Here is a 230,686-nt window from a genome sequence, read left to right as displayed (position 1 = left end):
AATTGAAGAGAAGCGAGCTGCATGCAAGGCAGCTTGCCTTGCATGACGTGCTGACCGACCTTCCAAACCGCGCTTTGTTCGCTATGCGGTTCGAGGAATGTCTGACCGACACGCGGCATTCGACCGAGCGCTCAGCCGTAGCACTTCTCGACCTCGACCGCTTCAAAGCCGTGAACGACACGTTCGGCCATGCCGCCGGTGATGAACTCATCAGGATGGCCGCGGAGCGGATCCGGTCCGTCCTTCGCCCTGATGACACGCTCGCCCGGCTCGGGGGCGACGAATTTGCCCTGCTTCTGCGGGACATCAAAAATGACGATCAAATCCTGCTGTCCATATGCGACGCGATCGTCGCCGAACTTGGCAGGCCCTTCCCGCTTCTGAGGGGCGAAGCGGTCGCCCGGGTTGGCGGCTCGATCGGCATCACCATCGTGCCGGACGCCGGACGAAATGCCGATGACCTCATGCGTTATGCCGACGTCGCGCTTTACGAGGCAAAGATGGGCGGGAGAGGCCAGTGGCGCGTCTATTCCCCGTCCATGGACGGCGGCAGAAACGCGCGCGACATTCTCAAGAACGAATTGCGCGAAGTCCTGGCCCAAGGCACGGCCGCTGACGGTTCGAAACCCGGCCTCGGTAGCGGCAAGCCTGACTTCGGATCGCTTGAGGTCTATTACCAGACGGTGCATCGCGCCGAGGGCGGATATACAGCCTCGGGCGCTGAGGCTCTCGTGCGCTGGCGCCACAGTCAGCGCGGACTGCTGACGCCTGCGAGCTTCATCCCAGTGGCCGAAGAGGGCGGCCTCATCGACGCTCTCGGTTTCTGGGTCTTGCGGGAAGCCTGCAAAGCCGCCTGCAAATGGCCGGAAGACACCTTCGTGGCGGTCAACGTGTCGCCGGCTCAGCTGAGAAGACCAAACTTCGCCGAGGAAGTCTTTGCCGTGCTTGAAGAGACCGGCCTACCGCCATCCCGCCTCGAGCTCGAGCTCACCGAGTCCTCGCTGATCGAGGATAATTCGGATGTCTATACGGTCCTGAAATCGCTGCGCAGCCGGGGCATTCAAATTTCTCTCGATGATTTCGGCACCGGCTTTTCGTGCCTCAGCCACCTGGTGCGTTTCGACATCGACCGCATCAAGATCGATCGTTCCTTCGTCTCGCAGCTCGGCGCAAAAGCCAACGGTGCGGCGATCATCGGCGCGATCGTCACCCTCAGCCGCAACCTCGGCATCTCGACGACGGCGGAAGGGGTCGAAACCGAATATCAGCGCGACTTCCTCACGGCCCTCGGCTGCACCGATCTCCAAGGCTATTTCTTCTCCAAACCGGTTCCTCTTCGCGAACTCGACTGCTTCGCCAAGTTGGAAAACAGCGCCGGGTCACGGACGATCGCCTCAGGAGCCATCGCCTAGAGAGCCGCTGATCTTCATCTGTCGGGAACTTTCGTTCCGGGCAGCGGTTGACGCCCGAAACGAACGGAGAATGTGATGGGCGGGATCGGCGAGTGGCGGCATCTTTGCGTCGACATGCAGCGCATGTTTGCCGAAGAGACCCCGTGGCACGTGCCCTGGATGGTTCGGATCTCTCCACAGATCGAGGAACTTGCCGGCCGGCATCCTTCCCGGACGATATTTACCCGCTTCGTGCCGCCGCAGCATCCGGACGCGATGCCGGGAAAATGGCGCGACTATTACCAGAAATGGTGGATGATGACGGGCGAGCATCTCCCGCGCGAGTTCGTCGAACTGGCCTCCTCGCTAGCCTCGCTTGTTCCGCCGGCGCGAACCTTCGACAAATGCACCTATTCGCCCTGGATCGACGGCCGCTTTCATACACTCCTTCAGTCGGAGCGGGTCGACACCCTTGTGATCACCGGCGGGGAGACGGATGTCTGCGTGCTTGCGACGACGCTCGGTGCCATCGATCTCGCCTATCGTGTCATCGTGCTGAAGGACGCCGTCTGCAGCAGCGCCGACGACACTTATGACGCGTCGCTGGAACTGCTACACGATCGGTTTTCCGTCCAGCTGGAACTCATGGAGACCGAGGAATTTCTGAGTGGCATCGGCTGAGGAGCGTGTATTTCGATCTCCTTGCTCTTGGAACCCGCTCACGGCCCATCCGAGCATTGACCGATCAAACTCAGCCGAACCTCTCGAAGGCTCACTGCGGATCTTGGCTAGCGGCTCGCTTCTCGTCTTCAGCTTCTTCCAGCGCTGCGCTCAAGAGTTGAAGCGCGAACTCCTTTGCGGCCTTTTCGTCCTCCGTACATAGCTTCAACGGGGCGCACCTTTCCTTCAGATTGCGAATGAGCTTTCGGCGAAGCCTGGAAACCAGATGCGAATCTGTTTTTGCAATAAGCTCCTGCAGGCAGGTGACGGCAACCACTTCGAACATCAAAAGCCTGCCCTCGACTTCGCCTTGCGAAGGAATGGGGAACCGCTCACCGCCCCGCTTTAGATCTCGCTCCGTCGAAAGCATCTACAGCCTCCAAACCGATGATAAGCCTGATCGATGAAATCACATATCGAAAGTTCTCGGCCGCTCCTCCCGCCGTCGCTTGAGGAACTGTAGGCGATGTTCAAGGACGGCTTAGGAGCAATGTGCTCTCGGATCATTGCCGACGCCGCGCAGCCCGCGCGCTTATCGGGCGACCTGACGTCGACAAGAAGCGGCTGCTCAATCTCGCCGCAGCGTCTTGCCGGACTCCGCGTCAAACAGATGAAGCTTACCCGGCCGAGCGGCTATCGTCACGACCTGACCCGGCTGGAAATCGTGCCGTTCGGACAGCACGGCGACAAGCTCCCCGGAGCCGTAGCGCAGAAACACCATCGTCTCGTGGCCGGTGGGTTCGGTGACGGTGACGGTCGCGCTCAAGCCGCTTGGGCCGAGCGACAGATGTTCCGGGCGCACGCCGAGCAGCACAGTCTGCCCGTCGGTCGCTTCCGGCGTGAAACCAAGCGCAATTTCGTCTCCCGTCTCGGTGACGAAGGACGCACCATCGGCCTTGTAGCGGCCTTTCAGCAGATTCATCGACGGCGAGCCGATGAAGGTCGCCACGAATGTATTGCGGGGTCGATCGTAGAGCTGCAGGGGCGTTCCGGTCTGTTCGACCTTGCCGCCCTGCATGACAACGATCTTGTCGGCCATGGTCATCGCTTCGACCTGGTCATGAGTGACATAGATCGTCGTGGTTCTCAGCCGTTGGTGGAGCTCCTTGATCTCCTTGCGCATCTGCACGCGCAGCTTGGCGTCGAGGTTCGACAGCGGCTCGTCGAACAGGAAGACTTGCGGCGACCTGACGATGGCGCGCCCCATCGCGACGCGCTGCCGCTGGCCGCCGGAAAGCTGGCGCGGATAGCGGTCGAGATAGGGCACGAGGTCGAGCGTTTCGGCCGCCGCCTGCAGGCGCTGTTTAATAACGTCGGCCGGCTGCTTCTGCAGGCGCAGTGCAAAGACCATGTTTTCGGCAACGGTCTTGTGCGGATAGAGCGCGTAGCTCTGGAAGACCATCGCAATGTCACGGTCCTTAGGCGGCAGATTGTTGACGATCTTTCCGCCGATCGAAATGGTGCCGCCGGTGATGCTTTCGAGACCGGCGACCATGCGCAGCAACGTCGACTTGCCGCAACCGGACGGACCGACCAGCACCACAAACTCGCCGTCGCGAATTTCGATATCGACGCCGTGCAGGATATTTAGGGCGCCGTACGCCTTGCGCGCCTCCGAAATATTGACCTCAGCCATATGCCTCCCAATCGCTTTCCGGCCACCCACGGGCCGATCCCGAGGGATAAAAATCTCTCGACAATATCCGCGGCATCAAGCTTGAGAAACCCGCCTCCTGCCGCTGCTCGAGATACCGCCGAACCTCCTCCATGAAACGTTTCATTTTATGTTGACTTTTCCCGCTTGCCGTCTAATGCTCGATGACGAGACCGAGAGGAGCGGTTTCAAACAGGAATATGAAACGTTTCATTTTCCTGTTTACCAGATAGTTCTGCACGAGACCAGTCCCAAAATCGGACCGGGTCCAGTTCGGCAAGACCGACTGGCGGCAGCGCACAACGTGGAGGAGGAAGACATGAAAGTCGAAATTTACGATGCATTGATGCGCCGTCAGGCAAGCCGCCGTGACGTCCTGCGCGGAACGGCAAGTGCAGCGGCTCTGCTCGGCCTATCAGGCGCAATGGGCGGAATTGCCGGCACCGCCTTCGCCGCCGATGATCTGCGCGCCCAGATCCTGCAGATCCCCGGCGTCGGCAAGGGCTCGCCGACGGATGCAGACTGGCAGAAGGTCGGCGAGCTCTGCCTCGGTCCGACCAAGGCCAACGTCAAGCAGGGCGAATTCGCCGGTGTCGAGCTGACCTTCATGGGGCTCAACAACCAGAACCTTCACAACTTCCTGTTCCGCGGTTTCCTGAAGCCGTGGGAAGCCTATACCGGCGCCAAGATCAACTGGATCGACCTTGCGCAAGCGGACTACAATGCCCGCCTTCAACAGTCGATCGCCACCGGCACAGTTGATTACGATATTCTGGAAATGGGCGCGCCCTTCGAAGGCGACACCGCCGGGCGAGGGCTTTTGGACGAGATGCCGGACTGGGCTGCAAAGCAGATCGAAGCCGACGACCTGGTGAACTACCTAAAGCCCCCGGTCGGCACCTGGGACGGCAAGACCTACCGCGTCACAATAGACGGCGATTGCCACACCTTCGCCTATCGTAAGGATTACTTCGGCGAAGGCTCGATCAGCGGCATGACCGAGCCGCCGAAGACCTGGCAGGACGTCAACGCGGCGTCCAAGGCGCTGATCGGCAAAACCGATCCGCTGACCGGCCAGCCGGCCTACGGTTATCTCGACCCGCTCAAGGGCTGGGGCGGTTTCGGCTTTTATTTCATCGAGAACCGCGCGACCGCCTATGCCAAATATCCGGGCGACCCGGCGTGGTTGTTCGACCCCGAAAACATGAAGCCGCTGGTCAACAACCCCGCCTGGGTCCAGGCGATCCAGGATGTGCTGGATCTGATCGCCGCCAAGGCCTATCCGGCCGATCAGATCAATGCGGATCCTAACACAACGGCCTTCTCGCAGTTCCTGGCCGGCACCGGCGCAATGCTGATGTGGTGGGGCGACGTCGGCTCCAGCGCGCGCACTTCGGACTCCTCAGTTGTCGGCGATGTGGTCGGCTTCGGCATCAACCGCGGCTCCAACCGGGTCTACAACCGCAAGACCGGACAATGGGAAGAAAAGTATAACGAAGCGCCTAATATGGCCTATCTCGGCTGGGGCATCTACGTCACCAAGCGGGTCTCCAGTGACGAGAAGAAGCGCAAGGCGGCCTGGTCTGCGGCAGCCCATCTCGGCGGCAAGGATCTGTCGCTTTGGACCTCGGCCTATCCCTCGGGATTCCAGCCCTATCGTCAGTCCAACTTCAACTACGACGAATGGGAAAAGGCTGGTTACGACCGCGCCTTTGTCGAGGACTATCTAGGTTCGAACGCCGACAGCTATAACCACCCAAATGCTGCGATCGAACCGCGCATCCCCGGCATCTTCCAGTATTACTCCGTTGCCGAGGACGAATTGGCAAAGGGTTTTGCCGGACAGTACAAGTCGGCACAGGAGACCGCGGATGCGATTGCGGCCGCCTGGGAAAAGATCACCGACCAGATCGGCCGTGACAGCCAGCTGAAACTCTATCGGGCGAGCCTCGGGCTCTGACCCTCTGACCAAACGCGCCGGCGGACCGAAAGCGATCCGCCGGCGCCTTTTCTATCCGGGCGAGGAATATCATGTCGACAGTCGAAGGCGACCTGCTGCACACGGTCGAAGCCGGCTCCATTTCCGCGAGCCGCCGTTTCTGGGGTCGCGCGGCTCTGTGGCTCAGCGCCGCATGGTTCATAACATCCTTTGTCTTGCAGGGTGCCCATGAGCTGGGCTGGACCGAATGGGGTTTTGCGAACTGGCGACCCGTCCTCTATGCGTACTTCCTCTGGGCCGCGGTTCTTTGCGTCACGCGCGTGGTCATTTACGGCGAGGCCGGCAAGAAGGCGCTTTTTGTGCTGCCGGCCGCGCTTTTCGTCGTGTCGATGGTGGTGTTTCCACTGCTCTTTGCGCTCTGGATCGGCTTTTCCGATTGGAACCTCGCATCTTCTGCCGGGCGGCGTTTTAACGGGCTCGACAATGTGCGACGGATGATCGCCGATCCGTTCTATGCCAACGCCTTGCTCAACATGATCCTTTATTCCCTGGCGATTGCAGTCGAATACGCGATCGCCTTCGGCCTGGCGCTGCTCCTCAATCAGGAAATTCTTGCCCGGAAGTTCTGGCGGGTCACCTTCCTCGTACCTTTGATGCTGTCGCCGGTCGCGGTGAGCTGGATGGTCGGCAAATCGATGCTGGAGACCCGTTTCGGCCCGATCGCGCGCCTGGCCCGCTGGCTCGGCTGGGAAAACCCTTCCTTTTTCGGCGATCCGCTGACGGCGCGGCTTTCGGTCATGATCATGGATGCCTGGACCTTCATTCCGTTCATGATGATCATGCTGCTTGCCGGACTGCAGGCTCTGTCACGCGAGGTGCTGGAAGCGGCCGAAGTCGACGGCGCCACCAAGTGGCAGCGCTTCTGGCAAGTCATTTTCCCGCTCATGCTGCCGGTGTCGGTCACGGCGGTGATGATCCGCATTATCTTCAAGCTCAAGCTCGCCGACATCATCATCACGGTGACATCGGGAGGCCCGGGCGGGGCGACCGATTCCGTTACCAGTTTCATCTATCGCGAATACCGCGACCGTTCGAATGTCGGCTACGGGACGCTGCTCGCGCTCGTCTATCTGGTGATCATCGTCGTCGGGATGACGGGGCTGATGAAGATTTCCGACCGTATCGTCAAGCGGATGACAGGAAGGCTCTGATGGTTCGCATCGATCTCGAAAAATACGGGCGGGGCCAGCGCATTCGCTGGTGGGCCATGCGTTTTGCCGTCTACGGCCTGCTCATCATCTGGGCATGTGTCTGCATCTTCCCGCTGTTCTGGACGGTTTCGACCTCGTTCAAGACGGCGGCGGATGTCATGCGCGGCAATCTGATCCCCTGGTTCAATTTTACGCCCAGCTGGCTCGGCTGGCGTTCGCTCGGGCTCTCTCCCGATACCATCTCGCAGATATCGACGGTGCGCGACGAATTCATGCGCCGGCTCTGGAATAGCGTCATCATCTCGGTCACGGCATCGGCCCTTGCGGTCGTGCTCGGATCGCTGGCCGCCTATGGGCTCAGCCGCTTTTCCTACAAGTTCGGCCATATGCGCAATTCCGACATCTCCTTTTTCTTCCTGTCGCAGCTCATCATGCCGCCGGTCGTCCTCGCCCTGCCATTCCTGGTTCTCTACAAGGAACTGGCGCTGCTCGACACTTATGCCGGCATGATCGCCGTCTATACGCTGATGGTTCTGCCGATCGTCGTCTGGATCATGCGCGACCAGTTCGCCACGATACCGGTAGAGCTCGAAGAGGCAGCTCTGGTCGATGGCCTGTCGGTCTGGGGCGCGTTTGCCCGCATCATCGTGCCGCTGGTTCTGCCGGGCATGGTCGCCGCCTTCCTGCTGGCGCTGATCCTGTGCTGGAACGAATATTTCTTCGCCGCGCTGCTGACCTCCACCAACACCAACACGCTGCCGGTGATGATCGCCAGCCAGACAGGCAGCCAGGGCATCAACTGGTGGTCGATGGCTGCCCTTTCCACCGCCGGGATCCTGCCGCTGGTCGTCGTCGGCGTTGTGCTGGAAAAGCATATCATCGCTGGGATGACCGCAGGCGCCGTAAAATAGCTGCGGGATGTTGGAAATGGCGAAGATGCCGACAGTCAAGGACGTTGCCGAACATGCGGGCGTATCCGTGGGCACCGTTTCGCGCGTGTTGTCGGGCGAAGCCGCGGTCAAACCGATGCTGCGCGAAAAGGTCAACGACGCCATTTCGGCGCTTGGTTACCGGCCGAACGTCACCGCAAGAGCGCTGCGCACCAGCAGAACCGACGTCATCGGCCTCGTCGTTCCCGACATCACCAATCCCTTCTTTGCGCAGCTTGCGGCAAGCGTCGAGCGTGCGGCGCTCGAATGCGGTCACAGCCTGATGCTGGCAAGCTCGCATGACGACAGCGAGGCGGAGCAGAGCCACGTTTCGGCCTTTCTCGACCGGTCGGTGCGCGGCATCATCGTCGTGGCTTCGAGCGACGGTTCGGGTCTTGATCTGCCGGCTTCGGTCCCGGTCATATCGCTCGACCGGCGCTTCGGCACCTTTCCCCTGGTGTCGACCAACCATGCGCAAGCGGCCACCCTGATTGCCGATCATCTTTATGGGCTGGGGCACCGGCGCATTGCCTATATTGCCGGGCCGACCGACACCGAAGCCGGGCGCATGCGCAAGGAGGCCTTCGTCAGCCGCATGGACGGGTTCGCCAAGACCGGCGAGGCCGTTGACCTGGAAATCGTCTACGGCAGATTCGACTACGAGTCCGGCGAAAGAATTGCCCGTAACCTGCTTTCGCGCCGGGCGCAGGACCGGCCGACGGCGATCGCGGCCGCCAGCGACCAGCAGGCTATCGGCGCACTACGCGCGGCGCGCGACCTCAAGATCGACGTGCCGCGAAAACTGTCGGTCACAGGTTTCGATGACATTTCGCTCGCCAATCTCGTGGTGCCGCGACTGACCACCATACGCCAGCCGGCCGACATGCTGGCACGGCGCGCGGTCAGCCTTCTGCTGGAGGAGCCGCCGGGCACGGCAGACGAAATGGTCGACGGATCGCTGATCGTGCGCGGTTCCAGCGGCCCATGCCCGCAACCGAAGCCAGATATCACAGGGCATACCAATTGAAGCACGGCCGGTGCTCCGGCCACGAGAAAAGGATGGAAGATCAATGCTCAAGGGAATCAGGGCCGAACTCAACGGCGACATTCTTCAAGCACTTTGCAATATGGGGCACGGCGACTATCTCGTCATCTCCGACATGAATTTTCCATCGGATTCGATCGCCCGCCAGACGCGTCTCGGTAAATTGCTGACCATGGAGAACATTCCTGCGCCGCAGGCAATTGAGGCGATCTTGTCGGTCTTGCCCCTGGACACACCGATCCAGCCGTCGGTGGGCCGTATGGAAGTGATCGGCAAGCCGGATGAAATTCCGCCGATTCAGCAGGAAGTTCAGGCGATTGTCGACCGCGCCGAAGGCAAGCCCTCGCCGATGTATCCCGTCGAACGCATGGCCTTCTACGACATCGCCAAGAAGGCCTATTGCGTGATCGCAACGGGGGAATTGCGGTTTTACGGCTGCTTCCTTCTGACCAAGGGCGTCATTCCAGCGGAGGAAGCTCGGAGATGAGCGAGAAAAGCGGGATCGTCATTCTCGGCATTTTTGCCGCCGACACCGCCTATAAGGCGAAGCGTCTGCCCCATATCGGTGAGACGCTGATGGGTTCCGGTTTCACGCTCGGGCCGGGAGGCAAAGGGTCCAATCAGGCAATTGCGGCGGCAAAGGCCGGCGGCAAGGTGACCTTCATTTCAAGGGTCGGCAACGACCCGTTCGGCGAGATGGCGCTTTCAGCCTATGCGGAGGCGGGCGTCAAAGCCAATGTCATGAAGATGGACGGCGTTTCGTCAGGCGCCGCCTTCATCTTCGTCGACGAGGTGAGCGGCGACAATGCCATCATCGTCGCGCCGGGTGCGGCGGGCCTCATCGGCATCGAGGATGTCGATGCGAACCGGGCCGAGATCAAAAGCGCCGCCATCTTCATGACTCAGCTCGAACAGCCGCTCGAGGCGGCCATCCATGGACTGTCGATCGCCAAAAGGGCAGGGGCCACGACGATCTTCAACCCTGCGCCCGCACGCACGATCCCAGACAGCATCTACGCTCTGTGTGATTTCATCGTCCCCAATGAAGTCGAAGCAGCGGAATTGGTGGGCCATGCTATCGAAACCGATGAGCAGGCAGGTGCAGCGGCTCGCACACTGGTCGATCGGGGGGCGCGAGCAGTGATCATCACTCTCGGCGCGCGCGGGGCCTACTATCACGCCGCCGGGCAGAGCGAATTCGTCCCTGCATTTCGGGCGGGAAATGTCGTCGACACGACGGGAGCCGGGGACGCTTTCCTCGGCGGCTTCGCAACGGCGATTTCCGAAGGATACGCACCGATCGAGGCCATCCGCTTCGGCTGTGCGACCGCAGCGATCGCCGTGACACGGCCGGGCACTGCGCCCGCCATGCCTTCAAGGTCCGAGATCGACGCCTTGCTGCGTTCCTCCTAATTCAGGACCGCGCGCTGGAACCGGCGAGGGTGACTTCGCCGTTGTCTTCACCGTCCCAGTATTGGATAGAGGACGCCGACACCTTGATCAGCACGATGCCAGGCGTGTCGATCCCTTCCGGGAACCAGCGCTTGAGATCGGCAACCCAGTGTTCTTCGAAGGCGGCCCTTTCTCGCACCAGCGATGCAACGCCTTCAATCGCAATGAAGATTCCAGGCTTGCCAAGCAGGCTTGGGGGAGCCGTGAACGTCAGCGACACGTCCTTGTTGCTTTCGATCTCTGCAATCTTCCGGGTTTCCTCGTAGGAGAAGAACCAGGAGTCGCCATCATACTCGACGTCGCCGTTATTGCTCATCGGCCGGCTTGAGATACGGCCGGATCCGGCATTCGTCGAGAACATGCAGAAGTCGATCTTCTTCAGGTGCGAAGAGAGGTCTTCGAGTGTCATGGACGCCATTGTCATCTCCCATGTTTGAATGTGGGGAAGTAGCGTGCAAGCTCACTGATTGTTCCGGCAAGGCGTGATCGGCGGGGCATCTGACGTCCAGTTCTACGTCGAATGCGAAAGCTCGCTGCCGTCTTCGCCGATCTGATGCGCCATGTTACGACAGAACGGAGCACACAAGCTCACGGCATCTGAGCGCCTCTCGTAGCCAGGTATATCGAATAAACCGAGCAGGTGGCCGCGATGAACAGACGGTTACGCCTGGGCCCCCCGAAGGTGAGGTTCGCGACAGCCTGAGGCACGCGTATTTTGCCGATCAGATTTCCCGTCGTGTCGAAGCAATGCACGCCATCGGCCGCACTCGACCAGAGGTTACCCTCCACGTCAGTGCGGATTCCGTCCGGAATGCCATTGTCGATCTGACAAAAAACGCGGCCGTTGGCCAGCCTGCTGCCGCCGACGACGTCGAAGGCGCGAATGTGACGCGGCAGGTGTTCATCGTGGCTTGCTGCCGAATCCGCGACATAGAGAACCGTCTCATCCGGCGAAAAGGCGAGGCCATTCGGCTGAGTGAAATCCTTAGCGACGGCAGCAAGCTCGCCGGTCGCCGAATCGAGCCGGTAAACGTTGCGGGTCGCCTGCTCCGGCTCGGCCTGAAACCCCTCATAGTCGGACATGATACCGTAGGTCGGATCGGTAAACCAGATCGTGCCGTCTGACTTCACCACCACATCATTCGGCGAATTGAGCGGCGCGCCTTCAAAACGGTCGGCAAGCACGGTGATCGAGCCGTCGATCTCGGTGCGCGTTACCCGGCGCGCGCCATGTTCGCAGGAGATCAGCCGCCCCTGCCGGTCGCGCGTATGGCCATTGGCGAAGTTGGACGGCTGACGATAGACAGAGACGCCGCCCTCGGGCGTCCACCGCAGCATGCGCTGGTTGGGAATATCGCTCCACAGAAGCTGATTCGCATCGTTGAACCAGACGGGACCCTCCGCCCAGCGGCAGCCGGAATAGAGTTCGTCGAGGCCGGCGCTCGTCACAATCATCTGCCGGAAGCGCGGGTCGTGAATTTCGTAGATGCTGGCCTCTGCCATGATGGTCTTTCCGTTTATCGCATGCCGACCCGCCGGCCGCCGGCGAGCATGATGACGCTGATGATGATGAGGCCGGTCATGATGAGGCGGATGCCGGCGCCCAGCCCGTAAGTGTTGAGCATGGAAACAACCAGGAACATGAAGAGCGATGCGCCCCAGATGCCCGGCACGTTGGAATCGCCGCCGGCAACCGCCGTGCCGCCGATCACCACGACGGCGATAGAGGTCAGGAGATATTCGGAGCCCATGTTGAGGGCCGCGCCGCCGGAGAAGCAGGCAAGCAGGTAGCCCGCAATGGAAGCGAGCACGGCACAGAAGAGGTATGTGACGAAGCGCGTGCCGTCGACTGGTATTCCGGCCATGCGCGCGGCCGGCATGCTCTGGCCGATCGCTGAGATCCAGCGACCGTAGACCGTCTTCTCGAGCAGGAACCAGGCAATCAGCGAGATGAAGAGTGCGACGATCGCCACGTTCGGCACGCCGAGCGTGGTCGAAGTGGTAAATTCCGCGAGCATGCTCGGGGGCTTGATCCGCAATCCGCGGTTCGTCCAGATCGCTGCGGATTGCACGATGAAGCTCACGGATAGCGTAGCGATGATCGGTGGAATCCGGAGCGCCTTGATGAGCACATAGTTGCCGAGGCCGATGACAAGGCCGATGACGATGGCGACGAGGAGTCCCGACAGGATCATTCCGTTTTCGACATTCATCAGTTTCAGCGCCACCGTACCGGCAAGCGTCATGGTGGCGGGAACCGAGAGATCGATGTTGCCGGGACCAAGAGTGATGACGAACATCTGGCCGATGCCGACGATGACCGAGAAGGCCGCGAAGGTGAATGCTGCCTGCGACAGGCCGAGCGTGCTGGCGCCGAACGTCACCATGATGGTCAGGAACCAGACGACGAAGGCGGCAAGCCACGACCAGATCCAGGGCTTACCGAAGAGGCTGAAGAGCGAGGTCATCGGCGTTTCTCCCGCTTCTCCAAGCGGTTCAGCATCAAGCGCAACGCGAGCACGATGATCAGGATCGCGCCCTGCGCTCCGATCTGCCAGTCGGGCGAGATGCGCAGGAAGGATAGGAAAGAGCCGGCGAGCGTCAGTGTCAGCGCGCCGATGACGGCGCCGATCGGAGAAACGCGGCCGCCGATGAACTCGCCGCCGCCGAGGATGACGCCGGCAATCGACAGCAGCGTGTAGCGCAGCGCAATGTTGGCGTCGGCCGAGGTCGTGAGACCAACAAGGGCGATACCGGCAAGCACGGCGAAGAGACCCGCAAGCCCATAGGCTGCGGCGCGCGCTGCGACGATCGACCAGCCGGCGCGCTCCACCGAACGCTGATTGCCGCCGATGCCGCGGATCAGCACGCCGAGCGAGGAGCGCATGACGAGAAGATGGGCGACGGCGGCGATGACGATGCTGGCGACGATCGCCATGGGCGCCAGCGGCGGCTTGACGGTCATCAGCCAGCGCACCCAGTCCGGCGCCTGCCCGCCCGGAGCCGGCAGCAGCAGTACGGCAAGGCCGCCCCAGACGAAGCTCATGCCGAGGGTCACCACGATCGATGGCAGGTTGCGCAAATGGATTACCACGCCGAGCGCAGCATAGGCTGCGACCGCGCCGGAAAGGATCAGGATGCCGATAACGGGCGCATCACGCAGAAAAGTGGCACTGACGCAGGCGACGAAGCTGACAAAGGTGCCCATGGAAAGATCGAGATCATTGACCGCCATGACAAGCATCTGGGCGATCGTCGCAAGCGCGATCGGCACAGCCAGGTTGAACAGCAGGTTGAGCCCGACATAGCTCATGGCGCGCGGCTGCAGCCAGAATACGGAGGCGAGCAGCAGGGTCAGCGACAGGGCGGGGATGGCAAGACGCATCGCGTCCGCGGAGAACCGGAATGTCATGCGGCGACCCCCTCGAAGGAGGCGGCGATGATGTTCGCCTCGCTGACGGCGTCGCCAGCGAGTTCGGCGGTGATGCGGCCCTCGCGGAAGACATAGACGCGGTCGCAGAGGCGGACTTCGTCCATCTCGGTCGAATACCAGATGAAGGTGCGCCCGCGCGATGCTTCCTCGCGGATGATAGCATAGACCTCCTGCTTGGTCCCGACGTCGACGCCGCGCATAGGATCGTCCATCAGAACGACGGGCGCGTGTGTCGCAAGCGCGCGCGCAAACAGCACCTTCTGCTGGTTGCCGCCCGAAAGCGACAGGATAGGATTCGCCATATCGGGTGTGCGGATTTCGATCCGCCGCTTCCAGTCGTTGCCCTTCGTCTGTTCTTCGTCCGGGACGATGACACCCCGTCGCGACAAATCGCCGAGCGAGGCAATCGAGAAATTGCGCAGGATGCTCCACAGTTCGAAGACGCCATTGAGGCGGCGGTCGCCGGCAACGAAGGTGACGAGCGGATCGCGTTCGGGCAGCCAGTTGCCGGACTGAGCGGCATGCAGCGCGAGCAGCAGTTCGGTCTGCCCGTGGCCGGCAAGGCCTGCCAGTCCGATGATTTCACCTTTGCGGGCCGTGAAAGGCCGGCCAGCCGTCTGATGCGACAGAACGAGGGCAGCCTCGGACTGCGCGCGCGGGGGGCGGTCGCCGGTTTCTTCCTTTGCAACCGTGCCCATGGCCTTCACAAGCCCATGATGGTCAAACTCCCGCGCCGGACGTTCGGCAACAACGCGGCCATCCTTCATGACGATGATGCGGTCGGCGGTTTCGAGGATCTCGTGCAGGATATGCGAAATCAAGATGACCGAGCCGCCGGCCGCGACGAAGCGGCGGACATGGTCGAGCATCTGGCGGGCGAGGCTTGCGTCGAGCGACGAGGTCGGTTCGTCGAGGATCACCAGCCGCGGCGCTATGCCGGCATCGGAAAAAGCCATTGATATCTCGACCATCTGCCGTTCGGCGATCGAAAGATCCCCGACGACACGGCCGCTATCGATGCCATGGCCGGGAAAGACGGCATCGAGACTTCTCTCGATGATTTTTGCGGCACGCCTGCGCCAGCCGAAGCCACCGAGATGGCGATGCATGATGCGCGTGTTTTCGACGATGGAGAGGTTGGGGCAGAGGGACAGTTCCTGAAAGACGCAGCGCACGCCGCGCCCTCGCGCGGCATTGATGCCATAGCGCTCCAGCCGCTCGCCATCACTCGCCACGCTTCCCTCATGCGGCGTCAGGCCGCCATTGATAACGCTGACGATCGTCGATTTTCCTGCGCCGTTGTGACCGACCAGGCCGACGCATTCGCCAGGCATGACGCGGAGCGTGACGCCGTCGAGCGCCCTGACGGCGCCGAAGCTCACCTTGGCGTCTTCGACGGCGATCATCGCCTTCAAAACGTCATCCATGCTAGCCCGCCACACCTGATCGCAAGGAATGCCGCGCAGCCATTTGCGGCCGAGCGGCATTCGCCGGGAGATTACTTTGCCGACTCGATGACTTTGATCGCGTCTGCCTGCGTGTACTCGACGTTGGCGACACCGCCGGCCTGGGTATTGGCGAGGTTGGTTTCGAGGTTGTCCTGGTCAATCCGCAGGAAGGGTACCACGAGATCTTTCTTGACCTCTTTGCCGTCGAGGATCTGCTGGGCCACCCAGAAAGCAAGCGTGGAGACGCCGGGTGCGATGGATACGGACATGGTCTCGTAGCCTTTGGCGTCCTTCTGCTCCTTCCACCACTTCAATTCATCTTCGCGGTTGCCCATGATGATGATCGGCATCTTCCGGTCGGTCGCGGCAATCGCCTGCGCGGCGCCATAACCGTCACCACCCTGCGTCACCACGCCGACGATTTCGGGCAGGCTCGGCAGGATGCCCGCAACAGCTTTCTGCGCCACATCCTGCGCCCAATCGCCATGAACGGAGCCGACAATCTTGAACTGCGGGAACTGCTTGACGCCCTCGTGGATGCCGGCCGAGATCTCATCATCGACGAAGACGCCCGCAAGGCCACGGATCTCGAGAAGATTGCCGCCCTCCGGGAGTTTCTTCGACAGATACTCCACCTCGCTACGGCCCATTTCCTTGAAATTGACCGCGATGCGCCAGGCGCAGGGTTCGGTGACGATGCCATCGAAGGAAACGACGGTGATGCCGGCGTCGCAGGCTTCCTTGACCGCACCGTTCAGTGCCGTCGGCGAGGCGGCGTTCAGCACGATCGCGTCATAGCCCTGCAGGATCATGTTCTGGATCTGCGCCGCCTGTTCCGTCGCCTGGTTTTCGGCGGTGGTGAAGGGATCGGCCGCGGCAACGACGCCTGATTTCACGGCTTCGCCCGTCACCTTGCTCCAGCTCGTCAGCATCGCCTGACGCCACGAGTTGCCGGCATAGTTGTTGGAAAGGGCGATCTTCTTGCCCGAGGTATCGGCAAAGGCAGAAACGGGCATCGCGGCGCAAGCAATAGCGGCCGATGCCAGAAGCATCTTACGAATTGTCATGTCTTCCTCCCTCATGATCGCGCCGGTCGGCCGATCGCTTCACTCCCGTGGACCCAGGGCCCGAGTGAAAATTGTTCTTGCACTGAGCTTCCTCCTCTCAGTAAGGGCAGGATGGGGGAGATCGGCAGACCTGTACAGGGGCAAGGCGGCAAGTTGTTTGCGGGTTTTGCGCAACAAGCTGCGGGTTTACGCAAGACGGCGGCGTTTCCGCGGCGCTTACTGGGAGAGGATCATGGCAGGTTGAGGAGCCTGTCGTGACGGGGAGGAACTAACAATGCTGCAACCAGCACCCGCAGCCCTGTTCGACCATTATCTCGGAATTTCCCGGCTGCTCGCCGGCCAACTCGATTTTCGCTCAGCCATCCGCTCCGTGGCGGCCGAGGTCGCGCATATCATCCCGCACGACCATCTTGACGTCTGCGTGCTGCTAGAAGGCGGCAACTATCACACAGCCTATGAGACCGGGATCGAGACCGCCTGGGGCGAGATTGCCGGTGCGCCGGTGGTCAACAGTCCCATCCGTTCGCTGCTGCGCGGCGAGGTCGACTTTCTGCTCTCCGACGATGCCATGACGGATTCGCGCTTTCATTTCGAGGGCGCCTTCAAGCGGCCGATCGTCGAACAGTCTCTAAGAAGCCGCCTGCATGTCCCGATGAAGGTGCAGGGCACGATTATCGCAGCGCTTTCCTGTTCGTCTCACAACGCCGGCGTCTATACGATGGAGGATATCGAACGCGCCCGCATTATCGCCGATCTGCTGACGCCCTATTTCTTCGCGCTGCAGGCGGCCGAGCAGGCGCAACGCTCTGCGATCGTGGAGGCGGAGGCGCGCGCTCGCGAGGAGGGGCTGCGGCAGGGCGCCCTGAAACTGACGGAAGCGCTGGAGCAGGAGCGTCAGCGGATCGGCATGGACCTGCACGACCAGACGCTGGCCGACCTGACGCGGCTGGCGCGCCGGATCGACCGACTGTCGCGCAACGGCGAGGTGACGGCCGAGGCGCTGGAACCCGTTTCGCGATCCCTGCAGCATTGCATGCAGGATCTGCGGCAAATCATCGAGCAGGCAAAACCCTCCGTGCTGCAGCTCTTCGGCCTTGCCCAGGCAATCGAGCATCATCTCGACCGATCGACGCGCGATACCGGATCGGCGATCGAATGGGGCTTGGTTGATGAGACGAATGGCGCGCTGGAGCAACTGGAACCGACCGTCAGCGTCGCCTTGTTCCGGATCGCCCAGGAGGCGATCAACAATGCCGTGCGCCACGCCGCGCCCCTGGCAATCATGGTGAGGCTTGAGGCCGACAAGGAACAGTTGTCGATCGAAATTTCCGACGACGGGACCGGGCTCTCCAAAGTCCGGGGGCGGATCGGTGGCGGCATCGACAACATGAAGACCCGCGCGCGGCTGATCTCGGCGCGTTTCACGACGGGGCCCGGCCATAACAACCGCGGAACCGCGGTCCGCGTCGTGCTGCCGCTAGAACAGGATGATTTTAGGCCCGGTCGGCCTAAAATCTGAATCCTGTTCTAAATTAAAGAGTTAGAGCATGATGTCGTCCAAAAACCGCTCACACTTTTCGGCATCATGCTCTAGCGCCGAAAGGGCCGGCGGACGAACCAAACTGAGGAGCGAGGCGAAATGAAGGTTCTGATCGTCGAGGACGACCCGTTGCACCGGTCCTACCTGCACGAGGCGGTTAATGCCGCCCTGCCGGAATGCGATACGATCATCGAGGCGGAGAATGGGACCGCCGGCGAGAAGCTTGCCCGCGACCATAAGTCGGCGCATATCGTCATGGATCTGCAGATGGCCAATAGGAACGGCATAGAGGCGGCGCGCACAATCTGGAAGGAGCGGCCGGAGACACGCATCCTCTTCTGGTCGAACTATTCGGACGAGGCCTATGTGCGCGGCGTCTCGCGCATCGTGCCGGATGGCGCGGCCTATGGCTATGTGCTGAAATCAGCTTCCGACGAGCGGCTGAAGCTTGCCCTGCGATCGATCTTCATCGAGAGCCAATGCGTCATCGACCGCGAAGTGCGGGGCCTGCAGCAGAAGAGCCTCGGCCAGACAAACGGCTTCACCGATTCCGAATACGAGATCCTCGTCGATATCGCGCTCGGCCTGACGGACCGTGCTATCGCCAAACGCCGTGGCCTGTCGCTGCGCAGCGTGCAGAACCGGCTGCAGCAGCTCTATGACAAGCTCGACGTGTATCAGGCGGCCGGCGACGATCACGAAGACGGCCGCTTCAACCTGCGCGCCCGCGCCGTGACCGTTGCGTTGTTACGCAAGCTGCTGAATTACAGCGCATTGGAACGGGCCGAGGCGGAACTGCAAGAGTGGCTTGACGGAAAATAACCGGGGGCGGGGCCTCGGTTCGAAACACGGGCTCCCTTCGGGCAAACTCAGCGGCCGTTTTCTTTTTGCCAGGCCTGATATTTCTGCCGATGTTCCTCCTTGGTGCAGGGGTAGAGGCCGATGATAGTCTCGCCCGCCTTGACCTGCTCGAGGACGAAGTCCTCGTAGCTTTCCATATTCGCGCATTCATCCGCGAGTTCTTCAGCCAGATGGGCCGGGATGACCATGACGCCGTCGCGGTCGCCGACCAGGACGTCGCCCGGAAACACGGCGACATCACCGCAGGAAATCGGCACATTGATATCGAGCGCCTCGTGCAAAGTCAGATTGGTCGGCGCCGACGGCTTGGCGTAATAGGCCGGCATATCAAGCGCCCCGATCCCTTCGGCATCGCGAAAGCCGCCGTCGGAGACGACGCCCGCCGCGCCGCGGAGCGCCAGCCGGGTGATCAGGATGGAACCGGCCGTCGCAGCCCTTGCGTCCTTGCGCGCATCCATCACCAGCACCTGCCCTGGTGGGCAGGTCTCCATCGCGACTCTCTGCGGGTGATTTGGGTTCTGAAAGACCGTGATCGGATTGCGGTCCTCGCGAGCGGGAATATAGCGCAGCGTGAATGCCTGTCCCACCATCACCTCCGCCTTGGGAGCCACGGGCACGACACCCTGGATGAACTGGTTTCGAAGGCCGCGCTTGAAGAGGGCAGTGGCGATCGATGCCGTCGAGATCTTCTTGAACTTCGCCCGGGTCGCCTCGCTCAGCACATAATCGGTCATTCCCATTCCTCCCTCAATAAATATCCGGTTCGCCGGCGCTTTTGCCGAAACCCGTTTCAAGAAAATCGAAGTCACAGCCCTGGTCGGCCTGCGTCACATGGCGTGAGAACATCCAGCCGTAACCACGCTGGAAATGCGGCTCCGGCGCCTTCCACGCATCTCGGCGTCGAACGAGTTCGGCCTCGTCCACCAGCATGTCGAGCCGGCGGCTGGGCAGATCGAGGCGCACGATGTCACCGGTCTGCAGCAGCGCCAGCGGGCCGCCGATATAGCTCTCCGGCGACACATGCAGAATGCAGGCGCCGTAGGACGTGCCCGACATGCGGGCATCGGAAATGCGCAGCATGTCGCGATGACCTTGCTTGATCAACGCCTTCGGAATCGGCAGCATGCCCCATTCCGGAAAACCCGGACCGCCGAGCGGCCCGGCATTGCGCAGCACAAGGACGTGGTCGGGCGTGACGTCGAGATACTCGTCATCGATCGCCTTCTTCATCTCAGGATAGCTGTCGAAGACCAGCGCCGGCCCCTGATGCACATGAAATCTCGGATCGCAGGCCGCCGGCTTCATCACGGCGCCGTTCGGGCAGAGATTGCCGCGCAGGACGGCGAGCGATCCCTGGTGATAGACCGGGTTCGAAAGCGGCCGGATGACATCGTCGTTATAGACCTCCGCGCCCATCAGGTTTTCGCCCATGGTCTTTCCGGTGACGGTCAGGGCTGTCAGGTCGAGCCGGTCCTCGAGCTGTTTCATCAGCGCCCGCAGGCCGCCCGCATAAAAGAAATCCTCCATCAGATAGTCTTTCCCCGATGGGCGGACATTGGCGATCAACGGCGTCACCCGCCCAAGCAGGTCGAGATCATCGAGCGTCAGGTTGATGCCGGCGCGCCTGGCCATCGCGATTAGGTGGACGACGGCGTTGGTGGAACAGCCGGTGGCCATGGCGACTATCGCGGCATTGCGGCATGCCGCTTCCGTGACGATCCGGTCGGGCGTCAGATCCTCCCAGACCATCTCGACGGCGCGGCGCCCGCAAACTGCCGACATCCGCTGGTGATTGGCGTCGACGGCAGGAATGGACGATGCGCCCGGCAGCGTCAGGCCCATCGCATCGGCAATCGCCGTCATCGTGCTGGCAGTGCCCATCGTCATGCATGTGCCGGCCGATCGGGCGATGCCGCCTTGAACGCCGAGCCACTCGGCATCGGTGATGTTGCCGGCGCGGCGCTCGTCCCAATATTTCCAGGCGTCCGAGCCGGAGCCGAGGATTTTGCCCGCATAGTTGCCACGCAGCATCGGCCCGGCGGGCAGGTAGATCATCGGCACGCCGGCCGACAGCGCCCCCATGACGAGACCCGGCGTGGTCTTGTCGCAGCCGCCCATCAGCACGACGCCGTCGAGCGGATGCGAGCGGATCGTCTCCTCCGTCTCCATCGCCAGCATGTTGCGATAGAGCATGGAGGTGGGCTTCGTGAAGCTTTCGTCGACCGACAGCGACGGCATTTCGACGGGGAAGCCGCCGGCCTGCGAGACGCCGCGCTTCACGTCCTGCACACGCTCCTTAAAGTGGGAGTGGCATGTATTGAGCTCGGACCAGGTGTTGAGGATGCCGATGATCGGCCTGTCGCGAAAATCCTCTTCGGCATAGCCGAGCTGCATCATGCGCGAGCGGTGGCCGAAGCTGCGCAGATCATCAGGCGCGAACCACCGCGCGCTTCGCAGCATGTCCGGCGTTTTTCTGTGTGTCATGAGGATACCTTCTCGGGATGGGAAAACCGTATTCGCGGCTATTCCTTCATTCCCCATTTCTGGATGGTGTGGCGCTCGATCGTCTGGAAGACCAGGTTTTCGACGATCAGGCCGATGATGATCACGGTCAAGAGCCCGGCGAAGACTGCCGGAATATCGAGAAGGTTACGGTTCTCGAAGATGAACCAGCCAAGGCCTCCCTGGCCCGAGGACACGCCGAAGACGAGCTCGGCGGCAATCAGCGTGCGCCAGGCGAAGGCCCAGCCGATCTTCAGGCCGGTGAGGATGGAGGGGAAGGCGGCCGGCACAAGGATCCGCAGCACATAGGAAATGCCCGTCAGCCCATAGTTTGCACCGACCATGCGCAAGGTGCGCGAGACCCCGAGGAAGCCGGAGTGCGTATTCAGCGCCACTGCCCAGAGAACCGAATGCACCAGCACGAAGACGAGGCTGGAGGCGCCGAGGCCGAACCAGATCAGCGCCAGCGGCAGCAGCGATATGGCCGGCAGCGGGTTGAACATCGCCGTCATCGTCTCGAGAAAATCCGTACCGATGCGTGTGTTGATGGCAAGCACGGTCAGAAGTGCGGCGAGCACCGTGCCGAGCGCATATCCGGTGAATAGGATCTGCAGCGTCGTCCAGATGCGGGCCGGCAGCGTGCCGTCGGCGAAGCGGTCGATCAGCGTGATGATCGTGTCGCTGAGCGTTGGGAATAGAAGGGGATTGTCAAGATAGGAGGCGTAGAGCTGCCAGACGATCGCCAGCGTGACGATCAGCAATGTCTTGCGCAGTGCGCCGATGCCCCAGAGCGTTTCGAATGCACTGAGCCTCTGTTCGACCGGTTTGACGTTGTCGTAGGGCTTCGCGGCCTCGACATCGGGCGCAAGAATGATGTTTGCGGACAACATGGCTTTATTCCTTGTGGCCGGGTTCCGAGGAGAACAGCAGGTTATGGATGTCACGCTCGAGCGCTGCGGCGCTGCCGTCCTGGTGGCTGACCTTGTCGACATCCACCACTTCCGCCTTGACCCTGCCCGGATGCGGCGACAGGAGCAGGATCCGGTTCGAGATCTTGATTGCTTCGGCAATCGAATGGGTGACGAAGATGACGGTGAACTTGGTGTCCTCCCAAAGCTGGAGCAGCTCGTCCTGCATCTGCCGGCGGGTGAGCGCGTCGAGCGCTGCGAAAGGCTCGTCCATAAGGAGGATATCCGGCTGCATCGCCATGCCGCGGGCGATGGCGACGCGCTGCTTCATGCCGCCGGACAGGGTGTGGGGATAGCTGTCGACGGCGCGGGTCAGCTTTACCTTGTCGATATATTCGCGCGCCAATGCCTCGGCTTCGCCCTTCGGCAGCTTGCGGGCGACCAGCAGCGGAAACATGACGTTCTCCAGCACTGTCTTCCAGGGCATTAGCTGGTCGAACTCCTGGAAGACCATCATGCGGTCGGGCCCCGGACACTTCACCTGGCGCCCGTTGATATGGATGGAACCTGCCGATGGAGTCATGTAGCCGCCGACCGCTTTCAGAAGCGTTGACTTGCCGCAGCCGGACGGACCGAGCAGCACGAACCTGTCGGATTGGCTGACGGAGAAACTGACGCCCTCGGTGGCCGTGACCAGCAGGTTCGGGGTCTTGTAGCGCAGCGTGACGTTATCGACCTTGAGGAGGGGCTCTCTCTCGGCCGCCGGTGCGGTCTCGTTGCCCGTGCGGGCAATGGCCTGAAGCATTGGAATTACTCCTTGAAGAGGGGGGCGGCGGCTCTGAAGCGCCGCCGCCCTGGTGCCGTCAATTGCCGTTGAGGTAGGCGGAGTCGGGCAGGTAATAGTCGGTCCAGGCCTTCGGCATGGTCTTGAGCGTACCGATCTTGTGCAGGTGCTCGGCAAATTTCATCGTGCCCTGCGGGTCGGTGCGCCATTCATCCATGCCCGGCTCTTTCAGCATGGCGAGCAGATCATCGAGGCTGGTTTTGTCGCCCGACACTGTCTTGTAGGCTTCGAGGGCGGCCTTGGGATCCTTCTTGATGAAGGCGACCGCTTCTTCCGTCGCCTCGCGCAGCGCCTTGACGATCTTCGGGTTGGCGTCGGCGAATGTCGTGGTGGTGAAGAAGGTCGCCTGGGTCAGCGCACCGCCCAGGATCTCCTTGGAATCGGTGACCCTGTGCACACCCTGCTGCTTCAGCTCGATATATTGGAAAGGCGGCGCTGCGAAATGGTTCTTCACCTCGTGGTTCGGATTGGCAATTGCCGCAACCGCGTCCGGATGTCCGAGCTGAACGGTGTTCGGATCGAATGTCTTGACCTTGTCCTCACCTAACATCTTCGCCGCCGCCATCTGCAGCAGGATCGCCTGCGTGGACACGCCGACCGTCGGCACGGCGATCTTGTCGGACGGCGTAATGTCCTTCAGCGACTTGATGCGCGGATCATTGCTGACCATGATCACCGGCTGCGCGGAGCTGGTGATGATCCCCTTCACCTTTCCCCTGGTGCGATCCCAAAGCAGAAGCAGGTTGCCGGTGCCGGTATTGACGATGTCGACATTGCCGGCAAGCAAGGCATCGGTCTGAGCCCCGCCGCCGCTGAAGGTCCGCCATTCGACAGTCACATCGGCCACGCCATCGGCCGCCGCATGCTTTTCGATCAGCTTCTGGGTCTCCATGACATGGCTGGCGAGATAGAGAATGCCCGGCTGGCGGGTAATCGAAATAGCGGTCTTCTCCTGCGCCTGGCCGGCCGAGCAAAGGCCGAGTGTCAGCGCCGCGGCCACAAGACAATGTTTTAGAATTTGCATCTGGTCCTCCCAAAGGATGCGGGCCTCAGCCCTCTGCCGCCTTTCCCGAGGCGGATTTGGTCATTGAAGCACTAATGCATCAGTGCATCAAGCCAAAAAATGTGGTTTAGTCGATTTGACGACGCGGAAACAGGGCAGAGACATGAGCGGAATGGTTCGGGAAAGCCAGTTGGATCGGTCACGACAGGTGGCGCTGCAGATCCACGAGATATTGCGGGCAAGGATATTGACGGTGGAGCTTGCGCCGGGGACAGTCTTGTCGCGCGCCTCGCTGCAACTGGAATTCGGCGTGAGCCAGACGCCTGTGCGCGATGCCCTGATGCGGCTTCAGGAAGAAGGACTTGTCGAAGTCTATCCGCAATATGCGACTGTTGTCGCCAAGATCGACACCGACCATGCGCGGCAGGCGCAGTTTCTGCGACTATCGATCGAACTTGAGGCGGTGCGGCGGCTGACCGAGGAGTCGCCGGCCGAGACGGCGGCGGACCTGCGCGAGATTTTGACGCGGCAGAAGGCAGTTGGGTCCCCGGAGACCTATGACATCTTCGACGAAATCGACCGCGATTTTCACCGGAAGATCTACGAGAAAGCAGGCATATTGCAGCTTTGGTCCAATGTCAGGCGCCAGAGCGTGCATCTCGACCGGTTGCGGCGCCTCAACCTCCCGATGCCGGGCAAGATGCAGACGGTCCTCGCCGACCACGAAGCAATCGTCGACGCCATCGCGTCGGGTAAGCCCGAAGCAGCGACGGCGGCGCTCCGAAAACATCTGTCCGGCACGCTGTCGATCATCGATGTGATCCGGGCCCAATACCCGAATTATATTCGCGGCTGACGTTCGAACGATCAGCCTCGCTATCGCAAGCTTTCAAGAGGAAATGCTCCCGCATCTGCCGAAGACGGACCTGGCGGCATGAGGAACGAAGCCCGTCCTCCGGCTTTCGCTGACGTGGAAAGCATATCGATCATTGCTTCGCCACAGCAAAGAATCATTCCGAATGCCTTTCAAATACCTGCGCTAATGCAGAGGATGAGATTTCCAGTCGATCGGGTTCTATATTTACGTAGCCGCGGCGGGTTCCACAAACCGCTCCGCCATCGGCGAATATCTCGACGATTCCGCGGTCATGAAACAGACGAAGATCCCTCCCGCTGCCAAGCTCCGCCACGTATTGAATCGCGCCATCATCCTGGGCGAGCCGGATCGAAAGGATGCCGTCGGCGACGCCCACCTCGAAAGCAAGTTCGCCGCCCGCCGTCGCGACAAGTTTGCTGCCCTGCAGCGATCCGGAAAGCCGGATCTCGATCGGACCGCCGGGCAGTGCGTAACCGCCGCTCTGGTTCGGGGCGAGAGGGATGGCGACATAGCGCTCGTCGACCTCGTGCGCCGGCAGCATGCATATCTTCTTCTTGTCTTCACTGAGAGTTAGAACACGGGGCAAGGACATTTCGCCGGAATAGGCTGAACCCTCTGGCTTGCGGTATTCCCAGTTGAAAAGCCATGCAAAGGCAATTTGCCGCCCTTCGGCTTCAAAACTCTGCATCGCGTAATAGTCAGTGCCGAAATCCAGCAGTTGCAGCTCGGGCGTATCAGGCACGAAGCGATCGTCGATAAACTCGCCGATCAGGGCGTAGAGGAGATTGTGGCGCCGTGTCGTTGGTTCGATATGGCCCACAAAGCCCATCACAAAAACCCACTTGTCCTCCAGCCGAAAGAAGTCGGGACATTCCACGGCGCGGGCGCCTTCTTCGCGGAAATTGACGGGCGCGCGGTAAAGTGGCCCCAGATACTGCCATTCCAGTCCATCCTCGGAGCCATAAAGCAGCACCGCCGGATCGCCATATATCGATGCACCCAGGATCATCCGATAGGCATTGGCTGCGTCGTCCCACCAGACTTTAGGATCTCGGAAATCATGCTTCACGCCTTCCGGACGGATCTCCAGCACGGTCGCGATCCGCTCGGCGTTGATGAGGTTGCGGCCTGGTTCGGCGATCTTCTGGACTTCGCGGTAATCTGCGAAGAGATCGTAGGCGGGCAGGCGCTCCGTATAATAGAACTTTATCTTTCCGTCCCGATCCTTAAACGCGCTCCCCGAGAACGCACCACCGGTCGCACCGAGGCGGGCGAGATTCTGTTCCGGTCGCAAGAAGACCGGCATGTGAAGCCACGCACATAGGTCGTGGCTGGTCGCATGCCCCCAATGCATCGGGCCCCAATCCGTGCCGCCCGGATGGAACTGGTAAAACAGATGCCAGACATCGCCAACCTTGCACAACCCGTTGGGATCATTCATCCAGTTTTTGACTGGCGAGAAGTGCAGGCGTGGCCGTTGCGGGTCGGCTGTACACCAGCCGTCGATTTCGGGTCCGGTGCGCTCCACCAAGTGTTCACCGAATTCCAAAACAGTGATTCCGGTCTTTGAGACTGTCCGTGGATTGTAAGCATAGGCCCAGGTGAAGTCTGTTCTGCCTTCATCCCATTCGAACTCCACCTCACCCGCTTCACGATGATGGTAGCTGTAAAATTCCGAAAACTCCGAGAAGCGTTTCACCCCCCACAAGAGCTGGTCCCCCTGCAGAATGCGAAATTGGAATTCGTCTGAGCTCGGTTCCTTCGATGTCGCCCAGAATTCAACGCGCGTCCCAAGCGCCAATCGCATTTTCTGCCTTCGCATGCTGTTCCTCCACAAAGTGAATGGTCACCGCCCCGGCGCACGGTCGCTATCTGGCCGCGACCGCGGCCAGTGACTGAGGTGGCATTTCAGTTTTCTCTTTTCGCTTGGTGTCCGATCAAGGATGAGGAACGGTCGCGCTCAAGGTCCGAGGCCGACGATCTGAGCACGGGAGCCGCTATGGCTATCCTATGGCTGGAGTGGCCCGAAACGCGTTCATTGTCCTATCCAACTGAACCTGTTCGTCACTGCCTGAATCGAGCACTGTGTTCCGTACGGAGCCCTCTTGGACCTTCACCGCCGTGACTTCGAGCGTCTCTAAATTGCTCGTTGAAAGCAAGGCGCCCACTTGTGTTGAAAAGCAGGCACTTTCGGGTGCATCGCTGCTTTGCGACTTTTCGGTCGTGGCCACGATGTGATTATTGGCGATGTAATTTCCGCTCCCGGAAACCAGGTTGATAATCACAGGCTTTGCGGCGATCGGCTTGATATACTGAGTATCAATCGTTTCCGAGATGTGGTTTGCGATGACCGAGTTGTTGCTCCCGTCGATTCGTAGAAGTCCGAACAGATCATCCAGCCCGTTGTCGTACTTCTGCATGGGCGCCCATGGTTCGCGATCTCGCAAAAGGTGATTGGAGGAGACCAAATTCTCGCAGCAGTTATCGGCAAGAACCAACATTCCGGGATAAAAGGAGTGGAATCTATTTGCGGTAACCGAGGAACGGACGACGCCGGAAAAATAGATGCTGCTGGCTCCCCTGGGGAATACATTGTTTGAGGATATCAGAATACCCCCATAGTTTTCGGCGAAGATGGAATGGCCCCTGTAGCCGGCTCCAACGAAATTATTCGCTATTCTTGACGCCTGCCCCATACCTTTCAATTCGATACAGTTGCCGCACTCGGCAATGAAATTGTTATCTATCGCGAGCGCATCTGCATCATGAACAGTAACTCCATGCTCCAGATAGATAAGACCCATCCCGGTTATTCGGAATGAGTCGTTGGCGCTGCCGACATAGATTCCGGTTTTGCCGTTCTTGTATGTATTTTCTGCGTCATCTCGCCCCGAACCATCGTCAATGAAGTGCAAGCCGTCGATGCAGAAGTCAGCAAACTCCACCGAACTTATGCGAGGATTTCCGGTGCGCTTAACATAAAACGCGGCTCCTGCGGCCTCACCGTCGGCGGCCACTGGAGATGTGTCGACGAGGACCCGACTTCCGCCCGGCCACACTTCATGCCAGAGTCTCAGCTCGTTTGCGGGTACGTTGAAACGAATGCTCGAAGACGTAAAACCATGGCCGGAGCCCACGATCTTCAGATAGCTCACGTCGATAACGACTTGAGTGACAAGCCGGTAATCGCCTGGCGGTATATAGATAACCGCTCCGGGTTTTCCGCCGTCATTCAGATCGGATACCGGTTGCCGTCTTTTGATATCGGCAATGATGCTGTTGATGACCGCTCCAATATCCTCATAGGGGTTCCCTGCGGGATATTTCGTGACATCGAAGCAGTTTTCGCTAGCCATTGTTAATGTCTCCTCGGACATTTCTTACTCCACAGCGAGAGTAGACTGATGGTTGCTCGCAAGACGCCTGGGAAAATGCGTTCAAGCAGCTCTCTGTTTTTGATCACCAGATGCTGGTGCGGGTGTCAGGCCTAAAGAAGTGAAGTTCTTCCGCATCGATAGCGATGCGCGCAACGTCACCGGCGCGGACTGTGCTCTTCGGAGAAAAACGGGCGACAGCAGTTTTATCGTTGCCGATGTCGGCAATGGCGTCCGGGTCGCCGGCATCCACCCAAGGCGCGTCGATATTCAGGTGCACCATGGATTCAGAACCCAGCGCCTCGACTAGAGTGACCGGGGCCGCGATCTCGGCCGAAGAAGGCCGGATTGCAGCGTCGTTCATGTGCTCGGGCCGGATACCGACAATGACCCGACGGTTGGATGCAGCGTTGAGCGAGGGGCGATATTCGAAAACCCGGTCAGGGATTTCGAAACTGTTGTTGCCCAGGGTCAGCGTCCTGCCATTCAAAACGGCCTCGTACAAGTTCATCGAGGGTGATCCGATGAAGGCGGCGACAAAGACGTTGTCAGGGCGATTGTAGAGGTTTTGCGGTGTGTCGACTTGCTGCAGCACGCCGCCTTTCATGACGGCGACGCGGTCACCCATCGTCATCGCCTCGACCTGGTCGTGGGTCACATAAATGGTGGTGACATTCAGTTTTCTTTGCAGGCTGGCGATCTCGGCCCGCATCTGCACGCGCAGCTTGGCATCGAGGTTCGACAATGGTTCATCCATCAGGAAGGCTGCCGGCTTGCGGACGATCGCCCGCCCCATCGCGACGCGCTGGCGCTGCCCACCAGAGAGAAGCGCCGGTTTCCGGTCGAGCAATGCCGTCAGCTCGAGAACGCGCGCGGCCTCGTTCACCCGGCTGTCGATCTCGGCCTTGGGCAGTCTGGCCATCAGCAAGGGAAAGGCGACGTTTTCGCGCACCGTCTTATGCGGATAGAGCGCGTAGGATTGGAAGACCATGGCAATGTCACGGTCCTTGGGATCGACATTGTTTACGACCCGGTCACCGATCTTAAGTTCACCGCTGGAAATGTTCTCCAGGCCTGCAATCATTCTGAGCGCTGTCGACTTCCCACAACCCGACGGACCGACAAACACCATGAACTCGCCGTCCCTGATGTCGAAGCTGAGATCATGCAGAGCGTGAAAGCTGTTTCCGTAGATCTTGTTGATATTGCGCAGTTTTATACCGGCCATGCTGGTCTCCTCATCCCTTCACAGCGCCGAACGTCAGCCCGCCGACGATCTGCTTTTGAAGTGCGAGCGTTACGATGATGACGGGCAGTGAATAGAGCACCGCGGCGGCCGTCATCGCGCCCCAGGCAAGTCCATAGACGGAATTGTATTCGGCAATGACAATCGGGGCCGTCTTGGTCGATTCAGACGTCAGCAGCAGTGCGTAGAGGAACTCGTTCCAGCTGGTGATGAACGTAAAGAGCGCGGTCACCGCGATCCCGCCGGTCATGATCGGAAGGATGATCTTGCGAAAGGCCTGGAACCTTGTGCAGCCATCCATGCGCGCGGCTTCTTCTAGTTCCCTGGGCACGCCTTCGAAAAATGCGGACATCAGCAACAGCGCCAGTGGCACAGCGGCCGAAGTATGCGCGAGAACCAGCCCTGGAATGGTGTCGAGCAGACCCATGGACTTCAAAAGCTGAAATAGCGGCACGCCCAGCGAGACCGACGGCACCATGCGCGTGACCAGGGCAAAGAGCAGGAAAAGTGTCGTGATCCGGCGACGATACTGGGTGGCAACGTAGGCGGCCGGCACCGCCACCAGCAGCGAAAGCGCGGTCGTTAGTACCGCCACCGTGAGGGAGTTGGCGAACGCCCTCGGAAGTGTCGACGATTGCAAGACTTCCCGAAAATTCTCGAACGATATGGCGGCGGGAAAGAAGCTCGGCGGGATCTGCTGGACATCGGCCGCCGGCTTGATCGAGGTCATCAGCAAATAGATGTAAGGCAGCGCGTAGGACAGCACGAGCACCAAGGCTGCGGCGTTGATCAGGACTCCGCTGACATTGGGGCGAGACGCTCTATGCATGGGCCGGCCTCCAGATCTTCCAATAGGCAATGCCGGCCAGAACCATCATGACGAGGAGGAACAGCGTACCGGATGCGGAGGCCTCGCCGAGATCACCAAACCGAACCATGCGCTGATAGATGTTCATCGAAAACACTTCCGAGGCATGGCGGGGACCGCCCTGCGTCTGGATCCAGATCAGATCGAACGTCTTGGCGGCATCCACGCCCCGCACGATGACCACGACGGCAATGACCGGCCGCATCAGCGGCAGGGTGACATGCCAGAACCGCTTGAGCGCGTTCGCTCCGTCGATCCGCGCCGCCTCGAGCAGATCCTTGGGGATGTTCGTCAACCCTGCATAGGACACGAGTGCGACAAAGGAGGTCGTCAGCCATATGTCGGCGAAGGATACGGAATAGATGACGATATCCTCGCTGGAGAGCCAAGCAATCTCGTTGGGGTCGCTGATCAACCCCAGGCGAACCAGCCCGTAGTTCAGGATGCCGATATTGCCGACCAGCAGGAACCGCCACAGTAGGCCGGCGACGATCGGCGGCACCATCAGCGGCAGAGCAAAGATCGTGCGGTGCCAACGCGACTGGCCCACCATGGCCGAGAACAACAATGCGGCGCAGAAGCCGAAGGTGAACTCGAAGAAGAGTGCGAAGACCGAATACCGAAGCGTCCGCAGAGCGCTTTCGGCGACGCGCTTCGAGGTCAAGGCATCGACATAGTTCTGCAGCCCAACCCATTCGCGGATGTGAGGCGTGATCGTTTCGACCTTGAAGAAGGAATCGAAGATCAGCAGCCCCACGGGGTAGGCGACCAACAAGCCGAGGATCGCAACCGCGGGCGCGAGCATGCAGAGCACAAATCGGTTTTCATCCGACATGTTCGTCTCCGAAAGCTGATGGCGCGGGACGTGAAATGAACCTCCCGCGATGTTGAGGAAAAGTCGGACTAGTTGAGGATATCCTCGATCGTTTCCTTGGCTTCCGTCAGCACGTCTCCGACGTCCGCCTTGCATGTCAGCGCCTGCTGCACGGCCGGCAAGACAGCCTCGTCGACGATTTCCTGATATTTTTCGTTCATCGGCCGGCCTTGTGTTGCCGGCGCGCCCAACGTTTCAAGCAGCGGCTTGAAATGCTCATAGCCGGGCTTGCCGGCGTAGCTGTTATAGGCCGAGTTTGTCGCGGCAAGGCCGAGCTTGGCTTCGATGCCCAATCCGTTGTTGGCGATTGCGAAAGCGATGAACTTTTTCGCCGCATCCTTATGCTGGGATGCCGAAGGAATGACATTGTACCACGGACCCGGAATAGCGGCGATGCCTGCATCACCGGCCAACATCGGAGCGACGCCGACTTTGCCGCTGACCTTGGAATCCTCAGGCGTCATCTTGTAGGCGTGCGCCCAGAATTTCATCATCGCTGTCTTGCCCTGATAGAACAGATTTTGGGCCTCGCCCCAGCCGATTTCGTTGACGTTATCAGGAACCGAATGATCGGTGCAGTGCGGCGCTATATAGAACTCGAGGGCCTTCTTGTGCGCCTCGTTGTCGATGATGACATTGCCAGCCTTGTCAAGGATCACACCGGGCGAGCCCGCCTGCAGCACATGCGCCATCCATTCTTCCGAGAAGGTGCCGATGGTGTCGGTGCCCCAGAAGTCGACCTTGCCGTCGCCGTCAGTGTCGCGCGTGAAATATTTCGCCATGTCACGCCATTGCTGCCAGGTCTTGGGCGGCGCAAGGGGATACCCAAACTTTGCCTGGAACGCTTCCTTTTCCTCAGGCTTATCGAAGAGGTCCTTGCGATAGAAGACGATCTCGGCATTCGCCCACGCGGGCATTCCGATCATTTTGTCGCCAACCTTTGCGTTGGCAAGCAAAGCCGGCGGCAAATCCTTGCGCACTGCGTCGGTGAAGAGGGGAGAAAGATCCTCGACGTGGCTCGCGAACTTTGCGTTCCAGACGACGTCGATGGCCACGATATCGAATGCCGACGAGCCGGAGGCGATCTCGGCAGAGAACTTGTCGAACACGCCCTGATAGGGAACGATGGTGAATTTGACCTCAATGCCGGTTTCTTTGGTGAATTTCTCGGCCGCGGCCTTCTGCAGCATCTCGCCGCCGCCTTCGACAAGGATGTTGATGGTTTCGGCCTTCGCTGCGGCCGCCATGAAGATGAGCGCAAGCGCGCTGGCACCAAGCAATTTCTTCATTGATTCCTCCCTTGCTCGCCCGGGCGCTGACGTCAGCACCCTTGCATTCCTGGAACATAGTCTCGGTATGACGACGTTGTCAACACGCGATGTCGACGTTGTCATAAAAATATGTCGACGTTGTCAGCCATCTGGTTTAGAACGGTTGCCTACAAGGAGATGGCGGGACATGGTCAGCATTATCAGTGTCGCGAAGGCGGCCGGGGTTTCGAATAAGACAGTCTCCCGAGTCATTAACGGCGAGCCTTACGTGACGGAGGAAACACGGGAGCGTGTGGAAAAGGCTATTCGGGATCTCGGCTACATCCCGAACATGGCCGCGCGCCTCATAAGGTCGAGCCGCTCCAACGCTTTCGGCATCATCACAGATTATGTGTCTACCACGCCCTATTCGGTCGACATTGTGCGGGGAATACAGGATTGGGCAAATGCGAATGGTAAGACCATTCTCATGGCCAATACAGGTGCCTCGTCTAAGAGAGAGGCTGAAATCTGGAAAATGTTCCAGTCCCACCGGATTGACGGGGTTCTTTATGTGACAATGTATCGTCGCACCGTGGATCCTGAGGCAGGCGACGTGCGAATTCCGACGGTCATGATCAACTGCAGGCCTCAAACGCAGGAACTGTTGCCGTCGATCGAGCCGGATGACTACCAAGGCGCGCAAGATCTTACCCGCTATCTGCTTGACCGGGGTCATCGAAAGATCGGCTACATCCGGCTCAATCCCATCTTGCTGGGTGCGCAGCTGCGCCTCGATGCCTTCCGGAAAACCGCTGCAGACTTTGGCCTTGCTGAGACCGACCTGAGTGTCCGTCTGGGCATGGAAGGACCGGTTGGAGCGGAGAAGAATTACGTTTTTGCCGTCGCCACAGAAATGCTGCAACAAAAGGATCGGCCGACCGCAATCATGAGCGGCAACGACGAAATGACGATCCAGATCTACATAGCAGCAATGGCATTGGGTCTGCGCATCCCCGAGGACGTCAGTATTGTCGGCTTTGACGATTTCCGGACTGTTTCCCTGGCGCTGAAGCCGGAACTGACCACTGCGGCCTTGCCATATTACGATTTAGGTCTGGAAGGGGCGGAATTGTTGAATAGCGTGGTCGCGGGAAACAAGGCTCGTCCGAGCAGTCGCGTTGTGCCTTGCAAGCTCGTAGAGCGAACGTCGGTACAATCCGTTAGTTTGATCCCAAGCGGCAGGAACGCTTAGATCAGCGATCAATTCGGGCGTTTTTCCAGCGCGTAAGTGGCAAGGCAAAGCGATGAGAATTCGGCAGCATATGGCACGTCTTCAGGCAGATAGAAACTGAACCACCAGGCTGCTTGGCGAGAATGTTCCAAAACGTGCATTACGCAGATTCGCTTGGGGTTAGATTCTCCACGAATAAGTTGGAAGGTCCGGATCTCTGCAAAGGAAATGTCACGTAGCCTCCATCCCGGCAGGCCGTCCAGGCGGAATCTGAGTGGCTGGTCCGGATTGCAAGATCAGATCAGGGCACGCTTGGGATTTAGCTTTGAGACGATGATTAACGCCTCACTCGGTAGCGTTAAGCTTTGCCAGCCCAGCCTTATGGCATTCGATCACCGCTGGATCGTTCATAAAATCCTTCCGTGAGCCAGTCGCACGTAGCCGTCTTCTCGCTATTGGTCTTCACACCAGGCTTCGGCAGCTGGTCCTGGCATATCCTAGATATCGTCGAGCATCGCCGAGCCGCTTGTTCTCGACGATGGTCGCATGCGCCACCCGCTGGTCTTTGTCGAACACTTTGTAGGGCAGGGAGCGTCCCTTCCATCGCGCATCGAGCCGGCTGCTTGCGTTACAGCCACAGGCCGGCCTCCGAAATCTAGCGACGCAGCCTCTCGCGCGACACCCGCAATCCGCCGCGCTCGGCAAGCTTCTGGGCCGCGAGCGTCGGACCGAAATCCGTATAACGTTCACGAACCAGCGTCACCGCAAAATCCCGACACCGTCCCTGATCCGGTTGTTCGACGCCGACCAATCGCCTTATGTCGGATCGACACGGCGCCGTCGGTGCTCATGCGATCCAACAGCCGCTGCACCTGGCGCCAGCTCAGATCAAGCACATGCGCCCCTGCGACCATCGCTATCCGGCCGGCGATCACTTCGACAAAATCTCGACCCGCTGCAGATCGCGCTCGCTCATCGCAATCAATCCCATCCGCAATCTCCCATGTCAGCAAAACGGGGAGTATGACATTCCAACTTTGCAAAAACAGGACAACATTCTAACTTTGCGGCTACAACGCTTGTAGCCGTCGACCATAAGCTTGCGGGCAAAGACCAATCATCCTGTCTTGTTTCTCATCGGCAAACTGGTGCGGGCAAGGGCCATCAACATCGGGCCAATGGCAAACTCTCCTCTTTCGGCACGACGCGTCAAGTCGCGCAGGTAGCCGCCGGCTGAGTTGATGTGTCCTGCCCTTTCGAGGACGCAAGCCATGACGGTGGCCGCATTTTCAGGCCCCATGACCTCACAGGCCTCTTCGTAGGCCGACGGGCTGACACCGAGCATCGAACGAACGACCACAGCCGCTGCCATCAGATCGCGCCAGGAGCCAATCGAGCCCTCCGGTCCGTAGGCCGCGATCTCGGGGCAGGCCTGCAGCACCAGGCCCAGCGGAAAGGATTTGAGCGCGCCGCTGCCAGCGGAGGCATATGTGGCGGCCTGGACATGGCTGTTCGTGTCTTCCCTTTTCTGCACTGGGGCGGCCGGTTCGGCCTGACCTACCGGTCGATCGTCCGCCATTGCGCCCTGCTTCGTTTCGAAGCTTGGTTCAAATTCAGTAATGGATTGTGGGTTTGAATTCTGTATGTGCCGCTCATAATGTGGGGCATTGCCGCTACGATTGTGTGTTTCTTCCTGCATTTCCAACTGATTGGTTATTTCGTTGCGCAGCAGTTCCAATTCGTCGAGCGCATCTGCGATCTGGGCAGCGGATGGCGAGCGTGGCAGTCGCTCGACGATATTGCGGAAATGCAGATGGATTCCCCCCCAATCGCCGGCGACCCCCTCTTCCAGCGCCATTTCGATGAGCTTGGCAACGTCGCGCCTACATAGCGTCAAGCGCTCTTTGAGCCGCTGCAGATGCAATCGTTCGGCCGCCACCTCCGCCGCCAGCCGCTCGATCTCGTCCGCGCGCGCGAGCAGCGGCGCCAATGAGAAACCAAATGCCTCGCGGATGTCCCCGCCCTGTTCCTTGCGGGCATAACGCTTGCCGTTCGGGCTGTCCTTGCGGATCAGCAGCCCAGCCTCGACAAGGCTTGCCAGGTGGCGGCGGATCGTCTGCTCCGCCATGCCGTGCGCGCGCAGGGAGAGCTGGGCATTGGACGGGAACACGACCAGCCCATTTTCCTCGGAGAGCTCTCCCTTGGGATAAAAGCTCAGCAGGGCGTTGAGGATGGCGAGTGCCCGGTCGGTGATGCCGAGCATCGGCTTGGCCTCACACAGGGCGCGGTAGATTTTCCACTTGTCGATCGATCGACCGGGCTCGATTTTTCCGGCCGCAGTCTGGCTTGCCAACATGCCAAACGTCATCGGCCGCCGCCCGAAGGGCGTCGTCACATTTCCGCTTTCCATTTTCTTCGCCTTCCTCAAGGCAAAAGATCGCAGCTCACCAAATTCGGTGCCAAAGACTCTTGACTATGATTCGCGGAAATGTGATTCTCTGGGTGTCTAGATCAGAGAGGGCTTCCGCGACGGCAACGTTCGGGGGCCTTTTCTTTTGCTTATTGATCTCCGTTCTTCGTCGAATCCAATGTCTTCTCGAACGCCTCGTAGAGGCGATCCAGATTGCTGGCGATGTAGGCTCCAAAGGCAGATGCCTTTTCCGCCTTCAGCGCTATGGTGAACTGCCTTCCATCATCCTTGATCTTCGCCTTGACGGCTCCGTCCTGGCGCTGCCAGGCGCGGGCCACGGGTTCAAGCGCGGCGGTGGGCAAGGCTCGATGCTTCCTGCTGATGAATGCAACGAGCATGTCGAAGCGGGTGTCCGGCTCGGCGGTCTCGAACGCCGCCGACCTGGTAAACTCGATTGCCCTGGCGGCGATGTTTTCAGTCTCGAATTTCACCGAAAGATCATGCCAGCGGTCGCGGCCAGTGGTCTTGGCCGCGCCGATCGCAGCCAGGACTTCGGCTGGAATCCGTTTGCTGACGGACAGCATCTTGGAAACCGTGGTCTTGTCGGCGCTGAGGGCGGACATGATCGTCTGCCGGTCGAAGCCCAGCGCATCGAGCCTGTCGGCAAACATCGTCCTCTCGATGAAGGACAAATCGGCGCGCGCCGAATTCTCCTGTCCCTGAGCAATGACGTGGTCGCGATCGTCGAGCTTCTTGACCACCGCGCGGACGGGCCGGCCGAGCTCTTTAGCAGCGCGGGCGCGGCGATGCCCGAAGGCGATCTGATATCGGCCGTCGTTCTGGGGATGCGGGCGCACGAGGATCGGCGAATCCTGCCCGCGCAGGCGGATCGCTTCGACCAACTCGCGGAACTGCTCGTCGGTATGGACCAACCGATCCGTCACGAAGGAATCTTCGATCAGCGCGGGATCGAGATCGACTACCGTCTCGCCGCTCGCCAATTGCTCTTCGATCGCCCTGGCTGCATCAGCCTTCGCAGCCAGCGCGTCAATGCTGCGCGTGACGGCCCCGAGAGCGCCGATCCCTTTATAGGTGATGTGCTGTTTCTCATCGCCATGGGTCGGCTCATCCTCATTGTTTACCGCAGTAAACTTCTTGGCGTCGTCCATCAGGCTGGAGAGCAGATTTTTACGCGCCATCAGCCGTCTCCCCGCCACGGTTTACTGCAGTAAACTTCCTGGTCATTACCGCCCCCACGCCTTGTGGATCACATTGACAATTTCGGTGTTGACCGCATCCATTGCCTCCATGGCGCGGTCGTAGGTCGCCCGGGTAAACTGACTTCGCTCGACCTCATAAAGCGTCTGGTTGGTCATCGCCGCATCTGAAATCGCCACGCTGCGCAGCATCGGATTGGTGAGCACGTGGTTTTTGAACATCGACCGCATGAAGGCGACCATCTGTGTCTGCGGCCCGTCCTGCGGATCGTAGCGGGTCACGAGATAACGCAGCCAGTCGAGGTTCATGTTGCCGCCGGCGCCCTTCAGCGTGTTCAGCACTTCACCGAGCATCTGCAAGAACTGGCACATCGACATGACATCGAGCATCTGCGGATGAACGGTGATCAGGACCGCCGTCGCGCCGCAAATGGCGCTCATGGTCAAAAAGCCGAGCTGGGGAGGGCAGTCGATGATGACGACGTCGTAATCGTCGGCGACCGAAGAAAGCGCCTCGTCCAGCCGGGCGAAGAAGACGCGTCCATAGTCGCCTGACTTGCCCTGGGCGAGGACCCGCGGCGTGTCATGCTCGAATTCCATTAGTTCCAGGTTGCCCGGCACCAGATCAAGGTTCGGGAAATTGGTCGGCCGGATCACCTCCCGCAGCGGCCTACGCCGGTCGTCGTAGCGAATGGCGGCGTAGAGCGTCTCGTTTTCGTTGACGTCGAACTCGGGCTGAAAACCGTGGATGGCCGAGAGAGACGCCTGCGGGTCGAGATCGACGGCAAGCACGCGGTGACCAGTCAGGGAAAGGTGCTGGGCAAGATGGGCCGCACTTGTCGTCTTGCCGCTGCCGCCCTTGAAGTTGACCACGGCGACGACCTGCAGATGTTCGTGGCCGCGGCGATGGCGGACATAATGTGTACCGGCGCGTGCATTGTGCTCGAGGAAGGCGCGCATCTCTTCCATCTGTTCCGCCGTGTAGGACCGACGGCCCGACGGGGTCACCTGGGGGAGGACACCCTTGCCCTCCAGCGACAGATTGCGAAGATAGCCGCTGGTTACGCCGAGAAACCGCGCCACTTCGGCAAGCTGAAATTCCCTGAGCCCCTTCAGCGCGCGCGGTGGAAACATTTCGAGCCGATGCTGCTTCAGCTTGTCGGATAGTTCCTGCGCCTGACCGATGATCAGCTGATCGACATCGGAAATTGCTTTCTCTATCTGCGGTGCCATATTCATAGAAATCTCGAAAATGCGATTTAAAAGCTCTGCGCGCTTTGAAACCGCATTTATCGCCGATTCTGGAAGAGTGGCAAGGCAAATAGGGTTAACAAGACCCAATCAAGAAGTTGTCCAATCTTTTTCGAGCACTTGCCCAAGCGAGCGTGCCCTGGACCCGTGCGGCAATCGCGCATTCAGGCCGAATCGGACGAGACCAAGCAGAAACAACGGCATTGTACTGAAATCGCAATGTCGAGCATGCAAACCCTTTGACACTGGCCGGTCCGCCGCAGCTTGGCAAATGACTTGGATCTGAACACGCGAATTGCCATTCCGTCCGGTTACTCTCCGGGCGGGCGGGTGATATCCCCGATGGAGGCCGCCAGTGTCGGACCGCGGCTTTCCGCCTGCCCCATCGCCGTTACCAGTGCAATGATCGTCGCACGGATCTGGGGATCGGCGATCTTCAGAAAGGCACGATTGAGCACCAGCCCCTCTTTGGTTCGCAGGAATTCTGCAACCGGATCGGCGTGGTCCGGTGCATCCAGCTCTCGCACCGCCAACCGCTCGGAGTCGCCCTGCTCGAAAAAGAAGCTCGGTGAGGTGTGAAGCACTTCGGCGATCCGCTGCAAACGACTCGCGCCGATGCGGTTGATGCCCTTTTCGTATTTCTGAACCTGCTGAAAGGTCACGCCGATCTGATCGGCAAGCCGTTCCTGGCTCATTCCGAGCAGTTGCCGGCGCGTTCTGATGCGCGCTCCGACATAGCTGTCTATGGCATTCGGTGTCTTGACATTCATCGCGTATTGTCAGCCTCGATCGCATTTCAATCGCCGCAGCTGTAGTGCCCCCCTGAGCGGTTTTCCATGGTTGTTTTCATATAGCATACCACATATGCGACGATCCCGGCTGACTGTGGTATGAAAACCCCCATCGGAAAGAGGGGATGACTGCGCAAGAACCCGCTCCACTGAAGGAAAATCGAACAAAAGCCGTACCGATCCTGGAGAAACCGGGCTGGCGATTGCTGCCAGGCGTGGGTTAAATGCTTCTCAGCGACCGTCGCGCGACAGTCTTGCCAGCCCCGATCGCCGAAAATCCATCGAAAAAGACGCAGCACGGCACCGACCGTACCTGTTCAGGAGAGATATTGATGGCAACCGTTGCTGAAGGCGCGCCCCGTTTCGAAAAAACGACGATGTCTATTCTGATGGCGGTCAGCTTCTGCCATATGCTGAACGACATCATGCAGTCGCTGCTCGCCTCACTCTATCCGCTGTTCAAGGCGAATTACGACCTGGACTTCGTGCAGATCGGCCTTCTTACCATGACATTTCAGGTCACCGCGTCTCTGCTGCAGCCGGCGGTCGGCATCGTCACCGATCGCTGGCCGATGCCCTATTCCCTGCCGGTCGGCATGGCGAGCACCTTTTGTGGCCTTATTCTGCTCGGCAACGCCGGCAGTTTCACACTGCTGCTGGTGGCAGCAAGCCTGATCGGCTTCGGTTCGGCGGTCTTCCATCCGGAATCCTCGCGTGTCGCCCGTCTTGCCTCCGGCGGTCGCCACGGTTTTGCGCAGTCCTTTTTCCAGGTCGGTGGCAATGCCGGCCAGGCCATCGGTCCGCTGCTCGCCGCCTTCATCGTGCTGCCCCTCGGCCAGCACAGTGTCTCCTGGTTTGCCGTCATCGCCATGGTCGGCATGATCGTGCTGAGCTGGGTGGGCAACTGGTACATGAGCCATCGGCGCCAGAACGCCAGCAGACCTGCCGTCAGTCGAACCCTGCCGCTGCCGCAGAACAGGGTCGTCTGGGCGCTGCTGATCCTCGTGCTGCTGACGGCAACGAAGAATGTCTATATGGCAAGCGTCTCCAGCTACTTCACCTTCTATGTCATCGACAAGTTCGAACTCAGCGTGCAGCAGGCGCAGCTGATGCTCTTCCTGTTCCTCGGCTCGGTTGCCGTCGGCACTTTCCTCGGTGGACCGATCGGCGATCGCTTCGGTGCCCGTTTCGTCATCTGGTTTTCGATCCTCGGCGTCATTCCCTTCGCATTGCTGCTGCCCTATGCGAACCTTCTCTGGACGGGGGTGCTCAGTGTCGTCATCGGCCTGATCTTCGCTTCGGCGTTTTCGGCAATCGTCGTCTTTGCTCAGGAGCTCGTGCCCGGCCGCGTCGGCCTGATCGCCGGCGTCTTCTTCGGCTTCGCGTTCGGGGCAGGGGGGCTAGGTGCGGCGCTGCTCGGTGATTTTGCCGATACGCACGGCATCGACTTCGTCTACCGCGTCTGCTCCTACCTGCCGTTGCTCGGCCTGCTGACGATTCTCCTGCCGCGCATCCCAAAGCAGAAGCCGGCCTGAGGCCATATGGTCCGCAACCAAAGATTTCCTCCGCATCTGGATGGGGAGGATTGGCATGGCTTTACCCTGATGTCGCCCACACTTGGACAGGCGCTACGCCATCACGATCTCGGCGAGCGCGCCTCTCAAGCGCCACCTTCATTCTTCAGGACATGCTTAAGGGCCGCAATTAATCCATAAATTTGATAGAAATTTATCCTGCCGATATCGAAGGCGGGGCAAGAGTTTTTCAGGCTCTTCCTTCACATCAGACGTTCGTGCTTCGCCCCCGATCCGCGCATTTGCCATGCTCAGCCTAATCGGGGCGTTCGGCCTCATTCATTCAGACGGGATATACTATGACCAAGAACAAAAACCTTCACGGCTTACAGTTTTCGCGCCGGGCGGCTCTTGCTGCCGTCGCCGTCTCTGCTGCCGCACTTTTTGCCTTTGCAGTTCCCACTCCCTCCTTTGCCGAGGACAAGTTGATCAAAGTCGGCATCATGGCCGGCGAAGAGGAGGACATCTGGCGTGTCGTCACGAGTGAGGCGGCCAAGAAAGGCCTGAAGATCGAGACCGTCGTCTTCAACGACTACACGCAGCCGAACGAAGCTCTGGAGCAGGGCGAGATCGACGCCAACGCCTTCCAGCATCAGCCCTATCTCGATAACCAGATCCAGCAGCACGGATATCATATCGTCCGCACCGGCTATACCGGGGTCTGGCCGATCGCCCTCTACAGCAAGAAATACAAGTCCGTCGCCGACATCCCGGAAGGGGCCGTCATCGGCGTCCCGAACGATCCCTCGAATGAAGGCCGGGCGTTGCGCGTTCTTCAGAGCGAAGGCCTGATCAAGCTGAAGGACGGCACGGGCATTCTTGCAACGGTCGCCGACGTCAGCGACAATCCGAAGAAGATCGAGATCAAAGAACTCGATGCCGGCATCGTCGGCCGTTCGATCGATGATCTCGATGCCGGTGTGGTCAACACCGATTGGGCTTTGAAGAGCGGCCTTTCTCCGGCCGAACGCATCGCGCAGGAGCCGGTCGCCGATAATCCGTACCGCAATTTCATCGCCGTCAAGGCCGAGAACAAGGATGCGGACTGGGTCAAGACGCTTGTGTCGTCTTATCAGAACGACACCGTCAAGGCCGAATTCGACAAGGTCTATAAGGGGACGGGTCTCAGCGCCTATTGATCCGAAACTCGGCCGGGGTTAAGGCCTGCCGAAAGGCGGTCCGGGCGTTTCATGCCAGGACCGCCTTTGGTGTTTCTAAGGAAAAGCAGATGAATTCCTTTGTTTCCGCCACGACAATCGAGCCGCAGCCGCAAGCAGCAACGGCCGAAGAAGTGGTGAGACTTGTCGACGTGAAGCGTCGGTTCGGAGCCACGGCCGCGCTCGACGGCATTTCGCTGCAGGTGAAGAAGGGCGAAGTCCTCGGCATCATCGGCCGCAGCGGCGCTGGCAAATCGACCTTGATCCGCTGCCTGAACGGCCTGGAGCGCGTCGACAGCGGCGAGATCCGTATCGAAGGCCGCGATATCACCGGACTTCAAGAACGGGAACTGCAGCCGCTGCGCCGCCGCATCGGCATGATCTTCCAGCACTTCAACCTGCTTTCGGCCAAGACGGTCGAAGACAATGTCGCGCTGCCGCTGAAGATCGAGGGCGTTGCCAGGGCCGAGCGCCTGAATCGGGCGCGTGAGCTGCTTGAGCTCGTCGGGCTTGCCGACAAAGCGAAGGCCTATCCCGCCTCGCTCTCCGGCGGCCAGAAACAACGCGTCGGCATCGCCCGCGCGCTCGCGGCGCGTCCGGCGCTGCTGTTGTCCGACGAGGCAACGTCGGCGCTTGATCCCGAGACGACCCGGTCGATCCTGTCCTTACTCAAAGATATCAACCGCAAACTCGGCCTGACCATTCTGCTGATCACGCATGAGATGGAAGTGGTGCGCGGCATTGCCGATCGGGTCGCGGTCATCGATGCCGGGCGGATCGTCGAGGAGGGCCAGGTCTGGTCGGTCTTCGCCAATCCGCAAGAAAGGATCACAAGGAGCCTGCTCGGCGGCATCCGCCCGCAGCTTCCCGATCATATAGCCGGCCGGCTGTCGGCGACATCCGGCAGTGAGGCGATCCTCAGTGTCGATCTGGCCGGGCCTGAAGCGCAAGGCGCGCTGTTTGCCGAGCTTTCGGCGGCGCTGCCGCATTCCTTCCGTCTGGTCCATGGCGGCATCGACCATATCCAGAACCAGCCGGTTGCGCGGTTCTTCATCGCCGTTCCCATGCGCGACCCCGCGCTTGCCGGGAAGGTCGAACAATTTCTGACGGCCCGGTCCGCCCGGGTGGAGGTGCTTGGTTATGACGCCGATCATGTTTGAACTGCTGATCCGCTCGCTTTGGGAGACCGTCCTGATGACCGTCGCCTCCGGCGTGATCTCCCTCGTCGCCGGTCTGCCGCTCGGCCTTGCCCTTGTCGTCACCGCACGCGGCGGCATCGCTGAAAATCTCTGGATCAATCGCGTGCTCGGCGCTGTTATCAACGGTTTCCGCTCGGTGCCCTTCATCATTCTGCTGGTGGCCCTGATTCCGCTGACGCGGCTGATCGTCGGCACCGCGCTTGGCACATGGGCGGCCATCGTGCCGCTCGCCATCGCCGCGACGCCCTATTACGCCCGTATCGCCGAAGTGTCGCTGCGCGAGGTCGACCGCGGGCTGATCGATGCCGTGCGCGCCATGGGCGGCAATCGCTGGACCATCGTGCGCGAAGTGCTGGTGCCCGAAGCGCTGCCCGGCATCGTCGCCGGCTTCACCGTGACGCTGGTGACGCTGATCGGCGCCTCGGCCATGGCAGGCGCAATCGGCGCCGGCGGACTCGGCGATCTCGCCATTCGCTACGGCTACCAGCGCTTCGAAACCAATGTGATGATCGCGGTGGTGGCCGTCCTTGTCATCCTCGTCTGCGGCATTCAGTGGCTCGGTGACCGGCTGGTCGCCAGGCTGGACCACAAATAGGTCGGCCCCGCAAACTCGTGGCGGATGAGGCAGGCGATCGATGCTTTGCTGCGTTCAACGTCCTAAGGCTTTATCGCATTGTGCGCCTATGAAATGATAAGGTGCGATGAAAGAGCCGGAGGAAGGCATGACGAAGAAGACGCTGTCGGATTGGGCGGAGCTTGCGCAGAAGGAACTGCGTGCCTCGCCCGAAACGCTGATTTGGCAGACGCCGGAAGGCATTGCCGTCAAGCCGCTCTATACGGCCGAGGATCTCGAAGGCGCCGCGCATCTCGGCTCGCTTCCCGGCTTTGCGCCGTTTACCCGCGGCCCGCGCGCCACCATGTATGCCGGCCGGCCGTGGACAATCCGTCAATATGCCGGCTTCTCGACGGCAGAGGAATCGAACGCCTTCTACCGCCGCAATCTGGCCGCCGGCCAGAAGGGCCTGTCGGTCGCCTTCGATCTCGCCACCCATCGCGGTTATGACAGCGATCATCCGCGCGTCGAAGGTGATGTCGGCAAGGCGGGTGTCGCGATCGACAGCGTCGAGGATATGAAGATCCTGTTCGACGGCATTCCGCTCGGGGAAATGTCTGTGTCGATGACGATGAACGGCGCCGTCATCCCGATCCTCGCCTCCTTTATCGTCGCAGGCGAGGAGCAGGGGGTGCCGAGGGCCGACCTTTCAGGCACCATCCAGAATGATATCCTCAAGGAGTTCATGGTCCGCAACACCTATATCTATCCGCCGGAACCCTCGATGCGGATCGTTGCCGACATCATCGAATATACGGCAAGGGAGATGCCGAAATTCAACTCGATCTCGATCTCCGGCTATCACATGCAGGAGGCCGGTGCGACGCTGGTGCAGGAGCTGGCTTTCACGCTGGCCGACGGTCGCGAATATGTCAGGGCGGCGATTGCCAAGGGCCTCAACGTCGATGATTTCGCCGGAAGGCTCTCCTTCTTCTTTGCGATCGGCATGAACTTCTTCATGGAGGCGGCGAAACTGCGCGCCGCCCGGCTGCTCTGGAGCCGGATCATGGAGGAGTTCCAGCCGAACAAGGCGGCCTCGCTGATGCTGCGCACCCATTGCCAGACCTCCGGCGTGTCGCTGCAGGAGCAGGATCCCTATAACAACATTATCCGCACCGCCTTCGAGGCGATGTCGGCCGTGCTCGGCGGCACGCAATCGCTGCACACCAATTCTTTCGACGAGGCGATCGCGCTGCCGACGGAATTTTCCGCCCGCATCGCTCGCAACACCCAGCTCATCCTGAGCCACGAAACCGGCGTCACCAAGGTGGTCGACCCGCTGGCCGGCTCCTATTACGTCGAGAGCCTGACGCAGGAGCTTGCCGATAAGGCCTGGGCGCTGATCGAGGAGGTCGAAGCGCTCGGCGGCATGACGAAAGCCGTCAATGACGGCCTGCCGAAGCGGATGATCGAGGAGGCGGCCGCGCGCCGCCAGGCTGCCGTCGACAAGGGCGAAGAGGTCATCGTCGGCGTCAATCGTTACAGGCTCGACAACGAACAGCCGATCGACATTCTGGAGATCGACAACAGCGCAGTGCGCAGCGCCCAGATCAAACGGATCGAGGAAACCAGGCGGCGGCGCGACGGCAATGCCGTGCGCGAGACATTGGCCGCCCTTGCAGAGGTGGCGCGCACCGGGAGCGGCAACCTGTTGGAAGCAGCGATCGAGGCGGCACGGGCGCGCGCCACCGTCGGCGAGATCTCCGATGCCATGCGCGGAGCCTTCGGCGATCATGCCGCAACGCCTGCCGTCATTAAGGGCGTCTATGGGGAGGCCTATGACAACGAGCCGGAACTCGCGGTGCTGAAGACCCGCATGGCGGAGGTCACGGAAACGATGGGGCAGCGGCCGAAGATCATGGTTGCCAAGCTCGGCCAGGACGGGCATGACCGCGGCGCCAAGGTGATCGCCTCCGCCTTCGGCGATATCGGTTTCGACGTGCTTGCCGGTCCGCTCTTCCAGACGCCTGAGGAGGCGGCCGGCGTGGCGCTCGGTGAGAAGGTCAATGTCGTCGGCGTCTCGTCGCTGGCGGCCGGTCACCGAACCCTGCTGCCGCAGCTGATCGACAGGCTGAGGGAAAAGGGCGGTGGCGATATCATCGTCGTCTGCGGCGGCGTCATTCCGAGACAGGACTATGAATTCCTGCACGAACACGGTGTTGCCGCGGTGTTCGGCCCAGGGACGAACGTCCTCGAGGCAGCCAACTCCGTCCTTGACCTGCTGCAGGGCAGGCGGCGGAACCAGTAGTTACAGCAATCCGCGCTTCGCCAGATTGCGCATCAGCGCCGAAATGCCGAAGGTCCAGGGCGGGCATTCGGTGGAGAGGCGAACAGTGTTGACGAGGGCGCCGAGGCCGGCCGAGGAAATCTCGACGACATCGCCGATCTTATGGGTGAAACCCTGTTTCGGTGCGTCGCGATCCTGCGTCGGAGCAAACAGCGTGCCGAGAAAGAGCATGAAACCGTCGGGATACTGATGATGAGGCCCGAGCGTCTGTTTGACGAGATCGCTCGGATCGCGGCTGATCTGCGACATCGAACTTTTGCCGTTGAGCACGAAGCCATCGCCGCCCGTCACCTTGAGGTCGAGTTCCGCCCTGCGCACGTCATCCAGCCCGTAACCGGCATCGAACAGGCGGATGAAGGGACCGATCGCGCAGGAAGCGTTATTGTCCTTGGCCTTGCCGAGCAAGAGCGCCGAACGGCCTTCGACGTCACGCAGATTGACGTCATTGCCGAGTGTGGCCCCCTTGATCTCGCCGCGGCTATTAATCGCCAGCACGATTTCCGGCTCGGGATTGTTCCAGGTCGAGATCGGATGCAGGCCGACATCCGCACCCCAGCCGACCGAGGACAGCACCGGCGCCTTGGTGAAGACCTCGGCGTCGGGACCGATGCCGACCTCGAGATATTGCGACCACATGCCCTCGTCGATCAGGGCCTGCTTGACCTTGGCGGCCTCCGGCGAACCGGCCTTGAGATTGGTCAGACTGCCGCCGATCAGCGTGCTGACGCGCTCGCGGATCGAGGCGGCACGATCCGGATTGCCGGCCGCCTTCTCCTCGATGACGCGCTCGATCATCGACTGGGCGAAGGTGACGCCGCAGGCCTTGACCGCCTGCAGGTCGGCGGGCGCCAGCAGATGGGGACGCGCCGTATCCGGCGTTCCCGTACTGTTGCCGGCGATCTCCTCCAAGGAGCCGAGCGCCTTGCCCTTTGCGGCGCGGACGAAGCCGGCGGCATCCTGTTTTTCGAGCAGGGCGCTCAGCGTCGGCGCGTCGCGCGAGGTAATGTCGACCAGCATCCCCTCGCGCAGCGTTACGATGCTCGGGCCGGCAGCCTCGGGGCTCCAGACGCGGCCGACAAAAAGACCAGCCGAAGCAGCGGCATTGAGAAGGGGATGAGACATGGTGATCCTCCGTCACAGGCAAGCGGGGAGCGCTCTTTGAATATCTTCGAGGTCGTTGCCGCCCTCCAACTCGGCGGCGGCGGAAATCGATCACATTCACGCAGACGGGGCAAGAGATGCTGGAGAAAAAGACTTTCGTCCAATCGGATCGAATGAACGGCTTGTCGGTAAAACGGCGCCGGAAGTCAGTAAATAACTATTTAGATACAAAATATCTGTTTGATTTCAATTATTTACATATGTCGATACGCACTATCAGCCTCGATCTCGCCTTGACAGGAGGCAAGTTTCGTTATCTGTTTTGCCCGACATGGAGGATGCCGGCGCCAGCCGGTGCTCAGAAAATCCCGGGAGGATATTGCAGCGATGTTGAGATTTGCCGTCGTCGGAATCGACCATGGGCATACGTTCGATCACGTGAAAGGATTGCTGGCGGCAGGCGGCGAGTTCGTCGGCTATTGCCCGCAAACCTCGGTGCCGGCACTGCGCGAGACGTTCGAAAAGACATATCCCGATGCGCCGCAGATCGATCGCGAAAAGCTGTTCGACGATCCGTCGATCGATGTCATCTGCATTGCCGCGATCCCGCGCGACCGCGCCGGCCTTGCCATCCGCGCGATGAAGGCAGGCAAGGACGTGATGACCGACAAGCCCGGCGTCACGACCTTCGCCCAACTCGAAGAGGTCAAGCGCACAGTGGCAGAGACCGGCAAGATCTTCTCGATCTGCTTTTCCGAGCGCCATTGCGTGCGCTCCGCCGTCAAGGCCGGCAAGCTCGTCGCCGAAGGCGCAATCGGCAAGGTGATCCAGACGCTCGGCGTCGGCCCGCACCGCCTGCAGCTGCCGACCAGACCCGACTGGTTCTTCGATCCGGAAGCCTTCGGCGGCATCATCGTCGACATCGCCTCGCATCAGGTCGACCAGTTCCTGTTCTATACCGGCTCGACGTCGGGGGAGGTCATCGCCAGCTCGATCGGCAATTTCGGCATGCCCGACAAGCCGGCCTTCCAGGATTTCGGCGAAGTGCTGCTGCGCTCCGACAGAGCGGCAGGTTATGTCCGCGTCGACTGGTTCACGCCGGAGGCACTGCCGACCTGGGGCGACGGACGCCTGACCATCCTCGGCACCGAGGGTTATATCGAGCTGCGCAAATATATCGACATTGCCGGCCGGCCGGGCAAGGATCACCTCTTCCTCGTCAACGGCAAGGAAATGACCCATATCGATTGCAGTGGCGAAAAGCTCGATTATTTCGACGCCTTCACCGCCGATGTCGGCAACCGCACGCAGACGGCGATGACGCAGGATCACGTATTCGAGGTCTGCCGCCTTTCGCTCGAAGCCCAGACGAAAGCCGCGCGCATCGGCGCTCGCTGAGGAGGATGACATGACCAGGAAATTGCGCGTCGGCGTCATCGGCGCAGGGATTGCCGCGCGGCATCTGACAGGCTTCGGCTGGAACAAGGATCTCTTTGAGGTTCCCGTACTCTGCTCGCTCGATGAGGATCGCGGCAAAGCGCTGTGTGAAGAGTTCGGCATCGGCGAATATACGCAGGACGCAGACTCGCTGTTTGCCCGCGACGATCTCGATATCATCGATATTTCGACGCCGCCGAGCTCGCATTTCGAGCTTTGCCGCAAGGGCATCGAATCCGGCAAGCACGTGATCTGCGAGAAGCCGCTCTTCGGCTCGATCGCCGAGGTCGACGAAATGGGCCGCATCCTCGCCCGCTTCCCCGGCCAAAAGCTGATGCCGATCTTCCAATATCGCTACGGCTCCGGCCTGCAGAAGTTGAAGCTGCTGATCAAAAGCGGCCTGGCCGGCAAGCCATTCCTGACGACGATCGAAACCCATTGGTGGCGCGGCCCGGATTATTACGCCGTGCCGTGGCGCGGCAAATGGGCGACCGAGCTCGGCGGCGGCCTTCTCGGCCACGCGATCCACGCGCATGACATGCTGAATTATGTGCATGGACCCTGCGCCGAGGTGTTTTCCTATGGTGCGACGCTGGTCAATCCGATCGAAGTGGAAGATACGGCCGCCCTTTCGGTCAAGATGCAGAACGGCTCGCTGGCGACGCTGTCGATGACGCTCGGCTCGCGCAAGGAGATCTCGCGACTGCGCTTCTGCTTCAGCGATCTCGTCGCCGACAGCATACTCGAACCCTACACGATGGGTCGCGATCCCTGGATCTTCACGGCTGGAACGGAGGAACACCAGGCGCGGATCGACGAGGCGCTGGCCGCCTATGTGCCGGGCGAGGACGGCTATACCCGCCAGTTCGAGCTCCTCCATAAGGCGATCGTCGAGGGCAAGGACCCGCCGGTGACGCTGCAGGATGCCCGTAACTCACTGGAGCTGGTGACGGCCGCCTATTACTCGCAGCGCACCGGCAAGCCGACGCCGATGCCGATTGCCGCCGATCACCCTCTCTACCGCTCCTGGCTTCCGGAGGAACAGCGCGCGGCTGCCGGCCTGTGAACAAAGCAGGGGAGGGGCGTTAAAAGGGCACGGACGGGGGCCTTCCGACGGGGTCTGCGAACGGTCAAACGGTGGGTGCCGGACGGGGCTTGGCATCCACCTTGAACCTTTTCTTGACCCGATTGACGGGCCTTCCGTCCAACAGCGGAACTTGGATAAGCCTGTCATAGGGCTCGAAGCCCATCTTTGCGTAATAGGCAAGACCGCCAACATTGTCGGCACGAATGGTCGCATTGATGAATTCGAGCCCGAGCTCTTCGGCTGGTGCCCGCGTCGCCGGAAAAAGGGCGCTGCCGGCGCCTGAGATCTTCGGGCTCATGCGGGCAAATGTTGCGATATCGACATAACCCTTCGGCGGATCGCCGTATGAGCTCAGCGACTGAAAGCCGACAAGCGACCGGTCATGCTCGGCCACATGGCAGACAAGGGGAAACTCGCCGTTGATGAACCAATCTGTGAATTCCGCGGCGGTAAGCGGCGTCTCGAGCGCGGTTGTGCCGCCGGCCAGGATAATTTCGTTCAGGAGACTGCACAGCTCCTCCGCATCGGCGGATACCGCTCTTCGAATATGCATGACTTTGATAGCCTCGTGTTTCGACGACAAACTGGTGGCGAGAATGAGAGAGCGCAAGCGCCCACCCGTCTGCGGCCTCCAGCAATCCCGCTCATCCAAAATTCAAGCCGCCGAAATCCAAAACGAAAGAAGCACCCATGCTGAAATCCTTCGAACATGTCGGCATGACGGTCAGTGACATGGACCGTGCCTTCGATTTTTACTGCGGCCTGCTCGGCTTGCGCCTGCATCTGCGCAAGACGATGGCCGACGGCTCTGAGATCGCCTTTCTCGATGCCGGCGGCGGCATGCTCGAGATCGTCGCGCCGGCCGGTGGTGCGGCACGGGCGGTTGACGTTCCCGAGGGCACGGCCGGACTACGGCATCTGACCTTCCTGTTCGAAAGTGTCGATGAGACATTCGCCCGGCTAAAACAGGCCGGTGTCGAGGTCAAGGAGCAGCCGCGCCTGGCCGTCAATGGCGAAGTTCTGCACAAGGTCGCCTTTCTGCGCGATCCTGATGGCATTCAGATCGAACTTGCCGAGAAACGATCGTCTGTCGCCGCCGTATTGTGAGCTAGTTCTGGAAGGAACCGGCGGGCACCGTCGTCACCAGCCGGATATCCCGGCGGAAGTCGGATGGCGACATGCCGGCGATATGGCGGAAGGATTTGTTGAAGGCGCTGATCGAGCCGAAGCCGCTGTCCATCGCCACCTGCAACACATTGGCGCCCTCGCTCATCAGCATCGCCTGGGCGCGCGACAGCCTGAGCAGCGTCACATATTTGCTGATCGTCATGCCGGTCGACCGCTTGAACAGGTTCATCGCATATTTCGGGTGCAGATCGGCGGCGCGGGCGATGTCGACCGAATCGATGTCCTGCAGGAAATTGGCGGCGATGAAATCGCACATGCGCGCGACGCTGCGCGAGGAATTCGGATGCGGCTGATCGCCTTCCAGGCTGACGGTCGTCTTCGATGTGGTCATCGAATAGGGTTCGAGCGCAATGCGCTCGATGCGCAGCAGCAATTCATCGACGGCGTGCTGGGCCTTGGCGGAATCGCCGGACTTGGAATAGTGGAACCAGCGAGCGAAATTTTCATTGTCGGCGGCATCGGTTGCCGAGGTCAGCAGCGTCTCGCCCTTCATCAGCCGGCTGGAAATGCTGATCGGCAAACGCAGCCGAAAGAAATAGATGAGCGGAAGGTGGGCGCCGGCGTAGAGCGAATCATCCGATGATTCGTCCATCTGATGTGGCTGGCCGCCCCAGAAGAGGCACATTTCGCCGGCGTTCAGCCGGAATTCGTGGTCGCTCATCCGATAATGAACAGTTCCGCGCATGACATAGTTGACCTCGACCTGCGCATGCCAGTGCGGCATGGCCATGACGAGCGGATGGGCATGAAACATCTGCAGCGCCGTCGGCGAACCCTCGATGCTGCCGGCGCCGGGCCGGTAGATTGCACTCGTGCCGATCTTACTTTCCGCCAAATCCATATTCCCTTTTTAGGAGACAGCCGCTCCCTTGCGGATAGTCTAACCGCGTTCGTGAAAGATCGGCAATTGAAAAGGGAGGATTTTCAATGCGCTTCAAACTTCTCGCCGCGACCACAGCTGTCGCACTGCTCGCTTCCGGCTCCGCCTTCGCGCAGTCGGCCAACCTGACCATCTGGAGCTGGAATGTCGCCGCGTCGGCATTGAAATCCACGCTGCCCGGCTTCAACAAGCAGTTTCCCGATATCAAGATCACCGTCGAAGACCTCGGAAACAGCCAGGTCTTCGACAAGACGCTCGCAGCCTGCGCTGCCGGCGGCGAAGGCTTGCCCGACATCGTCAGCATCGAGAATTTCGAAGCTGAAATCTTCTGGAGCCGCTTCCCGGATTGCTTCGCTAATCTGAAAGAGCTCGGTTACACAGCCGATATTCAGGCGAAGTTCCCCGACTTCAAGCGCACAGAGCTCGAGGTCGGCGATGTCGCCTATGCTATGCCCTGGGATTCCGGTCCCGTCGCCGTCTTCTACCGCCGCGATCTCTATGAAAAGGCCGGCGTCGATCCGAGCACCATCAGCACCTGGGACGATTTCATCGCCGCCGGCAAGAAGATCTCGGCCGCCAATCCCGGTGTCGTCATGGCGCAGGCCGATTTCAACGGCGACAGCGAATGGTTCCGCATGATCGCCAACGAGCAGGGCTGCGGCTATTTCTCGACCGACGGCCAGAACATCACCATCAACCAGCCGGCCTGCGTCGCTTCGCTGCAGAAGGTAAAGGAGATGAAGGATGCCGGCACGCTGACGGCCGCCAACTGGGACGAAAAGATCCAGGCCAATACCGCCGGCAAGGCGGCAAGCCAGCTCTATGGCGGCTGGTATGAAGGCACCGTGCGCTCGACCTCTCCCGATCTCAAGGGCAAATGGGGCGTCTACAGAATGCCGAGCCTGACGGCCGACGGCCCGCACGCGGCCAATCTCGGCGGTTCGTCGCTTGCAATTTCGGCAGCGTCCGCAAACAAGGAAGCGGCCTGGAAGTTCGTCAACTATGCCCTCGGCACCAACGAGGGGCAGGTGACCATGCTGAAGGAATTCGGCCTGGTGCCGTCGCTGCTTTCGGCCGAGAAGGATCCCTTCGTCAACGAGCCGCAGCCCTATTGGGGCGGGCAGAAGGTTTGGGCTGATATCCTGGCGACGCTGCCGAAGATCGTTCCGAGCCGCGGCACCGCCTTCCAGAGCGATGCCGAAGGCATCTTCAGGGCGACGCAGGCGAAGTTCTTCGCCGGCGGCTACCCCGATGCGAAAGCGGCTCTCGACGACGCCGCCAACCAGATCGCTTCGGCGACCGGTCTTCCCATCGCGCAATGAATGACGATGCCGGGCGCTCCAAGCTCCCGGCATTCCCCCGGCCTGCAACGCAGCCGGTCATTCATTTAGTTCGTGTGGAGGAAACTGGATGCCGTTCAGAACCCGGAGCGCCTATGCGTTCCTCGCTCCCTATCTGCTGATCTTTGCCACCTTCTGGGTCTGGCCGATCATCAATTCGTTCCTGATTTCCTTTCAGAACACCCGCATCAACCCGTGGAAATACAGTTTCCAGTCCAATTGGGGCCGGCTCTTCTACGACCCTGCCTTCTATAACGCTCTTTACAACACGCTGATCATTCTGGTGATCCAAGTGCCGGTCATGATCGCGCTTGCGACCGTCATGGCCGTCATGCTCAATTCGCCGCTCCTGAAAGCGCGCCCGCTTTTCCGTTTCGCCTTCTTTGCGCCGGTTGTCGTCGGTGAGGTCGCTTACGCAGCCGTATTCCGGCTGATGTTCAGCCTCGATTTCGGCGTCATCAACAAGATGATTTCGGCCATCGGTTTCAGCCCGATATCCTGGTTCGACAATGCCAATGCGGCGATGGCCGTGATCATCCTTGCCGTCACATGGCGCTGGGCCGGCTATAACGCCATCATCATCCTCGCCGGCCTGCAGGCCATTCCCGACGATGTCTACGAGGCAGCAACGCTCGACCGGGTGAGCAAGGTACAGCAGTTCTTTCATATCACCCTGCCGCTGTTGAAACCGATCATCCTCTTCTGTGTGGTGCTTTCGGTGATCGGCACCATGCAGCTCTTCACCGAGCCCTTCCTCATCACCAATCGCGGCGGCCCCGGCGGCGGCACGGAAACTCTCGGCCTCTTCCTTTATCGCCAGGGTTTCACCGCGCTGAACTTTGGCTATGCCTCGGCGATCGCCTATACGATGGCTGCCCTTGCCGTGGCGATCTCGCTTCTCAATCTCTGGGTCGGGAGGGATCCGAAATGAAATCCAAATCGCAATCTCTTCTGCTGCGCCAGATCGCGTTGCATGCCGCACTGGCGCCGCTTGCGATAATCTGGCTGTTTCCGCTCTGGATGATGTTCGTCTTCTCCACGATGCCCGACAACGGCATCTTCAGCCCTGATATCGTGCTGTGGCCATCGACCAACTTCGTCGAGAATTTCAAGAACCTGCAGGCCGATACCGATTTCATCGGGGCCATGGTGATCTCCATCGGCGTGGCGCTGATCTATACAGTGCTCTCGGTGCTGCTGACTTCGATGGCCGGCTGGGCACTGGCACGTTACCGTTTCGTCGGCCGCACCGTCGTCATCGCCATCATCCTCGGCACGATCACGCTGCCCTTCTCCGTGGTCGTCATCCCGCAATTCATCATGGTGGCGCGCGAGTTCAAGCTGGCAAACACCTGGGTGGCGCTGATCGTGCCGCCGCTGTTCAATTCGCTGGGCGTGCTGTTCATGCGGCAATCCTTCTCGATGATGCCGGGCGAGCTTTTCGATGCGGCCCGGGTCGAGGGCGTCAAGGAATGGCAGATCTTCCTGCGCATCGCCTTGCCGCTGGCGCGCCCGACGATGGCGGCATTGGCGATCATTCTCTTCCTGCACTCGTGGAACAATTATCTCTGGCCGCTGCTGATCAATTCCAGACCGGGGATGATGACGGCGCCAGTGGCATTGGGAACGCTGATCGGCCTCACCAAAGTCTCCTGGGGCGGCATCATGGCCGGCGCGGTGCTGCTGACGGCGCCGATCCTCGTCGTCTTCGTGGCTCTGCAGCGCCATTTCATCGCCGGCATCGCGGCCGGCGCAATTAAATAATCGGGAGGCCGCATGGCAGAGCTTTCACTCAGCAATATCGTCAAGCGCTTCGGCGGCTTTGAGATTATCCACGGCGCCGATCTGGAGGTGAAGGATGGCGAATTCGTCGTCTTCGTCGGCCCGTCCGGCTGCGGCAAGTCCACGCTGCTCAGGATGATCGCCGGCCTCGAGGACATTACTTCAGGCGAGCTTCGCATTGGCGGCAGGGTCGTCAACGACGTCGAGCCGGCCGATCGCGGCATCGCCATGGTGTTTCAATCCTATGCGCTTTATCCGCACCTCACCGTCGAGGAAAACCTGAGCTTCGGCCTGCGCATGAACGGCAACCCGAAGGCCGATACCGAGCGGCGCGTGCGCCATGTCGCCGAGATCCTGCAGATCACCGAGTTGATGAAGCGGCGGCCGAAGCAGCTTTCCGGCGGTCAGCGCCAGCGCGTCGCGATCGGCCGCGCCATCGTCCGTGAACCGGAGGTTTTCCTGTTCGACGAACCTTTGTCGAACCTCGACGCCGAGTTGCGCGTGCAGATGCGCGTCGAAATCTCCCGGCTGCACAAGCAGCTCGGCACGACGATGATCTACGTCACCCACGATCAGACGGAGGCGATGACGCTCGCCGACCGGATCGTCGTGCTGCGCGCCGGCAATATCGAGCAGATCGGCGCGCCGCTCGATCTCTATGACGATCCCGCCAACCAGTTCGTCGCCGGCTTCGTTGGCTCGCCGAAGATGAATTTCCTTAAGGCCGTTGTGGTCGAGACGCAGCCGGGCAGGGCGGTGATTGCACTCGAAAGCAACACCAATACGCGCCTGCCGCTGCCCGTCGCCGATCCCATCGAAGCCGGCGCGAAAGTGACGCTCGGCATCCGTCCCGAACATTTCGTCGATGCCGGCATGGGCGATGCCGATCTCACCGTCGCCATCGACGTCGCCGAACATCTCGGCAACACCAGCTATATCTACGCCGCCATCGGCAGCGAGCAGTTGATCATCGAGCGGCCGGAATCGCGTGTCGCCGGCAATCGCGAGACGCTGACCGTCGGCCTTCCCGCACGCCACACATTCCTTTTCGACGGCGCCGGCAAACGGCTTCGCTAAACCCCTCCCAAGGCAGAAAGACGAAAGAGGTTTCCATGACGTCCGATCAACCGATCCGCTGGGGCATCATCGGCCCCGGCACCATCGCCCGCACCTTTGCCGATGGCGTCGCCCATTCGCGTACCGGCAAATTGGTGGCGATCGCCACCCGCAATCCTGCAAAGCCAGGCCTTGCCGAAGCTTTCCCCGGCGCCCGCATCGTCAACGGCTATGAGGCGCTGCTTTCCGACCCCGAGATTGATGCGGTTTATATTTCCGTGCCCCATACCGGCCATGCCGAATGGGCGATCAAGGCTGCCCGCGCCGGAAAACATATCCTGGTGGAAAAGCCGATCGCACTGTCGGCCTATGATGCCGAGGCCGTTTACTACGAAGCCAAGAAGGCTGGCGTCTTTGCCGGCGAGGCCTTCATGTACCGCGTGCATCCGCAGACGGAGAAGCTGGTCGAACTCGTCAAGAGCGGCGTCATCGGCACGCTGCGCATCATCCGCTCGAGCTTCGGCTTCAATATGGGCGGCTACAAGCCGGAGCACCGGCTGTTCGCCAACGATACAGCTGGCGGCGGCATTCTCGATGTCGGCGGCTATCCCGTCTCGATGGCGAGGCTGATCGCCGGCGCTGCGGAAGGCAAAGCCTTCCTCGAACCGGAAAAAGTTTCGGGCGTTGCCCATCTCGGAGAGAGCGGCGTCGATGAGTGGGCGTCGGCCGTGCTGAAGTTCCCGAACGAGATCATTGCCGAAGTCTCCTGCTCGATCATGGCGCAGCAGGACAACGTCCTGCGTATCATCGGCTCCGAGGGCAGGATCGAGGTCGCCGACTTCTGGTTCGCCTCCGGCCACAAGGGCGGCGTCGGCAAAATCGAGATCTTCAAGGGCGGCAAGCAGGAAACGATCGAGGTCAGGGAAGACCGCTGGCTCTATTCCTTCGAGGCCGATGCGGTGGGCGACGCCATCCGCGCCGGCAAAACCGAGTTCAGCACTCCCGGTATGAGCTGGGCGGATTCGATCGGAAACCTGCGCGTGCTTGACCAATGGCGTGCCTCGGTCGGTCTCGAATACGGTGTCGAGAAGGCGGTCAAGCGCACGAACAATATTGCCGGCGGCGCGGTCACGCGCGGCAATAGCATTCCGCAGCGCCAGATTCCCGGCATTTCCAAGCCCGCTTCGGTCGTGACACTCGGCTTTGAGTTCTTCCCGAATTTCGCTGCCGCCTCGCTGACGCTTGACGCCTTTTACGAGGCAGGGGGCAATGCCTTTGATACTGCCTTTGTCTATGGCGCAGGCAAGACGGAGGCGATCTTCGGTGACTGGCACACCAGCCGCAAAGTGCCGCGCGAGGAGATCGTGCTGATCGGCAAGGGCGCCCATTCGCCGCTCTGCTACCCCGATATGATCGCAAAACAGCTCGATCAATCGCTCGCCCGGCTGAAGACCGACTATGTCGACGTCTATTTCATGCATCGCGACAACACCGACGTGCCGGTCGGCGAGTTCGTCGACGCCATGGATGCCGAGGTCAAACGCGGCCGCATCCGCGGCATCTTCGGCGGCTCGAACTGGACGCGAGCGCGTTTCGACGAAGCGATCGCCTATGCCGAAAGGACCGGCAAGGCGGAACCCGCGGCGCTCTCCAACAACTTCTCGCTTGCCGAAATGCTCGATCCGATCTGGGCCGGCTGTGTTGCCGCCTCCGATGACGATTGGAAGAAATGGCTGAACGAGAAGCAGATCCCGAACTTTGCCTGGTCGAGCCAGGGTCGCGGTTTCTTTACCGACCGCGCCGGCCGCGACAAGCGAGACGATGAGGAGATCGTGCGCGTCTGGTATTCCGAGCGCAACTTCGGACGCCGCGACCGCGCCATCGAACTTGCCAACAAGCTCGGCCGCAACCCGATCCACATCGCGCTCGCCTATGTGATCGCCCAGCCCTTCCCGGTCATCCCGCTGATCGGGCCGCGCACCGTCGCCGAACTGGAAGACAGTCTCTCCGCACTCGATATCCGGCTGACGCCCGAACAGGTAAAGTGGCTGGAAGGCTGACCCAATGGAAAGGGCGCGGCTTGAAGCCGCGCCCTTTCCATCACTACTTCAACGTCTCGGACGCCTTCTTCTTGGCGGCGTCGTCCATCAGCTCATACCACATGGCGTTGAGGACAGCGAAGGCGGCGGCCAGCGGCAAGCCGAGGATCCATGCGAAATACCACATCGTTTCGTCTCCCTCAGTAGGCGTGACTGTTCTTGTCGGTGACCGACTTCTCGTCGACCTTGCCCCACAAAACCTTGTAGACCCAGGCGGTGTAGGCAACGATGATCGGCAGGAAGATCACCGTCACGACCAGCATGATGAACAGCGTCATATGGCTGGAGGATGCATCCCACACCGTCAGGCTCGATCGCGGATCGAGCGAGGAGGGCAGGATGAACGGGAACATCGCCAGACCGACCGTGGAGATGATGCCCAGTATCGCCACCTTGCTGAAGATGAGCGTCGTCACCTCGCGTCCTGCCCGCATTGCGAGGAAGGCCAGTGCCGCACCTGCAAAGCCGAGGACAGGCGCCAGGATCATCCAAGGATGGGCGTTGTAATTGGCAAGCCATGCGCCATTCTCGATCACCACGCTCTTCAGCAGCGGGTTTGACGGTCCGATCGGGCTGATATCGCCGGCGATGCGATAGCCGCCAACGCCGATCCACAGGAAGAGGCCGCCGAGGGCAAAGAGCACGATGGCGGCAAGGGCGGCGATACTGCCATAGCTTCTGGCCCGCTCCGCCACCGGACCGTTCGCCTTCAAGGCCAGCCAGGCGGCGCCGTGCATCGTCAACATGGCGACGGACAACAGCCCGCAGAGCAGCGCATAGGGGTTGAGCAAAGCGAAGAACGAGCCTTCGTAGAAGATCCGCATGTCGTCGGCAAAGCGGAACGGCACGCCCTGCAGCACGTTGCCGACGGCAACGCCGAAGATCAGCGCCGGCACGAACCCGCCGATGAAAAGCGCCCAGTCCCAGGCGTTTCGCCAGCGGACGCTTTCCCGTTTCGACCGGTATTTGAAGCCGACCGGGCGCAGGATGAGCGCGAAAAGGATCGCGAACATGGCGAGATAGAAGCCCGAGAAGGAGACCGCATAAAGCGGCGGCCAGGCGGCGAAGATGGCGCCGCCGCCGAGGATCAGCCAGACCTGGTTGCCTTCCCAGGTGGCGCCGATCGTGTTGATCGCCACGCGCCGCTCCGCATCGGTCCTGGCAACAAAGGGCAGAAGCGTGCCGACGCCGAGATCGAAGCCGCCTGTCGTTGCAAAAGCGATCAATATCACGCCGAGCAGCAGCCACCAGATGAGGCGCAGGGTTTCGTAGTCGATGAGTTCGTGAAGGATCATGGCAGGTCACTCCGCGGCCGGGACGAGGGTTTCGGAAATCAGGACAGCTTCCGGGTCGTCATCCGGCTCCGGCCCCTGTCTAATCGCCTTGATCATCAGGCTCATTTCGATGACGATTAGCACCGTGTAGAGCGCGGCAAAACCGATGATCGTCAGCAGCACGGTGCCGGCACCGAGGCTGGAGACGGCGGCCGCCGTCGGCAGCACGCCTTCGATCACCCAGGGCTGGCGGCCGAATTCGGCGACGACCCAGCCGAGCTCGATGGCGACCCAGGGCAGGGGGATTGCCAGCACGGCAATCTTCAGCAGCAGCGGATATTTTTCGAGATGGCGCCGGGCCGACAGCCAGAAGAAAGTGGCGGTCAAGAGGATGAAGAACATGCCGAGGCCGACCATGATGCGGAAGGACCAGAAGAGCGTTGGCACATGCGGGATCGTGTCACGCGCAGCCTGCACGATCTGCGCGTCGGTCGCTTGCCGCGGATCGTCGACGTAGCGCTTCAGAAGAAGCGCGTAGCCGAGATCATGGCCGAGATCCTCGAAGGAGCTGCGCACTTCCTGCGCGACCTGGTCCTGCGCCGGCGCCGCACGGATCTGCATCAGCGCGTCGTAAGCCTTGATGCCGTCGCGGATTCGCACCTCGGCCTGCTGTTCGAGCTTGTCGATGCCGGGGATTTCGGTCGTTAGCGACCGTGTGCCGATCAGTCCCATGACCCAGGGGATATGCACGGCGAAATGCGTCTCGCGCGCTTCCTGATCGGGGAAACCGAAGGCGGTGAAGGCAGCCGGCGCCGGCTCCGTCTTCCACATGCCTTCGATAGCGGCGAGCTTCATCTTCTGGTTTTCGGTCGCGAGATAACCGCTCTCGTCACCGAGCACGACGACCGAAAGAGCCGAGGCGAGGCCGAAGGAGGCGGCGACCGTCATCGAGCGCTTGGCAAGCTCGATATTCCGGCCCTTCAGCACATACCAGGCCGAGACGCCGAGCACGAAGATCGAGGCGCAGACATAACCCGCCGACACCGTATGAACGAATTTCGCCTGGGCGACCGGATTGAAGACCACATCGAAGAAGCTGGTGATCTCCATGCGCATCGTCTGCGGATTGAGCGCCGATCCCACCGGATTCTGCATCCAGCCGTTGGCAATGAGGATCCAGAGCGCCGAGAAATTCGAACCGAGCGCCACTGCCCAGGTGGCGACGAGATGGCCGACCTTCGACAGCTTGTCCCAGCCGAAGAAGAACAGGCCGACGAAGGTCGCCTCGAGGAAGAAGGCCATCAGGCCTTCGATCGCCAGCGGCGCGCCGAAGATATCGCCGACATAATAGCTGTAATAGCTCCAGTTCATGCCGAACTGGAATTCCATGACGATGCCGGTGGCGACGCCGAGCACGAAATTAATGCCGAACAGCGTGCCCCAGAATTTCGTCATCTGCCGCCAGATCTGGCGGCCGGTCATGACATAGACGGTTTCCATGATCGCCAGGAGCACGGACAGGCCGAGCGTCAGCGGCACGAACAGGAAGTGGTAAAGCGCCGTCAGCGCAAATTGGAAGCGCGATAGCGCGACGATATCTAGTTCCATTGTCTTTCTCCCACGGTCCCACGGGGTACGGAGCGTTCCTCAGCGCCGGCTGGCGCTGCGGGCATGCGGTCGTGCTCAGTCCGGCCGAAGCCGATCGAGCGCCTTTTCGAACGCCGCCTCCCCACGGCGTGAAACTTCTGAAATGCGGCCACCTTCGATGACGGCGATACGGTCTGCGATCGCAGCCTCGCGGCGGATATGGGTGGCGATCACCAGCGAGCGGCCCGCCGCCATTGCCGATAGGCGACAGAGCACGTCGCGGGCGGTGGCGCCGTCGAGACCCTCTGTGGGTTCGTCGAGCAGCCATAGCGGCGTGTCGCGCAGGAAGAGCCGGGCAAGCGCCAGCCGGCGCGACTGGCCGCCCGAAAGGCCGAGGCCGCCTTCGCCGAGCCGCGTATCGATCCCCCGCGGCATGGCCTCGATATCGGCAAGCAGCCCGGCGGCAGCAAGCACCTCCCGAAGACGGGCCTCGCTGGCATCCGGGTCGGCAAGGGTGAGATTGCCCCGCAAACTGTCCTCGAAGAGTTCTGTCCGCTGCGTCAACAGGGTCGCCGTTGCTGCCGCAACGCTTCCCGTTCTTGTCGGCAGTTCACCGGAAAGCAGAGCAAGGAGGCTCGACTTGCCGGCGCCGCTGCTGCCGATCATCGCGAGGCGTTCGCCCTGCTGAAGTGTGAGTTCGCTGACCTGGAGTGCCGGCACGGCGGAATTTTCATGGAATGCGGACACAGCGGCCAGCGAAAAAGCAAATCCCGGCAGCGGCAGCCCCATAGGTTCTGGCGTTGCGGCGGCGGCAAGCCGCGGCGCGACGCGCTTTGCCGCAAGCAGGGTTCGGCCAAGTTCCAGAGCACCACGGCGCAGAGCTGTAAAGGGTTCGGCGGCCGCAAAGGCGACGAGCAAGCCGAGGGCTGCAACCGGCGTGGTAATCGCGTTGGTTTCCGCGAGGGCGGCGACGGCAAGCAGCGATGCCGTCAATAGCAGGGTGGAGACGAGGCCGAAGCCGAATGTCAGGCCGGTTTCGACCCGGTTCAGCCAGTCGTCGGCGAGGCCGGCATAGTGGTCGGCGGCAGCGATCGCGCTCCTCTGCGCGGCAAGTCGGCCGGCCATCAACAGGTCGGTCTGACCGGCGACGAGATCGATCGTCCGCGACCGCAGTGCCTCGATGCCATGGGCGCGCCTGCGGGCATGTTTGCGCGCCGCCCGAGCAGCGATCAAGGGCAGGCCAAGACCGGTGCCGGCGAGAAAGACGCCGAATAACAGGCCGAACAGCGGATGCATGAGCGCCAGCACGAGGCTCGCCGCAAGGCCAGCGCCGATCGCCACCGCGGCCGGCACAAGGATCCTCAGATACAGAGAGTCGAGCGCATCGATATCGGCTGTCAGCCGGAAGAGCAGCCTTGCCGGACGATGCAGGAGCGTGCGTGCGACACCCGGTTCGGCGAAGCCGCGAAACAGTCTTTCGCGAAGAGCGGCCAGCACGCCGAGCGTCGCGTCATGGGTCGCCAGCCTTTCACCATACCGTGCCGCCGTCCTGATGATGGCGAGCAGGCGGATGCCGGCTGACGGTGCGAAGACGTCGAAGGTGACGGCGGCAGCGGCCGAAAGGCCGGCAAGCGACGTGGCGGTGATGAACCAGCCGGACAGGCCGAGCAGGGCGATGCCCGCCGTGACCGTCGCGGCCGCAAGTGCAGCGCCGAGCAGCAGCGCACGCCGGCGCTCGGCAAAGAACAGACGCAGGATCGGCTTGATATCTGCAGTGAATGTGCTCACTCCGCGGCCTCCCTCACAATAAACTCGGCGTCCATGCGCACGGTGCGATGCAGGCGCGCGGCCAGCAGCGGATCGTGGGTGGCAACAATCAAGGTGCGCCCCTTGGAAAGCGAAAGCAGGCTTTCGGTCACTTGGGCGGCGGTGGCGGCATCGAGATGCGCGGTCGGCTCGTCGGCCAGGATGATCCTCAGATGCGGATTGCAAGCGGCGCGGGCGATCGCCAGCCGCAGCGCCTCGCCGCCGGAAAGCCCGGTGCCGCCTTCGCCGAGCCGTCGGCCGCCATAGGCGGCGGCTACTTTTTCCAGTCTCGCCGCATCAAGCGCACCCGTCACATCGCCGCGTGGGATGCCGGGCCTGCCGAGCGTGATGTTGCCTGTAATGGTGCCCGCAAAAATATGCGGCTTCTGGCCGATCCACGCCATGCCGCCGCGCAAGAGCGTGGCGGTGTCGTCCGCAAGCTCGACGCCGCCGATGACGATGCGACCACCGGTGCAGGGCGCCAGCCCCGCCATCAGTGAAAGAAGCGTCGATTTACCGGAACCGCTGGCGCCGAGAAGCGCCAGATGTTCACCGGCGGCAATATCGAGGTCGAAGCCGCAGAGGACCAGCGGCTCATCGGCGGCGTAGCGGAAATCGACATTCTCAAGGCGGATGTCCGGCGCTTCGGGAGAAGGCGCTGCCGCGGCTCCGACCGGTCCTCGAATGGACATACCACCGGCAGCCAGGGCGTCCAGCGCTTTCAGCGCCGCTTCGCCGGCGGCCCGGTCGTGCCAGACGGCCGAAAGCTCGCGCAGCGGCTCGAAGAAGGCCGGCGCCAGCAGTAGGATGAACAATCCCTCGATCAGGTCGAGCCGGCCTGCCCAGGTGCCGAAGCGGATCTCGCCGAGCAGGCTGAAACCGACATAGACGGCAATCATCGCCACGCCGAGTGCTGCGAAAAGTTCGAGTACGGCCGAGGAGAGGAATGCGATCTTCAGCACCGCCATGGTGCGCGCACGCAGCGACTCCGCCTCGCGGCGCAGCCTGAGCGCGGTGGCATCCACCGCCTCGAGCGCACGGATCGTCGCCAGTCCGCGCAGCCGATCGAGCAGGAAGCTGTTGAGGCCGCCGGTGGCAACAAGCTGTTTTCCGCTGGCCGCCTGGGCACGCCAGCCGATCAGCGCCATGAAGATTGGGATCAGCGGCGCGGCAAACAGCAGCACCAGCGCGGCAATCCAGGAGACCGGAAGGATGACGGCAAGGATGACGAGCGGCACAAGGCTCGCCTTCACTCGCGCCGGCTGGAAACGGGCGAGATAGGGCACGATGAGTTCAGCCTGCTCGCCCAGCACACTTGCGGCTTTGCCGGAGCCCGGTCGGCCTCGATCGATCGGCGACGACGTGGAGAGCGCCGCAACGGCGGTCCGCCGCCTGCGGCTGAGCTCGGCGCGCGCGATATGAAAGGCCAGGCGGCCGCCGGCCGTGTCGAGACAGCCTCTTGCCAGTCCGAGAAGAAGAATGCCGAGGGCCGGCCAGACAACGGCCTGCAATCCGCCGCCATCGGCGATGCGGCCGACCGAGACGGCCAGTAACCCGGCCTGCGGAATCCAGATCGCGGCGGCGAGTGCCTGCAGCATCGCCGCTCGGCGCAGGCCGCTTTTCGCATTATTCGGACCGGTGAGGGGCGAGACGGTATCGCCGTCCAGTGCCGGCTCAGTCTCCCTCCTGTCCTTCGCGTCGAAAAAAGCAGTGCCCATGGCGCTAACTCTTGTTCGCAGGATTCGGCCGGCGGCTGCGGCCGAGCGAAACCACCCGGTCCTTGGCCTCCAGAAGCTTCGTCACTTTCGCGCCCAGCGAGAGGAGCGTCGCGAGCCTTTCGGTTTCAAGCTGTTTAACGTCCTCGTACCAATGGGTCAGCTGCTCGATCAGCGTGTGCATTTCGCTCATGCGCTGCTGCGCGTGCCGTTCGGCCTCGCTGGCAGGGCGCTGCATCAGGATCTCGCGCAGAACCGACAGCGTCGGATCGACTTCCCGCTTCTTTCGTTCCTCGGCAAGCGTCCGCAAAATCAGCCAGACATCATCGGGCGTCGTGAAGAAATCGCGGCGGTCGTCCGGCTTGTGTTTGAGCAGGACGAGGTTCCATGCCTGAAGTTCGCGCAGGCTCATCGAAACATTGGAGCGCGAGATGCCGAGCGAGTCGGCAATCTCCTCGGCGCAGAGCGGCGCCGGCGAGACGAAAAGCAGCGCATAGATCTGGCCGACCGTGCGGTTGATTCCCCAGCGAGATCCCATTTCGCCGAAGTGGAGAACGAAGGACTGGACGAGAGGCGGAAGGTTCATAGCGGTTTCCGTTCCAACTGTGATTTCAGAAATTTCTGAAATCACTATACTGACTCTCGCACCCCACCGACAACCGGCAAGGCGGCCCTGCGTCAATTTGGATGTCCGTTCGTTGATCGTGCGTCAGCTATAGCCCGACGCGACAGGAGGGGATTTGATTTAGGTCAAGTCCGCCGCACTTTGCCGCGATGACGCAGAAACGCCCGGTTATGCCACGCAAACCGGGCGTTCTCGTTGCACCGTGATGTTTTGGACGCGTTTGCCGCCGGGGCGGCTGCAATGCCTTCAGGTTCAGATCAAGCCGGCCAGGATGCCGACGCCCGCGATGGTAGCAATACCGCCGGCCGCGCGAGTTACGAAGACGCCCTGCCGTTCGCCGGCCCGGCTGATGACGTAACCAAGGGAGAGGCCGGCGACGTGAAGCAGTGCAGTGGCAATCATGAACCCAGCGGCATAGGCAGCGCCGGCCGCATCTTCCGGCATTTCGGCGCCATGCGCATGGCCATGAAAGATGGCGAAGAATCCGACCACGCCGAGCGCTGCGGCAAGCGGCGCCCTGACATTGAGGGCAACGACGGTGCCGAGAACGATGACGGAAAACGCGATGCCGATTTCAACAAAGGGAACATTGACGCCGGCAACACCGAGAGCCCCGCCAATCGCCATCACCATGATGAAGGTTGCCGGCAGCAGCCAGAGAGCACGGCCGCCGAGCTGGAAAGCCAAAACGCCGACCATCACCATGGCGAGGACATGATCGAGTCCGGACAGCGGATGAGCAAAGCCATGGCTGAACCCGGCGGCTTCGCCAACGGCAGGATGGGCGGAAGCGACTGCCGGAAGCGCTACAGCAGCCAAGGCAAGCAGGCCGCTCTTCAGTGCTGATTTCATTGTCGATTCCCTCGCGTTTTCGAAAATCCTGCGGCTGCCGAAGACCAGGGCTGGCTCGCGCCCCTGAAGCTAATTCAAGGGATTCGCAGCGTCAATGGAAAAGTCATTAAATAACAAGTCAATTCAACTGCTTATCTGATAGGCAATTGCCGCTTTCCATTGCTTCTCGCCGCGCCCGTCGCTCAGGAGCGACGCCGATTTTACGGATCGCGCTCTGCATTCCTCTTTGGCGAACTGGAAACAGCTGCAGGCAGGGGCTATGAACCCTTCAGAGGCGAGGCGATGCAAGCCGCCCGCGATGGAGGACACACCCATGACGAATGCCGAACGGCCGCTGGCGATCAGTGCGCCCGAACCGCGCACGCTCGATCTGATCTTCAGCGATCGGGCGCGCGCCGAATTGCATGCGAAATACGAGGTGGTCGAAGCCGATCCGGAGAATATCGCCGGGCTTGGCGACGAGATCCTCGGCAGAGCGCGCTACATCATCGGCCAGCCGCCGCTTTCGGCGGAAACGTTGGCCAGAATGCCGGTCCTGCGCGCGATCCTCAACGTCGAAAGCAATCTCCTGAACAACATGCCCTATGACGTGCTCTTCCAGCGCGGCATCCATGTCGTGACGACGGGCCAGGTCTTCGCCGAACCGGTCGCCGAAATCGGTCTCGGCTTCGCGCTGGCCTTGGCGCGCGGCATCGTCGATGCCGATGTCGACTTTCGCCACGGCAGCGAACTCTGGGGAGGGGAGGGCAATGCGAGCGCGCGACTGATCGCAGGCTCCGAGATCGGCATTGTTGGCTTCGGCGATCTCGGCAAGGCGCTGCGTCGCGTGCTGTCCGGCTTCAGGGCGCGCATCAGGGTCTTCGATCCCTGGCAGCCCCGCTCGATCCTCGAGGAAAACGGCGTCGAACCGGCAAGCCTGGAGGATGTGCTGACCAAGAGCGATTTCGTCTTCGTCGTCGCAGCCGTCACCAGCGAGAACAGGGGATACCTTGGCGCCGAGGGCTTCGCCAGCATGCGCAAGGGCGCGGCCTTCATCCTGCTCAGCCGCGCCGATGTCGTCGATTTCGATGCGCTGATGGCGGCCGTCTCGTCAGGCCATATCGTCGCGGCGAGCGATGTCTATCCTGAGGAGCCGCTGCCGCCCGATCATCCGGTGCGCGGCCTGAAAGGCTTCATCCGCTCGGCGCACCGGGCCGGCGCCCTCGACAGCGCCTTCAAGAAGATGGGCGACATGGTGCTGGAAGATATGGACCTGATGGATCGTGGCTTGCCGCCGATGCGCTGCAAACGGGCGGAACGCGAGACGGTCTCCCGCATGCGCTCCAAACCGGTCGCGGTCAACTAAAATGCCACCCAAGCTGACCGGCAGCTTGGGTGGCACAAACAGAGGCGCTGTTTTAAGCGGCGCGCTGGCCGGTGCCCTGGATAGCAGCGAGCTTCCAGTCCGCTCCGGGCCTGCGCACGAAGGTCCAAATCTCGGTGCTTTCGCTCGGTCGGCCGTCATCCCCGGAAACGACACGACCGCTGTCACGTTCGACCATGGCATCGATCGAGGAGTAACGCATGGCGAGAGTCGCATATTCCTGGCCGTCTTCGCGCCAGGCCTCGGCGATATCACCCTGCAGCAGCTTGACGTCGGAGACGCGGTTGCGCACGCCGTTGGTGGCGTTTTCGCCGAGTTCCTCGGCGAGATAGGACATCGCTTCCGGTGTCGTCAGCCGGCGCAACGTGCCATAGTCTTCGGCGCCATAGGCGGTCTGCACGCTCGTCAGCAATTCTTCGAACTGATCGAGGTCGGCCTGTGCCAGCCCGATCTCATCCTTCGGCCGATTGCCGCGCGCCTGTCCACCGTAACCAGCGCCCGAGCCGATCGCCGGGATCTGGAAGGATGAATTGTTCGACGGCGACATATTGAAAGACTGGCCGTAGGACTGGCTCTGGCCGCCAACCCCATAGGAAGGCTGCCGGCGGTTGGCGAAATAACGCATGGCGAGCATGATGGCGCCGCCAATCAGGGCGATCTGCAGCAGCATGCCGAGGAAGCCGAAGCCGCCGCCGAAACCGTGGCCGAGCAGCATGCCGAGCAGGCCGCCGGCAATCAGGCCGCCGATCATCGAACGCCCGAAGCCGTTGAAGAAGCCGGGCCGCTGGGCGCCGAGCGGCTGCTGGGCCGTAGCCGGCGCAGTAGTGCGCGGCGTCATCGACCGTTCGATCGGCGCAGCAGTGTTCGGCGCGGTTTGGGTGACGGGCGGAGCCTGGAATGTACGCGTGCCGCGGCTGCCGAAACCGGAACCGCCGGCGCGGCGCGCCTCGGCATCACCAAGCGAAGCAAAAACGGTAGCGCTCGTCAGTACGGCAATCGCCGCAAACTTGGCAAAACGCGAAACGGTACCCGGCATTCCTGATCTCCTGTCCATGCTCCACGGCATATCGAGAGCTAATATAGGGACTCTTTCCCCGGTTTGAAGTTCTTTTGCCGCTTTACTGGCAGACATCGACCCAGCTCGCGCCGGTAAGCTCCGCCAGCCGTCCGGTGCCGATGCGCACGGCCGAATTGGTCGAGCCGGCCGCAGGCACCACTTCATCGAAGCGCTTCAGCGAAACGTCGCAGTAAATGGGCAGCGGCGAAGGCAGGCCGAACGGGCAAACACCGCCGACCGGATGGCTGGTGAGCGCCACGACCTCTTCGGCGTCGAGCATGCGCCCCTTGGCTCCGAACGTATCCTTGAACTTGCGATTGTCGAGCCGCGCCGTGCCACCGGCGACGACCAGCATCATCTGCTCGCCGACACGCAGGCAGATCGTCTTGGCAATCTGCGCGGGCTCGACGCCATGGGCTTCGGCGGCAAGGGCCACCGTAGAGGAGCTCTCGGCGGTTTCGATGATGTCGATATCGGGTGCATGCGCACGGAGGAAGGCGCGGACGGATTCAAGGCTCATGATGCAATGCTAGATCAGCATAAGCGCAATTTGAAGCCTAAAAGATGCCTGCCGGAAACCCGCGCTTGCAAGTCTTTCGGACATTGTCATAATAATTTTGCACACGTGCTCAATTTTGTCATTCGGCCGTTACTTTGAGCCCATAGAGCGGGACATGTCACGTTTTCGTGGGGTTTCGGAACGGCCGTCAAGCGACAGTGCTGGCCCGTCAAGAGGCTTCACACTGCTCTTCCAGGGAGATGAAGAAAATGACCATTTTGCCGACGTTGAAATCCTTTACGATCGCGGCCGCCATCCTGGCCTCGACCTCCGCCTTTGCGCTTGCCAAGGACGTTACCATCAGCGTCTGGGCCGGCGGCACCGGTCCGAACGACACCTATCGCCTCGACGCCATCGAGATCGCAGCCCAGCAGCTGCAGCGCGAAGCCGCGCTCAAGGGTGAAGAGCTGAAGATCACGATCGAGAAGAAGGCCTATTCCGGCTGGGACGATTTCAAGCAAGCGCTGACGCTTGCCGCGGAAGCCAAGACCGCCCCGAACATCGTCGCCAGCGGTCATGAAGACATCGCCCCCTGGTCGCAGGCCGGCCTTATCGTTCCGATCGAGGATCACGTTGATCTCGACGCCTGGCCGCTCAACGGCATCTACGAAAACCTGATGCAGATCGCCTCGTACAACGGCACCGTATACGGCATTCCGCAGGATGCCGAATCCCGCCCGATGTTCTTCTGGAAGCCTTACATGAAGGCGATCGGCTATAGCGACGCCGATCTCGATGCACTGCCGCAGAACGTTCAGGACGGCAAGTACACCATGAAGAACCTGCTCGAAGACGCCAAGAAGATGCAGGACAAGGGTCTCGTCCAGCCCGGCTACGGCTTCTATCCGCGCCCCAGCAACGGCCCTGACTACTGGCAGTTCTACACGAGCTTCGGCGGCACGATGGAAGAAAACGGCAAGCTCGTTTTCGACAAGGCGGCCATGACCCGCACCTATCAGTTCATCTCCGATGCCGTGAAAACGGGCGTCACCAAGAAGAACCATATCGGCATGCCGGGCGATCAGTGGTGGAAGGAAGTCGCCACCGGCAAGGCCGGCATCTGGGACGCCGGCACCTGGCATTATGCCCGCCTCGTCAACCAGGAAGGCCTGAAGGATTTCTTCGACAACATCGTCTTCACGCTGATCCCGGCCGGCGAGGGCGGCAAGGCCAACACGCTGACGCATCCGCTCGTCTATATGCTGACCGCAGGACACAGCGATGAAGATACGCAGATCGCCGCTCAGCTGATCACGATCGCCTCCGAACCGCGCATCAACGCGCTGCATGCGATCAAATCGGCCCATCTCGGCATCTCCAAAGCCGAAGCCGAAGTGGACTTCTATGCGGACGACCGCTGGGCTCGCGAAGCCACCGAGCGCCTGCTGCCGCATGCCAATGCGATGCCGAACAATTCCGATTTCGGCAAATATTGGAACATCATGTGGAAGAACCTCGAGGCATCCTGGACCGGCGCCAAGACCGTCGACGCCGCCATCGGCGATGCCGAGAGCGAGCTGAAGAGCACGCTCGGCGACAAGATCGTCATCCGCTAAAGTCGAAGCACTCTTCCGGGCAGCGGCGACCCCGCTGCCCGGTCCGTCCCGCGAGGAGGCTTCCATGAAATCGTCCAGAAGGCTCGGACTGGTGATGATCGCGCCTGCGGCGATCATGATCGTCCTGTTCTTCCTGATGCCGGTGGTTCTGACGGCGGTCTTCTCGATGACCAATATGACGACCGCAACCGGCATTTCCGGCGGCGTCTATCAGATCGCACCCAATTCCCTGATCGCACTGAAGTCGGCCATGCCCGACATTGCCGCCGAGATGGCCGAACCGCGCTACGCGATCGACGAGGCGGGCCTCAAGGCCGTCGAGGGTCTCGGCCTTGCGCCTGGTATCGCCGCGGAGCTGCGCGCCAAACATGCCGGCGAGGTCTTCCCGACGCGCCGCGAAGCCGAGCGTATGATCAAGGATCTCGCGGACCGGCCTTCGACGCGCGCGGTCAAACAGATCTCCGAACAGTTCAACCGCTCCGTCGTCAACACCCGCTTCGACAGCAAGGAACAGCTGTTTTCGGCGCTGGACACCCTCGGTCTCAAGCTGACGCAGGAACAGAAGGAAACGGTGGCCGAGGCCACCTATACCGGCTGGACCTGGACATCAGACAATTTCTCCCGCATCGCCAACTCGCCTGATATGGCGCGTGTGCTCTTCAACACCGCGCTCTACGTCGCGCTGGTGCTGACGCTCTTCAATGTCGGCTATGCGCTGCTGCTCGCCATCTGGACGCATTATATGCCGCCGACGCCGGCCTCGATCTTTCGCGGCATCTGGCTCCTGCCGCGCATCACCCCCGTCGTCATCTATGTCATGCTGTGGAAATGGCTCGCCTGGGATACCGGTTTCATTTCGATCCTGATGGGCAAGTTCGGCTATCCGCCTAAGAACTACCTGCTCGACAACGCTTATAATGCCTGGTTCTTCGTCGTGCTGATCAACGGCTTCATCGGCGCCTCGATGGGCATGCTGGTGTTCTCCTCGGCAATGAGGGCCATTCCGAAGAGCCAGTTTTATGCCAGCGAGGTCGACGGCGCCTCGCGCTGGCAGCAGATCCGCTACATCATCCTGCCGCAGATGCGCTGGCCGATCCTCTTCGTTACCTGCTACCAGACGCTGTCGCTGCTCGCCTCCTTCAATGAAATCCTCCTCGCCACAAATGGCGGACCGGGCAATACGACCGAGGTCTGGGCGCTCTCCGCCTATCACACCGCGCTCAGGAATTATGCGGGCAATCTCGAATACGGGCTGGGCGCGGCCATGGCGCTGGTGCTCGTGGTCATCGGCGTGATGCTGTCGCTCCTTTATCTGCGCGTCTTCAACTACGGCACGCTTGTCGCCAAGCCCCTGATCGAGGACTGACCATGGCCGAACAATCGCAGCCCTCGGCAAATTATCGCAGCTGGCCCGTTTTAACGGCGCTCACCGTCGTCAGCCTGCCGCTGCTGCTGATGTATGTCTATCTCTTCCTCGACACCGTGACGGTGAAGCAGCCGGATGCGCTGCTGCCCTCCGGCCTGACGCTTAATCACTGGCGTTTCCTGTGGCAGACGACGCCGGGCAAGGCGAATATCTGGCAGGTGACGGTGAATACGCTGCTGTTTTCGGCCTGCACCACCAGCCTCGTGCTGATCGTCTCGTCGATGGCCGGCTATGTGCTGTCGCGGCTCAACGTGCCGGCACGCGGCTTCTTCCTCGCCGGCGTCATGGTGCTGCATGCTTTTCCGTCGGTCACGCTGATCATCGCTATCTTCATCGTGCTGCAGATGATCGGTCTCTACAATTCGCTGATCGGCGTCATTCTGGTGAAGGCGGCGATCGACCTGCCGCTCGGCATCTGGCTGATGAAAGGCTTCTACGACACCGTGCCCTGGGAAATCGAAATGGCCGGCGTCGTCGACGGCGCCTCGCGCTTCCGGGTCTGGCGCAGCCTCGTGCTGCCGCAGGTCAAGCCCGGCATCATGGCGCTTGGCCTGTTCTCCTTCCTCGCCGGCTGGGGCGAATTCATCCTGCCGCAGGTGCTGGCGCCGGGCAATGATGTGCAGGTGTTGTCGGTCTATCTTGCGGGCTTCCTCGCCGACGACAACAATTACGATTTCAATATGTTCAAGGCGGTCGGGCTCTTCTACCTTATTCCGGTGCTGATCGCTTACGCGCTCTTCAACAAATATCTCATGAACATCTACGGCGGCGGGAGCAAAGGCTGATGCGCATCCTCCTCGACAATTTCTCAAAGAGCTTCGGCTCCACCAAGGTCATCGAGAACATGCAGCTCGAAGTCCGCGACGGCGAGATGCTGGCGCTGCTCGGGCCTTCCGGCTGCGGCAAATCGACAACGCTTTTTGCGGTCTGCGGCATTCACCGGCCGACCAGCGGGCGCATCCTCTTCGGCGACCGCGACGTCACCGACCTGCCGAGCCAGGCCCGCAATGTCGGCGTCGTCTTCCAGTCCTATGCGCTCTATCCGCACATGACGGTTGCCGAAAATATCAGTTTTCCCCTCAAGGTGAAGGGCGTCGACGCTGCCGACATCCGCAAGGAGGTCAATCGTATTTCCGGGCTTGTCCATATCGATAATCTCATGGAACGCCGACCGGCGCAGCTTTCCGGCGGCCAGCAGCAGCGCGTGGCGCTGGCCCGCGCGTTGATCCGCAAGCCGGATGTGCTGCTGCTCGACGAACCGCTCGCCAATCTCGACGCCAAACTGCGTCTGGAAATGCGCTCGGAAATTCGTCGCCTGCAGCGCGAGACCGGCATCACCGCCATTCTCGTCACCCATGACCAGGTAGAGGCGATGAGCATGTGCGACCGCATCGCCATCATGAAGGAAGGCGAGATCGTCCAGATCGCCACGCCGGCCGAAATGTACAATGATCCGAAGACCGCCTTCGTCGCCGGCTTCCTCGGCAATCCGCCGATCACTTTCCTGCGCGGGGTCGTCGACAAGGGCGCCTTTAGGATCCCGGAAAGCGAGATCCGCGTGCCGCTGCCCGATAGCGTCGGCGCCGCCGAGGGCACCAAGCTGATGCTCGGAGTCCGGCCGGAGCACTTCACCCCGGCAGGCGACACGCCCGTTTCCGGCAAGGTCACCTTCGCCGAAACGCAGGGCCGCGAGAACCTCTATGACGTTCATCTTGCCGGCGGGCCGCTGCTGCGTTCGATCCAGCCGGTGCGCAACGATATCCATGTCGGCGACGATGTCCGGTGGGCGATCGACAGCCGCGGTGTGTTCGTCTTCGACGAAAACGGCAGGAGGCTCTGATGACCCGCGATTTCCAGGCATTTTTCGAGCGATACGGCTGGCCGGCGGCCAAGGGCCGGCTTCCCTTCTGCATCGGCCATCGCGGCGCCAGCGGCCATGAACGCGAGAACACGCTCGCCGCCTTCCGCCGCGCTGCCGAACTCGGCGCCGAGATGTGGGAGCTCGATACGCAGTTGACCCGCGACGGCGTGGTTGTCGTCTCGCATGACGACCATCTCGAGCGCGTCTTCGGCGTCGACCGCCGTATTTCCGAAATGACGGCCTCCGAGCTCGCCGCTCTTGACGGCGTCGACGTGCCGAGTTTTGCGGAGGTCGCCGCACTCGGCCGCGAGACCGGCGCGGGTCTCTACGTCGAGCTCAAGGCGCCCGGGACGGGCCTGCGCTGCTGGCGCCATCTTGCCGAGATGAACCAGCGTTTTGCCTGCCTCGGCTCCTTCGATACGGCACAGGTGCGTGAACTCAGGGACGCGGGCTGCGATTTCCCGCTTTCGGTGCTGATCCGTGTCGGCCATGATCCGCATGCCCTGGGGGATGAGGCCGGCGCCGATATCCTGCATCTCTGCTGGGAGAGGGCAGGCGAGCGGCCGCAGGAGCTGGTGAGCGACGCGCTGACGCGCCGCGCCTTCGAGGCGGGCCGCGAGATCGTGCTCTGGCACGAGGAGCGGCCGGCCGTTCTCGAGGATATCATGAAGCTTCCGGTTCTCGGCATCTGCACGGATCTGCCCGATCTGATGCGGCCGTCGGCAGAGAGGGAAAAAGCAGTTGCCAGACAGGGATAAGGGACCGCGCAAGGTAACCTCCTTCGATGTGGCGCGGGTGGCCGGCGTCTCACGCGCGGCCGTCTCACGTGCCTTCACGCCGGATGCCAGCGTCTCGCCGAAGACCCGCGAAAAGGTCTATCAGGCCGCCAAGGAGCTCGGCTATCGGGTGAATTATCTTGCGCGAAGCCTCACCAACAAACGGTCCGATCTCGTCGGCGTCGTCGCCGCCGGCCTCGACAATCCGTTCCGCACAATGCAGATCGAGCATCTGGCGAGGGTGCTGCTTGCCCGCAATTTCCGCCCGATCCTGCTGCCGACCTCGCAGGAGGCGGATACATCGACTGTTATCGGCCAGCTGCTGCATTACGCTGTGTCCGGCGTCATCGTCACCTCGGACGCACCGCCGACAGCGATCTGCGAGCAATGTGCGGCCGAGGGGGTCCCGATCGTGCTGATCAACAAGGGCAACGACATTCCCTTCGTCGATCGCATCATCTCGGACGACCGCATGGCTGGCCATCTCGCCGCCACCTACTTGATCGAAAGCGGCGTGCGAAAGCCCGCCGTGATGGCCGCTCCCGCCATATCCTACACGGCGCGGCGGCGCAGCGAGGCCTTCATTGACCGCTGCAGGCAACTCGGCGCCGAGCCGCAGTTTCTACAGATCAGGATCAACGATTACCGGAGCGGATATGATGCGGCCGGCGAACTTGCCGCATCCGGCATTGACGGCTTGTTCTGCGCCAACGACCACATGGCCTGCGGTGTCCTCGACCGCATCATGCAGGGCCGCGGTCGAGACGACGCGCCGCCGCTCTCCATCATCGGCCACGACGATATTCCACAGGCGAGCTGGACCGCCTATGAGCTAACGACCATCCGCCAGCCTTGCGATGTCCAGGCTGAACAGACCGTCGACCTGCTGATGAGCCGGATAGCCGAGCCGGACCTGACGGCGCGCGTCGAGTTTACGCCGGTGACACTGATAAGAAGAAGGACCGCCTGATGAGTTCCGCATTCGATAGCGCCGCCATTCGGGCACGGGCGGAGGTCGCGATCGCCGTCGCCCTCGAGACCGGACGGGAAGCGGCCCGGTTTCGGCGCGACGTCAATCCCGGCACGCTCGCCGTCGAAAACAAGGGATTGCAGGATTTCGTCACTGTCGCCGATAGGAAGGCAGAACAGGCGATCCGCGACGGGCTCATCTCGCGCTTTCCCGATGATACGTTCATGGGGGAGGAGAGCGGCGGCCGATCGGGCGCGGCCGGCACCTGGGTCGTCGATCCGATCGACGGCACGACCAACTACATCAGGGGCTTCCGGCATTGGGGCGTCTCGATCGCTTTCGTCGCCGGCGGCATGATCGAGATCGGCGTGGTTTACGACGGCGCCGAGGACAAGGTCTTCCATGCCGTGCGCGGCGATGGCGCCTTCAAGGACGGGCTTGCCATTCATGCCGCCGCGACCGTCGAACCAGCCAATGCGCTGGTCATCCTCGGCCATTCCCGCAAAACGAATTTCGACGACTATCTCGCAGTCTCCAGACGGCTGCACGAGCGCGGCATGGACTATCGCCGCACGGGCGCGGCCGCCATCGACCTGGTTCGTGTAGCGGAGGGTGCCGTCGATCTCTATTACGAACGCCATCTCAATGCCTGGGATATGCTTGCCGGCGCCTTGATTGCCAAAGAGGCTGGCGCGACCGTGGTGATGCCGCCGATCGACAAGCTGCTTGCGGATGGCGGGCCGGTTATCGCCCATGCGCCGGGGCTTGCCGGCGAATTCGCCTTCATCCTTGAGAACGAGGGGCTGTCAGTCGCCGGCTAAAAGCTCGTTGCTTAAGGCATGCCATCGTCCGGAACGGCTGCACATTTCCGGACCGGTTAGCCGGCCACGCGTCGGCGCCAGGCGCGTTCCGTCGCCGGAGCCTCGTCGGTGGTTATCTGGTCCGGCTTCAGCGCCATCAGCGCCGAAAAGCTCGGCCATTCCTTTTCGCTGAACCCGGCCTCCGCGTCCTTGAGCGTAAATGTCCAGGCATCGACGCGTTTGCCTTCGTCCTGGCAGAGCGCGATCATATCCAATCCATCCTTCGCGGCGTCAAGGATCAGCGGCCAGTGGAGATAGACCGTGTCCGGTTCGGTCGGGCCGCGGAGGTCGGCGCGCAATTCGATCTCGACCGCCTTCCAGCCGCCGGCTTTCCTGATCCCGTAAAGCTTGTCCGTGGGATCGATGCCGCGCAGGAGATGCGGAAGCTTCTCCTTGACCGCGACGATGAGATCGAGACTGCCGGCGCTGACGATCACCGATGCGGAAATCTTCTGGAAATGCGCGGCAAGATGCGCGATGCCCTGCGCGCCGACCGCCTCGTAATCGTCCTTCATGTCGAATTGCAGCAGTGCGGCCGGGTGGGCCGCTTGCAGCATGGCGGCAAGATCCTCGCTGAGGATCAGCGGCCGGTCGCCCCCCTGCATCCTGACATTACTGAGGTCGCTGAGGCGCTTTTCGGCGATCGGTCCATGACCGGTCGTTTCCCCTTCGAGGTTCTCATCGTGCAGCACCACGAAACCGCCGTCGGCGCGCACGCGCAGATCGAGTTCCATCGATGCGCCTGCGGCAAATCCCTCAGCCATCACTTCAGCTGAGAACAGCGGATCGGCAAACCGTTTGCGCAGCCGATGCCATTTCAGGCGGGTGCGATGCCCCTCGTGCAAAATCTCCAGGCCCTGCCCATCCAGCAATCTCGTCATCTGCACCAATCTCCGCGACGCCACTCTCCTGCCTTGGCCAGCCGTGATTATCAAGGTCAGATGCGCCCTCAGCGGCTGTAGGCCGCAGATATCGCCTCCGCAGCCGCCGATATATCCGCCGGATGGCCGGTCTGCCTGAGGGCCGCGCCGTAGCCCACGACATTCGAGAGCACTGTCTGGAATGCGGCGCGCGGGCCTGTGTGGTTCAGCCGCACGAGTCGAGCGGGCGCCGTTCCCACGGCTTCCGTCAGCTCGACCCCCAGCCGCCCCGCGGCCGCGATCAGCGAAGCCGGTTCCAGTGCCTCCGGCAAAGGCACCGCCGTCACCAGGTTCGACGCCTTTGCCGCCGGCACCCAGGCCGGGGCGCCGAGTGCGGCAAGCCCGGCCCGCGTCGCCGATGCCGCCAGCGCATGGCGGGCGACGACATTTTCAAGGCCCTCGGCCTCGATGCGGTCGAGTGCGGCCTCCAGCCCAAAGAATTCCAGCGGCGCCGGCGTTCCTGGCAAGACGCGCCGGCCGTCGTCGATCCAGCCCTTCAGATCGGCCAGCGACAGGATCGAGTCGCGTGCCGCGCCGCCCTTGAGAACGAGATCCCAGGCACGCTGACTGACGCAGAGCGCAGAGACACCCGCCGGACCGCCGAGCGCCTTCTGCGGGCCGATCACCGCAATGTCGATGCCGAGATCGTCGACCTCGAGCCGATGCCCGCCAACCGAGGCGACCGCATCGACGACGCTGACGATGCCGCGGGCGTGCGCCAGCGCGAGTATCTCCGGCAGCGGGTTGAGGATGCCGCTCGCAGATTCTGCGTGAACCACGGCGAGCACATCGATATGGGGGCCGGCATCGAGCGCTTTGGCGACAGCGTCGATCTCGATCGGCAAGCCCGGATCGGCGACGACATTCCGAACGGTTGCGCCGCCTCGCCGCAGCCACTGCCCGAACCAGCCGCCATAGGGACTGGTGACGAGGTTGAGGGCTGAAAGACCGGGACGCGCGAGACTGACCGCCACCGCTTCCAGCGCCACCACCGCCTCTGCCTGCACCAGCACGACGTCACCCCGGCAGCGCAGAATGCGGCCGATCCTGTCGGCGAGCATGGCGTAGCGCTCCGCGGGGTACGAAGGCGCGCCGAGCAGGGGATTCCAACCGAGATCGAACATGGACGCCTCCTTCACAACGGTTCGGTCACAAGACGAGGAACGGCTGCCACGAGCGCGCGGCCGGCAGCCGATTGCGGTGCGGCGACAACCGCCGCGGCCGGACCGGTCTCGACGATCCGGCCGCCGTCCATGACGGCGATGCGGTGGGAAACGGCGCGCACTACGGCAAGATCGTGCGAAATGAACAGACAGGCAATGCCGTGCTCCTTCTGCAGCTCGACTAAAAGTTCGAGGATCCTGCCGCGCACGGTGACGTCAAGCGCCGAGACCGCCTCGTCGAGCACCAGCAGCGACGGCCGTGTGGCGATCGCCCGGGCAATCGCCACACGCTGGCGCTGGCCGCCGGAGAGCGCGCGGACCGGCCGGCGGGCATAGTCGACAGGCAGGCCGACACGTTCGAGGAGCATGGCGATCTCGCCGGCACGCCGGTTTTTCGACACGACGCCGTGGATGCGCAAGGGGTCGTCAAGCACCGAACCGACCGTCGCCAGCGGGTTGAAGGCCGCCAACGGATCCTGGAACACCATCTGCATGCGCGCCCGCCTGCGGCGCAAGGCAGCACCTCTCAGCCTCAGCCAATCCTCTCCCTCAAAACGGATCGCACCGGCATCACAGGAGAGAAGCCGCAGCAGGATGCGCGACAGCGTCGATTTTCCGCTGCCGGAGGCGCCGACCAGACCGAGCGTTTCCCCGGCTGCGATCGTCAGCGAAACATTGTCGAGCGCGGCAACCCGGCGGCCCGCGGAAGAAAAGTCCTTCGAGATGTTTTCTATGGACAGCAGAGGATTCATGGCGCCAGCTCTTCGACCAGGGGTGGCGTCGCCAGGTCGCGATGGCTGGCAATGAGAGCGGCGGTATAGTTGCTCACGGGCGCCGAAAGCACCGAACGCACGGGGCCTGCCTCGACGAGGCGCGCATCGCGGAAGACGGCGATCCGGTCGACGAATCCGGAGGCGAGCGCGATGTCGTGGGTGATGAAGAGCAGCGTCATGCCGTCCTCGCGCACCAGCCCGTCGAGCAGGCGGACGATCTCGGCCTGGACGACGACGTCGAGAGCGCTCGTCGCCTCGTCGGCGATCAGCAGCGCGGGCTTGGCAGCGATCGCTGCCGCGATCGCCACGCGCTGGCGCTGGCCGCCGGAAAGCTGATGCGGAAAGGCCCGCAGCGCCTTGTCTGGCTGCGGTATTCGCACTCGTCCAAGGAGTTCCTCGGCTCGGATAGAGGCCTGTTTCCAGCTGAGCCCGAGATGGCGCTTGGCGCCCTCGGCAATCTGCTCGCCGATCGTCAGGACGGGATTGAGGCTGGTGCCGGGATCCTGGAAGACGAAGCCGAAATCGCGGCCCGGGCGGGGCGGATGGCCGAGCGCAGGCCAGAGCATTTCGCCGGTGACCTTCGCTCCGCCAGGCAGCAGACCGGCGAGCGCCCGGGCAAGCGTGCTCTTGCCGGAGCCGCTTTCGCCGATGATCGCCAGCCTCTCGCCGGCGGCGATATCGAGATCGATACGGTCGAGCGCGGCAGCTGCATTGTTTTTGCCGCGCCGATAGGTGACCGAAAGCTGCCGGAGGCTGCAGAAGATGTCGCTCATGCCGCCCTCCCGCCGTCATCGCCAAGCGCCTTGCCGAGACCCTCGCTGAAGAGATGAACACCGAGCACGGTCACGCCTAGTGCGGCGCCCGGCAGGACGGAGAGATAGGCGGCCGAGCGCAGCACGCTGCGGCCTTCGGCGATCATCGAGCCCCAGGTGGCGATATTCGGATTGCCGAGGCCGAGAAATGAAAGCGCCGCCTCGGTGAGAATCGCGCCGGCGACGATGGTCGCGGAAAGCGCCAGCACCGGCGGCAGCGCGTTCGGCAGGATCTCGCGAAAGGCGATTTCCGCGGGATGCATGCCGATCACCCTTGCCGAGGCGACGTAATCCTGCTCGCGAATGGCCAGCACCTGGGCTCGCGTCAGCCGCGCCGGATCGGCCCAGGCGCCAAGCGCGATGGCAAGCACGACGATCGGGGTCGACACCCCGATGGTGCTGACGAAGGCAAGGGCAAGCAGGAAGCTCGGCACGATCTGGAAGGCGTCGACCACGCGCATCAACGCCTCGTCGACGAACCCACCGGAAAATCCGGCCGCCATGCCGACGCAGACGCCGAAGACCATGGCCGAAAAGGCTGCCGCGAGGCCGACGGCAAGCGAGGTTCGCGCGCCATAGAGCAGGCCGGCGAGCACATCACGTCCAAGGCGATCCGTGCCAAATGGAAAGGCGGGGTCTGTGAAGGGCGCAAGCAGCGCCCGCCCGGCGATCCTCAGCGGATCGCCGGGCGAAATGACGGGGGCAAGCAGCCCGAACAGAAGCAAGATGACCAGGATCGCAAATCCGGCCATGCCTTCCCACGTGCCGAGCAGACGCTGAAGACGGCTCATGCGTCACCCTCCGAAGCGCCGATGCGCGGGTCGAGCGCGGCATAGATAAGATCGACGAGGAAATTGACCGATATGACGAGAACGGCACTGATGACGACGATGCCCATCAACAGCGGCGCGTCGCGGCCGTTGACCGCCTCCTGTGCTAGGCGCCCAAAACCGGGGATCGCAAAGACGCTCTCGATGACCACGCTGCCGCCGAGCATGGCCGCCGATTGCAGCCCAAGCATGGTGACGAGCGGCAGCAGCGCATTGCGCGCCACATGGCGCAGCACGATGCGGCTGCGCGACAGGCCCTTGGCGCGGGCGAAAAGGACGAAATCCAATTTCCAGGCCTCAGCCATGCCGGCCCGCATCACCCGCAGGAACAAGGCGAGATAGATCAGGGCCAGTGCGCCGACCGGCAGGACCAGATGCTCTGATATGTCGAGAGCACGGGAAAACCCGGTCTTGCCCGAAGCGATCGTCTCGATACCGGCGATCGGAAACCAGCGCAGCTTCACCGAAAAGGCAATGCTGAGGACCAGGCCGAGCCAGAAGCTCGGAATGGCATAGACGATCAGCGAGCCGATCGACAGCAGCCGGTCGCGCAAGCTTCCCGGCCGCGCCCCGGCGAGAATGCCGAGCGCGGAACCAAGGCCGAAAGAAAGCGCCGTCGCGCTGCCCATCAACAGCAGCGTATTGGGCAGGCGTTCGGCGATGAGCGCGCCGACCGGCCGGTCGAAGGCGACCGACCAGCCGAGATCGAGCCGCGCCAGCGAGGAAAGATAGAGCCAGAGCCGTGCCAGCACGGACCGGTCGAGGCCGTAGCTCTCGCGCAGCGCCTGCCTGAGTGCCGCATCGCCGCCGCCAATCGCGCCCAGATAGGCGTCGACGGCGTCGCCCGAGGCGGATTCGAGCAGGAAAAAGGTGAAGATCACCACGATCAGCAGCACTGGAAGGCTGCTGATCGCCCTACGCCGCAGGAGGAGGATTGCGCGTTTCACGCCGGCTAAGGCCTCCGGAAGAGAATTACCGCCGATCTATCTTTGTTTTTACGCAATTCCGAACGCAAAACCGCGGCACACTTTTGCTGGAATTGCTCTATCACGATTGCAGCGCGGTATCGCCCCAGTTCGAGACGGCCCAGCGGGGATTGTCCGCGACGTTGAGGATGGTGTCGCGGGCGACGGTGATGAAGCCCCATTCCGCAACGTTGATCAGCGGCAGGTCGGCGACGACGAGCTGCTGGAACTTGCGGTAGAGATCGGTGCGCGCCGCTGTGTCGACGGTTTCGGAGGCCTGCTTGATGATCTTGTCGAGCTCGGGATTGGCATAGCCGCCCTGGTTGGAGAAGGGAACGCCGTCAGGCGTGCCGGACTGAACGAGAATGGTGGTGGAGATCGCCGGATCGCCGCGGAAGACCGGCGGGGCGACGGCGAGGTCGAAATCATGGTCGGTGTAAACCGCCTTCTGGTGCGCGGCCGCATCGGCATTGACGATCTCGGCATCGATGCCGATCGCGGCAAGCGCCTGGCGAAGGTAATCGCCGAACTGGCGGGTCTCGTTGAAATAGGGCGCGGGACGGAGCTTCAGCTTAAAGCGGTTGCCGTCCGCTCCCTTGGCATACCCCGCCTTGTCGAGAATATCGTTGGCGGCCGCCGGATTGAAATCATAGGTCGCGACATCGGATGTATAGAATTCCGGCGCATTCTTCGGCACCGGACCGGTGGAGTCGGCGGCATAACCGAGGAAGATCGTGTCGACCACGAATTTCTTGTCGATCGCGTGCGCGATCGCCTGGCGGACCCTGAGGTCGGCGAGCTCCTTGCGGCGGTGATTGATCTCGACGACGAGCTGATAGGTCAAGGCCTCGTAACCTTTCGAGATCACCTTGATGCCATCGACCTTGGAGATGCGGTCGAGATCGGCCAGCGGCACGGCCGAGAAGGCGGCGAGCTGGATTTCCTCGGCCTCGAGCGCCGCACCCGCCGAGGCGCGGTCGGGCAGCACGCGGAAGACGATCTCGTCCAGTTTCGGCTGATCCTTGTCCCAATAATCCTCATTACGCGTCAGCCGGTAGTATTCGCCGGGCTTGTGTTCGGCAAACTTGAACGGGCCGGTGCCGATGAGCTTGTTGTTGGCCGGATTGGCGGCGATATCGCTGCCTTCGAAGATATGTTTGGCGACGACGCTGGTGACGACGGGCAGGGCATTGCGAATGAGCTGGAACGGCGTCGGCTTGGAGAAGCGGAAGATGGCGGTGTAGTCGTCGGGCGTATCGACGGCTTCGAGATTGGCGAAGACCAGGCGCCCGAGATTCTGCAGCGGCTTCCAGATGTTGAGGGCGGAGAAGGCAACATCGACCGAAGTGAACGGCTTGCCGTCATGCCAGGTGACGCCGTCGCGCAGCTTGAAGGTGACGGAAAGGCCGTCGGCCGAGCCTTCCCAGGAGGTGGCAAGCCGCGGCGCAAGCCCGTCCTTGCCGTCGAACGAGGCTTCGGCCAGCGGTTCGATCACCTTGCTGGCGATGAAAAAGACACCGTTCGAAGCCACGATGGCGGGGTTGAGGTTCTTGGGCTCGGAATCGGCCGCAACGACCAGTCTCCCGCCGCTCGGCGCGGTCTGCGCCAGCGTCTGGCGGGCGAGCGCCGTCGAGGCAAGCAGCAGAGCAGCGCCCTTCATCAGCGTGCGCCGCGAGATGGATGATACCGTCATGACCCCTCCTAATCGATCGAAACCGGCAACCATATTCGGCCCGAAATACCGGTTGGCATAGAGATTAAATTCGAATGATCGGGCTTCGCGAGACATTTTTTGTCACCCAGCCATAATATCCTCTGCCGTGCCCGCAGGGGAGGCCGAAGCCGGCAACCTTCAGGCCTCCGTCAGCTGGAACGCGTCGCTTTCTCCTGCCACCAGTTCGAGTGGCCAGATCATGTTGCCACCGGCATCGGAATAGAATTCTCGATAGGCCGGCATGCGGGCGAGCAGCATTTGGCCGAGCGCAACGCCGAGATCGTAGAGCGACATGCGGAAGCAACTGAGCGAGGGCTGCAGAAATCGGGCGCGCGGGGCATCGCGGAAGCCGATCACCGCAAGGTCGCGGCCGGGCAGGACGCCCGATTCCATCAGGCGGCGGTAGAGGCCGATCGCCATCAGCTCGTAGATCAGGATCACCGCCGTCGGCCGGTCCTCAAGCAGCAGCAGTTCATGGGCCGCCTGATAACCGCCCTGTTCGCTCGATTTGACGCGGATGACGAGCGACGGATCAAAGGCGATGCCGTGTCGCTCGAGCGCACGGCGATAGCTCTCGACAAAGACATAACCAAGATTGACCTCGCTCGACGGCGCGGTAATTGCGATCCGGCGGTGGCCCTGCGCGGCCAACCGCTCGACCGCGCGGTCGGCTACGCCTTCGAAATCGAGATCGATCCAGGGGAAGGTGTTCGCCGAAAGGCTGCGACCGACCGTAACGAACGGAATCTTTGCCCGCGAAAGAAGATCGATGCGACGGTCGATGCGCTGCGTGTTCGAGATGATCATCGCATCGACGATGCGCCGCGCCACCATGCGCTTCAAGTATTCGTGCGGGTCCTCGTCGCTCGGGCAGGGCAGCATGACGAGGTCGAGCTTGTGGCGGGCGAAGACGCTCTGCAAGCCGCTGGTGACGCCGAGGAAGAAGTTGTCGGCATTTTCCACCGCCTCCGCACTGGATTCGATCATCAGGCCGATAACCTTCGTCTCTCCCTGCCTCAGGCTGCGCCCCGACTGATTGGCGACATAGCCGAGCGCCTCGGCCGCCGCCAGCACTCGGCGGCGGGTTTCCTCGTTGACATCCGGCCTGCCGTTCAGGGCCCGAGAGACCGTGCCGATCGAAATAGCAAGGTGTTCGGCAAGTTGGCGAATTCCCTTCATCGGCTGCGATTCCCTCCAAGCCTAAATTTCGCAATTGGCCGCTATTGACACCGCAAAACGTTTTCGCCTACAGTCGTAAACGTTTACGGAATGCGTGTCACGAGGAGAGTTGGCAGCATTCCCCCGGAGGAAATCGTGAAATTCAGTGCCATTTTGTGCGGGTGCGGAGCTATGTCCAAAGGTTGGTTGCGCGCCATCGCTTCCAACCCAGATCTCGCCGACTCCATCACCATCGTCGGCCTTGTCGACCTCAACCGCGAGACGGCGGAACAGCTCGCCGCCGAGTTCGGCCTCGACAGCGCCGTCATCGGTTCGGATCTCTCCGACGTCATCGCGGCGACGAAGGCAGACCTGGTCTTCGACATCGTCATCCCGTCCGCCCGTTACGAGGTCGTGTCGACGGCACTCAAGGCCGGCTGCCATGTGCTGAGCGAAAAGCCGATGGCCGCCTCGCTTGCCGAGGGAGCCGCGCTGATCGATCTCGCCGCAGAGACCGGCCGCATCCACGCCGTCATCCAGAACCGCCGCTTCATCTCCGGCATCAGGCGCCTGCGCCGTTTCGTCGACAGCGGCGCGATCGGCGATCTCACCGGCATTCATTGCGACTTCTTCCTCGCGCCGCATTTCGGCGGTTTCCGTGAAGAAATGGACAATGTGCTGCTTCTCGACATGGCGATCCACACTTTCGATGCCGCGCGTTACGTGGCCGACAGGAAGCCGCTCGCCGTCTATTGCGTCGAACGCAATCCGAAGGGCTCGTGGTACCGGCAAGGCGCTTCGGCGAACGCCATCTTCGAATTTTCCGACGACATCGTCTTCACCTATCGCGGCTCCTGGTGCGCCGAGGGCGAGCGCACCAGCTGGGAAAGCCAGTGGCGCCTCGTCGGCTCGAAGGGCATGCTGACCTGGGATGGCGAGGAGAGTTTCAAGGCGACTGTTGCCGGCGAGGAGCCCGGCCTTTTGCGCGGCTCTGCTGCCGTAAACGTTCCCGGTCCGGGACACGATGCCGAAACGCACGGCCATGCCAGCGTCATCGCCGATTTCATTGCAGCGATCCGTACCGGCAAACAGCCCGAAACGGTCAATTCCGACAATATCAGAAGCCTCGCCATGGTCTTCGGCGCGATCGAAAGCGCCAAGACCGGCCGGCGCATCGAAATTTCAGCATAGGAAGACGTGACGTGAGCAACCCTGCAAAATCCATTCGCATCGGCACCATGGTCAGCGGCAACAAGGGCGATGCCGCCTCTCGCATCGGCCAGATTGCCGATCTGGGCTTCGAGAGCTTCGAGCCCTTCTTCTGGCAGACGACCAAGGGCCAGGATCTCGCGGAACTCGGCAAACGCTGCCTCGACGCGATCGGCGATCGCGACATCACCATCTCGACGCTCGGCATGTTCGGCAATCCGCTGGAAGAGAGCGCAATCGACCTCGAGACCCTGCAGGGCTGGAAGGATTGCATCGACAATGCCCATCATTTCGGTGCGACCTGCGTTGCCGGCTTCACCGGCCGCATCCGCGGCAAGCCGCTGACCGACAGCTTGCCGCGCTATAAGCAGATCTGGAGCGAGCTTGCCAAGCGTGCCGCCGACAAAGGCATCAAGATCGCCTTCGAAAACTGCGCGATGGACGGCAACTGGGAAAGCGGCGACTGGAATATCGCCCATAATCCGGATGCCTGGGAGCTGATCTTCAACGAGACGCCGGATGATCATATCGGGCTGGAATGGGAACCATGCCATCAGATGGTCTATCTGATCGACCCCATGCCGCAGATCCGCAAGTGGGCGCATAAAATCTTCCACGTCCACGGCAAGGACGCGACCATTCGTTGGGAAGTCATCAAGGAACACGGCATTTTCGGCAAGGAAAAATTCGTCTTCATGCGCACGCCGGGCTTCGGCGACAGCAACTGGACCGACATCATTTCCGAGCTGCGGCTTGCCGGCTGGTCAGGCTCGATCGACATCGAAGGCTGGCACGACCCGGTCTACCGCGACGAACTGGAAATGACAGGTCAGGTCTATGCGCTCAACCACCTCAAGCATGCCCGGGGCGGCGAATTCGTCGTCGATCCGGTCTGATGATATCGTGGCCGGCAAGGAGGAATTGCCGGAAACGGGGATAACCACAAAGGAGGAGAACCATGGCTATCCGCAAATATGCAATTCTCGGCGCTCTGGCGCTGGCAGGCGTTTCACTGTTCGGCCTCTCGGCCAAGGCCGAGGACGTCACGCTGACACTCTGGTCGCTCGATAAAGACACCCAGCCGGCGCCGAACCTCGTCAAAGAGTTCAACGCCCAGAACAACGGCATTAAGATCGAATACCGGCTGATCCAGTTCGACGACGTCGTCACCGAGGCGATGCGCGCCTATGCCACCGGCCAGGCGCCGGACATCATCGCCGTCGACAATCCGGAACATGCGATGTTCTCGTCGCGCGGCGCCTTCCTCGATCTCACCGACATGATCGCCAAGTCGACCGTCATCAAGCCGGATAATTATTTCCCCGGCCCGCTGAAATCGGTCGAATGGGACGGCAAATATTACGGTGTGCCGAAGGCGACGAACACGATCGCGCTCTACTACAACAAGGATATGTTCAAGGCGAAGGGCCTCGATCCGGCGAAGCCGCCGCAGACCTGGGACGAGCTGGTCGAAGATGCGCGCAAGCTGACCGACCCCGCCAAGAACATCTACGGTCTCGCTTTCTCGGCCAAGGCTAATGAGGAGGGCACCTTCCAATTCCTCCCCTGGGCTCAGATGGGCGGCGGCAGCTATGAGCATATCAATGCCGACGGCGCAGTGAAGGCGCTCGGGATCTGGAAGACGATCATGGACGAGAAGCTCGCTTCTCCCGACACGCTGACGCGCGGCCAGTGGGATTCGACCGGCACGTTCAACTCCGGCAACGCGGCCATGGCGATCTCCGGTCCGTGGGAACTCGACCGCATGACGCAGGAAGCGAAATTCGACTGGGGCGTCACCCTGCTTCCAGTTCCCAAGGAAGGGGCTGAACGGTCCTCGGCCATGGGCGATTTCAACTGGGCGATCTTCGCCAGCAGCAAACATCCGGCCGAAGCCTTCAAGGCGCTCGAATTTTTCGCCTCGCAGGACGACAAGATGTTCAAGAATTTCGGCCAGCTTCCGGCCCGTTCCGACATCTCCATCCCCGAAAGCGGCCAGCCGCTGAAGGACGCCGCCCTCAAGGTCTTCCTCGAACAACTGAAATACGCCAAGCCGCGCGGCCCGCACCCGCAATGGCCGAAGATCTCCAAGGCGATCCAGGACGCCATCCAGGCGGCGCTGACCGGCCAGATGAGCCCGAAGGACGCGCTCGACCAGGCCGCGGATAAGATCAAGGCTGTTCTAGGCTAATTATAGGCGGCGAACGAGCCTCTCGGCTTTCCCTTCTCCCCAGCGGGGAGAAGATGCCCGAAGGGCAGATGAGGGGGGTGAGAAGCGCAAGCGACGAGCATTCTGAACGCAAGTGAAGAATAGCAAACGCCAAACTCGGCGCCCCCTCATCCGGCTGCCGCCACCTTCTCCCTGCTGGGGAGAAGGGGACTACCCACCGATGGCGCAATGACCATCAAACCATTTCCTCCCGGCAGGGGCCGTCTTCCGCATGATGCGCCAGGCGGCCCCGATCGGAGCATCGGAGGACGCATGAAAAGGATCCTGATGAGCGTCAGGGACGGCCGCGGTTTCGATATCGTGCTCGTCGCTTTCCCGCTCGGCTTTCTGTTCCTGATGGCGGGGCTGCCGCTCATCTACAATGTGGTGATGAGTTTCCAGGAGGTCGACATGTTCAGCCTCGGGACCTTCTCGCGTCCTTTCGTCGGTTTCAAGAATTATACCGACCTCTTCGCACAGCCGGAAACGCTGCCGATCCTCGCGAACACTGTCCTCTTCGTCACCGGCTCGATCGCCGGCCAGTTCCTGATCGGTTTCGGCCTGGCGCTGTTCTTCTGGGTTAATTTTCCCGGAGCCTCATGGATGCGCGGCCTGTTTCTCGTCTCCTGGGTGATGCCCGGCCTCGTCGTCGGCGCCATCTGGAACTGGATTCTGTCAGGCGATTTCGGCGTGCTGAACTTCATCCTCAAGGAAAGCGGCATCATCTCCGGCAATATCTTCTGGCGCTCGGACCCGCATTATTCGCTTTATGCCGTGATCATCGCCAATATCTGGCTCGGCACCTCGTTCAACATGATCCTGCTTTCCGTCGGCCTTGCCGGCATTCCCGCCGATCTCTACGAAGCGGCCGAACTCGACGGCGCCAATGTCTGGCAGCGCTTCTGGACGATCACGCTGCCGATGATGCGCTCGACGATCGGCGCGATCATCGCGCTCGGGCTGATCTTCACCCTGCAGCAGTTCGATCTTTTCGCCGCGATCACCTCGGGCGGACCGAACAATTCGTCGAACGTCACGCAATATTGGGCCTGGGACCTTTCCTTCCGCCAATATGATTTCGCCAAGGGGGCGACGATCTCCGTCATCATGATCGTCTTCGTCATGTTCGCCTCCGTCGTCTATGTCCGCTCCACACGTCATGAGGTACGCGGATGAGCACGACCACGAACCGCGACCGGCTGATGCTGGCAATATCGATCGTCATGGCGGCGATCTATCTCTTCCCGCTCTATTGGATGTACATCACTGCGTTGAAAAGCGGCTCGGAGATGTTCGCCACGCCGCCGAGTTTCTGGCCGGCAGCACCCCAATGGGGCACCTACACCTATGTGTGGGAAAGCCGCGGCATGGGCCGCTATCTCTGGAATTCGCTGGTCATCGCGCTGGGCTCGGTGGCGCTGATCACGCTGCTCGGCGTCGGCTGCGCCTATGTGCTCGCCAGATACCGTAACGTCTGGGTGGATATCGGCCTGTTCCTGATCCTGATGCTGCAGGTCTTGCCAGCCTCGCTGATGATCACGCCGATCTTCGTCGGATTCTCGCAGATCGGCATGCTCTCTTATCCCAGGCTTGCCGTCATCATCGCGGTCGCGGCCAAGAGCATGCCCTTCTTCGTCATCCTGGTGCGCGCCACCTTCATGAGCGTTCCCCAGGAGCTGGAAGAGGCGGCCCTCGTCGACGGCAATTCGCGCGTCGGCGCCTTCTTCAACATCGTGCTGCCGCTCGCCCGCAACGGCATTCTCGTCAGCGCCATCCTGATCTTCATGCAGGCCTTCGGCGAATTCGTCTATTCGAAGTCGATGATCCAGGCGGTCGATCTTCAGCCGGCAAGCGTCGGTCTCAACTCCTTCATGGGGCCGAACACCAACGAGTGGAACAACATCATGGCCTACGCGACGATGTATGTGACGCCGATCCTCGCCATCTTCGTTCTCTTGCAGCGCCGCATCGTATCCGGCCTCACCTCTGGAGCCCTCAAATGACCACACAGATCGAGCTCAGAGGCGTCAACAAATATTACGGCGCCTTCCACGCCCTGAAGAACATCGACCTGTCGATCGCCAAGGGTACTTTCGTCGCGCTCGTCGGCCCTTCGGGCTGCGGCAAGTCCACATTGCTGCGCTCGCTTGCCGGTCTTGAAAGCATTTCGACCGGCGACCTCCGGATCGCCGGCGAGTTGATGAACGGCGTGCCGCCGCGCAAGCGCGACGTCGCCATGGTGTTCCAGTCTTATGCGCTCTATCCGCACATGACGGTCGAGGAAAACCTGACCTACAGCCTGCGCATCCGCGGCATCGCCAAGGCGGAAGCCAAAAAAGCGGCCGAGGAGGTGGCGGCGACAACCGGTCTTTCGCATCTGCTCAAGCGTTATCCGCGCGAACTGTCCGGCGGCCAGCGCCAGCGCGTCGCCATGAGCCGCGCCATCATCCGCCATCCCAAAGCCTTCCTGTTCGACGAGCCGCTCTCCAACCTCGATGCGGCGCTGCGTGTCCATATGCGCAAGGAAATCCGGTCGCTGCACGACCGGCTGAACGCAACCTTCGTTTACGTCACCCACGACCAGGTCGAAGCGATGACGATGGCCGACCATGTGGTGGTGATGCGCGACGGCATCATCGAACAGCAGGGCGCACCGCTCGATCTCTACGACCGGCCGGCAAACCGGTTCGTTGCCGGTTTCATCGGTTCGCCGGCGATGAATTTCATTCCGGCGATCGTCGCTGAAGACGGCAAGGGCCTGATCCTGGACTTCGGCACGGCGAAGCAGAGACTTGCCATCCACCGCGCCATCGAGCCCGGACGCAAGCTCATCGCAGGTGTCCGGCCTGAACATATCGAGGTGGTCGCTCCCGGGCAGGGCAGTTTCGACGTGCCGATTGCCTTCGTCGAATCGACCGGCTCCTCGACCTTCATTGTCGCGGCGACCGAGCCGGAGCTGACGATCGTCGAGACGCGCCGCGACAGGGTCAAAACAGGAGACATGATCGGCCTTTCGGTCGACCCGGCTCAGATCCATCTCTTCGATGCATCGACGGAGCGCGTGATATGATATCATCGCGAGGGCCTCGGCGGGTTCATAAAACCATCATCGGCCTCTGCCAAGGGAGTGGCTCCGCACGAGGCACACCGTCACATCTGCAGCATCCGGATTTTTCATGGCATCTTCTCCCATATCAGCGCGTCTTTCGCCGACCGCGTCATCCCGCCTTGTCGTGCTTGCCGAAGCAGTGGTGAAGGCGGGCGAAACCGCCCGCGTCTCGCTGCGGCGGCGAACCTCTCGGGAAATGCTCGCCAAGGCGCCGCGCGACTATCAGACCGAGATCGATGTCGCCGTCGAGCAGATCATCGTCGACAAAATGACCAAGGCCTTTCCGGATTATGCCATCCAGGGCGAGGAAGCCGTCGGCAACCGCACGGCCGGGCCGGACACGCCGATCATCTACATCGACCCGATCGACGGCACCACCAATTACGCCTGGGGTGTTCCGCATTTCGGCATGACGATCGCCATCGCCGAAGGCGGCAGGCTGGTCGCCGGCGTCGTCTATGACGCCATGCAGGACGAATTGTTCAGCGCCGAGACCGGCGGCGGCGCCTATCTCAACGGCGAGCGTATCCGCTGCGCCGATGTCGCCGACATCGAGAACGTGCTTATCGGCGCCGGCCTGCCGATCCCCGGCCAGGTCAAGGCGGTCGCCGAAGAAACCTATTTTGACGCCATCAAGCGTCTGATGGCCAATACGGCCGGTGTGCGCCGCCTCGGCTCGGCGGCGCTGTCGATCGTCTATGTCGCCTGCGGCAGGCTTGATGGTTTTTTTGAGGATGGGCTTTCGATCCATGACTTCGGCGCCTCGGCGCTGATGGTCGAGGAGGCTGGCGGCATCGTCACCCGGTTTTCCGGTGCTGAGGTCGACGGGTGGGGCGATATTCTTGCGGCCAGCCGGGCGCTGCATCCCTGGCTCAAGGAAGGCTTCCATATCAAGGCCTGATTTTCTTGAGCCGTCAGCGACTATAGAGCTCATCATCTTCCCTTGGCGGCGATAGCGAGGCTGCGCTCGTTACGCCTTATGGAAATCGGCGGCGCAGAACACTATCTCTGGGAAAACAAGGAGACACCCCAATGACCGAAGAACGTGCAGTGCTCGCCGGTGGCTGCTTCTGGGGCATGCAGGACCTCATCCGCCGCTACAAGGGCGTGATTTCGACCCGCGTCGGCTATACCGGCGGCGACGTGCCGAATGCTACCTACCGCAACCACGGAACCCACGCCGAGGCGATCGAAATCATCTTCGATCCCGCCAAGATCAGCTATCGCGAAATCCTCGAATTCTTTTTCCAGATCCACGACCCGAGCACGCGCAACCGCCAGGGCAACGACGTCGGCATGAGCTATCGCTCGGCGATCTTCTATACCAGCCCCGAGCAGGAGCGCGTTGCCAGGGATACGATCGCCGATGTCGACGCATCCGGCCTGTGGCCCGGCAAGGTCGTCACCGAAGTCGTGCCGGCCGGCGATTTCTGGGAGGCCGAGCCCGAGCACCAGGACTATCTGGAGCGCATCCCGAATGGCTATACTTGCCACTTCGTCCGACCCGGCTGGAAGCTGCCGGTCCGTCAGAAGATCGCCTGATGCATCATGCATGCTGGAAGCGACAGCGGCATGCATGGCGCGTCCAGCCACTCAGCCGCTGGGTGAGAGCCTGGTACGATCGGCAATGGCGCGCACCATCTCGTCAATGTCGCGATCGTGGATTTCGTGTCCTCCGCCGGCAATCCGGTGCAGTTGCGCATTCGGCGCGACTTGGGTGAAGGCCTCTCCGTGCTCGATCGGAAACAGCGGATCTGATGTGCCGTGGATCGCGAGCAGCGGCGCCACGATTTTGGACGCATTCAGGGTGGCGGCCTTGTCCCCGCTCAACAGCATGAAATGATTGGTCGCGCTGACAAAGGACGTGGCGCGGTCCATGTCGCGTGCGATCAGGTTGCTCACCGCCTCGGCATCGTGCGGATGCCTGGTGCCGGCCAGCATGGCTGAATCGCGACGCATGAAATCGGCAATGGCTTCAAGGTTCGACCAGTCGATGTGCTCGGCAGCGGCAGAATGTTCTTTGTAAGCCTTGGTCGAGGAAGGCAGGCCAACGATCCCGATCGGGGACGTGCTGATCAGAGTGAGGGTCAGTACCCGCCGGGGGTGGCGCAATGCGGCCTCTTGTGCGACGAAACCGCCCATTGACATCCCCACCAGATGCGCGGCTTCAATCCGATAGCCATCGAGAACGGCGATGGCGTCTTCGGAGAGATCGCCAAACGAATAGCCCGGCTCACCCGGCGCATAATGCGTGGAAAGGCCGGTGTCGCGCTGGTCGTAGCGGATGACGTAGCGTCCCTGGGCGGCGAGCTCCTCGCAGAACCTTTCCGGCCACCATAGCATCGACGACATCACTCCCATAATCAGCAGGACCGGTGCGCCGGCAGGGTCGCCGAAGGCCTGGCTCTGCAGTTTCGCACCATTGAGTTCGACGATCTTTTCGTTGACGAGCGTTGATCCGGTCGTTTCCACGGCCTCATCCGCCTGGTTGCAGCCAGCAATTACTCTCCACCTTGCATAACTGATCCTAATATGCAATCTGTTTTCGCGTCACATGACACGCGTGACGGCCGCTTGGACTGCCCCATCCAACACAGCAGAGGGAAGCGTTATGACGTTGGATCGTGCCGACTTTTACGATGCGGAACTGGCGAGACACAATCAGCACCTCAGGATTGCCGCCGGCGTCGGCGCGGGTGATCGAGTGCTCGATATCGGCTGCGGTGCAGGGCAAACGACTCGGGAGGCCGCCCGCGCCGCAACGCAGGGAGAGGCGGTCGGTGTGGACGTTTCGGCTGAGATGCTCGAGGTCGCAAGGCGGCGGAGTGCCGCGGAGGGTTTGCGAAATGTGGTGTTCGAGCAGGCAGACGCGCAGTCCCATGCCTTCCCGAGGGCCGGTTTCGACCTCTGCATCAGCCGGTTCGGCGTGATGTTTTTTGCCGATCCGGCGGCGGCATTTGCCAATATCGGCCGGGCGATGCGGCCGGGCGGGCGCATCGTGTGGATGGTATGGCAGAGCCAGGAGCGCAACGCGTGGTCCGGCGCCATCCGGCAGGCTCTGGCGCCTGAAACTGCCACTTCCCCCGGTGCTCCCAATCCGTTTTCGCTGGGCGATCCAACCGTCGCCACCGAGCTTCTCAACGCAGCAGGCTTCGCCTCGATCGACATTGCCAAGGTACGGGAGCCGGTCTTTTACGGATCGGACGTCAACGCGGCGTTTGAGGCGCTCATCAACCTCTATCTGGTGAAGGACGCGCTCGCACACACCGATGAACCGCCAGACAAACCGCTGGAGCGGCTGCGCGATCTACTTGCGGCGCATATGACGCCGGAGGGCGTTTTGTTCGACTCGCAGGCGTGGATCATCACCGCTCGCCGAGCGGCGGGATAGCGGAGAGACGGAGAGGGTCTCGCACTTCAGCGATGGTCAGCGCCGTCACTTCTCAATAGCGAGGTATGTAGTCCAGGCCGGGGTCGATCCGGGCCGGACGCCCGTTCAGAGAAAGCTCTCCTATGCGCGGCTCCGTGCGGGCGATGACCTTGCCGCGGCGGATCACCGCCAGCCGGTTGGGCTTCAGCCGCAATGCTTCCAGCGTGTCGCTCGCCTGGAGGATGACGAGATCGGCATTGCATCCTTTCTCCAGTCCGTAGCCTGCGAGCCCCATCGTCTTCGCCGAATTGACGGTCAGCGCGTCGAAAATCTTCCTCTTGTCGTCGATGCCCGCCATCTGCGCGACATGGATCGCCATGTGGCCGACCTCCAGCATGTCGCCGGACCCCATTGAATACCAGGGATCCATGACGCAATCGTGCCCGAAGGAGACGTTCAGCCCGGCATCCATCAACTCGCGGACCCGGGTCATGCCGCGGCGTTTCGGATAGGTATCGTGCCGGCCCTGCAGCATGATGTTGATCAGCGGGTTGGGGATCACATTGATCTCCGCCTCGGCCATCAGCGGGATGAGCTTGGAAACATAATAATTATCCATCGAGTGCATCGAGGTCAGATGCGAGCCGGCGACACGTCCCTGCAGGCCGAAGCGGATGGTTTGCGCAGCCAGCGTCTCGACATGGCGCGAGAGCGGATCGTCGGTTTCATCGCAATGCATATCGACCGGCAGGCCGCGGTCGGCGGCAATGCGGCAGAGCGCCTCGACCGATGCCGTGCCGTCGCCTATTGTCCGTTCGAAGTGAGGAATGCCGCCGACGATATCGACGCCCATGTCGAGCGCGCGGTTGAGCGCGTCGATCGCCCCCGGCGAGCGGTAATAGCCGTCCTGGGGAAAGGCGACCAATTGCAGATCGATATAGGGCGCGACCCTTTCGCGGACCTCTATCATCGCCTCGACGGTCACCAGTCTGGGGTCACTGGTATCGACATGGCTGCGGATGAAAAGCAGGCCTTGCGTCACCGCGAGATCGCAATAGCGCAGCGCGCGGTCGACCAATTCCTCCTTCGTCACGATCGGGCGCAGTTCTCCCCAGAGCGCGATGCCCTCCAGCAGCGTACCTGACACGTTCATCCGCGGCAGCCCGAGCGATAGCGTGGCGTCCATGTGAAAGTGCGGATCGACGAAAGGCGGGCTGACCAGCCTGCCGGTTGCGTCGATTTCCTCCGGCGCCTGCGCCTGCAGATTGCGCTCGACGGCAATGATCCTGTCGCCCTCAATGCCGATGTCGATGCCGGTTCGGCCATCGGGCAAATTTGCGTTTCTGACGATTAGATCAAACATCGGAACCTCGCTGGAAAAGGCGGCTTCAGCGCTCGCCGCGACGATAGGGCTGCATCAGCGCCTGCGGCACGCGCGCGCGGCGGGCCATGACGGCAAGAGCGGCGATGGAAAGGATATAGGGCGTCATCAGGAAGAGCTGATAGGGTACAAGCCCGCTTAGCGCCGTTTGCAGCCGAAGCTGAAAGGCATCGAAGAAGGCGAAGAGCAGAGCCCCGAACAGCGCGCGGCCCGGCCGCCAGGAGGCGAACACGACAAGCGCGATGCAGATCCAGCCGCGGCCCTGCACCATGGTCGGAAAGAAGCTGTTGAACGCCGACAAGGTCAGGAAGGCGCCGCCCATTCCCATCAGCGCGCTGCCGATGATGACTGCACCGTATCGCACCTTCATCGGATTGACGCCCTGGGCTTCCGCTGCATGCGGATTTTCACCGGTCATGCGGATCGCGAGCCCTACAGGAGTTCGGAAGATGATGTAGGCCATCAGCAGAGCAATCACGATCGCAAGATAGGTCGGCGTCGTCTGCGTAAAGAAGGCCGGACCGATGAATGGCAGCGTGGAGAGACCGGGGATGGCGATCGGCTGGAACGGCACAATGGTGGGCGGCGTATTGGCAAGCGGCACGATCAGCCGGAAGACATAATAGCTGAAGCTGGAGGCAAAGAGCGTGACGCCGAGACCGGAGACATGCTGGGAGAGCCCGAGCGTCACCGTCAGCGACGCATGCAGCAGGCCGAAGAAGCCGCCGGCGACCGCCGCGATCAACAGGCCGGTCCAGAGATCGGCACCATGATAGACGGAAAGCCAGCCGATCATCGCGCCGAATGTCATGATGCCTTCGATGCCGAGGTTGAGCACGCCGGCCCGTTCGCACAGCAAAGCGCCGAGCGTGCCGAAAATCAGCGGCGTGGCGATCCGCAGGATTGCCGCCCAAAGGCCGGCGGAGGCGATGATATCGAACAATTGCGTCATCGCCTTATCCTGTATTGGGTGAAGAACAATGCAATCAGCATCGTCAGGAGCGACAGCGCCACCGTGACGTCGGCAATATAGGTCGGGATGCCGAGACCTCGGCTCATGCCGTCGGCGCCAACGAACATCGTGGCCGTGAAAATGGCGGCGAAGACAACACCAAGTGGATTGAGGTTGGCGAGCATCGCGACGACGATACCGGCATAGCCGAAACCGGGCGACAGGTCGGTCGTCACGTAACCCTTGACGCCCATCACTTCAATTGCTCCCGCAAGCCCTGCAAGCCCACCGGAGAGACAGGCAACCTTCACCAGTGTTCTTCCGAGCGGCACACCAGCAAAAACCGCACCGGCAGGGTTAAGGCCGGCGGCGCGCGACTTCATGCCAAATACGGTGCGGGACTGGACGAAGTGAACGATGATCGCCAGCACGATCGCGATCGCAAATCCGATATGCAGGCGCGAACGGGCGATCAGCTTCGGCAGCATGGCATGATCGCTGACGGATTGCGACTGCGGCCAGCCGAAGGCGAGCGGATCCTTGAGGACGCCATCGATCAGCATCGAGACGAAAAGCACGGCGATGAAATTCATCAGCAGGCTGGTGACCACCTCATCGACGGAAAACCGCAGTCTCAGCCACAGCGGGAGCAAAATCAGCACCATGCCGGCGACCGCACCAATCAGCAGCAGCAGTGGAATGAGAATGGGTGCGGGAAGATTGCCCAGCAGTTTCGAGCTTGCCGCCGCAACGGCGATGGCGCCGAGATAGAACTGGCCCTCGGCACCGATATTCCAGAGCCGCGCCCGGAAGGCAACGGCGGCGGCAAGTCCGGTCAGCATCAGCGGCGTTGCCCGCGTCAGGGTTTCGGTCGCCGAAAGCCGCGAGCCGAAGGCGCCGGTCAGGATGCGCCAATAGGCATCGAGAACAGGCGCGCCGGCGATCGAGATCAGGACGCCCGCCAGCGCCAGCGCCGCGATGACGGCGATAACGGGCGTGACGATCAGCAGGTAAAGCGGGCGGTGCTCACGGCGCTCAAATCGCATGGCCGGCCTCGCGGGTCTCTTGCCATTCCCCGGCCATCATCAGCCCCAGCCTGCGGGCGTCGGCGCCATCGGCGTCGACGGGCGGCGACAGCTGGCCGCCGACGATCGCCTGTATGCGGTCTGCGAGCGCGATTACCTCGTCAAGATCCTCCGAGATAAGCAGTACCGCAGTCCCCTGCCGGCGGGCGTCGAGCAGGCGCGCATGCACGGCGGCCACGGCGCCTTCGTCGAGGCCGCGGGCAGGCTGGGCGGCAATCAGAATGCGCGGCCGCCGATAGAGGCTGCGCCCGAGGATGAGCTTTTGCATATTGCCGCCGGAGAGCAGCCGCGTGCGGACCGCCGGGCCGCCGCCGCGAACGTCGAAGCCGTCGATGATCTCGCGCGCGAAGGCCATGCCGGCCTTGCGGTTGACAAGGCCGTGGCGCGAAAAGGCCGGCGAGGCGATCCGCTCCAGCACGGCGTTTTCCCAGATCGCCATTTCCCCGATCACGCCCTCATGGTTGCGGTCCTCGGGAATGCGGCCGATGCCGGCTTCGACGACATCGGCGACGCCAAGATCGCCGACCAGCTCCCCGAACAGCCTGAGGTCGCCGCCGCTGCGCGCCAGCGTGCCGGACAGAAGATGCGCCAATGCCGCCTGGCCGTTGCCAGAAACGCCGATAATGCCGAGGATCTCGCCCTGATGCAGCCGGAAGCTGATCGATTTGAGGCGGTCGATGCCGCCGGTTCGCACGGTCACTCCTGAAGCCTCGAGGGCAACGGCGCCGGGTGTCGACGGTTCCCGTACGGGCCGCGTCACGCGGTGCCCGACCATCAGCTCGGCGAGTTCCGCCTTGCTGGTTTCCAACGCCCGGCGCTCGGCGACCATCTTGCCTGCGCGCAGTACGACGATGCGGTCGGCCGCCGCCATCACCTCGTCGAGCTTATGCGAGATGAAGATCAGCGACAGGCCCTGGCGGGCCATTTCCTTCAGGGTCGCAAACAGCCGCTCGGCTTCGATATTGGTCAGCACCGCCGTCGGCTCGTCGAGGATCAGGATGCGGGCGTCGTTATAGAGCGCCTTGAGGATTTCCACCCGCTGCTGCTCGCCGACCGAAAGGTCGCCAAGACGGGCATCCGGATCGACCTGCAGGCCGAAGCGCTCTGAAATCGCCAGGAGTTTCTTGCGCGCCGCCGATGTCGCCGATCGCCAGGACCACAGCCCCTCCGTGCCGGTCATGACGTTTTCGAGAACGGTCAGATTGGGCGCCAGCGAAAAATGCTGGTGCACCATGCCGACCCCGGCGCGGATCGCCGCGCGCGGCTTGCCCTGCGGCACCTCGGCGCCGTCGATCAGAATTCGGCCGGTATCCGGCACATAGTGGCCGAAAAGGATGCTCATCAGCGTGGTCTTGCCCGCGCCGTTCTCGCCGAGCAGGGCGACGACCTCGCCCCTGGCAAGCGTCATGGAAATATCGTCATTGGCAAGATTGGCGCCGAAACGTTTGCTGACGCCGACAATTTCCAGAACGGGCCCGGTCATGACGGTAACCCCGCCACCGGGAAACGGTGCTGCCATCGCCCCTCTGTCTCCAGGCGTGCCGCAAGCGACAGAAGCCGCGGCTCGTGCCTCATCGGCATCATCAGCTGCACCGGCAGCGGCATGGCATGCTCATCCTGTCCGAAAGGCAGCGTCAAAGCAGGAAAACCTGATACATTGGCAAGGCAGGCAAGCGGTGCAAACGCGGTCATTCGCTCCAGATGCAGATCGGTGTCGGCATGATCGGACGGAAACGAGCCGATCGCAAGAGGCGCGCAGGCGAGCATCGGCATCAGGATGCAGTCGACTTTGTCGAACAGCGCCCAGAGAGCGTGGCTCACCAGGACAGCATCGTTCAGCGTTTTCCAGAGTCCGGTTGCCGAGAGCGCTCGTCCGCGTATGGCGAAAGCCTGCGTGAGGGGCTCGGCCCTGCTTTCCTCAAGGGCTGCCGCCTTGATCAGCGCGGCGAGGTTGACGGAAACGATATCGGCGAAGGCACGGCTGCTGGCGGCAACACTCCATTCGAAGTCGGCCCAGGCCAAGGGAACGATGACGTGTCCGTCCGTTTCGAGCACACGCGCAGCATCCAAGACGGCTGCAAGGCGATGACCCTCGGTCGGATAGGCCGATCCGGTGTCGGTCAGCAGGCCGATCCGCAGACGGCCGGTGTCGACATCGGCGGGAGAGGGATCCGGAACGGGTCCGCGTGCATTGCCGCTCAGCCGGTCGAAAATCAGCGCCGTATCCCGCACCGAGCGGCAGACTGCCAGTTCACTCGCGATGCCGGCAAGCTGGTTGCCGAAAGAGGGTCCGCCGGGGATAGCGCCGCGGGTCGGCTTCATTCCGACAAGGCCGCAACAGGCGGCGGGCACGCGGATCGAGCCGCCAGCATCGGTGGCATGGGCAATCGCGACGATCCCGGCGGCAACCGCTGCCGCCGCACCGCCGGACGAGCCGCCGGCGGTGCGCGTGGGATCGAGCGGGTTGCGACAGACAGGTCCGATCGCCGGTTCACTGGCGAGCGAAAGACCGAATTCCGGGCTCGTCGTCAGGCCGAACAGACAGAAGCCGGCCTCGCGGAACCGCGCAGCAAGATCGGAGTCGGCTCCGCCGCCCTTTCTCTCGAAGAGGCGGGAACCGGCCGTTACCGGCAGTCCGCGGAAGGGACCGCCAAGATCCTTCGCCAAGGTGGGCACGCCGGCAAAGGGTCGCGCCGAGAAATGCTCGGGCGCGCTCTGCCGCTCCCGGTCGCAGGCCTGCGCCGCGGCGAGACCCATGGCGCCGTCGAGATAGGCGATCGCGCCGAGCGGCTCATGCCGCGCGGCAGCCTCGAGGGAGATCTGCATCGCTTCTGCAGCGCTCAGGCTGCCATGCCTGATCGCTGCCGCCAGTTCCGTCGCATCGCCCTGCATCAGCCGAACTACTTCGGCTCTTCCATCATCTTCGGAACTTCGAAGGTGCCAGCCTTGATCTCCGCCCGCTTGGCTTCCATCGCGGCCTCCGCCTCGGTAGGCGCAACACCCTTGACGAAGACGATATCGCTGCCGCCTTCCTTCATCAGGCCGTAGGACGTGTAGTTCCTGCCGACCGGTTTGCCGGCAGCGACATCGGCGATCGCGGCATCGAGGATCGGGCGGAAATACCACATGGCGTTGGCAAACACCGTATCCGGATAACGCGGCGTGTAATCGACAAGCGAACCGACCGACTTGATACCTCGTTCCTTTGCGGCATCGGCCGTGCCGATGCGCTCGCCGAACAGGATGTCGGCGCCGGCGTCGATCTGGGCGAGGCCGGCTTCGCGGGCCTTCGGCGGATCGAAGAAGGTGCCGATGAACGAGACCAGGTGCTTCGCGTCCGGATTGACGGCCTTGACGCCCGCGGCAAAGGCGTTGATCAGCATGTTGACCTCGGGGATCGGAATGGCGCCGACCGAACCGACGACGTTCGACTTGGTCATCTTGCCCGCAAGCATGCCGGCCAGATAGGCGCCGTCATGATTCCACGTGCCGAAGACGCCGAAATTGTCGCCGGCCTGCTCGCCGCTCGAACCCAGCACGAAGGCGGTCTCCGGATAGTCGGCCGCGACCTGCCGTGCCTCCTTCTCCACCGCATAGGCCTCGCCGATGATCAACTTGTTGCCCTGTTCGGCATATTCGCGCATGGCGCGCGGATAATCAGTGCCTGAGACACCTTCGGAAAAGACATATTCGATGACCCCTTCCTTGGCAGCGTCCTGAAGGGCCTTGTGAAGACAGGAATTCCAGGCGTTTTCAACCGGCGATGCATGAATGCCGGCAACTTTCAGCGGGGCGGCAGCCCTTGCGAGCGGGGCCAGGCTGCTCACTCCGAGCGCAATGCCCGATGCGATCACTGCCCGGCGCGAAATCAGCATGTCTTTGGTCATCAATTGCTCCCCTTTTTTACCATCTGGTTCAAAAATCATAGTAGCGCCTAAAAAGGTGTCAAGGAGAGAACAGGCTTAAAAATCAGGCTGATCGACTGCTTGGGCTCTTTCGTCGGCCGCCGATTTTTTTGGATGCCTGCATGGCGCCGCGACTTGGCGGAAAGAACGCGGCGCGGCAGGCTGCACCCCGATGCGGTCGCGCTTCCCGGTTGAGAATTTCCCTTCCAACGAGCGCCTCCGTCGTTTGACAAGATGATAGCTCGGACCGGATCTGCAGGGCTTGGCGCGACGATATTTGCAGGATATGCAGGAGAACTGTTGGGTTGGGGAACAAGGGAATGGGTGAAGAACAGGACGCCTCGCGGCGACCGATCGCGAGCCGGTCATCGTCCGCCCTGAGCGTGTGGCTGACGCGCATCGGCGTCACGCCGACCAGCTTAGCCAGTCATTGCTCCCTGATCCTGACCTCGGCCATGATCGCGGCCGGAAGCCTCGTCACCTGCATCACCCGCACGACAACGCTTGCCCGTTCGCTGGAGAGATCATGACCGCGTTCGTCCGTCGCCTCCTTGTGCTGTTCGTCCGTATCATGGTCGGCGCCCGCAGCGAGTGGCGGGGCTGCACGCCCGACACGCGCCGCCGCATCTATTTCGCCAACCACAACAGCCATGTCGATACGGTCGCCGTCATGGCCGCCCTGCCGTATCAGGTGCGGCGGCTGACCCATCCGGTTGCGGCGCGCGACTATTGGGGAACCAGCGCCTTTCGCCGTTTCATTGCGGAGAAGGGCCTGCGCGCCGTTCTGATAGACCGCAAGCCTCTGCCTGATAGCAACCCGCTGGAGCCGCTCGAGCGGCTGCTCGAAGAGGGGCGTTCGATCCTGATTTTTCCGGAAGGCACGAGAAGCGCCACCGAAGAGATTGCCCCGTTCCGCAGCGGCATCTATCGCCTTGCCTGCCGTTTCCCCGATGTCGATCTCGTGCCGATCCATCTCGACAATCTGCAGCGCATCCTGCCGAAGGGAAGCATACTGATCGTGCCGATCACCTGCACGGCGCGTTTCGGCAAGCCGCTGCGCGTCGAACCGGGCGAAGGCAAGGATGCATTCCTCGCCCGCGCCCGCGCCGCGATCATTGAGTTGGCAGACGGGGGGCGCGTCGCATGACTAGCTTTTTCTCCATCGTCCTTGCCGCGATCCTCGGCCTGCTCGCCGTCGCCTCCGCCATCGGTTTCATCCTGCAGCGGCGCGCGACCGAACCCGGCTCCGTCGCCACTGTCCAGAACCTCAATGCCCGCATCCGCTCCTGGTGGATCATGGTCGCGGTCTTCGGCGGCGCGATTCTGCTCGGCGACACGGCGGTGGTCATCCTCTTCGCATTCCTGTCCTTCATGGCGCTTCGCGAATTCTGGACGCTGACGCCGTCACGGCGCGGCGACCACCAGGCGCTGTTCCTATCCTTCTTCGTCGTCCTACCGCTGCAATATGTGCTGCTCGGAACATTGTGGTACGGCCTCTTTGCGATCTTCATTCCGGTCTATGCCTTCCTGATCCTGCCGGCGGTGGCGACGCTGACCGGTGACGTCAACGAGTTCCTGGCGCGGACTGCCAGGGTGCAATGGGGATTGATGCTGACGGTCTATTCGATCAGCCACGCGCCCGCACTGCTGATGCTTGAGACCGGCACGCCGTCGGCACTTCTTCTCGTCTATCTCGTGATCGTCGTGCAGCTCACCGACGTCTTCCAGTATGTGTGGGGCAAGCTTCTGGGAAAACATCGTTTCTCGCCGAACATCAGTCCATCGAAGACCCTCGAAGGCCTGATCGGCGGCGGCGCCTCGGCGATCCTGGTGGGAACGCTGCTCTATCGTCTGACGCCGTTCTCACCCCTGCAGGCGGCCGCCATCAGCACCGTCATCGTGGTAGCCGGCTTCTTCGGCGGCTTCGTGCTCTCAGCCATCAAGCGCGATCTCAACGCCAAGGACTGGGGCTATGTGATCGAGGGCCATGGCGGCGTGCTGGATCGTCTCGACTCCATCACCTTCGCGGCGCCGCTGTTCTTCCATATCGTCCGCTACTGGTTCACGACATAGGCACGAGCCGCGGCCTCGTCAAAACCGTTCCAAATCCTCGAGACTTTCGACCAGCCGCTGCTGGACATCGCGCTCCTGCCTGGAAATGGCCGTCATCAGCCTGCCCATCGTTCCCCTGATACCATGAAGCTGATCGACCAGATCCATGACGACATCGACGCCGGCCTCGTTGACACCCATATCGTCCATGAGATCCAGGATCAGCCGCGCGCGGGCGATATCGGCATCGCGAAACTGTCGCTTTTCGCCTGAGATCTCCGGGATAAGCCAGCCCTGTTCGATCCAGAAATCGAGCTGGACCACATCGATTTGCAAGTAAAGACGGAACTCATGATCATCCATGATCAGGCCTCCATGTTCTTCCTCGGATCGTGTGGATGTGCCGCCGCCCATTCCTTCACCAGGGACGTCAGCCGTTCATCAGGCTGATCGGGCAAGACGATCTTCAGGGAGACATAGACGTCGCCGTGCCCGCCGCCGCGCTTCGGAACGCCCTTGCCCTTGAGGCGCAGGACTTTTCCGGTGTTGGAATGAGGCGGCAGCGTCAGATTGACAGGGCCTGAAGGCGTGGGGACGCGAACCTTGCCCCCTAGCACCGCTTCGCCGAGCGAAATCGGCAGCTCCAGGCGGATGTCGTCGCCGTCGCGCGTGAAGAAGCGGTGTGGACGCACACGGATTTCGATGAGCGCATCGCCTGCCGGCCCGCCGCCAGCACCCGGCACCCCCTTGCCGCGCAACCGCAAGGTTTGGCCGTCGCGCGTTCCCGGCGGGATCCCCACCTCTAGCGCGGGGCCATCCGGAAGCTTGACCTCGGTCCTGGTGCCGTTGATGGCCTCGAGAAAATCGACCTCCATCGAAAAGCGCCGGTCCTGGCCTTGGCTGCGCGCCCGGCCGCCGCCGGTGCGGCGTGAAAAGAAGCTCGCAAAGATGTCGTCGGCATCGCCGAAGTCTGCGAAGCCGGCGTTGCTGCGATAGGGATTATCGGTGCCGCCGGCCGAGGCATAGTCGCGATAATAGCTGCGCTGCGCCCGCTCAGCGCCCGTCATATCGATCTCGCCGCGGTCGAAGCGTCCGCGCTTCTCTTCGTCGCTCAAAATCTCGTAGGCGGTCGAAATTTCCTTGAAACGCTCCTCGGCCTTCCGGTCGCCGGGGTTCAGGTCGGGGTGCAGTTTCTTGGCAAGCTTACGGAACGCGCTTTGAATATCCTTTTGCGACGCATCCCGCTTCACGCCCAGAAGCTCATAGGGATCCTGGCTCATGCATGTCTCCGCTCAGGCAGCCAATTCTGCCGTTGATTTGCCTGAAATATAGGTGGTCAGGGCGCCGGAGGGGAGGGGAGGCTGTGGAGAGCTACAACAGCGCCCCGTCTTCCTGCAACTGATCGGGACCGCGATCGATGAGCACCGAGCAGCCCGCGTGGCGCAAGACCTTCTCGACGATCGAGGAAAAGACGTAGTCGGTGATATCGGGGACATGCGATGACAGCAGGATGAGATCGGCCGATCTCTCCTTGGCGGCCGACACGAGCATGGAGGCCGCAACGCCGATGCGAACCTCGACCGTTGCCGGAACACCCAATTCCCGACAGAGCGATACGAGCTTCCTTTCGGCGTCGGCCATCGCCGTCGTCTCGAATTCCTCCGGAAGATCCATGAGGTGGCGGTGCGGAATATTCTCGACGACGTGCAGGACGACGATGCTGCCGCCGTGGTCCAACAGCGCCGCCGCCCGGCGCAGGAGGCGGATTGCCGTTTCCCGGGAACCCATGCCGATGCCGCAGATGATCGTCCGATACATTGAGTTCAATCTTCCCGAATACGAGTAGGCGCACTGATCATACCGGCGCCGGCCACCTCTGCTTTGACCGATATCAAGCAGAAATGCCGCAACATCGCAACGCAGGAAGCGGCCATCTGGAGGGGCTCGGGGCGGATCGTCGCAGTTGACGGCACGGCCGTCGGCAATAGCTTTACCGCGATATCGTCAATCATCGAGGTTCACATGGGCAATATCGCAATCATCGGATCGGGCGCGATGGGAAGCGCCGTCGCCAAACGTCTGATCGACCATGGCGCCACGGTGCTGACCTATCTCGACGGCCGGAGCGAGCCGACGATCGCACGAGCGCAAGCAGCCGGGATGATTCCGGTCGCGCTCGAGGAGTTGACGAAGACAGAGCTGGTCCTATCGATCGTTCCGCCGGCGGAGGCAATGAGCGTCGCCGGCCTCATCGCCGAAATATCACTGGAGAATCCCGCGCCGCCGCCCTTCATCGACCTCAATGCGATTGCGCCGAAAACGATGCAGGCACTGGCGGCGCGGTTTGAAGGCAGCTGGGTAGAAGTCCTGGATGGCGCCATCATCGGAGGTCCGCCGGTTGCCGGCAAATCAGGTCCGACACTCTATATCAGCGGCGATAGCGCGGAGCGGAGCCGGCTGCTTGAAAAACATGGCCTGAAGGTCCGCAGGCTCGATGGACCGCTCGGCGCGGCATCTGCGCTGAAGATGTGTTATGCCGGCATTAACAAGGGATTTGCCGGGCTTGGTGCCGCAATGCTGCTTGCCGCATCGCGTTCGGGTGCTGCCGAAAGCCTGACGGCCGAACTCGCGGAAAGCCTTCCCGATATCGAGCGCAAGCTGTCGAAATCCATTCCCGATATGTATCCGAAGGCCTATCGTTGGGTTGCCGAAATGCAGGAGATCGCCGATTTCCTCGGAGAGGACGATCCGGCGGCAACGATTTTTCGGGGTATGGCCGATCTTTTCTCCCGGCTGGCGGCGGATGTGGACGGCGACCGCGCCCTCGTCAGGCAGCTGGACGAAGTCCTCGGCCCGTCGGAAACCGGCGCGATGGTCATGCCCTAGCTCTTCCGCTGCCGGCGCCCCGCGAGGGAGGCGCCGGCAGCTGGCACTCGGCCGGTCCAAGCCACGCCTATATCTTGGTGAAGTCCTCGACCTGCGCGCGGATCGCGATCTCGGTCGGCAGCCGCTCCATCGAACTTGCGCCGTAGAAGCCGTTGCAGCCCTTGCAGCGGGCGAGCACATAGGCGGCATCCGCCGGCATGGAGATCGGGCCGCCATGGCAGAGCACGATGACGTCGTCGCGCACCGACCGCGCGGCATCGGCCCATGCATTGATCTTCTCCACGCATCCGTCGAGCGTCAGCGCCGTTTCGGCGCCGATCGCGCCGCCCGTGGTCAGGCCGAGGTGGCAGACCACGATATCGGCGCCGGCTTTGGTCATGGCGACGGCGTCCTCGCGGCTGAAGACATAAGGGGTCGTCAGCATGTCCTTGGCGTGGGCGCGGGCGATGATGTCGATCTCGAGATCGAAGCCCATGCCGGTTTCTTCGAGATTGGCGCGGAAGGTGCCGTCGATCAGTCCGACTGTGGGGAAATTCTGGATGCCGGCAAAACCCATCGCCTTCAACTCGTCGAGGAAGTGATGGGGCAGCATGAAGGGATCGGTGCCGTTGACGCCGGCCAGCACCGGCGTATGACGCACGACCGGCAGAACCTCGCGGCCCATCTCCTTGACGATCTCATTGGCATTGCCATAGGCGAGCAGGCCCGCCAGCGAGCCGCGCCCGGCCATGCGGTAGCGCCCGGAATTGTAGATCACGATCAGGTCGATGCCGCCGGCTTCCTCGCTCTTGGCCGAAAGGCCGGTGCCGGCTCCACCGCCGATGATCGGCCGGCCCTCGGCGATCTTGCGGCGAAGCGTGTTCAGAATGCCTTTTCTGTCGATGCGGGTCAAAACTGTCTCCTCAGTCATGGATGTCATGGAAGTTGGCGACGAGTGCCGCGGCGAATTCCGGGCTGTTGATATGGGCGTCGACCTCGACGAGACGCCTGTTTTCCGCATCGCGCCAGCCATCGCGGATGGCCGTAAACAGCGCCGCATCGGCGTCCGGATCGTGGAAGGGCTGGCCGGCGGCGTCGATCGCCGACACGCCTTGCAGTGGCAGCAGGAAACGGACCGGCCCCTGCATGCGGTTCAGCCGTTCGACGATGAAAGCGCCGATCCGGCGATTTTCTTCCGGCGTGGTGCGCATCAGCGTCACCTGCGCATTGTGGACGTGCAACCTCCGATCTTGGAAAGGCACAGGCACGGTTTCCCGCGCGCCGAAATTCACCATATCGACGGCGCCGACCGAGCCGATATAGGGCAGGCCGGTGCGGATGATGGCGCCGAAGCGATCCATGGTCGCCGGAAAGACGCCGCCGACAAGGAGATCCGGAACCTCCGTCGTCGTCACATCAATTACGCCCTGCAGCAGGCCGGAATCGGCAAGCTTCTCCATTGACTGGCCGCCGACGCCGGTGGCGTGGAAGACGTAGATTTCGTGCGTCTTGCCGAGTGTCTCGCGCACCTGCGTGACACAGGCCGTGGTGACGCCGAACATGGTCATGCCGATACCCGGCCGATCATTGCTCGAGGCGGGGATAGGATTGCGGGCCATGCCGGCCGCCGCGTTCGCCGCATTGCCGATCACCTTGCGCGAAATGGCATTCAGGCCGGCGACATCGACGACCGAATACATCATGGTGATATCGTTCGGCCCGACATAGGGCGCGACATTGCCGGAGGCGACCGTTGAGACCATCAGTTTCGGCAGACCGATCGGAAGTGCGCGCATTGCTTCCGTGACGAGCGCGGTATTGCCGGTTCCGCCGAGGCCGAGGACGGCGCCGATATCGCCGCGTGATGTCAGGAAGGTCGTCAGCGCCTTGGCCATGGCCGAAACCGCCGTCCCTCGATCGGTCTGCCCGAGCACAGCCGCCGCACCCTCGGGATGAAATTGGGCGACCTCGCGCGCCCGGATATCGGCGCCGGCATCCTCCCCAAGCGTGCCGACATCGACCAGCACGGCATCGGCGCCGGCCGCATTAATCACCTCCTGGGCGTAGCGCAGTTCCGCTCGCTTGGTGTCGCAAGTGCCGATGACATAGACCTTTCCCATTGCTTTCCTCCCCTTTTTTGAACTTTGCCTGTGTGTTTTCGATAAAATTCCCGATTTTGTATTTTCCATATTGTATATTCTTTCGTATATTGCATACTTAATCCTCGAATGCCAGACGGAAATGGAGACCATGAACGCACCGCGCCACCTCACCCTTCGAGAGCGGATCTACGAGGAAATCGTTCGCCTGATCGTCTCCGGCGAATTGCCGAGCGGCGTGTCGATCGATGAAAAGGAACTGACGGAACGGCTGCAGGTCAGCCGCACGCCGTTCCGCGAGGCGATCGGCACGCTGGCTAAGGAGGGGCTGATCGAGATCAAGCCCTATCGCGGCTTCTTCGTGCGCAGCTTCACGCCGAAGGAGATCGACGACCTCTACAATCTGCGCAAGACGCTCGAATGTTTTGCCGTCGAGCTCGCCGTTCCGCAGATGAGCGACCGGCATATTGCCGACTTCGAACGCATCCTGGATGAGGCAGTGGCCGCGCTGCGCCGCGGCGACATGGAGACTTACGGCACGCGCGACAAGGAATTTCACGAGACGATTGCCGAGCTTTCCGGGAGCCTGCCGCTGATCGAGACGCTGGCGCGGCTCGCGCTGCAGATACAGATCTGCCGCTCGATAGCCAATGAAAGCCGCGATCTAGCCGAAAGAGCCGCCGAGGAGCGCGATCAGATCCTGCAGGCTTTCAAGGCCCGCGACATTGCCCGCGCCAAGGCGCTGATGCACGCGCATATCAGCGATGTCCAGCAGGCCGTCATGGCGCGGTTTCAGAAGGGTTAGCCGGGGAAAACGAAGGAGAGGGAGGTCTCCTTCGACAATCTAAAAACTTGGGCCGGGGAGCGGTCCGGAGGAGGGAACAATGCTGAAATTTCTTACCCGCGGCTCGGCACTGGCGGCGATGATCGCCGTAAGCTCGCCGGCGCACGCCGAAACCCTGAAAATGTGGGGTCCCGAACAGATCACCGAACCGTTGGTCGCGCAGCTCTGGAACGGCATCAAGGCCGATTTCGAAAAGGCCAATCCCGGTGTGACCGTCGAATTCATGCCGCCGACCGGCACGATCAGCAACGGCGCGGTGCAGGCCGCCATCCAGTCGGACGCCGGTCCCGACGTGATCCTTACCAATTCAGGTATCGGCCGTATCAGCGTCGTCAAAAACGCCAAGCAGGTGATCCCGCTCACTGAGCAATACGAAAAGCGCGGCTGGAAGGACAAGATCTATCCCTGGCTGTACACCGAGCTGAAGGGCCAGTTCGGCGGCGAGATCTATGAGGTTCCCGATGGGCTCGATGCGCTGGGCATCTGGTATCACAAGGACATTTTCGAGCAGGCCGGCTGGAAGATCCCGTCGACCTGGAGCGAATTCGAAACGCTGATGAAATCGATCGAGGAGGCCGGCCTGCAGCCGATCGCCATCGGCCCGCGTACAACAGGCAGCGCCGGTCATCTCTTCGGCAACCTGCTGCAGTCGGCGAGCGGCAAGGAGGTGATCGGCAAGGCCTTGCGCCGCGAGATCGCCTGGGACGACCCGTCCGTCGCCGCCGGCGCCATCCGGCTGCAGAAGCTGGTCGAGGCGGGCGACATCAAGAAGGAGATGGCCGGGCTCGATCTCGATGGTGCCTCGCGGCTCTGGTTCAACAAGCGCGCCGCCATGTTCGTTGCCGGCCCCTGGTTCACCGCCAATGCCCGCAAGGCCGGTTATGACCTGTCGAATGCCGGTTATGCGCCGATGCCCTCCGACATCAAGGGCGCGGCGATGCCGACCGGCGGCGTCGGCTGGAGCTGGCTGGTGCCCGTGAATTCGAGGCAGCCGGAACTGGCGATGAAATGGATCGACTTCATGCTGTCGGATGCGGTGATGAAGAAACGCGCGCAGGATCCGGCAAGCACGATGATCTATCCGCGGGAAATCCCCGGCGTCGAGCCGCCGACCCCGGTACTCAAGGATATCTTCGCCGCAGCCGCAGGCGGCGTCGGCTACAATCCGAGCGTCTATCTGCCCGGCACCGTGCTCGACACCTATTTCCAAGTCATCCAGGGCTTGATCTCCGGCCAGATCGGCGGCGAGGAAGGCATGAAGCAGATCCAGGCGAAGATGGCAGAGGCGAAATAGTGGCCATCCCCGAAACATCAGGCAGCAAGGTCGTGGCTCCTCTCAGCACCGGACCTGCCGCGGCGGGACATACGGGCGGCACATTCGTCCGTATGTCCAAACGCCGGGCGGCCGGGTCCGGCTCAGCCGATGGCGATGCCGGCACCGCATTCTGGCTGATGGCACCGGCGCTCGGCCTTTACGCCGTCTTCACCCTGCTGCCGATCGCCGCTACCTTCTGGCTGAGTTTCAACAGTTCGGCCGGCTTCAACACGTCCGCGAGCTTCGTCGGCTTCGGCAATTACGCGAAGGCGGCGCATGATCCGATCGTCTGGAAGAGCCTCGTCCATACGTTCGTTTGGCTCGCATACCATGTGGTGATGGCAGGCGGGCTCGGCCTGCTGCTGGCGCTCGCCGTCAGCCGGCTCAGGATCACCCAGGTCTTCTTCCGCACCGCCTTTTTCCTGCCGCATCTGGTGTCGCTGGCGGTGGTCGGCGTCATCTGGGCCAATATCTACGATCCCTTCTTCGGCCTCCTGAACACGACGCTGACGCGGATCGGGCTTGGTTCCTTCACGCAAGGCTGGCTTTCCGATCCCGCCCTGGTGCTCTTTTCCGTCAATGTCGCAAGCTCGTGGCAGGGCTTCGGCCTCTACATGCTGCTCTTTATCGCCGGCCTGCAGAATATCGACCGCTCGCTCTACGACGCGGCTGAGGTGGACGGCGCCAACGCCTTCCAGCAGCTGATCCATGTGACGCTGCCGGGGCTTCGCGAGGTGATGACCTTCGTTGTCTCGCTGGCGATGATCAACGGCCTGAAGGGCTTCGCCACGGTCTTCGTCATGACCAATGGCGGCCCCTTCTACCAAAGCGAACTGATCACCACCTATATTTACCGGCTCGCCTTCCAATCCCAGGATCACGGACTGGCAGCGGTGCTCTGCATCCTGCTCAGCCTGCTGGCCATTGTCATCACCATCGTCTTCAACCGCTGGCGCGCGAGGCTGTCCCAATGAGTGCCCGCAATCGCGAATGGCCGGTGGCGCTGGCGCTGACCCCAGCGCTGATCCTGATCCTTGCCCCCTTCATCTGGCTGGTGATCTCGAGTTTCAAGACCGAGGCCGAAATCGGCCAGGCCGATCCCTTCACCTGGCCCGCCGATCTGATGTGGCGGAACTATCTGGATGCCTGGCAGATCGGCGGATTCGGCGACCTCGTCGGCAACAGCCTCATCAATCTCATCGGCGTCGTCATCCTGTCGCTGCTGACATGCGCACCTGCCGGCTACGCACTGGCCAAGATCCGCTTTCCCGGCCGGGAATGGCTGTTCTACGCCTTCATCCTCGGCCTCACCGTACCGGTCCAGGCCATCGTTATTCCGCTCTACCAGGTGCTCTTCGGGCTCGACCTCGTCAACACGCTTGCTGGAATCGTGCTGGTGCAGGTGAGCAACGGCATTCCCTTCGGCATCTTCCTGATGCGGAGCTTCTTCATCGGCATGCCGGATGACCTGATCGAGGCCGCCAAGATCGACGGCGCCTCGCATGTCCAGATCCTCACCAAGGTTTTCCTGCCGATCTCGACGCCGGCGGTGCAGGCGCTCGTCATCATTAGCGCGCTCTCCACCTGGAACGACTTCTTCCTGCCGCTGATCGTGCTGATAAGTCCGGAGGTGCAGACGCTGCCGCTCGGGCTAGTCCGTTTCGCCAGCACCTATGCGTCCGATTACCGCCTGGTCTTCTCCGGGACGGTCATTTCATTCCTGCCGATCATTCTTCTCTACATCCTGATGCAGCGCCGCTTCACCGAGGGGCTGACGCAGGGAGCAATCAAGGGCTGACCATGTCGCATCACGTCCAGCGGGAAATCCGTTACAATTTCGAATTCGACCACCGCATCAAAGCCTGCTTTATCGGCGCCGGCGGCCATGCCTACCGCAATATCTACCCGGCGCTGCGTTATACGCCGGTCGAGCTCGCCGGCGTCTGCGATCTCGATCTTTCCCGCGCCGAAAAATTCGCCAAGCTTTTCGGTGCCGGCAAAGCCTATACCGATCACCGCCATATGCTCGAGCAGGAAAGGCCGGAGCTGGTCTTTCTCGTTACCGCCTATCATCCCGACGGCCGGGTGCAGGCAACGGATCTGGCGCTCGACGCGCTCGCCGCGGGTGCGCATGTCTGGATGGAAAAACCGACCGCCGCGACTTTGGAAGACATCGAAAGGCTGCAGGCGGCCAGTGCTGCGGCCGGCCGCATGGTGATGACCGGTCTCAAGAAGACCTTCTTCCCGACGATCGAGAAGCTCAGGGACCTGATCGGCTCGCCCGGTTTCGGCAGGCTGACCTCGATCAATGTCCGTTATCCCCAGAGCCTGCCGAAGCCGGAAGAGCGCGCCGATCTCGTCAGGATGCAGAGCTTCCTCGATCACATCTATCATCCCGGCGCGATCCTCAACTTCCTCGGCGGCGAGGTTGAACGCGCCAGCTATGAATGGGAAGCACTGACGGGGGCCACCGTCACCAGTCTGCGTTTCCGCTCCGGCGCGATCGGCATGCTGCATCTGGCCGCCGGCCAATCGGGCGGCAGTATATTCGAGCGGGTCGAGGTCATCGGCGAAGGCGCCAACGCCATTGTCGAAAACGGCAGCCGGCTGACTTACTTCCGCAAGGCGGACCTGCCGTCCTATGGCCGCGCCGCAAGCTTCATCCAGCCGGACGAGAATGCCGCCCTGTTCTACGAGCCGGAGCATTCGCTCGGCCAGCTCTACAACAACAACCTCTTCTATCTGGGCTACGTGCCGGAGATCCTGCATCTGACGGATGCGATCCTTTCCGGCACATCGATCACCCGCGGCACACTCGAAATTGCCCGCGAGATCATGAAGCTCTTCGAATTCTATCGACGCGCGGATGCCGGCGTCACCACAAATTTCTGAACAGGGGAAAGACGGCCTTGACCGAGACAGATGTCATTTTCAGGAAAGCCGGCGGCGAATTCATGCCGACGACATGGGGCGAACTCAACTGGAAGATCACCGGCGACGGCACGCCCGGCGCCGAGATGACCTTCGGTACCTGCCGCATCAATCCCGGTGAGCGCAACCAGCTGCACTCGCATCCCGACTGCGAGGAAATCCTGTATGTCGTTTCCGGCCTTTGCGAGCACAAGCTCGGCGACGCCCTTTACCAGCTCGAAGCAGGCGATGCGATCCGCATTCCCCGCAATGTCCGCCATTGGGCGCGCGCCCTCGGCACCGAACCACTCTTCGCCCTGATCATGTTCTCCTCCGGCACGAGGACGGCGGTCAATCACGAAGGCGACGGGGCGGCCTGAGCGGAACGCTGCGTCCCGGCACGGCCGATCCCGGCGAGCGGGTCAGCTACGGCCAGGCCGGATCAGTTTGTCATCGCCGACCAGGGGACACCTTGTGGGCGGCCAGCGAACGTCTGTTTTCGGCCTTAACGGGCAGGCGTCTTGCCGAAGCGGACGCCTGAACCGCCGTTTTCTTGAACTTTGCCAAGACTCTGACGATTGCGTGAAACAGGTCCGAGACCTGTGACAAACCCTCATCGCCTCTGCTATGTCAAGGAAAATGCGGGCCGTCCAACCGGGCGCCGCGCTCTATCCGACCAATGCCAGGAGTTTGAAAAGATGAGCGGTTCTTCCGATTACGTACCCCCGAAGGTGTGGACCTGGAACAAGGCGAATGGCGGCCAGTTCGCCAACATCAATCGCCCGATCGCAGGGCCGACGCATGAGAAGGAGCTCCCGATCGGCCGTCATCCACTGCAGCTTTATTCGCTCGGCACGCCGAACGGCCAGAAGGTCACGATCATGCTCGAGGAACTGCTGGCGCTTGGCCATAGCGGCGCGGAATATGACGCCTGGTTGATCCGCATCGGCGATGGCGACCAGTTCGGCAGCGGTTTCGTCAAGGTCAATCCCAACTCCAAGATCCCGGCGCTGATGGACCGCAGCGGCGAAAAGCCCATCCGCGTCTTCGAATCCGGCGCCATCCTCACTTATCTCGCCGAGAAATTCGGCGCTTTCCTGCCGACTGAGCCAAGCGAGCGCGCAGAATGCCTGTCGTGGCTGTTCTGGCAGATGGGAAGCGCGCCCTATCTCGGCGGCGGCTTCGGCCACTTCTACGCCTATGCGCCGACGAAGATCGAATATGCGATCGACCGCTTCGCCATGGAGGTGAAGCGTCAGCTCGACGTGCTCGATCGCCGCCTTGCGGAAAGCGGATATCTGGCCGGCAGCCAATATACGATCGCCGATATTGCCATCTGGCCGTGGTATGGCGGGCTGGTGAAGGGCTGGACCTACGGCGCGGCCGAATTCCTGCAGGTCGAGGACTATAAGAACGTCCAGCGCTGGGCCGATGCGATCTTCAGCCGCCCGGCCGTGCAGCGCGGACGCATGGTCAACCGGACTTCCGGCGAACCGTCGGGCCAGTTGCATGAACGCCACGACGCCAGCGACTTCGACACCAGGACGCAGGACAAGCTCGCGGCGGCCGCCGAGTAAGCACGCCCCAGCCAGGTGTCGCAGCAAAAATGAAGCTCCGCCGCCTTTACGGCGACGGAGCATTTGCATGCTGCCCGAACTCAGTTCTTGACCGTATCCTCCAGGAAGAAGCGGCCGAGCGGGTTCTGGTAGAAGTTCTCGATATTCTTGCGCGTGACGTTGATATAGGGGCTGTAATAAAGGTCGATCCAGTTGACGTCGTCCTTGGACATCTTCTGCAGATCGACATACATCGCTTCACGCTTCTTCGGGTCGAGCTCGAGACGCGCCTTGGCGACCAGTTCCTTCACCGCCCCGTTCTTATAGTTGGTCAAATAGTTGTTGTTGGAATCGTGGCCGAGGACGAAGGTGGTCTTCTGGTCCGGATCGAGAATGTCATTGGTCCAGTAGTTGACCGAAATGTCGTAATCGCCGGCAACGAGCATGTCCCATTCCTGGCTCGGATCGACCTTCTGCAGGTTGGCGGTGATGCCGGCCTTCTGCAGCTGCTGCTGAACCAGGACGGCCGTCTGCTCGTCGACTTCGTCGCCGGCGCGAACCACGTAATTCAGCGTCAGGTCGGAGGCGCCGGCGGCCGCCAGCATCTCCTTGGCCTTGGCGGGATCATAAGGCCGCTGCAGATTGTCGGCATAATAATAGAGCGCACCCTTCGGAATGTAGGAATTGGCGACGGTGCCCTGGCCGAAGGTGACGGTATCGACGATCGCGTTCTTGTCGATCGCAAGATCCAGCGCCTGGCGGATTTCCTTCTTGCCGAGCGCGCCATGCGCATGGTTGATCAGCAAATGATCCTCACGCGTCGAGGAATCGATAGCGACATTGAGGTTCGGATCCTTCTTCAGTTCCTCGACGCGGGAGAAGGGCACGAAGATAGCCGCATCCAGCTCGCCGGCCTGGACGTTCAGCATGCGGGTATTGTCGTCGGGCACCGAGATCCATTCGACGCCGTCCAGCTTGACGCGGTCGGCCTGCCAGAAGTTCGGGTTCTTCTTCAGGATGACCCGGTCGCCGCGCCGCCATTCCTCGATCACGAAGGCGCCGGATGCGATCGGCTTTTCACCGTAGGCGTCGGCCCCCAGCGATTCCATGCCCTTCTTGGAGATGACGGAGGCGTTCGGCAGCGCCAGCGTCGACAGGAACGGCGCTGACGGGTTCTTGAGCTTGATCGTCAGCGTATGCGCGTCGGTCGCCACCGCCGTATCGATCACCTTGTAGGAATCGCTCCAGAGCGAAGCGGGGTCGTCGCGAATGCGCAGCAGGCTGTAGGCTGCGTCTTCCGCCGTCAGCGGCGAACCGTCCGAGAATTTCGTGTCGCGAATCTTGAACGTGTAGGTCAGGCCATCATCCGAGGCCGTCCAGCTTTCGGCAAGACCGGGCTCCAGCTTCGTGCCTGTCTTGTCGACGCGGATCAGCACGTCGTAGACGTTTGAGAATACCCAGTTGTCGATGTTCTGGGCTGTTTTGATCGGATCGAACGTCGTCGAATCCTCGCGGCGGCCGATGGTGAGCACACCGGCGGCTTCGGCATAGCTTGTGCTGAGCGTCAGGCCGGCGAGCAAGGCTGCGAGCCCGATTGATTTCCACCTGTTTGTCATGAGTTCGTTCCCTTCGTTGTTATGGCATGCGTTTGACGGGTTGGATCGGCATCGATTGTAGATCCTCCTTGCCGCCGGCGCCCTGCAGCAGCGGCTTGTCGGGATCGATGTCGGGAATGGCGGCTATCAGCGCCGCCGTATAGGCATGATTCGGCCGCGCGAACACCTCTTCGCAGCGGCCTTCCTCGACGATCTCGCCGCGATACATGACGACCACGCGTTCGCAGAGATTGCGGACGATCGCGAGATCATGGGCAATGAAGATCAGCGTCAGGTTCATCTTCGCCGTGAGCTCGCGGAAGAGTTCGATGATCTGCGCCTGAATGGTGACGTCGAGGGCGGCGACGCATTCATCGGCGATGATCATCTTCGGGTCGACGGCGAGGGCCCGGGCGATGCCGGCGCGCTGACACTGGCCGCCGCTCATGCTGCGCGGTTTGCGGCCGGCGAATTCGCGTTCGAGGCCGACGAGATCGAGCAGCGCGTCGATCCGCGCCGTGATATCCGCCTTGGCCACTTTGCCTTGCACCTTCAGCACCTCGGCAAGCATCTGGCCAATCGTCAATCGCGGATTGAGCGCGTTATAGGGGTCCTGGAAGACCATCGCCGTCTCGCGCCTGAGTTTTGCCAGGCCCGCACCCTTCTGCAGCGCCAGATCGACGCCGTCGAAGGTGACATGGCCGGAGGAAAGCGGCGTAAGGCCAAGCACGGCGCGAGCAAGTGTGCTCTTGCCGCTGCCGGACTCACCGACGATGCCGACCGTCTCCCCGGCCATGATCCGCAGGCTGACGCCGGAAACTGCGCTGATCGACTTGGCGCCGCCCTTCAGCAGGCCGCCGCCGGCTCTGAACCGCACATGGAGATCGTCGATTTCAAGCAATGGTCCTGGCGGCCGGCCGGCGTCCGCCACCGCGGGCGACGACGCGGGAGTCTCGCCCGATATCGAAGGGTGGCTGTCGATCAGGCTAATCGTATAGGGATGCTGCGGCCGCGCCAGGATCGCCCGCTTCGGCCCCGCTTCAAGAAGCTTGCCGCCGCGCATCACGGCAATGCGGTCGCAGGTCTGGGCGACGATGCCGAGGTCATGGGTGATGAGAATGATCGACAGGCCGCGCCGGTCGCGAATGTCGATCAACAGCCGCAGGATCTGCGCCTGGATGGTCACATCGAGCGCCGTCGTCGGCTCGTCGGCGATCAGGATCTTCGGATTGCAGGAGAGAGCCACGCCGATCATCGCCCGCTGCCGCATGCCGCCGGAAAATTGGTGCGGATAGCTGTCGTACTGACGCTTCGGATCGGGGAAACCGACCTGCGCCAGGATATCAGTCGCAGCAGCGCGGGCCCCGCGGGCGCCGAGGCCCTCGTGATAGCGTATGCCCTCGGCGATCTGCTCGCCGACCCGCATCACTGGGTCGAGATGGCTGGTCGGGTTCTGGAAGATCATGCCGATCTCACCGCCGCGCACCTTCAGCATCTCGCCGTCGTCGACCCGCATGAGGTCGCGCCCTTCGAGCAGCACCGAGCCACTGTCGATCTTCAAGAGCGAAGAGGGCAGCAGCCGCACCAGCGAACGGCAGAACAGGCTCTTGCCCGAGCCGCTCTCGCCGACGAGACCGAGGACCTCGCCCTTGCCGAGGTCGAGCGAGACGGCGTCGAGCAGGGTGCGCGGGCCGGAATCGAGATGGGCGCTGACTGTGAGATCGCGCACGGAGAGCAGGGAGCCGCTCATTCGTGCACCCCCAGCAACTCGCCGAGCGCATCGCCCAGCATGCTGAAACCGAAGGCGAGGCAGACGATGGAGAGGCCGGGGAATAGGGTGATCCACCAGGCGGTGGTGATGAAACTCTGTCCTTCCGCGACCATCACCCCCCATTCGGCGATCGGCGGCTGGACGCCGAGACCGAGATAGCTGACGGCGGCGCCGCTCAGCAGCACCAGCGTCGCATCCGACATCGAAAAAACGATCGATCCGGCGATTGCGTTCGGCAGCAGGTGACGGAACATGATGCGCGGGCGGCTGAAGCCGAGGCTGACGGCGGCAACGGCATAGTCGCTGCTCTTCAGCACCAGCATCTGCGCCCGGATCAGCCGCGCATAGGAAACCCAGCCGACCAGCGCCATCGATATGTAGAAACTGCCGAGGCCGGGGCCGAGGATCGCTATGATCGACAGCATCAGCACGAGAAAGGGGAAGGCGAGGATGATATCGACGAGGCGCATGAACAGCGCATCGACGATGCCGCCGAAGAAGCCGGCGACCGTGCCGACGGTCGTGCCGATCAGAAAGGGGAAGATGACGCCGATCAGGGCCATCTGCAGGTCGATGCGCGCGCCCCAGATGACGCGGGAAAGGATATCGCGGCCGAAATTGTCGGTGCCGAACGGATGTAACAAGGAAGGCGCCTGCAGCCGCACCTCGGCATTCTGCATGATCGGATCGTAGGGCGCGATGACGGGCGCGCCGACTGCCAGCAGGACGAAAAACAGCAACAGGCCGGCACCGACGGCAAGCATCGGCCGCCTGCGGAAAAACCGGCGCCAGCCGGGCGATGCAGGGACGATCGCCTCGACGCTCATAACTTCACCCTCGGATCGACGGCGACAGTGACGATGTCGGCGATGAAATTGATGAGCACGGTGGCGCAGGCAAAGACCATGGCGACGCCCTGAACCACCATGTAGTCGCGCGAAAAGATCGCCCTGACAAGCAGTTGCCCCATGCCGGGCAGCGCAAAGACGCTCTCGACCACCACCGTGCCGCCGATCAGCCAGCCGATATTGACGGCAAGCAGGTTGATCGTCGGCACCAGCGAATTCGGCAGCACATGCCGCCAGAAGACGATGCCTTCCGGCATGCCGCGGGCACGTGCCGCCGTCGCGACATCCGACTTCAGCGCTTCGATCATCGCCGCCCGCAGGCTTCGCGTCAAAACGGTCGAGAGCGACAGCGCCACCGTCAGGCTCGGCAGCACAAGATGGGAAAACTTGTCGCCGATGGTCGCGCCGTAGCCGGAAACCGGCAGCACGCCGAGTTCGACGCTGAAGAGGATGATCAGCATCAGCCCCAGCCAGAAGGGCGGAAAACCGATGCCGAAGGTCGAGACGATGCGCACCGCATGATCCGGCGCACGGCCGGCATTGCGCGCAGCGATCGCCGCCATCGGCACGGCAATTAGCACCGACAATATGACGCTGGAGGCGACCAGCGCCAGCGTCGGCTCGATGCGGGTGACGATCAGCTTCAGCACGTCGATCTTGTAGAGGATCGACTTGCCCATCTCGCCATTGGCGAGATTCTTGAGGAAATAGAGATATTGCAGCCACATCGGCTGATCGAGGCCGTACTGGGCGCGGATGCTGGCAAGGGCTGCCGGCGTCGCGCGCGTGCCGAGGATATTGCGGGCGGGATCACCGGGGATCAGGCGGACCAGAATGAAAGTGATGACGCTGATGCCGAAAATGACGGGCAGGAACTGCAACGGTCGCGTCAGAACGAATTTATAGCGATGCATGACGGCGATCGCCCCTTTGACTTCGTCGGCTCCGGTCCGCTCCCTCTTGCATCAGCCTGCCTCGTGCCGGGCCAGAAAATCGAGAAGCGCCGGATAATATTCCTGCGGGTTCTCATAGAATGGCATATGGCTGGCATTGGCAAACACCTTGAGCTCGGCATTCTGCAGCGCCAGCTTCATCCTCAGCGCGCAGGCCGGTGTCAGCTCGTCATGTTCTCCCGCAGTGATCAGCACAGGCAGCGTCAGCCGCGGCAGATCGGCAATGCGGTTCCAGTCCTTGAGGTTGCCGATATAGAGAAACTCGTTCGGCCCCTGCATCGTCTCATAGGGCGCCATGTTCCAGTCGTCGAGCGAGCGGCGGACCGGCGCCGGCCATTCCGGCAGACGGCAGACATGGCGGTAGTTGAGGATGGTGACGGCGGCGAGATATTCGGGATGATTGTAGGTGCCCTGCGCCTCGTGCTTCTGCATCATCGAGACGGTTTCGGGACCGAGTGCGGCGCGCAGCCGTTCCAGTTCCGAAATTAGATGCGGGATGTCGGCGACGGTATCCTCGAGAATCAGGGTCTTGAGGTTCTGAGCGTAAGTCAGCGCATATTCGATCGCCAGCCACCCGCCCCAGGAATGGCCGAGCATGTGGACCTTGCCGAGCCCCAGCGCCTTGCGCACCGTCTCCGTCTCTTCGACATACCGGCCGATCGTCCAGAGCGAGGGTTCGTCCGGCCGATCGGAAGCGCCGGTGCCGAGCTGGTCGAAAGCGATGACACGATAACCATTGTCGACGAGACAAGAATGCGCCTCGCGCAGATAATCGCAGGGCAGACCCGGCCCGCCGTTCAGGCAGAAAATCGTCTCGCTGCCAGTCCCGAAACTGTAGGCAACGACGCGATAGCCATCGACATCGATCTCGAATCGCTCGTCCGGCTGTATTTCACGCCACATTGACCGCTCCGGCAGAAGGTTTTCACTTGCTCAATATTTGGGCGTGGTTAATTTTTTACCGGAAATCGCGTTCCGTGCCAGCTATAAGAAGTGATAGGGTAGGGCGCCACGTCGAAACCGGAGCAGCCCATGCTTGACGACATTGGAACGATCAGACGGCAGTTTACAGCGCATGAAACGCTGGACGGCCGGATCGACCAGGCCTTCGAGGCGATGAAGCAGATCGGCTTCGAGGCGCTGATCTACGACTATACGCCGGTGCCCTACGATCTCGACGGCGCGATCATGATACCGTCGCTACTGAAGCTCAGGAACATTTCGGACGACATGCACGATTACTGGTTCGATCGCGGGTATTTCCGCATCGATCCGGTGCAGCAGGTGGCGCTGCGCACCTCCGCACCCTTCTTCTGGAATTACGATCCCGATGCCGACACGCTGATCAAGGGCTTCATGAGCGAGGACACCGCGCCGGTGACGCGCTATCTGAGCGAACGCGACATGTCGACCGGCGTCACCGTCCCGGTTCACATGCCACGCGGCGACTATGCCACCGTCACCGGCATCCGGTTCGGCCGCAACAACGATTTCGAACGGCATGCGCTCCGCTATATTGCCGACTTCAACCTGCTGGCCCATGTCTTCCACGAGACCGCCTATTCGCTTTTCGACCGGAAGGCGAGGAGCGTCGGCACGGTTCGGCTGACAGAGCGGGAACGCGAATGCCTGCGCCATTCGGCAGAAGGTTATTCGGCCAAGGAAATCTCCCGCATCATCGACCGTTCGGTGCCGACCGTGGTCATGCATCTCAACGCCGCGGCAAAGAAACTCGGCGCCCGCAACCGCACGCAGGCCGTCGTACGCGCCACCCATTACCGCCTGCTCGAAGAACGGCCGACGCAGACCTGGCCACCCTATAACTTGTGATAGCTGCCGTCGCCGCTACCGTCGCGTTATGGTCTTCAACAGACCAGAGATGGAGACGCCGGTGACCGAAATCGCGACGAATGAAGCTTATCTGCCCTTTCGCGACTATCGCACCTGGTATCGCATCACCGGCTCGCTGGAGAGCGGCAAGCTGCCCCTCGTCGTCGCTCATGGCGGACCCGGCTGCACACATGATTATGTCGATTCCTTCAAGGATATCGCCGCCCTCGACGGCCGCCCGGTCATCCACTACGACCAGCTCGGCAACGGCAATTCCACCCGGCTTCCTGATAAGGGACCGGATTTCTGGACGGTCGGTCTGTTTCTTGAAGAGCTGGACGCGCTGCTTACCCATATAGGCATCCAGCATCGTTATGCCTTCCTCGGCCAGTCCTGGGGCGGCATGCTCGGCGCCGAGCATGCGGTACGCCGGCCGCCAGGCCTGCAGGCGCTTGTCATCGCCAACTCGCCGGCCAACATGCACACCTGGGTTTCGGAAGCGAACCGGCTGAGGAAGGAGCTGCCGAAAGAGGTGCAGGACACATTGCTCAAACACGAACTGGCGGGAAGCCTCACCGATCCTGACTACATCGCCGCCTCACGGGTCTTCTATGACCGCCATGTCTGCCGTGTGGTTCCGTGGCCGCCGGAAGTGGCGCGGACCTTTGCGATCATGGACGAGGACAATACCGTCTACCGCAACATGAACGGCCCGACCGAGTTTCACGTCATCGGCACGATGAAGGACTGGACGATCGAAGACCGGCTCGACCGCATCGAGGCGCCGACGCTGCTGATTTCGGGGAAATATGACGAGGCGACGCCCCTGGTGGTAAAGCCCTACCTTGGACGCGTTCCCGGCTGCGAATGGGTGCTCTTCGAAAATTCCAGCCACATGCCTCATGTCGAGGAAAAACAGCTTTGCCTGGCGACCGTTTCCGGCTTTCTGTCGCGCTACGACTGAAGCAGATGCCGGCTTGTCACGATCGGCGGACCAGCCATTTCTTCGCGACACGGCAGGCCATCGTATAGGCCGGATCGAAGACGTTGCCGACGTCGTAACGCACCACCTGTCCCAAGAGATGGCTTGCCGCCGTTCTATCGAGGCCGTAATCCGAGGCGAGCCAATTCAGCATTTCGCTTGTGGCATGCTGAAGCGCCTGATCGAGGGGCCGGGCATTGCCGATGGCGAAGATGTCTTCGGCGGTTTCTCCGCGCGGCCAGACCAGTCCGGCCTTCTTTTCCACCGTCAGCCGAACCGTGACTTCGAAAGTGGTCTCGACGCCGGTGCCGACGATCTCACCATCGCCCTGCACGGCATGGCAATCGCCGAGAAAGAACAGCGCGCCTGGAGCCGATACCGGAAAACGAACGCTCGTGCCGGGGCCGAACAGGCGATAATCCATGTTGCCGCCATATTCGCCGCTGGTCGCCGTCGAGATCGCCTGACCGAGGCTGGGCGCCACGCCGAAACAGCCGATCATCGGGGCAAGCGGCAGAACGAAGTTTTCGAGGCCGGCGACCGGCTCGGATAGCCGGACGGTCAGCGCTTCGCGGTCGATGGCCCAGATCGCCATATCCCGCGACGGCAGGTCGCGAACCGTTTCGGGATCGATGACATTGGCCGCGACGATGCTCCGGGTAAAGCCGGTGCCCCTGGTCGGAACCATGCTGATGATCTCGACCTTCAGCGCATCTCCGGGCTCGGCGCCATCCACGAAGATCGGGCCGTTCATCGGGTTCGGACCGGATGTCCGCCGGATGCCGTCCTTATCATAGCCGACGGCGTCGAGCGTCTCGGTGACGACCGTATCGCCGTCGGCGATATGCAGCGCCGGCGCAAGTGAGCCGAGAACATTGTGAAAACGCGTCGGAATGAAGCGGTGAGTGGTCATGAGAATACAGCTCTCGCTCGTTTCGAATGCCAGGGGGCCGCGGCTGGTCTGCGCGGCGGAGAGTCCAGACTAGATCAGAGATTACCTGGGAAGCCAACACGCCCGAGGCATGCGATCTGACTTGCCTTGCATCCTTCAAATACTATATGTAGGTATGTACCTACATGGAGATGCGTGATGAACGTGACAAGTCTTTCCAGCCGCGAACTCAATCACGACGTGAGCAGGGCAAAGAAGGCGGCGCAAAATGGTCCTGTCATCATTACGGATCGTGGCAAGCCATCCCACGTGTTGATGACCTATGACGAATTCGAGCGCCTCACCGGCAAGCGCCGCAGCCTGGTCGATGCTCTCTTCATGCCGGGTTTGTCAGATATCGACTTCGACCCGCCTCGTGTTGAGATCGCCCCGCGCGGGGTCGATCTCTCTTGAAATATTTGCTGGATACCAATGTTGTTTCCGAATTGCGTAAGGTCGGAGACGGCAAGGCAGATGCCAATGTGATCGCATGGGCCGGGGCGCAAGACACCGCGAGCTTATGCATCTCCGCCATCACGATCCTGGAGCTGGAACGGGGGATACTCGGCGTGCAGCGCCGCGATGCGGCGCAGGGGGCTCGCCTGCGTGCATGGCTGGAAAATCAGGTACGACCGGCGTTCGCCGGCCGTATCCTGCCGGTCGATGACGCGATCGCCACACGCTGCGCGCATCTGCATATTCCGGATCGGCGCAATGAAGTGGATGCTCTGATTGCCGCAACCGCCCTGGTTCTCGGCCTGACCGTGGTTACGCGTAATATCAGGGATTTCGAAGGCGCGGGCGTTGTCGTGCTGGATCCGTGGCAGGGCTGATGTCTTTGCGTCCGGTCATGGCAGCTGGTGTATGGTGACGTCAGGAACGACGTGCCGCGCGATCTCGCAGAGATGCCAGTGATGGGTGAGGTAGATGACCTGCCCGACCTTTGCCATTGCGCCGAGCAGGCGGAAAACCTCTTCGGAGCGGAGATTGTCGAAGCTCTCCATAATGTCGTCGGCGATGAAGGGCACGGGCGGGCGAAGCGCGGCGAATTCCTCGTAACCCGCCAGCCGAAGCGCGAGATAGAGCTGGAACTGCGTGCCGGTCGACATCGCGTCCGCTAGCTTCGAGCCACCGTCGCGTGACACGCCGATCAGTACTTCCTTGTCCCGGTCGGGCTGGGTCGTCAGGCCGGAATAGTTGCCGCCGGTGATCAGGTGAAAGGCTTCCGATGCGCGGTTCATCATCGAGCTGCGGTGTTTTTCGCGATAGATGCGTAGCGCCTGTTCGGCCGCCAGCGTGCCGGCGCGCAGCGTCAGATGCCGCACGGCCAGTTCCTCGATCTCGAGGAAGATGGTTCGGCGCTTGGCTTCGATCCGCGCCACCGCATCATCTCCGCCCACGGCCTCGAGCTTCTGCCGCGCCAGCGACACGTCGGAATAGAGAAGCTTCGCCCGCTCGGTGAGATCCTCGATCCGGGCGCCAAGCTCGATCGCATCGCGTTCGACGGCATGGGCGTCGATATCGGCAAGGCGGCGCTCGGCTTCGGAAAGACTTGCCGCCCGCAATGCCTCGGTGATCTGGCCGCGCAAGGTGGCGGCGCGTGCCTCCAGCCGGTCCCGCTCCCGCGCCTGGTTCAGGAATGCTTCGACTGAGGCAAGCGAGTCCGTGCCGAAATAACCCGTCAGTTCATTCTTGCGGGCATTGTGAACGGCCAGTTCCTCCTCCAGCGCCCGTCGTTTCTCCAAATGTTTGTCGAGATCGGTCTGCCGGTCTGCCCGAAGCTGCGCCGCATGCCGGGCTGCCTCGTGGCGTTCCACCAGCGCATTGACGGCGGCGAGTGTATCGGATGCCAACCGGCTGAGGCCGCACTCTGCGAGAAGAGCGGCAATATCCCCGCGGAATTGCTCCTGGTCGCGCTCCATCGCCGCAACGCGGCTTGCGAGGTCATCCCGTTCCTTCAGGATGGCGGGCAGTGTGGCGAGCGCATCCAGCACGGCGCGAACGGCAGCCAACGAACCGGCCTTGTCGGCAAACCAGGTTCGCGACAGCGCCTCCGCCCACTCCCGGTCCCAGGCCGCGACCGCGGCTTCCGCCTCCTGCCGGTCGCGGTCACGTTCCCTGACATCGCGGTCGAGATCGCCGATCGCCTTCTCGTGCGCCTGTCGCGCCGCCTGTTCGGCTTTGCCGGCGGCTAGCATATCGCTCGCCGCCTGCATCAGCGCGGCGACCGGCAGATCCTCGGCGTCACCATGGCCTGCATCTGCAAGGCTCGCCGCAAGCGTTGCGGCATGGCTGTCCAGTTCGCAGCGAAGCACGTCTACCGCCTCTTCGGCCCGCTGCAGATCGTCCCAGGCGGCCAGCGCCGCGGCTCGCTTGGTGCTCCATGCCTCGAGTGCTGCAATGCGCGCCGCAGCTTCGGCGTCATATTCGATTGCCTCGGGCAGGAGGCCACGGATGCGCTCGGCAAGCGCATCATGTTCGGCCCGCGCCTCTCTAAGCAATTCCCTTTGGCGTTCGATCGCTGCCGCCGTTGCCGCTTCGGTCAGGCGGAGCTGACGCAGCTCGGCAAGTTCCTGCGCGCGTGACAGCCGGCCGGCGGACACGACATCGTCCTGGCGCATCCGCTCCTCGAATGTCCGGGCGGTGGCGGCATTCAAGCTGGCAAGATGCGCCTGCCAGGCGGCATCGCGTTCGTCGCGCAGCCTCGCGGCCTCGGCATCGTCGATCGAACCGCCGGCGACGAAAGCCGCGATCCGGGCTTCGGTCAGCGCCTGTTCGGTGCCGAGATCGCGCAGCCGTGCCTCGTGATCGGCAATCCGCTTGTCGAGGGAGATCGCCTGGCCACGCCAGGCCTCGGCCTGCCGAGGCTCCGCCGCGCTCGTCCGCTGCAGAGCGACGGCATCACCTGTCCAGGGCGCAAGCTGTGCGAACTGCTTCTCCTGTATTCGCTTCACCTGGGCGAGTGCGCGTTCTTCCATGGTGAGCCGCACCGCAAGGTCAGATCCCGTCAGCCGGCCAAGGGCGGCCTCGACGCGGCCGAGACGCGCGGGATCGACGACCGCGGCTCCGTTTTGCGAGCCGCCTTCCTTGTTCAGCCTTTCGAAATTCTCGCGCGCTCGCACCAGTTCGCGGCCTGCGGCAGCCAGGTTGGCCTCGACGCCGGAACGTCGCTCGATGAGATCGCGGATGATGCCGATCAGCGAGGCGGGCAGCAGCAGCGCCTCGGGCGTCGTATGGCCAGGCTGTTCGAGATCGGCCAGCAGCCGCACCAGCTCGCCTTCCTGTTCGGCCAGCGCCAGCCGGCGCTTCGGCAGGTCGCTCTCAGCCGCGAGATAGCGCGCCCGACCCTGATCCAGCATGTCCATATGCGCAGCGATCGCCAGCGCCTTGTCGTCGATCGTGATCGCCTCGATCTCGTCGGCAAGCTGGCGCAGCATGCGGTCGGCGGTTTCGACAAGCGCCTGCAGCCGCGTCTCGTCGCGGAAAAGCTGCGGCAGCAGTGTGAACCATTCGGCCGGCGGCCGCGGCAGGTCGCCCATGCCGGCTGCATCGGCGTCCAGCCGCCGGAGTTCCAGCGCCGCCGGCAGGGCGCTGAGAAGACGCGTCAGCTCCTGGTGCCGGGCCTTGGCCTCGGCCAGTTCCCGCGTCGTCGCGGCATAGGCGGCGTCGGCCTGCTCGTGGGTCGACTTCAGGCCCGAATAGGTGGAGGCAAGCGTGTCGATGGCATTGCGCTCGGCCTTCAGCGCTTCGAGCGAGCGTTTGAGTTCCGCCAGTTTCGTGCTCGACGACCGCTTCCTGTAGATTCCATTGGCTTCGTCGACGGCCGTCACCAGCGAACGGCTGAGGCCCGCGAGGCCCGAGCTTGCCGAGAACAGCAACTCGCCGAGCTCGCCCTTGCTTTGGATGATGGCGTTGCCGCCTTCCTTGAGCGACTGGTCGTCGAGCGAGAACATGGTGCGATAGGCCTCGCGGCCGACGCCGCCGAGCGCGCCGGCGAGCAGCGCCTCGTTCACAGCCTGTCCCCGATCATCGACGAGGCTGCCGGTCCGCAATTTGAGCCGCGCCAGCTCGTGCTCCGCGCCACCGAATTCCAGCCGCGCACCGACCTTCATCGTATTGTAGGGATGCAGGAAATTGTAGGTACTGCGCTCGCCTATGCCGTAGAGCAGATCGAGGTAGGCGGCGAAGGTGGTCGACTTCCCCGCTTCGTTGAGGCCATAGACGATGTGCAGATCGGGCGAATCCGGTCGGACCGGGCCGAAGTCGATCGAGTGGTCGGTGAACTTGCCATAACGGATGAGGTCGAGACGGCGCAGGCGCATCAGCTGTCTCCCCGCTCCGCGGCCTTCATCCGGGCGGTGATGTCCTCGGCGCCGTCGGCGAGAAGGCTGTCGATGAAGCATTCGAAACCCGCCTCGTCATGGCCGGCAAAGGCCCGGCTCTCGGGCGGCAGGTCGGCGAGCAGGTCCCTGACCATCTCCCTTACATCGTCGCGAAAGCCGCTGCGGGCGATGACCTCGTCCCGCATCAGCGCGCCGAGTTCAATGACGGGATCGGCGGCGGACTCGGCTGCGAGGATCGAGGGCGCTTCGAAGGCGAGTTCGAGCTTCTCGATCCAGGTCCGGCCGATCCGGTCACTGCGCTGCTCGGCTTCCGCCTGCATGAGGTCGACATCGCGGCGAAGCTGCCAGGAGAGCGGCGTGCGGCCGGAAAGCCTGAGGCGCGTGACGAGATGTGGCGAGGCCGTATGGTCGCGCTGCCCCGCAAGTGCCGCTTCGATCGCCATGGCCGCATCACGCCAATCATCGACACCCGTGAGGTCGACATCGACGCGCTCGAACTGCGCGATGCTGGTGCGCCGCTCCTCGACCGTCACCGTCCGGTCATCCGCCACGGTCACCAGCGACACGGTCTTGACGCCCGACTCGTTGATGTCGCGGCCCTGCGGCATGCCCGGCATGATGATCGTCGCCGTGCCGGGATACTGGCTCCGCTGATGAAGATGCCCGAGCGCCCAGTAGTCGAATCCCGAGGCGTGAAGGTCGAGCACGTTGCAGGGCGCATAGACGTCATGGCCGGCAGATCCGGCAAGGCTCGTATGCATGATGCCGATATTGACCGCTCCCGCCACCGGCGGCTTGTACTTCGGCAGAAGCGGGTCCGGCGCTTGCGGCTTGGCAAAGCTCAGACCGTGGATCGCGATCGACAGGCTGCCTTTCGTCGCCTCCACGGTCTCGGCGTGCCCGCCGAAGATCTTCACCGTATCGGGCACCACCAGTTCCCTGGCGATCCTCGACATCGCATCGTGATTGCCGCGAATCTTGAAGACACCAATCCCCGCCCGGTGCAGCCGCTCCAGCTGGCTAGCCAGGAAGCGCGCCGTCTTCATCGACGTCTGCTCCCCGTCATAGAGATCGCCGGCGATAACGAGTGCATCGACCTGCTCCTCGATGCAAAGGTCGACGATCACGATCAACGCCTGCCGGCTGGCGTCACTCACGAGATCGGCCAGCTCGGCGTTGCGAAGCGCCAGCGACCGAAGCGGAGAGTCGAGATGGAGATCGGCAGTGTGGACGAAACGATAAGCCATGAATGCAGAAATCGCGTTGCGACAGGATGATGAGCCGGTGCCGTCGGACCGATGAACGCGCGGTCGCTGTCACCTGGCCGTGAGCGAGAGAATATGGAGCACGCGTCCAAGGGGCGCGAGCGAAATGGGCCGGTAAAGCCGGCCCATCCACAATCAATGTTGGGCGACCGGCGCCGCTACGGCCGCCGGTGCACTCTCCTACGCAGCACGGGTTCGCCCACCCGATGGCCCGCATGGTTGGCATTGGTTGATATGACCGGAGATTGCGCGCCTATTCGTGCGGCGCGCGAAGGGCGCATCGACTACCTGGCGCCGGGACTTCCCTTGGCTGCAGATTCCTGGCCTTCCGGTTTCCTTCTCGCAGCCACAAAGTCTAGTCATCCCTCGCAACGCTCGCGGATTTTGGTCCCTGCTTGCCGAGAAGCCAAACTGCGCTATCGGCGTCGGTGATAATGGCCGTGGCGAGGCCGGCCGTAAGACAGGCCGACAAAATTTTCCGCTTGTGATCGCCTCCGGAGGCGAGCAGGCGGTTCGGAACCCGGCGGTAGTCGATAAGCTCGGGGGAGATGACCTGCCGGTTTAGCCGATGATCTATCTCGCGGCCTTCAGCATCCAGATATCGCCCAAGCAGATCGCCGACTGCGCCTGCCTCGGTCAGTTCACCAATATCGGTTCCCGTCGGCAGCCCATATCGAACCTGCAACGATTCCGACGATACATCGCCGACGCTCAGGATTGATATGTCCACTGCCGTGGCCTCGCGGAGCAAGCTCTGGAAAACCGTCTGCGCAACGATCGTATCTCTGGAGCCCGGATCATCAGCATAAATCGGCGCCGCAAGATAATGGCACTGAGCGTTCAACACCTTGGCAAAGCGCCGAACGATCTCGAATGTGTTGATCTCCGATCCACGGGTCAGCCCTCCCATCATCGAGCGAACCTTGATGCCAGGCGCATTGGCGGGCGCCATGTGCTGTACCGTCTCCCGCAGGGTCGCGCCCCAGCCGACGCCGAGCGAGGAGGGCTCGCTCGCCTGGATCAGCCGCTCGAGAAACATCGCGGCGGCGCGGCCGATCACGACCGGCATCTGGGTCTTGTCGACGGGAGTAGGGACGATCACCACGTCCCGAAGACCAAATCGGTTGCGCAACTCGGCTTCCAGTTCGACATTCTCTGCCAGCGGCGAGTTGAAACTGATCCGGACGATGCCTTGGTCCAGCGCCGCGGCAAGCAGTTCGTTCACGCGGCGCCGGGTCAGAAGCATCCGCTCGGCAATCTGCGCCTGGGTCAGGCCTTCGACGTGATAGAGCCACGAAGCCCTCACCATGAGCTGTTGATTGGACAAATTACGATCCTCTCAAATGTCACATGAGCGTAACATTTGTAACCTAGAGCTACGCGAAGTCGGCGGCGCGGTAAAGGGGCATCAATACGCTAGCCGCCCGGCGAAAAAATTCGTCTGTCGATTTCACGCCACGCCCAAGCGGCGGCCTTCCGCCCGGCGAAGGCGCGGCTTGCCGGTTTTGACCATTGTTTCAACAGGAGAGACCCATGCTTTCTATCAACCGCCGCCATGCGTTGGGATTGCTATCGGCAGCAGCCGGCAGCATCGTCCTGCCCCGTATGTCGTTCAGCCAGGCCGTTCGTCCGTCGGTAACGATCGCCGTTCAGAAGATCACCAATAACAATACTCTGGATGTCTGGAACGAGCAGTCGAATGTCGGCGAGCGGGTGTTCTTCCCGAATTTCTGGGAGGGTCTGATCCTGCGCGACTGGATGGGCAACCAGGGCCCGGTACCGGGCTTGGCCACGGAATGGAAGCGCATCGACGACAAGACGCTGGAGTTGAAGCTGCGCCAAGGCGTTAAGTTCCACAATGGCGACGAAATGACCGCCGAGGATGTGGCTTTCTCCTTCTCCAGGGAACGTATTTTCGGCAATACCGAGCCGAAGGGCGGCAAGACGATTTTCGAGGCCGACAACAAGCCGACCACCGTCAAAGAACTCCCGGCCACCGTCCCGGGTGTGGCCCGCCGTCTTTGGCCCGCACTCGCCGGTGTCGAAGTCGTCGACAAGTACACGGTCCGCTTTCACAATGCGACGCCGGACGTGACGCTCGAAGGCCGGCTCTACTCCATGGGCAGCCAGATCACCAACCGCCGCGCCTGGGATGAAGCCAAGAGCTACGCCGAATGGGCCCGCAAGCCAGTAACGACCGGCCCCTACATGGTGGGCGAATACAAGCCGGACGTGTCGTTGACGCTCGTTGCTTTCGACGAATATTGGGGCGGTCGCCCGCCGCTCCAGCAGATCCGCTTCGTCGAGGTTCCGGAAGTGGCCTCGCGCGTCAACGGCCTGCTTTCCGGTGAATACGACTTCGCCTGCGATCTGCCGCCGGATCAGATCTCTGCAATCCAGTCGGTTTCGGGCCTTGAAGTCCAGAGCTCGACCATTTGGAATCACCGCGTCTCGGTGTTCAACACTGAGAACCCGATCCTGGCCAATCCCCTCGTGCGTCGTGCCATGACCCACGCGATCGACCGCCAGGCGATCGTCGAAGCGCTCTGGGCCGGAAAGACCGTCGTTCCCGCCGGTCTGCAGTTCGACTCCTTCAAGACCTCCGGCATGTTCGTTGATGGATGGGCAGCCCCGCAATTCGATCCGGAATTGGCCAAGACGCTGTTGAAGGACGCCGGCTATAAGGGCGACGCGATCCCCTACCGCCTGCTGAACAACTACTATACGAACCAGACCGCCAATGCGCAGATCATGATCGAGATGTGGAAGCAGGTCGGCCTCAACGTCGAAATCCAGATGAAGGAAAACTGGGCGCAGATCCACGATCCGCAGGGCGTCAAGGGTGTGCGCGACTGGTCGGCTTCCAACACGATCAACGACCCGATCACCCCGTTGGTCGTCCAGTTCGGCCCGAACGGCGAAGTCCAGCAGAAGAAGGATTGGACGAACGATGAGGTCAACAAGCTCTCCGTCGTGCTCGAGACTTCGACTGACAGGGCCCAGCGCCAGAAGGCGATCGCCCGCATGCTTGAAATCTGCGAGCGCGAAGATCCCGTCTACCAGGTCCTGCACCAGAACGCCGTCTTTACCGGCATGAAGTCCTCACTCAAGTGGAAGGCTGCGCCTGCCTACGCCATGGACTTCCGCGCATCGAACTGGAACGCCTGATCAAATGCTTCCCCGCGCCGGCCGCCTATTCGCGGCCGGCGTCGTCTATTTGAAATGGAGGTGAGCTCCGATGGTTTCCAATCTTGTGGAACTGCGTGATCTGAAGGTCGCATTCGACGGCGTCCAGGTCCTGCACGGCATCGACCTTGATGTCCGCCGCGGCGAGGCGATCGGTCTCGTCGGCGAATCCGGTTGCGGCAAGTCGGTCACCTGGCTGGCGGCGCTCGGGCTCCTGCCGGGCAAGGCGACGGTCACAGGCTCCGTTCGCGTTGACGGACAGGAAATCCTCGGCAGCGCGCGCCCCGTGCTGGAGGGTGTGCGCGGCAAGCGCATCGCCATGATCTTTCAGGATCCGTCGAGTTCGCTCAATCCTGTTCTCCGCATCGGCCGGCAGATTACCGAGGCGCTGGCCATCCATCGCGGTCTGTTCGGCGCGGCGGCCGGGAGCGAGGCCTTGCGCCTGATGGACATGGTCGGCATTCCCGATGCGCGCCGCCGTTTCGATCTCTTCCCGCATGAGTTTTCCGGTGGCCAGTGTCAGCGCCTGATGATCGCCATGGCGCTCGCCGGTGAGCCGGATCTCCTCGTCGCCGATGAACCGACCACCGCCCTCGACGCCACCATTCAGGCGCAGATCCTCGATCTTTTGATCGAGCTTCGCGCCGAAACCGGCATGGCGACGATCTTCATCAGCCACGATCTCGGCGCCGTCAGCCAGGTCTGCGAACGCGCCTGCGTCATGTATGCCGGCCGCATCGTGGAGCAGGGTGCGATCGAAGCCCTCTTCGAGAGCCCGCAGCACCCCTATACGCGCGGCCTGTTCGACGCCATTCCGCGGCTCGACGGCCCGCGCGATCGGCTTATTCCGATTCCCGGGATCGTTCCGCATCCGCAAGACATGCCGGACGGATGCGCCTTTTCTCCCCGGTGTTTCAATGTCGCCATGGACTGCCGGATCCGCATGCCGGACCTGCGTTCGACCGCCGATGGTCGCGTTCTTGCCTGCCATCACCCGGTCGGAACGACACGCCGGCTTGCAATGCACGCTCTGGAGACCGCATCGTGAGCGAACCTCTGATCGAAGCCAAAGATCTGGTCAGAACCTACGCGGTGCGCCAGGGCACGTTCGGCAAGATGACGCCGGTTCGGGCCGTCGACGGAATTGCACTCAAGGTCATGGCCGGCGAAACGCTCGGTGTGGTGGGAGAGTCAGGCTCCGGCAAATCGACGCTCGGCCGCCTGCTGCTCGGGATCGATCCGCCGCAGGGAGGCGGGACTTTCTTCGAGGGCAGGCCGATGCCCAGGCTCGGCACACCGGAATGGCGGGCGCTACGCGCCAAGATGCAGCTCGTCTACCAGGATCCGCTGGCAGCCCTCGACCGGCGGTTGACGATCGCCGATCAGATCGGCGAACCGGTTGCGATTCACAGGCTGGTACCGAAGGAGCATCGGCCAACGCGTGTCGCCGAGCTGATGGCTGCCGTCGGGCTGCGGCCGGATCAGGCGGGGCGCTATCCCCACGAACTCTCCGGCGGTCAGCGGCAGCGCGCCGTCATTGCCCGCGCGCTCGCCTCGCGCCCCAAACTTCTGATCTGCGACGAGCCGGTCTCGGCCCTCGACGTGTCAATTCAGGCGCAGATCGTCAACATGCTCCGGGACCTCCAGGAGCAGCATCGTATCGCCATGATCTTCATCAGCCATGACCTCAAGGTGGTGCGCAACGTCGCCGACCGGGTTGCGGTCATGTATCTCGGGCGGATCGTCGAAGAGGCGTCGTCCGATGTCATCTTTCAGACGCCGATGCATCCCTACACCAATGCGCTGGTCTCCAGTGTGCCGGTACCGGGCAAGCCGCTCATCGGCCGGGTCATCCTGCAGGGCGAACCACCGAACCCGGCCAACCGCCCATCCGGTTGCGCCTTCCACCCGCGTTGCCCCCTGGCGGCTGATATCTGCCGCACAAGCGCGCCGCTGCTTCGAGAGGTTGCGCAAGGCCGGAGCGCGGCCTGCCACATGGTCGCCGGCGCAGGCCAGCCGGTCGCCGCGTAAGGGGAAAGCCATGCTGCGTTTCGCTCTCATCCGTCTTTTTCGTGCCCTTGTGACAATTCTCGCGGTGCTGACCTTTGCTTTCGTCGTGTTGCGCATGTCCGGCGATCCAGCCCAGGTCATGCTCGGCCCGGATGTTCCGCAGGAATCGGTCGATGCCTTCCGCAAAGCCTGGGGTCTCGATCAGCCGCTGTGGATCCAGTACATTGCCTATATAAAATCGATTTTCACCGGCAATTTCGGCGTCTCCATGCGCGACAAGGCCTCCGCCATCCAGCTGGTGATCGAACGCATTCCGGCGACATTGCAGCTCACCGTGCCGGCGCTTCTGCTCAAGCTGGTGATCGGGATTCCGGCCGGCGTCTACGCCGCCCTTCACCGCCAGAGCACGGTCGACCGGGGCGTCATCCTGGCGGCAATTTTCGGTTTCACTATCCCTTCCTTCGTCATGGGGCTGCTGTTGGTGCTGATCTTCTCCATCACCCTCGGCGTTTTGCCCTCCGGTGGGCAGGACACCTGGCAGCACGGCATCCTGCCGACACTGACGCTGAGCATCGGCGGAATCGGCATTCTCGCGCGCTTCTCGCGCAGCGCGATGATCGAAGTGATGAGCCAGCCCTATATCCGCACGGCATCCGCCAAAGGCATGAAGTGGCCGGACGTCGTCTGGCGCCACGCTTTGCCGAACGCGGCAGTGCCGATCGTCACGATCGTCGGATTCATGGTCGGTTCGTTGATCGCCGGTGCAGTCGTAGTGGAATCGATCTTCTCATGGCCTGGCATCGGCCGCCTGCTGGTCGTCTCCGTGTCCAATCGCGATCTCGCTGTCGTCCAATGCATCCTGCTGATGGTCGCCGCCGCCATGGTCGCGTCAAACCTCATCGTCGATCTGCTCTATGGCTGGCTCGATCCGCGGCTTCGCAGCCAAAGCGCCCATTGACAGGAGGCCCGGCATGAGCGTCACCGACACCGCCCGCCCGCGATCGTCCGAAGTATCCATCCTCATCCGCTTCATCAGACAGTTGCGGCGCGTGCCTTTCTCCGTCGCATTCGCCATCGGCTGGCTTGCGGCCATGGTGTTCGTAGCATTCTGCGCCGATATGATCCGCCCTTACGGCATCACCGCCATGGATTTGCGCAGCCGCCTGTCGCAGCCGGGCAATCCCGCCCATCTGCTCGGAACCGACGAGCTTGGCCGCGACGTCCTCTCCCGGCTCCTTCAGTCGATCCGGGTCTCGCTTGCCATCGCCTTCGGCGCCACGATCATCTCGGCCGTCTTCGGCACGGCGCTTGGCTTTGCTGCTGCGAAGTTCCGCGGCGCGGTCGAGCATCTTGTGCTTGTGCTCGCTGATTTCCAGGCGGCATTGCCCTTCCTCATCATGTCGCTCGCGGTTCTTGCGTTCTTCGGTTCTTCGATGCCGCTGCTGATCGGCCTGATGGGCTTTTACGGCTGGGAACGTTATGCCCGCATCGCCCGCGGGCTCGCGATCTCGGCAAGCGCGCAGGGCTATGCTGCCGCCGTCGTCCAGCTCGGAGCGAGGCCGGCGCGCGTCTACATCAACCATATCCTGCCGAACGTCGCCTCGACGCTGATCGTCTCGATGACGCTCACCTTCCCGGAGATCATTCTGATGGAAAGCGGGCTTTCCTTCCTCGGTCTCGGCGTGCAGCCGCCGGAGACCAGCCTGGGCAACATGGTTGGCTTTGGCCGCGAGTACCTGACGCGCGCACCCTGGATCATGCTGGCGCCGGCCTTCGTGATCATGATGACCACGCTTGCGATCTCGCTGGTCGGCGACTGGCTGCGCGACAAGCTTGATCCCACTCTTCGCTGATCCGTCTCATTTTTGAGGAGAACTCCATGAACAAGATCACCGGCCATCGCGGCGCCCGCAACCTATGGCCGGAAAACTCATTGACGGGCTTCCGAAACGTTCTTGCGCTCGAGATCGATGCAGTGGAATTCGACGTACACCTCACCAATTCTGGCGAGCTGGTCGTCATCCACGATGCGACGCTGGATCGCACGACGGACAAAACCGGGCCGGTTCGTGCGCTGACGCCGGAGTTGCGTGGCGAGACCCATCTTGAAGGCTCCGATGACACTGTGCCAACGCTTGCGGACGTGCTCTCGGTGCTCGTCACCGGTGGCGACAAGCAGCTCCATGTGGAGATCAAATCAGATGAAAAGGGGCGGCCTTATCCCGGCATCGTCGAAAAAGTCGCCGCCGAAATTGAAGGCTTCGGTCTTGCCGCACGCTGCCATTTAACCTCGTTCGACGTTCCTCTTCTTGAGGAGGGCCGCCGTGCGGCGCCAAATATCGCCCGCCTCGTCTCTGTGAATGCTGAATGGGCTGCGAAGCAGGGCGGATTGCGGGCCTTTCTCGAAAGGGTCGATGGTCTCGTCGATATCGTCGCCATTCATCACGAGCTGATGGCGGCGGAATGGCCGCTCATCAGGCAGAAGCTTCCATTGGAACGGCTCTGCGCCTGGACGCTGAACGATGAAACGCTGATCCGCGCCTGGCTGAAGCGTGGAATCGGCCACCTGACCTCCGACAGCCCCGACCTGGCGCTCCGCCTTCGCTCTGAAATTCGATCGCAATTCGAACCGGCCTAGCCGCGGATTGTAAGCGATCTTGTGCCGGCTTCAAAAGCGGCGAGTCGCCAGCCAAGATGAAACGGTTCCTCCCTGCGACTCATCGCTTCGCGGGGTTGCCCCGAATTCAAGGGCTGGACGAGAACACATCAACCGTGGCTTGACACAAGCGCCGCTGCGGTCTTTGATGGCGAACATTCACCAGGGGTGTCCCGGCAAGGGGCTGAGATTCTGCTAGACGATTCGGCTTTGCCGATTGTGGCGCAGTGACCCGTTGAACCTGATCCAGTTCATACTGGCGTAGGGACGGTGCGGACGCTGCGGCTGTTGGGCGGATTTTCGCTTTGTCGCGCAAGGCGTCCTTCCATCATTCCAACACTGGAACTGGGTCTCCAAACGTCAAACCTTGGAGCCTCATCCATGAATATTGTTGCACCCCAGCTTACCCCCGTCGTCACCACCGGCTCGCTTCCGGCCTCGACCAAGATCGTCAAACCCGGAACCCTCTATCCGGATCTGCGCGTGCCGATGCGCGAAATCAGCCTTCACCCGACCTCCGGCGAGCCGCCGGTTACGGTCTATGATTCCTCCGGCCCCTATACCGATCCGGCCCATGTGGTCTCCATCGACGCCGGGCTGCCGCGTTTGCGCGAGGCCTGGGTTAGGGCGCGCGGCGACGTCGAAGCCTATGAAGGCCGTGTGGTGAAGCCTGAAGACAATGGTTTTGCCACGGGCGAGCGGCTGACGCCGGAATTTCCCATTCGCAACACGCCGCTTAAGGCAAAGGCCGGCCGCGCCGTCACCCAGCTCGCCTATGCGCGTGCCGGCATTATCACCCCGGAAATGGAGTTCATCGCGATCCGCGAAAACCTCGGCCGGCAGGCCGCGAAGGAGGCGCTCGCGCGCGACGGCGAGAGCTTCGGCGCGCATGTTCCGGATTTCGTGACGCCCGAATTCGTGCGCCGGGAAGTCGCCGAGGGCAGGGCGATCATCCCCGCCAATATCAACCACCCCGAGACCGAACCGATGATCATCGGCCGGAACTTCCTCGTGAAGATCAACGCCAATATCGGCAATTCGGCGGTCACCTCGTCAATGGCGGAAGAGGTGGAGAAGATGGTCTGGGCGATCCGCTGGGGCGCCGACACGGTCATGGACCTTTCCACCGGCCGCAACATTCACAACATCCGGGAGTGGATCATTCGCAATTCGCCGGTTCCGATCGGCACTGTTCCGCTTTACCAGGCGCTCGAAAAGGTCAACGGCATTGCCGAAGATCTGACCTGGGAAGTCTATCGGGATACGCTGATCGAACAGGCCGAGCAGGGCGTCGATTATTTCACCATCCATGCCGGCGTGCGGCTGGCCTATATCCCGCTCACCGTCAATCGCGTCACCGGCATCGTCTCACGCGGCGGCTCGATCATGGCCAAGTGGTGTCTGCATCACCACAAGGAGAGTTTCCTCTACGAGCATTTTGAGGAAATCTGCGACATCTGCCGTGCCTATGACGTCTCCTTCTCGCTCGGCGACGGTTTGCGTCCGGGGTCGATCGCGGATGCCAATGACCCAGCACAATTTGCCGAGCTGGAAACGCTTGGCGAGCTGACAAGGATTGCCTGGGCGAAGGACTGCCAGGTGATGATCGAAGGCCCCGGCCATGTGCCGATGCACAAGATCAAAGAGAATATGGACAAGCAGCTCAAGGTCTGCGGCGAAGCGCCCTTCTATACGCTCGGACCGCTGACGACCGACATCGCGCCGGGCTATGATCACATCACCTCCGGCATCGGCGCAGCCATGATCGGCTGGTTCGGCACAGCCATGCTCTGCTACGTCACGCCGAAGGAGCATCTGGGGCTGCCCGACCGCAGCGACGTCAAGACCGGCGTCATCACCTACAAGATCGCAGCGCATGCTGCCGATCTTGCCAAGGGGCATCCGGCCGCCCGCATCCGCGACGATGCGCTGTCGCGGGCGCGCTTCGAATTCCGCTGGGAGGACCAGTTCAACCTCTCCCTCGACCCGGATACGGCGCGTTCCTTCCACGACGAGACCCTGCCGAAGGAGGCGCACAAGGTGGCGCATTTCTGCTCGATGTGCGGCCCGAAATTCTGCTCCATGCGAATTTCCCACGACATTCGCGCCGAAGCTCAGAAAGAGGGATTGGAAGCGATGGCGGCCAAGTACCGCGATGGCGGCGATCTCTACGTGCCGGTCGCAGAGGCGACGAAAACGCCCGCCGGAGAATGACAATGCGCGTTCTCGTCAAGGGGGCCGGCGTTGCCGGCCTCACCGTTGCGTGGCAGCTCTATCGGCACGGTTTCAGGGTCAGCGTCGCTGATCAGGCGGGCGAGGTCGGCGCCGGCGCTTCCGGCTTTGCCGGCGGCATGCTGGCCCCGTGGTGCGAACGGGAGAGCGCGGAGGAGCCGGTGCTGACGCTCGGCCGGCTGGCCGCCGATTGGTGGGAGGCGGCATTGCCGGGTCATGTCAAACGCCGGGGAACGCTTGTCGTGGCGGGCGGGCGCGATGCCAGCGAGCTCGACCGCTTTTCCCGCCGGACAAGTGGATGGGAATGGCTGGACGAGGCGGCGATCGTAGCACTGGAGCCTGATCTCGCCGGCCGCTTCCGCAGGGCGCTGTTCTTCCGGCAGGAAGCGCATCTCGATCCGCGACAGGCGCTCTCGGCCTTGGCAGCAGGACTTGAGGATGCCCGTATGCGCCTGACGTTCGGCGAGCCCGGCGAAGCGGATGTCGATTATAACTGGGTGATCGACTGCACCGGTGCCGCCCAGATCGGCCGGCTGCCCGGATTGCGCGGTGTTCGAGGTGAGATGCTCTGCCTCGAAACAAGCGAGCTCAGTCTCTCCCGCCCCGTCCGCCTGCTGCATCCCCGCCACCCGATCTACATCGTGCCGCGCGAGAAAAACCGCTTCATGGTCGGCGCGACGATGATCGAAAGCGACGATGCCGGCCCGGTTACCGCGCGTTCGCTGATGGAGTTGCTGAACGCCGCCTATGCGATGCATCCCGCCTTTGGCGAGGCACGGGTCACGGAAACCGGCGCAGGCGTGCGCCCCGCTTATCCCGACAATCTGCCGCGTGTGACACAGGAGGGATCCACCCTCCATGTCAACGGCCTCTATCGCCACGGCTTTCTGCTGGCGCCGGCGATGGCCGGCGAGGTGGCGCGGCGTCTTCTCACAGAACAAGGACAACCGGAAAGGAGGGCGTCATGACCTTCATCATCAATGGCGAGGAACAGCAGGTCGCGGCCGCGACGCTCGCAGACCTGCTTCTCGCTCTGGACTACGAAGGCGGCTGGCTGGCAACTGCCGTCAATGGCGAGCTGGTGCACCGCGAGGACCGCGCCGATTTCAGGCTCGGCGAAGGCGACCGCATCGAAATTCTCTCACCGATGCAAGGAGGCTGAGATGCTGAAACTTTATGATGTTGAAGTCCACTCGCGCCTGCTGCTCGGCACCGCCCGCTACCCGTCACCCGCCGTCCTTGCAGAAGCCGTGAGACGCTCGAAGGCCGAAATTGTCACCGTCTCGCTTCGGCGCGAGGCCGCCGGCGGCAAGGCGGGTGGCGCCTTCTTCGAGCTGATCCGCGAGCTCGGCGTACGCGTGCTGCCGAATACCGCCGGGTGCCACAGCGTGCAGGAGGCCGTGCTGACGGCGAAGATGGCGCGCGAAGTCTTCGGCACCGACTGGATCAAGCTTGAAGTGATCGGTCATCACGACACGCTGCAGCCTGACGTCTTCGGCCTCGTCGAGGCGGCGGGCATCCTCACCGGCGAGGGCTTTCAGGTCTTCCCTTATACGACCGACGATCTTGTCGTCGCCGAAAGGCTGCTGGACGCCGGCTGCCGCGTTCTTATGCCCTGGTGCGCGCCGATCGGCTCCGCCATGGGACCGGTAAACCCAATGGCGCTGCGGGCATTCCGGGCGCATTTCCCGGATGTGCCGCTGGTCGTCGATGCCGGCATCGGCCGCCCGTCGCATGCCGCCGCCGTCATGGAGTACGGTTACGACGCCGTTCTTCTCAATACCGCCGTTGCCGGCGCGGGCGATCCCGCCGCCATGGCTGAGGCCTTCGCGCTTGCCATCGATGCCGGCCGTCTCGCGTATGGCGCCGTGCCGCTGGAGCCGCGCGACATGGCCGTTCCTTCTACTCCCGTCATCGGAAAGGCCGTCTTCTCATGAAGCTCGACCCCTTCTATCTTATCGTCGACAGCGCCGAATGGATCGAGCGTCTGGTGCCGCTCGGCGTCAAACTCGTCCAGCTGCGCATCAAGGACCGGCCGGAGCCGGTGCTTCGCGAGGAGATCCGGCGTTCGAAAGCGGCCTGCACGGCAGCGGCCTGCCAATTGATCATCAACGATTACTGGAGGCTGGCGATCGATGAGGGGTGCGATTTCATTCATCTCGGGCAGGAAGACCTGATGACGGCCGATCTGGCTGCCATTCGCCGCGCCGGCCTGAAGCTCGGCCTTTCCACGCACGATCCATCAGAACTAGAAACCGCGCTGGCCGCTGGGCCGGACTATGTTGCCCTTGGGCCGGTCTGGCCCACAATCCTCAAAGAAATGAGATGGGCGCCGCAAGGCGTCGAACGCCTTGCGGACTGGCGGCGGCGTGTCGGGCCGATGCCGCTCGTTGCCATTGGCGGGATCACCGCCGAACGCGCGGCGCTGGTATTGGAAAACGGCGCCGATAGCGCTGCCGTAGTCACCGATATCACTCGCAACCCGGATCCCGAGGCCCGCACACGACAGTGGCTGGCCGCGACCGCGCCTTGGCGATCTGCCGGTTGAGACGCCGCACCTGATCCTCATGAAATATATTTCATATCGTGAATTATATTGACAACCCTCGAGCTTTACGTTTAGCTGCCCATACCGGACGTCGAGGAGGAAGTCCGGACTTCAACACGATCAGCGGCGCTTTTCGGCGCTCTCGGGCTTTTGGGAGAGGCTTCGGCCTCAAGGAGGACTCTTGCGCACTTTACTCACCACGACCGCAATGGCGGTTTTTGCTGCAACGTTTATCGCCGGCTCCGCCGCCGCTGCGACGGAGAACCCGTTCCGCTGCAAGCCAGGCGAAAAATACGTCATGAATGTTATGGTTTCGGGTGTCGAATATTGGTTCCCCGTCTACGAGATGTTCAAGCAGGCGGGGCAACAACTCGGCTGCGAAACGGAATATACCGGCACACCGGAATATGACGTCAACAAGCAGATCGCCACCTTCGATCAGGCGCTGGCGCAAAATCCGGCCGGCATTCTCGTTCATCCGATGAACTCCGACCCGTTCATCGAGCCGATCAACCGCGCCATCGGCCAAGGCACCGCGGTTGTCACCTTCGCCGCCGACTCGCCGCTCTCCAAGCGCGTCTCCTTCATCACCTCGGACAACACCCGCGAAGGCACCTATGCCGCCGATGCGATCGCCGAGAAGATGGGCGGCAAGGGCGAATATGCCGTTCTGGAAAATCCCGGCCAGGACAACCACGACAAGCGCATCGCTGCCTTCATCGCCCGCATGGAAGAGAAGTGGCCTGATATGAAGCTCGTCGGCCGCGCCGCATCCAACCAGGATCCGACCAAGGCCTATCAAGGGCTTTCCAGCCTCATCCAGGCCAATCCGAACCTCGGGGCGGTCTTCATGCCGGAAGCGAATTCGGCGATCGGCGCCGCGCAGGCCAACAAGGAAACCGGCGGCAAGGTCCTCGTCATGTGCGCCGACGTCAACGCCAACATTCTCGACATGATCAAGGCTGGCGAAGTCTTCGGCTCGATCAACCCCAACCAGGGCATGCAGGGTTACATGGGCTTCATGCTGCTGTGGCTCGCCAAGCACCCGGAACTGATCGATCCGATGAACGACGCCAAGCGCTCGGGCTTCAACCCGATGAGCATCCCGGTCGTCGACAACGGCCTCTCCATCGTGACCGCCGCAAATGCCGACGACTTCTATTGGGACAAGTACCTGAAGCATCGCGGCACGAAGGGCATCGAGGAATAAGACCCCGACAGGCCATCCGCACTTTTCGGTGCGGATGGCCGAGATGGAGAGGAGGAAGATGATGGCGGAGCCCGTGCTCACCATTCATGGTGTCACCAAGCATTTCGGGGCGGTGAAGGCGTTGACGGATGTCGACTTCACCCTCGAGCGCGGTGAAGTCCATGCGCTTTGCGGCGAGAACGGCGCCGGCAAGTCGACGCTGATGAACATCATCGCCGGTGTGCTGCAGCCGACCGAAGGCGAAATCCGCGTCGACGGCAAGGCTGTGCGCATTTCCTCTCCCGCCCCCGCCCAGTCTCTGGGCATCGGCCTGGTGCACCAGGAAATCGCGCTCTGCCCCGATGCCACGGTTGCCGAAAACATGTTCATGGCGGCGACCAACCGTCGCCGGGCGCCGCTCATGAACTACCGCGGGCTGGAGCGCGATGCCCAGGCGGTGATGAACCGGCTTGCCGCGATCAATGTCCGCCGCAAGGTCGCCGACCTGCCGATATCAAGCCAGCAGCTGGTCGAGATCGCCAAGGCGCTGACGCTCGACTGCCGCGTGCTGATCCTCGACGAACCGACGGCTGCCCTGACCGAGACCGAGGCGCAACAGCTCTTCTCGATCATCCGCGACCTCAAGTCGAACGGCATTTCGATCATCTATATCAGCCACCGCATGGCGGAAATCTTCAGCCTCTGCGACCGGGTCACCGTGTTGCGTGACGGCCGCTACGTCTGCACCGACCGCATTGCCGACGTGACGCCGGATGAGGTGGTGCGCCGGATGGTCGGCCGCGAGATCACGCAGCTCTATCCAGACAAGCTCGGCGCCGGCGAAATCTCAGGCGAGATCATGCTCGAGATCGACGGCATCAGTGACGGCGTGCGTTTTCACGACGTCAGCTTCGGCCTGCGCAAGGGCGAGATCCTCGGGATCGGCGGCCTTATTGGCTCCGGCCGCACCGAAATCGCCGAAGGCATCTGCGGACTGCGGCCGCGTACGGCAGGAACGGTCCGCCTGCACGGCACGGCGCAACCGATCCGCACCTATTCGGATGCGGTGAAAGCCGGCATCGTCTACCTGTCCGAGGACCGCAAGGGGTCGGGCATCTTTCTCGAAATGTCCATCGCGCAGAACATATCGGTGCTGGACCTGAAGGCGCTCACCAATTCGGTCGGGCTGCTGAACGGCCGCGCGGAGGCCGCGCTAGCAGATGATTTCGCTCGAAGGCTCGCCGTGCGCATGAGCGGCATCGAGGCGCCGGTGAAATCGCTTTCCGGCGGCAATCAGCAGAAAGTGGCGATCGCCAAGCAGCTTGCGGTGAAGCCGAAGGTCATCCTGATGGACGAGCCGACTCGCGGCATCGATGTCGGCGCGAAGGCGGAGATCCACCGACTGCTGCGCGAGCTGGCAAGCTCGGGCATCGGCATCATCGTCATCTCGTCGGAAATGCCGGAGCTGCTCGGCCTTTCCGACCGTCTGCTGGTCGTCCGCGAGGGACGCATCGCAGGCGAACTCGGTGCCGACGAGATGTCGGAAGAGGCCGTGATCCGCCTTGCTTCCGGCATGGGCAGCGCAGGGGCGGCAGACCATGCCGCGTGAAGAGAACATGGGAGAGAGGGAAATGGCAATCGACACGATGGCGGCAGGCTTGCCCAGGACGTCGTCCTTCAAACGCATCGGCACGATGCGCGAGGCGGGGCTGATCGCGATCATTCTGGCGCTTGGCATCATCATGAGTTTCGCCTCCCCGCACTTCCTGACGCTCGGCAATTTCCGCGCCATGCTGATGAGCTTTTCCGTGGAGGGCATCGTCGTCGTCGGCATGACGATCCTGCTCATCGTCGGCGGGATCGACCTTGCAGTGGGCTCCGTCGTCTGCTTCGCGATGGTGCTCTCGGGCTCGCTCTTTCTCGCCGGCCTCGATCCGTGGACGGCCTCGCTTGCCGGCATTCTTGCCAGCAGTGCCATCGGCGCCATCATGGGCTTCTTCGTGACGGTCGTCGGGCTCAACCACTTCATCACGTCGCTGGCGGGCATGGTGATCGTGCGTGGCCTCTGCCTCATCATCACCAAGGGCACGCCGCTCTCGCTCTTCACGCTGCCGGTCGGCTTCAAGGCAGTGGGGCAGGGCACGTTCTACGGCATTCCCTATGTCATCCTGATCTTCGTCGCCGTCGTCATCCTGTTCGATTTCCTGCTGCGCCGGGCGACCGCCTTCCGCAAGGTGTTCTACACCGGCAGCAATGAAAAGGCGGCGCTCTATTCCGGCATCAAGACGAACCAGGTGAAATTCTGGGTGACGGTGCTGTGCTCGACGCTCGCCGGCGTCGCCGGTGTCATCTACATGTCCCGCTTCGGCGCGGCGACGCCGACGTTCGGCGTCGGCATGGAGCTGAACATCATCGCGGCCGCGGTGATCGGCGGAGCCTCGCTGAACGGCGGCTCGGGAACCATCCTCGGGGCCATTCTCGGCATCGCGCTTCTTTCCCTCGTCACCTCGTCGCTGATCCTGCTAAACGTTTCCGTCTATTGGCAGGACATGATCAAAGGATGCATCCTGCTTGCCGCCGTATCCATCGACCATTTCCTTCACAAGCGGAAGGCCGCCTGACATGCCGATCGCCAAACTGAAACCCAGGACGACAGCCCCGCGCGAAGAAATCGTCATCGCCCGCCAGATGCACCAGTCGCTCGTCCTGCATTTTCTGGAGGGTCTGACGCAGGCGCAGATCGCCGATCGGCTCGGGATCTCGCACGCCACCGTCAACCGCCTCATCAAGCGGGGCCGGCAGCTCGGCCTGGTCGAGATCAAGATCAAATCGCCGATCGAACCTCTTGTTGATATGGAGGAGCGGCTTCTGGCGCTCGGCGGCATCAGCCGCGCGGTCGTGGTCCCCACAGTCTCCGACAATCCGCAGACCGCGCTGCAGGCGGTCGGCGAGGCGGCGGCCCGCTTGCTGCTCGAAGAAATCGCCGATGGCGATACGATCTGCATCACCGGCGGCAAGGGCGTCAGCGCCGTCGTCGCCGGCCTCCAGGCGCCGCGCCGCTTCGATGTCGAGGTCATCCCGGCCACCGGCTGCGTGCAAGGCAAGCACTATACCGACGTCAACCACGTCTCAACGCTGATGGCCGACCGGCTCGGCGGGCGTTCCTACCAGATCCACGCGCCGCTCTTTGCCGATGACGCCGAGCAGCGGTCGATGCTGATCAATATGCGCTCCGTCGCCGACGTCTTCCGGCGGGCGCGGGAAGCGAAAGTCGCGGTGGTCGGCATCGGCTCGATCCTGACCGATGATTCGAGCTACTACGACCTGCACCCTTCCTCCAGCACCGATCGCGAGGCGATCGAGCGTTCGGGCGCCAGCTGCGAACTGCTCGCCCATCTGCTCGACGATCACGGCCGCGTCTGCGACTACAGCCTGAACCGGTCGCTGGTTTCGCTGACGCTGCCGGAATTCGCCTCGATCCCGACCAAGATCGGCGTCGCCAGCGGCCCGAACAAGGCCGGACCGATCCTCAGTATTCTGCGCGGCAAGCACCTCGATACGCTCGTCACCGACGAGGCGACGGGCGCGCGCATTCTCGAACTCGCATCCGAGGAAGGATTTTCCGCATGAGCGGCGAACAGTTGACCCGCGAAATCGGCCGCTCCGGCGTCAAAGCCTCGGCCGTCGGCCTCGGCACCTGGGCGATCGGCGGCTGGATGTGGGGCGGCACGGACGAGGCGCAATCCATCGCCGCGATCCAGGCCTCGCTCGATGCCGGCGTCACCCTCATCGACACGGCGCCGGCCTACGGCATGGGCCGATCTGAAGAAATCGTCGGCAAGGCGCTCGCCGGACGCCGCGACAGGGCGGTGATCGCCACCAAATGCGGGCTGGTGTGGCATACGCAGAAGGGCAACCATTTCTTCGACCAGGACGGCAAGCCGGTGCACCGCCATCTCGGGCGGGACTCGATCGTTCACGAGGTGGAGGAAAGTCTGCGCCGCCTCGGCACGGACTATATCGACCTCTACATCACCCACTGGCAGGACCCGACGACGCCGATCGAGGAGACCGTCGCGGCGCTGGAAGAGCTGAAACAGGCCGGAAAGATCCGCGCCATCGGCGCCAGCAATGTCGACCGGCCGGAGTTGGAGCAGTATATCGCGACCGGTTCGCTCGATGCGATCCAGGAGCGGTTCAGCATGATCGATCGCCAGATCGAGGCGGACCTGCTGCCGCTCACCATCGCCAACGGCGTATCGACGCTCAGCTATTCCTCACTGGCGCTCGGCCTGCTTTCCGGCGCCATCGGGCCTGAGCGCGTGTTTTCTGGCGACGACCAGCGCAAGGACAATCCGCGCTTTTCCGTCGCCAACCGGCGCAAGGCCAAGGATTTTGCCGTGGCGATCCGGCCTGTGGCGGAACGCCACGGCGCCAGCATCGCGCAGACGGTCATCGCTTGGACACTGGCACAGCCGGGCGTAACCTTCGCGCTCTGCGGCGCGAGAAACCCGGCGCAGGCGCTCGACAATGCGCGGGCCGGAACGCTTCGCCTTTCAACCGCCGATCTCGCGGCTATCGACACCGCCATATCGGCGCAGCTGGCCACCATGGACGGATAACGGACGCCATCATGAACCGTGTGGAAACAATGGACGGGCTTCGCCAAAGCCCGAAGGTGGACGTTTGCGTCCTCGGCGGCGGCATCAACGGGCTCAGCGTCTTTCGCGAGCTGGCGCTGCAGGGCGTGAACGTGCTGCTCGTCGAGCAGGGCGACTATTGCTCCGGCGCGAGTGCCGCCCTCTCGCGCATGGTCCACGGCGGGCTGCGCTATCTGGAGAATGGCGAATTCAGCCTCGTGCAGGAGTCTCTCGTCGAGCGAGACCGGCTGCTGCGCAATGCTCCCCATTATGTGGCGCCATTGCCGACGACAGTTCCTGTGTTCGACATCTTCTCTGGCCTTGCCAACGGCATCGTGCGCTTCCTCGGTCTCACCCGCCGTCCGAGCCGCCGCGGCGCCGTGGCCATCAAGACCGGCCTTGCCATCTACGATTTCCTGACGCGCAAGCGCGCGCTGGTGCCCCGCCACCAGTTCCGCGGACGCCGGGCGACACTGGCAAAATGGCCGGCGCTCAATCCTGGGATCCGCAGTTCCGCGACTTATTACGACGCCTGGGTGAGCCATCCGGAGCGCATCGGCATCGAGCTGCTGCGCGACGGCCTGTCTGTCGGTCCGAATGCCCGGGCCTTGAACTATGCGACAATGGAGCAAGTGGGGGCGGGGGACTTTCAGCTCCGCGACGGCATCGCCGGAGAGACGTTTCGCATCCAACCGGCGCTGGTCGTCAACGCGACCGGCGGCTGGATCGACATCGCGAATGGATCGCTGTTTTCCGAAGGCGCGCGGCCTGCCCCGCTGATGGGCGGCACCAAGGGGTCGCACCTCATCATCGACAATCCCGAGCTCCGCGACATGCTCGACGGGCACATGATCTACTACGAGAACGAGGACGGGCGCATCTGCATCCTCTTTCCCTATCTCGGCAAGGTGCTGGTCGGCTCGACAGACATTCGCGTCGATGACCCCGGCGCGGTGCGCTGCGAAAGCGACGAGCGCGATTATATCCTGCAATCGCTTGCCTTCGTGCTGCCCGGCATTCGCATCCGGCCGGAAGAGATCGTTTTCCAGTTCGCCGGCGTGCGCCCGCTGCCCGCCAGCAAGGACAGTTTTACCGGACGGATCCCGCGCGATCATTTCTGCACCGTGATCGAAGGCCATGATGGCGGCCCGCCGGTGCTCTGCATGATCGGCGGCAAGTGGACGACGTTCCGCTCCTTCGGTGAATTGGCGGCCGACATGGCGCTGGAACGGCTCGGTCGGCCTCGGCGCGTCGATACGGCGGAAAGGGCATTGGGCGGCGGACGTGCCTTCCCCAGAGATGGCGGCGGATGGGTTCGTGATCTTGCGGCCTCGACGGGCATCTCCATCGATCGCGCTGCGATCCTCTTCGAACGCTATGGCACCGATGCGGAGGATGTCGCCGGCTTCATCGCGGCAGGCCCCGACCATCCTTTGCCGCATGCCGGCTACAGCCTCCGCGAAGTCAAATATCTGATCGGCGCCGAAGCCGTCGAGCATCTGGACGATCTGCTGCTGCGCCGCACGACGCTGGCAATCTCCGGCGAGCTGTCGCTCGACATGGCTGACGCCGTGCTCGGCCTGCTGGCTGCCGAAAGAGGTTGGTCGGCTGAGCGCGCCGCCGAAGAACACATCCGCTTTCTCACCATCATGCGCGAGCGCCACGGTGTGGCCGAAACAACCCTTTCCGCAAGGGACGAACGAAGGAGTGAACTATGCGAGACAACCGCAAGGTCCGGATGAACCGGCTGTTCGGCAATGGCCGCTGCCTGGATGTGGCGATCGATCACGGCGTCTGCAACGAGCCGTCTTTTCTCGACGGGCTGGAGAACATGCCGGCCGTCGTCAAGGCGCTGGTCGATGCGAGACCGGATGCGATCCAGATGAATTACGGCCAGGCCGATCTCTTGCAGGATCTGCCCGGCAAGGACAAGCCGGCGCTCGTCATGCGCATCGACATGGGCAATCCCTATAACCGCATCCGCCATCGCGACATGTGGGCGGTGCTGCAAAACGAAGCGGAGCCGCTGGTCGGCGCCTTGCAGATGGATGCCGCCTGCGTGGTGGTCAACCTGTTCATGCTGCCGGATGAGCCCGATCTGTTTCGCCAGTGCGTGCAGAACATTTCGCGCGTCCGGGCGGACTGCGAGAAATACAGCATGCCGCTGATGATCGAACCGCTGGTCATGCAGCCGGTCACCGAGCGCGGCGGCTACATGGTCGATGGTGATGCCGACAAGATCGTCACCTTGACGCGGCTCGCCCGCGAAATGGGCGCCGATATCGTCAAGGCCGATCCGACGGCGAATGCAGAGGATTTCCACCGCGTGGTCGAAGCGGCGCGATGCCCAGTGCTGGTGCGCGGCGGCGGCAAGGAGGATCTCGCCGCCGTCTTCGCCAAATCCGCCGCCTTGATGCGGCAGGGGGCGATGGGCATGGTCTATGGCCGCAACATCTACCAGCATGCCAGTCCGAGCGCAGTCGTGCGCGCCCTGATGGCGATCATCCACCAGGATGCAAGCGGCGAAGAAGCCGTTGCGATCTATCGGCAAGGCTGAGGTGAAGCAATTCCCGGAAAAGCGTGAAGCGGTTTATCTTTGGATTTGCATAAGCAATGGCTGACCCTTGGGAGGGGATCGGAATGGGAGACTATTTGTTGGGGCTCGACGCCGGCAACACCGTCATCAAGGCGGTGATCTTCGATCGCGCCGGCCGGGAGGTGGCCCATGCGGGAGAGGAGGGGCATAGCCGGATGCCATGTCCCGGCCATGTCGAGCGCGATCTCGGCGAGCTCTGGGCCAACGCCAAACGCGTCATCCGCACCTGCCTCGACCGATCAGGCATCGCTGCGGCTGACATCGCCGCAATCGGCTGCGCAGGTCACGGCAACGGGCTGTATGCGCTGGATCGAAATGGCGAACCCTTCCTCGGCATCCAGTCGCTCGATACGCGGGCGACCGGGCTCGTCGAGGAATGGGCGGCCGACGCTGTCGGCGATCGCACCTATCCGATCGCCCGCCAACGGCCCTGGCCATCGCAGACCCCGACGCTGCTCGCCTGGCTGAAACGTCATCGCCCTGAGGTTTTCCAACGCATCGGCACGGTGTTCTACTCCAAGGATTTCGTCGTCAACCGGCTGACCGGCGAGCGTGTCAGCGAGATGTCGGATATGTCAGGGGCGGGGCTGCTCGATCTCGCCGTTCGCCGTTATGACCGCAGGCTGATGGAGGCTTACGGCCTCGGCGACTGCATGGACCTGCTGCCGCGGCTGATCGAAAGTGCCGACATCGCCGGCAGGGTGACGGAAGAGGTCGCGGCGGAAACCGGTCTTGCCGCCGGCACGCCGGTGGTCGCAGGGCTCTTCGACGTCGTCGCCTCGGCCCTCGGCTCGGGCGTCTCGCGCACCGGCAGCGCCTCGATCATCGCCGGCACCTGGAGCATCAACCAGGTCATCATCGACGGGCCTGATCTCGGCGGACCCGTCTTCATGTCCTCGACCTTCGATCGCAGGCGCTACATGGCGATGGAAAACAGCGCCACTTCGGCTGCCAATCTCGAATGGCTGGTGCGGGAATTCTTTTACGGCGAGCACGCGGAGGGCGCCTCGCCCTTCGATGCCTGCTGCGCACTGGCGGCGGAAATCCAGCCGGCTGCCGACGATCCGCTCTATCATCCCTATCTCTACGGCGCCCAGCAGGACGGCCATGCACGGGCCGGCTTCTATGGCATTGCCGGCTGGCACACCAAGGGACACATGATCCGCGCCCTGCTTGAAGGTGTTGCCTTCGGCCACCGCCAACACGTCGAGACGCTCCGCGGAGCGGGGGCGACCTTCGACCAGGCGGTGCTGTCGGGCGGCGGATCGCGCAGTCGCCTCTGGCCGCAGATCTTTGCCGATGTGCTCGGCGTGCCGGTTTCGGTCGCCATCTCCAGGGAAACCGGGGCTCTCGGTGCGGCGATTGCGGCGGGAACCGGAGTGGGGTTGTTTGCCGATTTCACGGAAGGCGCGGATGCCATGGTGCGTATCGACCGGCACTATCGGCCGAATGCCGCGCTCGCCGGGCATTACGACCGGCGCTACGCGCTCTACAATGACATAGCGGAAGCCATGGCTCCGCTCTGGCGGCGGCTTTCGGCAGCCGCACCTACGGCGACGGGAGCTGCTGCGTGACGATGCAAGGCAATGAAACGCCGGTAGACGAGGGAAGCTACGACTTCATCATCGTCGGCGCCGGCTCCGCCGGCTGTGTTCTGGCAAACAGACTCTCGGCCGATCCGAAAACCCGGGTGCTGCTGCTCGAGGCCGGAGGCACGGACCGTTATCACTGGGTCCATGTGCCGATCGGCTATCTCTACTGTATGGGCAATCCGCGCACCGACTGGATGATGAAGACGGCCGCCGAGGCCGGCCTCAATGGCCGCGCACTGAACTATCCGCGCGGAAAACTTCTCGGCGGCTGTTCGTCGATCAACGGCATGATCTACATGCGCGGCCAGGCGGCCGATTATGACGGATGGCGGCAGGCCGGCAACGCCGGCTGGGGCTGGGACGATGTTCTGCCCTATTTCCTGAAGTCGGAAGATAATTACCGCGGCAAATCCGCCATGCATGGCGCCGGTGGTGAATGGCGCGTCGAGCGACAGCGCCTTTCCTGGCCGATCCTCGATGCCTTCCGCGATGCGGCGGAAGAACTCGGCATTCCGAAGACTGATGATTTCAACGATGGCGACAATGAAGGCTCGGGCTATTTCGAAGTGAACCAGAAGGGCGGACTGCGCTGGAACACGACGAAAGCCTTCCTGCGGCCGGCGATGAAGCGTGGGAATCTTCGCGTTCTGACGGGGGCGGAGACGGAACGGCTGGAGTTCGACGGCAAGGCGGTTTCCGGAGTACGCTTCCGGCTTGGCGGCCGGCCCTGCATCGCCCGTGCCGCCCGCGAGGTCGTGTTGTCGGCGGGTGCCATCAACTCGCCCAAAGTCTTGGAACTCTCCGGCATCGGCCGGCCGGAGGTTCTTTCGGCCCTTGATATTCAGGTTCGCCACCCCCTGAAGGGCGTTGGCGAAAATCTCCAGGATCACCTGCAGATCCGCACGGTCTTCAGGATCGAAGGCGCGCGCACGCTCAATCAGCTTTACCACAACCTCTTCAGCCGCGCCGGAATGGGCCTTCAATATGCCATCAACCGGTCGGGCCCTCTTTCCATGGCGCCGAGCCAGCTCGGCATCTTCGCCAGAAGCGATCCCGCCGTCGCCACGGCGGACCTCGAATATCATGTCCAGCCGCTCAGCACGGACCGGCTCGGCGAACCGTTGCACCGCTATCCCGCGGTCACGGTTTCCGTCTGCAGCCTCCGGCCGGAAAGCCGCGGCACTGTACATGTCACGACACGCGACGCCAGCCAGCCGCCGGAAATCCATCCAAACTATCTTTCGACGGCCGGCGACCGGCTGCTTGCGGCAAAATCCATCCGCCACGCTCGGAGACTGATGGGGACAAGGGCTATAGCCCGCTTCAATCCAAAGGAAATGCTACCGGGCAAAGAATATGAGAGCGACGAGGACCTGATCCGCCGCGCCGGTGACATCGCAACGACCATTTTCCACCCCGTCGGCACCTGCAAGATGGGCAGCGATCCCATGGCGGTCGTGGATGCGCAGCTGCGCGTGCACGGCGTGGCGAAGCTTCGGGTCGTCGACGCTTCCATCATGCCTGCGATCGTCTCCGGCAACACGAACTCGCCGGTGATCATGATTGCTGAGAAGGCTGCCGAAGCCATCATCAAAGGCGATTAGAGAGGACCATGCGCGCAACCAACCGGCCGTCGCGTCGCTCGATGCCCGCCAGAGTGGCTCGGTTTTGGTATCTCCGTGGCGTTGGCTTTGGCGCGACGAGCACTGTCCTAGCCGTTTCGCGTTGGCCCCATTACAGCGAGTTCCATAATGTTGATTACGCCAGATTCGCCTTGTGGCCGCAAAGTTAGAATGTCCTGTTTCTGCAAAGTTGGAATGTCACACTCCCCGCATTTGCTGACGTGGGAGATTGCAGATGGGATTGATAGCGATGCCACGGACGAACAGATCATCATCGTGCAGGGCCACAGCTGCGGACGGGCGATCTACTTCCGTCGCAAGGATATGGATGCGGCAGCGGAGGCAAACTGCTTCGTCAAATCCACTTCATGACGATCAATGCGTCGCCGTACTCTCGCCGTGGCAGGTCAGCGGAATCGGCTGACTTCCGTCGCCGACCTGCGGCGGCTGATGAAGTCGCGCAGCAACGGCAGAAAGAAGGCCTTGCTGAAGCGGCCTGTCGGCGGCTCCGGCTCGAGATAGAATGAATTGCCGACGGTGTCGGTGTTGAACTCATCGAAGATGATCCAAAGCCGGCGATCGGCATCAAGGCCGGCGCGGCGCTTTTCGATCACAGGCACCTCCACGGCAAACCGCGATGCCTCCGGCTGTTTGGTGGTGATGGGAAAGAACAGGACCAGATCACCGTCCGGCCGCGGCATTCTCACGCCCACGGCGACCGGCCGCTCCTTGCGTCCTTCCGTCTCTCCACGCTCGGCCTCCCGCGCCCACAGGTAAGGGTAGCGTATGACGCTTGCGGTCTGGATCAGGTCGTAGCTCACTACCGACCTGCCTCATCCTCGCCGGCATAGGTCTCGACGGCGTTCTCGAATTCAGCGAAGAGTTCATTCGACATGGTTTCGATCGTGCCGGCGGATCGGCGGTCGGACTGTTTCATCAGCCGCTGATAGTCCTCAATGTTGAGAAGAACGAGACGCGGCTTGTTGCGCTGGGTGATGGTGACCGGATGACGAAGCGCCTCGGCGATGATGTCTCCGGATTTCCGGGAGAGATCACTGGTAGAATAGGAACCGCTTGACCTGGGCATGACGTCCTCGCTTGCTGTATTTGCTGTTATATACAGCATTTGCAACAATACTGTAAATAGTCGAAGGCTGCCTTATTCGGACGACTGAACGGCGCTTCTGGGCTTGGTCGGAGACTAAGCCTGCCCCGTCTGCGGTGGTTCCGACCTCCGCATGGACTAGCCCCGTCCAGCCTTCATCAGCTGGCGAGATCGAAGGTATTTCGCGGCTACGTCGGCTTCACCTAGTCTAAAGAACTAGGATTGGCGAAAGGGCCGCGCGCCGCCCCTCCGGCTACGCGGTCAACTTGCACAATTGGCTGACATGGTGCCCGAGCGGTCGGTGAGGATCACCTTCCCTGGAACGTTGCGGCGATCGGTTCCGGTTAGCCAGCGCTCTGGCGAAAAATACGTCTTGGTCCTCACCTGCGAAGCTGAAGTCGCCTTAAGACCGAGGACAAAATCAAAATTGCTTCCGCCGTCCGCTTCGCGCGTGAATCTGAGATAGGCGCCGAATCGATCGTATTCGACATTTCGCAGGTTCTGGATAGACGTGAGACTATCCTCGAAATCACTCCAACACGCCTGCTTCACAATGATCTCGAACATGCGCAAGACGGCCGGGGCGAGGCGCCCCTGCGCATCTGTCGTCGGCCCGATGATCCTGGCGCGGATCTCGACAATCTCGCCCGCCTCGTTTCCACGAACCTTGAGGAAGGTGGAACTGAGGGGACGCGCCTCGTCCCGTTGATAAACGCGCTGAAAATAGCATTCATAATTGCGATTGCGCATCGATGCGGCTTTCCACTCGCTCATCGCAATACCGGCCTCTCGAAGAGCCCCACAGATGCTCGACCCCGAGACGCGCCACATCCGCAGAAACTGACCTGACAGCTCGGGCTTCGGGACCTCGATCAGCTGCGGCGATATCGACATCGGCCGGAGAGGAGAAGAAGCCTCATCATCACGGCGGGCGGCAATTTCCGATGACGGGGCAGCCTTATTGAGAGCTCGATCTTCAACGCGCGCAGCCGGGTCTTCGAGGCGGTCGCTTCCGCCGAAAAAAACGACGATGCCCGCTACGAGCAACAGGCCTATCAAAAGCACTGGCCAAAGCAGCCAGCGGGGGACGGTCCGCCATGGGAAATTCCAGTGTGAACCTGGGCCGCCGCCGGGAGGATCGACGGCTGATAACACCTTATCCATGGCGCGGCCTCACAAACAAAATAGGGGCCGGTGCGAGTTCGAAGCCCATCGACATCGATTCTCTTTGCGACCAACCGACACTGCGAGTGTGAGGTTAGGCGAATATAGCGTCAAGCGGCGACCGACTTCGAACATGCAGGCGGCCTAAAATGCAGGCGAACAGACGCGACATCTGCCTCAAAGCTCACTCGGAACTGGGTTTCACCCAACCGATCCGTCAGCCTACGGTTCACGTATTGCGTTATCGAGTCCGCGCAGCAACGGATACAGGAAATAGGAGATCACCGTGCGGTTGCCGACCTTGATTTCCGTCGACACGGTCATCCCCGGAAGCAGTCGCACCGGCACATCCGCAGCATTCAACCGGGTATCGGCAAGCAAGATCCGCGCCTTGAAGAAGGGGGCGGCCGGCTGGCTGGGGGTGGCTGTCTGCTCTTGCTGGCCGGTTAGAAAAGTGTCCTGGCTGATGGTTCTCACTTCACCCGAGGCGGTGCCATATTTCTGGAAGGGATAGGCATCGAGCTTGATACGCGCTTCCTTGCCGACGGCCACCCGGCCGATATCGCGCGTATTGATCGACACTTCCGCTTCGAGCGGCACGTTGATCGGCACCAGCGTGACAACCGGTTCGGCCTCGCGCACCACCGAACCGACCGAACGTTGCGCCAGATCGAGCACGACGGCATCGGCCGGTGCCGTCAGCGCCACCATGTTGCGGCGCAGCTCCAGTTTCTTCAGCTCTTCGCCCGCCATGTCGCGCTGGCTGCGCAGCTCCACCAGCTGCTCCATCGCGGCGCGGCGGAAATCCTCGATGAAAGCCTGGCGGTCGGCGAGCAGCTTGGCATAGGTGTGAGCCGCCTCGTCGGCCTTGCCGCGCACGGCGGTGATATCAGCCTCGACATCGAGACGTGCGTCGCGCGAGCCGAGCATGGTAAGCAGCGAGCCGCTTTCAGTGTCATAGAGCTTCTTTCGCGTCGCCTCGATTTGCGAAAGGTTGTCGCGCCGGTCGTTCAGCACGGCCTCCTGATTGCGGTTTGCCTTTAGAACGGAAGACTGGCCGGCGATCTGCTGCTCGAAATTCTGCAGTTGCGCCATGTAGAAGGCGCGCCGCTGGCCGAACAGCTGCAGCTGCAGTTGCTCATCCGGCGTGTTGCCGGCGATCTCCGAATAGTCCTTGCCGGTAAGCTCGGCCTCCAGCCGCTTCACCTGGGCGTCAAGAGCGGCAAGCTTCGCCCTCAGCTGCCCGACATCGGCCTGGCTGAAGGTGGCGTCGAGCGTCGCCAGGGTCTGGCCGGCATGCACCACCTCCCCGGCCTTGACCTCGATCGTGCGGATGATCGAGGTTTCGAGCGGCTGGACGACGATGGTCGGCTGGGTGGTGACGAGCTTGCCGGGGGCGATCACCACCTCGTCGACCGACGAGACCGAAGCCCAGATGATCGCCGAAGCAATCAGCGCCGTCACGCAGTAGAGCGTCATACGGGCAACCCGCGGCGGCGCCCGTTCCTCGAGCTCGACGGCATCGGACTGGAATTCTGCAATTGCGGGCGGCAGCGGCGGGCGAGCGATGAGCTCCCTCCCCTTGCCTGAGGGTTTCTCGTCCGAGCGGCCTTCATCCAATGGGGCGGGCAGGTTCTCGTTGGGTTTTCTCGCGTGCGAGCTCATGCGACCTGCCTCATCTGCTGGGACCAAAGGTGGCGATAGGTCATGCAGCGCGACACAAGCTGATCGTGCCGGCCGATATCGGCGACCTTGCCACGCTCGACGACGAGAATAGCATCGGCATTGACGAGCGTCGAAAGCCGGTGCGAGACGATGATGACGGTGCGGCCGGCGGCGATGCGGCTGAGATTGTCGCGGATGATCGCCTCGCTGTCAGGGTCGAGCGCGCTCGTCGCCTCATCGAATATCAACAGCTTCGGATCGGTGATCAGCGCGCGGGCAATCGCCAACCGCTGTTTCTGGCCGCCAGACAGGTTGGCGGCGTTTTCCTCCAGCAGCGTGTCGAAGCCGCGCGGCAGGCGCTCGATGAACTCCTCGGCGCCGGCGATGCGGGCGACTTCCATGATCTCCTCGATGCTGGCATCGGGTTTGGCGGCGGCGATATTGTCGCGGACCGAGCCGCGGAACAGGAAATTGTCCTGCAGCACGACGCCGATGCTGGTTCGAAGGTGCACCAGGTCGATCTCGCGGCTGTCATAACCATCCATGCGCACCAGCCCTTCCTGGCTCTGATAGAGCCCCTGGATGAGCCGGGTGATCGTCGTCTTGCCCGAACCGCTCTTGCCGACCACGCCGAACACCGAGCCCGCCGGAATGGCGAAGGAGACATTATCGAGCGCCGGCGCGCTGTCGGCAGCGTAGCGGAAGGTGACCCGGTCGAACTCGATGCGGCCCTGCAGACGCGGGCGAACACCCCGCCCCCGGCCCGCCTGCTCCGGCCGCTGGTTCATGATCTCGCCGAGCATGCGCACGGACAGCGCCACTTCCTGATATTCATGTACCATGGTGACGATCTGCACCAGCGGGCCGGAGACGCGGCCGGCGAGCATGTTGAAGGCGACAAGCGCGCCGATCGTCATCGCGCCGTTGAAGACATCGAGCGCGCCGAGGCCGATGATCGCCACGCTCATCAGCTTTTCCAGAAGGCCGGTCATCGATTGGGCGATGGTCGAAATCTTCTCGACCCGGAAGCGCACCGAGATCGACTGGGCCGAATAATCGTCCCACACCTTGCGCTGGCGCGGTTCCAGCGCCAGCGATTTGACGGTGCGCATGCCGTGCACTGTTTCCACCAGCAGGGCCTGCCGGTCGCCTTCCGCCTGGTAGAGCGCCTGCAGGCGGCGCTGGAACGGCCCGACCAGCAGCATCACCACCAGGCCGACAAGCGCTGCGAAGCCCAGGACCACGAGTGTCAGCTTGACGCTGTAGAGAAGCAGGATCGGCACGAAGACGAAGAGGGACACGCCATCGAGAAGCGTCAGGAACAGCCGGCCAGTCAGGAATTCGCGGATACGCCCCGTCTGCTGCATATGCTTGACGAGAACGCCGGCCGAAGCCTGCTCGAAGAGCGCGATCGGCAGATTGAGCAGATGGCCGAAGGTGCGGGTCGCCACCCGGATGTCGATCCTGTTGGTGGCGTAGAGCAGCAAATAGCGGCGCAGGAAGCTGAAAGTCGCATCGAAGATGAGAGCCACGCCGATACCGACAGTTAGAACCGTCAGTGTTGCATAGCTCTGATGGACGAGCACTTTGTCGATCACGAGCTGAAAGAACATCGGGGTGGTCAGTCCGAGGCCGTAAAGGACGAAGGCTGCCAGCGCGACATCACGGAAGAAGCTGCGCTGCCTGATGATTTCGGGGACGAACCAGCGGAAACCGAAAGGCCGGTCCTCATCGGACATGCGATAATTGCGCTTCAGCAGAACCACCGATCCGAGCCAGGCCTTGGCGAACTGCTCTTCACTGAGCATCATCGCTTCGGCGCGTGAGGCGAGCGGGTCGAGAACGCGAATTCTCTCCTCCTCGCCGCTTCCGACAGCGTCGGCGATAACCACCCAATTGCCGTTCGTCAGTTCCGCGAGCACTGGAAAGGCCTCGCCGAGCTGAAACAGCGATCGCCAGTCGAGCGTCAGATGCCGGGCTCTGAGGCCGGCATCCTTGGCCATGCGCAGCAGCTGCCGCACGGCAACGGGATCGTTGCCGACGGCATAATCGTGCTGCAAGCGCTCAGGAGCAAGATCAACGCCGTGATGTCGCGCGACGAGCGCCAGACAATGCAGGTTGGTATGCAGAAAACCACTCATGGCCCACCCGAAACCCAATACGAAACCGAGGCGATATCTGTTTTGTCAGTTGAAGTTCGGCGAAGCGTTCGAAGCGCCGGCCGGCCCCGATTGAATATCGGCAGCTGCCGCAGCTGACATATCGCCAACGCGACGCACCGCACCCGCTTCGACCAACCCGCCGAGCGCCTTCTGCATGAGATCGACCGCATTGGCGAAGGCATCGACAGGCATGATGATGCGCTGGCGGAAGACCGGCTTCGGGTTGTTGTTGGCATCACGATCGGTGGCCGAAAGCGACATCAGGTCGATGCGCACGATCGTGCCGGTAATGGTGATTTCGCCGATGCCATCTGCGTAAAGTTCGTTGCTCATTGTTCTCTCCTCTGGTTGATAATCAAAACGTCTTCACCTTAGGGCGCCGTACGTCCATGAGGACGCTCTAACTGTTTGAATGTGCATGCATATGCCCGTGCGGCCACGCTGGAAACGGATCCCGGAGACCGATAGCGATCTGCGGATCGAAGCCTGTCTCCTCACCGGTCAGGCAGTCATCGAGTGCCGCCCTGATTGCTCCTTCGTCGAAGCCGGCGCCGATGAAGACGAGTTCCTGGCGGCGGTCGCCCCAGACCTCGTCCCAATGCCGGTCGATGAGCTGACGGAACTGCGGAAAGCGTGGCCACTGCACCTTTGGAACGGAGGCCCACCAGAAACCCCTGGTATCGATGCGGCACTGGGTGCCAGCAATCGACAGCAGACCGATCTCGTCAGGCCTTGTCGCGAGCCAGAAATGCCCTTTTGCGCGAATGAGGCCCCGCCATTTCCTGCCGAGGAAATCCTGCAGCCTCGAGGGATCAAATGGCCGGCGGCTGCGATAGACGAAGCTTTTGATGCCATATTCCTCGGTCTCCGGCACATGGTCACCCCAGCCGAAGAGTTCCTTGTGCCAGAGCGGATTGCGGGCAGCCTTCGCCTCGCTGAAGAGACCGGTGTCCAGAATTGTGCTCAGTGGCACCTGGCCGAAAACTGCTTCGACGACCTGGGCATCCGGATTAAGCGCCGCGACGACCCGGCGAACCTCGGCAAGATCGGCACACGGCACGTCGCCTGCCTTGTTGATGATGACGACGTCGGAAAATTCGATCTGTTCGACGAGCAGTTCCACGAGCTTGCGCTCATCGTCCCCGTCACGCCTTTCGCCGCGATCGGCAAGGAATTCGGCACTCTGGTAATCGGCAAGCAGGTTGACCGCATCGACGACGCAGACCATCGTGTCGAGTCGGGCGACGTCGCAAAGGGCTGCCCCGCTTTCGTCGCGGAAGGAGAACGTGGCTGCGACCGGCAACGGCTCGGCAATGCCGGTGCCCTCGATCAACAGATAGTCGAAACGGCCGGCGGCTGCCAATCGCCGCACCTCGCTCAGGAGATCGTCGCGCAGCGTGCAGCAGATGCATCCGTTGGTGAGCTCTACCAGCGTCTCGTCGGTACGCGATAGATCTGCCCCGCCCTCGCGCACAAGATCCGCATCGATGTTGACCTCGCTCATATCATTGACGATGACAGCAACCCGGCGACCCTCCCGATTACTCAGGACATGATTGAGGACAGTCGTCTTCCCGGCGCCGAGAAACCCGGCGAGAACCGTAACCGGCAATCTGATATCTGTACGCATCATCGATACTCTCACACTTCACGGCATGCTTGGTCTTGCTTCCGCGTGGGGCGTCAGGCCGCGAGCTGCGGTTTGAATGCCACGTCCACGTAGTAGTTGGTGCTGTTATAGCTGGCGGTCGGGAACAGCCCGCCCGATCCATAGGCATAGACGCCGTTATTGCCGGCAGGCGCCTTCAGGTCCCCATTCGTCACATCGCTGCCGAAGTAATTGCCGGTCGCCGAATAATTGCCGTTGCTCGAGTAGGAGACGACGTAGGTCGTATCTGCCTGGATGGCGATCTGCTGGCTGAGTTGCGCGGTCTGCCAGCCGCTTGCCGTCTCGTTGTTGAAGGTGACGCTGCCGAGCAAGGTGCCGGATGCGGTCCACAGATAGCCGTTGTGCGGGCCGGTATTGTCGGCGCCCTTGTAGAAGCGGATGGCGGTGATCCAGCCGGCGGCATCGGCCTGGAACTCCATGCCGAGATTGACCTGCTGGTTGTCGTTGACCGAGACGACCGAGGGCGTCGCGTTGGCGGCAAAGAGGTTCTGTTCCGGACCCGCGGCCCCGTTGCTGATGGTGAGCGCCACCTGTGCCGAGGCCGTGCCGCCCTTGCCGTCCGAGATCGCGTAGCTGAAGCTCGCCGGTCCCGAATAGCCTGCCGTCGGCGTGAAGGTCACCGTCTGGGCCTGGGCATTCCAGGCGACCGAGCCGTTGACCGCGCCGCTGACGCCGGTGATCGTGAGCGGATCGCCATCGCCATCGGTATCGTTTGAAATGAGCGCCGAGGCCTGGATGGTGATCGGCGTGCCTGTGTTGGTCGAGAAGCCGCTGTCGTTGGCAGCGACCGGAACCATATTCTGCCCGCTGCCCTGCCGATAGAGAACGTCCACCCAGTAATTCGTGGCATTGTAGGAGGCGGATGGGAACAGGCTGCCCGTGCCATAGGCGTAGACGCCGTTGCCGCCGCTGAGCGAACTTGCCGGCGCCGTCAGCGCGCCGCTCGTATAATCCGTCGTGAAGTAGTTCGCCGTTGCCGAATAGAAGCCGTTCGAATGGTAGCTCGCCACATACGTGGTGCCGGCCGAAACATTGATCGGCTGGGCGAAGGAAACCGTCTGCCAGCCGCTCGCCGTTTCATTGATGAAGGTCGCCTGGGCCAGCAGCTGGCCGCTCGCCGTCCACAGCGAGCCCACATGCGTGCCGGTATCCTGGGCGCTCCTGTAATAAGTGAGCCCGGTAATCTGGCCGTTGGCGGAAGCGATGAACTTGACGCCGAGTTCGACCGAGGTGGCGTCGTTGGCGGCAGCAATTCCCGACGTGTCGGCGCCGGTGAACAGGCTCGACGTCGCGCCCCCGGCCGGCGGCGCGTTGACAGTGAGGCTGACCGTGGCCGACGCCGTGCCACCAAACCCGTCTGAAACAGTATAGGAGAAGCTCGCCGCGCCCGTATAACCCGCCGTCGGCGTGAAAATGACGGTCTTGGTCTGGCTGTTGAAGCTCACCGTTCCGTGGACCGCACCATTGACGCCGGTGATGCTGAGCGAGTCCCCATCGCCATCGGTGTCGTTTGCTAGCAGGCTCGCTGCAGCAATCGACAGCGACGTGTCGGAGTAGGTCGTGTAGCCATTGTCGTTGGCGGCGACCGGCGCCGTATTGCCCGTCGACTGGTTGTAGACCACATCCACCCAGTAATTCGAAGACTGGTAGCTGGAGGTCGGGAATGCCGAGCTCCCAACCGTGTAGACGCCATTGCTGCCGGCAAGCGCCGTCAGCGAGCCATTGGTATGGGCTGACGTGAAATAGTTCGCCGTGGCCACGTAGGAGCCTGTCGTGCTGTAGGAGGCGACATAGGTCGTGCCGGCAGATATATGCACTGCGTTGGCGAATGTCGCGGTCTGCCAACCGCTCACCGATCCGCTGTCGGCGAAGGTGACGGTCGCGATCCGCGTTCCGTCGGCCGTCCACAGAGAGCCGGTATGGGCTCCGGTATCGCCGACCGCCCTGTAGTAGCGGATGCCGGTAATCAATCCGCTGGAGGAAGCGACGAACTTCATGCCGAGTTCCATCGGCTGGCCGTCGTTGAAGCGTGCTCCCGTCGGCCCTTCGCTTGATGTAAACAGCGTTTCTCCAGCAGGGGCTGGGTTCACGGTTAGGCTGACGCTGCCTTGATCCGTGCCGCCGCGCCCGTCGGACAGCGTATAGGTGAAGCTTGCCGGCCCCGAATAATTGTTGGTCGGCGTGAAGATGACGGTGCGGTTCTGCTTGTTGAGCGTCACCGTACCGTTGACGGCGTTGCCAACGGCCGAAATCGCCAGCGCGTCGGCATTGGGATCCGTATCGTTTCCAACAAGCGATGCGATCGAGATGACGACGGTATTGTTGCTGGTGATGACTAGCCCGGTATCATCGATCGCGACCGGCGCGCTGTTCGGGCCGGCATCAAAGACCACGTCAACCCAGTAATTGGTGCCGGTGCCGGGGCTTTGGCCGGGGAACGTGCCGGCAGTGGTGCCGTAGGCGAAGACGCCACCGCCATCGACGGCCTTCAGCGCACCGCTGCCATAGGGATCGCTGAAATAATTTCCGGTGAGGGAGTAGAATCCATTGCTGTGATAGGATGCCACATAGGTCGTGCCAGCTGCGATCTGGATCGGGCTGGAGAACATCACCGTCTGCCAGCCGGAGAGCGATTCACCTGTCGATACTCCGGTCGCCAGCAGCGTCCCATCGGCGGTCCAGAGGCTGACGACATGGTCGCCGGTATTGTAGAAGCCCTTGTAGAAGCGGATGCCCTGCACCGAGCCCGCCGTCGTCGCCTGGAAGCGCAGGCCGAGCTCGATGGAATCGCGATCGATCGCCGTTTCGACAGCGGGCTTGTCCGCCAGCGTCCAAAGGCCCTGCGTTGCCGGCAGGGTGACGGTCACCTGCTTGCCGACCGACGGCGCCTCCATATTGACGCTGTCGTCGACGGCGCGCGACATGATCGTATAGCTGCCGCTCGCCTGCACGACCCAGTTATAGCTCCAGCTCTCGCGGCCGGTGGCCTTGAACCAATGCTGGCCGCCATCGGTAGAGACTTCGACGCCGGCAATGATGCCGCCGCCGAAATCCTGCGCCGTGCCCGTAATCGTCACACGCTGGCCTTCGAGGAAGCTTGCGCCGACGATCGGCGACGTGACCGACGAGGTGGGCTTCAGCGTGTCGGTCGATTTCGTCGCGAGGATCAAGCTCGCATCAAGCGTCGTCGGCTGGATGCCCATGTCCGCGAACATATTGACCATCGCCTGCTGCACGTTGCGGTCGGTCGGCGTTGTCGGGCCCTGATGGTTGTCGCTGAGACCCCAGGACCAGAAGACCGTGCCGGCGCCGAAGACGAGCGCACCGCTCTCGGCCCGATACATGGTGAGGCTGTGGGTGGCGACGGCCGAACCGATCGACGTGCCATAGTCGCGCAGGTAGGTGCTCACCGAAACCGAGGAGAGCGACAGATTGATAAGCCCATCCGGCCGGAAGCCGTTCTCGACATCGGAATCCCATTCGTAGCCGAGCAGGTTCTGCACCAGATTATAGGTCCCGCCCTCCTGAAGCTCGGAAACGTCGGTGTTGCGCCAGAAGCGCAGGTTCGAGTAGTCGTAGGGGATGGAGATCGTATCCTGGCGGTAGCTGTCCACCTGGAACATCGTGCCGGTCAGCGAATTCTCCGGCTCCTGGCCCGGATCGGCATAACGCGGATCGCGCCAGGTGCCGGTGCCGACATTGCTCGGATCCGTACTCGTGCCCCAGGTCTCCTTATAACAGACCATCGTGCGGTAAGCCTGGCCGCTGCCGTCGATGCTGCTTTCCCAGCGGACTTTCCAGTAGCATTCGTTGCCGCTCCAGAAAGCGAGGTTGACGCCGGCGTCGCGTGCCGCTTCGACGTTGGCGCGCTGTTCGGCTGACCAGTATTCGTCGTGCCCGACGGACAAATAGGCATCGTGGTTGAGCAGCAGCGCGCCGTTGCGCGTGGCGTCGACGCCCGAGATATAGGACACGTCGTAGCCATTCTGCTCCAACCACGAGATGGCGGATGATTCAACGCCGAAGATATAATCATGCGAGCCGCCGATCGGGCTGGTATTGGTGATGATCGGGCGGTTATAACTGACCGCCGAGGCGCGGCCGATCGCGGTCAGGCCGCAGCTGCAGTTCGGCGGCAGGTAGCCGATCATGTTGGCGGGATCGACGGGCACTTGGCCATAATAGAGGCTGGCGCCGCCCCAGGCATTATAGGCCTGCCATGTCGTATCCGAGGTTTGGAAGACGATATTGCTGGTGGACGCATCGTCGCGAACGACGAAGGGGATGATGCTGGCATCCTCGGTGCCGTCCTCACGCACCAGCTTGGCGAAATAGACACCGGATACCGCATCGTCGGGGATCTGCCAGCTGGCCGAAACCGACCAGTTGCCGCAATCGATAAGACCGAGCGACATGTCGACTATCGGATGCGGCTGGATCTGCGCCGTGGTCAGCGATTGCTCGATCGAGTCGACCTTGCGTGCACCGAGCCCGCCATAATAGCCCATGCGGTAGATGTCGATGCGGTAGTGCGTGGAGTCGGTGGCGATCTTGAAATCGACCGTCTGGCCGATATTCGTGCTGATTTCGGTGGCAAAACCCTGGATGGTGCCCTTGCCATCGCCCTCCAGGCCCCATTCGCTGATGGGGTTGCCCTGCTTCAGGTTTTCGAGCGCGATCTTGTTGGGCGTCGCCACTGGCAAAGGCACCGTCACCGGTCCCGACAATGCTGTCGGGGCCGCTGTCGTCTCAGCAAAAGAGTCCTGGCTCGGCTCGAGTGAGATGGATGCAACCGAGGCCTGGAGGCGCAGCGAAGCCGTGGCGACACTGTTGGACGAAGGAGCGGGCGCCACCGTTTCACCGCTGCCGGTATCGGTACCGCTGCCAACACCGGTCAGCACAGGAGCAGCGGGCAGCGTCGCAGCCTCCTCGTACTGATCCGGGCCAAGCACGGTGCGCTGCGATGTCGAGGACGACGTGTCGAAGACCGTCGCGGCCGAAGCCGTCTTCGTGGATGTGTCCAGAACGCCGCCATCGGCCGCAGGCGCAGGCGCCGGTATCGCCGTCGACGATGCCGGGGAGGGTTGCATGTCGCCTGGCGATATCAGGGACGATGTGACCGTGCCGGTGAAGGAGGATTGGACGGTTGCGCTACCCTGACTGGCAAAGCTGGCGGAACCGTCTGTGCTCGTCGAGGACACGACCGTCGCGGATCCAAGGGTTGCACTCCAGGCAGGCGGCGCAGGACCGATACACAACGCTCCACCAATTGTACTCAGATACTCACGATTACTGACATGAATTCTCCGCATCAGCGGCGTCCCCATTCCGTCGATCGACACTACAAGATTGCATCCTGCCAGCTTTCGTAAGGGAACGGACGACAGCAATCCGGGGTAGATGGGTGGTACCCCCATACGTCGATATGATGATCCTAACCGCTTTCCGGCTGGTCGAGCCGGTTAACGCGCGAGTTGTACTACACCGCCCGCGCTACCAGGCCGGAAACGGATCTTCGAGAGTCGCCCAGTCGCGCGGATCGGCGCTGGCGAGGCATCCGTCAAGTGCGGTCCGCACACCCGTCTCGTCCATGTCGACGCCGATGAAGACCAGTTCCTGCCGGCGATCGCCCCAAGCCTTGTCCCATCGGCTCTGCAGGTGCCGATGAAACTGCTGATGGTCCGGCCAGTCCTGCCGGGGCACGGCTGCCCACCAGAGTCCCATTGGCTCGCAGCGCCGCTGGATCCCGGCAGCCGACATCAGACCCACATGACGTGGGCGCGTGGCGAGCCAGAAATGGCCCTTGGCGCGCAACACTCCGGGCCAAGGCTCGTCGAGGAATGCCCGAAACCGCATCGGGTCGAAGGGACGCCTTGTGCGATAGACAAAACTTGATACGCCGTATTCCTCCGTCTCCGGAATATGCTCCTGTGGACTGTACAATTCCTTGTGCCACAGGGGATGGGCGGCGGCTTTTGCTTCATCAAAGAGGCCCGTATCGAGAACGGTATCGAGAGATATCCTGCCGAAATCCGTCTCCATCTGGTGAGCATCCGGGTTGAGTGCAGCCACCGTCTTGCGGACTTCCGAGCGGGTCTCTTCTGTCGCGTCCGAAATCTTGTTGATCACGACGACATCGGCAAACTCGATCTGATCCACCAGCAGGTCGATCAGTGTGCGCCGATCCTCAGGGTCCCGCTGCAGGCCACGGTCGGCAAGCAGATCGGCGCTACTGTAGTCGGCTAGCAGGTTTGCAGCATCGACCACAGTGACCATCGTGTCGAGTCTGGCAAAATCGGAGAGGGAGACGCCGTTCTCGTCGCGGAAGGAAAAAGTTGCCGCGATAGGGCGCGGCTCGGCAATGCCCGTTCCTTCGATCAACAGATAGTCGTATCGCCCCTCTTCGGCCAGCCGCCGCACTTCCGTCAGAAGATCGTTGCGCAAGGTACAGCAGATGCAGCCATTGCTGAGCTCAATCAATGTCTCCGTCGTGTGCGACAGGTTGCAGCCGCCGTCGCGAATGAGACTGGCGTCTATGTTCACTTCGCTCATATCATTGACGATGACCGCGACCCGCAGGCCCTGGCGGTTATTCAGCACGTGGCTGAGCAGCGTCGTCTTGCCGGCGCCGAGGAAGCCGGCCAGCACGGTTACCGGGAGCCGTTCGATCCTGTTCATCGGCACGCCGTGAACGTGGGTAGGCGGAGCGGTCGGCATTTGCGTCCTATCAGCCTCATCGATTCCGTTCATACTCCTCTTCCCGATGCGTCATGCGGCAAGCTGCGGGCGGAAGATCACATCGGCATAGTAGTTCGCTGAATTGAAGGTAGCATTCGGGAAGAGCCCCGTGGTCGCCGACCCGCCATAAGCGTAGACGCCGTTGCCGCCAGCGACCGCACTTGACGGCGCCGTCAGCGGACCATTGGTGACGGCAGTCGTAAAGAAATTGTTGGTCGCGACGTATGCGCCTGTCGTGTGATAGGAGGCGACATAGGTCGTGTTGGCGGTGATTGTGACCGGTGTTGCGAAGTTCACCGTCTGCCAGCCGCTTGCTGTGGTGTTGGTGAAGTTGGCGGTTGCAAGTTTGGTGCCTGTGGAGGTCCAGAGGTCGACGACGTTCTGACCGTTGTCGTTGGCGCTGCGATAGAACCTGATGCCTGTGACATCCCCGGCAACGTTCGACGTGAACTTGACGCCGAGCTCGAGCTGCTGACCATCGTTGAGGTTGGTCTGGGCCGGCGTGCTGGAGGCGGAGAACAGGCTGTAGGTCGTCGCCGCCGCCGATGCGGCAATGTTGAAGGTCTCGTTGGCGGCAAGGCCGCCGAGATCGGTCGCCGTCACCCTGACGCCATAGGTGCCTGATGTCGTCGGCGTGCCGGAGAAGGTGCGTGTCGAGGCGTTGAAGCTCAGCCATGACGGCAGTGCCGTGCCGTCGGCGGCGGTTGCCGAATAGGTCAGCGTCTCGCCGCTGTCGACATCGGTGAAGGTCGTCGTCGGCAGGGTGAAGGAGAAGGCGGAGCCGACCGTGGCATTCTGGGTCGCTGTCTGCACCGCCAGCACCGGCGCATCATTGGCGCCATGGATGGTGATGGTCAGGTTTGCCGTGGCCGTGGCGCCGCCACTGTCGCGCATCGTATAGCTGAAGACATCGCTCAGCGTGTTGGTCGACTGCCGCAGCGCCTGGACGGCGGCATTGTTCTCGTTGATCGTATAGCTGTAAGCGCCCGATGCATTCGCACGAGACTGCCGTAAGTGCCGTTCAGCGCCGAGCCGAGCGTGCCCGACGTCGCACCGAAGACGACCGCCGTGACGGTCTTGGTGTCACCGGCATTCGGATCGGTGTCGTTGGTCAGCACATTGCCGCTGGCAACCGCGCCGCCCGAACCATTGGCCACCCCGCCCTTCTCGGTCGCATCACCTGCATCGGCAACCGCCGTCGGCGGCGTGTTGCCTTGCGTTGACACGGCGATGTTGAAGGTCTCGTTAGCGGCAAGGCCGCCGAGATCGGTCGCCGTCACCCTGACGCCATAGGTGCCTGACGTCGTCGGCGTGCCGGAGAAGGTCCGCGTCGAGGCGTTGAAGCTCAGCCATGACGGCAGTGCCGTACCATCGGCGGCGGTTGCCGAATAGGCCAGCGTCTCGCCGCTGTCGACATCGGTGAAGGTCGTCGTCGGCAGGGTGAAGGAGAAGGCGGAGCCGACCGTGGCATTCTGGGCCGCCGTCTGCACGGCCAGCACCGGCGCATCATTGGCGCCATGGATGGTGATGGTCAGGTTTGCCGTGGCCGTGGCGCCGGCGCTGTCGCGCATCGTATAGCTGAAGACATCGCTCAGCGTGTTGGTCGACTGCCGCAGCGCCTGGACGGCGGCATTGTTCTCGTTGATCGTATAGCTGTAAGCGCCCGATGCATTCAGCACGAGACTGCCGTAAGTGCCGTTCAGCGCCGAGCCGAGCGTGCCCGACGTCGCACCGAAGACGACCGCCGTGACGGTCTTGGTGTCACCGGCATTCGGATCGGTGTCGTTGGTCAGCACATTGCCGCTGGCAACCACGCCGCCCGAACCATTGGCCACCCCGCCCTTCTCGGTCGCATCACCCGCATCGGCAACTGCCGTCGGCGGCGTATTGTTCGCAGTCGAGGGGCGGAAGACCACATCGGCCCAATAGTTGGAAGCACCGAAAGTGGCATTTGGGAAAATGCCAGCGGTGGCGGATCCGCCGTAGCGGTAGACGCCGTTGCCGCCAGCGACCGCACTTGACGGCGCCGTCAGCGGACCATTGGTGACGGCAGTCGTAAAGAAATTGTTGGTCGCGACGTATGCGCCTGTCGTGTGATAGGAGGCGACATAGGTCGTGTTGGCGGTGATTGTGACCGGTGTTGCGAAGTTCACCGTCTGCCAGCCGCTTGCTGTGGTGTTGGTGAAGTTGGCGGTTGCAAGTTTGGTGCCTGTGGAGGTCCAGAGGTCGACGACGTTCTGACCGTTGTCGTTGGCGCTGCGATAGAACCTGATGCCTGTGACATCCCCGGCAACGTTCGACGTGAACTTGACGCCGAGCTCGAGCTGCTGACCATCGTTGAGGTTGGTCTGGGCCGGCGTGCTGGAGGCGGAGAACAGGCTGTAGGTCGTCGCCGCCGCCGATGCGGCAATGTTGAAGGTCTCGTTGGCGGCAAGGCCGCCGAGATCGGTCGCCGTCACCCTGACGCCATAGGTGCCTGATGTCGTCGGCGTGCCGGAGAAGGTGCGTGTCGAGGCGTTGAAGCTCAGCCATGACGGCAGTGCCGTGCCGTCGGCGGCGGTTGCCGAATAGGTCAGCGTCTCGCCGCTGTCGACATCGGTGAAGGTCGTCGTCGGCAGGGTGAAGGAGAAGGCGGAGCCGACCGTGGCATTCTGGGTCGCTGTCTGCACCGCCAGCACCGGCGCATCATTGGCGCCATGGATGGTGATGGTCAGGTTTGCCGTGGCCGTGGCGCCGCCACTGTCGCGCATCGTATAGCTGAAGACATCGCTCAGCGTGTTGGTCGACTGCCGCAGCGCCTGGACGGCGGCATTGTTCTCGTTGATCGTATAGCTGTAAGCGCCCGATGCATTCAGCACGAGACTGCCGTAAGTGCCGTTCAGCGCCGAGCCGAGCGTGCCCGACGTCGCACCGAAGACGACCGCCGTGACGGTCTTGGTGTCACCGGCATTCGGATCGGTGTCGTTGGTCAGCACATTGCCGCTGGCAACCGCGCCGCCCGAACCATTGGCCACCCCGCCCTTCTCGGTCGCATCACCTGCATCGGCAACCGCCGTCGGCGGCGTGTTGCCTTGCGTTGACACGGCGATGTTGAAGGTCTCGTTAGCGGCAAGGCCGCCGAGATCGGTCGCCGTCACCCTGACGCCATAGGTGCCTGACGTCGTCGGCGTGCCGGAGAAGGTCCGCGTCGAGGCGTTGAAGCTCAGCCATGACGGCAGTGCCGTACCATCGGCGGCGGTTGCCGAATAGGCCAGCGTCTCGCCGCTGTCGACATCGGTGAAGGTCGTCGTCGGCAGGGTGAAGGAGAAGGCGGAGCCGACCGTGGCATTCTGGGCCGCCGTCTGCACGGCCAGCACCGGCGCATCATTGGCGCCATGGATGGTGATGGTCAGGTTTGCCGTGGCCGTGGCGCCGGCGCTGTCGCGCATCGTATAGCTGAAGACATCGCTCAGCGTGTTGGTCGACTGCCGCAGCGCCTGGACGGCGGCATTGTTCTCGTTGATCGTATAGCTGTAAGCGCCCGATGCATTCAGCACGAGACTGCCGTAAGTGCCGTTCAGCGCCGAGCCGAGCGTGCCCGACGTCGCACCGAAGACGACCGCCGTGACGGTCTTGGTGTCACCGGCATTCGGATCGGTGTCGTTGGTCAGCACATTGCCGCTGGCAACCACGCCGCCCGAACCATTGGCCACCCCGCCCTTCTCGGTCGCATCACCCGCATCGGCAACTGCCGTCGGCGGCGTATTCGAGGCCGACGTCGTAAACATCACATCGACCCAATAGTTTGTCGATTGGAAGGTGCTGGTTGGAAACAGGCTGTTATTGCCATAGCGGTAGACGCCGTTACCGCTGGCCGGCGCCGTCAGCGGACCGCTGGTCACATTTGAGGTGAAGTAGTTAGTGGTCGTCGAATAACGGCCGCTATTCGTGTGGTAGGATGCAGTGTAGGTTTGTCCGGCCGTCAATGACACCGGACTGGTAAAATAGGCAGTCTGCCAGCCGCTGGTCGTCTCGTTCGTGAAGGTGAGGGTCGCAAGCCGCGTACCGGTGCTCGACCATAATGAACCGGTATGCGTGCCGGTATCTTGATCGCCCTTGTAGAAGCGGATGCCGGTGACGGTGCCTGCCACGGAGGTCTGGAATTTGACGCCGAGTTCGACGGCTGAGCTATCGTTGGTGTTAACGACCGCCGGCGTCGCCGAACCGAAGAGCGACGTGTAATTCGGCGCGCTGACGGTGACCGTGCGTCCCGCCGAAGGCGTTTCGAGATTGATGCTGTCGTCGACGGCCCGCGACCGGATCGTATAGCTGCCTGCAACTTGTGGCGACCAACTATAAGTCCAGTTCTCATCGCCTGTCGCCGGATGCCAGCTCGCCCCGTTGTCGGTCGAAACCTCGACACCGGCGATGACACCGCCGCCCGTGTCAGCCGCGGTACCCGAAATCGTGACGGTGGTTCCAACGGCCACCGTGGCGGGCACGGTAATGACGGAGGTCGGCGCAACATTATCCGTGGAACCGGTTGAGGCGACGAGCCCGGACTGCAGTGTTCCCGGCTGAATGCCCATATCGGCGAGCAGATTGACCATTGCCTGCTGCACGCGCGGGTCCGTCGGCGTCGCCTGGAGGTCGTGATTGTCGCTCAGGCCCCATGTCCAGTAGACGGTGCCGGCGCCGAACACCAGCGCGCCGCTCGGAGCGCGATAGAGCGTCAGATTATGGGTCGAGATGCCATTGCCGGTCGTGTTTCCGTAATCGAGCAAATAGGTGCCGACCGGAACCGTCGTCGATGACAGCTTCACGAGGCCGGCTGGATCGAAGCCGTTATCGACCGCTTCGTCCCACTCGTAACCAAGATAGTTCTTGGTGAGCGTCGCCGTCTGGCCGGGTTGAAGGTTGGCGACGCTCGTATTGCGCCAGAAACGCAGATTGGCGTCGTCATAGGGAATATTGATCGCCTGAAGATTGTTGCCGACATCGTCGACCTTGAACAACTGCCCGGTCAGTGAGTTTTCCGGGTTTCCGCCGCCGATCGCTGGTGGGCTGAGACGCGGATCGCGGAAGGTGCCTGTCCATTCGTTGGAAGGGTCGATGCTGGCGCTGGGCGACCATGTCTCCTTGTAGGAGATCAGCGTGCGATAGGGCGTCGCGTCGGCGCTATAGGCATTGCCCCAGCGGGTGCGCCAATAGACCTCATTGCCGCTCCAGAACTGCAGGTTGACGCCCGCGTCGCGTGCGGCCTCGACATTGGTTCGCTGCTGTCCGGACCAGTATTCGTCGTGCCCGGCATCGATATAGGTCTTGTGATTGAGCAAGAGGCTACCGTAGCGGTCGGCGTCGACCCCCGCCATGTAGGAAACGTCATAACCGTTCTGCTCCAGCCAGTAGATGCCCGCATATTCGGCGCCGAACAGATAGTCCTGCGGACCGGCAAAAGTGCCGACCCCGCCGCGGGTCGCAATCGGTCTGTTGTAGCTGACCGCATAGGCGCGACCAGCACCCTGCCCCGTCGCCGGGCCGTTACCGCCATAGAAGTTTGCGCCGCCCCACCCGTTGTAGGCCTGCCAGGTCTGGTCGGCGGTCTGGAAGACGATGTCGCTTTGGCTGCTGTCGTCACGCACGATGAACGGGATATGATTTGAGCCGGAGGTGCCATCCTGACGCACGAGCTTGGCGATATAGACGCCCGAGACGGCATCCTCAGGTACGGTCCACGATGCCGAAACAGCCCAGTTTCCCGCGTCCACGGTGCCCGTCGTGGCATTGCGCAACGGATTAGGCTGGGTCTGCAAACCAGTGTGCTGCATGGTCGCGACCTTGCGGGCCCCCATGCCGCCATAATAGCCGAGCCTGTAGATATCGATCCGGTAGTTGGTGGAATTCGTGTTGATCTTGAAGCTGATCGTCTTGCCGTTGTCGACGCTGATATCGGTCGCAAACCCTTCGATGTTGGAGCTGCCGGCACCGACGATGCCCCACTCGCTTTCCGGATTACCCTGCTTCTGATTTTCCAGGACGATCGCGTTGCTGGCCGCAGCCGCCGCGGCTGCCTGGTTTTGGGTCGTCAGCGACCGCTGCGTCGTCGGTGGCGTCGTCACAGAGCCGGAAAGGATGCCGACCCCCTTCGTGTTGGTGCCCGTTCCGGTCTCACCGCCTCCTGGCAAGGATCCGTTCAAGGCCGTTGTTTCCGTCCAACTTGCCGTTCCGCGCCAACCCGAGAGGGGCGACAGGTTTCGATCGAGAAGCGGGTCGCTGATCGAGGCGGCAATGGCCCGCTTGGCCGTCGACACAAAGTCCGGCCCTTCGGTTAGCCTGGTCCCCTGCAGTTGGCCGTCCTGTTGGAGCATCGCGCCGCCATGCGCCCAATCGAGAATCCGCGTCGGGGACGTAAAATAGCCGCACCCGCAGACGCCAAAGGGCATGCCGAACGCCAGTGAATTTGCTCCCCCGTGCTGAGCGCTCGCCTGCGCTGACGGGCTCGATTCTAGAATGACGACGTTGCCCGAGGGCGCACGCTCGCCGGCCAGCGAGGCAGAATCGTGCGCCGAGGCCGTCGCCGCAGGGCTCTGCGGCAGATAAGGCGCCAGGGGATCGTCGCCGATGAGGCTCATTCCAGGGTAGCTGCGATAATGCGGCGATCGAGATCCGTTCGCGTTCTCGTTGAACCCTGCAAAGCCCGGCCCATGGGCAAACAACCGAGACGCAACTGTGTCACCTTCCCGGTCTCCGGTCTCGCGATCTACCGCGAAAGGCTCGAGCAAAGGCGGCAGTGGGTGGGTGATACTGTCCTGACCGTCCGGCTCGGCGATCACGCCCGTCCGATGTTCCCCGTCGTGCTCGGCGAGCGCCGGCATTTCGTTGGGATCGTCGACAAGCACGCCATCATGCTTTTGTCCATCGGCAGTTTGCGCGGAGGTCGCAAGTTGAGCACGATCCGCGTGCGTTTCGGCGGGCTTGCGCGGCCTTCCTTTTTCGCCGGCCGCCAACCACCGGGGAATCAGCGAATCCACCAAAGAGCGCGAAGTCCACCGACGAGCGTTGCGATACATGGCAGATACCTCTCGCGAGATTTGCAGGATCGAATCTATAGGATCGTTTCGTACGCCCCCTGAATTGTAGTCGAAAAACACCAGGGTATATCCTACGCCTTTCGCTCTACAGGCGGCATCCTTTGGGCAAACGGGCCGTGTTGCGTCGCGGACGCGCTAAATGCGATGCACGAGGGCGACAATTCGCCCTCCCGCGCGAGTTTCGAAGCCGCAGCGATGGCTAGGCCGTTTGTCATCCGGGAAAATCGACGATCCGACCAGAAAGCCTCTGGCGCAGGGTTGCGGTCCGTCCAAGCGAGCGCGCCTATTCCCGCGTGCAGAACCTGTTGATTTTCCCCGGTCAATACCTTCGCGTCGCGCCGAAGATATATGTTTCTACTCGATTTAGGCGGAAGTACCTCCCACCTCATCAATATTGATATGGCAAAACAAACGACCTCCACCTTCCTCAAGGCTTCGCCAGACTGCACACTGGTGATGTAGCCTCGGACTTGGCGTCCGGTGTTCAAGCAGCGTTCAAACGTATTGTATCAGCGTCCGTGTAAGAATGTTTTGCAGGCGAGACATGTACATGAATCTACCACACCGCGCCCCTCGCGTGTTCCTCCGCGCGATGTCCGTCATCAGTGCACTCGTTTTTGTCGCCGGAGCCGTACCGCCAGCTCTCGCCGGTAGCTTGGCGCCACAAACGAAGATCCGCTTGACGGTCGTTCAATGGATAGCCTCCAAAGGCCAGTTTGAACGATGGGATGGGATCGGCGGCGAATATACGGTTTCCGATGCAGGTATCGTCTCCCTGCCCTTCCTAGGGTCGCTGGCGGTCGGCAATCTGGACAATGAGGGTCTTACCAAGGAGATCGGCAAGCGCCTTCAGGCAAAGATGGGCCTGGCCCAGGCACCTGCCGTGACCATCGAACTTCTCGAATACCCGCCGATCTACGTCGTGGGCCACGTAACAACCCCGGGGCAGTATAGCTTCCGCCCCGGACTGACCGTCCTCCAATCCCTGGCGATGAGCGGCGGGCCGCGTCGCGCCAAAGATCAGGAGAAAACGCATTCGACCCAACTCGTAGGAGAATTGCGCGAAATCAATCACTCGATCTTGCGCAGCACCGCGAGATTGGCGCGGCTCCAGGCGGAGATAGATGGAGCGCAGGAGATTACCTTCGATCAGGCGACCGGCGCCGATCAGCAATTTGCCGACGGGATATACAATGAGGAAAGGATTATCTTTAGGGCTCGCGCCAATGCGCTGGAGAGGCAGGCAAGAGCATTCACCGAATTGCGCGATCTTTTGACCACTGAGATATCGACGTTGGAAGAGAAACTGACGGGCGCAGACGACAATATCAAATCCGTCGAGGACCAGTTGCTCAGCGTCAAGTCGCTAGTTCAGAAGGGCCTGACGGTCTCGTCGAGGCAATTGGATCTGGAACGGTTGCTGACGACTTACCGCTCCGACAAGCTCGACCTTGTCACCGCCGTCATGCGGGGCCGCCAGGCAATCAGCGAGACGACACGGAACCTCGAGGGACTTTACGACGCACGCCGGAGCGAAGTGGCGATCGAAGCACAGTCCGAACGGGCAAGTCTCGATCAAATGAAGATGAAGCGCGACACAACGCAGAAGTTGCTCGTCGAAGACCTTGGAAGCAATGACGGCATTGAAAGCCTCGCCGAGGACCTTCCGCTTACCTTCAGCGTGACCCGTCGGAACGGAGGACAAATCGACCAGTTCCAAGCCTCGGAAACGACGACGCTGGCGCCGGGCGATGTCGTGAGGGTCGTTCAGCCTCGCATTTTGGACAGTTCGCTTCAGACCAATTCGAGCCGATCATCAGAAGCCCCCGCGCTCGCAGATCGAGCCGGCCAGTGACCCTCGACGAGCACCTATTCTCATTCAGCTGTAGCGGACGTTTGAGCGCGGCCAAGGCGCCAAGGCCGCCTGTCTGGAAGGAATGGCGCTTGATGGGGACCGGCCTGACCCGAGCGACAAGGGTTGAATGATGACTTTGCGCATGATCCCACCCAGCGGCCAGACTTATACCCAAATCCTCAAGTCGACGATGCTGATGGGTGGTTCCTCGCTGGTAAATGTCGCCCTGAGCATCGTTCGCAACAAGGCGCTCGCCGTTCTGCTCGGCCCTGAAGGCGTGGGGCTTCTCGGCCTTTACACGGCAATCCTCGATATCGCCCAAGCGATAGCTGGTCTGGGCGTGAGCAGCAGCGGTGTGCGCCGAGTAGCCGAGGCGGCGGGCGCCGGCGACGAAGAGAAGATCGCGCGGTCGGCGACAGCGCTCAGGCGCATCTCGCTGGTGCTCGGGTTGCTTGGCGGGCTTTTACTTGCTGCGCTGGCCTTTCCGGTGTCGAATTTCACCTTCGGTGACTACCAGCATGCCGGCGGCATCGTGCTGCTGTCCCTGGCGGTATTCTTTCGGATCGTGTCTGCCGGGCAGGCTGCGTTGATCCAGGGCTTGCGGGGCATTGCAAATCTTGCCCGCATCAACGTGCTTTCGGGGCTCTTCGGCACGATGATCAGCATCCCGCTGATCTATCTGTTCGGCGAGCAGGCGATCGTACCCTCTCTCGTGGCGATCGCGGCCGTGTCAGTCCTTCCCACCTGGTGGTACAGCAAACAAATATCCACGCGCCCACCGCCAATGTCGGCGCACCAGTTTGGCCCGGAAGCCAAAGCTCTGTTCAGGCTCGGCGTCGCTTTCATGGCAAGCGGACTCCTGACCTTCGGCGCGGCCTATGCCATCCGTCTTATCGTGCTGAATGAAGGCGGCATCGTAGCGGCTGGATTGTATCAGGCAGCCTGGGCGCTCGGGGGGCTGTATGCCGGTTTCATCCTTCAGGCGATGGGAACGGATTTCTATCCGCGCTTAACCGCAACCGCGGACAACAATGCCGAGTGCAACCGGCTGGTCAATGAGCAGGCGGAAATCAGCATGCTGCTGGCAGGCCCCGGCCTGATCGCCACCCTGACCTTGGCGCCGCTCGTCATGAGCTTGTTCTATTCGGCCGAGTTTCATGGAGCCGTGGAGCTTCTGCGCTGGATCTGCCTTGGAATGATGCTCAGGATCGTCGCCTGGCCGATGGGCTTCATCGTGCTGGCGAAGGATGCGCAGACGATCTTCTTCTGGACGGAGGTCGCAGCAACGCTGGTGCATGTGGGGCTGGCGTGGCTCTTCGTGTCAAAGTTCGGTACGAAAGGAGCCGGCACGGCGTTCTTCGGCCTCTACGTCTGGCACAGCATCCTGATTTACGTGATCGTGCGTCGGCTTACCGGTTTTCGCTGGTCGCGCGCCAATCGCAGGCACGCGCTTCTGTTCCTGCCTGCATCGGGATTGGTCGTATCGGCCTTTTTGCTCCTGCCGGCATGGTCGGCGACGGTGATCGGCTGCGTCGCCGTTGTCGTGACCGGGCTTTACTCGCTACGCATGCTGGTGGAGCTGCTACCACCGGAGTCGATGCCCGCAATCGTCAGAGGATGGATCACGAAATCCGCATGAGAAAAAGCGCGCATTGGACAATGCGCGCTTTTCTGATGTGGTATTCCGCCGCGGGCAGGCATTCGCTTCAGGCCGGGACGACGTCCTGCTCGGGCTGACGGACGACGCGCCCGGCGTCGGCGACGGCCTGGCGTAATGCCTCGATGACTCTTTCGATATCGACCTCCGTCATCTGGGCGTAAAGCGGCAGGATGATGGTTTGCTGCTGCGCCGAAACGCTTCGCGTCAGGCTGGTGGCCGCGCGATGGGAGTTTTGGCCGGAATAGGCTCCCTCCAGATGAATGTTCATCACACCGCGTCGCGTCGATATTCCTTGATCGAGCAGCGCTTGCATGACGGCCCGCTGGTCGATTTCATCAGACAGTCTCACGCAGAAGCTTTGCCAGTTGCTTCGAGCCCAGTGCGGCTCGGTGGGAATCGACAGACCTTGGATCGTGGACAGCCCCTCGCAATACTGCGAGGCAAGCTGTCTCCGCTGCGCAATCAGCTCCGGCAGCCGCCGCAACTGCACTCGTCCCACCGCGGCCTGGAGGTCGGTCATCCGGTAGTTGTAGCCCAGCTCATCATAGTCCTCAAAGATCACCTGCTTAGAGCCGTGGCGGACTGCGTCGGTGACGCTCATACCATGCTGGCGCCACAGCCGGAATTTTCGGTCATATTCCGGGTTCGCCGTCGTCAGCATACCGCCATCACCCGTGGTGACTACCTTTCGGGGATGGAAGGAGAAGCAGGCAATATCGCCATGCGGTTTGCCAATCTTTTCCCAACCGCCTTCCCACAGGATTTCGCTTCCCGTCGCACAGGCAGCATCCTCGATAACCGGTATCGAATATTTCTTGGCGATGTCCACAATCGAACGGAGATCGCAAGGCATGCCGAGCTGATGCACGCACAGGATTGCCTTGGTGCGGGGCGTGATTGCCGTTTCGATCAAGCGGGGGTCGATATTGTAGCCATCCGCCTCGATGTCGACGAAGACCGGCACTGCACCGCAGTATCGAACAGCATTCGCGGTGGCGATGAACGAATGGCTGACCGTGATGACCTCATCGCCAGCTTTGACGCCGACTGCCATCAAGGCGAGATGAAGCGCCGTTGTGCAGTTGGAAACGGCGCAGGCGTGTGCCGCGCCGACAAATGCCGCAAATTCACGCTCGAAAGCGGCGACTTCCGGCCCTTGGGTCACCCATCCCGATAGAATAACGCGGCGCGCGGCCTCAGCCTCTTCCTCTCCGAGGACGGGTCTGGCGACGGGGATTGTGGATAATGACGGGCTCATGCAGCTTGGCCTCCGGCCGCAGCAGTCTTCGACTGCCACCACGCGACAAGGTCACGAAGCCCCTGCTCCATCGAGATTTCCGCCTTGAAACCCAGAAGCCTTTCGGCCTTGCTGATATCAGCAAGACGACGGGTTACGCCGTTGACCGTGCGCGCTTCTTTGTGCTGCGGCTCGAGTGAGGACCCCATGATGTCGCTCAGCATCTGCGCGAGTTCCAGCAGGCTTATTTCCCTGCCGCTCGCGACGTTGAACACCTCGTCGGTAACGTCGCTCTTCGCCGCCAGCACGTTTGCCCGGGCGATGTCGCGTGCATCGACGAAGTCCATCGTCTGGCTGCCGTCTCCATAGATCAGCGGCGGCATTCCGGCTGCAAGGCGTTCCATCCAGCGGATCAGCACTTCGGTGTAGGCGCCGTAAACGTCCATTCGCGGTCCGTAGACGTTGAAATAACGCAGCGCGACATAGCGCAGGCCATACATGTCGGCGAAGCTGCGCAGCAATCCCTCGTTGAAGGTCTTTGCCGCGCCATAGATCGTCCGGTTGTTGTAGGGATGATGCTCTTCGGTCGTCGGAAAACTTTCGGCAAGCCCCAGTACGGAGGCGGAAGAGGCGGCAACGACCTTCGAAACTCCCGCTTTGACGGCAGCTTCGAGAACGTTGAACGTGCCTTCGGCAAGGACTTCGAAAGCCAGTCGTGGCTCTTCGGCGCATTGGGTGATGCGGATGGCCGCCTGATGAAAGACGATATCGACGCCGTCAAAGGCTTTCGCCAGCAGTGCCCTGTCGCGGATATCTCCGTCGATTATGTTAAGGGGCGCGCTGCCGATTGCCGAGCTGAGATTGTCCCGGCGCCCGCGCACGAAATTGTCGAGGACGATGATCTCGCGAGGTTTTTCCAATGCGACAAGATCGGCAATATGCGAACCGATCAGACCGGCACCGCCGGTAATGAGCACCCGTTTGTTTTTCATGATCTTTCCTCACGCGACATGTTCGTCATCGGATCATTCTCCGAACGCCAACGAATAAATTTCGCAGGAACCCCAGCGACAACCGAGAAGGGCTCAACGTCCGAGACGACGACGGCTCCCGCTCCAACGATCGCCCCCTTCCCGATCGTCACGCCGGGAAGAATGGTCGCATTCGTTCCTATATCGGCCTCCGCGCAGATGCGGACCGGCCTGATTTCAAGATCCGTGCGAATGATCGGGACATCCACCGGCAGTGCCGTGTGGCTCGAGCCAAGCACCTTGGCGCCAGGTCCCCACCCGACGGAATCCTCGATCACCAGATCGCGGGCGTCGAAATAGGCCGTCGGTCCGATCCAGACATTGTCGCCGATCGTGCATCGGCCGTCGAAGCGTCCCTGGATATAGGCCTGAGCCCCGATGAACACCCCGTTGCCGATCTCGAACGTCTCCGGGTGTTTGAAGCCGGCGCCGCCTGCAACCTGCAATCCCGTGCCGCAGCTGCGCGTTATCGCCTGCCAAATGGCTTTGCGCATCATGGTGTCGACGACACCATCCCCCGTCGCGAAGCGACCGTAGAGCTCGATCAGGCCGGCGCGTCCATAAGATTGCCTGAGTTCTTCGACGAGCCCCGCCTGGTAAGCCGGATCCGCCGGTCTTTCTTGACGGCCGTGCACCGCATGCACGATCCGAATCTCGCCCGCACGATCAGCTGACATAGGCGTCTTCCAACGCAGCTGCCACCTGATCGACGTGCCACGCGGGCATCTCAGGATAAATCGGCAGCGAGAGAACCTCTTTTGCAGCCGCTTCCGAGACCGGGAAATCGCCGGCTTGGTAACCGAGGTCGGCATGAGCCTGCTGCAGATGGACGGGGATTGGATAGTGCAGCCCGGACTGAATGCCCTCCGCGCTCAGCACGCGCTGAAGCTCGTCGCGATCGCGGCTTCTGATTGCATAGACGTGGTAGACGTGGCGCCGGCCGGCTTTCTCGACAGGCGTCGTCAAATGCGTCGATCGCCCAAGCAGCGACGAGTAGCGGCCTGCATGCGCGCGCCGCGCCTCGGTCCAGGCCTCGAGGTGCCTGAGCTTGATCCGCAGGATCGCGCCCTGAATGGCGTCCATTCGGTAGTTGAAGCCCTTCAGCAGATGGTGGTAGCGCTGCTCCTGGCCCCAGTCGCGTAGCATGCGCATTGTTTTGGCCTGGTCGTCGCGGTTGGTCACGACGATGCCCCCCTCGCCGCAGGCTCCGAGGTTTTTACCCGGGTAGAAGCTGAAGCAGCCCGATGCGCCGAGGCTGCCGGCGCGCGCGCCTCTGTATTGCGCCCCATGCGCCTGGCAGGCGTCCTCGATAACAGGTATCCGGTAGTGGTCGGCAATCGCTTGGATCGCATCCATATCGGCCATCTGCCCGTAAAGATGGACGGGAATGATGGCCTTGGTGCGGGGTGTGATCTTTGCCTCGAGCTGAGCCGGATCCATCGTCAGCGTGACCGGCTCGACATCGACGAATACTGGCCGTGCGCCCGCATAGCAGATCGCCGATACGGTCGCGACGAAGGTAAATGGCACGGTGATGACTTCATCGCCGGGGCCGACGCCAGCCGCGAGAAGCGACAGATGCAGGGCGCTGGTCCCGGTGTTGACTGCGATCGCATGTTTGACGTTGCAATAGTCCGCAAATTCCTGCTCGAGGAGGGCGACCTCTTCGCCCAGTATGTATTGCCCCGAAGCCAGGACGCCGAGCACCGCGGCGTCGATTTCGCTCTTGATGGAATTATACTGTGCCTTGAGGTCCAGGAACGGAATCATGCAATGCGCCTCGCCTCTTCGAGCTCGATGATACGACCGCGCTGAGCGAGCGACCGGCTTGCGGCTTCAAGGATGCGGACGACACGCAGCCCGGCTTGGCCGTCGGTAATCGGCCGCGTATTCTGCTCAATGCAATCGACGAAGTGATCCAGCTCGCGTTTCAATGCCTCGGTCATATCGAGCTTGGGCGCCCACATGTCGCCGCTGCGGTAGCCGACCAGCATCTGATGGACCTTCTCGCCATATGCATCAGAGTTGGGGCACATGGTGATGCCCTTGTCGTAAACCTTGATCTTTTCGCTGGGCTCCAGATCGTCATAGACGATCATCTTGTTGCTGCCGCCGATCAGCGTACGGCGCACCTTGACCGGCGCCAGCCAATTGACGTGGATGTGGGCGATGAGCTTGCTTTCGAAGAAGAGCGTCAGATAGGCGATGTTCTCAGGTTCGCCGAGGACATGGCTCATCCCCGTTGCGGAAACCGCCACCGGCCTTTCCTGCAGGACATGGTCGAGGATGGACAGGTCGTGCACCGCGAGATCCCAGATGACGCTGACATCATGCTGGAACAGCCCCAGATTAACCCGAACCGAGTCATAGTAATACATGTCGCCGAGGCCACTTTCGACCAGCTCGCGCATTTTGCGGACAGCGCCGGTGTGGACGAAGGTGTGATCGACGGCGAGCACGAGGCGTCGCCGCGCTGCTTCCTCGACCATCCGCGAGGCTTCTTCTGTCGTCGATGCCATCGGCTTTTCGACGAAGACATGCTTTCCGGCCATCATCGCCTGCATTGCGAGCTTGTAATGGGTAGAGACCGGCGTCGCGATAGCGATCGCATCCACTCTCGGATCACGCAGGACTTCCTCGAAATTATCGGTGATCGTTACTGCTGGATAGCGGCTCTTCACCGCCGCCAACCGTTCGACATTGAGATCGCAGACGGAAATAAGCTGTGCCCCGCCCGCCTCGGAGATATTGCGGACCAGGTTCGGACCCCAATATCCATATCCAACAACAGCAATGCCGATCATCGCATTCCTCCAAACGCTTGCATGTTTACTGACCGGTCATGAACGTGACCGGTGATCCTGGCCGGAACACCGGCAACAATGGCGCCGTCAGGCACATCCTTCGTTACGACAGCGCCGGCGCCGACCTGGGCGGCCTCTCCGATGGTCACCCCAGGCAGAATGGTGGCGTTACTGCCGATCGAAGCATGGCGCTTAACCAGTGTGGGAATGACAACCCAGTCGGCCTCGGTCTGCAGACTGCCGTCCGAGTTGACGGCTCGCGGGTAAGTGTCATTGGTGAACATCACCCCGTGGCCGATAAAGACGCCGTCTTCCAGCGTCACGCCTTCGCAGAGGAAGGAATGGCTGGAGATCTTGCAGTCTTTTCCGACGATGACGTTTTTCTGGATTTCAACGAAGGTGCCGATCCGCGTTCCCGCGCCGATCGTGCAGCCGTAAAGATTAACCAGATCTCGATGGTGAATAACGCAGCTGTCATCCAGCTTGACGTTCGATGCAATCATCCGGTTCGTCCCCTACTCCACAGGCCCTGATTTGGCTGAAACCGGTCACAATCGTTTGAATGCACAAGATTTCATTTTGACAGGGCAAATACTTCTCTGCCTCCAAAGAGAATTGTTTTCGCCCTAATAGTAAAGGAAACAATACGTGGAACCTTATTCACCAAAAGGCGTATATGCTTACGAGGATCGGATGACGAGGCTCGCCGACGTCTGTCGCGATCGCTCGGCTGGAACGGTTGTCAGCCGACGGTCGATCCTGCCCTGCATCAATGCCGGGGAATTGATTTCATATGCTTGGTGAGTTTCATCGAATATCTATAGTAATGTCATAATTCTCTATACAAAATGCTTACAAATATATTGATCAGGTCCAGAAGTTGTTCTATTGATATCCAATCATGGAACAAAGGTGCAGGCCTAACCACTATTAATTAGTGTGACGACCCCGGAACTGTGGTAATAAATTAGCACTTTTGTTAATCAAACTCTCCTTTTTGCGAGGGGAGTTCATGTTCGACTTTGCGTACAGGGTGGAAAAAAAGACTAGGAGGACGAGGCATTGGATACAATAAACATAAACCATAGGCAGGAAAATATATCACTTCCCCTAGAGATAGAAAACGGCCCGGCGGCGCTTGCCCGACCGGCAAGTCCAAAGCACTCACTTGTTATACTCGACAGGAGAGAACTTGATCGGCATTGCCTCGCGCAATGCATGGCCGCCCACACGGCAGATTTCGAGATTCTGGCGTTTGGATCGATTGAGGAGTGGAAGCAGAAGCGCGAAGAATATCCCCCACTTTCGGCAATTCTCTTGAATGTCGGCGGCAAGATGGTCGACGACCCTGCCGTTTCGGAGCAGATCAAGAGCCTTTCGTCCGAATTCGTCTCGACGCCCGTGATCATCCTGTCAGATAGTGATGATTTCGCCCAGATCGTCAGGGCGATCGACTGCGGAGCCAAAGGTTACATACCAGCCTCCGTCAGCATCAGCGTTTGCATGGAGCTGATCGCACTGTCGGTGGCAGGGGGACTTTTTGTGCCTGCAAGCGCTCTGTTTGCCATGCGCCACTTGCTGCAGTCGAGCGGCTCGCCAGCCCAGCCGCTGGCGGGGATATTCACTGATCGTCAGGCCGAAGTCGTAGCGGCGCTGCGGCGCGGCAAGGCGAACAAGATCATTGCCTATGAGCTCAATCTTCGAGAAAGCACCGTCAAGGTGCATGTCCGCAACATCATGAAAAAGGTTAAAGCCACCAACAGGACGGAAGTCGTGTTCAAGCTCAACGACCTTTTTCAGAATAATCTTTCGGGCGGCTCAACGGCAAGCAGCCTGTGCTGATGCGGCAGACAGGCCCCTATCGTGCGTCGCACTGCGAGCACATTTTTTCCTAAACATCTCGGTGGCGACACGGAAAATGCGCCACCGAGTGACAATCTGACATCATGGATTGTCATCGGGTGGCGCATAGGCTCAGTTGAGTTCTTTCCCACGCGCCTTCCAGGTGTCGCTACCCACACCTACATTTTTCGCAAGTTAATTACGGATGTTCCTTGGAGGCCGTGAAAGCGCCATTTGAATCCTGCGCAAAGAGCCTCTCTGCGAGTGAGGAACTAGACCCCGCGCCAGGTGCCAGAAATATCGGAACTCCGGCAGAGGCGGCACATTCGGGCGCAAGCCGTTCAGGCGCAGTTTCACCATCAGACCATCGATGCCTGAATAGAGTCGCAGGCGCAAACCGCCATCAGCTTCGAAGTGTGGAGCTTTCGTGTTCTCGCCGGCTGCGCTGCCCCCAAGGGTGGCAAGCCGAAGACCATTTGCAAGATCAGGCCGCTGACACCGCTCAAGAATATCGGTGAACCATTCGAGCCACTCGGAATCCGTCCGATCGGGAAGCTGATGAACGCTTTTCCGATCGCTGCCATCCGATCTCGGGACAACCGCATCAGCCGAACCACCGAGTTGCGCGATGACAAAGTGCGCGCGCCTGATTTCGTCGTGAAATAGAGATGGATAAAAGTGTTGCAGCTTGGACGCCTGCTTAAGCTGGCCTCTGCAGATCAAAGCGAGAAGGAAATAAGCCCATTCGACCGGATCCGGGTCGAGCGCCCCATAGTCTGTCATCGTTACCTTTACGAGGTCTACCAGAAGGCCCGAGGCGCGATCGGCGTCGCCCTCTTCCAATGCACATAAGGCAAGGCGGAATTTCGCTTCGGGTAGGTAGGAGACAAAGTCCAGGCAGCGTTCGTAGCAGTGCTTGGCGTCCTCCACTCTGCCTTGCTCGAGGAGCAAGTCCCCCTGCTTCAGCAAAGCGCGGTCGCTCGCTTCTCCCACGATGTGGACGCTTTGTTGCATTGAGGTACGCCCTACCTTCGCAAGTTTGCCGAAGGGGCCGGATTGGATGATCTTTTCGCCGACCTGCAGGCCTTGGCTGAGCATGAACCACTGATATATTTGCGGCCTGTGGGTCAATGTATGACACGAATGGACCAAGTCGTAACCAGCTGCGGTGATCCGCCGTATTTCGTCGGGATGGGCAAAAAGGTAATCCAGTTTCTCGACCACGTTGCTGCTGTCGACAAAAACACAGTTCTCCATGTCGACAAAGCCAGCCGCCTCCACCGCTGCCGTTCGTTCCGCCACGAGGCAGGACTTTGCCCCGGGGATCTCGAAATGCTTGCGCACGACCTCGCCGCCCATGGTGCCGCATGTGGGGGCGACGAGGCTTGCGTTGAGCGCGCGCGCATAGGCCTCTCCGGATAAGAGCCGGGACGCCAGCTTGCTCTCATAGGCGTGTTGCGGTGAGACCAGGCAGGGATAACGGTCGCGGATGATCGGAAAAATCGCCTGTCGCCAGGGATAGAGACCGTAGGCCTGACCTGTGAGGGTGACCGGGATGACCTTTTGCTGCCCATAGTCGCGGTAGACTTCGGGATCGATGAAATTTGGCCAGACGAACAGGTTTTCCTTCACCGCCGGCATGTATTCCGGAGTCATCGTTGCGATCGCGAAATAGGTCTCGATGCCCCATTGCTCCATATCGGAAAGGAAGCCCGCGCGCCGATCGCACCATGGGTCGGCATTATGAAGGCCAAGCTTCGGGACCGCGATATTGGTAGTGGTGTTGGTGATTTTTATCCGACGTGAGCCGTGCGACCGATAACCGCTTTCAAACAGCGTCAGATCCGGTTCGTACCTGTCGCATATCTCTGCATAATCGCAGTCGCGGTTAACGACGACGACATCGAAATGTGTTGCCAGGCATTTGACCTGCTGCTGCATGTGCAGCAGCAGGTAACCGGCCGCGTTCGCATTGGGTTGGTGGTCCCATTGGAAAAAAACGAGGCGCGGTTTTCGATGATCAACCTTGCTGTTCATGTCCCTATCGGATGGCTCCAGGAGCAGTGACTTCGACGCTCGGAGCTGCCAGATGTGGATAGGGCTCTTGCCAGGAGTTGACACCAATCCTGTTCTTTAATCCACCAGAAAGCTTCCACTCGAAGTAAGCGATCGTTCTCTCAAGCCCCTCACGAAGGTTCACCTTCGGTTGCCAGCCGAGGTCCTGCTGTGCGCGGGAAATGTCGGGCTTGCGCTGCGTCGGATCGTCCATCGGCAAGGGATTGTAAACGATGCGTGATTTCGAGCCCGTCATCTCGATTACCATTTCGGCCAGTTCCCGGACCTGGAATTCTCCTGGGTTGCCGAGATTGATCGGACCGGTAACACCGGCCGGCGTCCCCATCAGGCGGATGAAGCCCTCGATCAGATCGTCTACATAGCAAAATGAGCGCGTCTGCGTGCCGTTGCCGAAGATGGTGATCGGCTCGTTTTGAAGCGCCTGAACGATGAAGTTGGAGACGACCCGTCCGTCATTGGTCTGCATGCGCGGCCCGTAGGTATTGAAGATCCGCGCTACCCGAATTTCCACGCCATATTGGCGATGATAGTCGAAGAACAGCGTCTCGGCGCACCGCTTGCCTTCGTCGTAGCATGCGCGCGGGCCTATGGGATTAACGCTGCCTCGATACTCCTCAGGTTGAGGGTGGACCGCGGGATCGCCATAAACTTCGCTCGTCGATGCCTGAAAGATTTTCGCCTTGGTACGCTTGGCCAAGCCAAGCATGTTGATGGCCCCATGTACATTGGTCTTCACGGTCTGCACGGGGTCGTGCTGATAGTGAACCGGAGATGCTGGACAGGCGAGATTGTAGATCTCGTCGACTTCCACATAAAGCGGGAAGGTAATGTCGTGCCGGAGCACCTCGAAGCGAGGATCGTCAAGAAGATGCAGCACATTGTCGCGCGAACCGGTGTAGTAGTTGTCCACGCAGAGGACATCATTGCCCTCTCGCAAAAGCCTTTCGCACAGGAATGAGCCCAGAAATCCGGTGCCGCCGGTAACCAAAATTCGCTTGTGTCCGTGCATTGATGTGCTCCGTTGTTTGATAGTTGCCCGCAGACGAGAAAAAGGTCAGCAAGCTCCCTTGCCCTTCAAGACCGCAGGAATTGTGCTGAGAAGGATGTGCCAGTCGAACCACAATGACCGGTTGTCGATATAGAACCCGTCGAGTTGCTGCTGGAGTTCGAGATCCGCATTGCTCCGTTCGGATATCTGCCAGAGGCCCGTCAGCCCCGGTGTGACCGAACGCCGCTTGTCGCGAAATTCGCCATCCATCGCCGAGAGGTGATACTCCGGAAACGGACGGGGTCCGACCAATGCCATTTCCCCTGCAATGATATTCACGAGCTGCGGAAGTTCATCGATGCTCGATGCGCGAAGGAGATGCCCGATCACCGGCAAGACACGCGGGTCCTCCCGAAGCTTGAAGTGAGTGGACCATTCGGCTTGTGCGGCCGGATTGTCTCGGAACAACGCCTCGAGGCGTTGTTCCGCATCTCTGTACATCGTCCTGAGCTTCAGCACGTGCACCGGCTTGCCAAACAAGCCTTCCCTGGCGTGCCTGAAGAAGACCGGCCCCGGATCGATGGCATAGATCGCGGCAGCAGCAATGAGAATGATGGGCATAAGCACCAGCACCGCGGGGATTGCGATCGCGAGATCAAGGGCGCGACGCACCAGATTCGAGTTTGCCGCCCCCCTGCTGCTCGCCAGGCGAACACCGATCTCTCCGCCGATGTCAGCCGGCCGCAATCCGGTTACCTTGAGGTTGGGCGTGTCGGAGAGCAGGATGACCTCGGCGAAGGTCTTACGCAATGTCGCCAACTCAGCGGTAAGCGAGCCCATATCATCGGCGATCAAGGCAATCGATGGGCGGTCATCAGGTGACAGTTCCGAAAAATCGGCGCAGGGTTCCGGCCGAATGCCATACTGCCAATGGTCTGTGAAATGCGCCATGAGGGCGGGGATACGATTGCGGCCACCAATGATCACCGCCCGCTCTCCCCAGAATCCAACTCTCCGCGACAGACCACGGGCAACCCCATGCATGGCAGGCTGAAAGATCAACCCGAGGCCGAGAAACCCGAAGATGGGAAGCAGCGCTCCGGTCCCTTCCGGTAGAAGGATCGCCGCCAGCGCTGCGATGACCGCGACCTTGCCCGACGCTGTCGTGCGGCGGCGCAGATGCTCGTGGTCATGAAGCCGATAGCCGGGATAGAGCGCGCTCGATGCATAGAGGATGATCGCTGCCAGGGCTGCGAGGGCGAAAGCACGCTCCAGCACCATGTTCTCCGACCCGTCGGGAAGAAACGGCAGAAGAACAGAATAGGCTATCAGATAACCCGCAATGTCGGCGCCAACCAATAATGATGACGTAGCGAGCCGAGGTATCCTGCGCCTGAGTGGAGCTGGCATATTCAGCCTTAGCCCCCTACTGAACGCAGCGCCCGGCGTGGCGTTTGCCATTGGCGGGACAGAATTTGCCGGACCCGTTCGCGTGGCGGTCACATCATTTGAGGTGATTGCCTTCGGCAGGTCGGATATCGACGCTAGTAGGGACATGTGGCTTTACACCTTTACGGCTACTGCTTTAGGCGCGCTCGACCCAAAAACCTCGTCTTCGATTGGAAACTTTCGAAGTCCCAGTCTCTGGAATGCTGTCAATGAGATGAAGGTCGGCACGACAAGCGCATAGCGCCGCCACAGCCGTCGCGGCTCGCATAGAAGACGAAACGCCCATTCGAAGCCGCTTCTTTGAATGATCCTGGGCGCCTGTCGCTTCAGACCGGCGTGGAAGTCGAAAGCAGCTCCGACGCCGATGAGCATCGAAGCATCCAGACGATCGCGCATGCGAGCCATCCAGAGTTCCTGCTTGGGGCTGCTGAGACCGACCCAGATAATATCCGCGCCTGACTGATTGAGCCGATCTGCAATATCCGCCTCTTCTTGCAGCGACAATTGATGAAAAGGCGGTGCGTAGGAGCCGACTATCTGCGCGTCCGGGAATCTTGCGAGAAGGCGCGCCTGCAACTGTTCCAGCGTCCGGGTTGTTGCGCCATAAAGGAAGTGGCGCGAGCCCTTGGATCTGCCCGCATCGAAAACAGAAAGCATCAGGTCAGGACCGTAAACCCGGTCGCTCTCCAAATGGCCAGCACGTTTCAATGCCCATACCAACGGCATGCCATCAGGGGTCACGAGGAACGCCCGGTTATGTATCGACCGAAGCTCGGCATCATCCTGACATCGGACGACGCCGTGTGCGTCCCGAACGCACACATATCCCTTCCTGCCGTCTTCGATCGCGTTTTGAATAAGTCCGGTCGCGCTTTTAAGATTGACCGCCGAAATGCGAACACCAAGGACATTCGTCCATTTGAGCGCGCCCTCTGAATGAAGAACTGAAGCCTGGCTGTCTGCTGGTTGCTTTCTCATGACCTGCGCTTTCGCGACCGAAACTGTCATCAGAATATCCTGGTAGGCCGATTGCCTCCATACTTGCTGCTCCAGCTATTGGACGTAGAATAGACTTCCCGTTTACGTCTTACGCCGAGATGACTTACAATATTGGAAGTAAGTCTGCGTACCCCATGGTGTGCCACGATGCTCCTTATGATAACCGTCGCCCCGAATTGGAGGCTTAGTTGAAGCGAAGATGCCGAAGAAGTTTTGCGCCCCGAGCAAGACTGGCCAGGCTAGGGCATTAACAAAACGGGAAGACAGACATGGTGAGCCGATCGGCAGATGACGGCTCCGGCTAACAAGCCTTTGGTCGATGCCGACAGAGGCAGGCGGCCGCAGAAAGATCAATGAGATCGCTAAAGCGCCTAACGTCGTTCTCACCGGCTAAGGCCGGGACGGTCAAACGACATCGCCGGCGCTGCCTACATTCGTCGACCGGGCTCGTGCAGCATCTTGATCGGCGCTCTCCGCTGCATAACTCCGGACCTGACCGCAGAAGGCGCTCGTCATGGGCGCCCTTTTGTTACTCTGGCGCGACGACGCTTCCCGTATCTGCCCCGGCCCTCTGGAGATCACTGAGACTGCCAAATTCTCCGAAGCGCATGATCCTAGGTTCTATTCGGAAGCTTCTATCGTTCAAATTGCCGATGTAGCGGTTACCGGAGAACTGCACATATCCAGGCCCGTGGCCAGGAGCGTAGACGTATGCTGCCAGCCGGCTGCTACTATCAATTGACACAACGTTGTTCTCGATACGGTTTGGCTCAGCCCATGGCGGGTGCCAGCCTCTGCCGGTACTGTCGTCAACTCGAAAGGCCGCACCCGATCCGCCTGCAATCACGTTTCCGGTTACCAGGTTGCTCCAGCCGCCGTTGATGCCGATCGCCGCGACGTTATCCGAGAGCGAATTTCCTTCGATGCGCAGCCCGCTCGCCTTGCCATCCGTATAGATTGCCCAGCTGATTGGAGTGGGCCATTCGCTGGTGTTTTCATATCCGGGAGGCCAGAACGTTCCGTCAGCTCTGTTCATGAGATGGCCGGTCCCGGTCACGAGATTGGAGCGGATGGTGCTTTTCAAGGAGTCGGCCTGCTCGCCCATCATCTTGATGGCACCGCCATCTGCAGTCCGCTGGTTGGCGTTACGGATCACGTTGTGCTCGATGATGGCGTTATAGACGGCGTCGTTGGAACCCCACAGCGAACCGCCGGTGATGCCGAACTGCGCCGTGTTTTCGATGAGGTTGTCGGCAATTCTGACATTGTCGGCCGCCTGGAACCATACTCCGGCGGTCTCCAGATACACCGTTCCAATGTCATGGATGTGGTTTGAAAGGACTCTGGCTCCGTCCGACTTGCCGAAGGTGCCATAATTGGTGCCGACGTAAATGCCGTTGCCAGCCACATCCGCGATCACGTTGCCGGCAATCAACGCGTTCTTGCTTTCCGTCACATGGATCCCGACGCCGACATTCTCGATATTGTTGCCGAGGATTTGGACACCGTCGGCGTGTTCGATCCGGATGGCGCCAAACCCTCTTGTATCCGTATAGAATTTCCCGCTGCCTTCAGGCGCTCCGTCTCTAATCTCGAGCCCGGATACAACCATCCCATTGGCGCCATCCAATTTCAAGAATGTCGGCAGGACACCCGCAACGACGACGGAATTCGGGAACGACTGACCGATAGGGATATAATGAAGCCGGCCCGCGACACGGTCGTGCCACCACTCTCCAGGCGCGTCGAGCAAGGCCTTGGCTCCGGTCAAAAAGTAGCGACTGCCTTCTGCGGTAAAGAAATAGCTCGTACCTTTGGTATGGACGGTCCGGCCGGTGCCATCGATTGATACGACCGGAAGCGTATCATTGCCCCACTGGCTTCCGGGTTGAAAACCTCCAACGATGTCGACGACCAGCCCGCTCGCATCCCCCAGTTCCGGAAGATCGCCGGCATGGAAACAAAAGCGCGTGTTTCCTTCCCACATATCGATTGCTGGCTCGCACTTTGCCGCGAATAACCAACCCTTGCGTGGGTCTCCATCAGCGGGAGCGTTGGGGAATCGAGCCCGGTTTTGCCGTATCCCATCGACGAAAAGGTCGCCGACGCCTGCATCCGGCGGCAACGTCAGCGGCGCCGTCCAGCGGCCATCGGACTGCTGCGCCCAGTTGGGCAGGCGTGGCCCCCCATGCAGAACCGGCGTTTCATTGCATCTTGCCGTCAGGATCAAGCCCGCGTCGCGAGCGTCGAAGACAATCGGCTGAGTAAGATAGTAATCGCCCCTACCAAGCGCGATCGTGGCAAGCCCGCCCTTGTCACGGGCTGCATCACGGGCCCTTTCAATGCTGGCGAAGGGGCCGTCGCCGCCCTGCTGACTTGCAGTCGGGAGCAGGCCGCTCCAACTGTCTTCTCCATCGGGAGAGACGTAAAATATCGTCCGCGCCGCGGTGCTGCTTCTCAACACGTCGTTTAGAGGCGTCTCCTCCAATTTGAATGACGAGGTCGCGGAAGCTTCCGCGCAGGTCGCTTCCCGGATGAGCATTTGCAGGCGCTCAGGCGCGACCATATCCTTTTCGGCTGAAGCCGAATTGCCGGAATTGGGAAAGAGCATGACAGGCAAGATGCTCAGGATCAGTCCAAAACGCCGCCTCATGATTTCTGCAACCCTCTCATACGGCCACGCGAGACGCCTGCCAAGATGGCGAAGGGCTGCTCGAAACGACGGGCGCGTATAGCGAAAACATGATGATGGCTGTGGTGAACAGGATGAAGATCGCGTCATTCTGAACCAAGAAAATACTCTCGGTCAGATTCATCACCAGGATCATGATCGTAAGGACATTGAGCCAGAGCCATCCATACTGCGCATCATAACAATGAAGGAAAGCGCCCTGGCGGATTGCATGGGGAAGCATCAGGGCAAACGGGATCATTCCCATTACTCCAAAGCTTAACAAGATATCGCGATATCCATTATGTGAGTGGGGCGCGGCCCATCCTATCTTTGTCCAGATGTGCGTCGCTTCGGGGTTCGCGTCCGTCCAGAATGCCTGGTAACCATAACCGAGCAGCCAACGATCGGATATCTCGCGATCAACCAGCTCCCATAATGGCACCCGACCCGTCAACGTCGCGTCCTTGCCGAGCGCTTCAAGGGCCGGAACCAGGAATTCGTGAAGCGAAATCAGAATGCCGACAGACAGCTGAATGAAAAACAGGACGATGACTATGCGGCCAATGCTGCTGCTTCTTTGCAGGAGGGAATAAAAGCCGATCAGGCAAAACGCGACTATCGTCGCAATGATTGCGGTCATCGATCCGGAGCTCGCCAGGCAGATGATACCCGCGGCCAACAGGATGAACGCGGTTCGCCGCAAGCCGAGCTTGTCGTCGATCAGCACGGCGGTCGCCACCAAGATCATCAGCGACGCGTACCAGCCAAGCACGTTCTTGTGAACGAAGACTCCCCGCATCGCTCCATCCGGCATAGTGGCGAGGGCTGGTGACACCACAGAGATAACCACACTGAGGAGGATACAGGCTCCCAGGGTCGTAAATAACAGGAACAGCAACTGCCTTGGCGTGAAACGGATCGCCAGGATGTAGGAAAGAAGCACGCAAAACAAAAGGCCGATTGCGCGCCTCAAGGTCGATGAAGGTCCTATTGACCACAAGGTCGACAAAAACGGCAGGGCGAGGATCAGGGGAACAATCAGATTTCGCCTGACCGCCGTTAGAAATTGCGGAAAATTGCGTATCAGGACCAAGATTGTAAATGCATATATTGGAAGGCAAGGAAGCCGCAGTATAGATTTGGCAGATTCGCTGAGCGTTCCGTCCGCATCTGACAGCATAAGTGGCAGAAGGGCGCCTGTCTGAAAAAAAAGGGATATGCCGGCGCCCCAGCATTCTATGGCCCGCCAACTGATGGTTGGTCCGCTGGCAGTTCTGAGGCTAGCTACTCCCATGATCCGTTCCGACTGAGTTGAACAGACAAGCGACTCTTGATCCGACGGATCAAAACAACAGGTCTCGGCCTTTTGCGGCACTGCTTTCAAGCAATCATCCGGCCACATCAACAGTCAACCTGTCCTAGGGAAGGGCCGGCTACGCCTAATGCACCCTCTCTCCACCCAAAGGCGATGTTGTGGTTAAGCTCCGAGCTTGCATTACCCCAAAGGCGGGTCGTCATGCCCGCATGATTGCCCTTAAGAGCAGATGTTGCGCATGTCCGTTCACCGGTACCGTGGCGACGATGTCTTGTGAATCGTGGTGAAGCCGCGCTCCACTGGACTGAGGCAACAATTCTGGCAGAGGCTGTTTCTGCAGTCGAAGCCTGCAAGGTTTAGGATTGCTATGTTCCTGCGTCATGATCCTAGTTCTCCATCCAACGCCACCGGCGCAGCACTCGTTGCGGCGATCTCATTGGCTCCGCGCCAGGCGCTGTTCGGTCGACGCGGTACTTTGGATATCGCCATCACCAGGGCACTAAACTTCGGCGGCTGCGTGACCGTCGGCCTCCTGCGCAACTTTGCGCCGCTGCAGAGCGGCGCATGGCGACAACCTACCTGAGGGGGCGTCATGGAACGGCCGACCCTCAGTGTCCTCATCAACAATTACAACTACGCACGCTTTGTCGGGCGGGCGATAGACAGCGTGTTGAGCCAAGCCGAGGGCAACGTCGAGATAATCGTCGTCGATGACGGATCTACCGACCACTCGCGCTCCGTTCTGGAAGCATACGGCAACCGGGTGAAGGTGATCTTTCAGGAGAACGCCGGACAGGCCGCTGCGATCAATGCCGCGGTAGGATCGAGCACCGGCGAGATCCTCTGTTTTCTGGATGCCGACGACTGGTGGGCACCGAGCAAGCTATCAGCGACCGCTGCAGCGTTTCGCGCGAACCCCCAAGCATCGCTCGTCTATCATCGACTGCAGCCGACGCTTGTCGATGGCACGCCGACGTCCAAGCCAATCCCTCGAACCCTCTGTTCGGGCGCGTTGTCGTCGCTGCTCACACGCTCTGCAGGTTGGTGGCCATTCCCGATGACGTCGGCGGTCGCGGTACGACGCAGCGCTTGGGAGGCTGCGGGCAACATTCCAGAACAGTTCCGCATATCGGCCGACGCCTGGCTCGTGGGAATCTATCCGTTTCTGGGGGATGTGATCGCCATGCCGGATCCGCTTGGATTCTACCGCATCCACAATAACAATTGGTATCGCCCCACCGAAGATGCCGCGACGCTTAGGAGACGGATGACGCACTGGCAGCATACTGTTGAAGCAACGAACCTGTTTCTCTCAACTCATGAACTGCCGGCAAGACTACATCTGAGGGATCACTATCCCTATCGCGTTGCGTCGGCAAAGCTGCAGGGCGCCGATGCGCTCACGCGGTTAAAGCTTGCCATCGAAGGCCTCTTCTTTGCCGGCGAGCCGAACCTGCTCAGGCGGACGCGCGACAGCTTGCGCTCGGCGCGCGGCCTGTCGCGGCTCGGTCTGGATGTGGCCTTGCCGGGGGTAGCGCAATGAAGGCGCTGCTATTGGTGTCCGAACTGGAAGACTATACCATTTCCTTTGCCAGCGGCGTTGCTCAGCACCTCGATGTTGTGCTTGCCGTGCCGCGCCGGCGCTATGCACATCTCGCCTCTTCCTTCGACCCGGCTGTCGATCTGCACCTTCTGGACTGGCCGAGACACCGTTCTCTCTCCAATCCGTGGTTCCTGTACCAGCTCACGCGCCTGATCCGGCGCGAACAGCCGAACCTCATTCATCTCCTCAGCAATTCGACGCTTTGGCTGAACCTCGCCGTTCCGTTCTGGCGCCCTATCCCGCTTGTGACGACGATCCATGACGTCGAAATCCATCCGGGCGACGCCGATACGCGTACCTTGCCTGGCTGGGCTCCCGAACTGATGGTGAAGCAATCCGGACACCTCGTCGTGCATGGCGAGGGGCTGAAGCGGATGGTCCTCGACCGATATGCAAAATCGCCGGACCACGTCCATGTTCTTTCGCATCCCTCCATCCTTCGCTATGCGGAGCTCGCCCGGCGACAGAAGTTGACGGCGCGCGAAGCGGATGGAACGATACGCGTCCTGCTGTTCGGACGGATATTCGCCTATAAGGGTCTGGAACATCTGGTCCGGGCCGAAGCGATGCTCAAGGACGCGCTTCCTAACCTGCGCGTCACGGTCGCGGGCCGTGGCGACAATCCGGCGATATTCCTGCCGCTTATGGGGGATGCCGACCGCTATGATATTCGCAATCGTTTTATCGAAGATGCAGAGGTCGCCCAGCTTTTCCTGGACACCGACATCGTCGTGCTTCCCTATACGGAAGCCTCCCAAAGCGGCGTGCTCAACCTTGCCGCCGCATTCGGCAAACCTGTCATCGTTACTGACGTCGGCGAGTTGCGGGATACCGTTGAGCCCAACGGGTTGGGGATAGTGGTCCCCCCCGGTGACGCCAAAGAGCTCGCGGCAGCGATCAGGACATTGGCAGACAACGGCGAGCTCAGAACCAGGTTGGGCGCCAATGCGCTCGAATGGGCCAAGGGGCCGAATTCGCCTGAACGGGTCGGCGGCCGGGCCGCGGCAGTTTATCGGGAGGTGGTCGGGTCATGCTGATGGAAGCCCTCACAGACAGAAGCCGGCCAGCGGCCCGCAGCGCGGCTAGCGTCCGCCATTATCTTCCGGGCGGCTGCGAGAACGGCGGCGGCATCGGCAGGCTTGTCGGCTATATAATAGAGACGGCGAAAGAGACCGGCGCGAAGCATTTCGTCACCGATACAAGAGGGGCTCGATGGTCCAAACTGACTTCGCCGGCGCGACTGGTCGGGGCCATCCTGACAATGGCAAAGGACCGGATCGTTGCGCCTGACCGCATTCACCATATCCACATCGCTGGCCGCGGCAGCACTTCTCGCAAACTGATCCTGACCGAGGCTGCCCGCCTATTAGGGTGCTGCCACATATTGCACCTTCACGACTACGATTACGCCGGCGATTTCGCGCAACGCTCGCCGCGTCAACAACGGCTCATACGTCGGATGTTTCAGAATGCCGACCGTGTCGTGGCGCTGGGCCAGCGCGATCGCGCAACGCTGACGACCCTTCTGGGTGTCGACGAGCGCCGTGCGGTCGTCGCCCATAATTGCGTCCCCGATCCCGGGACGCATAATATTTGCGACGGCGGGACACCGCTGATCGTATTCCTCGGCCGGTTGAGCGAACGCAAGGGGGTAACGGAGCTTCTATCGGCCCTGAACCACCCGCTTATGAAAGAACTCCGGTGGCGGGCCGTACTGGCCGGCGATGGTCCTGTCGAGCATTATCGCCGTCTGGCTGACGCCATGACGCTTTCCGATCGGGTCGAGATGCCCGGCTGGCTTGACGCCGGTGAGGCGCGAGCCTTGTGCGCCCGTGCAGATATTCTGGTCCTGCCGTCGCACGCCGAAGGGCTCGCAATGGCCGTGCTCGAAGGACTGTCCCATGGGCTCGCCGTCGTAACGACGCGTGTTGGGGCGCATGAGGAAGTCATTACCGATGGTGAGACGGGGATTTTCGTGCCGGTGGGAGACCAGAATGCCCTGGCCGCAGCTTTGGCAAAGCTGGTGTCTGACCGAGAATTGTGCATCCGCCTCTCCGTCCAGGGGCGCGCGCATTATGTCAACTATTTCAGCATGATGGTCTATATGCGCTCGCTTGAAAAACTTTACGATACCGTATCCGCGAAACACCAAGGATGGGCTGCCGCACGATGACGATTTCCACTGTTCCGCCGGACCGCAACCTTCCGATCTCGCCAATGCGGTATGATCCTCGCGCTCAGGTCGAGACCAAGGCGGATAACCTAGACCTCGCATCCGCCTTTCGTATGCTGCGGCGAAGAATGGTCTTGATCATTGCGATAACCTTGCTGCTGGTGGCGCCCGCGGCGATTATGATCTCTGGGTTGAAGCCCACCTATCAGGCCTCTGCCCGATTGATCGTCCACCAGCCTCTCGCGACATCACTTGGTGCGGAGGATACCAGCCGCGGCAACCCGCTTGACGTGAAATCGGAGACTGAGCGGCTTTTATCCAGAAGTATTGCAGAGCGAGTCGTGCGCGAAATGCGGCTTAACATGCGGGAGGAGTTCAATCCAGCGCTGCGGAAGGTCTCGTTCTTTGAGAGTATCCGGGCAAACCTGCGAGGCCTGTTCGACACGGAAAAGCCCGCTTCAACGGCACGAGACAGCATCGAAGCCACTATCCGGGAATATTATCAAGCACTCGGAGTGTGGCACGAAGAGAGGAGCGAAGTTATCCAGATCAGCTTCACGGCAAATGATGCTGAACTCGCAGCCGCTGTTCCTAACCGTGTCGTCAGCATTTATCTCGACGAGCGGAAGGGCAGTGTCAGTGCCCGCCTGGATGCAGCGGAAACATGGATCCGACAGCGCATTGCCGAACAGAAGGGTCGCGCGGTTATCGCTCGCGACGCTGCCCGCAACTATCAAGAATCGATGGACATCCTCTCGAAAGAGGACGCTCAGGATGAACGTATCAAAACCCTCCTGGAACTCACCGGGCGCGAAGGTAAAATCGAGGAAAGCCGGCTTGAGGTAAAAGCGACGATATCGGCGCTGGAAACCGCAGATAACCCTTCGGCTGCGGTGCAGAACATCGCCGTCCCCGATAGCATCTCAATGAAGCAACGCGATCTTCGCGCACAGGAGGAAGATCTTTCCCGTCTGCTTGAGCTATATGACAGCAATGCCGAGGCAGTGGTGGATTTACGCAGGAAGATCGAACAATCCCGTATCGATCTCGACCTCGCAACCAAGCAATATCTCCAATCAATGCGCGCCAAGCTTGCCGCCCTTGATCATGAAGCCAACGCAGTGCAATCCATCTTGGCTGTCGCTAAGGAAAAACGCACACGCGATGCCCTGGCGCAGACCGAATTGACACGACTGCAGCGTATTGCCGAAAACGAGCAAGCCGCACTCGACAAGCTTGAGGACCAGCGTCGGGACCTCGCCGCCAAGGCCACACTGCCGGGCGCGGAATTGGAGGTTTTCTCACCGGCTTCGGTGCCGCTCGTGTCACAGGGACGCGGAAGGCTCTTCTATCTGGTGGGCGCCCTCCTGGCTGCAATCTCGGCAGCCGTGACCGCTGCTTTCGTACTCGAGATGTGGGACCAGTCCGTCCGGAGTTTCGATCAGATAGCAGGAATGGCCCGCACGATACCGGCAGGACTTATTCCACGGCTGGCGCGGAGGGAAAATCCAAAGACGATTTTCAGACTTGTGCAGGTCCCGATGTTTGACGAAGCACTCCGTACCGTGATCCTGACACTCAAACAGTCCAACGGCGGCAAGGTGCCGAACAGTATCGTCGTTACGTCGGCTCACAGCGGAGAAGGCAAGTCGCTTGTCGCAAGATCGCTGGCTATCGAACTCTCCGCCGCCGGAATTCCAGTACTGCTGGTCGATGGCGACCTTCGACGCGGGGAACTCGAGTCGTTCTTCAGGTCGGGGCTACAGCAGGGTTTGAACGAATACCTGAACGGCCAGGCAGATATCCGCGACATCGTCTACCACCATCCAAGCGGTATCGACTTCATTCCATCTGGCAAATTCAGTCTGCAGCGACGCGTTCGTCCGAACGGCCTGGCAGATATCATCGAGGTGGCGGGCGCGGCCGGCCGGATTGTCATCTTCGATAGCGCGCCCGTGCTCGCCTCGACAGACACCGTGCTTCTGACTGCGCTCGCGGAAAGAACACTGGCCGTTGTCAGATGGGGGAAGACGAGCCGTCGCGCGGTCGAGTTCAGCCTGCAGCAAATGAAAAGCCCGCGAAATTCGGAAATCCTTGTCGCGATCAACAATGTAAGCCCCGACAAACACGCGCTGTATAATTTCAGTGATTCAGAGCGTTTCTCCAAATCTCTGATGAAATATTACCAGCCTCACACCGATGATACTCCGAGAACTATAATTGATAATATATTTTCTTTGAAATCGAAGATAATACATAAATGAACTGCCGCACTATTGTTCGAGTTGGAGGGCAATCATGGATATGGGTATGACAAAGAACCAAAAAGTTGCACTGATTACGGGCATAACAGGTCAGGACGGTGCGTATCTGGCCGAAATGCTCCTGGACAAGGGCTATATCGTTCACGGCCTCAAACGGCGCTCATCGTCCTTCAACACCAGTCGTATCGAGCATCTGTACGAGGATCCCCATGTCGAGAATCCTCGCTTCATTTTGCACTTCGGGGATATGACGGATTCGACCAATCTCATCCGCGTCATCCAGGAAACGCAGCCGGACGAGATTTATAATCTCGCCGCACAGAGCCACGTTCAAGTTTCGTTCGAGACACCGGAATATACCGCAAACGCAGATGGAACCGGCACCCTGCGGCTGCTCGAAGCAATTCGCCTCCTGGGGCTGACCAAGAAGACGCGCTTCTACCAAGCGTCCACCTCGGAGCTCTATGGCAAAGTCCAAGAAGTGCCGCAGAGCGAAACGACGCCTTTCTACCCTCGATCACCCTATGCTGCAGCCAAGCTCTATGCCTATTGGATCGTGGTCAATTATCGCGAAGCGTACGGCATGCATGCTTCGAACGGCATCCTGTTCAATCATGAAAGCCCGATCCGCGGAGAAACTTTCGTTACCCGCAAGATCACGCGGGCGGCGGCGGCGATCCATCTTGGATTGCAGGACCGGCTCTATCTCGGCAATTTGGATGCCAAGCGCGACTGGGGACATGCTCGCGAATATGTCCGCGGCATGTGGCTGATGCTGCAACAGGACGAACCGGGGGACTATGTCCTTGCGACCGGCGAGACGCATTCGGTGCGTTCCTTCGTCGAAAAGGCTTTTGCCAAGGTGGGCATGCCGATTGATTGGCGTGGGAACGGGATCGAGGAAAAGGGATTCGACAAGACTTCAGGTCAGTGTGTCGTGGAGATCGATCCGGCCTACTTCCGCCCGACCGAAGTTGATCTTCTGATTGGCGATCCGACGAAGGCGCACACGACGCTTGGCTGGAAACACGAGACCAGTCTCGATCAGCTGATCGCGGAAATGGTTCGCGAGGATCTGAAAGTCATGGCGCGAAATGTTCCTTCCGTCGGTGTGACCAAAGGTTTTGCTTACGCCTAAGGTATTTGCAGCCTTGCCGGAAAAAGGGTCGATATTGCGGGTCACGGCCGCAAAGGTCGCTTCTGAACTGCCGCGCTTGCCGCAATCTCAGCCTTTGCGCCAACCTTCTGCCCCCCGCAATAGGCCGATGATCCGGTCCTGTTCCGGCGAGCCGTCGTTCTCGCCTCTCATCCGTAATCGCTTCTTTCCTGCGTCCTTAACGGGCCGACCCCATTTTCAAGATGACGGGCGGCGACTGGGACATCAGCCCTAACGCACGCCTCTGAGGCGGCGACGCAACAACGCTCCTGGCGCCAATGAGACTGCTCGAGCCAGGATCGAAGGGAACGAAATCGAGACGGTCTGGTTAGGCCGGAGAAGAGCCGCCTGTCGAGCCCCGGCGATGAGGCGAGCCTAGGAGCGCGTCGTGAATGTTTTAAGCTTCCCCGGCAGGAAAGAGCGCCGCGACAATCCGGATCGCGCTTTCGTAAGCACCGACGCGGATGAGCGACGGCTCTACAGATTCGCCCTTCAGTACGAGATGGATGGAAAGAGTTGGGCGACCGAAGTCTGGGCCTATTCGCTGAAAGACGCCGAAGATCGCGTCGCTGCCATGCGACGATCGCTGACGATGTGCGGCCAGCTCTATGCCGAGGTGGAGGCCGATGCTCCAACACAAATCTAAGCGCATGTAACGCGGCTGGGCCGGCTTCCACTCATCTTTCCGGGATCGGGGACTGGCGTGGCCCGCATGACGCTTCCCTGGTTGGCAGGGGAATAGCTTGTTTCTCGGGGAGCTCGGCGAGCGAAGTAACGGGCGGTGCGGCGTTTCCAAGCAAGGTTGGTCATCCTTCGCACCTCAGTTTCCATCAGCTTTGCGCGGGGGCCGCCTGCGAAACAGCGACGTTCCGTGGCCGGCGGGGCGCCGCTGCGCGCCGCGCACGGCCACCGAGACTATTGGCAAACCACTCCACCGTGTATCCAAGACCTTCGGCAAGCGGCACCGTCGGCCGCCAGGCGAGAAGGTCCGTCGCCCGGGAAATATCAGGACGGCGGCGCTGCGGGTCGTCCTTCGGCAGCGGCCTGTAGACGATGACGGTCTGTCTCGGCACCATTGAACGGATCATCTGGGCCAGTTCGTTGATGGTGAATTCGCCGGGGTTGCCGAGATTGACCGGCATTCCGGGATTAGGCGTGACATCCATCAGCGCCATAAGACCGCCGACCAGATCGCTGATATAGCAGAATGATCGCGTCTGCATGCCGCTCCCATAGATGGTAAGGGGTTTTCCCGAAAGCGCCTGGACGATCAGGTTGGAAACGATACGGCCATCATTCGCCTGCATGCGCGGCCCATAGGTGTTGAAAATACGCGCAACCCGAGCATCGACGCGACGGGCACGCAACATGTCGAAGCAAAGCGCTTCCGCCGCGCGCTTCCCCTCGTCATAGCAGGCCCGCGGTCCGGTGCAGCTGACATTGCCCCGGTAATCCTCACGTTGCGGATGTTCGGCCGGATCGCCGTAGACCTCACTGGTCGAGGCCTGGAGGAAAGACGCGGCATGCCGTTCGGCCAGCGCCAGCAGGTTGCCTGTACCGGCGACACAAGTCATCATCGTGTGGACGGGGTCTGCCTGATACTGCGGCGGCGACGCGGCGCAGGCCAGATTGTAGATCTGGTCAAGCGGCTCGCCGATGTCCAGGACTTCGCAAACATCCTGTTCCACGAGCCGGAAGCGCGGATGGTTCGTCAATGGCCGGACATTGTCGCGCGAGCCAGTGATATAGCTGTCGACGCAAATGACGGAATCGCCACGGGCGAGGAGCGCATCGCAAACATGCGAACCGACAAAACCGGCACCTCCTGCCACCAGAACTGTCTTGCCTTTACCGCGACGATTTCCCTGCAGCATCGATACTCTCCTTCAGGCTGAGATACGCTCGTAAACTGGATTTACCGGTAGCTCCGAAAGGGTCCGGGCAAATTCGCTCGCACGGGCGAGACCGGTATGGCCGTCCATCACGCGTCTTCTGGCGGCAGCGGCGATTGCCACACGCTCGCTGTCGGCAAGCTCAGTCAGGACTGCGACGACATCTTCCGGCCCGCGGGCGATGATCAAAGCTTCGCCATCCGGCAGCAACTGGTCCAGCCCCTGCCAGAAATCGCTGATAACAGGCGTTCCGCAGGCGGCGGCTTCGAACAGGCGCACGCTCGGAGACCAGCCGGCAGCGATCATGTCCGAGCGGGTCACGTTCAAGGTGAACCGTTGCCGCGTGTAAAAGCTTGCGTGCGCGGCAGGCGCCAGGTGTTCGATACGCTGCACATTGGCCGGCCAGTCGATATCAGCCGGATATCGCGGTCCGGCAACGACAAAGCGCATGGACGGCAGTCGGCGCGCCGGCTCCAGAAGAAGGCGCTCAAGTGTCGGCTGCCTGTCCTGGCTGTATGTCCCGAGGTAGCCGAGATCCCAGCAGTCGGGCTCGCAGGTGTCGGCATAGCGGCTCTCATCCACGGAGCAGTAGAGCGCGATCGCCCGCCGCGCACCGTAACTGCGCTCCAACAAGGTCAACACCGTCCCTCCGGAAAAGGAAAAATAGGCATCGAACAGCAGGATCTGCCTCAGCGCCAGATATTCTTCATCGCCACGGTCGAGCTTTGCGAGGGTGACCGGCGTGTCGATGTCGTAAAAGCAGAACCGTTTCGGCCCGAGCCTTTCGAGTTTGTCAATGAGGGCGACGCCGTCCGGAACATAGGATCCGACGACGACGGCATCGGCCCCGCGCAGCCTGTCTCCATGAAGTCCGATCATGACGTCGATATCGGTATAATAGGCGAGATCGCAGAAATCCGGCGAGACGAGGTCGCGATGACTGGCGTACCAGGGCACGTCGCGTTCAAGGAACAGAATCCGGTGGCCGTCCTGCCGCAAACCCTTGATGAGGGCGCGATAGGTCGTGGCATGACCGTTTCCCCAGGAGGAGGAAAGTGAAAGTCCGAGGAAGACGATATCGAGTGGTTCCGTCATTCGGCCGCCTCCATCCGCGCGCCGAGACGCGCGCGGAAGATTTTGTCCACCACCTCCGCACGATTGACATAGGTGTGCTCTGCGAGCACGCGCATGCGCGCCCTCTGCCCGATCTCCTGCGCGGACCGGCGGGATAACGCCGCAACCAAGGCAGCCACATCCTGCCCGTCGCGCGCGACCAGCACTTCTTCGCCGGGCTTGAGGAAAAGCTCGATACCCTCCCAATGGTCGGTGATGAGGCAGGCGCCGGCGCCGGCCGCTTCGAAGACCCGGGTGGCAGGCGAGAAACCGTTTTCCGCCATGCTGGCGCGCGAGATGTTGAGAACCGCCATAGGGGTTACGTTGAAAGCGTTATGATCCCCTGTCGGCACATGGCCGATATAGCGGACATTTGCGGACATCGGCTTGTCCTGCCAGCCCGAGCCGCCGAGCAGAAAGTTGCGGTCCGGTAGGCGAAACGCCGGCTCCAGGAAGAAGTGCTCGACTCGCGCCTCCCGGTCCGGCAGACGATTGCCGAGAAAAGCGAGATCGGCAGTAAAACGACCCTCCTCCGGCACCGGGTGATGCGTTTGCGGATCGAGCGCATTATAGATCGGCACGCAGTCTGCCGCCCCGACCGAGCGGTACGCGGTCACGACAGGGTCGCCTCCGCCGTAGGTCAGCACCAGATCGATTTCAGCGAGTGCACGCCGCAGCGGGTGATCCGAACATCCCTTCAGTTCGGCGAGCGTTGCGGGCGCGTCGACGTCCCAGAAGATCTTCAGCGCCTGCGTCTGCGCATTACGAAGGACCTCTTCCAGCAGCAGATCGTCTTCGAAACCGACGCCGCTTGCCTTGACGACGATATCGGCCTCAGCCGCTTCGCTCGCAGCGGCCTTCAAGGCGTCGATCGTCCCGTCATAAACGACGACCTTGCACCAGTCCGGCGGATCAATGTCGCGGTGCTTCTGCCGATCGTAGACATCGGGCTCGTAGAAAGTGATGTCGTATCCTTTCGCCGCCAGGGCTCGCAACAGACCGCGATAATAGGTGGCAGCCCCATTCCAGTAGGCGGAGACGAGACTCGAACCGTAAAAGGCGATTTTCATTCGGCTGCCTCCCGAGAGTGCAGATCCTGCGCAACCCTCTTGCTGCCGCAGTGCGCCAGGATCGTGAAAAGTTCGTCGACGCGGTGCCGGCAGGTGTGGCGAGCCTTGATGGTCTCCAGGCCGGCGGCCGTCAGGCTCGCCGCCCGGTCGGCATCGCACAGAAGCTCACGCAGGCTTTTCTTCATCTCCGCGCCGTCGCGAACGACAAGGTAGTCGGTGCCCGCCGCAAATAGGTGCTCGGCGTCGTCCCAGGGCGCCGAGATCAGGGGAATGCCACAAGCGAGCGCCTCGAAGACCCGGATCGTAGGGATGCCCGGCAGGTGCTCGACATATGGCCGGCGCGGAATGTGCACCGTGACCTTGTGGCGGGCAAAGGCGACGGGGACATCGGCGTTGGCGATCCATCCGCCGTAAGCGATGCCGGCAGCGCGCAGGGCATCGAGTGCATGATCGGGATAACGGACCCCGCGAACCGTCGTCTTCAGGCCGAGCTCCATTGCCGGGCGGATCAGGAATTCGGCGATCTCGGCGGAGCGCTCATCATCGCCCCAGTTGCCGATCCAGATGAGATCTCCGATTCTTTCGATCTCGGGCATCGGCCGAAACAGGACCTCGTCCGCCGCCTCGTGCCAGACAAATACAGACTTGCCCCAGCCGGCGCGAAGATAACGTTCGCGCAACGTCTGCCCGAAGGCCAGCACGCCGTCATAGTCCTCGAGTATAAGCGCCGCGATATCGCCTTCAGCGGAAACCGCCCGATGATGCGTGTCATGGAAGAGCAGGGTAAAGGCCGCGCCATTGCGCCGGATGCAGCCGAGACGTTCGACCAGCTGCGGGTCCGTCCATTCGTGGACGATCACCACATCAGCATCGGCCAGTGCTGCTTCATGATCGAAGTCCCTGGCGTAGATCTGCGAGCGGTGCTGCGGAAAGGCCGCATGGAACTTCTCGACCGCAGCCGGGCCTTGATCCCTCAAAAGGTTGGTGCGGCTCCAGGCATCCTCCGGCTCCAATGCCAGCGTCTCATGACCGCGCCGCTGGAGATCGCGCATGACGCCTCGAAGGAAATGCGCGTTGCCATGGTTCCAGTCGGAAATTAGCGAGTGGGTATAAAAAACGAATTTCATGATCACTCCGCTGCTGTCGAGAAGGTGCGGCCGGATATGCCGGAATAGATCCCGCACATGGCCTGCGCCTGCGCCGCGAGGTTGAAGCGGGCAGATTGCCGGCGCGCCGCCAGGCCGAGCGCGACACGCTGTTGCGGATCCTCGGCAAGACTGTTGAAGGCCTCCGCGAAAGCGTTCGGATGCCGCGGATCCGCAAACAGGGCAGCACCTTTCCATATCTCGCGATAAGTGGGGATATCGGAGAGCACCAAAGCCGCGCCCGCCCTTGCCGCTTCCAGGGCCGCGAGCCCGAAGGGCTCGTAGAGGGAGGGTGACGCCACGACAGCCGCCTGCCGCATCAGGATCTTCGTCCGCTCATGGGAAAGCTCGCCTTGATGGTCGGCGTGGCGGAACGGCTGGTATTGAACATTGGGACCACCGTTGGCACCCACCGCCAGCACCCGCCAGCGTGTCAAGGCTGCGGCCGCATCCAGCGCGGCGCCGTTTTTTCCCTCATCCCACCAGCGGCCGGCGGCGAGAACGAAGTTCCGTTTGGGCTCATCGGAAGCAACGAGCGCGCTCGAATTATAAACAACGTGAAGGTTCTGGATCGGTCCATAGGCCGCTTCCATCGCCTCCGCTTGGCTGCGACTCGGCGCAATTACAGCGTCTGCGCGGGCGAAGCCTGCCTGGTTCAGCCGATATTGCCATTGCCAGTTCGGCGGCACCTCGGTGCCGCGTACGGCGGCGAACCAGGTCACGACACAGGAATGGCACACCACAATTACCGGCAGCTCCGTTTGCAGGTCCGCGGCCTGCGACGGCAAATTGAGATGCAGAAGATCGGCCTTTTCGCGACGGGCGAGATCGGCGATGAGGCGCGGCACTTCGGCAACAGACTTTTCGTCCTGCACCATCCAATCGAGCGGAGCGTCCAGCCAGACGAGTTTACCAAGCCGCCTAGCCTCGGCAATTTTTTCCTCCGCGGGCATGGGACCAAAGCCGGCGAAGACAACCTCGATATGCTTCGCCTTCAGGGCTGCCGCCAAATCCATGGCGTAACGCCAGACGCCACCAACGGCATCGAGCGTCATCATCACACGGCTGTGCCCGTTCTGTCCGGTCATGCGACGCGCCTTCCGCTTTTCACTGCGGATTCGCCGACCGCCGAAACGATTGGCGATCAGCCATTCAGCGAGGTGTCGCAGACCGTCTCGCCATCCGACGCCCGCCTTCCAGCCGATCTCGTTTTCAAGTTTTCCGGTATTGGCGACGAAATAGAACTGATCGCCCGCCCGCCATGGGCCGAAATTCGTTTCAACAGAATATCCCGTAAGCTCTTCGATCTCGCGCAGCACCGCGAGGACGCTGACCGCATTGGACGGGCCTCCTCCGAGGTTGAAGGCATTGCCGGCGAGCCGATCGATATTAGCGAGCAGCAGGCGGTAGGCGGCCATTGCATCATCCACATGCAGGATGTCCCGAACCTGCTTGCCGCTGCCGTAGACCGAAATGGCTTCGCCGCCAAGCGCACGGATGAGGAAATGCGCCACCCAGCCTTGGTCCTCGGTGCCGAATTGACGCGGTCCATAGATGCAGCTCATGCGCAGGACGGCAGCCGGTATGCCGTAGGACTTCGCATAGTCGAGGATATATTGGTCGGCGACACCCTTAGAGCACCCGTAGGGTGTGCAGAAATCAAGCGGCCGATTCTCGGCAATGCCTTGCGCCCGCACGATCTCATCTTCGGGGACATAGCGATCATCAAGCTCGACCATCCGCAGATCGTCCAGAGCACCATAAACCTTGTTGGTGCTTGCGAAGATGACCGGCGCCCGCCGGCCTGCCTTGCGGACGGATTCCAACACATTGAGCGTACCGCGGGCATTGGTTTCGAAATCTTGCAGCGGATCGGCGAGGCTGGTGGTCACGGCTGTCTGCGCGGCATAGTGGAAGACGGCTTTGGCATCCTTGAAGGCCGCTTCGATCCCCACCAGGTCGCGAACATCGGCAAGAACCGGATGCACCCGTGCTCCATGCCGTTCGATCAGCCATGTGAGGTTCTGATCGACGCCCGACCGTCCCAGATTGTCGAGAATAATGACGTCTTCACCGTCGTTCAACAGACTGTCGGCGAGATTGGATCCGACGAATCCGCTGCCGCCGGTCACGACAACCGGCGCGGCATCGGAGGCGAGATGGGGCGCAGCGAGCGCCGCGACCTCCTCCAGCCTGTTGATGCCTCCCTCCATCAGAAGGCGGGCAAGCAGCTTCGGCTTATTGTCGTGGGTGACTGCGCCGAGATGATAGTGCCGCGGATCGAACCACAGACCTTCCTGAACCGGCACATCCGGCGGCACATCGCCCCATGAATACCAATAGATGCGGTCGGCCCGGACGTTGAGCGCCTTGATGAAGCGCCGTGCCTGTTCGATCTCGTCATTGCGCCAGGTCGAATAGCCGGTTTCGGTAATCCAAATTTCGGCTTCGGCATTATAGCGATCGATGATCCCGCGCATCTCGCCGAGATGCATGTCCCAACCGCCCCACGTTGCTTCCTCACTGTCCCAGGTCCCGGGGAAGCCGTGGAAGCCGACGGCATCGACGACACCGAGCACGCCGCGCGTGCCCATCAGGTTGAGCCAATAGGGATCGAAAGGGCACGGGCCGCCGAGCACCGGTTTGTAGCCTCGCTGCTTGGCCCAATAGGCGGCACCGCCGACCATCTCGCAGAAGAGCAGAAAATCGCTGTCCTGGCGCCAATCCCAATCGAGCAGATTGTTTGGTTCGTTCCAGAGCTCGATGTGGCGGAAATAGCCGCCGTAGCGCGTCAGGATATGATCGACGAAGTCGGCGTAGGATTTGAGATCGAGCGGCGCGCCTGAAGACTTCCCCGTCCTGGAAAGGCATGGCGGCGTGTAGTGGATGCAGGGCAGAAGATCGATTTCGCTGCCGACGCGTGGAATGAACCAGTCGAACCATTCCTGTCCGCCCGGCGCCAGATATTCGGCCCAGGATAGATGTGTCCTGAGATAACTCGCGCCGCTCGCCAGTATATCCGGCAGTAGGGTCTCGGTCCGCTCATGTTCTCCCGGTCGGAACCATTCGACGAATCCGAAGCGCCGAGTCTCCCGCTGGCTGGATGCTCGAGAGCCGGCCCTGTTCATGAAACCAGCCCTCGTTCTTCCAGTTGCCGCTTCATCTCGGCGCCGCGGTCGATCGCTCCTGTCTGCCGGACCCAGTCAACGAAAGGAGCGAGCGAATTTTCGAGATGGCATTTCGGCTCGAAGCCGAGCAGTTCACGTGCCTTGGAGATATCGGCAAAGCAATTGCGGATGTCGCCGGAACGCGCCTTGTTCATGATATCGGGAGCGATCTCCGGCACGCCCATCGCGTCGGCAAGAAGCATTGCGACGTCGGCAATTGAATAGGCCAGGCCGCTGCCGATGTTGATCACGTGGCCCGATGCCGCGGGCTTCTCCAGAGCCAGCCGGAAGGCCCTCGCCACGTCGCGCACATGGACGAAATCGCGCCGCTGCTTGCCATCCTCGAAGATCATCGGCGGCTGCCGGTTGGCGAGGCGCGAGCCGAAATTTGCGAGCACGCCGGTATAGGGGTTGGAAAGGGCCTGGCCGGCGCCGAACACGTTGAAAAGTCGCAGCGCGACGGCATCCAGGCCATAGGCTTCGCCGAAGATCAGGACCTGCTTTTCCTGGGCATATTTTGTCAAGGCGTAGATCGAAGCCAGATCGACCGGCTTCTCCTCGTCGGTGGCGACGGGCGTCAACGGCTCGTCATCCGGGCCGAGCGGATCCCATTGGCCACGCTTGATATGGTGGCTTCGCCGCCTGACATAGCCGAGCCGTCTGCCGTCCCCGGTCAGATAAAGCCCTTCTCCATAAACGCTCATGGAGGAAGCGACGACGATCTTTCGGACAGGCATGCCGATCATGGCTTCGAGCAGCACCGCCGTTCCGAGGTCGTTGCAGCCGACGTAGCGGGCAATTTCATACATTGATTGTCCGACGCCGACTTCGGCGGCAAGATGAATAACGCCATCGACATTCGCGAGCGCCGCGCGCACCGCGTCCTTGTCCCTGACGTCGCCGCGAATGACCTCGGCACCCTCCGGCACGACAAGCTCGGCGTCGGCATGCACTTGGTCGATCAAGGCATCGAGGACGCGCACCTCATAGCCGCTTTGCAGAAGTTCTTCAGCAACATGGCGGCCGATGAAGCCGCACCCTCCTGTTATCAAGATCGTCATTATTGGATCCGTCCGGTTGAAGAAATTGCTTCGGAGATAGCGGCCGAACCGAGCGTGGATAGAAAAGTTCCTGCATCAATGACATCTTTATTGACTTCATCATCTTTGACTTCTTTGACCTCCATCGGGAACTCTTCGCGGGCCTCACGGGTTCGATGGACGCCACCTTGGAGGACATCCCATGAACATTGCGGCGAGGCCCGCGGGCGAGCTGATGCGGGCGGCAATCGTGACCGGTCCCGGACATGTTTCGGTCGAGACTCGTGCCCTGCCGGAACCGGGGCCGGGCCAAGTGAGGGTGAGACTGGAAGGCTGTGGCGTCTGCGCTTCGAACCTCACGCCCTGGGCCGGGCCGGAGTGGATGACGTTTCCGACCGAGGCAGGCGGTCTCGGCCACGAGGGCTGGGGTGTCGTGGACGCCATAGGCGACGGCGTCACCAACCTGCAAAAGGGAGACCGGGTCGCGGCGCTATCCTATCATGCCTACGCCACGCACGACCTCGCGGATGCCTCGATGGTTGCCGTGCTGCCAAGGGAATTGGATGGTCAGCCGTTTCCGGGGGAGCCGCTTGGATGCGCCATGAACATCTTCGGCCGCAGCGGTATCAAAAGCGGCCAGACCGTCGCCATCATCGGCGTTGGTTTTATTGGCGCCCTCCTGACCCGGCTCGCCGCGGCAGCGGGAGCAAGGGTGATCGCCATCTCTCGGCGGTCCTATTCACTCGAGGTCGCAAAAAGGATGGGCTCTGCCGAGGTCATCCCGATGGACGATCACTGGCGCATCATCGAGGACGTCAGGACGCTGACGGACGGATGTTTCTGCGACTGCGTCATCGAAGCTGTAGGCAAACAATGGCCGCTCGACCTGGCGGGCGAGCTTGCCAAGGAGCGGGGCCGGCTTGTGATCGCCGGCTATCACCAGGACGGCCCTCGCCAGGTGAACATGCAGCTCTGGAACTGGCGCGGGCTCGATGTCATCAACGCTCACGAGCGTGATCCCGCTGTCTATATGAGGGGCATTCGCGAGGCGATAGAAGCGGTGCGCCAAGGCAGGATCGACCCCCAGCCGCTCTATACGCACATCTATCCCCTGGAGCGGCTCGGCGAGGCACTGAATACCACACGCGACCGTCCTGACGGTTTCCTGAAAGCCTTGGTGCAATATTGATGAATGAGCTGGTTTCGGCACAGACGGCGACCGCCCTCAAACAGGTGAAGCTCGGTTTTCTCGGCGTCGGTTGGATCGGCCGGCAGCGCATGAAAGCGGTGCTCGACAGCGGCTTTGCAGAGGCCGTCGCCATTGCCGACCCGTCGACCGAGATGATGCGCGAGGCCTGTGCCCTTGCACCCGATGCCGTGATCGCCGCCGATCTGGAGGAGCTGCTCGATCAGCCGCTCGACGGCATAGTCATTGCCACGCCGAGCGCCAGCCATGCCGCGCAGTCCATCCGCGCGCTTGAGGCCGGGGTTGCCGTCTTTTGCCAGAAGCCGCTCGGGCGAACGGCATCGGAAGTCAGGGCTGTCGTCGATGCCTCCAGGGCGGCGAACAGATTGCTTGGGGTCGACCTTTCCTATCGCCATACGGAAGGCATGCGGCAGATCCGTGAGCTCATCCGCTCCGGTGCACTTGGAAAGGTATTCGCGGCGGACCTGACTTTCCATAACGCCTATGGTCCCGACAAGGCCTGGTTCTACGACAAGACACTGTCCGGCGGCGGCTGCCTTATCGATCTCGGGGTTCATCTGATCGACCTCGTCTTATGGTGTCTCGATTTCCCATCCGTCGCGACCGTCACGAGCGAGTTGAGAGCCGGCGGAAACCGCCTGGGGGAAAGCCGCTCCGTCGAGGACTTTGCCGCGGCGACTCTCACACTCTCCGGCGGTCAAGTGGTGCGCGTGACTTCGTCGTGGCGACTTCAGGCCGGCTGCGACGCCGTGATCGGCGCCGATTTCTTCGGAACGGAAGGAGGCGCCTCATTCAGAAATGTCGACGGATCGTTCTATGACTTCACCGCTGCAAAGCTATCCGGCACGTCCCGCCAAACCCTGGCCGAGCCGCCAGAGGAATGGGGCGGACGAGCCGCCGTCGATTGGGTGAGGAGACTAGCCCGAGGTCAGCGCCACCATCCTGCCGCTCAAGAGTTCGTCGCGGTCGCGGAGGTGATCGACCGCATCTACCAGCAGGCGGATACGATCTCATGAACCAGTGATAAGGCCGTAGAAGACGATCGTCGCATAGAGGATGAATGCAACCACGCCGACCGTGCCGACCAGGATGAGTGCAATTCTGCCAGCATTGAGCCTGGTGCGTTTGCCTGCCGAAGAAGATGATGGTCGCTGAACAGGATCTTTATCCCCGTCGCTCATCGTGCCTGCTCCGTAGCCGGCGTGGGTGATTTCTCATCGGGTTCACCCGGATGTGTCGTCAGCACGAAAGCCAGAGCAATCAGACAAGCGATGAGAAAGATAGTGATGACGAATATCATCATTCGCCATGGCGGCCTTTCATCGTCGAAGCCTGAACCCGTGGCGGAAGGACCGACTTTCCTCACCTCGGTCACGGCGCGCCCCTTTGCGGAAGATCGATCTGTTCATCGAGCTCGTCCTTGCGATTGTCGAACCGATCGCGCAACAGCGAAGCTTTCGTGCGTTTGATTTCCTCGTCCGTCAGCTCAACCATGCGGCCGCTGTCGTCGGGAATACCCGGGCCGCTTCCGGCAATGGTTTCGTTTCTCGGTCTGTCGTTCGCGCCGGTCGATATCTTCGCTCGTCTGTCCATGACATCCTCCAATCAGCATCCGGGGCCTTCTGGAGACGCGGCACGCGTCTCATGGTCCAAACGACACGGAGATAGCGAAGTTCCGGGCTAATCGGGCGGGCATGACAAACAGCTCTCACGTCAAGGCCGCCGCCTTCAGCGACAGGCCGGAACATTGAACCGCTCCAGGTGTTGCTTTGCGTATCAAACACAGGAATCGACGATGACCGTGCGAACAGCCGGAAAGGGCAGAGACAATGATGTGCTGATCAAGGCAAAGGCGGTCCCGCAGCTCATCGATCCCGCCGCCGAGCCGTTCGTCACCGAAGTCGTTGAGGAGCTCGTCAAATCCCGCATTCCTTTTCTCGTCGCCGGCACCTACGCCGTCTGCGCCTACACCGGCATCTCCCGCCAGACGAAGGATTTCGACATATTTTGCAAGGCCGGCGACTATGCGCGCATCTTGGGCCACTTCAAATCGAAGGGCTATACGGTCGAAGTCGAAGACGAACGCTGGCTCGGGAAAGTGCTGAAGGGCCCCCACTTCTTCGACGTCATCTTTGCTTCATCCAACGGAACCATGCCGGTCGGCGACGACTGGTTCGAGGATGCGCGAAAGGTCGAAATGTGCGGTCACACGGTCAGGATCGTCAGCCCGACCGAGCTGGTCTGGTCGAAATGCTTTGTCCAGCTGCGACATCGCTACGATGGTGCCGATGTCGCGCATGTCATCTTGAAGGCACATGATGCCATCGACTGGCGCAAGCTGCTCGCTTATCTCGAAGTCCATTGGGAGGTGCTTCTCATCCACATTCTCAATTTTAGATGGATCTACCCGACCGAGCGGGACAAGATTCCCCGGTGGCTGCTGGAGGAGCTTCTGGACCGGCTGAAGGCACAGCAGGAATTGCCACTGCCGCAGATGAAAATATGCCGCGGACGGATGTATTCCCGCGTCGATTTCGAGATCGACGTGAAGGAATGGGGTTTTGCCGATGTCGGTGGCGAAGGTGAACTCAGAGGCGATTAGGAGAAATGCGATGGATGATCAGCGAAAGAGCGTGAAGGTTGCGGCAGTGGCCGACCTGCATATGACTGAGGACGGCGCAAAATCCTACAAGGATCTGTTTGCCGAAATTTCACTGGTCGCCGATGTCCTGGTCATTGCCGGCGACCTGACCGAACTCGGCCGGCCGAAGGAGGCCGAATTGCTCGCTATCGATCTCAGGCATTGCACGGTGCCGACGGTCGCCGTCCTCGGCAATCACGATCATGAAAGCGGTCAAGTCGAGGACGTCTGCAAAATTCTGACCGATGCCGGCGTGAAATTGCTGAACGGCCATGCAGCCGAGATCGCCGGTGTCGGTTTCGTTGGCGTCAAGGGTTTTGCCGGCGGCTTCGGGCGCCATATGCTCGGCTCCTTCGGCGAAACCGCCATCAAGGCGATGGTCGCCGAGAGCGTCGAGGAATCGATGCGGCTGGAAAACGCAATGCGGCAGGTGCGTTCCGATCGCTCCCTCGTCGTGCTGCACTATGCCCCGATCGCCGAAACCGTTGCAGGTGAGCCGTTGGAAATCTATCCCTTTCTGGGCTCCTCGCGGCTTGCGGAAACCATCGACCGGTTTCGCGTGAACGCCGTCGTGCACGGCCATGCCCATCGTGGATCCTATGAGGGCCGCACACCGGGCGGCGCCCCGGTCTACAATGTCGCGGCCCATGTCGAGAAGCCGACCGGCAAAGCTTACGCCTTACTCGAGCTTTGACGGCGGTCAACCGAGGGCGGCGGCTATTTGTTGGTCCGTCCGCGGCGGCGCGGGTCGACACCCCCCTGGGTCGTCGTATCGTTGGCGGCATCGCCTTCGACAGTATTTTCGGCCTGCATCGCCTCGTCCTCAGGTGGAGATACGATGCCGCGGGAGCGGCCGATACCTGGGTCGTTCGACAGGTCGAGGTCGCTTGGTTTGGTGGTCTTTGCGTGTTTGGGCGAAGTCATGATTTGCTCCTTCGTGATGGGAAGCTTTGTGGTTCGAGCCGGACGCTGCGGCGGATTTGCCGTGCCTGCATCCTCAGGACGAACTCGTACCGCGAGCCTCTGTTCCGAACTCCTCGGGGCTCCGATCAGGAGCCGCAAACAACGGGAACATTTCGCAGAAGCTGAGGTTGGAGCGCCATCGACGAGCGCCGAGGAGAAAAAACGTGAGAGCTCTGACCTGGCACGGCAAGCATGATATCCGCTGCGAGAGCGTGCCCGATCCTAGGATTGAAGACGGCCGGGATGCCATCATCAAGGTCACTGCCTGCGCGATCTGCGGGTCCGATCTGCATCTTTATGACGGTGTCGTGCCGGAAATGCACAGCGGCGACGTCATGGGCCACGAGACCATGGGCGAGGTCGTGGAGGTCGGCAGAGACAACACCAAACTCAAGGTCGGCGATCGTGTCGTTGTCCCCTTCACAATTTCCTGCGGCGAATGTTTTTTCTGCAAACGCGGTCTTTATTCGGGCTGCGAGCGCTCCAACCCGGATCGCTCGAAAGTCACGAAGATGTGGGGCAATTCGCCGGCCGGATTATTCGGCTATTCGCATCTACTCGGCGGTTATGCCGGCGGACAGGCGGAATATCTGCGCGTGCCCTACGCCGATGTCGGTCCGATCAAGGTGCCGGACGGGCTCTCCGACGATCAGGTGCTTTTCCTTTCGGACATTTTCCCGACCGGCTACATGGCCGCGGAGTTCTGCAATATTCAGCCTGGCGATACGATCGCGATCTGGGGCTGCGGCCCGGTCGGTCAGATGGCGATCCGCTCCGCCTTCCTGCTCGGCGCCGAAAGGGTAATCGCCATCGATGCGGTGCCCGAGCGGCTTGCGCTTGCACAAGCTGCCGGAGCGATCACACTCGATTTCATGGACAAGGATGTCTACGACCAGATCATGGATTTGACCGATGGGCGCGGCGCAGATGCCTGCATCGACGCGGTAGGAACCGAGGCCGAGGCAGCCGCCAGTTGGGATTCGCGCCTCGACCGCATCAAGGTCGCAATGTTCATGGGAACCGACCGGCCGCATGTGCTGCGTCAGGCGATCCATTGCTGCCGCAACTTCGGCACGGTCTCGATCGTCGGGGTCTATGGCGGCTTTCTCGACAAGATCCCGATGGGCTCGGCCATCAATCGCGGCCTGACCTTCAGGATGGCCCAGACACCGGTCCAGCATTACTTGCCGATATTGATGGAACGTATCGAGAAAGGAGACATCGATCCGTCCTTCGTCATTACCCATCGCGGCTCGCTGGAAGACGGGCCTTCCCTCTACAAAACGTTCCGCGACAAGCAGGACGGATGCATCAAGGTCGTCCTCAAACCCTGAAGGAGCAGCATGATGGCTGATAATCAAGGAGGCAAGGGCCTCGCCGTCGTCACCGGCGCCTCCACTGGCATCGGCTACGAACTGGCGAAATGCGCGGCCCAGGATGGTTATGATCTCATCATCGCCGCCAACGAGGAGCGGATCAATCAGGCCGCAGCCCACCTCAAGGAGTTCGGCACCGCGGTGGAGGCCGTCGAGGCCGACCTGTCGACAACTCAAGGCGTAGATCGGCTTGTGGAACGGATCACCGCCAGCGGCCGGTCGGTGGACCTGTTGATGGCCAATGCGGGACGCGGGCTCGGCAAGGCCTTCCTCGACCAGGATTTCGCTGAGGCGCGCAAGGTCGTCGAAACCAACATTACCGGAACGATCCACTTGATCCATGCCGTCGGCAACCAGATGCGGAGCCGCGGCGAGGGACGTATCCTGCTGACAGGTTCGATCGCCGGCTTCATGCCGGGCTCTTACCAGGCCGTCTATAACGCCACCAAGGCTTTCATCAACAGCTTCTCTTTCGCCTTACGCGAGGAATTGAAGGATTGCGGCGTAACCGTCAGTTGCCTCATGCCCGGAGCAACGGAAACCGAGTTCTTCAAGCGGGCAGGTCTTTTGGATACGGCGATCGGCCAGTCGAAAAAGGATGACGCAGGCGAAGTCGCACGCATCGGATATGACGCGATGATGGACGGCGAAGGCGATGTCGTCAGCGGCTGGAAGAACAAGCTCCAGGCCGCCGTTGCCAACGTCACGCCGGCGAGCGTGCTCGCCCACCAGCATTCGAAGATGGCGGAGCCGGGCTCTGGTCGCAAATGACAACGGCCCTCGGCAGGAACGCGGCGATCGATCGCCGCGTGAGGGCGTTCAGTCACGCTCGACGAATTTGTTGAAGCGGCTTGTCTTCCCGTCTTTGGTCTTATCCTGGTAGAGAAAGGCAAGTTTGTTTTCGTCGAAGATCTTGAAGAATTCGTCCCAGCCGATCTCGTCGAATTCCTCTTCCTTCTCTCCGAAATCGATGCGCAGGACGCCGCCTTTGCCGCCGGTTCGGATAGCAGCCGGCCTGCCTTCCCTGTCCTCCGCCCATTTGCGGATCTTCTTGTGGTCCGTCGTCGTCTCAGAGCTGCTCATCTATACCTCCGTCTATTCTTTTGCATTGCGCAAACCCGTCACAGTCACAGGAGCGGCTGTCTTTGCTTCCACTCGCGATACGGTGCCAGCAGTCGGCCGGGATAGCGCCGTTCGATTTCGCTTTCGGTCAGAGCGATGCGGGACAGAACCTCCTCCATTGCGTCTTGGTCGGCTCTGTCGCTCGCTTTTTCCAGCTCATTCATGGTTTCGAACAACTCGTCATCCGTCATCGCTTCCAGGCGGTTGGCGAGATCTTCGACCGGTTCGCTCATCAGGGGATTGGTGGACATTGGCGCCTCTTGCTGATGGCTGTCCAACTTCGCTCTTCACACTAAGTTCCCCGGACGACACGAACGAAAGGTCCTCATGCTGGCGGCGGCTCTTCCCGATATAACCGCCAGGGAACCGTGGCCACAGTCAGCCGCGGCCCCCCAAGCTTGACGAGTTTTGTCCGTAGCCGCCCTGCCCTGTTCATGTGCAGAAGCTTCTGCCACCATCTATCTTTGACGGTTTCGGGAATGAGAACCGCGACACGCCTTTCCGGGCTGTCCGCATCCAGCTTTTCGACCAGCCGCAGAAGCGGTTGGTGCAATTGCCGATAGGGAGCAGGGATGAGCATGAGCCGCGGCGGTCTCAAACCCAATGCGGCGATCGGCTCTTCGACGTCGATGCGCCATTTCTCGCGGAGCGCCTTTTCGCCCTCCTCCCGATCAGGTCCGCCAAGACGGATGAAATGAACCGCAACGACATCAGGCGAGATGGTCAGGGCAAATTTAATGGCGCGTTCGCTCAGTCTGTTCCATGCTTCGGTTATAACGAGAACCGTCGGCGGCTCGATATCTTCGAGGGTGATCGGACCCGGCTTCCGCAGTTCGCGTTGAAGCGAGATATAGTAGCTCTTGATCATCTTCAAAACGGCTATGGCTACGGGAACAGCAACCAGGGTGATCCATGCACCCTCGGCAAATTTTGCGATCAGAATGATGACTAGCGCTGCTGCAGTCGAAACCGCGCCGACCGCATTTATCGCGAGCTTTGCGCCATACCGCCTGGACCGGCGGCGCCAATGCTGGGTCATACCGGCTTGAGAGATCGTGAACGTCAAAAAGGCCCCGATCGCGAAGAGGGGTATCAGATTGTCGGTAATCCCTCCGAAGGCGATAAGAAGTAGCGCGGCGAAGCCGGAGAGAAAGAGGATGCCCGCGGTAAACACCAGCCGGCGCCCCGGCTGAGCAAAGGCCTTAGGAAGATAACCATCGGCGGCGACCATCTGGCAGAGCCGGGGAAAGCCGACAAAACTAGTATTGGCCGAAAGGCAAAGGATGCTCAGAAGGCTTGCCATGGCGATATAATAGAAGGCGCCGTGGCCGGCAATGGCGGCAAGCAGCTGCGACAGCACGCTCTGGTAGCCTTCTCTCGTCTGATCCATTGCACCGATCTCAAAGGCGGTGGCGATGGTCGCGACACCGCCAAGCAGCAAACCGAGAACAACGACAATAATCGTAAGAGTGAAATAGGCGTTGCGCATGACGGGTTGCCTGAACGAGCCCATTCCGTTGGAAACAGCCTCAACGCCGGTCATAGCCGTGCAACCGCTGGCAAATGCATGCATGAGGAGCCACAGTGTTGCGCCTTGTGCCGCCGGGCCGAGCGGCGGCGGCGCGACGACCGGTGCCTTCTCCCCCAGGCCTAGTCCGACCAGCCCATAGGCGATCGCACCCAAAAAGCAGATGATGAACAGATAGGTCGGCAGTGCGAACAGCCAGCCGGCCTCCCCCGTCCCGCGCAAGTTGGCCAGCATGACGACGAAGACGATCGCGAGGCAGAGCGGCACGATGTAGGGGTGAAGGCTCGGTATTGCCGAGACAAGCGCCCCGACCCCCGCAGAAACGCCAACCGCGACATTCAGGACGTAATCGATCATCAACGCCGCGGCGGCAAGCAAGCTCGGATATTCCCCGAGATTTTCCTTCGCCACCACATAGGCGCCGCCGTTCGTCGGATAGGCCGCAAGCGTCTGCCTGTAGGAGAAATAGAGGATCGCCAGCAGAGCGACGATGCAGCCCATCACCGGGCCGATATAAACCAGGCCGAGCGCACCGAGTGGAATGAGAACGGTGAGCGCTGCTTCCGGGCCGTAGGAGGACGATCCCAGGCCATCGAGTCCAATCGCGGGCACGGCTTCGACCCAACCAATTTTCTTGTCTTCGTGCTCGCGGTTGGCAAGACGCCGACCGAACATGAGGGTGCTGAGGTTCAATTTCTATTCCTTATCCAGGCTGAGCGATAACCAACAACGGGAGACCGCCACGGTTCCCGAGGCAAAGTCATGGAAAGATGTGACCGAGAGGCAGGACGGCCGGGAGCGATCCTCCGACGCGCGCAAATCAATGCCGCTCTGACGGGCGCGGCGGTACGGTCGCCGGCGGAGACCATGGCTGAAACGAGCCTAAGCCATAGCCAGACCTGCGGTCCGGCTGCTTCGGAACAACCACCTGCTTTCGGCTGTTGTCTTCGAGAGTGGAGGTAATCCCATGGATATGACCCGCATCCGAGACCACATGGTAGAACATCACGTCGTGGGCCGCGGCATCCATGATCAAAACGTCACCAGGGCAATGCGCATGGTGCCGCGCGAAAAATTCGTCGATCCGGGCTTCGAGGAGTTCGCCTATGAGGATGCGCCCTTGGCGATCGGCGAGGGTCAGACAATCTCGCAGCCTTTCATCGTTGCCCTGATGATCGAAAAGGCCGATCTGGATGCGGGTGACAAGGTTCTCGAGGTCGGAACCGGTTCCGGATACGCCTCTGCCCTCATCAGCCGGATCGCGCGACACGTCTATTCCGTCGAGCGCCATGAACGGCTGGCGCTTCAGGCCAGAGAACGGTTTGAAAAGCTGGGCTATCGCAATATCGACGTCCGGGTGGGCGATGGCAGCAAAGGCTGGGCCAAAGCTGCTCCCTTCGATGCGATTATCGTTTCCGCTGGCGCACCCGAGGTGCCGGCCGCTCTGAAGGAGCAGCTGGATCTCGGCGGGCGGCTCATCATCCCGGTCGGCGGCGGCGAGGAACAGCGCCTGAAACGCATCACACGCACGGGGCCGGCCACCTTCGAGGAGGAAGATTTGGGCGGCGTGCTCTTCGTCCCGCTGATCGGCGAGGATGCCTGGACCGCGGCCCATCCAATGTACACCGCAACAGCCCTGTCGTCGCCCACGGAAGAAGTACCCAGCAAACTGATCTCGGCAGCGGCGGAAGAATTTTCATCGATCGAGGACAAGAGCTTTGCCACCCTTTTCGATCGATTTGCTGACAGCCGCATTGTTCTGCTTGGGGAATCCAGCCACGGCACGGCCGAATTTTATGAGACGCGGGCTGCCATCAGCCGGCATCTGATCGCACATCATGGGTTCAATCTGATTGCAGTCGAAGCGGATTGGCCGGACGCTTCCGCAATCGACCACTGGATCAATGGCCAGAGACCGACAGACGGCGAGCCATTCAGCCGTTTTCCCCGGTGGATGTGGCGGAATCTGGAGTTTTCGCGGTTCATCGGCTGGATGAAGGAGGAAAACGAACGGCGCAAGGCATCGCAAAAGGATCCGGTGCGGTTCTATGGCCTCGATCTCTACAACATGTCGGGGTCGATCCGCTCCGTCCTTCACTATCTCGAAAATGTCAGTCCGGAGACAGCCAAGATCGCCAGGGAGCGCTACGGCTGCCTCAGCCCCTGGCAGAGCAATCCCGCCACTTATGGTCGGGCCGTGCTGACCGAAGCTTACAGATCATGCGAGGATGCGGTGCTGAAGCAATGCACCGAACTTCTGGCCCGATCGCTGAATGACGCGGCCTCGGACAACGATGACTTTCTGAACGCCGTCCAGTCCGCAAGATTGCTCGCCGCCGCCGAACGATATTATCGCGTCATGTATTACGGCGGTGCCGAAGCCTGGAACCTGCGCGACTCTTATATGGCAGACACGGTCGAGCACCTTCTCGACTTTCACGGACCAGCGGCAAAGATCATCATCTGGGCTCACAACTCACATATCGGCGACGCCCGCTACACAGACATGGCAACCGCTCGCGACGAACTCAGCCTCGGTCAGCTGTGCCGGCAGCGTTTCGCCGGGATGACAAGCCTGATCGGACTGGGAACACATTGCGGCGAAGTGATCGCCGCCGACGATTGGGACGGGCGGCCGGAGAGGAAGCAACTCAACCCGTCGCTCCCGCAGAGCTACGAGCGCTTATGTCACGACGCCGCAAAGCCGCAATTTCTCCTCGACCTCAAGGCCGATGAGGAACTGCACGCAAGCCTGGTCGAACAGCGACTTCAGCGCTTCATCGGGGTGATCTACAGGCCGGAATCCGAACGGCTGAGCCACTACATGTCGACATCCCTGTCGCGGCAGTACGACGCCTTCATCTGGTTCGACGAAACGCACGCGCTGTCACCGCTTGTCGCTCAGCAGTCCGGGAAGGGCGATCAGGAAACCTTCCCTTACGGTTTCTAGGCCCGGCACCTCCATCGAAGCAGCCGAGATCAGTCTCACGTGCGAAGCCGGGAACTCTCGGCGCATCCGCAAGTTTAGCGGATCACCAACCCAGGAGATCAGTATGAAACGCTTTGTTATCGCTTCGCTCGCCCTTTCGCTTGCCGTTCCTGCTTTCGCGCAATCGGCGGCTGAGAAGAGCGGCGTCAATTCCCTGATGGGCGTGCCGCCAAAGACGGAGGATTTTGTCAAGGAGGCGGCGGCAAGCGACATGTTCGAAATCGCCTCCAGCAAGCTCGCGGTCGAACGCGGCGATGAAGCGACAAAAGCCTTTGCGCAGCAAATGCTGACCGAGCACCAGAAAACCAGCGAGGAACTAAAGGCGCTGGTATCGGGCGGCAAGGTCAAAGCGACCCTTCCGGACGCAATGACCTCGGATCAGCAAAGCATGCTCGACAAGCTGAACGGCCTCAAGGGCGACGATTTCAACAAGCAATATCACGCGGATCAGGAAGCTGCCCACGAAGACGCGGTCGATCTCTTCAAGCGCTACGGCGACGAAGGCGATAATCCGGAACTGAAGGCGTGGGCGGCAAGCACGCGGCCTGCGCTGGAACACCATCTCCAGATGGCCGAAGAACTTAATAAATAGCCGGAAGACCCCATGGCCCAAGGCAACGAGGATCGGCCGGAGGCGTTGAGAACCCAGGAAGAGGCGGAAGATATGCACGAATATGTCAGGTATTCCGCAGGCGCCGTCCCGGCCGGCTCGCTGATCGTCAAGCTCTATCGATCGGGGAACCAGATCAGAGGATATGTCCGCAAGGTCGCAGATACGGATCAGGACGATACGATCTTTCCCGGCGAGGAAATGGAACCTGAGGCAGCGTTCAAGCTGGCGGAAAACCATCGCGGCAACGCCCCCATCTTCGTCGATCTTGTCGAAGGCGTTGCGTGGGATCCGTCCTGGGGCCGCCTCAGGCAATAGCAACCGACCGGCGGAGCGATCATCAGCCCAGCGACGAGCTTATCGGCCTGCGCCCCATCTCCTCGACTGGCCGGAATTCGGCACGCGGACTGTCATTTAATCGTTGACAGGTGTCAGCTAAACACTTACACATCGACGATGATTAAGTCGTTCAGAAGCAAAGCTCTTGCAGATCTTTTCGAGATCGGCAAAACCGCAAAGATCGACGCCAAGCTGCAGAAGCGCATTCTGATCCGACTTGACCGCTTGGAACAAGCCGAAAAGCCAGACGACATGAACCTGCCTGGGTTCGATTTCCATGCCCTCAAGGGTCACAATCCCACCCGGTATACCGTTCATGTCAACGGCCCCTGGTGCATCACATTCGAATTCGATGGCAACGATGCCGCCCGAGTCGATTTCGAGCAGTATCATTGAGGCGGCTCGGACTGGGGACTGACATCCGATGCCCGTGTATGAAACTACGAGGCCGACAACCCGCTGCCCCTCCCACCCTGGGGCACTGCTTGAGGACATCATCCCGGCAACTGGAAAGACCAAGGTGGACATCGCCAAGCTGCTCGGTATCTCGCGTCAGCAACTCTACGATATTCTGAACGAGAAGAAGCCGGTGTCGCCCAATGTCGCTGCCCGACTCGGGAAATTGTTCGGTGACGGCCCTGCAATTTGGCTGCGCATGCAGGCCGCATATGATGCCTGGCACGCCGAACGCGAAGTTGACGTCTCAGGCATCCCGACGATCCGGGCAGCCTGAGCAAAGGCGCGCTTGTCTTCCGGGAGATGCACGCTCAGAAGGACAGGTCGAGCACCCTGCCCTCGAACAACCGGTCCCTCGAGCCCTCGAGATGCGCCTTCATCAGCCGTTGCGCGTCGTCGGCCCGGCCGTCGGCGATCGCCTTGTAGATGGCGTTATGCTCTTCATAGACCTGTTCGAGCCCCTGACGAGGGCCGAGCAAAGAGAGGCCGTGCAGATGCATGCCGACGGCGATATGGGCTTTCAGCGCATCGATCGAGGCGGTGTAATAATGGTTGTTGGCAGCCTCCGTCACCGCGCGATGGAAGATGAAATCGGCATCGGTGCGGTGAAGCTGGTGGCTTGTCGCCTCGCGCAAATCGGCAAGCGCATTGGAGATCTTCTGGATCGCCTGCTCATTGCGGCGCTTGGCGGCGAAATAGGCGGCGGCCGGCTCGATCGTCAGGCGGAATTCGTAGCAGCGCTGAATATCGGCAATGGTCTTAACAGGCGAATAGGCAAGCTGGGCCGTCGGCGATCCATGCGCACTGACGAAGGTGCCTGCCCCCTGGCGGGCATAGACGATGCCCTGGTCGCGCAGGCGCGCGAGCGCATCGCGGACGATCGGTCGGGAAACACCGAGCATCGAGGCAAGTTCGTGTTCGCCGGGAAGGCGGGAATCCGGCGGATAGTTTCCGCCGCGGATCCGCTCGAGCAGCTGGTCGAAGACGCGATCGACCAGCTTGACGGCCTTGCCGCGTTCGGGCTTGCCCGGCGGGCCGGCTTCCGCGTTCAAAGATTCGCCATTTGCTTCAGTCACGTCATTCTCCCCGACGGTATCTTATGCCGCCTGATTCCGAAGAACCAGCTTTAACAAACTATCCGGCTTACCGAAGCCCCCCGATTTGACGGCACACCGAAAAGGCCGCCCGCCGTTGGCCGTCACATCGAACCACGGAATACCCGCTTCGATTTCGCCCTTCGGCGTGAGCACCTTCACCTCAAGCGCATGCAGGATTGCCAGCGCCGTATCGCCGCCGCCGACCATCAGCATATCGGGCCGCGTATCGTCGATCACCCTTTTGACACCTGCCGCAAAGTCACCGGCGACGAGGGCCGCATCGGCCGCCATGTCGCCGGTACAGCGCAGCAGCACCGGCAACGCCAGGCCCTCGCCGCATTCGATCTGCCCCATCGGCGCGTCCACCACCATGCGCAAGGCGCCGGAGGTTTCGAGCCGGTTCATCTGGGCTGACGTGATCGGATCGCGCGAACCGAAGGCAAACAGCGTGCGCGGGGTCGGCGTAAATTCCGTCACCGGCCGCCGCCCGGCTTCGCCGAGCCGGCGGGCGAAGGCCGCACCGAGGCCGCGCGCACCGACGCCGAGCGTCGTCAGCCAGACATGACCCGCGACGATCTGATCGAGATCGGCATCGTCCGCGGCGTCGGCAACGATGACATTGTCCGAGCGGCTCTCGAACAGATCGGCGATCGGCAGCGGCTTGTTGACGCCGCGGCCGACGACACAGCCACGGTAGGTCAGGCGCTCCTGGTCGGGAATGGCGGGCGCTACGAGGATATCCTTCAGGCCGAGCGCATCCGCAAGCACCAGGCTTTCCGCCGCGACATTTCCCTTCAGCCGGGAGTCGATTTTCTTCATGACGACGGCAGGCTTCACGTCGCGAAACACCTTCGCCGCCGATCGGACCTTTTCGGCGGCATCGCGCTCGCCAAGTGCGCGCGAGGCGGTATTGACGACGACGACATCGCAGCCGGTGGCGATCGCCTCCTGCGCCGCTCCGACATCGACGGCGACTGCGACCGAGAGGCCGGCCGCAACGAAGGGGGTGCCGGTATCGAGCGCCCCCGTCAGATCGTCGGCGATGATCGCGGCCTTCAGCGTCATGCGATCTCTTCCGTATTGACCGCGTGGCAGGCGACGAGATGGCCGGGCTTGGCTTCTTTCCAGACGGGTATGACCTTGCTGCAGACATCCATGGCGATCGGGCAGCGCGTGTGAAAACGGCAGCCGGATGGGGGGTTCAGCGGGCTCGGCACATCGCCCTGCAGGATCTGGCGCTGGCGGGTGCGCTCATGTTCCGGATCGGTCTCGGGAACGGCCGACAGCAGCGCCCTGGTATAGGGATGCAGTGGATTGTCGAAGAGCTCCTCGCGGGTCGCAAGCTCGGCGAGCCGCCCGAGATACATGACGCCGACGCGGGTGCTGATATGGCGCACCACCGCGAGGTCATGGGCGATGAAGAGATAGGTCAGGCCGTATTTCTCCTGCAGATCGAGCAGCAGGTTGATGATCTGCGCCTGGATCGACACGTCAAGCGCCGAGATCGCCTCGTCGCAGACGATGAATTTCGGCTGGCAGGCGAGCGCCCGGGCGATGACGACGCGCTGGCGCTGGCCGCCGGAAAGCTCGTGCGGATAACGCTGGGCAAACCGTGTGGGCAGGCCGACATCGGTGAGCAGCGCCGCGACCTTGTCCTTCAGCTCGGCCTTGGTGCAAAGCTTGTGAAAGAGGATCGGCTCGCCGATCGCCTCGCCCACGGTCATGCGCGGATTGAGGGTCGAATAGGGATCCTGGAAGACGATCTGCAGGTCGCGGCGGAACGGCCGCATCTGCTTCTCGTCGAGCGTGGCGAGATCCTGTCCCTTGTAGACGACCCTGCCGCTGGTCGCCTTGTAGAGGTTGAGGATGGTGAAGCCGGTCGTCGATTTGCCGCAGCCGGATTCACCGACGAGGCTCAGCGTCTCGCCTTCCATGATGTCGAGATCGACATTGTCGAGGGCATAGACGGTGGCCGAGCGTTCGCCGAAGGCACCGAGCTTGACGTGGAAATGCTTGACCAGGTTTTCGACCTTGAGCAGCGGTTGCGCAGCCATCACGCGGCCTCCTGCATTCTCTGGACGACGAAACAGGCGGCGCGATGGTTGCTGCTGCCGCTCAAGGGTTCGAGCCGCGGCACCTTCTCGTGGCAGATCGCCTCGACGAGGGGGCAGCGCGGCGCAAATGGGCAGCCCTTTGGCCGGCGGCCGGGCTCCGGCGGCGTGCCGCCGATCGAGCTCAACCGGCTTGCCGGTGGATCGGAGAGCTTGGGGATCGAGGAGAGCAGGCCGCGCGTATAGGGATGGCTCGGGCGGGCATAGAGTTCGTCAACCGGCGCATCCTCGACGACCGTGCCGGCATAGAGCACGGCAACACGGTCGACGAGGCCGGCGATCAATGCCAGATCATGGGTGATCCAGACGACCGACATGCCGAGCTTGGCGCGCAGATCCTTCACCAGATCGACGATCTGGGCCTGGATGGTGACGTCGAGCGCCGTCGTCGGCTCGTCGGCGATCAGGAGCTTCGGGTTGCAGGCAAGGCCGATCGCGATCATCACGCGCTGGCGCATGCCGCCTGATAGTTCATGCGGAAAGGCCTGCAGCCGCTCTTCCGGGCCGGGAATGCCGACGAGGCGCAGAAGCTCGACGGCGCGGGCGCGAGCCTCCGCCTTTTTCATTTTACGATGATAGATCAGCGGTTCGCAGATCTGGTCGCCGACACGCATGACCGGATTGAGCGACGTCATCGGATCCTGGAAGACGAAGCCGATATCGCCGCCGCGCACCTTGCGCAGCTCGGCATTCGACATCGTCTGCAGGTCGCGGCCGGCGAAGGTGGCCGTTCCCTTGGCGACCTTGATCTTGTTCGGCAGGAGCCGCATCAGGCTCAGCATGGTAAGGCTCTTGCCGCAGCCGGATTCGCCGACGACGCCGAGCGTCTCGCCCTTGTCGACATGGAGGTCGATGCCGTCGACGACGACGGCCGGGCCGTTGCGTCCGTCGATCTCGACGGTGAGGCCCCTGACATCGAGCAGGCGTTCTCTGTTTTGGGTGTCCATCATTTACTGCCCCGCGGATTGAGCGCGTCGTTGAGGCCGTCGCCGAGGAAGCTGAAGGCAACCGAGGCAAGGCCGAGCACGGCCGCCGGAGCGGCGAGAAGATGCGGATAATGCTGCCAGACGCGAAGGCCGTCCGAGATCATGTTGCCCCAGCTCGGCGTTGGCGGATTGACCCCGACCCCAAGGAAGCTGAAGGCGCTTTCCAGCACCATCGCCGTGCCGAGACCGGCGCTGACCGAAACGATCAGCGGCCCGAGCGCATTCGGCACCACATAACGCTTGATGATGACCCAATTCGACAGGCCGAGCGCCTGGGCGGCGGTGATATAGGGTCGGCTGCGGATCGACAGCACCTGGGCGCGCACCAGGCGCGCGTAAGGCGGCCAGGAGATCAGCGCCATCGACCCGAAGACGAGGATGAAATCCACCCAGATCGTCTGGCGGTAGAAGGGATTGAGGGTCTCGAGGTAGCGCGCCTCCATCCAGCGGGTGATCGGCGACTTTAGCGAGGCGTTGATGACGACGACGAGCAGCAGGTTGGGCACCGACATCGTCACGTCGGTCAGCCACATGATGGCGCGGTCGAAGGGATTGCCGAAGAAGCCGGCGACGGCGCCGAGCGTCAGGCCGATCAGCACCGCGAAGAAGGTGACGATGACGGCAACGAGGAAAGCGGTCCGCGTGCCGAAGACCACGCGGCTGAAGACGTCGCGGCCGAGGTCGTCGGTTCCGAAGAGGTGGCTAATCGACGGCAGCGCATTGC

Annotated in this window: 201 protein-coding genes, 4 pseudogenes and 1 riboswitch (2 of these 206 running past the window's edge); of the genes and pseudogenes, 99 read left to right on the top strand and 106 right to left on the bottom strand. The window is 61.6% G+C overall.

The window, feature by feature from the left end:
- Nucleotides 1-1,412, top strand: the 3' portion of a protein-coding gene (locus tag N2597_RS24910) for a putative bifunctional diguanylate cyclase/phosphodiesterase (protein WP_040143074.1). It extends 955 nt beyond the left edge of the window; only the last 1,412 of its 2,367 coding nucleotides appear in the window; its start codon lies beyond the left edge, outside the window; it ends in the stop codon at nucleotides 1,410-1,412.
- Nucleotides 1,413-1,487: 75 nt separating this feature from the next.
- Nucleotides 1,488-2,072, top strand: coding sequence for a cysteine hydrolase family protein (locus N2597_RS24905; RefSeq protein WP_040113011.1), 585 nt, complete (start codon nucleotides 1,488-1,490; stop codon nucleotides 2,070-2,072).
- A gap of 91 nt (nucleotides 2,073-2,163) precedes the next feature.
- On the opposite strand, the gene N2597_RS24900 is transcribed toward N2597_RS24905, so the two are convergent.
- Together N2597_RS24900 and N2597_RS24895 are read right to left on the bottom strand one after the other, a co-directional pair.
- Complete coding sequence (locus N2597_RS24900) at nucleotides 2,164-2,481, bottom strand: hypothetical protein (protein WP_010054050.1); 318 nt, start codon at nucleotides 2,479-2,481, stop codon at nucleotides 2,164-2,166.
- A 198-nt stretch (nucleotides 2,482-2,679) separates the two neighbouring features.
- The gene (locus N2597_RS24895) at nucleotides 2,680-3,747 is read right to left on the bottom strand and encodes an ABC transporter ATP-binding protein (protein WP_040143072.1); all 1,068 of its coding nucleotides are present in this window, start codon (nucleotides 3,745-3,747) and stop codon (nucleotides 2,680-2,682) included.
- A gap of 337 nt (nucleotides 3,748-4,084) precedes the next feature.
- Between N2597_RS24895 and N2597_RS24890 the strand changes: the two genes are divergently transcribed.
- The 6 genes from N2597_RS24890 to rbsK all read left to right on the top strand — a co-directional run bounded on the left by N2597_RS24890 (nucleotide 4,085) and on the right by rbsK (nucleotide 10,302).
- Entirely contained in the window at nucleotides 4,085-5,725 is a 1,641-nt protein-coding gene (locus N2597_RS24890; RefSeq protein ID WP_183595972.1) for an extracellular solute-binding protein, read from the top strand.
- A 71-nt stretch (nucleotides 5,726-5,796) separates the two neighbouring features.
- Nucleotides 5,797-6,915 (top strand): carbohydrate ABC transporter permease, encoded by a 1,119-nt coding sequence (locus N2597_RS24885; RefSeq protein WP_040113008.1) that lies wholly within the window; start codon nucleotides 5,797-5,799, stop codon nucleotides 6,913-6,915.
- Nucleotides 6,915-7,826 carry a carbohydrate ABC transporter permease gene (locus tag N2597_RS24880; RefSeq protein ID WP_040113007.1) on the top strand — a complete coding sequence of 304 codons (912 nt, stop codon included), beginning with the start codon at nucleotides 6,915-6,917 and terminating at the stop codon, nucleotides 7,824-7,826. Before N2597_RS24885 ends, N2597_RS24880 begins: the two co-directional genes overlap by 1 nt.
- A gap of 16 nt (nucleotides 7,827-7,842) precedes the next feature.
- Nucleotides 7,843-8,871 (top strand): LacI family DNA-binding transcriptional regulator, encoded by a 1,029-nt coding sequence (locus N2597_RS24875; protein WP_040143069.1) that lies wholly within the window; start codon nucleotides 7,843-7,845, stop codon nucleotides 8,869-8,871.
- Between the two features lie 43 nt (nucleotides 8,872-8,914).
- Nucleotides 8,915-9,376, top strand: a complete 462-nt coding sequence (locus tag N2597_RS24870) for an RbsD/FucU family protein (protein ID WP_009990172.1) — start codon at nucleotides 8,915-8,917, stop codon at nucleotides 9,374-9,376.
- The gene (gene rbsK / locus N2597_RS24865) at nucleotides 9,373-10,302 is read left to right on the top strand and encodes a ribokinase (RefSeq protein ID WP_010042076.1); all 930 of its coding nucleotides are present in this window, start codon (nucleotides 9,373-9,375) and stop codon (nucleotides 10,300-10,302) included. Before N2597_RS24870 ends, rbsK begins: the two co-directional genes overlap by 4 nt.
- A gap of 1 nt (nucleotide 10,303) precedes the next feature.
- On the opposite strand, the gene N2597_RS24860 is transcribed toward rbsK, so the two are convergent.
- The 6 genes from N2597_RS24860 to N2597_RS24835 form a co-directional block, all read right to left on the bottom strand.
- Nucleotides 10,304-10,759 (bottom strand): pyridoxamine 5'-phosphate oxidase family protein, encoded by a 456-nt coding sequence (locus N2597_RS24860; protein ID WP_040143067.1) that lies wholly within the window; start codon nucleotides 10,757-10,759, stop codon nucleotides 10,304-10,306.
- Between the two features lie 170 nt (nucleotides 10,760-10,929).
- Nucleotides 10,930-11,844, bottom strand: a complete 915-nt coding sequence (locus N2597_RS24855) for an SMP-30/gluconolactonase/LRE family protein (RefSeq protein WP_040143064.1) — start codon at nucleotides 11,842-11,844, stop codon at nucleotides 10,930-10,932.
- 14 nt (nucleotides 11,845-11,858) lie between these two features.
- A complete protein-coding gene (locus tag N2597_RS24850; protein ID WP_183595970.1) occupies nucleotides 11,859-12,809 on the bottom strand; it encodes an ABC transporter permease in 951 nt (316 codons plus the stop codon).
- The gene (locus tag N2597_RS24845; RefSeq protein WP_040113001.1) at nucleotides 12,806-13,753 is read right to left on the bottom strand and encodes an ABC transporter permease; all 948 of its coding nucleotides are present in this window, start codon (nucleotides 13,751-13,753) and stop codon (nucleotides 12,806-12,808) included. Before N2597_RS24845 ends, N2597_RS24850 begins: the two co-directional genes overlap by 4 nt.
- The gene (locus tag N2597_RS24840; protein WP_183595968.1) at nucleotides 13,750-15,201 is read right to left on the bottom strand and encodes a sugar ABC transporter ATP-binding protein; all 1,452 of its coding nucleotides are present in this window, start codon (nucleotides 15,199-15,201) and stop codon (nucleotides 13,750-13,752) included. Before N2597_RS24840 ends, N2597_RS24845 begins: the two co-directional genes overlap by 4 nt.
- A gap of 71 nt (nucleotides 15,202-15,272) precedes the next feature.
- A complete protein-coding gene (locus tag N2597_RS24835) occupies nucleotides 15,273-16,289 on the bottom strand; it encodes an ABC transporter substrate-binding protein (RefSeq protein WP_040113000.1) in 1,017 nt (338 codons plus the stop codon).
- Nucleotides 16,290-16,563: 274 nt separating this feature from the next.
- On the opposite strand from N2597_RS24835, the gene N2597_RS24830 reads away from it, so the two are divergent.
- Together N2597_RS24830 and N2597_RS24825 are read left to right on the top strand one after the other, a co-directional pair.
- On the top strand, nucleotides 16,564-17,808 hold the full coding sequence (locus N2597_RS24830) for a GAF domain-containing sensor histidine kinase (RefSeq protein WP_096763829.1): 1,245 nt from the start codon (nucleotides 16,564-16,566) through the stop codon (nucleotides 17,806-17,808).
- Nucleotides 17,809-17,928: 120 nt separating this feature from the next.
- A complete protein-coding gene (locus tag N2597_RS24825) occupies nucleotides 17,929-18,651 on the top strand; it encodes a response regulator transcription factor (protein WP_040112998.1) in 723 nt (240 codons plus the stop codon).
- Between the two features lie 47 nt (nucleotides 18,652-18,698).
- On the opposite strand, the gene N2597_RS24820 is transcribed toward N2597_RS24825, so the two are convergent.
- Genes N2597_RS24820 through N2597_RS24800 form a run of 5 tightly spaced genes read right to left on the bottom strand, consistent with a single transcriptional unit; the run spans nucleotide 18,699 to nucleotide 23,968 of the window.
- Nucleotides 18,699-19,424: a ribonuclease activity regulator RraA gene (locus N2597_RS24820; protein ID WP_040143052.1), complete on the bottom strand. Its 726-nt coding sequence runs from the start codon at nucleotides 19,422-19,424 to the stop codon at nucleotides 18,699-18,701.
- A gap of 13 nt (nucleotides 19,425-19,437) precedes the next feature.
- On the bottom strand, nucleotides 19,438-21,174 hold the full coding sequence (gene araD, locus N2597_RS24815) for an L-arabinonate dehydratase (protein ID WP_183595966.1): 1,737 nt from the start codon (nucleotides 21,172-21,174) through the stop codon (nucleotides 19,438-19,440).
- 38 nt (nucleotides 21,175-21,212) lie between these two features.
- The gene (locus tag N2597_RS24810) at nucleotides 21,213-22,082 is read right to left on the bottom strand and encodes an ABC transporter permease (protein WP_040112995.1); all 870 of its coding nucleotides are present in this window, start codon (nucleotides 22,080-22,082) and stop codon (nucleotides 21,213-21,215) included.
- 4 nt (nucleotides 22,083-22,086) lie between these two features.
- On the bottom strand, nucleotides 22,087-22,905 hold the full coding sequence (locus tag N2597_RS24805) for an ABC transporter ATP-binding protein (protein WP_051649998.1): 819 nt from the start codon (nucleotides 22,903-22,905) through the stop codon (nucleotides 22,087-22,089).
- Between the two features lie 58 nt (nucleotides 22,906-22,963).
- Entirely contained in the window at nucleotides 22,964-23,968 is a 1,005-nt protein-coding gene (locus N2597_RS24800; RefSeq protein ID WP_040112994.1) for an ABC transporter substrate-binding protein, read from the bottom strand.
- Between the two features lie 142 nt (nucleotides 23,969-24,110).
- Between N2597_RS24800 and N2597_RS24795 the strand changes: the two genes are divergently transcribed.
- The gene (locus N2597_RS24795; RefSeq protein ID WP_040143050.1) at nucleotides 24,111-24,803 is read left to right on the top strand and encodes a GntR family transcriptional regulator; all 693 of its coding nucleotides are present in this window, start codon (nucleotides 24,111-24,113) and stop codon (nucleotides 24,801-24,803) included.
- Nucleotides 24,804-24,957: 154 nt separating this feature from the next.
- On the opposite strand, the gene N2597_RS24790 is transcribed toward N2597_RS24795, so the two are convergent.
- The 6 genes from N2597_RS24790 to N2597_RS24765 all read right to left on the bottom strand — a co-directional run bounded on the left by N2597_RS24790 (nucleotide 24,958) and on the right by N2597_RS24765 (nucleotide 32,475).
- Entirely contained in the window at nucleotides 24,958-26,646 is a 1,689-nt protein-coding gene (locus N2597_RS24790) for a glycoside hydrolase family protein (RefSeq protein WP_040143047.1), read from the bottom strand.
- A gap of 181 nt (nucleotides 26,647-26,827) precedes the next feature.
- A complete protein-coding gene (locus N2597_RS24785) occupies nucleotides 26,828-28,180 on the bottom strand; it encodes a NosD domain-containing protein (protein ID WP_183595964.1) in 1,353 nt (450 codons plus the stop codon).
- Nucleotides 28,181-28,283: 103 nt separating this feature from the next.
- On the bottom strand, nucleotides 28,284-29,426 hold the full coding sequence (locus N2597_RS24780) for an ABC transporter ATP-binding protein (RefSeq protein ID WP_077994229.1): 1,143 nt from the start codon (nucleotides 29,424-29,426) through the stop codon (nucleotides 28,284-28,286).
- 10 nt (nucleotides 29,427-29,436) lie between these two features.
- A complete protein-coding gene (locus N2597_RS24775; protein WP_010053991.1) occupies nucleotides 29,437-30,273 on the bottom strand; it encodes a carbohydrate ABC transporter permease in 837 nt (278 codons plus the stop codon).
- Nucleotides 30,266-31,147, bottom strand: a complete 882-nt coding sequence (locus N2597_RS24770) for a carbohydrate ABC transporter permease (RefSeq protein ID WP_040112989.1) — start codon at nucleotides 31,145-31,147, stop codon at nucleotides 30,266-30,268. Before N2597_RS24770 ends, N2597_RS24775 begins: the two co-directional genes overlap by 8 nt.
- A 68-nt stretch (nucleotides 31,148-31,215) precedes the next feature.
- Nucleotides 31,216-32,475 carry an ABC transporter substrate-binding protein gene (locus tag N2597_RS24765; protein ID WP_183595962.1) on the bottom strand — a complete coding sequence of 420 codons (1,260 nt, stop codon included), beginning with the start codon at nucleotides 32,473-32,475 and terminating at the stop codon, nucleotides 31,216-31,218.
- A 169-nt stretch (nucleotides 32,476-32,644) separates the two neighbouring features.
- Here N2597_RS24765 and N2597_RS24760 point away from each other — a divergent pair, with 169 nt between their 5' ends.
- Entirely contained in the window at nucleotides 32,645-33,691 is a 1,047-nt protein-coding gene (locus N2597_RS24760) for a LacI family DNA-binding transcriptional regulator (RefSeq protein WP_183595960.1), read from the top strand.
- Between the two features lie 637 nt (nucleotides 33,692-34,328).
- Here N2597_RS24760 and N2597_RS33755 read toward each other — a convergent pair.
- The 5 genes and pseudogenes from N2597_RS33755 to N2597_RS24735 all read right to left on the bottom strand — a co-directional run.
- Nucleotides 34,329-34,661: pseudogene (locus N2597_RS33755) on the bottom strand (helix-turn-helix domain-containing protein); the annotation flags it as partial.
- Nucleotides 34,662-34,787: 126 nt separating this feature from the next.
- A complete protein-coding gene (repC, locus tag N2597_RS24750; RefSeq protein WP_040112988.1) occupies nucleotides 34,788-36,080 on the bottom strand; it encodes a plasmid replication protein RepC in 1,293 nt (430 codons plus the stop codon).
- 149 nt (nucleotides 36,081-36,229) lie between these two features.
- Nucleotides 36,230-37,279 (bottom strand): plasmid partitioning protein RepB, encoded by a 1,050-nt coding sequence (gene repB, locus N2597_RS24745; RefSeq protein WP_183595958.1) that lies wholly within the window; start codon nucleotides 37,277-37,279, stop codon nucleotides 36,230-36,232.
- A gap of 45 nt (nucleotides 37,280-37,324) precedes the next feature.
- Nucleotides 37,325-38,536, bottom strand: coding sequence for a plasmid partitioning protein RepA (repA, locus tag N2597_RS24740; RefSeq protein ID WP_040112986.1), 1,212 nt, complete (start codon nucleotides 38,534-38,536; stop codon nucleotides 37,325-37,327).
- 323 nt (nucleotides 38,537-38,859) lie between these two features.
- Nucleotides 38,860-39,318, bottom strand: coding sequence for a helix-turn-helix domain-containing protein (locus N2597_RS24735; protein WP_040143038.1), 459 nt, complete (start codon nucleotides 39,316-39,318; stop codon nucleotides 38,860-38,862).
- Between the two features lie 353 nt (nucleotides 39,319-39,671).
- Here N2597_RS24735 and N2597_RS24730 point away from each other — a divergent pair, with 353 nt between their 5' ends.
- From N2597_RS24730 to scpA, 5 genes are all read left to right on the top strand, one after another.
- Nucleotides 39,672-40,874 (top strand): MFS transporter, encoded by a 1,203-nt coding sequence (locus tag N2597_RS24730; RefSeq protein WP_040143326.1) that lies wholly within the window; start codon nucleotides 39,672-39,674, stop codon nucleotides 40,872-40,874.
- Nucleotides 40,875-41,212: 338 nt separating this feature from the next.
- A complete protein-coding gene (locus N2597_RS24725; RefSeq protein ID WP_183595956.1) occupies nucleotides 41,213-42,052 on the top strand; it encodes a MetQ/NlpA family lipoprotein in 840 nt (279 codons plus the stop codon).
- 89 nt (nucleotides 42,053-42,141) lie between these two features.
- Entirely contained in the window at nucleotides 42,142-43,230 is a 1,089-nt protein-coding gene (locus N2597_RS24720; protein ID WP_040112983.1) for a methionine ABC transporter ATP-binding protein, read from the top strand.
- Complete coding sequence (locus N2597_RS24715; protein WP_040112982.1) at nucleotides 43,211-43,864, top strand: methionine ABC transporter permease; 654 nt, start codon at nucleotides 43,211-43,213, stop codon at nucleotides 43,862-43,864. Before N2597_RS24720 ends, N2597_RS24715 begins: the two co-directional genes overlap by 20 nt.
- A gap of 127 nt (nucleotides 43,865-43,991) precedes the next feature.
- Nucleotides 43,992-46,130: a methylmalonyl-CoA mutase gene (gene scpA, locus N2597_RS24710; RefSeq protein ID WP_183595954.1), complete on the top strand. Its 2,139-nt coding sequence runs from the start codon at nucleotides 43,992-43,994 to the stop codon at nucleotides 46,128-46,130.
- Here the strand turns inward: scpA and N2597_RS24705 are convergent, their stop codons facing one another.
- On the bottom strand, nucleotides 46,131-47,291 hold the full coding sequence (locus N2597_RS24705; RefSeq protein WP_183595952.1) for a fumarylacetoacetate hydrolase family protein: 1,161 nt from the start codon (nucleotides 47,289-47,291) through the stop codon (nucleotides 46,131-46,133).
- A gap of 366 nt (nucleotides 47,292-47,657) precedes the next feature.
- Here N2597_RS24705 and N2597_RS24700 point away from each other — a divergent pair, with 366 nt between their 5' ends.
- Entirely contained in the window at nucleotides 47,658-48,668 is a 1,011-nt protein-coding gene (locus N2597_RS24700) for a Gfo/Idh/MocA family protein (RefSeq protein WP_096763254.1), read from the top strand.
- A 10-nt stretch (nucleotides 48,669-48,678) separates the two neighbouring features.
- On the top strand, nucleotides 48,679-49,773 hold the full coding sequence (locus N2597_RS24695; protein WP_183595950.1) for a Gfo/Idh/MocA family protein: 1,095 nt from the start codon (nucleotides 48,679-48,681) through the stop codon (nucleotides 49,771-49,773).
- 64 nt (nucleotides 49,774-49,837) lie between these two features.
- On the opposite strand, the gene N2597_RS24690 is transcribed toward N2597_RS24695, so the two are convergent.
- A complete protein-coding gene (locus N2597_RS24690; protein WP_183595948.1) occupies nucleotides 49,838-50,347 on the bottom strand; it encodes a GNAT family N-acetyltransferase in 510 nt (169 codons plus the stop codon).
- Nucleotides 50,348-50,484: 137 nt separating this feature from the next.
- On the opposite strand from N2597_RS24690, the gene N2597_RS24685 reads away from it, so the two are divergent.
- Nucleotides 50,485-50,901 (top strand): VOC family protein, encoded by a 417-nt coding sequence (locus N2597_RS24685; RefSeq protein ID WP_183595946.1) that lies wholly within the window; start codon nucleotides 50,485-50,487, stop codon nucleotides 50,899-50,901.
- A 1-nt stretch (nucleotide 50,902) separates the two neighbouring features.
- Here the strand turns inward: N2597_RS24685 and N2597_RS24680 are convergent, their stop codons facing one another.
- Nucleotides 50,903-51,823 (bottom strand): helix-turn-helix domain-containing protein, encoded by a 921-nt coding sequence (locus N2597_RS24680; RefSeq protein ID WP_106796897.1) that lies wholly within the window; start codon nucleotides 51,821-51,823, stop codon nucleotides 50,903-50,905.
- Between the two features lie 86 nt (nucleotides 51,824-51,909).
- Between N2597_RS24680 and N2597_RS24675 the strand changes: the two genes are divergently transcribed.
- The 5 genes from N2597_RS24675 to N2597_RS24655 all read left to right on the top strand — a co-directional run bounded on the left by N2597_RS24675 (nucleotide 51,910) and on the right by N2597_RS24655 (nucleotide 58,100).
- Nucleotides 51,910-53,184 carry an extracellular solute-binding protein gene (locus tag N2597_RS24675; protein WP_096763249.1) on the top strand — a complete coding sequence of 425 codons (1,275 nt, stop codon included), beginning with the start codon at nucleotides 51,910-51,912 and terminating at the stop codon, nucleotides 53,182-53,184.
- 88 nt (nucleotides 53,185-53,272) lie between these two features.
- Nucleotides 53,273-54,133 carry a carbohydrate ABC transporter permease gene (locus N2597_RS24670; RefSeq protein WP_040112975.1) on the top strand — a complete coding sequence of 287 codons (861 nt, stop codon included), beginning with the start codon at nucleotides 53,273-53,275 and terminating at the stop codon, nucleotides 54,131-54,133.
- Nucleotides 54,130-54,966 carry a carbohydrate ABC transporter permease gene (locus tag N2597_RS24665; RefSeq protein WP_010056938.1) on the top strand — a complete coding sequence of 279 codons (837 nt, stop codon included), beginning with the start codon at nucleotides 54,130-54,132 and terminating at the stop codon, nucleotides 54,964-54,966. Before N2597_RS24670 ends, N2597_RS24665 begins: the two co-directional genes overlap by 4 nt.
- Before the next feature lie 12 nt (nucleotides 54,967-54,978).
- Nucleotides 54,979-56,061: an ABC transporter ATP-binding protein gene (locus tag N2597_RS24660; protein ID WP_096763248.1), complete on the top strand. Its 1,083-nt coding sequence runs from the start codon at nucleotides 54,979-54,981 to the stop codon at nucleotides 56,059-56,061.
- Between the two features lie 35 nt (nucleotides 56,062-56,096).
- Complete coding sequence (locus tag N2597_RS24655; protein ID WP_183595944.1) at nucleotides 56,097-58,100, top strand: aldo/keto reductase; 2,004 nt, start codon at nucleotides 56,097-56,099, stop codon at nucleotides 58,098-58,100.
- 43 nt (nucleotides 58,101-58,143) lie between these two features.
- Here N2597_RS24655 and cydX read toward each other — a convergent pair whose 3' ends face one another.
- From cydX to N2597_RS24620, 7 genes are all read right to left on the bottom strand, one after another.
- Nucleotides 58,144-58,266, bottom strand: a complete 123-nt coding sequence (gene cydX / locus N2597_RS24650; protein WP_040143024.1) for a cytochrome bd-I oxidase subunit CydX — start codon at nucleotides 58,264-58,266, stop codon at nucleotides 58,144-58,146.
- Nucleotides 58,267-58,279: 13 nt separating this feature from the next.
- Nucleotides 58,280-59,434, bottom strand: coding sequence for a cytochrome d ubiquinol oxidase subunit II (cydB, locus tag N2597_RS24645; RefSeq protein ID WP_096763246.1), 1,155 nt, complete (start codon nucleotides 59,432-59,434; stop codon nucleotides 58,280-58,282).
- Between the two features lie 6 nt (nucleotides 59,435-59,440).
- Nucleotides 59,441-61,021 carry a cytochrome ubiquinol oxidase subunit I gene (locus N2597_RS24640; protein WP_183595942.1) on the bottom strand — a complete coding sequence of 527 codons (1,581 nt, stop codon included), beginning with the start codon at nucleotides 61,019-61,021 and terminating at the stop codon, nucleotides 59,441-59,443.
- A 75-nt stretch (nucleotides 61,022-61,096) separates the two neighbouring features.
- Nucleotides 61,097-62,788: an amino acid ABC transporter ATP-binding/permease protein gene (locus N2597_RS24635; protein WP_183595940.1), complete on the bottom strand. Its 1,692-nt coding sequence runs from the start codon at nucleotides 62,786-62,788 to the stop codon at nucleotides 61,097-61,099.
- Nucleotides 62,785-64,524 (bottom strand): thiol reductant ABC exporter subunit CydD, encoded by a 1,740-nt coding sequence (gene cydD, locus N2597_RS24630; protein ID WP_183595938.1) that lies wholly within the window; start codon nucleotides 64,522-64,524, stop codon nucleotides 62,785-62,787. Before cydD ends, N2597_RS24635 begins: the two co-directional genes overlap by 4 nt.
- Before the next feature lie 4 nt (nucleotides 64,525-64,528).
- Entirely contained in the window at nucleotides 64,529-65,107 is a 579-nt protein-coding gene (locus tag N2597_RS24625) for a GbsR/MarR family transcriptional regulator (RefSeq protein WP_009994603.1), read from the bottom strand.
- Between the two features lie 291 nt (nucleotides 65,108-65,398).
- The gene (locus tag N2597_RS24620; protein WP_106796888.1) at nucleotides 65,399-65,998 is read right to left on the bottom strand and encodes a HupE/UreJ family protein; all 600 of its coding nucleotides are present in this window, start codon (nucleotides 65,996-65,998) and stop codon (nucleotides 65,399-65,401) included.
- Between the two features lie 313 nt (nucleotides 65,999-66,311).
- Here N2597_RS24620 and N2597_RS24615 point away from each other — a divergent pair, with 313 nt between their 5' ends.
- Nucleotides 66,312-67,343, top strand: coding sequence for a hydroxyacid dehydrogenase (locus tag N2597_RS24615; RefSeq protein ID WP_183595936.1), 1,032 nt, complete (start codon nucleotides 66,312-66,314; stop codon nucleotides 67,341-67,343).
- 52 nt (nucleotides 67,344-67,395) lie between these two features.
- On the opposite strand, the gene N2597_RS24610 is transcribed toward N2597_RS24615, so the two are convergent.
- Together N2597_RS24610 and N2597_RS24605 are read right to left on the bottom strand one after the other, a co-directional pair.
- The gene (locus N2597_RS24610) at nucleotides 67,396-68,397 is read right to left on the bottom strand and encodes a Tim44 domain-containing protein (protein WP_183595934.1); all 1,002 of its coding nucleotides are present in this window, start codon (nucleotides 68,395-68,397) and stop codon (nucleotides 67,396-67,398) included.
- Between the two features lie 82 nt (nucleotides 68,398-68,479).
- Nucleotides 68,480-68,938 carry a YbaK/EbsC family protein gene (locus N2597_RS24605; protein WP_183595932.1) on the bottom strand — a complete coding sequence of 153 codons (459 nt, stop codon included), beginning with the start codon at nucleotides 68,936-68,938 and terminating at the stop codon, nucleotides 68,480-68,482.
- Between the two features lie 248 nt (nucleotides 68,939-69,186).
- Between N2597_RS24605 and N2597_RS24600 the strand changes: the two genes are divergently transcribed.
- From N2597_RS24600 to N2597_RS24570, 7 genes are all read left to right on the top strand, one after another.
- On the top strand, nucleotides 69,187-70,533 hold the full coding sequence (locus N2597_RS24600) for an extracellular solute-binding protein (protein ID WP_183595930.1): 1,347 nt from the start codon (nucleotides 69,187-69,189) through the stop codon (nucleotides 70,531-70,533).
- Nucleotides 70,534-70,597: 64 nt separating this feature from the next.
- Nucleotides 70,598-71,899, top strand: coding sequence for a carbohydrate ABC transporter permease (locus N2597_RS24595; protein WP_183595928.1), 1,302 nt, complete (start codon nucleotides 70,598-70,600; stop codon nucleotides 71,897-71,899).
- Between the two features lie 2 nt (nucleotides 71,900-71,901).
- Nucleotides 71,902-72,744 (top strand): carbohydrate ABC transporter permease, encoded by an 843-nt coding sequence (locus tag N2597_RS24590; protein ID WP_183595926.1) that lies wholly within the window; start codon nucleotides 71,902-71,904, stop codon nucleotides 72,742-72,744.
- Complete coding sequence (locus N2597_RS24585) at nucleotides 72,744-73,799, top strand: ABC transporter ATP-binding protein (RefSeq protein WP_106796886.1); 1,056 nt, start codon at nucleotides 72,744-72,746, stop codon at nucleotides 73,797-73,799. The genes N2597_RS24590 and N2597_RS24585 overlap by 1 nt, the downstream gene beginning before the upstream one ends.
- Nucleotides 73,799-74,578, top strand: coding sequence for a glycerophosphodiester phosphodiesterase (locus N2597_RS24580; protein WP_183595924.1), 780 nt, complete (start codon nucleotides 73,799-73,801; stop codon nucleotides 74,576-74,578). Before N2597_RS24585 ends, N2597_RS24580 begins: the two co-directional genes overlap by 1 nt.
- A complete protein-coding gene (locus N2597_RS24575; RefSeq protein WP_040112958.1) occupies nucleotides 74,562-75,566 on the top strand; it encodes a LacI family DNA-binding transcriptional regulator in 1,005 nt (334 codons plus the stop codon). The genes N2597_RS24580 and N2597_RS24575 overlap by 17 nt, the downstream gene beginning before the upstream one ends.
- A complete protein-coding gene (locus tag N2597_RS24570; RefSeq protein WP_183595922.1) occupies nucleotides 75,566-76,387 on the top strand; it encodes an inositol monophosphatase family protein in 822 nt (273 codons plus the stop codon). Before N2597_RS24575 ends, N2597_RS24570 begins: the two co-directional genes overlap by 1 nt.
- Nucleotides 76,388-76,443: 56 nt before the next feature.
- On the opposite strand, the gene N2597_RS24565 is transcribed toward N2597_RS24570, so the two are convergent.
- The 8 genes from N2597_RS24565 to N2597_RS24530 all read right to left on the bottom strand — a co-directional run bounded on the left by N2597_RS24565 (nucleotide 76,444) and on the right by N2597_RS24530 (nucleotide 84,782).
- A complete protein-coding gene (locus N2597_RS24565; RefSeq protein ID WP_183595920.1) occupies nucleotides 76,444-77,307 on the bottom strand; it encodes a glycerophosphodiester phosphodiesterase in 864 nt (287 codons plus the stop codon).
- Nucleotides 77,308-77,375: 68 nt separating this feature from the next.
- Complete coding sequence (locus tag N2597_RS24560; protein ID WP_183595918.1) at nucleotides 77,376-78,470, bottom strand: aminotransferase class V-fold PLP-dependent enzyme; 1,095 nt, start codon at nucleotides 78,468-78,470, stop codon at nucleotides 77,376-77,378.
- Nucleotides 78,471-78,481: 11 nt separating this feature from the next.
- Nucleotides 78,482-79,261 carry an ABC transporter ATP-binding protein gene (locus tag N2597_RS24555; RefSeq protein WP_183595916.1) on the bottom strand — a complete coding sequence of 260 codons (780 nt, stop codon included), beginning with the start codon at nucleotides 79,259-79,261 and terminating at the stop codon, nucleotides 78,482-78,484.
- The gene (locus tag N2597_RS24550) at nucleotides 79,258-80,055 is read right to left on the bottom strand and encodes an ABC transporter ATP-binding protein (RefSeq protein ID WP_183595914.1); all 798 of its coding nucleotides are present in this window, start codon (nucleotides 80,053-80,055) and stop codon (nucleotides 79,258-79,260) included. Before N2597_RS24550 ends, N2597_RS24555 begins: the two co-directional genes overlap by 4 nt.
- A complete protein-coding gene (locus N2597_RS24545) occupies nucleotides 80,052-80,885 on the bottom strand; it encodes an ABC transporter permease (RefSeq protein WP_183595912.1) in 834 nt (277 codons plus the stop codon). The genes N2597_RS24550 and N2597_RS24545 overlap by 4 nt, the downstream gene beginning before the upstream one ends.
- Complete coding sequence (locus tag N2597_RS24540; protein WP_096763230.1) at nucleotides 80,882-81,871, bottom strand: ABC transporter permease; 990 nt, start codon at nucleotides 81,869-81,871, stop codon at nucleotides 80,882-80,884. The genes N2597_RS24545 and N2597_RS24540 overlap by 4 nt, the downstream gene beginning before the upstream one ends.
- A gap of 100 nt (nucleotides 81,872-81,971) precedes the next feature.
- Nucleotides 81,972-83,582, bottom strand: coding sequence for an ABC transporter substrate-binding protein (locus tag N2597_RS24535; RefSeq protein ID WP_183595910.1), 1,611 nt, complete (start codon nucleotides 83,580-83,582; stop codon nucleotides 81,972-81,974).
- Nucleotides 83,583-83,741: 159 nt separating this feature from the next.
- The gene (locus tag N2597_RS24530; RefSeq protein ID WP_183595908.1) at nucleotides 83,742-84,782 is read right to left on the bottom strand and encodes a LacI family DNA-binding transcriptional regulator; all 1,041 of its coding nucleotides are present in this window, start codon (nucleotides 84,780-84,782) and stop codon (nucleotides 83,742-83,744) included.
- Nucleotides 84,783-84,917: 135 nt separating this feature from the next.
- Between N2597_RS24530 and N2597_RS24525 the strand changes: the two genes are divergently transcribed.
- The 8 genes from N2597_RS24525 (at nucleotide 84,918) to msrA (ending at nucleotide 92,830) form a co-directional block, all read left to right on the top strand.
- Nucleotides 84,918-85,952 (top strand): Gfo/Idh/MocA family protein, encoded by a 1,035-nt coding sequence (locus N2597_RS24525; protein WP_183595906.1) that lies wholly within the window; start codon nucleotides 84,918-84,920, stop codon nucleotides 85,950-85,952.
- Nucleotides 85,953-85,963: 11 nt separating this feature from the next.
- Nucleotides 85,964-86,866: a sugar phosphate isomerase/epimerase family protein gene (locus N2597_RS24520; RefSeq protein ID WP_096763227.1), complete on the top strand. Its 903-nt coding sequence runs from the start codon at nucleotides 85,964-85,966 to the stop codon at nucleotides 86,864-86,866.
- Nucleotides 86,867-86,928: 62 nt separating this feature from the next.
- A complete protein-coding gene (locus tag N2597_RS24515) occupies nucleotides 86,929-88,161 on the top strand; it encodes an ABC transporter substrate-binding protein (RefSeq protein WP_040112947.1) in 1,233 nt (410 codons plus the stop codon).
- Between the two features lie 291 nt (nucleotides 88,162-88,452).
- Nucleotides 88,453-89,355, top strand: a complete 903-nt coding sequence (locus N2597_RS24510) for a carbohydrate ABC transporter permease (RefSeq protein WP_040112946.1) — start codon at nucleotides 88,453-88,455, stop codon at nucleotides 89,353-89,355.
- On the top strand, nucleotides 89,352-90,182 hold the full coding sequence (locus tag N2597_RS24505) for a carbohydrate ABC transporter permease (RefSeq protein WP_040112945.1): 831 nt from the start codon (nucleotides 89,352-89,354) through the stop codon (nucleotides 90,180-90,182). Before N2597_RS24510 ends, N2597_RS24505 begins: the two co-directional genes overlap by 4 nt.
- Nucleotides 90,179-91,249, top strand: coding sequence for an ABC transporter ATP-binding protein (locus tag N2597_RS24500; RefSeq protein WP_183595904.1), 1,071 nt, complete (start codon nucleotides 90,179-90,181; stop codon nucleotides 91,247-91,249). Before N2597_RS24505 ends, N2597_RS24500 begins: the two co-directional genes overlap by 4 nt.
- A gap of 106 nt (nucleotides 91,250-91,355) precedes the next feature.
- Nucleotides 91,356-92,189 (top strand): inositol monophosphatase family protein, encoded by an 834-nt coding sequence (locus N2597_RS24495; protein WP_183595902.1) that lies wholly within the window; start codon nucleotides 91,356-91,358, stop codon nucleotides 92,187-92,189.
- 131 nt (nucleotides 92,190-92,320) lie between these two features.
- A complete protein-coding gene (msrA, locus tag N2597_RS24490; protein WP_010051614.1) occupies nucleotides 92,321-92,830 on the top strand; it encodes a peptide-methionine (S)-S-oxide reductase MsrA in 510 nt (169 codons plus the stop codon).
- A gap of 51 nt (nucleotides 92,831-92,881) precedes the next feature.
- Here msrA and N2597_RS24485 read toward each other — a convergent pair whose 3' ends face one another.
- Nucleotides 92,882-93,760, bottom strand: coding sequence for an alpha/beta fold hydrolase (locus N2597_RS24485; protein ID WP_341356247.1), 879 nt, complete (start codon nucleotides 93,758-93,760; stop codon nucleotides 92,882-92,884).
- A gap of 139 nt (nucleotides 93,761-93,899) precedes the next feature.
- Between N2597_RS24485 and N2597_RS24480 the strand changes: the two genes are divergently transcribed.
- Nucleotides 93,900-94,679, top strand: a complete 780-nt coding sequence (locus N2597_RS24480) for a class I SAM-dependent methyltransferase (RefSeq protein WP_183595900.1) — start codon at nucleotides 93,900-93,902, stop codon at nucleotides 94,677-94,679.
- A 52-nt stretch (nucleotides 94,680-94,731) separates the two neighbouring features.
- Here the strand turns inward: N2597_RS24480 and N2597_RS24475 are convergent, their stop codons facing one another.
- The 6 genes from N2597_RS24475 to N2597_RS24450 are packed head-to-tail and all read right to left on the bottom strand — an operon-like array spanning nucleotide 94,732 to nucleotide 101,963.
- Nucleotides 94,732-96,021 (bottom strand): amidohydrolase family protein, encoded by a 1,290-nt coding sequence (locus tag N2597_RS24475; RefSeq protein WP_096763224.1) that lies wholly within the window; start codon nucleotides 96,019-96,021, stop codon nucleotides 94,732-94,734.
- 25 nt (nucleotides 96,022-96,046) lie between these two features.
- Nucleotides 96,047-96,991: an ABC transporter permease gene (locus N2597_RS24470; protein ID WP_096763223.1), complete on the bottom strand. Its 945-nt coding sequence runs from the start codon at nucleotides 96,989-96,991 to the stop codon at nucleotides 96,047-96,049.
- Nucleotides 96,988-98,037, bottom strand: a complete 1,050-nt coding sequence (locus N2597_RS24465; protein WP_106796874.1) for an ABC transporter permease — start codon at nucleotides 98,035-98,037, stop codon at nucleotides 96,988-96,990. The genes N2597_RS24470 and N2597_RS24465 overlap by 4 nt, the downstream gene beginning before the upstream one ends.
- Complete coding sequence (locus N2597_RS24460; protein ID WP_096763221.1) at nucleotides 98,027-99,559, bottom strand: ABC transporter ATP-binding protein; 1,533 nt, start codon at nucleotides 99,557-99,559, stop codon at nucleotides 98,027-98,029. The genes N2597_RS24465 and N2597_RS24460 overlap by 11 nt, the downstream gene beginning before the upstream one ends.
- Nucleotides 99,556-100,968 (bottom strand): amidase, encoded by a 1,413-nt coding sequence (locus tag N2597_RS24455; RefSeq protein WP_183595898.1) that lies wholly within the window; start codon nucleotides 100,966-100,968, stop codon nucleotides 99,556-99,558. Before N2597_RS24455 ends, N2597_RS24460 begins: the two co-directional genes overlap by 4 nt.
- Before the next feature lie 8 nt (nucleotides 100,969-100,976).
- Complete coding sequence (locus N2597_RS24450; RefSeq protein WP_183595896.1) at nucleotides 100,977-101,963, bottom strand: BMP family protein; 987 nt, start codon at nucleotides 101,961-101,963, stop codon at nucleotides 100,977-100,979.
- A 443-nt stretch (nucleotides 101,964-102,406) separates the two neighbouring features.
- Between N2597_RS24450 and N2597_RS24445 the strand changes: the two are divergent.
- The 3 genes and pseudogenes from N2597_RS24445 to N2597_RS24435 form a co-directional block, all read left to right on the top strand.
- Nucleotides 102,407-102,511 (top strand): annotated as a pseudogene (locus N2597_RS24445) (CDP-alcohol phosphatidyltransferase family protein); the annotation flags it as partial.
- Nucleotides 102,508-103,128 (top strand): lysophospholipid acyltransferase family protein, encoded by a 621-nt coding sequence (locus tag N2597_RS24440; protein WP_040112935.1) that lies wholly within the window; start codon nucleotides 102,508-102,510, stop codon nucleotides 103,126-103,128. The pseudogene N2597_RS24445 and the gene N2597_RS24440, both read left to right, overlap by 4 nt.
- Nucleotides 103,125-104,054, top strand: coding sequence for a phosphatidate cytidylyltransferase (locus N2597_RS24435; protein WP_341356246.1), 930 nt, complete (start codon nucleotides 103,125-103,127; stop codon nucleotides 104,052-104,054). The genes N2597_RS24440 and N2597_RS24435 overlap by 4 nt, the downstream gene beginning before the upstream one ends.
- Nucleotides 104,055-104,072: 18 nt before the next feature.
- On the opposite strand, the gene N2597_RS24430 is transcribed toward N2597_RS24435, so the two are convergent.
- From N2597_RS24430 to N2597_RS24420, 3 genes are all read right to left on the bottom strand, one after another.
- The gene (locus tag N2597_RS24430; protein ID WP_096763219.1) at nucleotides 104,073-104,396 is read right to left on the bottom strand and encodes a chaperone modulator CbpM; all 324 of its coding nucleotides are present in this window, start codon (nucleotides 104,394-104,396) and stop codon (nucleotides 104,073-104,075) included.
- A gap of 2 nt (nucleotides 104,397-104,398) precedes the next feature.
- Entirely contained in the window at nucleotides 104,399-105,313 is a 915-nt protein-coding gene (locus N2597_RS24425; protein ID WP_183595894.1) for a DnaJ C-terminal domain-containing protein, read from the bottom strand.
- Nucleotides 105,314-105,404: 91 nt separating this feature from the next.
- The gene (locus tag N2597_RS24420) at nucleotides 105,405-105,851 is read right to left on the bottom strand and encodes a universal stress protein (protein WP_183595892.1); all 447 of its coding nucleotides are present in this window, start codon (nucleotides 105,849-105,851) and stop codon (nucleotides 105,405-105,407) included.
- Between the two features lie 204 nt (nucleotides 105,852-106,055).
- Here N2597_RS24420 and N2597_RS24415 point away from each other — a divergent pair, with 204 nt between their 5' ends.
- Nucleotides 106,056-106,919 carry an NAD(P)-dependent oxidoreductase gene (locus tag N2597_RS24415; protein WP_106796950.1) on the top strand — a complete coding sequence of 288 codons (864 nt, stop codon included), beginning with the start codon at nucleotides 106,056-106,058 and terminating at the stop codon, nucleotides 106,917-106,919.
- 67 nt (nucleotides 106,920-106,986) lie between these two features.
- Here the strand turns inward: N2597_RS24415 and N2597_RS24410 are convergent, their stop codons facing one another.
- Nucleotides 106,987-107,829, bottom strand: coding sequence for a phosphoenolpyruvate hydrolase family protein (locus tag N2597_RS24410; protein WP_341356245.1), 843 nt, complete (start codon nucleotides 107,827-107,829; stop codon nucleotides 106,987-106,989).
- Nucleotides 107,822-109,018, bottom strand: coding sequence for a Tm-1-like ATP-binding domain-containing protein (locus tag N2597_RS24405; protein WP_106796872.1), 1,197 nt, complete (start codon nucleotides 109,016-109,018; stop codon nucleotides 107,822-107,824). The genes N2597_RS24410 and N2597_RS24405 overlap by 8 nt, the downstream gene beginning before the upstream one ends.
- Nucleotides 109,019-109,148: 130 nt before the next feature.
- Here N2597_RS24405 and N2597_RS24400 point away from each other — a divergent pair, with 130 nt between their 5' ends.
- The 7 genes from N2597_RS24400 (at nucleotide 109,149) to yghU (ending at nucleotide 115,643) form a co-directional block, all read left to right on the top strand.
- Nucleotides 109,149-109,802, top strand: coding sequence for a GntR family transcriptional regulator (locus N2597_RS24400; RefSeq protein WP_040112929.1), 654 nt, complete (start codon nucleotides 109,149-109,151; stop codon nucleotides 109,800-109,802).
- A 79-nt stretch (nucleotides 109,803-109,881) separates the two neighbouring features.
- The gene (locus N2597_RS24395) at nucleotides 109,882-111,135 is read left to right on the top strand and encodes an ABC transporter substrate-binding protein (RefSeq protein ID WP_106796871.1); all 1,254 of its coding nucleotides are present in this window, start codon (nucleotides 109,882-109,884) and stop codon (nucleotides 111,133-111,135) included.
- A complete protein-coding gene (locus N2597_RS24390; protein ID WP_096763214.1) occupies nucleotides 111,135-112,130 on the top strand; it encodes a carbohydrate ABC transporter permease in 996 nt (331 codons plus the stop codon). Before N2597_RS24395 ends, N2597_RS24390 begins: the two co-directional genes overlap by 1 nt.
- Complete coding sequence (locus tag N2597_RS24385; protein WP_106796870.1) at nucleotides 112,127-112,954, top strand: carbohydrate ABC transporter permease; 828 nt, start codon at nucleotides 112,127-112,129, stop codon at nucleotides 112,952-112,954. Before N2597_RS24390 ends, N2597_RS24385 begins: the two co-directional genes overlap by 4 nt.
- A gap of 2 nt (nucleotides 112,955-112,956) precedes the next feature.
- Entirely contained in the window at nucleotides 112,957-114,048 is a 1,092-nt protein-coding gene (locus N2597_RS24380; RefSeq protein ID WP_096763212.1) for a Gfo/Idh/MocA family protein, read from the top strand.
- 17 nt (nucleotides 114,049-114,065) lie between these two features.
- A complete protein-coding gene (locus N2597_RS24375) occupies nucleotides 114,066-114,446 on the top strand; it encodes a cupin domain-containing protein (protein WP_096763211.1) in 381 nt (126 codons plus the stop codon).
- A 318-nt stretch (nucleotides 114,447-114,764) separates the two neighbouring features.
- A complete protein-coding gene (gene yghU, locus N2597_RS24370) occupies nucleotides 114,765-115,643 on the top strand; it encodes a glutathione-dependent disulfide-bond oxidoreductase (protein WP_183595890.1) in 879 nt (292 codons plus the stop codon).
- Between the two features lie 80 nt (nucleotides 115,644-115,723).
- Here yghU and N2597_RS24365 read toward each other — a convergent pair whose 3' ends face one another.
- The 5 genes from N2597_RS24365 to N2597_RS24345 are packed head-to-tail and all read right to left on the bottom strand — an operon-like array spanning nucleotide 115,724 to nucleotide 121,692.
- On the bottom strand, nucleotides 115,724-117,238 hold the full coding sequence (locus tag N2597_RS24365; RefSeq protein WP_183595888.1) for an ABC transporter substrate-binding protein: 1,515 nt from the start codon (nucleotides 117,236-117,238) through the stop codon (nucleotides 115,724-115,726).
- 19 nt (nucleotides 117,239-117,257) lie between these two features.
- Nucleotides 117,258-118,967 (bottom strand): dipeptide ABC transporter ATP-binding protein, encoded by a 1,710-nt coding sequence (locus N2597_RS24360; RefSeq protein WP_183595886.1) that lies wholly within the window; start codon nucleotides 118,965-118,967, stop codon nucleotides 117,258-117,260.
- A complete protein-coding gene (locus tag N2597_RS24355) occupies nucleotides 118,964-119,815 on the bottom strand; it encodes an ABC transporter permease (RefSeq protein WP_096763207.1) in 852 nt (283 codons plus the stop codon). The genes N2597_RS24360 and N2597_RS24355 overlap by 4 nt, the downstream gene beginning before the upstream one ends.
- Nucleotides 119,812-120,750: an ABC transporter permease gene (locus N2597_RS24350; protein ID WP_096763206.1), complete on the bottom strand. Its 939-nt coding sequence runs from the start codon at nucleotides 120,748-120,750 to the stop codon at nucleotides 119,812-119,814. Before N2597_RS24350 ends, N2597_RS24355 begins: the two co-directional genes overlap by 4 nt.
- Before the next feature lie 51 nt (nucleotides 120,751-120,801).
- Complete coding sequence (locus N2597_RS24345) at nucleotides 120,802-121,692, bottom strand: proline iminopeptidase-family hydrolase (RefSeq protein WP_183595884.1); 891 nt, start codon at nucleotides 121,690-121,692, stop codon at nucleotides 120,802-120,804.
- A 129-nt stretch (nucleotides 121,693-121,821) separates the two neighbouring features.
- Here N2597_RS24345 and N2597_RS24340 point away from each other — a divergent pair, with 129 nt between their 5' ends.
- Together N2597_RS24340 and N2597_RS24335 are read left to right on the top strand one after the other, a co-directional pair.
- A complete protein-coding gene (locus tag N2597_RS24340) occupies nucleotides 121,822-122,619 on the top strand; it encodes a helix-turn-helix transcriptional regulator (RefSeq protein WP_037146061.1) in 798 nt (265 codons plus the stop codon).
- Nucleotides 122,620-122,680: 61 nt separating this feature from the next.
- Entirely contained in the window at nucleotides 122,681-123,583 is a 903-nt protein-coding gene (locus N2597_RS24335; RefSeq protein WP_106796949.1) for a proline iminopeptidase-family hydrolase, read from the top strand.
- A gap of 16 nt (nucleotides 123,584-123,599) precedes the next feature.
- Here the strand turns inward: N2597_RS24335 and N2597_RS24330 are convergent, their stop codons facing one another.
- The gene (locus N2597_RS24330; RefSeq protein WP_183595882.1) at nucleotides 123,600-124,514 is read right to left on the bottom strand and encodes an acetamidase/formamidase family protein; all 915 of its coding nucleotides are present in this window, start codon (nucleotides 124,512-124,514) and stop codon (nucleotides 123,600-123,602) included.
- Nucleotides 124,515-124,691: 177 nt separating this feature from the next.
- Between N2597_RS24330 and N2597_RS24325 the strand changes: the two genes are divergently transcribed.
- Both N2597_RS24325 and N2597_RS24320 read left to right on the top strand, forming a co-directional pair.
- Nucleotides 124,692-124,946, top strand: coding sequence for a type II toxin-antitoxin system Phd/YefM family antitoxin (locus N2597_RS24325; RefSeq protein ID WP_004677292.1), 255 nt, complete (start codon nucleotides 124,692-124,694; stop codon nucleotides 124,944-124,946).
- Entirely contained in the window at nucleotides 124,943-125,365 is a 423-nt protein-coding gene (locus N2597_RS24320) for a type II toxin-antitoxin system VapC family toxin (protein WP_096763203.1), read from the top strand. Before N2597_RS24325 ends, N2597_RS24320 begins: the two co-directional genes overlap by 4 nt.
- 15 nt (nucleotides 125,366-125,380) lie before the next feature.
- On the opposite strand, the gene N2597_RS24315 is transcribed toward N2597_RS24320, so the two are convergent.
- From N2597_RS24315 to N2597_RS24305, 3 genes are all read right to left on the bottom strand, one after another.
- Nucleotides 125,381-128,854, bottom strand: coding sequence for an AAA family ATPase (locus N2597_RS24315; protein ID WP_183595880.1), 3,474 nt, complete (start codon nucleotides 128,852-128,854; stop codon nucleotides 125,381-125,383).
- Entirely contained in the window at nucleotides 128,854-130,122 is a 1,269-nt protein-coding gene (locus N2597_RS24310; protein WP_183595878.1) for a metallophosphoesterase family protein, read from the bottom strand. Before N2597_RS24310 ends, N2597_RS24315 begins: the two co-directional genes overlap by 1 nt.
- A 373-nt stretch (nucleotides 130,123-130,495) precedes the next feature.
- Nucleotides 130,496-131,467, bottom strand: a complete 972-nt coding sequence (locus tag N2597_RS24305; RefSeq protein ID WP_096763200.1) for a sugar-binding transcriptional regulator — start codon at nucleotides 131,465-131,467, stop codon at nucleotides 130,496-130,498.
- A gap of 206 nt (nucleotides 131,468-131,673) precedes the next feature.
- On the opposite strand from N2597_RS24305, the gene N2597_RS24300 reads away from it, so the two are divergent.
- From N2597_RS24300 to N2597_RS24200, 21 genes are all read left to right on the top strand, one after another.
- On the top strand, nucleotides 131,674-133,308 hold the full coding sequence (locus N2597_RS24300) for an ABC transporter substrate-binding protein (RefSeq protein WP_183595876.1): 1,635 nt from the start codon (nucleotides 131,674-131,676) through the stop codon (nucleotides 133,306-133,308).
- Between the two features lie 70 nt (nucleotides 133,309-133,378).
- Nucleotides 133,379-134,374 (top strand): ABC transporter ATP-binding protein, encoded by a 996-nt coding sequence (locus N2597_RS24295; RefSeq protein WP_077994141.1) that lies wholly within the window; start codon nucleotides 133,379-133,381, stop codon nucleotides 134,372-134,374.
- Nucleotides 134,371-135,357 (top strand): ABC transporter ATP-binding protein, encoded by a 987-nt coding sequence (locus N2597_RS24290; RefSeq protein ID WP_183596258.1) that lies wholly within the window; start codon nucleotides 134,371-134,373, stop codon nucleotides 135,355-135,357. Before N2597_RS24295 ends, N2597_RS24290 begins: the two co-directional genes overlap by 4 nt.
- Nucleotides 135,358-135,367: 10 nt before the next feature.
- Nucleotides 135,368-136,294, top strand: a complete 927-nt coding sequence (locus N2597_RS24285) for an ABC transporter permease (RefSeq protein WP_183595874.1) — start codon at nucleotides 135,368-135,370, stop codon at nucleotides 136,292-136,294.
- 13 nt (nucleotides 136,295-136,307) lie between these two features.
- Entirely contained in the window at nucleotides 136,308-137,189 is an 882-nt protein-coding gene (locus N2597_RS24280) for an ABC transporter permease (protein WP_106796863.1), read from the top strand.
- Between the two features lie 26 nt (nucleotides 137,190-137,215).
- On the top strand, nucleotides 137,216-137,974 hold the full coding sequence (locus N2597_RS24275) for a glycerophosphodiester phosphodiesterase family protein (RefSeq protein WP_183595872.1): 759 nt from the start codon (nucleotides 137,216-137,218) through the stop codon (nucleotides 137,972-137,974).
- Nucleotides 137,975-138,146: 172 nt separating this feature from the next.
- Nucleotides 138,147-138,278: riboswitch (TPP riboswitch) on the top strand.
- A 95-nt stretch (nucleotides 138,279-138,373) separates the two neighbouring features.
- Entirely contained in the window at nucleotides 138,374-140,206 is a 1,833-nt protein-coding gene (gene thiC, locus N2597_RS24270; RefSeq protein WP_096763196.1) for a phosphomethylpyrimidine synthase ThiC, read from the top strand.
- Nucleotides 140,207-140,208: 2 nt separating this feature from the next.
- The gene (thiO, locus tag N2597_RS24265) at nucleotides 140,209-141,192 is read left to right on the top strand and encodes a glycine oxidase ThiO (RefSeq protein ID WP_183595870.1); all 984 of its coding nucleotides are present in this window, start codon (nucleotides 140,209-140,211) and stop codon (nucleotides 141,190-141,192) included.
- Complete coding sequence (gene thiS, locus N2597_RS24260; protein WP_040112909.1) at nucleotides 141,189-141,386, top strand: sulfur carrier protein ThiS; 198 nt, start codon at nucleotides 141,189-141,191, stop codon at nucleotides 141,384-141,386. The genes thiO and thiS overlap by 4 nt, the downstream gene beginning before the upstream one ends.
- 1 nt (nucleotide 141,387) lies before the next feature.
- A complete protein-coding gene (locus N2597_RS24255; protein WP_009995225.1) occupies nucleotides 141,388-142,161 on the top strand; it encodes a thiazole synthase in 774 nt (257 codons plus the stop codon).
- Nucleotides 142,158-142,772 (top strand): thiamine phosphate synthase, encoded by a 615-nt coding sequence (locus N2597_RS24250; RefSeq protein ID WP_183595868.1) that lies wholly within the window; start codon nucleotides 142,158-142,160, stop codon nucleotides 142,770-142,772. Before N2597_RS24255 ends, N2597_RS24250 begins: the two co-directional genes overlap by 4 nt.
- A gap of 181 nt (nucleotides 142,773-142,953) precedes the next feature.
- Nucleotides 142,954-143,982: a substrate-binding domain-containing protein gene (locus tag N2597_RS24245; protein ID WP_097607630.1), complete on the top strand. Its 1,029-nt coding sequence runs from the start codon at nucleotides 142,954-142,956 to the stop codon at nucleotides 143,980-143,982.
- Nucleotides 143,983-144,043: 61 nt separating this feature from the next.
- A complete protein-coding gene (locus N2597_RS24240) occupies nucleotides 144,044-145,570 on the top strand; it encodes a sugar ABC transporter ATP-binding protein (RefSeq protein ID WP_183595866.1) in 1,527 nt (508 codons plus the stop codon).
- 22 nt (nucleotides 145,571-145,592) lie between these two features.
- Nucleotides 145,593-146,582 carry an ABC transporter permease gene (locus tag N2597_RS24235; protein ID WP_009993333.1) on the top strand — a complete coding sequence of 330 codons (990 nt, stop codon included), beginning with the start codon at nucleotides 145,593-145,595 and terminating at the stop codon, nucleotides 146,580-146,582.
- A 1-nt stretch (nucleotide 146,583) separates the two neighbouring features.
- Nucleotides 146,584-147,591 (top strand): sugar-binding transcriptional regulator, encoded by a 1,008-nt coding sequence (locus N2597_RS24230; RefSeq protein WP_183595864.1) that lies wholly within the window; start codon nucleotides 146,584-146,586, stop codon nucleotides 147,589-147,591.
- Nucleotides 147,588-148,583, top strand: coding sequence for an aldo/keto reductase (locus tag N2597_RS24225; RefSeq protein ID WP_096765118.1), 996 nt, complete (start codon nucleotides 147,588-147,590; stop codon nucleotides 148,581-148,583). Before N2597_RS24230 ends, N2597_RS24225 begins: the two co-directional genes overlap by 4 nt.
- Nucleotides 148,584-148,594: 11 nt before the next feature.
- Nucleotides 148,595-150,343 (top strand): glycerol-3-phosphate dehydrogenase/oxidase, encoded by a 1,749-nt coding sequence (locus N2597_RS24220; RefSeq protein WP_179363952.1) that lies wholly within the window; start codon nucleotides 148,595-148,597, stop codon nucleotides 150,341-150,343.
- Nucleotides 150,316-151,158, top strand: coding sequence for a class I fructose-bisphosphate aldolase (locus N2597_RS24215; protein WP_183595862.1), 843 nt, complete (start codon nucleotides 150,316-150,318; stop codon nucleotides 151,156-151,158). Before N2597_RS24220 ends, N2597_RS24215 begins: the two co-directional genes overlap by 28 nt.
- A gap of 83 nt (nucleotides 151,159-151,241) precedes the next feature.
- Nucleotides 151,242-152,771, top strand: a complete 1,530-nt coding sequence (locus N2597_RS24210) for an FGGY-family carbohydrate kinase (protein WP_183595860.1) — start codon at nucleotides 151,242-151,244, stop codon at nucleotides 152,769-152,771.
- A 2-nt stretch (nucleotides 152,772-152,773) separates the two neighbouring features.
- A complete protein-coding gene (locus N2597_RS24205; RefSeq protein ID WP_210281740.1) occupies nucleotides 152,774-154,393 on the top strand; it encodes a GMC family oxidoreductase in 1,620 nt (539 codons plus the stop codon).
- A 213-nt stretch (nucleotides 154,394-154,606) separates the two neighbouring features.
- Complete coding sequence (locus tag N2597_RS24200; protein WP_179363948.1) at nucleotides 154,607-154,783, top strand: hypothetical protein; 177 nt, start codon at nucleotides 154,607-154,609, stop codon at nucleotides 154,781-154,783.
- A gap of 35 nt (nucleotides 154,784-154,818) precedes the next feature.
- Here the strand turns inward: N2597_RS24200 and N2597_RS24195 are convergent, their stop codons facing one another.
- The 10 genes and pseudogenes from N2597_RS24195 to N2597_RS24150 all read right to left on the bottom strand — a co-directional run bounded on the left by N2597_RS24195 (nucleotide 154,819) and on the right by N2597_RS24150 (nucleotide 175,963).
- Entirely contained in the window at nucleotides 154,819-155,232 is a 414-nt protein-coding gene (locus N2597_RS24195) for a hypothetical protein (protein ID WP_183595856.1), read from the bottom strand.
- Nucleotides 155,232-155,498 (bottom strand): type II toxin-antitoxin system prevent-host-death family antitoxin, encoded by a 267-nt coding sequence (locus tag N2597_RS24190; protein WP_040142913.1) that lies wholly within the window; start codon nucleotides 155,496-155,498, stop codon nucleotides 155,232-155,234. Before N2597_RS24190 ends, N2597_RS24195 begins: the two co-directional genes overlap by 1 nt.
- A 279-nt stretch (nucleotides 155,499-155,777) precedes the next feature.
- Entirely contained in the window at nucleotides 155,778-156,581 is an 804-nt protein-coding gene (locus N2597_RS24185; protein WP_183596244.1) for a DUF6030 family protein, read from the bottom strand.
- A gap of 321 nt (nucleotides 156,582-156,902) precedes the next feature.
- The gene (locus N2597_RS24180; protein ID WP_183595854.1) at nucleotides 156,903-158,345 is read right to left on the bottom strand and encodes an HlyD family type I secretion periplasmic adaptor subunit; all 1,443 of its coding nucleotides are present in this window, start codon (nucleotides 158,343-158,345) and stop codon (nucleotides 156,903-156,905) included.
- Nucleotides 158,342-160,486 (bottom strand): peptidase domain-containing ABC transporter, encoded by a 2,145-nt coding sequence (locus N2597_RS24175; RefSeq protein ID WP_040112894.1) that lies wholly within the window; start codon nucleotides 160,484-160,486, stop codon nucleotides 158,342-158,344. The genes N2597_RS24180 and N2597_RS24175 overlap by 4 nt, the downstream gene beginning before the upstream one ends.
- A gap of 45 nt (nucleotides 160,487-160,531) precedes the next feature.
- The gene (locus N2597_RS24170; protein ID WP_040112893.1) at nucleotides 160,532-160,840 is read right to left on the bottom strand and encodes a hypothetical protein; all 309 of its coding nucleotides are present in this window, start codon (nucleotides 160,838-160,840) and stop codon (nucleotides 160,532-160,534) included.
- A gap of 67 nt (nucleotides 160,841-160,907) precedes the next feature.
- A complete protein-coding gene (locus N2597_RS24165; RefSeq protein ID WP_040112892.1) occupies nucleotides 160,908-162,140 on the bottom strand; it encodes a GTP-binding protein in 1,233 nt (410 codons plus the stop codon).
- A 50-nt stretch (nucleotides 162,141-162,190) separates the two neighbouring features.
- Nucleotides 162,191-167,503 carry a DUF4082 domain-containing protein gene (locus tag N2597_RS24160; RefSeq protein WP_225881344.1) on the bottom strand — a complete coding sequence of 1,771 codons (5,313 nt, stop codon included), beginning with the start codon at nucleotides 167,501-167,503 and terminating at the stop codon, nucleotides 162,191-162,193.
- Nucleotides 167,504-167,669: 166 nt separating this feature from the next.
- Nucleotides 167,670-168,854: a GTP-binding protein gene (locus N2597_RS24155; RefSeq protein WP_183596242.1), complete on the bottom strand. Its 1,185-nt coding sequence runs from the start codon at nucleotides 168,852-168,854 to the stop codon at nucleotides 167,670-167,672.
- A gap of 90 nt (nucleotides 168,855-168,944) precedes the next feature.
- Nucleotides 168,945-175,963: pseudogene (locus tag N2597_RS24150) on the bottom strand (DUF4082 domain-containing protein).
- 565 nt (nucleotides 175,964-176,528) lie between these two features.
- On the opposite strand from N2597_RS24150, the gene N2597_RS24145 reads away from it, so the two are divergent.
- Entirely contained in the window at nucleotides 176,529-177,839 is a 1,311-nt protein-coding gene (locus N2597_RS24145; RefSeq protein WP_183595846.1) for a polysaccharide biosynthesis/export family protein, read from the top strand.
- A 130-nt stretch (nucleotides 177,840-177,969) separates the two neighbouring features.
- Complete coding sequence (locus N2597_RS24140; protein ID WP_183596240.1) at nucleotides 177,970-179,478, top strand: O-antigen translocase; 1,509 nt, start codon at nucleotides 177,970-177,972, stop codon at nucleotides 179,476-179,478.
- A 67-nt stretch (nucleotides 179,479-179,545) separates the two neighbouring features.
- On the opposite strand, the gene N2597_RS24135 is transcribed toward N2597_RS24140, so the two are convergent.
- The 6 genes from N2597_RS24135 to N2597_RS24110 are packed head-to-tail and all read right to left on the bottom strand — an operon-like array spanning nucleotide 179,546 to nucleotide 185,074.
- On the bottom strand, nucleotides 179,546-180,757 hold the full coding sequence (locus N2597_RS24135; RefSeq protein WP_106796943.1) for a DegT/DnrJ/EryC1/StrS family aminotransferase: 1,212 nt from the start codon (nucleotides 180,755-180,757) through the stop codon (nucleotides 179,546-179,548).
- On the bottom strand, nucleotides 180,754-181,728 hold the full coding sequence (locus N2597_RS24130; protein WP_096763314.1) for an NAD-dependent epimerase/dehydratase family protein: 975 nt from the start codon (nucleotides 181,726-181,728) through the stop codon (nucleotides 180,754-180,756). Before N2597_RS24130 ends, N2597_RS24135 begins: the two co-directional genes overlap by 4 nt.
- On the bottom strand, nucleotides 181,725-182,444 hold the full coding sequence (locus N2597_RS24125; protein ID WP_077993451.1) for an acyltransferase: 720 nt from the start codon (nucleotides 182,442-182,444) through the stop codon (nucleotides 181,725-181,727). The genes N2597_RS24130 and N2597_RS24125 overlap by 4 nt, the downstream gene beginning before the upstream one ends.
- Nucleotides 182,434-183,537: a DegT/DnrJ/EryC1/StrS family aminotransferase gene (locus N2597_RS24120; RefSeq protein WP_106796941.1), complete on the bottom strand. Its 1,104-nt coding sequence runs from the start codon at nucleotides 183,535-183,537 to the stop codon at nucleotides 182,434-182,436. The genes N2597_RS24125 and N2597_RS24120 overlap by 11 nt, the downstream gene beginning before the upstream one ends.
- Complete coding sequence (locus N2597_RS24115) at nucleotides 183,534-184,571, bottom strand: Gfo/Idh/MocA family protein (RefSeq protein ID WP_040112885.1); 1,038 nt, start codon at nucleotides 184,569-184,571, stop codon at nucleotides 183,534-183,536. Before N2597_RS24115 ends, N2597_RS24120 begins: the two co-directional genes overlap by 4 nt.
- A complete protein-coding gene (locus N2597_RS24110) occupies nucleotides 184,568-185,074 on the bottom strand; it encodes an acyltransferase (protein ID WP_096763311.1) in 507 nt (168 codons plus the stop codon). Before N2597_RS24110 ends, N2597_RS24115 begins: the two co-directional genes overlap by 4 nt.
- A gap of 559 nt (nucleotides 185,075-185,633) precedes the next feature.
- Here N2597_RS24110 and N2597_RS24105 point away from each other — a divergent pair.
- Nucleotides 185,634-186,413 (top strand): response regulator transcription factor, encoded by a 780-nt coding sequence (locus N2597_RS24105; protein WP_040112883.1) that lies wholly within the window; start codon nucleotides 185,634-185,636, stop codon nucleotides 186,411-186,413.
- A gap of 195 nt (nucleotides 186,414-186,608) precedes the next feature.
- Here the strand turns inward: N2597_RS24105 and N2597_RS24100 are convergent, their stop codons facing one another.
- From N2597_RS24100 to N2597_RS24075, 6 genes are all read right to left on the bottom strand, one after another.
- Entirely contained in the window at nucleotides 186,609-188,450 is a 1,842-nt protein-coding gene (locus N2597_RS24100) for a glycosyltransferase family protein (protein ID WP_183595844.1), read from the bottom strand.
- Between the two features lie 4 nt (nucleotides 188,451-188,454).
- Nucleotides 188,455-189,498, bottom strand: coding sequence for a UDP-glucuronic acid decarboxylase family protein (locus N2597_RS24095; RefSeq protein ID WP_040112881.1), 1,044 nt, complete (start codon nucleotides 189,496-189,498; stop codon nucleotides 188,455-188,457).
- 45 nt (nucleotides 189,499-189,543) lie between these two features.
- Nucleotides 189,544-191,034 carry a sugar transferase gene (locus N2597_RS24090; protein ID WP_183595842.1) on the bottom strand — a complete coding sequence of 497 codons (1,491 nt, stop codon included), beginning with the start codon at nucleotides 191,032-191,034 and terminating at the stop codon, nucleotides 189,544-189,546.
- 6 nt (nucleotides 191,035-191,040) lie between these two features.
- The gene (locus N2597_RS24085; protein ID WP_183596238.1) at nucleotides 191,041-191,904 is read right to left on the bottom strand and encodes a WecB/TagA/CpsF family glycosyltransferase; all 864 of its coding nucleotides are present in this window, start codon (nucleotides 191,902-191,904) and stop codon (nucleotides 191,041-191,043) included.
- 550 nt (nucleotides 191,905-192,454) lie between these two features.
- On the bottom strand, nucleotides 192,455-194,578 hold the full coding sequence (locus N2597_RS24080; RefSeq protein WP_183595840.1) for a right-handed parallel beta-helix repeat-containing protein: 2,124 nt from the start codon (nucleotides 194,576-194,578) through the stop codon (nucleotides 192,455-192,457).
- 16 nt (nucleotides 194,579-194,594) lie between these two features.
- Nucleotides 194,595-195,893, bottom strand: coding sequence for an O-antigen ligase family protein (locus N2597_RS24075; RefSeq protein ID WP_096763306.1), 1,299 nt, complete (start codon nucleotides 195,891-195,893; stop codon nucleotides 194,595-194,597).
- A gap of 388 nt (nucleotides 195,894-196,281) precedes the next feature.
- On the opposite strand from N2597_RS24075, the gene N2597_RS24070 reads away from it, so the two are divergent.
- The 7 genes from N2597_RS24070 to N2597_RS24040 all read left to right on the top strand — a co-directional run bounded on the left by N2597_RS24070 (nucleotide 196,282) and on the right by N2597_RS24040 (nucleotide 203,756).
- Nucleotides 196,282-196,497, top strand: coding sequence for a hypothetical protein (locus N2597_RS24070; RefSeq protein WP_096763329.1), 216 nt, complete (start codon nucleotides 196,282-196,284; stop codon nucleotides 196,495-196,497).
- A 9-nt stretch (nucleotides 196,498-196,506) separates the two neighbouring features.
- Nucleotides 196,507-197,457, top strand: a complete 951-nt coding sequence (locus N2597_RS24065) for a glycosyltransferase family 2 protein (RefSeq protein WP_096763305.1) — start codon at nucleotides 196,507-196,509, stop codon at nucleotides 197,455-197,457.
- Nucleotides 197,454-198,554: a glycosyltransferase family 4 protein gene (locus N2597_RS24060; protein WP_096763304.1), complete on the top strand. Its 1,101-nt coding sequence runs from the start codon at nucleotides 197,454-197,456 to the stop codon at nucleotides 198,552-198,554. Before N2597_RS24065 ends, N2597_RS24060 begins: the two co-directional genes overlap by 4 nt.
- On the top strand, nucleotides 198,548-199,690 hold the full coding sequence (locus tag N2597_RS24055) for a glycosyltransferase family 4 protein (RefSeq protein WP_096763303.1): 1,143 nt from the start codon (nucleotides 198,548-198,550) through the stop codon (nucleotides 199,688-199,690). The genes N2597_RS24060 and N2597_RS24055 overlap by 7 nt, the downstream gene beginning before the upstream one ends.
- Complete coding sequence (locus tag N2597_RS24050) at nucleotides 199,687-201,954, top strand: GumC family protein (RefSeq protein WP_183595838.1); 2,268 nt, start codon at nucleotides 199,687-199,689, stop codon at nucleotides 201,952-201,954. The genes N2597_RS24055 and N2597_RS24050 overlap by 4 nt, the downstream gene beginning before the upstream one ends.
- Before the next feature lie 34 nt (nucleotides 201,955-201,988).
- The gene (gmd, locus tag N2597_RS24045; protein WP_096763302.1) at nucleotides 201,989-203,092 is read left to right on the top strand and encodes a GDP-mannose 4,6-dehydratase; all 1,104 of its coding nucleotides are present in this window, start codon (nucleotides 201,989-201,991) and stop codon (nucleotides 203,090-203,092) included.
- Between the two features lie 406 nt (nucleotides 203,093-203,498).
- Complete coding sequence (locus N2597_RS24040) at nucleotides 203,499-203,756, top strand: hypothetical protein (protein WP_009995491.1); 258 nt, start codon at nucleotides 203,499-203,501, stop codon at nucleotides 203,754-203,756.
- Between the two features lie 184 nt (nucleotides 203,757-203,940).
- On the opposite strand, the gene N2597_RS24035 is transcribed toward N2597_RS24040, so the two are convergent.
- From N2597_RS24035 to N2597_RS24000, 8 genes and pseudogenes are all read right to left on the bottom strand, one after another.
- Nucleotides 203,941-204,984 carry a UDP-glucuronic acid decarboxylase family protein gene (locus tag N2597_RS24035; RefSeq protein WP_183595836.1) on the bottom strand — a complete coding sequence of 348 codons (1,044 nt, stop codon included), beginning with the start codon at nucleotides 204,982-204,984 and terminating at the stop codon, nucleotides 203,941-203,943.
- A gap of 12 nt (nucleotides 204,985-204,996) precedes the next feature.
- On the bottom strand, nucleotides 204,997-206,097 hold the full coding sequence (locus N2597_RS24030; protein ID WP_183595834.1) for a CgeB family protein: 1,101 nt from the start codon (nucleotides 206,095-206,097) through the stop codon (nucleotides 204,997-204,999).
- Nucleotides 206,094-207,185 carry a CgeB family protein gene (locus N2597_RS24025; protein WP_096763299.1) on the bottom strand — a complete coding sequence of 364 codons (1,092 nt, stop codon included), beginning with the start codon at nucleotides 207,183-207,185 and terminating at the stop codon, nucleotides 206,094-206,096. Before N2597_RS24025 ends, N2597_RS24030 begins: the two co-directional genes overlap by 4 nt.
- Entirely contained in the window at nucleotides 207,182-208,312 is a 1,131-nt protein-coding gene (locus tag N2597_RS24020) for a CgeB family protein (protein WP_183595832.1), read from the bottom strand. The genes N2597_RS24025 and N2597_RS24020 overlap by 4 nt, the downstream gene beginning before the upstream one ends.
- A 2-nt stretch (nucleotides 208,313-208,314) precedes the next feature.
- Nucleotides 208,315-209,385, bottom strand: coding sequence for a glycosyltransferase family 4 protein (locus N2597_RS24015; protein ID WP_183596236.1), 1,071 nt, complete (start codon nucleotides 209,383-209,385; stop codon nucleotides 208,315-208,317).
- A gap of 42 nt (nucleotides 209,386-209,427) precedes the next feature.
- Nucleotides 209,428-211,458 (bottom strand): annotated as a pseudogene (locus tag N2597_RS24010) (NAD-dependent epimerase/dehydratase family protein); the annotation flags it as partial.
- The gene (locus N2597_RS24005) at nucleotides 211,455-212,558 is read right to left on the bottom strand and encodes an NAD-dependent epimerase/dehydratase family protein (RefSeq protein ID WP_183595828.1); all 1,104 of its coding nucleotides are present in this window, start codon (nucleotides 212,556-212,558) and stop codon (nucleotides 211,455-211,457) included. The pseudogene N2597_RS24010 and the gene N2597_RS24005, both read right to left, overlap by 4 nt.
- Entirely contained in the window at nucleotides 212,558-212,683 is a 126-nt protein-coding gene (locus N2597_RS24000; protein ID WP_010054990.1) for a hypothetical protein, read from the bottom strand. Before N2597_RS24000 ends, N2597_RS24005 begins: the two co-directional genes overlap by 1 nt.
- A gap of 56 nt (nucleotides 212,684-212,739) precedes the next feature.
- Here N2597_RS24000 and N2597_RS23995 point away from each other — a divergent pair, with 56 nt between their 5' ends.
- A complete protein-coding gene (locus N2597_RS23995; protein WP_183595826.1) occupies nucleotides 212,740-213,726 on the top strand; it encodes an MDR/zinc-dependent alcohol dehydrogenase-like family protein in 987 nt (328 codons plus the stop codon).
- The gene (locus tag N2597_RS23990) at nucleotides 213,726-214,760 is read left to right on the top strand and encodes a Gfo/Idh/MocA family protein (protein WP_183595824.1); all 1,035 of its coding nucleotides are present in this window, start codon (nucleotides 213,726-213,728) and stop codon (nucleotides 214,758-214,760) included. The genes N2597_RS23995 and N2597_RS23990 overlap by 1 nt, the downstream gene beginning before the upstream one ends.
- On the opposite strand, the gene N2597_RS23985 is transcribed toward N2597_RS23990, so the two are convergent.
- Together N2597_RS23985 and N2597_RS23980 are read right to left on the bottom strand one after the other, a co-directional pair.
- A complete protein-coding gene (locus N2597_RS23985; protein WP_010045800.1) occupies nucleotides 214,755-214,925 on the bottom strand; it encodes a hypothetical protein in 171 nt (56 codons plus the stop codon). The genes N2597_RS23990 and N2597_RS23985 overlap by 6 nt on opposite strands.
- Nucleotides 214,926-215,115: 190 nt before the next feature.
- The gene (locus tag N2597_RS23980) at nucleotides 215,116-215,337 is read right to left on the bottom strand and encodes a hypothetical protein (protein ID WP_183595822.1); all 222 of its coding nucleotides are present in this window, start codon (nucleotides 215,335-215,337) and stop codon (nucleotides 215,116-215,118) included.
- 202 nt (nucleotides 215,338-215,539) lie between these two features.
- On the opposite strand from N2597_RS23980, the gene N2597_RS23975 reads away from it, so the two are divergent.
- Both N2597_RS23975 and N2597_RS23970 read left to right on the top strand, forming a co-directional pair.
- Nucleotides 215,540-216,346 carry a nucleotidyltransferase family protein gene (locus N2597_RS23975; RefSeq protein ID WP_183595820.1) on the top strand — a complete coding sequence of 269 codons (807 nt, stop codon included), beginning with the start codon at nucleotides 215,540-215,542 and terminating at the stop codon, nucleotides 216,344-216,346.
- Between the two features lie 10 nt (nucleotides 216,347-216,356).
- Nucleotides 216,357-217,079: a metallophosphoesterase family protein gene (locus tag N2597_RS23970; protein ID WP_183595818.1), complete on the top strand. Its 723-nt coding sequence runs from the start codon at nucleotides 216,357-216,359 to the stop codon at nucleotides 217,077-217,079.
- A 23-nt stretch (nucleotides 217,080-217,102) separates the two neighbouring features.
- Here the strand turns inward: N2597_RS23970 and N2597_RS23965 are convergent, their stop codons facing one another.
- Nucleotides 217,103-217,309, bottom strand: a complete 207-nt coding sequence (locus N2597_RS23965; RefSeq protein WP_096763291.1) for a hypothetical protein — start codon at nucleotides 217,307-217,309, stop codon at nucleotides 217,103-217,105.
- Nucleotides 217,310-217,512: 203 nt separating this feature from the next.
- Here N2597_RS23965 and N2597_RS23960 point away from each other — a divergent pair, with 203 nt between their 5' ends.
- On the top strand, nucleotides 217,513-218,682 hold the full coding sequence (locus N2597_RS23960) for a zinc-dependent alcohol dehydrogenase (RefSeq protein ID WP_183595816.1): 1,170 nt from the start codon (nucleotides 217,513-217,515) through the stop codon (nucleotides 218,680-218,682).
- Nucleotides 218,683-218,694: 12 nt separating this feature from the next.
- The gene (locus N2597_RS23955; RefSeq protein WP_096763289.1) at nucleotides 218,695-219,495 is read left to right on the top strand and encodes an SDR family NAD(P)-dependent oxidoreductase; all 801 of its coding nucleotides are present in this window, start codon (nucleotides 218,695-218,697) and stop codon (nucleotides 219,493-219,495) included.
- A gap of 48 nt (nucleotides 219,496-219,543) precedes the next feature.
- Here N2597_RS23955 and N2597_RS23950 read toward each other — a convergent pair whose 3' ends face one another.
- The 3 genes from N2597_RS23950 to N2597_RS23940 form a co-directional block, all read right to left on the bottom strand.
- On the bottom strand, nucleotides 219,544-219,807 hold the full coding sequence (locus N2597_RS23950; protein ID WP_010043920.1) for a hypothetical protein: 264 nt from the start codon (nucleotides 219,805-219,807) through the stop codon (nucleotides 219,544-219,546).
- Between the two features lie 44 nt (nucleotides 219,808-219,851).
- Complete coding sequence (locus tag N2597_RS23945) at nucleotides 219,852-220,097, bottom strand: hypothetical protein (protein WP_106796924.1); 246 nt, start codon at nucleotides 220,095-220,097, stop codon at nucleotides 219,852-219,854.
- A gap of 74 nt (nucleotides 220,098-220,171) precedes the next feature.
- Nucleotides 220,172-222,067, bottom strand: coding sequence for an APC family permease (locus N2597_RS23940; RefSeq protein WP_040112856.1), 1,896 nt, complete (start codon nucleotides 222,065-222,067; stop codon nucleotides 220,172-220,174).
- 274 nt (nucleotides 222,068-222,341) lie between these two features.
- Between N2597_RS23940 and N2597_RS23935 the strand changes: the two genes are divergently transcribed.
- The 5 genes from N2597_RS23935 to N2597_RS23915 all read left to right on the top strand — a co-directional run bounded on the left by N2597_RS23935 (nucleotide 222,342) and on the right by N2597_RS23915 (nucleotide 226,045).
- A complete protein-coding gene (locus N2597_RS23935; RefSeq protein ID WP_106796923.1) occupies nucleotides 222,342-224,324 on the top strand; it encodes a protein-L-isoaspartate(D-aspartate) O-methyltransferase in 1,983 nt (660 codons plus the stop codon).
- A 103-nt stretch (nucleotides 224,325-224,427) separates the two neighbouring features.
- A complete protein-coding gene (locus tag N2597_RS23930) occupies nucleotides 224,428-224,955 on the top strand; it encodes a DUF4142 domain-containing protein (RefSeq protein ID WP_106796922.1) in 528 nt (175 codons plus the stop codon).
- 72 nt (nucleotides 224,956-225,027) lie between these two features.
- Complete coding sequence (locus tag N2597_RS23925; RefSeq protein ID WP_106796954.1) at nucleotides 225,028-225,291, top strand: hypothetical protein; 264 nt, start codon at nucleotides 225,028-225,030, stop codon at nucleotides 225,289-225,291.
- Nucleotides 225,292-225,429: 138 nt separating this feature from the next.
- Nucleotides 225,430-225,708, top strand: a complete 279-nt coding sequence (locus N2597_RS23920; RefSeq protein WP_096763284.1) for a type II toxin-antitoxin system RelE/ParE family toxin — start codon at nucleotides 225,430-225,432, stop codon at nucleotides 225,706-225,708.
- A 28-nt stretch (nucleotides 225,709-225,736) separates the two neighbouring features.
- Nucleotides 225,737-226,045 (top strand): HigA family addiction module antitoxin, encoded by a 309-nt coding sequence (locus N2597_RS23915; RefSeq protein ID WP_106796921.1) that lies wholly within the window; start codon nucleotides 225,737-225,739, stop codon nucleotides 226,043-226,045.
- A gap of 34 nt (nucleotides 226,046-226,079) precedes the next feature.
- On the opposite strand, the gene N2597_RS23910 is transcribed toward N2597_RS23915, so the two are convergent.
- The 5 genes in view from N2597_RS23910 to N2597_RS23890 are tightly spaced (at most 21 nt apart) and all read right to left on the bottom strand, a layout consistent with a single transcriptional unit that may run on beyond the window.
- The gene (locus N2597_RS23910) at nucleotides 226,080-226,844 is read right to left on the bottom strand and encodes a FadR/GntR family transcriptional regulator (RefSeq protein ID WP_183595814.1); all 765 of its coding nucleotides are present in this window, start codon (nucleotides 226,842-226,844) and stop codon (nucleotides 226,080-226,082) included.
- A gap of 21 nt (nucleotides 226,845-226,865) precedes the next feature.
- Complete coding sequence (locus tag N2597_RS23905) at nucleotides 226,866-227,930, bottom strand: four-carbon acid sugar kinase family protein (protein WP_106796920.1); 1,065 nt, start codon at nucleotides 227,928-227,930, stop codon at nucleotides 226,866-226,868.
- Complete coding sequence (locus N2597_RS23900) at nucleotides 227,927-228,919, bottom strand: ABC transporter ATP-binding protein (RefSeq protein WP_096763281.1); 993 nt, start codon at nucleotides 228,917-228,919, stop codon at nucleotides 227,927-227,929. The genes N2597_RS23905 and N2597_RS23900 overlap by 4 nt, the downstream gene beginning before the upstream one ends.
- Nucleotides 228,919-229,926, bottom strand: a complete 1,008-nt coding sequence (locus N2597_RS23895; RefSeq protein WP_096763280.1) for an ABC transporter ATP-binding protein — start codon at nucleotides 229,924-229,926, stop codon at nucleotides 228,919-228,921. Before N2597_RS23895 ends, N2597_RS23900 begins: the two co-directional genes overlap by 1 nt.
- Nucleotides 229,923-230,686: the 3' portion of an ABC transporter permease gene (locus N2597_RS23890; RefSeq protein WP_040112849.1), read on the bottom strand. Its footprint extends 196 nt past the window's final position; the window shows 764 of its 960 coding nt (coding positions 197-960); its start codon lies beyond the right edge, outside the window — the gene reads right to left on this strand; the stop codon is at nucleotides 229,923-229,925. The genes N2597_RS23895 and N2597_RS23890 overlap by 4 nt, the downstream gene beginning before the upstream one ends.

Origin of the sequence: Rhizobium sophoriradicis, assembly GCF_025200795.1 — a bacterium.
Taxonomy (GTDB): domain Bacteria; phylum Pseudomonadota; class Alphaproteobacteria; order Rhizobiales; family Rhizobiaceae; genus Rhizobium; species Rhizobium sophoriradicis.
This window is presented reverse-complemented; position numbering and strand designations above follow the sequence as displayed.

Coding starts and splice junctions, on each gene's coding strand:
- N2597_RS24905 (WP_040113011.1), top strand. CDS start 1,488: ATGGGCGGGATCGGCGAGTGGCGGCATCTTTGCGTCGACATGCAGCGC.
- N2597_RS24900 (WP_010054050.1), bottom strand. CDS start 2,481: ATGCTTTCGACGGAGCGAGATCTAAAGCGGGGCGGTGAGCGGTTCCCC.
- N2597_RS24895 (WP_040143072.1), bottom strand. CDS start 3,747: ATGGCTGAGGTCAATATTTCGGAGGCGCGCAAGGCGTACGGCGCCCTA.
- N2597_RS24890 (WP_183595972.1), top strand. CDS start 4,085: ATGAAAGTCGAAATTTACGATGCATTGATGCGCCGTCAGGCAAGCCGC.
- N2597_RS24885 (WP_040113008.1), top strand. CDS start 5,797: ATGTCGACAGTCGAAGGCGACCTGCTGCACACGGTCGAAGCCGGCTCC.
- N2597_RS24880 (WP_040113007.1), top strand. CDS start 6,915: ATGGTTCGCATCGATCTCGAAAAATACGGGCGGGGCCAGCGCATTCGC.
- N2597_RS24875 (WP_040143069.1), top strand. CDS start 7,843: ATGGCGAAGATGCCGACAGTCAAGGACGTTGCCGAACATGCGGGCGTA.
- N2597_RS24870 (WP_009990172.1), top strand. CDS start 8,915: ATGCTCAAGGGAATCAGGGCCGAACTCAACGGCGACATTCTTCAAGCA.
- rbsK (WP_010042076.1), top strand. CDS start 9,373: ATGAGCGAGAAAAGCGGGATCGTCATTCTCGGCATTTTTGCCGCCGAC.
- N2597_RS24860 (WP_040143067.1), bottom strand. CDS start 10,759: ATGGCGTCCATGACACTCGAAGACCTCTCTTCGCACCTGAAGAAGATC.
- N2597_RS24855 (WP_040143064.1), bottom strand. CDS start 11,844: ATGGCAGAGGCCAGCATCTACGAAATTCACGACCCGCGCTTCCGGCAG.
- N2597_RS24850 (WP_183595970.1), bottom strand. CDS start 12,809: ATGACCTCGCTCTTCAGCCTCTTCGGTAAGCCCTGGATCTGGTCGTGG.
- N2597_RS24845 (WP_040113001.1), bottom strand. CDS start 13,753: ATGACATTCCGGTTCTCCGCGGACGCGATGCGTCTTGCCATCCCCGCC.
- N2597_RS24840 (WP_183595968.1), bottom strand. CDS start 15,201: ATGGATGACGTTTTGAAGGCGATGATCGCCGTCGAAGACGCCAAGGTG.
- N2597_RS24835 (WP_040113000.1), bottom strand. CDS start 16,289: ATGACAATTCGTAAGATGCTTCTGGCATCGGCCGCTATTGCTTGCGCC.
- N2597_RS24830 (WP_096763829.1), top strand. CDS start 16,564: ATGCTGCAACCAGCACCCGCAGCCCTGTTCGACCATTATCTCGGAATT.
- N2597_RS24825 (WP_040112998.1), top strand. CDS start 17,929: ATGAAGGTTCTGATCGTCGAGGACGACCCGTTGCACCGGTCCTACCTG.
- N2597_RS24820 (WP_040143052.1), bottom strand. CDS start 19,424: ATGACCGATTATGTGCTGAGCGAGGCGACCCGGGCGAAGTTCAAGAAG.
- araD (WP_183595966.1), bottom strand. CDS start 21,174: ATGACACACAGAAAAACGCCGGACATGCTGCGAAGCGCGCGGTGGTTC.
- N2597_RS24810 (WP_040112995.1), bottom strand. CDS start 22,082: ATGTTGTCCGCAAACATCATTCTTGCGCCCGATGTCGAGGCCGCGAAG.
- N2597_RS24805 (WP_051649998.1), bottom strand. CDS start 22,905: ATGCTTCAGGCCATTGCCCGCACGGGCAACGAGACCGCACCGGCGGCC.
- N2597_RS24800 (WP_040112994.1), bottom strand. CDS start 23,968: ATGCAAATTCTAAAACATTGTCTTGTGGCCGCGGCGCTGACACTCGGC.
- N2597_RS24795 (WP_040143050.1), top strand. CDS start 24,111: ATGAGCGGAATGGTTCGGGAAAGCCAGTTGGATCGGTCACGACAGGTG.
- N2597_RS24790 (WP_040143047.1), bottom strand. CDS start 26,646: ATGCGAAGGCAGAAAATGCGATTGGCGCTTGGGACGCGCGTTGAATTC.
- N2597_RS24785 (WP_183595964.1), bottom strand. CDS start 28,180: ATGGCTAGCGAAAACTGCTTCGATGTCACGAAATATCCCGCAGGGAAC.
- N2597_RS24780 (WP_077994229.1), bottom strand. CDS start 29,426: ATGGCCGGTATAAAACTGCGCAATATCAACAAGATCTACGGAAACAGC.
- N2597_RS24775 (WP_010053991.1), bottom strand. CDS start 30,273: ATGCATAGAGCGTCTCGCCCCAATGTCAGCGGAGTCCTGATCAACGCC.
- N2597_RS24770 (WP_040112989.1), bottom strand. CDS start 31,147: ATGTCGGATGAAAACCGATTTGTGCTCTGCATGCTCGCGCCCGCGGTT.
- N2597_RS24765 (WP_183595962.1), bottom strand. CDS start 32,475: ATGAAGAAATTGCTTGGTGCCAGCGCGCTTGCGCTCATCTTCATGGCG.
- N2597_RS24760 (WP_183595960.1), top strand. CDS start 32,645: ATGGTCAGCATTATCAGTGTCGCGAAGGCGGCCGGGGTTTCGAATAAG.
- repC (WP_040112988.1), bottom strand. CDS start 36,080: ATGGAAAGCGGAAATGTGACGACGCCCTTCGGGCGGCGGCCGATGACG.
- repB (WP_183595958.1), bottom strand. CDS start 37,279: ATGGCGCGTAAAAATCTGCTCTCCAGCCTGATGGACGACGCCAAGAAG.
- repA (WP_040112986.1), bottom strand. CDS start 38,536: ATGAATATGGCACCGCAGATAGAGAAAGCAATTTCCGATGTCGATCAG.
- N2597_RS24735 (WP_040143038.1), bottom strand. CDS start 39,318: ATGAATGTCAAGACACCGAATGCCATAGACAGCTATGTCGGAGCGCGC.
- N2597_RS24730 (WP_040143326.1), top strand. CDS start 39,672: ATGGCAACCGTTGCTGAAGGCGCGCCCCGTTTCGAAAAAACGACGATG.
- N2597_RS24725 (WP_183595956.1), top strand. CDS start 41,213: ATGACCAAGAACAAAAACCTTCACGGCTTACAGTTTTCGCGCCGGGCG.
- N2597_RS24720 (WP_040112983.1), top strand. CDS start 42,142: ATGAATTCCTTTGTTTCCGCCACGACAATCGAGCCGCAGCCGCAAGCA.
- N2597_RS24715 (WP_040112982.1), top strand. CDS start 43,211: ATGACGCCGATCATGTTTGAACTGCTGATCCGCTCGCTTTGGGAGACC.
- scpA (WP_183595954.1), top strand. CDS start 43,992: ATGACGAAGAAGACGCTGTCGGATTGGGCGGAGCTTGCGCAGAAGGAA.
- N2597_RS24705 (WP_183595952.1), bottom strand. CDS start 47,291: ATGTCTCATCCCCTTCTCAATGCCGCTGCTTCGGCTGGTCTTTTTGTC.
- N2597_RS24700 (WP_096763254.1), top strand. CDS start 47,658: ATGTTGAGATTTGCCGTCGTCGGAATCGACCATGGGCATACGTTCGAT.
- N2597_RS24695 (WP_183595950.1), top strand. CDS start 48,679: ATGACCAGGAAATTGCGCGTCGGCGTCATCGGCGCAGGGATTGCCGCG.
- N2597_RS24690 (WP_183595948.1), bottom strand. CDS start 50,347: ATGCATATTCGAAGAGCGGTATCCGCCGATGCGGAGGAGCTGTGCAGT.
- N2597_RS24685 (WP_183595946.1), top strand. CDS start 50,485: ATGCTGAAATCCTTCGAACATGTCGGCATGACGGTCAGTGACATGGAC.
- N2597_RS24680 (WP_106796897.1), bottom strand. CDS start 51,823: ATGGATTTGGCGGAAAGTAAGATCGGCACGAGTGCAATCTACCGGCCC.
- N2597_RS24675 (WP_096763249.1), top strand. CDS start 51,910: ATGCGCTTCAAACTTCTCGCCGCGACCACAGCTGTCGCACTGCTCGCT.
- N2597_RS24670 (WP_040112975.1), top strand. CDS start 53,273: ATGCCGTTCAGAACCCGGAGCGCCTATGCGTTCCTCGCTCCCTATCTG.
- N2597_RS24665 (WP_010056938.1), top strand. CDS start 54,130: ATGAAATCCAAATCGCAATCTCTTCTGCTGCGCCAGATCGCGTTGCAT.
- N2597_RS24660 (WP_096763248.1), top strand. CDS start 54,979: ATGGCAGAGCTTTCACTCAGCAATATCGTCAAGCGCTTCGGCGGCTTT.
- N2597_RS24655 (WP_183595944.1), top strand. CDS start 56,097: ATGACGTCCGATCAACCGATCCGCTGGGGCATCATCGGCCCCGGCACC.
- cydX (WP_040143024.1), bottom strand. CDS start 58,266: ATGTGGTATTTCGCATGGATCCTCGGCTTGCCGCTGGCCGCCGCCTTC.
- cydB (WP_096763246.1), bottom strand. CDS start 59,434: ATGATCCTTCACGAACTCATCGACTACGAAACCCTGCGCCTCATCTGG.
- N2597_RS24640 (WP_183595942.1), bottom strand. CDS start 61,021: ATGGAACTAGATATCGTCGCGCTATCGCGCTTCCAATTTGCGCTGACG.
- cydD (WP_183595938.1), bottom strand. CDS start 64,524: ATGGGCACTGCTTTTTTCGACGCGAAGGACAGGAGGGAGACTGAGCCG.
- N2597_RS24625 (WP_009994603.1), bottom strand. CDS start 65,107: ATGAACCTTCCGCCTCTCGTCCAGTCCTTCGTTCTCCACTTCGGCGAA.
- N2597_RS24620 (WP_106796888.1), bottom strand. CDS start 65,998: ATGAAATCAGCACTGAAGAGCGGCCTGCTTGCCTTGGCTGCTGTAGCG.
- N2597_RS24615 (WP_183595936.1), top strand. CDS start 66,312: ATGACGAATGCCGAACGGCCGCTGGCGATCAGTGCGCCCGAACCGCGC.
- N2597_RS24610 (WP_183595934.1), bottom strand. CDS start 68,397: ATGCCGGGTACCGTTTCGCGTTTTGCCAAGTTTGCGGCGATTGCCGTA.
- N2597_RS24605 (WP_183595932.1), bottom strand. CDS start 68,938: ATGAGCCTTGAATCCGTCCGCGCCTTCCTCCGTGCGCATGCACCCGAT.
- N2597_RS24600 (WP_183595930.1), top strand. CDS start 69,187: ATGACCATTTTGCCGACGTTGAAATCCTTTACGATCGCGGCCGCCATC.
- N2597_RS24595 (WP_183595928.1), top strand. CDS start 70,598: ATGAAATCGTCCAGAAGGCTCGGACTGGTGATGATCGCGCCTGCGGCG.
- N2597_RS24590 (WP_183595926.1), top strand. CDS start 71,902: ATGGCCGAACAATCGCAGCCCTCGGCAAATTATCGCAGCTGGCCCGTT.
- N2597_RS24585 (WP_106796886.1), top strand. CDS start 72,744: ATGCGCATCCTCCTCGACAATTTCTCAAAGAGCTTCGGCTCCACCAAG.
- N2597_RS24580 (WP_183595924.1), top strand. CDS start 73,799: ATGACCCGCGATTTCCAGGCATTTTTCGAGCGATACGGCTGGCCGGCG.
- N2597_RS24570 (WP_183595922.1), top strand. CDS start 75,566: ATGAGTTCCGCATTCGATAGCGCCGCCATTCGGGCACGGGCGGAGGTC.
- N2597_RS24565 (WP_183595920.1), bottom strand. CDS start 77,307: ATGACGAGATTGCTGGATGGGCAGGGCCTGGAGATTTTGCACGAGGGG.
- N2597_RS24560 (WP_183595918.1), bottom strand. CDS start 78,470: ATGTTCGATCTCGGTTGGAATCCCCTGCTCGGCGCGCCTTCGTACCCC.
- N2597_RS24555 (WP_183595916.1), bottom strand. CDS start 79,261: ATGAATCCTCTGCTGTCCATAGAAAACATCTCGAAGGACTTTTCTTCC.
- N2597_RS24550 (WP_183595914.1), bottom strand. CDS start 80,055: ATGAGCGACATCTTCTGCAGCCTCCGGCAGCTTTCGGTCACCTATCGG.
- N2597_RS24545 (WP_183595912.1), bottom strand. CDS start 80,885: ATGAGCCGTCTTCAGCGTCTGCTCGGCACGTGGGAAGGCATGGCCGGA.
- N2597_RS24535 (WP_183595910.1), bottom strand. CDS start 83,582: ATGACGGTATCATCCATCTCGCGGCGCACGCTGATGAAGGGCGCTGCT.
- N2597_RS24530 (WP_183595908.1), bottom strand. CDS start 84,782: ATGAAGGGAATTCGCCAACTTGCCGAACACCTTGCTATTTCGATCGGC.
- N2597_RS24515 (WP_040112947.1), top strand. CDS start 86,929: ATGGCTATCCGCAAATATGCAATTCTCGGCGCTCTGGCGCTGGCAGGC.
- N2597_RS24510 (WP_040112946.1), top strand. CDS start 88,453: ATGAAAAGGATCCTGATGAGCGTCAGGGACGGCCGCGGTTTCGATATC.
- N2597_RS24505 (WP_040112945.1), top strand. CDS start 89,352: ATGAGCACGACCACGAACCGCGACCGGCTGATGCTGGCAATATCGATC.
- N2597_RS24500 (WP_183595904.1), top strand. CDS start 90,179: ATGACCACACAGATCGAGCTCAGAGGCGTCAACAAATATTACGGCGCC.
- N2597_RS24495 (WP_183595902.1), top strand. CDS start 91,356: ATGGCATCTTCTCCCATATCAGCGCGTCTTTCGCCGACCGCGTCATCC.
- msrA (WP_010051614.1), top strand. CDS start 92,321: ATGACCGAAGAACGTGCAGTGCTCGCCGGTGGCTGCTTCTGGGGCATG.
- N2597_RS24480 (WP_183595900.1), top strand. CDS start 93,900: ATGACGTTGGATCGTGCCGACTTTTACGATGCGGAACTGGCGAGACAC.
- N2597_RS24475 (WP_096763224.1), bottom strand. CDS start 96,021: ATGTTTGATCTAATCGTCAGAAACGCAAATTTGCCCGATGGCCGAACC.
- N2597_RS24470 (WP_096763223.1), bottom strand. CDS start 96,991: ATGACGCAATTGTTCGATATCATCGCCTCCGCCGGCCTTTGGGCGGCA.
- N2597_RS24465 (WP_106796874.1), bottom strand. CDS start 98,037: ATGCGATTTGAGCGCCGTGAGCACCGCCCGCTTTACCTGCTGATCGTC.
- N2597_RS24460 (WP_096763221.1), bottom strand. CDS start 99,559: ATGACCGGGCCCGTTCTGGAAATTGTCGGCGTCAGCAAACGTTTCGGC.
- N2597_RS24455 (WP_183595898.1), bottom strand. CDS start 100,968: ATGCAGGGCGATGCGACGGAACTGGCGGCAGCGATCAGGCATGGCAGC.
- N2597_RS24450 (WP_183595896.1), bottom strand. CDS start 101,963: ATGACCAAAGACATGCTGATTTCGCGCCGGGCAGTGATCGCATCGGGC.
- N2597_RS24440 (WP_040112935.1), top strand. CDS start 102,508: ATGACCGCGTTCGTCCGTCGCCTCCTTGTGCTGTTCGTCCGTATCATG.
- N2597_RS24435 (WP_341356246.1), top strand. CDS start 103,125: ATGACTAGCTTTTTCTCCATCGTCCTTGCCGCGATCCTCGGCCTGCTC.
- N2597_RS24430 (WP_096763219.1), bottom strand. CDS start 104,396: ATGGATGATCATGAGTTCCGTCTTTACTTGCAAATCGATGTGGTCCAG.
- N2597_RS24425 (WP_183595894.1), bottom strand. CDS start 105,313: ATGAGCCAGGATCCCTATGAGCTTCTGGGCGTGAAGCGGGATGCGTCG.
- N2597_RS24420 (WP_183595892.1), bottom strand. CDS start 105,851: ATGTATCGGACGATCATCTGCGGCATCGGCATGGGTTCCCGGGAAACG.
- N2597_RS24415 (WP_106796950.1), top strand. CDS start 106,056: ATGGGCAATATCGCAATCATCGGATCGGGCGCGATGGGAAGCGCCGTC.
- N2597_RS24410 (WP_341356245.1), bottom strand. CDS start 107,829: ATGACTGAGGAGACAGTTTTGACCCGCATCGACAGAAAAGGCATTCTG.
- N2597_RS24405 (WP_106796872.1), bottom strand. CDS start 109,018: ATGGGAAAGGTCTATGTCATCGGCACTTGCGACACCAAGCGAGCGGAA.
- N2597_RS24400 (WP_040112929.1), top strand. CDS start 109,149: ATGAACGCACCGCGCCACCTCACCCTTCGAGAGCGGATCTACGAGGAA.
- N2597_RS24395 (WP_106796871.1), top strand. CDS start 109,882: ATGCTGAAATTTCTTACCCGCGGCTCGGCACTGGCGGCGATGATCGCC.
- N2597_RS24385 (WP_106796870.1), top strand. CDS start 112,127: ATGAGTGCCCGCAATCGCGAATGGCCGGTGGCGCTGGCGCTGACCCCA.
- N2597_RS24380 (WP_096763212.1), top strand. CDS start 112,957: ATGTCGCATCACGTCCAGCGGGAAATCCGTTACAATTTCGAATTCGAC.
- yghU (WP_183595890.1), top strand. CDS start 114,765: ATGAGCGGTTCTTCCGATTACGTACCCCCGAAGGTGTGGACCTGGAAC.
- N2597_RS24365 (WP_183595888.1), bottom strand. CDS start 117,238: ATGACAAACAGGTGGAAATCAATCGGGCTCGCAGCCTTGCTCGCCGGC.
- N2597_RS24360 (WP_183595886.1), bottom strand. CDS start 118,967: ATGAGCGGCTCCCTGCTCTCCGTGCGCGATCTCACAGTCAGCGCCCAT.
- N2597_RS24355 (WP_096763207.1), bottom strand. CDS start 119,815: ATGAGCGTCGAGGCGATCGTCCCTGCATCGCCCGGCTGGCGCCGGTTT.
- N2597_RS24350 (WP_096763206.1), bottom strand. CDS start 120,750: ATGCATCGCTATAAATTCGTTCTGACGCGACCGTTGCAGTTCCTGCCC.
- N2597_RS24345 (WP_183595884.1), bottom strand. CDS start 121,692: ATGTGGCGTGAAATACAGCCGGACGAGCGATTCGAGATCGATGTCGAT.
- N2597_RS24340 (WP_037146061.1), top strand. CDS start 121,822: ATGCTTGACGACATTGGAACGATCAGACGGCAGTTTACAGCGCATGAA.
- N2597_RS24330 (WP_183595882.1), bottom strand. CDS start 124,514: ATGACCACTCACCGCTTCATTCCGACGCGTTTTCACAATGTTCTCGGC.
- N2597_RS24325 (WP_004677292.1), top strand. CDS start 124,692: ATGAACGTGACAAGTCTTTCCAGCCGCGAACTCAATCACGACGTGAGC.
- N2597_RS24315 (WP_183595880.1), bottom strand. CDS start 128,854: ATGCGCCTGCGCCGTCTCGACCTCATCCGTTATGGCAAGTTCACCGAC.
- N2597_RS24310 (WP_183595878.1), bottom strand. CDS start 130,122: ATGGCTTATCGTTTCGTCCACACTGCCGATCTCCATCTCGACTCTCCG.
- N2597_RS24300 (WP_183595876.1), top strand. CDS start 131,674: ATGCTTTCTATCAACCGCCGCCATGCGTTGGGATTGCTATCGGCAGCA.
- N2597_RS24295 (WP_077994141.1), top strand. CDS start 133,379: ATGGTTTCCAATCTTGTGGAACTGCGTGATCTGAAGGTCGCATTCGAC.
- N2597_RS24285 (WP_183595874.1), top strand. CDS start 135,368: ATGCTGCGTTTCGCTCTCATCCGTCTTTTTCGTGCCCTTGTGACAATT.
- N2597_RS24280 (WP_106796863.1), top strand. CDS start 136,308: ATGAGCGTCACCGACACCGCCCGCCCGCGATCGTCCGAAGTATCCATC.
- N2597_RS24275 (WP_183595872.1), top strand. CDS start 137,216: ATGAACAAGATCACCGGCCATCGCGGCGCCCGCAACCTATGGCCGGAA.
- thiC (WP_096763196.1), top strand. CDS start 138,374: ATGAATATTGTTGCACCCCAGCTTACCCCCGTCGTCACCACCGGCTCG.
- thiO (WP_183595870.1), top strand. CDS start 140,209: ATGCGCGTTCTCGTCAAGGGGGCCGGCGTTGCCGGCCTCACCGTTGCG.
- thiS (WP_040112909.1), top strand. CDS start 141,189: ATGACCTTCATCATCAATGGCGAGGAACAGCAGGTCGCGGCCGCGACG.
- N2597_RS24255 (WP_009995225.1), top strand. CDS start 141,388: ATGCTGAAACTTTATGATGTTGAAGTCCACTCGCGCCTGCTGCTCGGC.
- N2597_RS24250 (WP_183595868.1), top strand. CDS start 142,158: ATGAAGCTCGACCCCTTCTATCTTATCGTCGACAGCGCCGAATGGATC.
- N2597_RS24240 (WP_183595866.1), top strand. CDS start 144,044: ATGGCGGAGCCCGTGCTCACCATTCATGGTGTCACCAAGCATTTCGGG.
- N2597_RS24235 (WP_009993333.1), top strand. CDS start 145,593: ATGGCAATCGACACGATGGCGGCAGGCTTGCCCAGGACGTCGTCCTTC.
- N2597_RS24230 (WP_183595864.1), top strand. CDS start 146,584: ATGCCGATCGCCAAACTGAAACCCAGGACGACAGCCCCGCGCGAAGAA.
- N2597_RS24225 (WP_096765118.1), top strand. CDS start 147,588: ATGAGCGGCGAACAGTTGACCCGCGAAATCGGCCGCTCCGGCGTCAAA.
- N2597_RS24220 (WP_179363952.1), top strand. CDS start 148,595: ATGAACCGTGTGGAAACAATGGACGGGCTTCGCCAAAGCCCGAAGGTG.
- N2597_RS24215 (WP_183595862.1), top strand. CDS start 150,316: ATGCGAGACAACCGCAAGGTCCGGATGAACCGGCTGTTCGGCAATGGC.
- N2597_RS24210 (WP_183595860.1), top strand. CDS start 151,242: ATGGGAGACTATTTGTTGGGGCTCGACGCCGGCAACACCGTCATCAAG.
- N2597_RS24205 (WP_210281740.1), top strand. CDS start 152,774: ATGCAAGGCAATGAAACGCCGGTAGACGAGGGAAGCTACGACTTCATC.
- N2597_RS24200 (WP_179363948.1), top strand. CDS start 154,607: ATGTCACACTCCCCGCATTTGCTGACGTGGGAGATTGCAGATGGGATT.
- N2597_RS24190 (WP_040142913.1), bottom strand. CDS start 155,498: ATGCCCAGGTCAAGCGGTTCCTATTCTACCAGTGATCTCTCCCGGAAA.
- N2597_RS24180 (WP_183595854.1), bottom strand. CDS start 158,345: ATGAGCTCGCACGCGAGAAAACCCAACGAGAACCTGCCCGCCCCATTG.
- N2597_RS24175 (WP_040112894.1), bottom strand. CDS start 160,486: ATGAGTGGTTTTCTGCATACCAACCTGCATTGTCTGGCGCTCGTCGCG.
- N2597_RS24170 (WP_040112893.1), bottom strand. CDS start 160,840: ATGAGCAACGAACTTTACGCAGATGGCATCGGCGAAATCACCATTACC.
- N2597_RS24165 (WP_040112892.1), bottom strand. CDS start 162,140: ATGATGCGTACAGATATCAGATTGCCGGTTACGGTTCTCGCCGGGTTT.
- N2597_RS24160 (WP_225881344.1), bottom strand. CDS start 167,503: ATGGGGACGCCGCTGATGCGGAGAATTCATGTCAGTAATCGTGAGTAT.
- N2597_RS24155 (WP_183596242.1), bottom strand. CDS start 168,854: ATGAACAGGATCGAACGGCTCCCGGTAACCGTGCTGGCCGGCTTCCTC.
- N2597_RS24145 (WP_183595846.1), top strand. CDS start 176,529: ATGTACATGAATCTACCACACCGCGCCCCTCGCGTGTTCCTCCGCGCG.
- N2597_RS24140 (WP_183596240.1), top strand. CDS start 177,970: ATGACTTTGCGCATGATCCCACCCAGCGGCCAGACTTATACCCAAATC.
- N2597_RS24135 (WP_106796943.1), bottom strand. CDS start 180,757: ATGAGCCCGTCATTATCCACAATCCCCGTCGCCAGACCCGTCCTCGGA.
- N2597_RS24130 (WP_096763314.1), bottom strand. CDS start 181,728: ATGAAAAACAAACGGGTGCTCATTACCGGCGGTGCCGGTCTGATCGGT.
- N2597_RS24125 (WP_077993451.1), bottom strand. CDS start 182,444: ATGTCAGCTGATCGTGCGGGCGAGATTCGGATCGTGCATGCGGTGCAC.
- N2597_RS24120 (WP_106796941.1), bottom strand. CDS start 183,537: ATGATTCCGTTCCTGGACCTCAAGGCACAGTATAATTCCATCAAGAGC.
- N2597_RS24115 (WP_040112885.1), bottom strand. CDS start 184,571: ATGATCGGCATTGCTGTTGTTGGATATGGATATTGGGGTCCGAACCTG.
- N2597_RS24110 (WP_096763311.1), bottom strand. CDS start 185,074: ATGATTGCATCGAACGTCAAGCTGGATGACAGCTGCGTTATTCACCAT.
- N2597_RS24100 (WP_183595844.1), bottom strand. CDS start 188,450: ATGAACAGCAAGGTTGATCATCGAAAACCGCGCCTCGTTTTTTTCCAA.
- N2597_RS24095 (WP_040112881.1), bottom strand. CDS start 189,498: ATGCACGGACACAAGCGAATTTTGGTTACCGGCGGCACCGGATTTCTG.
- N2597_RS24090 (WP_183595842.1), bottom strand. CDS start 191,034: ATGTCCCTACTAGCGTCGATATCCGACCTGCCGAAGGCAATCACCTCA.
- N2597_RS24085 (WP_183596238.1), bottom strand. CDS start 191,904: ATGAGAAAGCAACCAGCAGACAGCCAGGCTTCAGTTCTTCATTCAGAG.
- N2597_RS24080 (WP_183595840.1), bottom strand. CDS start 194,578: ATGAGGCGGCGTTTTGGACTGATCCTGAGCATCTTGCCTGTCATGCTC.
- N2597_RS24075 (WP_096763306.1), bottom strand. CDS start 195,893: ATGGGAGTAGCTAGCCTCAGAACTGCCAGCGGACCAACCATCAGTTGG.
- N2597_RS24070 (WP_096763329.1), top strand. CDS start 196,282: ATGTTCCTGCGTCATGATCCTAGTTCTCCATCCAACGCCACCGGCGCA.
- N2597_RS24065 (WP_096763305.1), top strand. CDS start 196,507: ATGGAACGGCCGACCCTCAGTGTCCTCATCAACAATTACAACTACGCA.
- N2597_RS24060 (WP_096763304.1), top strand. CDS start 197,454: ATGAAGGCGCTGCTATTGGTGTCCGAACTGGAAGACTATACCATTTCC.
- N2597_RS24055 (WP_096763303.1), top strand. CDS start 198,548: ATGCTGATGGAAGCCCTCACAGACAGAAGCCGGCCAGCGGCCCGCAGC.
- N2597_RS24050 (WP_183595838.1), top strand. CDS start 199,687: ATGACGATTTCCACTGTTCCGCCGGACCGCAACCTTCCGATCTCGCCA.
- gmd (WP_096763302.1), top strand. CDS start 201,989: ATGGATATGGGTATGACAAAGAACCAAAAAGTTGCACTGATTACGGGC.
- N2597_RS24035 (WP_183595836.1), bottom strand. CDS start 204,984: ATGCTGCAGGGAAATCGTCGCGGTAAAGGCAAGACAGTTCTGGTGGCA.
- N2597_RS24030 (WP_183595834.1), bottom strand. CDS start 206,097: ATGACGGAACCACTCGATATCGTCTTCCTCGGACTTTCACTTTCCTCC.
- N2597_RS24025 (WP_096763299.1), bottom strand. CDS start 207,185: ATGAAAATCGCCTTTTACGGTTCGAGTCTCGTCTCCGCCTACTGGAAT.
- N2597_RS24020 (WP_183595832.1), bottom strand. CDS start 208,312: ATGAAATTCGTTTTTTATACCCACTCGCTAATTTCCGACTGGAACCAT.
- N2597_RS24015 (WP_183596236.1), bottom strand. CDS start 209,385: ATGACGCTCGATGCCGTTGGTGGCGTCTGGCGTTACGCCATGGATTTG.
- N2597_RS24005 (WP_183595828.1), bottom strand. CDS start 212,558: ATGACGATCTTGATAACAGGAGGGTGCGGCTTCATCGGCCGCCATGTT.
- N2597_RS24000 (WP_010054990.1), bottom strand. CDS start 212,683: ATGGAGGTCAAAGAAGTCAAAGATGATGAAGTCAATAAAGATGTCATT.
- N2597_RS23995 (WP_183595826.1), top strand. CDS start 212,740: ATGAACATTGCGGCGAGGCCCGCGGGCGAGCTGATGCGGGCGGCAATC.
- N2597_RS23990 (WP_183595824.1), top strand. CDS start 213,726: ATGAATGAGCTGGTTTCGGCACAGACGGCGACCGCCCTCAAACAGGTG.
- N2597_RS23985 (WP_010045800.1), bottom strand. CDS start 214,925: ATGAGCGACGGGGATAAAGATCCTGTTCAGCGACCATCATCTTCTTCG.
- N2597_RS23980 (WP_183595822.1), bottom strand. CDS start 215,337: ATGGACAGACGAGCGAAGATATCGACCGGCGCGAACGACAGACCGAGA.
- N2597_RS23975 (WP_183595820.1), top strand. CDS start 215,540: ATGACCGTGCGAACAGCCGGAAAGGGCAGAGACAATGATGTGCTGATC.
- N2597_RS23970 (WP_183595818.1), top strand. CDS start 216,357: ATGGATGATCAGCGAAAGAGCGTGAAGGTTGCGGCAGTGGCCGACCTG.
- N2597_RS23965 (WP_096763291.1), bottom strand. CDS start 217,309: ATGACTTCGCCCAAACACGCAAAGACCACCAAACCAAGCGACCTCGAC.
- N2597_RS23955 (WP_096763289.1), top strand. CDS start 218,695: ATGGCTGATAATCAAGGAGGCAAGGGCCTCGCCGTCGTCACCGGCGCC.
- N2597_RS23950 (WP_010043920.1), bottom strand. CDS start 219,807: ATGAGCAGCTCTGAGACGACGACGGACCACAAGAAGATCCGCAAATGG.
- N2597_RS23945 (WP_106796924.1), bottom strand. CDS start 220,097: ATGTCCACCAATCCCCTGATGAGCGAACCGGTCGAAGATCTCGCCAAC.
- N2597_RS23935 (WP_106796923.1), top strand. CDS start 222,342: ATGGATATGACCCGCATCCGAGACCACATGGTAGAACATCACGTCGTG.
- N2597_RS23930 (WP_106796922.1), top strand. CDS start 224,428: ATGAAACGCTTTGTTATCGCTTCGCTCGCCCTTTCGCTTGCCGTTCCT.
- N2597_RS23925 (WP_106796954.1), top strand. CDS start 225,028: ATGCACGAATATGTCAGGTATTCCGCAGGCGCCGTCCCGGCCGGCTCG.
- N2597_RS23920 (WP_096763284.1), top strand. CDS start 225,430: ATGATTAAGTCGTTCAGAAGCAAAGCTCTTGCAGATCTTTTCGAGATC.
- N2597_RS23915 (WP_106796921.1), top strand. CDS start 225,737: ATGCCCGTGTATGAAACTACGAGGCCGACAACCCGCTGCCCCTCCCAC.
- N2597_RS23905 (WP_106796920.1), bottom strand. CDS start 227,930: ATGACGCTGAAGGCCGCGATCATCGCCGACGATCTGACGGGGGCGCTC.
- N2597_RS23900 (WP_096763281.1), bottom strand. CDS start 228,919: ATGGCTGCGCAACCGCTGCTCAAGGTCGAAAACCTGGTCAAGCATTTC.
- N2597_RS23895 (WP_096763280.1), bottom strand. CDS start 229,926: ATGATGGACACCCAAAACAGAGAACGCCTGCTCGATGTCAGGGGCCTC.